Source organism: Arthrobacter sp. DNA4 (assembly GCF_024362385.1).
GTDB lineage: Bacteria > Actinomycetota > Actinomycetes > Actinomycetales > Micrococcaceae > Arthrobacter.
Map to the genome: position 1 here is coordinate 3,418,385 of NZ_CP101466.1, position 228,827 is coordinate 3,647,211.

214 protein-coding genes, 3 pseudogenes and 1 riboswitch (2 of these 218 running past the window's edge) are annotated in these 228,827 nt (G+C 65.4%); of the genes and pseudogenes, 96 read left to right on the top strand and 121 right to left on the bottom strand.

The genetic code is table 11. The features are described 5' to 3' along the window. Both NMQ03_RS15790 and NMQ03_RS15795 read left to right on the top strand, forming a co-directional pair. A protein-coding gene (locus NMQ03_RS15790; protein ID WP_255172954.1) for a DUF1206 domain-containing protein crosses the window boundary here: on the top strand, positions 1–586 show its 3' portion. 242 nt of this gene lie to the left of the window's left edge; 586 of the gene's 828 nt are visible here — the last part of the coding sequence; its start codon lies beyond the left edge, outside the window; its stop codon occupies positions 584–586. Between the two features lie 28 nt (positions 587–614). Beyond that, positions 615–1,811, top strand: coding sequence for an SRPBCC family protein (locus tag NMQ03_RS15795; protein ID WP_255172955.1), 1,197 nt, complete (start codon positions 615–617; stop codon positions 1,809–1,811). 94 nt (positions 1,812–1,905) lie between these two features. On the opposite strand, the gene NMQ03_RS15800 is transcribed toward NMQ03_RS15795, so the two are convergent. The 7 genes and pseudogenes from NMQ03_RS15800 to NMQ03_RS15830 form a co-directional block, all read right to left on the bottom strand. After that, the gene (locus tag NMQ03_RS15800) at positions 1,906–3,372 is read right to left on the bottom strand and encodes an FAD-dependent oxidoreductase (RefSeq protein ID WP_255172956.1); all 1,467 of its coding nucleotides are present in this window, start codon (positions 3,370–3,372) and stop codon (positions 1,906–1,908) included. An 87-nt stretch (positions 3,373–3,459) separates the two neighbouring features. After that, positions 3,460–4,722: a uroporphyrinogen-III C-methyltransferase gene (gene cobA / locus NMQ03_RS15805; RefSeq protein ID WP_255172957.1), complete on the bottom strand. Its 1,263-nt coding sequence runs from the start codon at positions 4,720–4,722 to the stop codon at positions 3,460–3,462. A gap of 74 nt (positions 4,723–4,796) precedes the next feature. Beyond that, positions 4,797–5,255: an SRPBCC family protein gene (locus tag NMQ03_RS15810; protein ID WP_255172958.1), complete on the bottom strand. Its 459-nt coding sequence runs from the start codon at positions 5,253–5,255 to the stop codon at positions 4,797–4,799. Between the two features lie 90 nt (positions 5,256–5,345). Further along, positions 5,346–6,380, bottom strand: coding sequence for an ABC transporter permease (locus tag NMQ03_RS15815; RefSeq protein ID WP_255172959.1), 1,035 nt, complete (start codon positions 6,378–6,380; stop codon positions 5,346–5,348). Then, entirely contained in the window at positions 6,370–7,095 is a 726-nt protein-coding gene (locus tag NMQ03_RS15820; protein ID WP_159631168.1) for an ABC transporter ATP-binding protein, read from the bottom strand. The genes NMQ03_RS15815 and NMQ03_RS15820 overlap by 11 nt, the downstream gene beginning before the upstream one ends. 27 nt (positions 7,096–7,122) lie before the next feature. Further along, positions 7,123–8,245, bottom strand: a pseudogene (locus NMQ03_RS15825) (ABC transporter substrate-binding protein). Between the two features lie 130 nt (positions 8,246–8,375). Continuing rightward, the gene (locus NMQ03_RS15830) at positions 8,376–9,542 is read right to left on the bottom strand and encodes an RtcB family protein (RefSeq protein WP_255172960.1); all 1,167 of its coding nucleotides are present in this window, start codon (positions 9,540–9,542) and stop codon (positions 8,376–8,378) included. A gap of 75 nt (positions 9,543–9,617) precedes the next feature. On the opposite strand from NMQ03_RS15830, the gene NMQ03_RS15835 reads away from it, so the two are divergent. Further along, the gene (locus tag NMQ03_RS15835) at positions 9,618–10,085 is read left to right on the top strand and encodes an SRPBCC family protein (RefSeq protein WP_255172961.1); all 468 of its coding nucleotides are present in this window, start codon (positions 9,618–9,620) and stop codon (positions 10,083–10,085) included. 5 nt (positions 10,086–10,090) lie between these two features. Here the strand turns inward: NMQ03_RS15835 and NMQ03_RS15840 are convergent, their stop codons facing one another. From NMQ03_RS15840 to NMQ03_RS15865, 6 genes are all read right to left on the bottom strand, one after another. Next, positions 10,091–10,864 (bottom strand): hypothetical protein, encoded by a 774-nt coding sequence (locus NMQ03_RS15840; RefSeq protein ID WP_255172962.1) that lies wholly within the window; start codon positions 10,862–10,864, stop codon positions 10,091–10,093. Positions 10,865–11,078: 214 nt separating this feature from the next. Next, complete coding sequence (locus NMQ03_RS15845; RefSeq protein ID WP_255172963.1) at positions 11,079–12,485, bottom strand: sulfate adenylyltransferase subunit 1; 1,407 nt, start codon at positions 12,483–12,485, stop codon at positions 11,079–11,081. Next, positions 12,485–13,429 (bottom strand): sulfate adenylyltransferase subunit CysD, encoded by a 945-nt coding sequence (gene cysD / locus NMQ03_RS15850; RefSeq protein ID WP_255172964.1) that lies wholly within the window; start codon positions 13,427–13,429, stop codon positions 12,485–12,487. Before cysD ends, NMQ03_RS15845 begins: the two co-directional genes overlap by 1 nt. Next, the gene (locus tag NMQ03_RS15855; RefSeq protein WP_255172965.1) at positions 13,426–14,154 is read right to left on the bottom strand and encodes a phosphoadenylyl-sulfate reductase; all 729 of its coding nucleotides are present in this window, start codon (positions 14,152–14,154) and stop codon (positions 13,426–13,428) included. The genes cysD and NMQ03_RS15855 overlap by 4 nt, the downstream gene beginning before the upstream one ends. Next, positions 14,154–15,899 carry a nitrite/sulfite reductase gene (locus NMQ03_RS15860; RefSeq protein ID WP_255172966.1) on the bottom strand — a complete coding sequence of 582 codons (1,746 nt, stop codon included), beginning with the start codon at positions 15,897–15,899 and terminating at the stop codon, positions 14,154–14,156. The genes NMQ03_RS15855 and NMQ03_RS15860 overlap by 1 nt, the downstream gene beginning before the upstream one ends. Positions 15,900–15,953: 54 nt before the next feature. Beyond that, positions 15,954–16,811: a sirohydrochlorin chelatase gene (locus NMQ03_RS15865; RefSeq protein WP_255172967.1), complete on the bottom strand. Its 858-nt coding sequence runs from the start codon at positions 16,809–16,811 to the stop codon at positions 15,954–15,956. A 60-nt stretch (positions 16,812–16,871) separates the two neighbouring features. On the opposite strand from NMQ03_RS15865, the gene NMQ03_RS15870 reads away from it, so the two are divergent. Next, complete coding sequence (locus NMQ03_RS15870; protein ID WP_255172968.1) at positions 16,872–17,525, top strand: trimeric intracellular cation channel family protein; 654 nt, start codon at positions 16,872–16,874, stop codon at positions 17,523–17,525. A gap of 51 nt (positions 17,526–17,576) precedes the next feature. After that, the gene (locus tag NMQ03_RS15875; RefSeq protein ID WP_175316201.1) at positions 17,577–18,005 is read left to right on the top strand and encodes a hypothetical protein; all 429 of its coding nucleotides are present in this window, start codon (positions 17,577–17,579) and stop codon (positions 18,003–18,005) included. Between the two features lie 104 nt (positions 18,006–18,109). On the opposite strand, the gene NMQ03_RS21240 is transcribed toward NMQ03_RS15875, so the two are convergent. The 4 genes from NMQ03_RS21240 to NMQ03_RS15895 form a co-directional block, all read right to left on the bottom strand. Beyond that, positions 18,110–18,559 carry an endonuclease domain-containing protein gene (locus NMQ03_RS21240; protein WP_369693222.1) on the bottom strand — a complete coding sequence of 150 codons (450 nt, stop codon included), beginning with the start codon at positions 18,557–18,559 and terminating at the stop codon, positions 18,110–18,112. An 867-nt stretch (positions 18,560–19,426) separates the two neighbouring features. Further along, positions 19,427–20,527 carry a polyprenyl synthetase family protein gene (locus NMQ03_RS15885; RefSeq protein ID WP_255172970.1) on the bottom strand — a complete coding sequence of 367 codons (1,101 nt, stop codon included), beginning with the start codon at positions 20,525–20,527 and terminating at the stop codon, positions 19,427–19,429. Beyond that, positions 20,524–21,855 carry a geranylgeranyl reductase family protein gene (locus NMQ03_RS15890; RefSeq protein ID WP_255172971.1) on the bottom strand — a complete coding sequence of 444 codons (1,332 nt, stop codon included), beginning with the start codon at positions 21,853–21,855 and terminating at the stop codon, positions 20,524–20,526. The genes NMQ03_RS15885 and NMQ03_RS15890 overlap by 4 nt, the downstream gene beginning before the upstream one ends. A gap of 3 nt (positions 21,856–21,858) precedes the next feature. Further along, the gene (locus tag NMQ03_RS15895) at positions 21,859–22,635 is read right to left on the bottom strand and encodes a demethylmenaquinone methyltransferase (RefSeq protein WP_255175632.1); all 777 of its coding nucleotides are present in this window, start codon (positions 22,633–22,635) and stop codon (positions 21,859–21,861) included. Positions 22,636–22,749: 114 nt separating this feature from the next. Between NMQ03_RS15895 and NMQ03_RS15900 the strand changes: the two genes are divergently transcribed. The 4 genes from NMQ03_RS15900 (at position 22,750) to NMQ03_RS15915 (ending at position 27,061) form a co-directional block, all read left to right on the top strand. After that, complete coding sequence (locus tag NMQ03_RS15900) at positions 22,750–24,150, top strand: isochorismate synthase MenF (protein ID WP_255172972.1); 1,401 nt, start codon at positions 22,750–22,752, stop codon at positions 24,148–24,150. Between the two features lie 189 nt (positions 24,151–24,339). Then, positions 24,340–25,293, top strand: a complete 954-nt coding sequence (locus tag NMQ03_RS15905) for an ABC transporter substrate-binding protein (protein ID WP_255172973.1) — start codon at positions 24,340–24,342, stop codon at positions 25,291–25,293. A gap of 35 nt (positions 25,294–25,328) precedes the next feature. Next, entirely contained in the window at positions 25,329–26,288 is a 960-nt protein-coding gene (locus NMQ03_RS15910; RefSeq protein WP_255172974.1) for an amino acid ABC transporter permease, read from the top strand. After that, on the top strand, positions 26,285–27,061 hold the full coding sequence (locus NMQ03_RS15915) for an amino acid ABC transporter ATP-binding protein (protein WP_303693621.1): 777 nt from the start codon (positions 26,285–26,287) through the stop codon (positions 27,059–27,061). The genes NMQ03_RS15910 and NMQ03_RS15915 overlap by 4 nt, the downstream gene beginning before the upstream one ends. A 99-nt stretch (positions 27,062–27,160) precedes the next feature. On the opposite strand, the gene menD is transcribed toward NMQ03_RS15915, so the two are convergent. Continuing rightward, complete coding sequence (gene menD, locus NMQ03_RS15920) at positions 27,161–28,912, bottom strand: 2-succinyl-5-enolpyruvyl-6-hydroxy-3-cyclohexene-1-carboxylic-acid synthase (RefSeq protein ID WP_255175634.1); 1,752 nt, start codon at positions 28,910–28,912, stop codon at positions 27,161–27,163. 379 nt (positions 28,913–29,291) lie between these two features. Here menD and NMQ03_RS15925 point away from each other — a divergent pair, with 379 nt between their 5' ends. Beyond that, on the top strand, positions 29,292–30,380 hold the full coding sequence (locus NMQ03_RS15925) for a LacI family DNA-binding transcriptional regulator (protein ID WP_255172975.1): 1,089 nt from the start codon (positions 29,292–29,294) through the stop codon (positions 30,378–30,380). 42 nt (positions 30,381–30,422) lie between these two features. Here the strand turns inward: NMQ03_RS15925 and NMQ03_RS15930 are convergent, their stop codons facing one another. The 13 genes from NMQ03_RS15930 to NMQ03_RS15995 all read right to left on the bottom strand — a co-directional run bounded on the left by NMQ03_RS15930 (position 30,423) and on the right by NMQ03_RS15995 (position 46,147). After that, positions 30,423–31,817, bottom strand: a complete 1,395-nt coding sequence (locus NMQ03_RS15930; RefSeq protein WP_255172976.1) for a glycoside hydrolase family 32 protein — start codon at positions 31,815–31,817, stop codon at positions 30,423–30,425. A 33-nt stretch (positions 31,818–31,850) separates the two neighbouring features. Continuing rightward, complete coding sequence (locus NMQ03_RS15935; protein ID WP_255172977.1) at positions 31,851–32,753, bottom strand: carbohydrate ABC transporter permease; 903 nt, start codon at positions 32,751–32,753, stop codon at positions 31,851–31,853. Positions 32,754–32,761: 8 nt separating this feature from the next. Next, on the bottom strand, positions 32,762–33,787 hold the full coding sequence (locus NMQ03_RS15940; protein WP_255172978.1) for a carbohydrate ABC transporter permease: 1,026 nt from the start codon (positions 33,785–33,787) through the stop codon (positions 32,762–32,764). Next, positions 33,784–35,205: an extracellular solute-binding protein gene (locus NMQ03_RS15945; protein ID WP_255172979.1), complete on the bottom strand. Its 1,422-nt coding sequence runs from the start codon at positions 35,203–35,205 to the stop codon at positions 33,784–33,786. The genes NMQ03_RS15940 and NMQ03_RS15945 overlap by 4 nt, the downstream gene beginning before the upstream one ends. Positions 35,206–35,446: 241 nt before the next feature. Further along, positions 35,447–37,513 carry a PhoX family phosphatase gene (locus NMQ03_RS15950; protein ID WP_255172980.1) on the bottom strand — a complete coding sequence of 689 codons (2,067 nt, stop codon included), beginning with the start codon at positions 37,511–37,513 and terminating at the stop codon, positions 35,447–35,449. Positions 37,514–37,639: 126 nt separating this feature from the next. Beyond that, complete coding sequence (locus tag NMQ03_RS15955) at positions 37,640–37,870, bottom strand: hypothetical protein (protein WP_255172981.1); 231 nt, start codon at positions 37,868–37,870, stop codon at positions 37,640–37,642. A gap of 50 nt (positions 37,871–37,920) precedes the next feature. After that, positions 37,921–38,961, bottom strand: coding sequence for an o-succinylbenzoate synthase (locus NMQ03_RS15960; RefSeq protein ID WP_255172982.1), 1,041 nt, complete (start codon positions 38,959–38,961; stop codon positions 37,921–37,923). Between the two features lie 37 nt (positions 38,962–38,998). Next, positions 38,999–40,459 (bottom strand): aminotransferase class I/II-fold pyridoxal phosphate-dependent enzyme, encoded by a 1,461-nt coding sequence (locus tag NMQ03_RS21065; protein WP_303693626.1) that lies wholly within the window; start codon positions 40,457–40,459, stop codon positions 38,999–39,001. Positions 40,460–40,552: 93 nt separating this feature from the next. Beyond that, positions 40,553–41,905 (bottom strand): Nramp family divalent metal transporter, encoded by a 1,353-nt coding sequence (locus NMQ03_RS15975; protein ID WP_255172983.1) that lies wholly within the window; start codon positions 41,903–41,905, stop codon positions 40,553–40,555. Between the two features lie 112 nt (positions 41,906–42,017). Continuing rightward, positions 42,018–43,034, bottom strand: coding sequence for a magnesium/cobalt transporter CorA (gene corA / locus NMQ03_RS15980; protein ID WP_255172984.1), 1,017 nt, complete (start codon positions 43,032–43,034; stop codon positions 42,018–42,020). Beyond that, entirely contained in the window at positions 43,031–43,537 is a 507-nt protein-coding gene (locus NMQ03_RS15985) for a GbsR/MarR family transcriptional regulator (RefSeq protein ID WP_255172985.1), read from the bottom strand. Before NMQ03_RS15985 ends, corA begins: the two co-directional genes overlap by 4 nt. Then, positions 43,534–45,156, bottom strand: a complete 1,623-nt coding sequence (locus NMQ03_RS15990; protein WP_255172986.1) for an ABC transporter permease — start codon at positions 45,154–45,156, stop codon at positions 43,534–43,536. The genes NMQ03_RS15985 and NMQ03_RS15990 overlap by 4 nt, the downstream gene beginning before the upstream one ends. A 1-nt stretch (position 45,157) precedes the next feature. After that, positions 45,158–46,147: an ABC transporter ATP-binding protein gene (locus NMQ03_RS15995; RefSeq protein WP_255172987.1), complete on the bottom strand. Its 990-nt coding sequence runs from the start codon at positions 46,145–46,147 to the stop codon at positions 45,158–45,160. 53 nt (positions 46,148–46,200) lie between these two features. Here NMQ03_RS15995 and NMQ03_RS16000 point away from each other — a divergent pair, with 53 nt between their 5' ends. Together NMQ03_RS16000 and NMQ03_RS16005 are read left to right on the top strand one after the other, a co-directional pair. Further along, the gene (locus NMQ03_RS16000; RefSeq protein WP_255172988.1) at positions 46,201–47,385 is read left to right on the top strand and encodes an MFS transporter; all 1,185 of its coding nucleotides are present in this window, start codon (positions 46,201–46,203) and stop codon (positions 47,383–47,385) included. A gap of 36 nt (positions 47,386–47,421) precedes the next feature. Continuing rightward, positions 47,422–48,327, top strand: coding sequence for a phosphatase PAP2 family protein (locus NMQ03_RS16005; protein ID WP_255172989.1), 906 nt, complete (start codon positions 47,422–47,424; stop codon positions 48,325–48,327). Positions 48,328–48,331: 4 nt separating this feature from the next. On the opposite strand, the gene NMQ03_RS16010 is transcribed toward NMQ03_RS16005, so the two are convergent. The 4 genes from NMQ03_RS16010 to NMQ03_RS16025 form a co-directional block, all read right to left on the bottom strand. Beyond that, complete coding sequence (locus NMQ03_RS16010; protein WP_255172990.1) at positions 48,332–48,637, bottom strand: hypothetical protein; 306 nt, start codon at positions 48,635–48,637, stop codon at positions 48,332–48,334. A 101-nt stretch (positions 48,638–48,738) separates the two neighbouring features. Further along, positions 48,739–49,380, bottom strand: a complete 642-nt coding sequence (locus NMQ03_RS16015) for an acetyltransferase (protein WP_255172991.1) — start codon at positions 49,378–49,380, stop codon at positions 48,739–48,741. 313 nt (positions 49,381–49,693) lie between these two features. Next, positions 49,694–50,071, bottom strand: coding sequence for a VOC family protein (locus NMQ03_RS16020; protein ID WP_255172992.1), 378 nt, complete (start codon positions 50,069–50,071; stop codon positions 49,694–49,696). Positions 50,072–50,726: 655 nt separating this feature from the next. Next, positions 50,727–51,332: a TetR/AcrR family transcriptional regulator gene (locus NMQ03_RS16025; protein WP_255172993.1), complete on the bottom strand. Its 606-nt coding sequence runs from the start codon at positions 51,330–51,332 to the stop codon at positions 50,727–50,729. 68 nt (positions 51,333–51,400) lie between these two features. Between NMQ03_RS16025 and NMQ03_RS16030 the strand changes: the two genes are divergently transcribed. After that, entirely contained in the window at positions 51,401–51,763 is a 363-nt protein-coding gene (locus NMQ03_RS16030) for a cytoplasmic protein (protein WP_255172994.1), read from the top strand. Between the two features lie 15 nt (positions 51,764–51,778). On the opposite strand, the gene NMQ03_RS16035 is transcribed toward NMQ03_RS16030, so the two are convergent. Further along, positions 51,779–52,438, bottom strand: coding sequence for a TetR/AcrR family transcriptional regulator (locus NMQ03_RS16035; RefSeq protein ID WP_255172995.1), 660 nt, complete (start codon positions 52,436–52,438; stop codon positions 51,779–51,781). Positions 52,439–52,625: 187 nt separating this feature from the next. Between NMQ03_RS16035 and NMQ03_RS16040 the strand changes: the two are divergent. Both NMQ03_RS16040 and NMQ03_RS16045 read left to right on the top strand, forming a co-directional pair. Further along, a pseudogene (locus NMQ03_RS16040) lies at positions 52,626–53,066 on the top strand (NAD(P)-binding domain-containing protein); the annotation flags it as partial. Between the two features lie 112 nt (positions 53,067–53,178). Beyond that, positions 53,179–53,697: a hypothetical protein gene (locus NMQ03_RS16045; RefSeq protein ID WP_255175720.1), complete on the top strand. Its 519-nt coding sequence runs from the start codon at positions 53,179–53,181 to the stop codon at positions 53,695–53,697. On the opposite strand, the gene NMQ03_RS16050 is transcribed toward NMQ03_RS16045, so the two are convergent. The 4 genes from NMQ03_RS16050 to NMQ03_RS16065 form a co-directional block, all read right to left on the bottom strand. After that, positions 53,666–54,367: a triacylglycerol lipase gene (locus NMQ03_RS16050; protein ID WP_255172996.1), complete on the bottom strand. Its 702-nt coding sequence runs from the start codon at positions 54,365–54,367 to the stop codon at positions 53,666–53,668. The two genes, NMQ03_RS16045 and NMQ03_RS16050, sit on opposite strands and share 32 nt — an antisense overlap. A 57-nt stretch (positions 54,368–54,424) precedes the next feature. Then, a complete protein-coding gene (locus NMQ03_RS16055) occupies positions 54,425–55,642 on the bottom strand; it encodes an MFS transporter (protein WP_255172997.1) in 1,218 nt (405 codons plus the stop codon). 68 nt (positions 55,643–55,710) lie between these two features. After that, positions 55,711–56,139: a hypothetical protein gene (locus tag NMQ03_RS16060; protein ID WP_255172998.1), complete on the bottom strand. Its 429-nt coding sequence runs from the start codon at positions 56,137–56,139 to the stop codon at positions 55,711–55,713. A gap of 203 nt (positions 56,140–56,342) precedes the next feature. Beyond that, entirely contained in the window at positions 56,343–56,864 is a 522-nt protein-coding gene (locus NMQ03_RS16065; RefSeq protein ID WP_255172999.1) for a PAS and ANTAR domain-containing protein, read from the bottom strand. Between the two features lie 281 nt (positions 56,865–57,145). On the opposite strand from NMQ03_RS16065, the gene NMQ03_RS16070 reads away from it, so the two are divergent. After that, a complete protein-coding gene (locus NMQ03_RS16070) occupies positions 57,146–57,487 on the top strand; it encodes a hypothetical protein (RefSeq protein ID WP_255173000.1) in 342 nt (113 codons plus the stop codon). A gap of 27 nt (positions 57,488–57,514) precedes the next feature. Here the strand turns inward: NMQ03_RS16070 and trxB are convergent, their stop codons facing one another. After that, positions 57,515–58,492: a thioredoxin-disulfide reductase gene (gene trxB / locus NMQ03_RS16075; protein WP_255173001.1), complete on the bottom strand. Its 978-nt coding sequence runs from the start codon at positions 58,490–58,492 to the stop codon at positions 57,515–57,517. A gap of 307 nt (positions 58,493–58,799) precedes the next feature. On the opposite strand from trxB, the gene NMQ03_RS16080 reads away from it, so the two are divergent. Beyond that, positions 58,800–59,123 carry a hypothetical protein gene (locus tag NMQ03_RS16080; protein ID WP_255173002.1) on the top strand — a complete coding sequence of 108 codons (324 nt, stop codon included), beginning with the start codon at positions 58,800–58,802 and terminating at the stop codon, positions 59,121–59,123. Between the two features lie 714 nt (positions 59,124–59,837). On the opposite strand, the gene NMQ03_RS16085 is transcribed toward NMQ03_RS16080, so the two are convergent. Then, on the bottom strand, positions 59,838–60,356 hold the full coding sequence (locus tag NMQ03_RS16085) for a MarR family winged helix-turn-helix transcriptional regulator (RefSeq protein WP_255173003.1): 519 nt from the start codon (positions 60,354–60,356) through the stop codon (positions 59,838–59,840). Positions 60,357–60,640: 284 nt separating this feature from the next. Between NMQ03_RS16085 and NMQ03_RS16090 the strand changes: the two genes are divergently transcribed. Then, positions 60,641–61,333: an ANTAR domain-containing protein gene (locus NMQ03_RS16090; protein ID WP_255173004.1), complete on the top strand. Its 693-nt coding sequence runs from the start codon at positions 60,641–60,643 to the stop codon at positions 61,331–61,333. A 330-nt stretch (positions 61,334–61,663) separates the two neighbouring features. Beyond that, complete coding sequence (locus NMQ03_RS16095) at positions 61,664–61,810, top strand: hypothetical protein (protein WP_159631085.1); 147 nt, start codon at positions 61,664–61,666, stop codon at positions 61,808–61,810. Here NMQ03_RS16095 and NMQ03_RS16100 read toward each other — a convergent pair. Beyond that, positions 61,807–63,078, bottom strand: a complete 1,272-nt coding sequence (locus tag NMQ03_RS16100; protein ID WP_255173005.1) for an MFS transporter — start codon at positions 63,076–63,078, stop codon at positions 61,807–61,809. The two genes, NMQ03_RS16095 and NMQ03_RS16100, sit on opposite strands and share 4 nt — an antisense overlap. Next, positions 63,062–64,357 (bottom strand): putative lipid II flippase FtsW, encoded by a 1,296-nt coding sequence (gene ftsW / locus NMQ03_RS16105; protein ID WP_255173006.1) that lies wholly within the window; start codon positions 64,355–64,357, stop codon positions 63,062–63,064. The genes NMQ03_RS16100 and ftsW overlap by 17 nt, the downstream gene beginning before the upstream one ends. Positions 64,358–64,559: 202 nt before the next feature. On the opposite strand from ftsW, the gene NMQ03_RS16110 reads away from it, so the two are divergent. Beyond that, the gene (locus NMQ03_RS16110; RefSeq protein ID WP_255173007.1) at positions 64,560–66,098 is read left to right on the top strand and encodes an LCP family protein; all 1,539 of its coding nucleotides are present in this window, start codon (positions 64,560–64,562) and stop codon (positions 66,096–66,098) included. Here NMQ03_RS16110 and NMQ03_RS16115 read toward each other — a convergent pair. Both NMQ03_RS16115 and NMQ03_RS16120 read right to left on the bottom strand, forming a co-directional pair. Beyond that, on the bottom strand, positions 66,095–67,060 hold the full coding sequence (locus NMQ03_RS16115) for a glycosyltransferase (RefSeq protein WP_255173008.1): 966 nt from the start codon (positions 67,058–67,060) through the stop codon (positions 66,095–66,097). The genes NMQ03_RS16110 and NMQ03_RS16115 overlap by 4 nt on opposite strands. A 156-nt stretch (positions 67,061–67,216) precedes the next feature. After that, positions 67,217–68,434: an acyltransferase gene (locus NMQ03_RS16120; protein WP_255173009.1), complete on the bottom strand. Its 1,218-nt coding sequence runs from the start codon at positions 68,432–68,434 to the stop codon at positions 67,217–67,219. Positions 68,435–68,544: 110 nt separating this feature from the next. Here NMQ03_RS16120 and NMQ03_RS16125 point away from each other — a divergent pair, with 110 nt between their 5' ends. Then, positions 68,545–69,315, top strand: coding sequence for an ANTAR domain-containing protein (locus NMQ03_RS16125; RefSeq protein WP_369693188.1), 771 nt, complete (start codon positions 68,545–68,547; stop codon positions 69,313–69,315). A 330-nt stretch (positions 69,316–69,645) separates the two neighbouring features. On the opposite strand, the gene NMQ03_RS16130 is transcribed toward NMQ03_RS16125, so the two are convergent. Then, a complete protein-coding gene (locus tag NMQ03_RS16130) occupies positions 69,646–71,097 on the bottom strand; it encodes an FAD-dependent monooxygenase (RefSeq protein ID WP_255173010.1) in 1,452 nt (483 codons plus the stop codon). Positions 71,098–71,326: 229 nt separating this feature from the next. Here NMQ03_RS16130 and NMQ03_RS16135 point away from each other — a divergent pair, with 229 nt between their 5' ends. The 6 genes from NMQ03_RS16135 to NMQ03_RS16160 all read left to right on the top strand — a co-directional run bounded on the left by NMQ03_RS16135 (position 71,327) and on the right by NMQ03_RS16160 (position 79,302). Further along, positions 71,327–72,376 (top strand): hypothetical protein, encoded by a 1,050-nt coding sequence (locus tag NMQ03_RS16135; RefSeq protein WP_255173011.1) that lies wholly within the window; start codon positions 71,327–71,329, stop codon positions 72,374–72,376. A 108-nt stretch (positions 72,377–72,484) separates the two neighbouring features. Next, the gene (locus NMQ03_RS16140; protein WP_255173012.1) at positions 72,485–72,820 is read left to right on the top strand and encodes a YciI family protein; all 336 of its coding nucleotides are present in this window, start codon (positions 72,485–72,487) and stop codon (positions 72,818–72,820) included. Further along, positions 72,796–74,073 (top strand): RNA polymerase sigma factor, encoded by a 1,278-nt coding sequence (locus tag NMQ03_RS16145; protein WP_255173013.1) that lies wholly within the window; start codon positions 72,796–72,798, stop codon positions 74,071–74,073. Before NMQ03_RS16140 ends, NMQ03_RS16145 begins: the two co-directional genes overlap by 25 nt. Before the next feature lie 216 nt (positions 74,074–74,289). Next, on the top strand, positions 74,290–77,493 hold the full coding sequence (locus NMQ03_RS16150) for a glycosyltransferase family 2 protein (protein WP_255173014.1): 3,204 nt from the start codon (positions 74,290–74,292) through the stop codon (positions 77,491–77,493). A gap of 337 nt (positions 77,494–77,830) precedes the next feature. Beyond that, the gene (locus NMQ03_RS16155; protein WP_255173015.1) at positions 77,831–78,220 is read left to right on the top strand and encodes a GntR family transcriptional regulator; all 390 of its coding nucleotides are present in this window, start codon (positions 77,831–77,833) and stop codon (positions 78,218–78,220) included. Then, entirely contained in the window at positions 78,220–79,302 is a 1,083-nt protein-coding gene (locus NMQ03_RS16160; protein WP_255175636.1) for a DUF1648 domain-containing protein, read from the top strand. Before NMQ03_RS16155 ends, NMQ03_RS16160 begins: the two co-directional genes overlap by 1 nt. A 41-nt stretch (positions 79,303–79,343) precedes the next feature. On the opposite strand, the gene NMQ03_RS16165 is transcribed toward NMQ03_RS16160, so the two are convergent. Both NMQ03_RS16165 and NMQ03_RS16170 read right to left on the bottom strand, forming a co-directional pair. Beyond that, entirely contained in the window at positions 79,344–79,529 is a 186-nt protein-coding gene (locus tag NMQ03_RS16165) for a hypothetical protein (RefSeq protein ID WP_255173016.1), read from the bottom strand. Positions 79,530–79,675: 146 nt separating this feature from the next. Continuing rightward, a complete protein-coding gene (locus NMQ03_RS16170) occupies positions 79,676–80,605 on the bottom strand; it encodes a lipid kinase (RefSeq protein WP_255173017.1) in 930 nt (309 codons plus the stop codon). Positions 80,606–80,811: 206 nt separating this feature from the next. On the opposite strand from NMQ03_RS16170, the gene NMQ03_RS16175 reads away from it, so the two are divergent. Further along, complete coding sequence (locus NMQ03_RS16175; RefSeq protein ID WP_255173018.1) at positions 80,812–81,102, top strand: hypothetical protein; 291 nt, start codon at positions 80,812–80,814, stop codon at positions 81,100–81,102. Between the two features lie 78 nt (positions 81,103–81,180). Here the strand turns inward: NMQ03_RS16175 and NMQ03_RS16180 are convergent, their stop codons facing one another. Genes NMQ03_RS16180 through NMQ03_RS16190 form a run of 3 tightly spaced genes read right to left on the bottom strand, consistent with a single transcriptional unit; the run spans position 81,181 to position 85,021 of the window. Then, on the bottom strand, positions 81,181–82,674 hold the full coding sequence (locus NMQ03_RS16180; RefSeq protein ID WP_255173019.1) for a dihydrolipoamide acetyltransferase family protein: 1,494 nt from the start codon (positions 82,672–82,674) through the stop codon (positions 81,181–81,183). Between the two features lie 2 nt (positions 82,675–82,676). Next, complete coding sequence (locus NMQ03_RS16185) at positions 82,677–83,798, bottom strand: alpha-ketoacid dehydrogenase subunit beta (protein WP_255173020.1); 1,122 nt, start codon at positions 83,796–83,798, stop codon at positions 82,677–82,679. Further along, positions 83,795–85,021, bottom strand: coding sequence for a thiamine pyrophosphate-dependent dehydrogenase E1 component subunit alpha (locus NMQ03_RS16190; protein WP_255173021.1), 1,227 nt, complete (start codon positions 85,019–85,021; stop codon positions 83,795–83,797). The genes NMQ03_RS16185 and NMQ03_RS16190 overlap by 4 nt, the downstream gene beginning before the upstream one ends. 160 nt (positions 85,022–85,181) lie before the next feature. Here NMQ03_RS16190 and NMQ03_RS16195 point away from each other — a divergent pair, with 160 nt between their 5' ends. The 9 genes from NMQ03_RS16195 (at position 85,182) to galE (NMQ03_RS16235) (ending at position 97,489) form a co-directional block, all read left to right on the top strand. Further along, positions 85,182–85,643: an Lrp/AsnC family transcriptional regulator gene (locus NMQ03_RS16195; RefSeq protein ID WP_255175637.1), complete on the top strand. Its 462-nt coding sequence runs from the start codon at positions 85,182–85,184 to the stop codon at positions 85,641–85,643. A 577-nt stretch (positions 85,644–86,220) separates the two neighbouring features. Beyond that, positions 86,221–86,673 (top strand): hypothetical protein, encoded by a 453-nt coding sequence (locus NMQ03_RS16200; RefSeq protein ID WP_255173022.1) that lies wholly within the window; start codon positions 86,221–86,223, stop codon positions 86,671–86,673. A gap of 76 nt (positions 86,674–86,749) precedes the next feature. After that, complete coding sequence (locus tag NMQ03_RS16205; RefSeq protein WP_255173023.1) at positions 86,750–87,886, top strand: hypothetical protein; 1,137 nt, start codon at positions 86,750–86,752, stop codon at positions 87,884–87,886. 1 nt (position 87,887) lies between these two features. Further along, on the top strand, positions 87,888–88,379 hold the full coding sequence (locus NMQ03_RS16210; RefSeq protein ID WP_255173024.1) for a hypothetical protein: 492 nt from the start codon (positions 87,888–87,890) through the stop codon (positions 88,377–88,379). Continuing rightward, positions 88,376–90,496, top strand: coding sequence for a hypothetical protein (locus NMQ03_RS16215; RefSeq protein ID WP_255173025.1), 2,121 nt, complete (start codon positions 88,376–88,378; stop codon positions 90,494–90,496). The genes NMQ03_RS16210 and NMQ03_RS16215 overlap by 4 nt, the downstream gene beginning before the upstream one ends. Before the next feature lie 1,591 nt (positions 90,497–92,087). Continuing rightward, positions 92,088–93,548 (top strand): hypothetical protein, encoded by a 1,461-nt coding sequence (locus NMQ03_RS16220; protein ID WP_255173026.1) that lies wholly within the window; start codon positions 92,088–92,090, stop codon positions 93,546–93,548. A gap of 80 nt (positions 93,549–93,628) precedes the next feature. Beyond that, positions 93,629–95,386 (top strand): GT4 family glycosyltransferase PelF, encoded by a 1,758-nt coding sequence (gene pelF / locus NMQ03_RS16225; RefSeq protein ID WP_255173027.1) that lies wholly within the window; start codon positions 93,629–93,631, stop codon positions 95,384–95,386. Continuing rightward, the gene (locus NMQ03_RS16230; protein WP_255173028.1) at positions 95,383–96,465 is read left to right on the top strand and encodes a putative glycoside hydrolase; all 1,083 of its coding nucleotides are present in this window, start codon (positions 95,383–95,385) and stop codon (positions 96,463–96,465) included. Before pelF ends, NMQ03_RS16230 begins: the two co-directional genes overlap by 4 nt. Then, positions 96,461–97,489 carry a UDP-glucose 4-epimerase GalE gene (galE, locus tag NMQ03_RS16235; RefSeq protein ID WP_255175638.1) on the top strand — a complete coding sequence of 343 codons (1,029 nt, stop codon included), beginning with the start codon at positions 96,461–96,463 and terminating at the stop codon, positions 97,487–97,489. Before NMQ03_RS16230 ends, galE (NMQ03_RS16235) begins: the two co-directional genes overlap by 5 nt. A 34-nt stretch (positions 97,490–97,523) precedes the next feature. On the opposite strand, the gene NMQ03_RS16240 is transcribed toward galE (NMQ03_RS16235), so the two are convergent. The 7 genes from NMQ03_RS16240 to NMQ03_RS16270 all read right to left on the bottom strand — a co-directional run bounded on the left by NMQ03_RS16240 (position 97,524) and on the right by NMQ03_RS16270 (position 103,893). Beyond that, complete coding sequence (locus tag NMQ03_RS16240) at positions 97,524–98,903, bottom strand: DUF4832 domain-containing protein (RefSeq protein ID WP_255173029.1); 1,380 nt, start codon at positions 98,901–98,903, stop codon at positions 97,524–97,526. A gap of 312 nt (positions 98,904–99,215) precedes the next feature. Next, positions 99,216–99,707 (bottom strand): hypothetical protein, encoded by a 492-nt coding sequence (locus NMQ03_RS16245; RefSeq protein WP_255173030.1) that lies wholly within the window; start codon positions 99,705–99,707, stop codon positions 99,216–99,218. Between the two features lie 105 nt (positions 99,708–99,812). After that, positions 99,813–100,079: a hypothetical protein gene (locus NMQ03_RS16250; protein WP_255173031.1), complete on the bottom strand. Its 267-nt coding sequence runs from the start codon at positions 100,077–100,079 to the stop codon at positions 99,813–99,815. Between the two features lie 40 nt (positions 100,080–100,119). After that, positions 100,120–100,560, bottom strand: a complete 441-nt coding sequence (locus NMQ03_RS16255) for a hypothetical protein (protein ID WP_255173032.1) — start codon at positions 100,558–100,560, stop codon at positions 100,120–100,122. Between the two features lie 408 nt (positions 100,561–100,968). Then, positions 100,969–101,865, bottom strand: a complete 897-nt coding sequence (locus tag NMQ03_RS16260; RefSeq protein ID WP_255173033.1) for a diacylglycerol kinase family protein — start codon at positions 101,863–101,865, stop codon at positions 100,969–100,971. 74 nt (positions 101,866–101,939) lie between these two features. Continuing rightward, positions 101,940–102,845, bottom strand: coding sequence for a response regulator transcription factor (locus NMQ03_RS16265; RefSeq protein WP_255173034.1), 906 nt, complete (start codon positions 102,843–102,845; stop codon positions 101,940–101,942). Between the two features lie 244 nt (positions 102,846–103,089). Continuing rightward, positions 103,090–103,893, bottom strand: coding sequence for a response regulator transcription factor (locus tag NMQ03_RS16270; RefSeq protein ID WP_255173035.1), 804 nt, complete (start codon positions 103,891–103,893; stop codon positions 103,090–103,092). Between the two features lie 601 nt (positions 103,894–104,494). Here NMQ03_RS16270 and NMQ03_RS16275 point away from each other — a divergent pair. The 6 genes from NMQ03_RS16275 (at position 104,495) to NMQ03_RS16300 (ending at position 108,952) form a co-directional block, all read left to right on the top strand. Next, entirely contained in the window at positions 104,495–104,701 is a 207-nt protein-coding gene (locus tag NMQ03_RS16275) for a hypothetical protein (RefSeq protein ID WP_159631017.1), read from the top strand. A gap of 172 nt (positions 104,702–104,873) precedes the next feature. Further along, positions 104,874–105,464, top strand: a complete 591-nt coding sequence (locus tag NMQ03_RS16280; RefSeq protein WP_255173036.1) for a hypothetical protein — start codon at positions 104,874–104,876, stop codon at positions 105,462–105,464. Between the two features lie 128 nt (positions 105,465–105,592). Then, positions 105,593–106,324: a YcnI family protein gene (locus tag NMQ03_RS16285; RefSeq protein ID WP_255173037.1), complete on the top strand. Its 732-nt coding sequence runs from the start codon at positions 105,593–105,595 to the stop codon at positions 106,322–106,324. Between the two features lie 13 nt (positions 106,325–106,337). Beyond that, positions 106,338–106,901, top strand: a complete 564-nt coding sequence (locus NMQ03_RS16290) for a copper resistance CopC family protein (RefSeq protein ID WP_255173038.1) — start codon at positions 106,338–106,340, stop codon at positions 106,899–106,901. Positions 106,902–107,027: 126 nt separating this feature from the next. Further along, positions 107,028–107,504 (top strand): MarR family winged helix-turn-helix transcriptional regulator, encoded by a 477-nt coding sequence (locus NMQ03_RS16295; RefSeq protein ID WP_255173039.1) that lies wholly within the window; start codon positions 107,028–107,030, stop codon positions 107,502–107,504. A gap of 44 nt (positions 107,505–107,548) precedes the next feature. After that, entirely contained in the window at positions 107,549–108,952 is a 1,404-nt protein-coding gene (locus tag NMQ03_RS16300; RefSeq protein ID WP_255173040.1) for a phosphatase PAP2 family protein, read from the top strand. A gap of 71 nt (positions 108,953–109,023) precedes the next feature. Here the strand turns inward: NMQ03_RS16300 and NMQ03_RS16310 are convergent. Beyond that, positions 109,024–110,297: pseudogene (locus NMQ03_RS16310) on the bottom strand (DUF2254 domain-containing protein). A 558-nt stretch (positions 110,298–110,855) separates the two neighbouring features. Here NMQ03_RS16310 and NMQ03_RS16315 point away from each other — a divergent pair. Both NMQ03_RS16315 and NMQ03_RS16320 read left to right on the top strand, forming a co-directional pair. After that, a complete protein-coding gene (locus NMQ03_RS16315) occupies positions 110,856–111,308 on the top strand; it encodes a hypothetical protein (protein WP_255173043.1) in 453 nt (150 codons plus the stop codon). A 164-nt stretch (positions 111,309–111,472) separates the two neighbouring features. After that, the gene (locus tag NMQ03_RS16320) at positions 111,473–111,898 is read left to right on the top strand and encodes a PDZ domain-containing protein (protein ID WP_255173044.1); all 426 of its coding nucleotides are present in this window, start codon (positions 111,473–111,475) and stop codon (positions 111,896–111,898) included. A 21-nt stretch (positions 111,899–111,919) separates the two neighbouring features. Here the strand turns inward: NMQ03_RS16320 and NMQ03_RS16325 are convergent, their stop codons facing one another. Then, positions 111,920–112,222 (bottom strand): DUF4193 domain-containing protein, encoded by a 303-nt coding sequence (locus NMQ03_RS16325; protein WP_255173045.1) that lies wholly within the window; start codon positions 112,220–112,222, stop codon positions 111,920–111,922. Positions 112,223–112,292: 70 nt separating this feature from the next. Next, the gene (locus NMQ03_RS16330; protein WP_255173046.1) at positions 112,293–114,401 is read right to left on the bottom strand and encodes a transglycosylase domain-containing protein; all 2,109 of its coding nucleotides are present in this window, start codon (positions 114,399–114,401) and stop codon (positions 112,293–112,295) included. Between the two features lie 196 nt (positions 114,402–114,597). Between NMQ03_RS16330 and NMQ03_RS16335 the strand changes: the two genes are divergently transcribed. Continuing rightward, positions 114,598–115,779 (top strand): FAD-dependent monooxygenase, encoded by a 1,182-nt coding sequence (locus NMQ03_RS16335; RefSeq protein ID WP_255173047.1) that lies wholly within the window; start codon positions 114,598–114,600, stop codon positions 115,777–115,779. 17 nt (positions 115,780–115,796) lie between these two features. Here the strand turns inward: NMQ03_RS16335 and NMQ03_RS16340 are convergent, their stop codons facing one another. Further along, complete coding sequence (locus NMQ03_RS16340; RefSeq protein WP_255173048.1) at positions 115,797–118,238, bottom strand: hypothetical protein; 2,442 nt, start codon at positions 118,236–118,238, stop codon at positions 115,797–115,799. Between the two features lie 6 nt (positions 118,239–118,244). Further along, positions 118,245–118,901, bottom strand: a complete 657-nt coding sequence (locus NMQ03_RS16345; protein ID WP_255173049.1) for a peptidoglycan-binding protein — start codon at positions 118,899–118,901, stop codon at positions 118,245–118,247. Positions 118,902–119,057: 156 nt separating this feature from the next. Between NMQ03_RS16345 and NMQ03_RS16350 the strand changes: the two genes are divergently transcribed. Next, positions 119,058–119,741 carry a VTT domain-containing protein gene (locus tag NMQ03_RS16350; protein ID WP_255173050.1) on the top strand — a complete coding sequence of 228 codons (684 nt, stop codon included), beginning with the start codon at positions 119,058–119,060 and terminating at the stop codon, positions 119,739–119,741. A 54-nt stretch (positions 119,742–119,795) separates the two neighbouring features. Then, positions 119,796–120,719 (top strand): DMT family transporter, encoded by a 924-nt coding sequence (locus NMQ03_RS16355; RefSeq protein WP_255173051.1) that lies wholly within the window; start codon positions 119,796–119,798, stop codon positions 120,717–120,719. A gap of 39 nt (positions 120,720–120,758) precedes the next feature. Here NMQ03_RS16355 and NMQ03_RS16360 read toward each other — a convergent pair whose 3' ends face one another. Further along, complete coding sequence (locus NMQ03_RS16360; RefSeq protein ID WP_255173052.1) at positions 120,759–121,271, bottom strand: hemerythrin domain-containing protein; 513 nt, start codon at positions 121,269–121,271, stop codon at positions 120,759–120,761. Positions 121,272–121,456: 185 nt separating this feature from the next. On the opposite strand from NMQ03_RS16360, the gene NMQ03_RS16365 reads away from it, so the two are divergent. After that, positions 121,457–122,521 (top strand): sodium:calcium antiporter, encoded by a 1,065-nt coding sequence (locus tag NMQ03_RS16365; RefSeq protein ID WP_255173053.1) that lies wholly within the window; start codon positions 121,457–121,459, stop codon positions 122,519–122,521. An 18-nt stretch (positions 122,522–122,539) separates the two neighbouring features. Here the strand turns inward: NMQ03_RS16365 and NMQ03_RS16370 are convergent, their stop codons facing one another. Both NMQ03_RS16370 and NMQ03_RS16375 read right to left on the bottom strand, forming a co-directional pair. Next, on the bottom strand, positions 122,540–123,409 hold the full coding sequence (locus NMQ03_RS16370; protein WP_255173054.1) for a class II glutamine amidotransferase: 870 nt from the start codon (positions 123,407–123,409) through the stop codon (positions 122,540–122,542). 16 nt (positions 123,410–123,425) lie between these two features. Further along, entirely contained in the window at positions 123,426–124,826 is a 1,401-nt protein-coding gene (locus NMQ03_RS16375; RefSeq protein WP_255173055.1) for a glutamate decarboxylase, read from the bottom strand. 234 nt (positions 124,827–125,060) lie between these two features. Here NMQ03_RS16375 and NMQ03_RS16380 point away from each other — a divergent pair, with 234 nt between their 5' ends. Together NMQ03_RS16380 and NMQ03_RS16385 are read left to right on the top strand one after the other, a co-directional pair. Further along, on the top strand, positions 125,061–126,221 hold the full coding sequence (locus NMQ03_RS16380) for an acyltransferase (RefSeq protein WP_255173056.1): 1,161 nt from the start codon (positions 125,061–125,063) through the stop codon (positions 126,219–126,221). Positions 126,222–126,592: 371 nt separating this feature from the next. Continuing rightward, on the top strand, positions 126,593–127,006 hold the full coding sequence (locus tag NMQ03_RS16385) for a PepSY domain-containing protein (protein ID WP_255173057.1): 414 nt from the start codon (positions 126,593–126,595) through the stop codon (positions 127,004–127,006). On the opposite strand, the gene NMQ03_RS16390 is transcribed toward NMQ03_RS16385, so the two are convergent. After that, positions 127,007–127,357 carry a hypothetical protein gene (locus NMQ03_RS16390; RefSeq protein ID WP_255173058.1) on the bottom strand — a complete coding sequence of 117 codons (351 nt, stop codon included), beginning with the start codon at positions 127,355–127,357 and terminating at the stop codon, positions 127,007–127,009. A gap of 157 nt (positions 127,358–127,514) precedes the next feature. Between NMQ03_RS16390 and NMQ03_RS16395 the strand changes: the two genes are divergently transcribed. Continuing rightward, a complete protein-coding gene (locus NMQ03_RS16395) occupies positions 127,515–128,255 on the top strand; it encodes a hypothetical protein (RefSeq protein WP_255173059.1) in 741 nt (246 codons plus the stop codon). Between the two features lie 937 nt (positions 128,256–129,192). On the opposite strand, the gene NMQ03_RS16400 is transcribed toward NMQ03_RS16395, so the two are convergent. The 3 genes from NMQ03_RS16400 to glmS all read right to left on the bottom strand — a co-directional run bounded on the left by NMQ03_RS16400 (position 129,193) and on the right by glmS (position 134,009). Continuing rightward, positions 129,193–130,248: a MinD/ParA family protein gene (locus NMQ03_RS16400; protein WP_255173060.1), complete on the bottom strand. Its 1,056-nt coding sequence runs from the start codon at positions 130,246–130,248 to the stop codon at positions 129,193–129,195. 846 nt (positions 130,249–131,094) lie between these two features. Then, the gene (locus NMQ03_RS16405; RefSeq protein WP_255173061.1) at positions 131,095–131,922 is read right to left on the bottom strand and encodes an MBL fold metallo-hydrolase; all 828 of its coding nucleotides are present in this window, start codon (positions 131,920–131,922) and stop codon (positions 131,095–131,097) included. A gap of 194 nt (positions 131,923–132,116) precedes the next feature. Beyond that, on the bottom strand, positions 132,117–134,009 hold the full coding sequence (gene glmS, locus NMQ03_RS16410; protein ID WP_255173062.1) for a glutamine--fructose-6-phosphate transaminase (isomerizing): 1,893 nt from the start codon (positions 134,007–134,009) through the stop codon (positions 132,117–132,119). A 583-nt stretch (positions 134,010–134,592) separates the two neighbouring features. On the opposite strand from glmS, the gene galE (NMQ03_RS16415) reads away from it, so the two are divergent. Then, complete coding sequence (gene galE, locus NMQ03_RS16415; RefSeq protein ID WP_255173063.1) at positions 134,593–135,612, top strand: UDP-glucose 4-epimerase GalE; 1,020 nt, start codon at positions 134,593–134,595, stop codon at positions 135,610–135,612. 80 nt (positions 135,613–135,692) lie between these two features. Here galE (NMQ03_RS16415) and NMQ03_RS16420 read toward each other — a convergent pair whose 3' ends face one another. Next, complete coding sequence (locus NMQ03_RS16420) at positions 135,693–136,862, bottom strand: glycosyltransferase family 4 protein (RefSeq protein WP_369693189.1); 1,170 nt, start codon at positions 136,860–136,862, stop codon at positions 135,693–135,695. A gap of 668 nt (positions 136,863–137,530) precedes the next feature. Beyond that, a complete protein-coding gene (locus NMQ03_RS16425; RefSeq protein ID WP_255173064.1) occupies positions 137,531–138,937 on the bottom strand; it encodes an O-antigen ligase in 1,407 nt (468 codons plus the stop codon). 221 nt (positions 138,938–139,158) lie between these two features. On the opposite strand from NMQ03_RS16425, the gene NMQ03_RS16430 reads away from it, so the two are divergent. Continuing rightward, the gene (locus NMQ03_RS16430; protein WP_255173065.1) at positions 139,159–141,648 is read left to right on the top strand and encodes a polysaccharide deacetylase family protein; all 2,490 of its coding nucleotides are present in this window, start codon (positions 139,159–139,161) and stop codon (positions 141,646–141,648) included. A 611-nt stretch (positions 141,649–142,259) separates the two neighbouring features. Here the strand turns inward: NMQ03_RS16430 and NMQ03_RS16435 are convergent. From NMQ03_RS16435 to NMQ03_RS16465, 7 genes are all read right to left on the bottom strand, one after another. Continuing rightward, positions 142,260–143,516, bottom strand: a complete 1,257-nt coding sequence (locus NMQ03_RS16435; RefSeq protein WP_255173066.1) for a nucleotide sugar dehydrogenase — start codon at positions 143,514–143,516, stop codon at positions 142,260–142,262. 40 nt (positions 143,517–143,556) lie between these two features. Beyond that, positions 143,557–144,486, bottom strand: a complete 930-nt coding sequence (locus NMQ03_RS16440) for a glycosyltransferase (protein WP_324642863.1) — start codon at positions 144,484–144,486, stop codon at positions 143,557–143,559. Beyond that, entirely contained in the window at positions 144,471–145,331 is an 861-nt protein-coding gene (locus NMQ03_RS16445) for an alpha-1,2-fucosyltransferase (RefSeq protein WP_255173068.1), read from the bottom strand. Before NMQ03_RS16445 ends, NMQ03_RS16440 begins: the two co-directional genes overlap by 16 nt. Beyond that, on the bottom strand, positions 145,292–146,737 hold the full coding sequence (locus NMQ03_RS16450; protein ID WP_255173069.1) for a hypothetical protein: 1,446 nt from the start codon (positions 146,735–146,737) through the stop codon (positions 145,292–145,294). The genes NMQ03_RS16445 and NMQ03_RS16450 overlap by 40 nt, the downstream gene beginning before the upstream one ends. Continuing rightward, on the bottom strand, positions 146,734–147,510 hold the full coding sequence (locus NMQ03_RS16455; RefSeq protein ID WP_255173070.1) for a glycosyltransferase family 2 protein: 777 nt from the start codon (positions 147,508–147,510) through the stop codon (positions 146,734–146,736). Before NMQ03_RS16455 ends, NMQ03_RS16450 begins: the two co-directional genes overlap by 4 nt. Positions 147,511–147,658: 148 nt before the next feature. After that, on the bottom strand, positions 147,659–148,819 hold the full coding sequence (locus NMQ03_RS16460; RefSeq protein WP_255173071.1) for a glycosyltransferase family 4 protein: 1,161 nt from the start codon (positions 148,817–148,819) through the stop codon (positions 147,659–147,661). 50 nt (positions 148,820–148,869) lie between these two features. Next, entirely contained in the window at positions 148,870–149,616 is a 747-nt protein-coding gene (locus tag NMQ03_RS16465) for a WecB/TagA/CpsF family glycosyltransferase (protein WP_255173072.1), read from the bottom strand. A gap of 364 nt (positions 149,617–149,980) precedes the next feature. Here NMQ03_RS16465 and gmd point away from each other — a divergent pair, with 364 nt between their 5' ends. The 7 genes from gmd to NMQ03_RS16500 all read left to right on the top strand — a co-directional run bounded on the left by gmd (position 149,981) and on the right by NMQ03_RS16500 (position 158,656). After that, a complete protein-coding gene (gene gmd / locus NMQ03_RS16470; protein WP_255173073.1) occupies positions 149,981–151,009 on the top strand; it encodes a GDP-mannose 4,6-dehydratase in 1,029 nt (342 codons plus the stop codon). 1 nt (position 151,010) lies between these two features. After that, on the top strand, positions 151,011–152,015 hold the full coding sequence (locus tag NMQ03_RS16475; RefSeq protein ID WP_255173074.1) for a GDP-L-fucose synthase: 1,005 nt from the start codon (positions 151,011–151,013) through the stop codon (positions 152,013–152,015). A 230-nt stretch (positions 152,016–152,245) separates the two neighbouring features. Beyond that, positions 152,246–153,628: a polysaccharide biosynthesis tyrosine autokinase gene (locus NMQ03_RS16480; RefSeq protein WP_255173075.1), complete on the top strand. Its 1,383-nt coding sequence runs from the start codon at positions 152,246–152,248 to the stop codon at positions 153,626–153,628. A 262-nt stretch (positions 153,629–153,890) separates the two neighbouring features. Then, positions 153,891–155,288 (top strand): sugar transferase, encoded by a 1,398-nt coding sequence (locus tag NMQ03_RS16485; RefSeq protein WP_255175640.1) that lies wholly within the window; start codon positions 153,891–153,893, stop codon positions 155,286–155,288. A 152-nt stretch (positions 155,289–155,440) separates the two neighbouring features. Continuing rightward, positions 155,441–157,180 (top strand): DUF4012 domain-containing protein, encoded by a 1,740-nt coding sequence (locus NMQ03_RS16490; RefSeq protein ID WP_255173076.1) that lies wholly within the window; start codon positions 155,441–155,443, stop codon positions 157,178–157,180. 180 nt (positions 157,181–157,360) lie between these two features. Continuing rightward, complete coding sequence (locus tag NMQ03_RS16495; RefSeq protein WP_255173077.1) at positions 157,361–157,957, top strand: LPXTG cell wall anchor domain-containing protein; 597 nt, start codon at positions 157,361–157,363, stop codon at positions 157,955–157,957. Between the two features lie 291 nt (positions 157,958–158,248). Continuing rightward, a complete protein-coding gene (locus NMQ03_RS16500; RefSeq protein WP_255173078.1) occupies positions 158,249–158,656 on the top strand; it encodes a VanZ family protein in 408 nt (135 codons plus the stop codon). A 9-nt stretch (positions 158,657–158,665) separates the two neighbouring features. On the opposite strand, the gene galU is transcribed toward NMQ03_RS16500, so the two are convergent. The 12 genes from galU to paaA form a co-directional block, all read right to left on the bottom strand. Next, a complete protein-coding gene (gene galU, locus NMQ03_RS16505) occupies positions 158,666–159,556 on the bottom strand; it encodes a UTP--glucose-1-phosphate uridylyltransferase GalU (RefSeq protein WP_255173079.1) in 891 nt (296 codons plus the stop codon). 49 nt (positions 159,557–159,605) lie between these two features. Then, positions 159,606–160,508: a nucleotidyltransferase family protein gene (locus tag NMQ03_RS16510; protein ID WP_324642870.1), complete on the bottom strand. Its 903-nt coding sequence runs from the start codon at positions 160,506–160,508 to the stop codon at positions 159,606–159,608. Between the two features lie 9 nt (positions 160,509–160,517). Beyond that, complete coding sequence (locus NMQ03_RS16515) at positions 160,518–162,080, bottom strand: polysaccharide biosynthesis tyrosine autokinase (RefSeq protein WP_255173080.1); 1,563 nt, start codon at positions 162,078–162,080, stop codon at positions 160,518–160,520. Positions 162,081–162,125: 45 nt separating this feature from the next. Further along, a complete protein-coding gene (locus tag NMQ03_RS16520; RefSeq protein ID WP_255173081.1) occupies positions 162,126–163,334 on the bottom strand; it encodes a hypothetical protein in 1,209 nt (402 codons plus the stop codon). 4 nt (positions 163,335–163,338) lie between these two features. Further along, entirely contained in the window at positions 163,339–163,620 is a 282-nt protein-coding gene (locus NMQ03_RS16525; protein ID WP_255173082.1) for a PqqD family protein, read from the bottom strand. Between the two features lie 2 nt (positions 163,621–163,622). Continuing rightward, a complete protein-coding gene (locus NMQ03_RS16530) occupies positions 163,623–164,225 on the bottom strand; it encodes a hypothetical protein (RefSeq protein WP_255173083.1) in 603 nt (200 codons plus the stop codon). Positions 164,226–164,392: 167 nt separating this feature from the next. Next, a complete protein-coding gene (locus NMQ03_RS16535) occupies positions 164,393–165,181 on the bottom strand; it encodes an enoyl-CoA hydratase/isomerase family protein (RefSeq protein ID WP_255173084.1) in 789 nt (262 codons plus the stop codon). 29 nt (positions 165,182–165,210) lie between these two features. After that, a complete protein-coding gene (paaE, locus tag NMQ03_RS16540) occupies positions 165,211–166,437 on the bottom strand; it encodes a 1,2-phenylacetyl-CoA epoxidase subunit PaaE (RefSeq protein ID WP_255173085.1) in 1,227 nt (408 codons plus the stop codon). Positions 166,438–166,447: 10 nt separating this feature from the next. Further along, on the bottom strand, positions 166,448–166,978 hold the full coding sequence (gene paaD / locus NMQ03_RS16545; protein WP_255173086.1) for a 1,2-phenylacetyl-CoA epoxidase subunit PaaD: 531 nt from the start codon (positions 166,976–166,978) through the stop codon (positions 166,448–166,450). After that, the gene (gene paaC / locus NMQ03_RS16550) at positions 166,975–167,892 is read right to left on the bottom strand and encodes a 1,2-phenylacetyl-CoA epoxidase subunit PaaC (protein WP_255173087.1); all 918 of its coding nucleotides are present in this window, start codon (positions 167,890–167,892) and stop codon (positions 166,975–166,977) included. The genes paaD and paaC overlap by 4 nt, the downstream gene beginning before the upstream one ends. After that, a complete protein-coding gene (paaB, locus tag NMQ03_RS16555) occupies positions 167,889–168,266 on the bottom strand; it encodes a 1,2-phenylacetyl-CoA epoxidase subunit PaaB (protein ID WP_255173088.1) in 378 nt (125 codons plus the stop codon). Before paaB ends, paaC begins: the two co-directional genes overlap by 4 nt. Then, complete coding sequence (gene paaA, locus NMQ03_RS16560) at positions 168,263–169,255, bottom strand: 1,2-phenylacetyl-CoA epoxidase subunit PaaA (RefSeq protein ID WP_255173089.1); 993 nt, start codon at positions 169,253–169,255, stop codon at positions 168,263–168,265. The genes paaB and paaA overlap by 4 nt, the downstream gene beginning before the upstream one ends. A 344-nt stretch (positions 169,256–169,599) precedes the next feature. Between paaA and NMQ03_RS16565 the strand changes: the two genes are divergently transcribed. Further along, positions 169,600–170,421 (top strand): alpha/beta fold hydrolase, encoded by an 822-nt coding sequence (locus tag NMQ03_RS16565; RefSeq protein WP_255173090.1) that lies wholly within the window; start codon positions 169,600–169,602, stop codon positions 170,419–170,421. A gap of 72 nt (positions 170,422–170,493) precedes the next feature. Here the strand turns inward: NMQ03_RS16565 and NMQ03_RS16570 are convergent, their stop codons facing one another. Then, positions 170,494–171,501 (bottom strand): MIP/aquaporin family protein, encoded by a 1,008-nt coding sequence (locus NMQ03_RS16570; RefSeq protein ID WP_255173091.1) that lies wholly within the window; start codon positions 171,499–171,501, stop codon positions 170,494–170,496. A 193-nt stretch (positions 171,502–171,694) separates the two neighbouring features. Between NMQ03_RS16570 and NMQ03_RS16575 the strand changes: the two genes are divergently transcribed. From NMQ03_RS16575 to NMQ03_RS16595, 5 genes are all read left to right on the top strand, one after another. Then, positions 171,695–172,075, top strand: a complete 381-nt coding sequence (locus NMQ03_RS16575; protein WP_255173092.1) for a hypothetical protein — start codon at positions 171,695–171,697, stop codon at positions 172,073–172,075. Positions 172,076–172,299: 224 nt separating this feature from the next. Further along, positions 172,300–173,511: an alcohol dehydrogenase catalytic domain-containing protein gene (locus NMQ03_RS16580; RefSeq protein WP_255173093.1), complete on the top strand. Its 1,212-nt coding sequence runs from the start codon at positions 172,300–172,302 to the stop codon at positions 173,509–173,511. 195 nt (positions 173,512–173,706) lie between these two features. Continuing rightward, positions 173,707–176,340 (top strand): AMP-binding protein, encoded by a 2,634-nt coding sequence (locus NMQ03_RS16585; RefSeq protein WP_255173094.1) that lies wholly within the window; start codon positions 173,707–173,709, stop codon positions 176,338–176,340. Next, entirely contained in the window at positions 176,333–176,698 is a 366-nt protein-coding gene (locus NMQ03_RS16590; protein WP_255173095.1) for an STAS/SEC14 domain-containing protein, read from the top strand. The genes NMQ03_RS16585 and NMQ03_RS16590 overlap by 8 nt, the downstream gene beginning before the upstream one ends. A gap of 171 nt (positions 176,699–176,869) precedes the next feature. Continuing rightward, complete coding sequence (locus NMQ03_RS16595; protein WP_255173096.1) at positions 176,870–177,838, top strand: hypothetical protein; 969 nt, start codon at positions 176,870–176,872, stop codon at positions 177,836–177,838. An 86-nt stretch (positions 177,839–177,924) separates the two neighbouring features. Here NMQ03_RS16595 and NMQ03_RS16600 read toward each other — a convergent pair whose 3' ends face one another. Next, positions 177,925–178,806, bottom strand: a complete 882-nt coding sequence (locus NMQ03_RS16600) for a helix-turn-helix transcriptional regulator (protein WP_255173097.1) — start codon at positions 178,804–178,806, stop codon at positions 177,925–177,927. A gap of 93 nt (positions 178,807–178,899) precedes the next feature. Here NMQ03_RS16600 and NMQ03_RS16605 point away from each other — a divergent pair, with 93 nt between their 5' ends. From NMQ03_RS16605 to NMQ03_RS16620, 4 genes are all read left to right on the top strand, one after another. After that, positions 178,900–179,781 (top strand): aldo/keto reductase, encoded by an 882-nt coding sequence (locus NMQ03_RS16605; protein ID WP_255175642.1) that lies wholly within the window; start codon positions 178,900–178,902, stop codon positions 179,779–179,781. Positions 179,782–179,790: 9 nt separating this feature from the next. Beyond that, positions 179,791–180,819 carry an aldo/keto reductase gene (locus NMQ03_RS16610; protein WP_255173098.1) on the top strand — a complete coding sequence of 343 codons (1,029 nt, stop codon included), beginning with the start codon at positions 179,791–179,793 and terminating at the stop codon, positions 180,817–180,819. Positions 180,820–180,866: 47 nt separating this feature from the next. After that, positions 180,867–181,697, top strand: coding sequence for an oxidoreductase (locus tag NMQ03_RS16615; protein WP_255173099.1), 831 nt, complete (start codon positions 180,867–180,869; stop codon positions 181,695–181,697). Between the two features lie 243 nt (positions 181,698–181,940). After that, entirely contained in the window at positions 181,941–182,327 is a 387-nt protein-coding gene (locus NMQ03_RS16620; protein WP_255173100.1) for a hypothetical protein, read from the top strand. A 7-nt stretch (positions 182,328–182,334) separates the two neighbouring features. Here the strand turns inward: NMQ03_RS16620 and NMQ03_RS16625 are convergent, their stop codons facing one another. From NMQ03_RS16625 to NMQ03_RS16640, 4 genes are read right to left on the bottom strand one after another with little or no spacing between them, the layout of a single operon-like run. Continuing rightward, positions 182,335–183,696, bottom strand: coding sequence for an FAD-dependent oxidoreductase (locus tag NMQ03_RS16625; protein ID WP_255173101.1), 1,362 nt, complete (start codon positions 183,694–183,696; stop codon positions 182,335–182,337). 12 nt (positions 183,697–183,708) lie between these two features. Beyond that, on the bottom strand, positions 183,709–184,119 hold the full coding sequence (locus NMQ03_RS16630; protein WP_159633187.1) for an arsenate reductase ArsC: 411 nt from the start codon (positions 184,117–184,119) through the stop codon (positions 183,709–183,711). After that, the gene (locus tag NMQ03_RS16635; RefSeq protein WP_255173102.1) at positions 184,116–184,817 is read right to left on the bottom strand and encodes an aquaporin; all 702 of its coding nucleotides are present in this window, start codon (positions 184,815–184,817) and stop codon (positions 184,116–184,118) included. The genes NMQ03_RS16630 and NMQ03_RS16635 overlap by 4 nt, the downstream gene beginning before the upstream one ends. Further along, complete coding sequence (locus NMQ03_RS16640) at positions 184,814–185,164, bottom strand: metalloregulator ArsR/SmtB family transcription factor (RefSeq protein WP_255175643.1); 351 nt, start codon at positions 185,162–185,164, stop codon at positions 184,814–184,816. Before NMQ03_RS16640 ends, NMQ03_RS16635 begins: the two co-directional genes overlap by 4 nt. A gap of 144 nt (positions 185,165–185,308) precedes the next feature. On the opposite strand from NMQ03_RS16640, the gene map reads away from it, so the two are divergent. Next, the gene (gene map, locus NMQ03_RS16645) at positions 185,309–186,082 is read left to right on the top strand and encodes a type I methionyl aminopeptidase (RefSeq protein WP_255175644.1); all 774 of its coding nucleotides are present in this window, start codon (positions 185,309–185,311) and stop codon (positions 186,080–186,082) included. Between the two features lie 66 nt (positions 186,083–186,148). After that, positions 186,149–187,069 (top strand): phosphotransferase family protein, encoded by a 921-nt coding sequence (locus tag NMQ03_RS16650; RefSeq protein ID WP_255173103.1) that lies wholly within the window; start codon positions 186,149–186,151, stop codon positions 187,067–187,069. A 130-nt stretch (positions 187,070–187,199) separates the two neighbouring features. Here NMQ03_RS16650 and NMQ03_RS16655 read toward each other — a convergent pair whose 3' ends face one another. Continuing rightward, positions 187,200–187,718, bottom strand: coding sequence for a GNAT family N-acetyltransferase (locus NMQ03_RS16655; protein WP_255173104.1), 519 nt, complete (start codon positions 187,716–187,718; stop codon positions 187,200–187,202). Between the two features lie 148 nt (positions 187,719–187,866). Here NMQ03_RS16655 and NMQ03_RS16660 point away from each other — a divergent pair, with 148 nt between their 5' ends. Next, complete coding sequence (locus tag NMQ03_RS16660) at positions 187,867–188,262, top strand: hypothetical protein (RefSeq protein WP_255173105.1); 396 nt, start codon at positions 187,867–187,869, stop codon at positions 188,260–188,262. On the opposite strand, the gene NMQ03_RS16665 is transcribed toward NMQ03_RS16660, so the two are convergent. Further along, a complete protein-coding gene (locus NMQ03_RS16665) occupies positions 188,231–190,207 on the bottom strand; it encodes an amino acid transporter (RefSeq protein WP_159633205.1) in 1,977 nt (658 codons plus the stop codon). The genes NMQ03_RS16660 and NMQ03_RS16665 overlap by 32 nt on opposite strands. Before the next feature lie 141 nt (positions 190,208–190,348). On the opposite strand from NMQ03_RS16665, the gene NMQ03_RS16670 reads away from it, so the two are divergent. Beyond that, entirely contained in the window at positions 190,349–191,095 is a 747-nt protein-coding gene (locus tag NMQ03_RS16670; RefSeq protein WP_255173106.1) for an ABC transporter permease, read from the top strand. A gap of 26 nt (positions 191,096–191,121) precedes the next feature. On the opposite strand, the gene NMQ03_RS16675 is transcribed toward NMQ03_RS16670, so the two are convergent. Further along, the gene (locus NMQ03_RS16675; protein ID WP_159633211.1) at positions 191,122–191,667 is read right to left on the bottom strand and encodes a YceI family protein; all 546 of its coding nucleotides are present in this window, start codon (positions 191,665–191,667) and stop codon (positions 191,122–191,124) included. A 145-nt stretch (positions 191,668–191,812) separates the two neighbouring features. On the opposite strand from NMQ03_RS16675, the gene NMQ03_RS16680 reads away from it, so the two are divergent. Further along, the gene (locus NMQ03_RS16680) at positions 191,813–192,241 is read left to right on the top strand and encodes a hypothetical protein (protein WP_236560873.1); all 429 of its coding nucleotides are present in this window, start codon (positions 191,813–191,815) and stop codon (positions 192,239–192,241) included. Positions 192,242–192,283: 42 nt separating this feature from the next. Further along, complete coding sequence (locus NMQ03_RS16685) at positions 192,284–193,018, top strand: CDP-alcohol phosphatidyltransferase family protein (protein ID WP_255173107.1); 735 nt, start codon at positions 192,284–192,286, stop codon at positions 193,016–193,018. 48 nt (positions 193,019–193,066) lie between these two features. Here the strand turns inward: NMQ03_RS16685 and crcB are convergent, their stop codons facing one another. From crcB to NMQ03_RS16715, 6 genes are all read right to left on the bottom strand, one after another. Then, positions 193,067–193,444, bottom strand: a complete 378-nt coding sequence (gene crcB / locus NMQ03_RS16690; protein ID WP_255173108.1) for a fluoride efflux transporter CrcB — start codon at positions 193,442–193,444, stop codon at positions 193,067–193,069. Further along, positions 193,441–193,968, bottom strand: a complete 528-nt coding sequence (locus NMQ03_RS16695) for a CrcB family protein (RefSeq protein ID WP_255173109.1) — start codon at positions 193,966–193,968, stop codon at positions 193,441–193,443. The genes crcB and NMQ03_RS16695 overlap by 4 nt, the downstream gene beginning before the upstream one ends. Then, the gene (locus NMQ03_RS16700) at positions 193,968–194,516 is read right to left on the bottom strand and encodes a universal stress protein (RefSeq protein WP_255173110.1); all 549 of its coding nucleotides are present in this window, start codon (positions 194,514–194,516) and stop codon (positions 193,968–193,970) included. The genes NMQ03_RS16695 and NMQ03_RS16700 overlap by 1 nt, the downstream gene beginning before the upstream one ends. A 66-nt stretch (positions 194,517–194,582) precedes the next feature. Continuing rightward, positions 194,583–194,669: riboswitch (Fluoride riboswitch) on the bottom strand. 55 nt (positions 194,670–194,724) lie between these two features. Beyond that, on the bottom strand, positions 194,725–195,396 hold the full coding sequence (locus tag NMQ03_RS16705) for a haloacid dehalogenase type II (protein WP_255173111.1): 672 nt from the start codon (positions 195,394–195,396) through the stop codon (positions 194,725–194,727). Between the two features lie 95 nt (positions 195,397–195,491). Further along, positions 195,492–195,908, bottom strand: coding sequence for a DUF302 domain-containing protein (locus NMQ03_RS16710; protein WP_255173112.1), 417 nt, complete (start codon positions 195,906–195,908; stop codon positions 195,492–195,494). Between the two features lie 73 nt (positions 195,909–195,981). Next, entirely contained in the window at positions 195,982–196,239 is a 258-nt protein-coding gene (locus NMQ03_RS16715; protein ID WP_043452296.1) for a metal-sensitive transcriptional regulator, read from the bottom strand. Positions 196,240–196,364: 125 nt separating this feature from the next. Here NMQ03_RS16715 and NMQ03_RS16720 point away from each other — a divergent pair, with 125 nt between their 5' ends. From NMQ03_RS16720 to NMQ03_RS16750, 7 genes are all read left to right on the top strand, one after another. Beyond that, positions 196,365–196,982 carry a rhodanese-like domain-containing protein gene (locus NMQ03_RS16720; protein WP_255173113.1) on the top strand — a complete coding sequence of 206 codons (618 nt, stop codon included), beginning with the start codon at positions 196,365–196,367 and terminating at the stop codon, positions 196,980–196,982. Then, positions 196,979–197,737, top strand: coding sequence for a sulfite exporter TauE/SafE family protein (locus NMQ03_RS16725; protein WP_255173114.1), 759 nt, complete (start codon positions 196,979–196,981; stop codon positions 197,735–197,737). Before NMQ03_RS16720 ends, NMQ03_RS16725 begins: the two co-directional genes overlap by 4 nt. Positions 197,738–197,759: 22 nt before the next feature. Then, complete coding sequence (locus NMQ03_RS16730; protein ID WP_255173115.1) at positions 197,760–198,101, top strand: rhodanese-like domain-containing protein; 342 nt, start codon at positions 197,760–197,762, stop codon at positions 198,099–198,101. Between the two features lie 49 nt (positions 198,102–198,150). Further along, complete coding sequence (locus NMQ03_RS16735; protein WP_142117518.1) at positions 198,151–198,447, top strand: rhodanese-like domain-containing protein; 297 nt, start codon at positions 198,151–198,153, stop codon at positions 198,445–198,447. A gap of 58 nt (positions 198,448–198,505) precedes the next feature. Continuing rightward, the gene (gene trxA, locus NMQ03_RS16740; protein ID WP_255173116.1) at positions 198,506–198,868 is read left to right on the top strand and encodes a thioredoxin; all 363 of its coding nucleotides are present in this window, start codon (positions 198,506–198,508) and stop codon (positions 198,866–198,868) included. Between the two features lie 168 nt (positions 198,869–199,036). After that, complete coding sequence (locus NMQ03_RS16745; RefSeq protein WP_255173117.1) at positions 199,037–200,437, top strand: rhodanese-like domain-containing protein; 1,401 nt, start codon at positions 199,037–199,039, stop codon at positions 200,435–200,437. 128 nt (positions 200,438–200,565) lie between these two features. Then, complete coding sequence (locus tag NMQ03_RS16750; RefSeq protein ID WP_255173118.1) at positions 200,566–201,840, top strand: MFS transporter; 1,275 nt, start codon at positions 200,566–200,568, stop codon at positions 201,838–201,840. 6 nt (positions 201,841–201,846) lie between these two features. Here NMQ03_RS16750 and NMQ03_RS16755 read toward each other — a convergent pair whose 3' ends face one another. The 11 genes from NMQ03_RS16755 to NMQ03_RS16805 are packed head-to-tail and all read right to left on the bottom strand — an operon-like array spanning position 201,847 to position 211,830. Then, positions 201,847–202,812, bottom strand: a complete 966-nt coding sequence (locus NMQ03_RS16755) for an alpha/beta fold hydrolase (RefSeq protein WP_255173119.1) — start codon at positions 202,810–202,812, stop codon at positions 201,847–201,849. After that, positions 202,809–203,051 (bottom strand): acyl carrier protein, encoded by a 243-nt coding sequence (locus NMQ03_RS16760; RefSeq protein ID WP_255173120.1) that lies wholly within the window; start codon positions 203,049–203,051, stop codon positions 202,809–202,811. Before NMQ03_RS16760 ends, NMQ03_RS16755 begins: the two co-directional genes overlap by 4 nt. A gap of 37 nt (positions 203,052–203,088) precedes the next feature. Continuing rightward, positions 203,089–204,519, bottom strand: a complete 1,431-nt coding sequence (locus NMQ03_RS16765; RefSeq protein ID WP_255173121.1) for a dihydrolipoamide acetyltransferase family protein — start codon at positions 204,517–204,519, stop codon at positions 203,089–203,091. Next, positions 204,512–205,492, bottom strand: a complete 981-nt coding sequence (locus tag NMQ03_RS16770; RefSeq protein WP_255173122.1) for an alpha-ketoacid dehydrogenase subunit beta — start codon at positions 205,490–205,492, stop codon at positions 204,512–204,514. The genes NMQ03_RS16765 and NMQ03_RS16770 overlap by 8 nt, the downstream gene beginning before the upstream one ends. Continuing rightward, a complete protein-coding gene (gene pdhA, locus NMQ03_RS16775; RefSeq protein WP_255173123.1) occupies positions 205,489–206,550 on the bottom strand; it encodes a pyruvate dehydrogenase (acetyl-transferring) E1 component subunit alpha in 1,062 nt (353 codons plus the stop codon). Before pdhA ends, NMQ03_RS16770 begins: the two co-directional genes overlap by 4 nt. Further along, the gene (gene acsA, locus NMQ03_RS16780) at positions 206,547–208,382 is read right to left on the bottom strand and encodes an acetate--CoA ligase (RefSeq protein WP_255173124.1); all 1,836 of its coding nucleotides are present in this window, start codon (positions 208,380–208,382) and stop codon (positions 206,547–206,549) included. The genes pdhA and acsA overlap by 4 nt, the downstream gene beginning before the upstream one ends. Positions 208,383–208,420: 38 nt before the next feature. Further along, the gene (locus NMQ03_RS16785; protein WP_255173125.1) at positions 208,421–209,398 is read right to left on the bottom strand and encodes an erythromycin esterase family protein; all 978 of its coding nucleotides are present in this window, start codon (positions 209,396–209,398) and stop codon (positions 208,421–208,423) included. A 22-nt stretch (positions 209,399–209,420) separates the two neighbouring features. Then, the gene (locus NMQ03_RS16790) at positions 209,421–209,768 is read right to left on the bottom strand and encodes an erythromycin esterase family protein (RefSeq protein ID WP_255173126.1); all 348 of its coding nucleotides are present in this window, start codon (positions 209,766–209,768) and stop codon (positions 209,421–209,423) included. Beyond that, positions 209,765–211,105 (bottom strand): phosphoribosyltransferase family protein, encoded by a 1,341-nt coding sequence (locus NMQ03_RS16795; protein WP_255173127.1) that lies wholly within the window; start codon positions 211,103–211,105, stop codon positions 209,765–209,767. Before NMQ03_RS16795 ends, NMQ03_RS16790 begins: the two co-directional genes overlap by 4 nt. Before the next feature lie 5 nt (positions 211,106–211,110). Further along, positions 211,111–211,458 carry a CU044_2847 family protein gene (locus NMQ03_RS16800; RefSeq protein ID WP_255173128.1) on the bottom strand — a complete coding sequence of 116 codons (348 nt, stop codon included), beginning with the start codon at positions 211,456–211,458 and terminating at the stop codon, positions 211,111–211,113. Positions 211,459–211,473: 15 nt separating this feature from the next. Continuing rightward, the gene (locus tag NMQ03_RS16805; RefSeq protein WP_255173129.1) at positions 211,474–211,830 is read right to left on the bottom strand and encodes an SPW repeat protein; all 357 of its coding nucleotides are present in this window, start codon (positions 211,828–211,830) and stop codon (positions 211,474–211,476) included. Between the two features lie 252 nt (positions 211,831–212,082). On the opposite strand from NMQ03_RS16805, the gene NMQ03_RS16810 reads away from it, so the two are divergent. Then, positions 212,083–213,309 carry an alkaline phosphatase family protein gene (locus NMQ03_RS16810; protein WP_303693638.1) on the top strand — a complete coding sequence of 409 codons (1,227 nt, stop codon included), beginning with the start codon at positions 212,083–212,085 and terminating at the stop codon, positions 213,307–213,309. Position 213,310: 1 nt separating this feature from the next. Further along, complete coding sequence (locus tag NMQ03_RS16815) at positions 213,311–215,038, top strand: alkaline phosphatase family protein (protein ID WP_255173130.1); 1,728 nt, start codon at positions 213,311–213,313, stop codon at positions 215,036–215,038. Between the two features lie 30 nt (positions 215,039–215,068). On the opposite strand, the gene NMQ03_RS16820 is transcribed toward NMQ03_RS16815, so the two are convergent. After that, the gene (locus NMQ03_RS16820; RefSeq protein ID WP_255173131.1) at positions 215,069–216,595 is read right to left on the bottom strand and encodes an FAD-binding oxidoreductase; all 1,527 of its coding nucleotides are present in this window, start codon (positions 216,593–216,595) and stop codon (positions 215,069–215,071) included. Positions 216,596–216,746: 151 nt separating this feature from the next. Then, complete coding sequence (locus NMQ03_RS16825; RefSeq protein ID WP_255173132.1) at positions 216,747–217,766, bottom strand: glutamate--cysteine ligase; 1,020 nt, start codon at positions 217,764–217,766, stop codon at positions 216,747–216,749. Between the two features lie 434 nt (positions 217,767–218,200). On the opposite strand from NMQ03_RS16825, the gene NMQ03_RS16830 reads away from it, so the two are divergent. Both NMQ03_RS16830 and NMQ03_RS16835 read left to right on the top strand, forming a co-directional pair. Further along, a complete protein-coding gene (locus NMQ03_RS16830) occupies positions 218,201–218,458 on the top strand; it encodes a hypothetical protein (RefSeq protein WP_224026932.1) in 258 nt (85 codons plus the stop codon). Positions 218,459–218,499: 41 nt separating this feature from the next. After that, entirely contained in the window at positions 218,500–218,694 is a 195-nt protein-coding gene (locus tag NMQ03_RS16835) for a hypothetical protein (protein WP_255173133.1), read from the top strand. 31 nt (positions 218,695–218,725) lie between these two features. On the opposite strand, the gene NMQ03_RS16840 is transcribed toward NMQ03_RS16835, so the two are convergent. Next, positions 218,726–220,087: a phenylacetate--CoA ligase family protein gene (locus tag NMQ03_RS16840; RefSeq protein ID WP_255173134.1), complete on the bottom strand. Its 1,362-nt coding sequence runs from the start codon at positions 220,085–220,087 to the stop codon at positions 218,726–218,728. A 290-nt stretch (positions 220,088–220,377) separates the two neighbouring features. Here NMQ03_RS16840 and NMQ03_RS16845 point away from each other — a divergent pair, with 290 nt between their 5' ends. From NMQ03_RS16845 to NMQ03_RS16880, 8 genes are all read left to right on the top strand, one after another. Continuing rightward, entirely contained in the window at positions 220,378–221,100 is a 723-nt protein-coding gene (locus NMQ03_RS16845) for a VIT family protein (RefSeq protein WP_255173135.1), read from the top strand. Between the two features lie 222 nt (positions 221,101–221,322). Then, positions 221,323–222,147, top strand: a complete 825-nt coding sequence (locus tag NMQ03_RS16850) for a cytochrome c oxidase subunit II (RefSeq protein WP_255175646.1) — start codon at positions 221,323–221,325, stop codon at positions 222,145–222,147. Positions 222,148–222,182: 35 nt separating this feature from the next. Next, a complete protein-coding gene (ctaD, locus tag NMQ03_RS16855) occupies positions 222,183–223,916 on the top strand; it encodes a cytochrome c oxidase subunit I (RefSeq protein WP_255175647.1) in 1,734 nt (577 codons plus the stop codon). A gap of 195 nt (positions 223,917–224,111) precedes the next feature. Beyond that, complete coding sequence (locus NMQ03_RS16860) at positions 224,112–225,260, top strand: zinc-dependent alcohol dehydrogenase (protein WP_255173136.1); 1,149 nt, start codon at positions 224,112–224,114, stop codon at positions 225,258–225,260. Positions 225,261–225,272: 12 nt separating this feature from the next. After that, positions 225,273–225,851 carry a hypothetical protein gene (locus NMQ03_RS16865; RefSeq protein WP_255173137.1) on the top strand — a complete coding sequence of 193 codons (579 nt, stop codon included), beginning with the start codon at positions 225,273–225,275 and terminating at the stop codon, positions 225,849–225,851. 183 nt (positions 225,852–226,034) lie between these two features. Then, positions 226,035–227,090: an iron ABC transporter substrate-binding protein gene (locus NMQ03_RS16870; RefSeq protein WP_255173138.1), complete on the top strand. Its 1,056-nt coding sequence runs from the start codon at positions 226,035–226,037 to the stop codon at positions 227,088–227,090. Positions 227,091–227,094: 4 nt separating this feature from the next. After that, on the top strand, positions 227,095–228,684 hold the full coding sequence (locus NMQ03_RS16875; RefSeq protein ID WP_255173139.1) for an iron ABC transporter permease: 1,590 nt from the start codon (positions 227,095–227,097) through the stop codon (positions 228,682–228,684). After that, a protein-coding gene (locus NMQ03_RS16880; RefSeq protein ID WP_255173140.1) for an ABC transporter ATP-binding protein crosses the window boundary here: on the top strand, positions 228,681–228,827 show its 5' end (the start). Its footprint extends 1,011 nt past the window's final position; only the first 147 of its 1,158 coding nucleotides appear in the window; the start codon lies at positions 228,681–228,683; its stop codon lies beyond the right edge, outside the window. The genes NMQ03_RS16875 and NMQ03_RS16880 overlap by 4 nt, the downstream gene beginning before the upstream one ends.

The following is a 228,827-nucleotide window of genomic DNA, read 5'->3' on the forward strand; positions in this document are numbered from 1 at the left end:
CGCCTGCCTGGGCCTTGCGCTGTGGCAGGCCAGTGAAGCGACGCTGCGGGCCAGGAGCCTTCCCCGCAAGGAACGGCTGGCCAAGCTGGTGTCCTCGGGATTCCTGGCCATCGCGTACGGCAGCGTGGGGCTGACCTTCGCAGGCTTCGCGTTGGGGCAGCGCAGCGACTCGGGCGACAATACCCGGGACTTCAGCGCCAGCCTGATGGCCAACCCCGTGGGGCCGTGGGTCCTCGTCGCCCTCGGCCTTACCATCCTCGGCATCGGCATCTACTTCGAGGTCAAGGGAATCCGGCGCGGGTTCAAGGAAGAGCTGTTCCACTTCGAGGGCACCCGCCGCGGCAGGCTCATCGACAGCCTGGGCGTCACCGGCCATGTGGCCAAAGGTGTGGCGCTGAACCTCACCGGACTCCTGTTCATCATCGCCGCCGCCAGGGACCGGCCGGACGAATCCACCGGGCTGGACGGCAGCCTCAAGGCCCTGCAGGGCCACCCGTTCGGGCCCACCCTGCTAGTGGCCATTGGTGCAGGGTTTATCGCCTACGGGATCTTCGCGCTGATCCGGGCCCGCTTTGGCCGCATGTAGTTCCGGGGTTTGTGGGTAGGGAGGAAGTATGACCCAGCAGCTGCGCGTTAGTTCCGCCGTGACTTCCAGTGCCGGCCAGGCCTTCGCCGGCCTCTTCCGGCTCCTGAAACTCGCCAGGCCGGACCGGCCCATCCACCCGCAGGGGCTGGGCCTGCACGGAACGTTGACCAGGACCGGCAACCCGTCCGGCCCCTGCGGCATCGACTGGCTGGACGCGCCCGGTACGGACCAGGTTGTGGCCCGCTTCTCCAGGTCAGTAGGGCTGCCGCAGGCGCTGGCGGACATCCTTGGCCTGGCCCTGCGGGTTTCGCCGCCCGGCGCCGGCGGCCCCGCGGACGTGCTGTTTGCCTCCACCGGCTGGGGGCTGCCGGGCCGGTTCCTGCTGGTGCCGCGCCTGGATGTTGCAGGAGCCTCCATGACCACGCTGATGCCCTACCGCGGAAGCCGGGGCCCCGTGCTGTTGGGACTCCAGACGCGGAGCCTTCCGCCGGGTTCGCTGGCGTCCGGTGAATGGGTGCTGGGACTGCACTGGGCCACACCGGGCGGACGCTGGCGGGAATGCGGCGAAGTGCGGCTGCAGGCCGGTGCCAGTCCCACCGACATCCCGCTGCGTTTCGATCCCCTGGAGCACCAGCCGCCCGGGGCGCAGGCCTACAGCTGGACCCGGCGGCTGCGGAAGCCGTCCTACCGGGCCGCACGGCGGCCCGCACCTCCCGCCGTCGGACGCCCGCCAGAATCCCCCGCATCGCCCGGGAAAAGCACTACCGCAACCGGAAGGAACTCCATGTCCACCGTCTCGCAGCTGTTCAAAACCCCCTCTGCCGACGTTTGGCGGGTGATCGCCGACGGCTGGCTGTACTCCGGCTGGGTGGTGGGCGCGTCCCGGATCAGGGATGTGGACGCCGAATGGCCAAGGGTGGGCGCCCAACTCCACCATTCGGTGGGAGCCTGGCCGCTGGTGATCGACGACAGCAGCCGCGTGACCGCCGTCGAGCCCGGCCGCTCGCTGGAACTGGTGGCACGCGGCTGGCCCATGGGCGAGGCCAAGGTGGAGATGACACTGGAGGACCGCGGCAACCAGTGCCTGGTGACCATCGCTGAGGACGCCATCCGGGGGCCCGGCAAGCTGATGCCCAAGTTCCTGCGCGATCCCATGATTTCCGCCCGGAACCGGGAGACCCTGCGCCGCCTGGAGCTCATGGCCATCGGCGGCGCGGGGAAATAGCGCATCAGGGTTAAAGGGTTGTTAAACGCCGGAACCGCGGGACGGTTACGTCCCGCGGTTCCTGCCTTCAGTTCCTGGAGCCGGGCGTCAGCTCCTAGACCTGGGCGGAGACGCCGTCGCGGGAGATGTCCACCATGTCCTCGCGCGGCACCACCTTGATGCGCTCACGCTTGACCTCCACGCCGTGCGAGCCGCCGGCTTCGGTGGCCGCTGCGCCGAGGGCCAGCTCGTGGGCGTCCAGCGCCAGCCAGCCTTCCCAGCTGGTGAACTTCACGCCGCGGGCGTCGAGGAGTTCGGTGACTGCGTCCTCCTGCGGAACCGAAGCCACCGGCAGGTTTTCGCGGTCTTCCAGCAGGTAGGTGACGGTCTCCAGGGCGTCGCCCTTGGTGTGGCCGATCAGGCCCACCGGTCCGCGCTTGATCCAACCCGTGGCGTAGAGGCCCGGTACATGCTGGCCGGACGCATCCAGGACGCGGCCGCCGTCGTTCGTGACCACGCCCTTCTTGTGGTCGAACTCCACGTCCGGCAGGGCCGACCCGAAGTAGCCGATGGCGCGGTACACGGCCTGGACCGGGTAGTCCACGTACTCGCCGGTGCCGCGGGCGTTGCCGGTGCCGTCCAGCTCGGTGCGCTCGAACTTGATGCCCGCCACCTTGCCGGGGGTCCCGGCATCGTCGTAGATCTCCACCGGGCTGTGCAGGAAGTGCAGGTGCAGGCGGCGGGAGGCCTTGAGCTCGGAGACGTCCTCGGGCTGCTCGGCGATCCAGTTGGTGAGCGTGCCCACCATGGTCTTGGTCTGGTTGTTCGTCTGGATCTGGCGGTCCGATTCCTCGTCGAACTCGAAGTCCTCGGGGTACAGGATGATGTCCACGTCCTTGGAGTGGGACAGCTCGCGCAGCTCCAGCGGGGTGAACTTGACCTGGGCGGGGCCGCGGCGGCCGAAGACGTGCACGTCGGTGACGGGCGAGGCCTTCAGGCCGGCGTAGACGTTGTCCGGGATTTCGGTGACCAGCAGGTCATCGGCGTGCTTGGACAGGACGCGGGCCACGTCCAGGGCCACGTTGCCGTTGCCGATCACGGCTATTTCCTTGGCCTCCAGCGGCCATTCGCGCGGCACGTCCGGGTGGCCGTCGTACCAGGAGACGAAGTCGGCGCCGCCGAAGGAGCCCTCCAGCTCGACGCCGGGAATGTTCAGGTCCGCGTCCTTGATGGCGCCGGTGGCGAAGATGACGGCGTCGTAGTGGGTGCGGAGGTCCTCGATGGTGAGGTCCGTGCCGTAGTCCACGTTGCCGAAGAAGCGGATGTCGCCGCGGTCCAGCACCTTGTGGAGGGCGTTGACGATGCCCTTGATGCGGGGGTGGTCCGGGGCCACGCCGTAGCGGATCAGGCCGTAGGGTGCCGGGTAGCGGTCGAAGAGGTCGATGCTGACGGTCAGCTCACCGCTCTTGACGGCTTCGCTCTTGGTGAGGATGTCAGCGGCGTAGACGCCGGCCGGGCCGGAGCCCACGACGGCGACGCGCAGGGGACGCGCAGCAGATCCTACGGTAGTGCTGGATGACACGGCTGTGTTCCTTTTCTTCTGCATCGATTGCTGAGTAACTGCCGTTTTGAAGGCTCATAACGGCGGTTACGGAGCAATCGATGGGTTTCAGGTGGTGAGGACGGTCTTGCGGGGGCTGTTCGGGGTGGTGGTGCTGTAGTCAGCGGTCTTGAAGTGCGACGGCGCAAACGGGCTCACGCGCACCACGTCACCGATGACAATCACGGCAGGATTTGCGACGCCGGCCGCCTGGGCCTGGTCGGCGATGGAACCGAGCGTGCCGATCGTGACGCGCTGGTCCGGCAAATAGCCGTTTTCCACGATACCAACAGGGGTGCCTGCAGGCAGCCCGGCTTCGCCCAGCGCGGACGCGGATTCGCGGAGCTGGCCCACGCCCATGAGCAGGATAATGGTGTGGTCTGCGCGGGCAGGAACCTCGGAGAGTTCCTCGTGTCCGGTGACCACGCTGAAGCCCTTGGCCAGGCCGCGGTGGGTGACGGGAATGCCTGCGGCTGCGGGTACAGAGATGGCGGACGTAACGCCGGAGACCACCTCAACCTCGACTCCGTGCTGGCGGCAGTATTCGGCTTCCTCGCCGCCGCGTCCCAACACGTACGGGTCGCCGCCCTTGAGCCGGACCACCCGGTTTCCCTTGAGCGCTTCCTCCACCAGGATGCGGTTGATTTCCGCCTGCGGCACCGGGTGGTGGCCGGGGGTCTTGCCCACTTCGATGACGCGGACGTCCGGGGCGAGTTCATTCAGCAGTTCGCGGGGGCCGAGGCGGTCGGCGACCACGACGTCGGCCTGCCCCAGGAGCCGGCGCCCGCGGACGGTGATGAGGCCGGTATCGCCGGGGCCGCCACCAACGAGGGCCACGCTTCCCTGGTGGGCACGGCGGCGGCGCAGCGGAAGATCGCCGGTCTCCAGGGCGGTGGCGACGGCGTCGCGGACGGCCATGGCACGGCGGGGGTCTCCCCCGGCGTTGATGGCAATCTTGACGTCGTCCACCTCAGCGACCGCGGGGGTCCAGGCGGCAGAAGCTTCATGGTTGGAGGCGTTGACGCACCAAACCCGCTGCGCCTCGGCGTCCGCCGATACCTGGGCGTCCACCTCAGGAGCGCCTGTTGCGGTCTGGACGAACCAGACGCCGTCGACGTCGCTGGAAAGGTAAGGCCGCGCTTCCCAAGTGAGCAGGCCGGCGTCGGCCATCTCCTGCAGCGCGGGCGAGGCAACCGGGGCCACGACGGTGACCAGGGCACCGGCGTCGAGCAGTCCCTTGGCGCGGCGGGCCGCAACCGGGCCGCCGCCCACCACCAGCACGGGGCGGCCGAGCAGCCGCAGCGCCGTGGGGTATATGTCCTGAATTGCCATGAATCAACGGTAGGGCGGCGTCACATTGGCCCACAAAGGGTCAGCAACACCAGTTCACGTAAGGTAACGCTGCGTCACAAAAAATCTGCCATACTGCCGGCGAGGAAGCTGCCGCGGTCCCGGATCAGCCGTTCGAGGTACCGGGCCAGGAAGAGGCGCTCGACGGCGCGGCCCAGGACTCCCAGCGGGGCGGTGAACTCCACTCTGTCCGTCATAGTGCTCCCCGTGGCGGTTGATGCGAACTCATGGACGTGCCGGAATGACGTGAACGGCCCCTTGACCTGTTCGTCGGTGAAGCTGCGGGGGAAGTCCACGTGGGTGATCCGGCTGGTCATGGTCAGTGGAATGCCGAAGTGTTTTGCCCGCCAGGTCACCTCCTGGCCTTCTCCGATCAGGCCCCTGGTGACGCCGCCGATCGCCCGCTCCCCTGATTTCTGCTGGGAGTCCACATGCAGGTCGATGCTGCGCGCCAGGTCGAACAGCTGCTCCGCGGGCAGCGGCGACTCGGTGCGGCATACGAAGCTGACGGTCATGGCGCCAGTCTGCCATGCGTCAGGGAACAGCAGAGCCCGACGGCGGGAGGTCGCCGTCGGGCTCTGAGGGTGCGTTGGGGAGGGGCTGGGTCAGCGGGTACTGCTTACCAGGAGGCCCCGGCGCCGCAGCAGCCGCTTCTCGATGGGTCCGAAGACCAGCAGCTCGATGAGGATGCCGACGCCGAGGATCAGCAGGATGGCAGCCATCACGATGGTCATGTCGGACAGGTCGCGGCCCTGGTCCAGCATGGATCCCAGGCCGAAGCCGATGGTGCCGCCCACCGCGATGATCTCCGCCGCCATGAGTGAGCGCCAGGAGAAGGCCCACCCCTGCTTGAGGCCGCTGAGGTAGCCGGGCAGTGCGGCGGGAAGGATCACCTGCAGAGCCATCTGCAGCCGGGACGCGCCCAGGACGGTCCCCACGCGCCGGTACTGCGGCGGGATCTGGTCCACGCCGGAGATGAGGCCGTTGATGATGGACGGGATGGCGCCCATGAACACCACGAAATAAACAGTGGCATCCGTGAGGCCGAACCAGATGATGGCCGCGGGAACCCAGGCCACGGATGGCAGCACCTGCAGGCCGGAGATCAGCGGCCCGAATGCGCGTCGAAGCGGGGCAACCTGGGCCAGCAGCAGGCCCACAGGAGTGGCAATGGCCACCGAAATCAGGAAGCCCACCACCCCGCGCTGCAGCGAGGTCCAGATCGCTTCCTGGAACTTGCCGTCGCCCCACAGGACGCCCATCTGCGTCACCACGTCCAGCGGCCCCGGAACCAGGTCGCGCCGCTTCACGCCGAGCGAGACGTAGAACTGCCAGATGAGCACCAGGACCACCAGCGCGGCCGCCGGCAGGAGTATCCGGCTCCAGTCGACGCGGTGCTTGCGGTCGGCGTCGGACTGCAGGGAGTCCAGCCCGGATTCGAGCTCGCGCAGGTCCTCATTGCCCGTGGACGTCCGCGTCAAGGCGGCGTGCACGTGGGCTGCAGGCGCAGCGCCGGATGCCGCCCAGGGAGTGGCATCGGGCCTGTCGGAGCGGGACGCTTCGTCCGAAGGACGAAAGCCGTCCCGCGAAGGGGCGGGGGCGGCATCCGGCGCGGAGCCGGACAGGGACTTACTTGGCATGGCGGCGAATCTCCTCACGCAGCCGGGCGGTGATGACCCCGGTCAGCTGGCCGGCGAGCCCGGCATCGGTTCGGTGTTCCTCGGTGACGTCCCATTCCTGGACCACGCGGCCGGGGCGGGAGGAGAGCAGCAGGACGCGCTGGCCCAGCCGGACAGCCTCCCGGACGTTGTGGGTGACGAAGACAATGGTCCGCCCGGTTTCCTTCCAGATGCGCTCGAGTTCGTCGTGCAGCAGGTCGCGGGTGATGGCGTCCAGTGCGGCGAACGGTTCATCCATGAGCAGCAGCTGCCGGTCCTGGGCCAGGGAGCGGGCCAGGGATACGCGCTGGCGCATGCCGCCGGACAGTTCGTGCGGGCGCTTGTCCCCCGCGGATCCCAGGTGCACCAGTTCGAGGAGTTCCTGGGCCTTGGTGCGGCGTTCGGCCTTGCCCACTCCACGCAGTTTCAGGGCCAGCTCGATGTTCTCCCGGGCGGTGAGCCACGGGAAGAGTGCCGCGTCCTGGAACATGAAGGCGGCGCCGTCGCTGGGCACTTCCAGGGCGCCCGACGTCGGCGCTTCCAGTCCCGCGATGATGTTCAGGAGGGTGGATTTGCCGCAGCCGGAGGCACCAAGGAGGGCAACGAACTCGCCCTGCTTGATGTTGGCGTTGACGTCGTCCAGTACCGGGGCGCCGTCGCCGAAGCGCTTGCCCAGGTGTTCCAGTACGACTGGCATGGTGGCGTCCTTAGGTAGTGGTGGGGGTCAGTCCTGGCCGAGGCCGGCTGCCGAAATCCTGCCGGCGCCGGTGACCTGGTTAAGCGCGGTGAGGTCGAAGAGGCCGTTGATGTCAGCCTTCTTGGTGGTGCCGGCGTCCACCCCGTCCTGCAGCAGTTTGGGGTAGCTTCAGCGGGTCGAGGGTGAAGGTGATGTTGGCGAGGGAACGGTTCAGCACATCAGCCGGCAGTGCGGCCCCGGCGGATTCCTGCAGGGCTTCATTGACCAGTGCAGCCTTCTCGTCGGCCGGTGCCGAGTTGAGCCATGCGACCGACTTGGCATGCCCGGCCAGCAGCGCCTTGACGGTGTCCGGGTGGTCGGCGGCGAACGTCTGGTTCACGATCAGGATGGTGGTGGGGAACTCTCCGGGCTTGCCGGTGCCTGCCCCGTCCCACAGGTCCTTTTCGTCCACGAGGACCTTGGCTCCGGCCTGGAGCACCAGGCGTGACGCCCAGGGCTCAGGCAGCCACGCGCCGTCGAGCTTTCCGTCCTGGAACAGCTTGAGGGTCTGGGCGTTGTCCGTGGGGTTGATGGCGACGTCGCCGCTGCCGTCCACGTTGGTCTTGTAGCCCTGCTTGGTGAGCCACGCGCGCAGGGCCACGTCCTGGGTGCCGCCCAGCTGCGGGGAGGCGAGCGTCCTGCCCCTGAGGTCCGCGGCGGAGGTGATGCCGGGCTTGACCACCAGCTGGGCACCGCCTGCCGCGGCTCCGGCGATCACGCGCACTGACTGGCCCTGGCTCTTGGCGAAGGAGTTGATGGCGGGGTTCGGGCCGATGTAGGCGGCGTCGATGGCCCCTGCGTTGAGGGCTTCGATGGCTGCGGGTCCGGCGTTGAACGTCTCGGTGCTGAGCTTGGTGCCGCCCAGGGCCTCAGCCAGGAACCCTTTTTTGACCCCGACCAGGGCGGGGGCGTGCGTGACGTTGCCGAAGTACCCCAGTTTCAGCTCTGCGGCCGGGGTGGGCTCGGCGGCCTGCGCCTCGGTGTTGCGGGAGATGTTGGAGGCAACAATGGCCCCGATAGCGATCAGCAGGACCAGCCCTATGGCCAGGGCAGCCTCGACGGCGCGCCTGCGCGTGGGGACCGCGCTCTCGCCTGCCACGATGCGGGTCATCCCGGGCTTGGAACTAGTCATTGTTTCACCATAGGGAGCGGCCCCAACCCGTTCAATGAGGCGGAAACGGGGGGTCACGCACGTTCATTTAGCGTCACATTCCGCCGCACTGCTGCCCGGTTTCGCAGAGTCAGTTGCCTTTGACGTTGACCAACTGCCGCAGCTTGTGCCGCACCGTCACCAGGTCCGCGGCGTCCTGCATGACCTGGTCGATCGGCTTGTACGCGGCCGGGATCTCGTCGATGAAGGCCTCCGACGCCCGGAACTCAATGCCCTTCATGGCCCGCTTCAGTTCCTCCAGGGTGAAGGCCTTGCGGGCTGCGTTGCGTGAGTATTCCCGCCCTGCCCCGTGCGGGGACGAGTTCAGCGACGCCGGGTTGCCCCTGCCTTCCACCACATACGACGCCGTCCCCATGGATCCGGGGATCAATCCGGGATCGCCGTGCGCGGCTTTGATGGCACCCTTGCGGGACACCCAGACCGGCTTGCCGTAGTGCGTCTCCTGCTCTGTGAAGTTGTGGTGGCAGTTGATCCGCTCAAGCTCGCGCACCTTGCCTCCCACCCAGCGGCTGAACTGGGCAGCCACCCGGTCCATCATTTCCTCCCGGTTCAGCAGAGCGAAGTGCTGGGCCCACCGCAGTTCTGCGATGTAGCGCTCAAACTGAGGCGTGCCCTCATCCAGGTACGCCAGGTCAGGATCCGGCAGGTAGATCTGGTTCTTGCGGCTCACGTGCTGGGCCACCCCGATGTGGTGCTGGGCGATCCTGTTGCCGACGCCCCGCGAGCCCGAATGCAGGAAGAGCCACACGCCGTCGTCCTCATCTGCGGAGATTTCGATGAAGTGGTTCCCGGAGCCCAGGGACCCCAGCTGCAGCTCCCACTTGGGAACGTATTGGGCGGGGTTGAACCCGGCTTTCGCGGCCCGCCGTTTGAGCTCGGCGATCCGCGGCTCCGCCGTGGGCAGGACGCTCCTGTTGTTGTGCCCGGCGGACAGCGGGATGACCCGCTCGATATCCTCCCGGAGGCGCTTCCGGTCTTTCGGCAGGTCCTTCACGGAGTACTGGGTGCGCACCGCAATCATGCCGCAGCCGATGTCCACGCCCACGGCCGCCGGGATGATGGCGCGCAGGGTGGGGATGACGGATCCCACGGTGGCCCCCTTGCCCAGGTGCGCGTCCGGCATCAGCGCCAGGTGGGGGTAGATGAACGGCAGGGCCGCCGTCATCACGGCCTGCGCGCGGGTTTTGTCATCCAGGATGGACGCCCAGTTGAGAAGCTTCGGGCTGATGGTTTCCATTGCCGCCTCCCGCCGCGGTGACCAGGACTAGGGTAAGTCCTAGGCTAAACCCGCGCTTCGAAAGGAGATGCAGCAATGGTCAGTGTCCAGACGGATATCCACATCGACAGGCCGCGTGAGGAAGTTGCTGGCTTTGCGGCGAACCCCGAAAATGCGCCCCGGTGGTACGTCAACATCCACAAATCGCAGCGGCTGGACAGCAGTCCCCTGGGCCCCGGCTCGAAGGTCGCATTCACTGCGAAGTTCCTGGGCCGGGAGCTCAACTACACCTACGAGTTCGTGGAGTACGTCCCCGGTGAGAGATTGGTGATGCGCACCGCCCAGGGCCCCTTCCCCATGCAGACCACCTACACATGGACGGACGACGACGGTGGGACGCGCATGACGCTCGGCAACAGCGGGAGCCCCTCGGGTTTCTCCCGCCTGGTAAGCCTGGTTATGGAACCAATGATCCGCCGGGAGACCCGGAAGGACCTGCAGAAACTCAAGGCAATCCTTGAAGGTGACAGCCGGCGCTGGCCGCGGGCGGGCGAAGCCGAATAGGGAACTTACGCCGTGGCGGTAAGCCGGTGCCTCGGGGTGCGGGCGGCGGCCCTGGCAACCATCAGGCGGCGCAGGTTGAACCAGCAGAACAGCGCGAGTCCCAGATACAGGGAAAGCTCCATCACTTCGCCGTACTCGGAGATACCGTAGTCAGGTGCGGGCCAGACCAGCAGGCGGAAGAGACGGTAGGCCGCCGCCAGCCCGAAGGCCGGCACCACGCAAAGGGGCGGAACCAGCAGGTGTGCAGACTCCAGGTGCTTCCAGCGGCCGCGGAAGGCGTTCCAGACCAAGGGAGCACAGGCGCCGTAAAGGCTTGCCAGCAGCATGGCGGCGGGTACCAGTTCCTGCACACCACCAATGTTGTGCACGGTGGTCTCCCCCTGGCGGTTGATCGCCTCCATGGCTTCCGGTGTCTGCCAGCCGAAGATACGTTGTCCCCAGGAGATCTCCTCCCCTGCCAGGAACCAGACGCCGGCGGTGACCACCCCGTAAAGCAATGCCATGATCTTGTGCCCGGTTCTGGACAGGCGGAACGCCAGGAGGGGCAGGAAGATGCCTGCAGCCGCCAGGGAGAAGAACTGGAGCCATTCGACCAGGGAGTCCTCGTCGAGGAGCCAGATGAAGAGTGGCGGGTGCAGGACGGCGGCCGCGGTTGCGAGGGCGATGCCCAAAGGCAGCAAAGCGATGATCAGCGCCCGGCGCGGGAGGATTCCCCATTCGCGGGCGTCGCGTGCGAAACGGATAGCGGTTTTGGTGTTCCACCGGTGGATGGCCGGCATCGTGTCCCCCTCAACGAACAGGCCGGAACCTGGAATCGCGGCACCGGCGAAGCGATGCCTGAGCTTCCCATGCCGCCCGCGGCCACGAAAGGTTCGGGGGGAACCTTTGCGGTTTATTGTGCGGATTACCGCAGGCCCTCGAAATCGCCGGAAACACTGCGGGGCCGCCGTAACGATACGGCGGCCCCGCAGGGTTCCAGCGATGTGGGCGGACCTAGATGCTGTAGCGCTCGTCCTCGTGGTCGCCCGGGTGGTCCTTGACCAGGCCCGCGGCCAGGGTGTTGCCGTCGAGCGGATCGATCACCAGGAACGCGCCGGTGCGGCGGTGGTGCAGGTAGTTCTCCAGCGGCAACGGGGCGGCGAGGCGGAGCTGCGCGTGCCCGATGTCGTTGAGCTCCAGGCTGGAGGCACCTTCGAGCTTGAAGGTGGCCAGGTCCAGCTTGCCGGAGACGCTGCGGACCATCGCCTGGACGGTGCGGGTGCCGTGCTTGACCAGGACCTTCTGGCCCTCGCGGAGCGGCTTCGGGGACAGCCAGCACAGGGCGGCGTAGAGGTCGGCAGAGGCTTCGCGGACCGTGCCGGCGGCGGCGATGGTGTCACCGCGGGCGACATCGAACTCGTCCGCCAGCCGGATGGCCACGGACTGCGGGGCGGCGGCTTCCTGCAGGGAGGAGCCGGCGAAGTCGATGCCCACCACGGTAGTGGTCCGCGGCGACTGGCCCGGCGTCAGCACGGACACCTGGTCACCCATCTTCACCGAACCTTCCGTGATCTGGCCGGCATACGCGCGGTAGTCGCGGTAGGCCTCTACATCCAGCCCGGCGGCGACGGCGTCGGGAGCCAGCGCACCCTGGGGCCGGATGACCAGCTGCACGGGGAAGCGGAAGCTTTCCAGGTGGCTCTCGAGCTCATCGGCGGCGGGGAGGGTTTCGAGGACCTCCAGCAGCGCGGGGCCGGTGTACCACGGGGTGCGCTCAGAGCGCTCCACCACGTTGTCGCCGTCGAGTGCGGAGACGGGGATCACCAGCAGGTCGCTGATTCCGTCGGAGCCCAGGCCCAGTTCGCGGCCCACCTGTTGCACGTCGGCTTCGATGTCGCGGAACACCGACTCGCTGAAGTCCACCAGGTCGATCTTGTTCACGGCCACGATCACGTGGGCCACACGCAGCAGCTGCAGCACGGACAGGTGCCGGCGGGTCTGCTCCAGGACACCCTTGCGGGCGTCAATGAGGACGACGACGGCATCCGCAGTGGACGCGCCCGTCACCGTGTTCTTGGTGTACTGCACGTGCCCGGGGCAGTCGGCCAGGATGAAGCTGCGCTGGTCGGTGGCGAAGTAGCGGTAGGCCACGTCGATGGTGATGCCCTGTTCGCGCTCTGCACGCAGGCCGTCAGTCAGCAGGGCCAGGTCGATGCCGCCCTTGTCACCGCCAAATCCGCGGTCCGCGGAGGTACGGGCCACGGCGTCGAGCTGGTCGGCCAGGATTGCCTTCGAATCGTGCAGGAGGCGGCCCACCAAAGTGGACTTTCCGTCGTCGACCGATCCTGCCGTGGCAAAGCGGAAGAGGGTGGTGGGCAGGGCCGTTTCCAGGTCCGCCGGGAGAACTGCTTCGGTGGTCATTAGAAGTACCCGTCCTTCTTGCGGTCTTCCATGGCGGCCTCGGAGATGCGGTCATCTGCGCGGGTGGCGCCACGTTCGGTCAGGGTGGAGGCGGCGACTTCGACCACGACGTCGGACACCGTGTACGCGTTGGACTCCACGGCACCGGTGCAGGACATGTCCCCTACGGTGCGGTAGCGGACGGTCTTGGTGATGACTTCCTCATCGGGGCGCGGCTGGGACACTTCACCCACTGCGCGCCACATGCCGTCGCGGGCGAAGACTTCGCGTTCGTGGGCGTAGTACAGGCCGGGCAGTTCGATGCTCTCGCGCTCGATGTAGCGCCAGATGTCCAGTTCGGTCCAGTTGCTGATGGGGAACGCACGGACGTGCTGGCCCACAGTGTGGCGGCCGTTATAGAGGTTCCACAGCTCGGGGCGCTGGTTACGGGGGTCCCACTGGCCGAACTCGTCGCGAAGGCTCAGGATGCGCTCCTTGGCGCGGGCCTTGTCCTCGTCGCGGCGGCCGCCACCGAAGACGGCGTCGAATTTGTTCTGCTGGATGGCGTCCAGCAGCGGCACGGTCTGCAGCGGGTTGCGGGTTCCGTCGGCACGCTCAGCCAGCTCACCGCGGTCGATGAACTCCTGCACGGAGCCCACCACCAGTTTCAGGCCCAGGCGCTCAACGGTCCGGTCGCGGAAGTCGATGACCTCGGGGAAGTTGTGGCCGGTGTCCACGTGCAGCACGGGGAAGGGGACCTTGCCCGGCCAGAAGGCCTTGGTGGCCAGGTGCAGCATCACCACGGAGTCCTTGCCGCCGGAGAACAGCAGCGCAGGCTTCTCGAACTCGGCGACAACCTCGCGGATGATGTGGATGGCCTCGGACTCAAGGGTGTCCAGGCTGGACAGTCGGGTTGAGACGCCGGCCTCGGTCACCTGGGTCTCCTCGGTAAGTGAAGTGCTCATACGTGTAGTCCGCATTCTGTCTTGTCGGATCCTGCCCAGCGGCCGGCTCGGGGATCTTCGCCGGGCGCCACCTTGCGGGTGCAGGGCTGGCAGCCAATGGAGGGGTAACCCTGGGAAAGCAGCGGGTTGACGGGCAAAAGGTTGTCGTCCGAGTACTGGACCAACTGGTCGAACGTCCACGCTGCCATGGGGTTGACCTTGACCAGGCCGTTCTTTTCGTCCCAGGTGACCAGCGGCGTGTTGGTGCGGGTGGGGGCTTCGTCGCGGCGGACGCCGGTGAACCACAGTTCGTAGCCGGCGAGCGTGCGCTGCAGCGGCGCCACTTTGCGCAGGGCGCAGCACTGGGCGGCGTCACGGGCAAAGAGGTCCTTGCCCAGGAGCCGGTCCTGCTGTTCCACGGTATTCTCCGGCAGCACGTCCACCACGTTGACGCGGAGGTTCGCGGCCACCTCGTCGCGCGTGGCGTAGGTTTCCGGGAAATGGTAGCCGGTCTCCAGGAACAGGACGTCGACGCCGGGCATCTGGTCAGCGACCAGGGCCGGCAGGACGGCGTCGGCCATGGAGCAGGCGACGGCGACGGCGGGCAGGTCGAAGTTGCGCTCCACCCACGCGATCACGTCGCGGGCGGGGGCGTCCCAGCCGAGCTCAGCGGCGCCGGCTTCTGCAATGGCCTTGAGCTCTTCGGCAGGGCGCTTGGCGGGTGCGGGTGCGAGATGTTTTGCCATTACTGCAGTGCCTCCTCGTCTGCTGCGTGGGCCCATTCGGCGAAGGTCTGGCCTTCGGCGCGGTCGGCCACGAACCGGCGGACCACGCGCTCCACATAGTCGGGCAGGTCGTTGACGTAGACCTTCAGGCCGCGGACGGTGCGTCCCAGCCCGGCTTCCTCGCGGTCGTTGTTGGCCAGCCCGCCGCCCAGGTGGACCTGGAAACCCGGGGAGGGGTCGCCGTCGGGCGTTGGCAGCATCATGCCCTTCAGGCCGATGTCCGCCGTCTGGATGCGGGCGCAGGAGTTGGGGCAGCCGTTGATGTGCAGCGACAGTGCCTGCGGCAGCTGGCCCGAGCCGGCGAGGTCTGCCAGGCGGCGCTCGAGTTCGGCGACGGCGGTAGCGGCCGTGTACTTGGTCTCTACGATGGCCAGCTTGCAGTACTCGATGCCGGTGCAGGCAATGGTGCCGCGCCGGAAGACGGACGGGCGGGCGGACAGGCCCAGACCGTCCAGTTCGGCGATGAGCGGCTCCACCTGGTCCTTTTCCACATCGAGGACCACGATTTTCTGGTGCGGGGTGGTGCGCAGCCGGTACGAGCCGCGGGACTCCAGGGTGTCCGCGAGCTTGAACAGGCCGGACCCGGAAAGGCGGCCTGCGATCGGGGTGGCACCGATGAAGAACTTGCCGTCCTTCTGCTCGTGCACGCCCACGTGGTCGCCCGGGGTGGCGGGCTTGGGCGCAGCGGGGCCGTCGGCCAGCTTGTAGCCCAGGTATTCGTCCTCGAGGATCTGGCGGAACTTCTCCGGGCCCCAGTCGGCCAGCAGGAACTTCAGGCGGGCCTTGGTGCGCATGCGGCGGTAGCCGTAGTCGCGGAAGATGCTGGTGACGCCCAGCCACACGTCCGCGGCCTGGTCCGGCTTCACGAACGCACCGAGGCGCTTGCCCAGCATGGGATTGGTGGACAGCGCGCCGCCAACCCAGAGGTCGTAGCCGGCGCCGAGTTCCGGGTGTTCGATGCCCACGAACGCGCAGTCGTTGATCTCATGGACCACATCCTGGCTGGGGTGGCCGGTGATGGCGGTCTTGTACTTGCGGGGCAGGTTGGACAGCAGCGGGTTGCCGATGAACCGCTCCCCCAGCTCGGCGATGAGCGGGGTGGGGTCGATGATCTCGTCCTTGGCGATCCCGGCCACGGGCGAGCCCAGGATGACACGGGGCACGTCGCCGCAGGCTTCGGTGGTGGACAGGCCCACGGACTCCAGTCGGTTCCAGATCTCCGGGATGTCTTCGACCCGGATCCAGTGCAGCTGGATGTTCTGGCGGTCGGTGAGGTCGGCGGAGTCCCGGGCGAAGTCCACGGAGATCTGGCCGATGACGCGCAGCTGCTCGGTAGTGAGCGCGCCGCCATCGATGCGCACGCGCAGCATGAAGTACTTGTCTTCGAGCTCGTGCGGCTCCAAGGTGGCGGTCTTGCCGCCGTCGATCCCCTGCTTGCGCTGGGTGTACAGGCCCCACCAGCGGAAACGGCCGTGCAGGTCCTGGCCGGGGATGGCGTCGAAGCCTTCCTTGGCGTAGATGGTCTCGATACGCTCGCGGACGTTCAGGCCGTCGTCTTCCTGCTTCCAGGTTTCGTTGGCGTTCAGCGGCGTCTTGCCGTCCACTTTCCACTGGCCATGCGGCTTCGCAGCGGGGCGGGACGGGCGGGCGGGGCGCTTGGGGGCAGCGGGGTCCGCCGACGCTCCGGCTAGAGCTGTATCAGTCATGCATCGACTGTAGGGCGGCGCCGAATACCGTCACAAAGGCCCGGAAACGCTAAGTCACCTAGGGAAATATTTCGTCACGAAACGCTGGAGGGCCTTGAAGAACCCATCCTGCTGTGCATCGGCGGGAGCCTTGTCCGGGGCTTCGGCGGAGGCCGCCGCGGGTGCTTCCGCGGGAGTTCCGTCCATGGCGGCGACGGCGGCGTCGTACCTGTCGAGCGCGATCTCCGCGAGTGTCGGGGACGGCAGCAGGGGCCGGGTCACGACGTCGGCACCCGCCTTCGCCAGCTGGTCGTGGAAGAAGCCCGGCGCCAGGAGATACGAGGCAATCACCACCCGGCCGCCGACGTCGACCGCTCCGGCGGACTCCCCCGCCCCGGCACCCCCGGCGAGCTCTTCGCGGAGCATGGCGACGGCGTCGGGCACTGAAGGCTGGGCGGAGGCACCGTAGGCGGCCACCATCCGGTTGGACCGCAAGGCCCGGAGCTGGCCCAGCAACTCCTCGACGCTCACGGCGGCGTTGGGGTTGGATGAGCCCGCAGCGGCCAGGACGATGACGTCATTGTCGGTGGTGCCGGCCTCGCGGAGCCGCTGGTCCAGCAGGGCCGCGAGTCGCTGGTCGGGGCCAAGCGGTGCTGCGGCGGCACTGCCCGGCCGGCTCTTCACGGCCCGGGCGATGTCAACCTTCACGTGGTATCCAACGCTCAGCAGGAGCGGCACCACCACCGCAGCTTGCCCCTCCGGCAGGCCCGCCACCACATCCACCAGGTCCGGCTGCTGGACGTCCACATAGGCTTCCCGGACATCGAGGCCCGGGCGCAGTTCCGCGATGGCGGCGCGCAGGGCGTTGACCTCCGCGGCCCCCTGTGTGTTGGACGTCCCATGGGCACAGGCGATCATGATGGGGCTGTTCATAGGGGCTAGCGTAACGTTGGAGCCGCCCTGTCCGCCCTCTTTGAAATGCCGGGACGCCCCATGACATTCGCCTTTGACAACTCCCCGGTGTGGCTGGACCTGCTGGGCGTGTTCTTCTTCGCGGTATCGGGCTCGCTGCTGGCGGCGCGGAAGCAGATCGACATTGTGGGATCCCTGCTGCTGGCCTCCCTGGTAGGGCTTGGCGGCGGCGTCATCCGCGACATCATCCTGGGCATAGTTCCGGCGGCCTTCACCAACCCGGCGTATCTGGCACCACCGCTGCTGGCCACCGTGCTGGTGTTCTTCCTGTTCTCCAGCGTCCAGCGCTACACCTCGCTGTTGACCCTGTTCGACGCCGCCGGCCTGGCCCTGTTCTGCATGACCGGCACCATCAAGGCGCTGGCCACCGGTCTCAACCCGGTGGCCTCAGTACTGCTCGGGGTGACGTCGGCGGTGGGCGGCGGCCTGCTCCGGGACATCACGGCCAACGAGGTGCCCGAGCTATTCAACCCAAAGGACATTTACGCACTGCCCGCGTTCGTGGGGTCCTCGCTGACAGCGGTGCTCTGGGTCCTTGGCGTGTTCAACGTGCTGACAGCAGGCGGGATTGCGGCGCTGGTCTTCACGTTCCGCATCCTGGCGTGGCGGCGCTCCTGGCAGGCGCCGCTTGCCGTCCGCGGGTGGCACCGGAGGGCAGGCGATTCAGGGCTGTGACGTTGGTTTCCATGTCATTTTGGGAGCGCCGCGATTAGCTAGGATATGAGCATGACTGACATGTTCCTCGAGAAGTTCCGCGCGCTTGTTCCGAAGTATCTCGAGGATGAATGGCAGGAAGCGGACGGCCTGACGCCCGAGGAGCTGGACAAGGCCCTCGCAGACCACCAATTCGAGATCCCCCTGGTCCTGCGCGAGTTCTACCTTGCACTGGGCGGCTGCGAGGACCTGATGGAGGCCTACCACTACTTCTGGGACCCTGAAGAGCTCGAGGTCGACGACGAAGGCTTCCTTATGTTCCTCGAAGACGAAGAGGAAGCATTCACCTGGGGCTTCCGCGTGGGCGACCTCAGCGTCCCGGACCCCATCGTGTACCGCCGCAACAATGCCCGCGGCCAGTGGAAGTCCGAGGAAGGCACCTTCTCCGAGTTCGTCTTCGACATGTTCGAGTGGGCGTTCGAGGACGAAGAGGAAGAGTAAAGGGCTCCCTTTTCTTTCGTTGACGTAAATGCGTCACTTATGGACCGGACCTTGGCGAGTGCCCCTGCGTTTGCAGGGGCACTCGCTGGTTAACACCCCGTAAATCACGCAAACAGGTCGCCAGGCCTGCTGTTTGCCGGCCTTCGCCACACCCGCAGCACCGCCTTGACCTCCGCGACCATGGCTTCGGGACGGTGGATGACGTCCTCATAGTAGTAGCGCAGCACCAGGTAGCCCCCAACGATGCTCCGGTTGTTGCGCCGCTGGTCCCGCTTGATGGACTTCGGCTCGAAGTGCGTTGAGCCATCCGTCTCCACCACCAGGCACTCCTCGACCAGGAAATCCACCTCTCCAACTCCGGCAATGTAGACATGCCGCCGAACCCGTAGTCCAGCCCGAGCGAAATAGACATTCGCGAGTACCTCCAGCACGGAGTCCGCGCGGGGAATCACCAGGTCCAAAACCGACCGGGCGCGCCCGTTGCGGCGTCCCTGGCAGCGCGCGTAAAGGAAATCGAGTGAAATGGCTCCGGCGCCCACAGCTGACTGCACCATCACCAGGGCCTCCATTTCCGGCAGGCAGTGCAACGCATGAAGAAGCACATCCGCGAGCCCCAGCGCAGGCAGCCAGGGATGCCGCGAATGCTTGGGCTTACCATGGTCAACGACTCCGGACGTATGGGTGGGGTGACTCCGGCTTAGGTGCAGGTCAGATGGGTCGTTCAGAGTCCACAGCTGGTAGATGGGCGCGGCGGACAAACACGTGAGCCGCCCGCCGGCTGTCAGAGCCCTTGCAACCCGTCCATCGCCCGGCAGTGCATAGACACCGCGCCTGATTCTTATCACGAGGCCCAGCGCCACCGACTGTCCCACACGGGTACGCGTGAAGCCGACCCTTTGCAGTTCGAGAGAGCGGGCTGCTCCCCCACGCCTGGCCAGGTAGTCGCAGATGTCCATCCCTCATCGTGGCCGTGCGCAGCCCTCGACGAAGCAGAGGATTCTGGCCATGTGAATAACGGCCGCACAGTCGCTGACGCGATTGCGTGATTTTTTGGCTGTGCAGGAATCCAGTCCCGCGTACTTGAGGGGTGTGGAACCGCCGGTCCAGCTATAAATCACGCAATTGAGCGAGTACTCTTCCACGGCAGTAAGCGGAGCTGGCTGAAAACTCTTTGACACACACAGTTACAGAGGACTTGCGCGTTATGACAAACTTGTCATAAGCTATTCACGGATCCGCTAAACGCCTCCGGCGGGTCTGATGCGAACGGAGAGATAGCCCCGGTTCACAGCAGCTTCGGTTGTTGAGGACCGGGGCTATCCCGTTAAGCCCGGCTGCCACGGCCGGACCGGCACAACGAAGAAGCCCGGCACCTCGCGGCTGGATCAGCCAGAGGGTCCCGGGCTCCTAACGGACAGTAATCAGCTGGCGCGGTCCACCACAGCCAGGGCGAAGTTGGACAGTGACTCCTTGACCACGCCCTCGGGCAGCGGAGCGAGCGCTTCAATGGCTTCCTTGGCCCACTGCCGCGCCACCACCCAGGACTCCGCGGTGACAGGGTGCTCGCGCAGTCCGGCAACGGCGGCAGCCAGCGCCTCGTCCGAGGACAGGTCGCCGTCGATCAGCTTCAGGAGGTCGACCGCGGACTGGTCGCCATCAGCGGCAGCCTTGCGCAGGAGCAGCACCGGCAGGGTGGGTACCCCTTCGCGCAGGTCGGTTCCCGGCGACTTGCCGGACTTGACCTTCACTCCGGTGACATCGATGACGTCATCGGCGAGCTGGAAGGCCACGCCCACCTTCTCGCCGTACTCCACCAGGACGTCCTCGTAGGCCTCGTCGGCGCCGGAGAAGATGGCGCCGAACTGGCCGGAGGCGGCAACCAGCGATCCGGTCTTGTCTGCGATGACGGAGAGGTAGTGCGCCACGGGATCCTCGTCCGGACGCGGACCGACGGTCTCGTGCAGCTGGCCCAGGCACAGCCGCTCGAAGGTGCGCGCCTGGATGCCCAGTGCGCGGCCGCCCAGCTCGGAGACCAGGATCGAGGCACGGGCAAAGATCAGGTCTCCGGTCAGGACGGCGACGGAGTTGCCCCACACCTCGTGAGCCGTGGGAGCGCCGCGGCGGAAGGGCGCGGAGTCCATGACGTCGTCGTGGTAAAGGGTTGCCAGGTGCGTCAGTTCCACCACGACGGCGGCCTGCACCACGGCGGGCAGGGACGCGTCACCGAGGTGGGCACACAGCAGGGTCAGCAGTGGACGGATCCGCTTGCCGCCGGCTTCCACCAGGTGGCGCGACGTTGCGTCAGCCAGGGGATCCGAGTTGGCGATGGCTTCGCGGAGCTTCTTCTCCACCTTGGCCAGGTTGTTGGTGATGGCCGGGCCCAGCTCGGCGTCCCCCGCGATGGCCGCAAAGCCTGCAGGCAGCTGGAGGCCCGTGGCGATGGCGGTGGTGTTGAGGCTGGGTTCGGAGTCCGGCAGGCCGTGCCCGGCGTGCGTCCAGCTGTGGTCTGCGGAGTTGGTCACGGGTTAACCCTAACTTTTTGTTGCGGATACCGCTGGTTCGGAGCTGACGGGGTATTGGATGTGGCCGGAACCAGTGATTCCAGGACGCGGATCACCCGGTCCTCGAAGCCCTTTGCGGCGGGGTCTGTGAGGTTGGCCAGAAGCCGGACCACGAACCGCATCAGCACGGGGATGGGCATGCCGGTGCGCAGTGCGAGCTTCATGACGGCCGGCTTCCCGATCAGCGCGGCGAAGGCCCGCCCAAGCGTGAAGTGCGATCCCCAATGGTTCCGCACATAGTCCGCGTACCGCGCAAGGTGCGCATCGGCGTCGTACGTTCCGCCCGAAGCAGCCGTGCGTGAGGAGGCGTCGATGATGAATTCGGCGGCGAACCGCGCGGACTCCATGGCGTAGGAGATACCCTCGCCGTTGAAGGGCGAGACCATGCCGCCGGCGTCGCCCAGCAGGAGCAGGCCGGGCGAGTAGTGCGGGGTGCGGTTGAAGCCCATGGGCAGGGCGGCACCGCGGATTTCGCCCACCTGGTTCTCCGGCGTGAAGCCCCAGTCGGCGGGCATCCCCGCGGTCCATTCACGGAGGACCTGCTTGTAGTCGAGCTTGCCGAACTCCTTGGAGGAGTTCAGGATGCCCAGGCCCACGTTGGACGTGCCGTCGCCGACGCCGAACACCCAGCCGTAGCCGGGCAACAGCTTGCCGTCTCGGCCGGGGAGCTCCAGCCAGCCTTCCATCCAGTCGTCGTCGGTGCGCGGGGAGGTGAAGTAGGTGCGGACAGCGACGCCCAGGGGGCGGTCATCGCGCTTCTGGATCCCCAGGGACACGGCGGTGCGCGTGGAGTTGCCGTCGGCAGCTAGGACGACGTCGGCACTGAACTCGCTCGTCTCCCCCGTCTTGCGTCCGGACGCGTCCAGGAGCGCTGCGCGGACACCGGTGACCCGGCCGGCGTCGTCCCGGAGGGCTTCGGTCACGCTGTGCCGCTCGAGGATGGTGGCCCCGGCGGCCTCGGCGTGCCGCGCCAGTTCCTCGTCGAAGCCCAGGCGCGTGCGGATCAATCCGTATTGCGGAAAGTCGGACACCTCGGGCCAGGGCAGCTCGATGGTGCGGCCGCCGGCGATCAGGCGCAGGCCCTTGTTCCGGCGCCAGCCGTCGTTCTCCGGGTGCGGCAGGCCGAGCTTCTGGATTTCGCGGACGGCGCGCGGGGTCAGCCCGTCACCGCAGACCTTCTCCCGCGGAAACGAGGTCTTTTCCAGGACTGTTACCTCGAGGCCGGCCTTGGCCAGGTAGTACGCGGCGGTGGATCCGGCCGGACCGGCGCCGACAATCAGTACCTTCACAGGTCAGCGGACAGTGTTGCGGCGCAGCTTGGCCACCGGGCCCTTGTGCGCAGCGATGGCGGCAGCAGCGCCGTCGGGCGAGGAATCAGCCGGCTTGAACGCGCGGTGCACGGCCACGATGCCGCCGGTGAGGTTGCGGTAGGTGACCTTCTCCCAACCGCTCTCCTGCAGCCATGCGGCCAGGTGGTCCTGGTCCGGCCAGGCGCGGATGGATTCGGCGAGGTAGACGTATGCGTCCGGGTTGGAGGCGACCTTGACGGCGATGGCCGGCAGGGCGCGCATCAGGTATTCGGTGTACATGGTGCGCCACAGCGGAACCACCGGCTGCGAGAACTCGGCGATGACCAGCCTGCCGCCGGGCTTGGTGACGCGCAGCATTTCCTGCAGCGCCTTCTTGGGTTCGTTCACGTTCCGCAGCCCGAAGGAGATGGTGGTGGCGTCAAACGTGTTGTCGGCGAACGGCAGGTTGGTGGCGTCACCGGCGATGAAGTCGATGTCAGGGCGGCGGCGCTTGCCCACCTTGAGCATACCCAGGGAGAAATCGCAGGCCACAACGTCTATGCCGGCGTCCGCATACGGTTCGCTGGAGGTGCCGGTTCCGGCCGCGAGGTCCAGGACCCGCTGGCCCTTGGAGACTTCCATGGCGTCCACCACGATCTTCCGCCAGCGGCGGGTCTGCCCCATGGAGAGGACATCGTTGACGACGTCGTATTTCGGTGCGACGTCGTCAAACATCGTGGCTACTTCGTCCGGACGCTTATCCAAGGATGCTCGGTTCACCATGACATTGTCTCAAATGTTCCTGACGGTCCTGACCAGCCATGCCGGGCTCCTTCGGAGGGTGTCCGGGCGCCGGGAAGGCCCCGGCGTACGCGGGAGTAGTGTTGTCTCATCATGACGAGCACGTTCCGCACCCTGACGGTCCCCCTGGATGGCAAAGCATTCCCCGGGGGACTGCCTTCGTTTCTGGTCCGGGACGATGTCCTCTGCTGGACCCGCCGCGAAGCCGGGCTGGCCGGTTTTGGCGAGATTGCACGGTTCACTTCCACGGGCCCTGACCGGTTCCTTGAGGCGGACATCTGGTGGCGGCACCTGGTCCTGGAGGCTGAGGTGGCGGATTCCGTGGAGCTGCCAGGCACCGGTCCCGTGGCTTTTGGTTCCTTTGCTTTCTCCAAGACGTCAGCCCACGGGTCACGGCTGATCGTGCCGGAAATCGTGGTGGGCGTGCGGGACAACCAGGCATGGCTTACCCAGCTGACGTTCGACGGCGGCCCGCTCACCGAAGAGACGGCCCTCGCCGCACTGGACCGCTGGCTGGACGGCGGTTCCCACGCCGCCTCCGCCACGGAAGGCACGACGCCGGCAGCGGACTCAGCCGGGGACGCTTCAGTCGGTGACGTGCCCGCCCAGGCAGGGGGCGCCGTCGTGCGTCCCCTCCCGCTGGCTGCCGGCGCAACGCTGCACACAGGTTCCCTCAGCGAAGAAGCGTGGATGGAGGCCGTGGCCGCCGGTGTTGCCGAAATCCGCACAGGCGCCCTGGAAAAGCTGGTGTTGGCACGGGACGTCGTGGCAACTATTCCCTCCGGCGTACATGCCGCGGACGTGCTGCGGGAGCTGGCTGCACGGTACCGCGAATGCTGGACCTATGGCGTGGACGGCCTGGTGGGGGCCACACCCGAGATGCTGATCCAGGTGGAGGGTCGCACCGCCCAGGCCCGCGTGCTGGCCGGCACCCTGGACCGCCGCGACGCGCACGGCGAGGACGGTCCGCCGATGGACTACGCCACCCGCGTCCTGGCCGTCTCCGAGAAGCAACGGCATGAGCATGAGATCGCCATCCAGTCGCTGACCAAGCAGCTGGCACCTTTCTCCGAGGCGATGAATGCCCATGACGAACCTTTCATCCTGGAACTGCCCAACGTCTGGCACCTGGCCTCCGACGTCAAGGCCGAGCTCACCGAGGTGGAAGGCCACGTGCCCACCTGTTTGGCCCTGATCAACGCGCTGCACCCCACCGCCGCGGTCTGCGGGACGCCCACACTGGTGGCCGGTGAACTGATCCGCAGGCTGGAGCACCTGGACCGCGGGCCGTACGCCGGGCCGGTGGGCTGGCTGGACGCTGCCGGCAACGGCGAGTGGGGCATCGCCCTGCGCGGGGCGGTCATAGAGTCCCCTGGGACCGTGCGGCTGTATGCCGGCTGCGGCATCGTTGACGGCTCCCAGCCGGAGGCCGAACTGGCCGAGACCTGGGCCAAGTTCCGGCCGATGCTGGAGTCCCTGGGCATCAGCAGCTGAGGGTCCTCCGCACCCCAACTGGGCAAGGAGTCTGGGATGACAGACGACTGCTGCTCTGGAAGGCTTGATTTTGTCACCGTTACAGTTATCCAATAGTGAAACTTAGTTGCGTGTGACGTACCTCTCTTGTTGAGCGTTACACTATAAGCCGCGTTAGTACCTCATAGCCCCTGCAACAAAAGGTAAGAAATGCAGACTCCCCGTACCCTCCTGGGCACGTCCAAGCTGACCGCTGCCACCATGATCGCCATCAGCGCCCTGGCCCTCTCAGCATGCACCAACGCCTCGGAAACGGGTCCCTCCAGCGCGGCCACCTCCTCGGGCAGCGCCAGCGCCAGCTTTGATCCCACCACCGTCAAGAAGGACGACGCCCTGGCCGCCATGGTCCCGGACGCCATCAAGTCCAAGGGCACCATCACGGTTGGCTCCGACACCAGCTACGCCCCGGCCGAATTCCTCGGTGCGGACGGCCAGACACCTGTCGGCTACGACGTGGACATCGCCAAGGCCATCGGCGCCACCCTGGGACTCAAGGTCCAGGTCCAGACCGCAGAGTTCACCGGCATCCTCCCGGCCCTCGGCCCCAAGTACGATCTGGGCATCTCCTCGTTCACCATTAACCCGGAGCGCCTGGGGGCAGTGAACATGGTCAGCTACTTCAACGCAGGCACTGCCTGGGCCGTGAAGAAGGGCAACCCCAACAAGTTCTCCCTGGACGACGTGTGCGGCAAGTCCATCGGTGTGCAGACCGGCACCGTCCAGGAGGACCCGGACCTTGCCGACCGCAACAAGAAGTGCGTTGCTGACGGCAAGAAGCCCATTGACATCGTCACCCTGAAGAACCAGACGGATGTCACCACCCGCCTGGTGAACGGCAGCATCGACGCCATGGCTGCCGACTCCCCCATCATCGGCTACGCCCTGACCCAGACCAATGGCCAGCTGGAGAAGCTGGGCGACGTCTACGACTCCGCTCCGCAGGGCATCGCCGTGGCCAAGGCCGATACCGCCTGGGCAGAGGTCATCCAGAAGACCGTCACCAAGCTGATGGAAGACGGCTCCTACAAGAAGATCCTGGACGGCTGGGGCAACTCTGAAGGCGCCATCACCAAGTCCGAGGTCAACCCGGCGGTCAAGTCTTGAGTTTTCGCGTTACCGACGACAAGTCAGGCGTGCACATGGAACACCATCAACACGGGGACGCGCCGGTCCTGAACAAGTCAGTGCCGGTGCGCCACCCGGGCCGGTGGGTCAGCGCCGTCATTATCCTTCTCCTGGTGGCGGCATTCCTGCAGAGCCTGTTCACCAACCCCAACTTCCGCTGGGACGTTGTGGGCACCTACATCCTGGATGTGAAGGTCGTCCAGGGCGTGGGCTGGACCCTCCTGCTGACGGTTGCTTCCATGGTGCTGGCCATTGTCCTGGCCATCCTGCTGGCGGTCATGCGGCAATCCGACAACCCGGTGTTCCGCTGGACCAGCTGGGTGTGGGTGTGGTTCTTCCGTGGCACGCCTGTCTACACGCAGCTCGTGTTCTGGGGCCTGGTGACGGTTCTCTACCCGGCCTTTACCCTGGGCATTCCGTTTGGACCGGAGCTCTTCAGCTACGCGCTGTCAGATCCCAGCAAAGGCCTGATCCCTGCGATCCTCGGCCTGGGCCTCAACGAATCCGCCTACCTCGCGGAGATTTTCCGGGCCGGCCTCAAGTCCGTGGACAAGGGCCAGCAGGAAGCCGCCGAGGCGCTGGGCATGTCCAAGGGCAAGATCATGTGGCGGATCATCCTGCCGCAGGCCATGCGGATCATTGTTCCGCCCACGGGCAACGAAACGATTGGCATGCTGAAGACCACGTCGCTGGTCCTGGCCGTCCCGTTCACCCTTGACCTGACCTTTGCCACCAACGCCCTGGCCAACCGCATTTACCTCCCTATCCCGCTCCTGATCGTTGCGGCATTCTGGTACCTGCTGGTCACCAGCATCCTGATGGTCGGGCAGCACTACCTTGAGGCGTACTACGGCAGGGGTGTGGACAATTCGGCCCCGGCAGCGGTCAACCCGGCAGCTGCCAAAGCCGCGGGCGCCGGTGCTGATGCACATCGCTCAATGAAGACGGACTTCCCCGAGGAGAGTGCACGATGACGATCACAGCAGAGAAGCCGCTGGTCAAGATCGAGGGCCTCCACAAGTACTACGGGCACCACCATGTACTCCGGGGCATCGACATGACCGTCAACCAGGGCGAAGTGTCGGTGGTGATCGGTCCGTCTGGTTCCGGCAAGTCCACCATGCTGCGCTGCGTGAACCTTCTGGAGAGCATCAGCGCCGGACGGATCTCCGTGGGTGACCAACTGATCGGCTACCGCGAGGTCAACGGCAGGCTCCATGACCTCAAGACCAAGGAGATCGCCGCCCAGCGCCGTGAAATCGGGATGGTGTTCCAGCGCTTCAACCTGTTCCCGCACAAGACCGCGCTCCAGAACGTCATGGAAGCGCCGGTGCACGTAAAGGGCCAGTCCAAGGCAGCCGCCCAGAAGCGCGCACTGGAACTGCTGGACCGGGTGGGGCTGGGCGACCGCGCCGGTCACTACCCATCCCAGCTTTCCGGCGGCCAGCAGCAGCGCGTGGCCATCGCCCGGGCACTGGCCATGGAGCCGGAGCTCATGCTCTTCGATGAACCCACCTCGGCACTGGACCCGGAACTGGTGGGCGATGTCCTGAACGTGATGAAGGACCTGGCCAAGTCCGGCATGACCATGATCGTGGTGACCCACGAGATCGGCTTCGCCCGTGAAGTGGGTGACACGCTGACATTCATGGACGGCGGTGTGGTGGTGGAGTCGGGCGATCCCCGCGCGATCATCGCCAACCCGCAGCACGCGCGGACCAAGGAGTTCCTCGGCCGCGTGCTCTGACGCGGTTCCTCACTTTCGACACGCAAATGCCCTGTCGCTGCCGGTATATCGGTAGCGGCAGGGCATTTCCGTGTCACAGCGGATTGTGCGCGTCGGCAGCTACTGCCCCGACAACACAGCCTCCACGGCGGCGGAGACTGCTTCCTTGATCCGGGCGTGGAGTTCGCGCAGCGCCCCGCGGTCCGCGCGGACCTCCACGATGCTGCGTCCCTGCACAGGCCGGTCAAGCGCCTCGGCGAGTCCCGCCGTCGTACTGACCAGGGAATGCCCGACGCCGTACGCCGCCGCGAGTGCCGCGATGTCCACCGAGTGCGGGGTGCCAAAGAGTCGCTCGACGGCGTCTCCGTAGCGGCCGCCTTCCTCCACTCCCCCGTGCTCGAGCAGGCTGAAGATGGCGCCGCCGGCGTCGTTCAGGACCACGATCCGCAGGTCCGGCTCTTCTTCCCCCGCGCCGAGGAGGAGGCCGCCCGCGTCGTGCAGGAAGGTCACGTCGCCCAGCAGGACGGTGGTCTGCTGCCGGCCGCCCAAAGCGATGCCGGTGGCGGTGGAAATGGTGCCGTCGATGCCGGCCAGGCCCCGGTTGGCGTACACGGTGGCGGCTGGATCCGCGGCGGGAAGTCCGGCGAGGTCCACGTCGCGGATGCCGTTGGAGGAACCGAGCAGCAGCTGGCCGCGCGAATGCTTCCAGACCAGCGACGCCACCGAGGGGCCGGTGGCAGCGGGGTCGGCGGACACCACCTGGTCCAGTGCGTGCTGCGCGGCCGATCCGGCAAGCAGCCACGTGTCCAGCCAGCTGGAGCTGCCGCGGCCGGCGAATCCGGCGAGGTCCGCGAGGTTTTCCAGCGGCAGTTCGGTGCGGCGCCCGGGCTCGTACCAGGCGACCGGGACAGGCTGGTACAGGGCAGATTCGACGTCGGCACTGGCCAGCAGCGCGGCCACCGGACGGGACAGCGTGGGCCGGCCGAACAACACCACGCGTTCGATCGGTTGCGCGGAACCGGCCCGGAAGTGCTCCAGCAGCAGCCGGTACGGACCCACGGCGTTTGGACCGAAGCGGGCGTTGGAGGATGGCTCAGCGAGCAGCGGCAGGTTGTGGGCACGGGCGAATGCTTCGGCCACGGGGCCGGCGTCGTGCCCTGCCAGCACCACCGTGCGCCGCTCCGGCAGCGTGTCCGGGGCCGTCGGCAGGTTCATGACCAGCGGCTCGGATCCCACCCGGTAGCGCTGGCGCTCCACGGCGTCGGGCAGCCGGTCCCCGGGGGCCGGAACCAGCGGGTCCCTGAACGCGAGGTTGAGCTGGACCGGGCCCGGCGGAAGGTCCGGGAATGCGCCGGTTGCTGCGGAGAGTCCGGTCTGGATGGCCCGCTCGGGGTTGCTGCCGGCGGGAACATCGGCGGCGAACCGGACGTGCTCGCCAAAGAGGTCCGGCTGCACCGTGGTCTGGTTGGCCCCGGTTCCGCGCAGCTCATCGGGCCGGTCTGCCGAAAGGACGATCAGCGGGACAGCGGCATGGTTGGCTTCCATCACCGCAGGCATCAGGTTTCCGACGGCGGTTCCGGACGTGGTGAGGACGGCTGCGGGCGAGCCGCTGGACAGGGCAAGGCCCAGCGCGGTGAATCCTGCGGAACGCTCATCGATGCGGACCAGCATGTCCACCCGGCCCGCGGCGGAGGCTTCGGCGAGGGCGTATGCCATGGGGGCCGACCGCGAACCCGGCGATACCACCACGTGCCGCACGCCGCCGTCGAGCAGGACCTCGACGGCGATCCTCGCCGCAGCGAGCGCACTCAGCTCAGCGTCGGGGGCGTCAGGGCTGCTCAGCCCGGGGGTGTCCGGGGCAGGTTCGTTCAACGAAGTCACCAACCCAGTTTGCCACCCTCCAACGCCCCATCACTTCCTGCCCCGAATCGCCATACGCCCCATCACCTCCTGCACCGAATCGTCAAACGCCCCATCACCTCCTGCCCCGGCGCCCCCGGGAAGTGATGGGGCGTTGCCGAAAAGGGGGCTAAAGGTGATGGGGCGTTCCCGGGAAGGGGGCTAAAGGTGATGGGGCGTTCCCGGGAAGGGGGCTAAAGGTGATGGGGCGTTCCCGGGAAGGGGGCTAAAGGTGATGGGGCGTTCCCGGGAAGGGGGCGGGAAGTGATGGGGCGTCGGAACGGAGCGGAAGCTCACACGAGTTAGGTAAACTTCATCCAAGCAAGAGATCCGAGCATGCGAAGGACCGCCCATGAAGCGCAAGGCCACCGCCCTCGACGTCGCCAAGCTGGCAGGCGTTTCGCGCAGTGCCGTGTCGCTGGTGCTGAACGGCCGCGGCGACGGAAACGTGGCGCTCGAAAGCCAGCAACGGATCCGGGAGGCGGCGGCAGCGCTCAACTACTCCCCCAACAAGATCGCCCTGAGCCTGCGCAACCAGCAATCGCGGGTCATCGGCATCGTGTCCGACCAGGTGGTCACGAGCCCGTTCGACGGCAACATCATTGCCGGCGCTGATGCCGTGGCCCGGGAACACGGCTTCGTGACCGTGGTGATGGACACCGAGCTGGACGAGTCCCGCGATGAGAGCGCCGTGGAAACCCTGCTGGACCGCCAGGTGGACGGCCTGATGTACGTGACCGTGGGCCTGCGGCCGCTGCACGTGCCCGCAAACATGGCGCGTGTACCGTCGATCCTGGCCAACTGCTTCGATGACCGTCCGGAGGCAGGGCTTCCGGCCGTGATTCCTGACGAAGTGCGCGGTGGCCGGGAAGCCGCAGAGCACGTGATGTCCCTGGGCCACCGGGACATCGCATTCCTCGCGGGCGACTCCCTGACCCCCGCGGCGCCCCGCCGGATCGAGGGCTACCGTGCGGCCTTCAGCGGCGCGGGGATGCCCGTCAACGAGGACCGCGTCATCCAGGTGGGCTGGGACATCGACGCCGGTTTCCACGGTGCCATGAAACTCCTCGAAGGCGTGGAACCGGCCGCCCGGCCCACTGCCATCCTGTGCGCCAACGACCGTCTGTCCATCGGTGTAGTGCTGGCCTGCTACCGCCTGGGCCTGAGCGTCCCGCAGGATGTGTCCGTCATGGGGTACGACGACGAATTCCGCATCGCGAAGGCCATGGTCCCCGCGCTGAGCACCATGGCCCTGCCGCTCCGGGAGATGGGGGCGGCGGCCATGGCGTCACTGCTCGCCGAGGTGGGGTCTGCACCGGAGGGAACGTCCGACGACGACGGCCCGGCTGCCGCCGCCGTCTCCGGCACCGCGAGGGAGACGATGGTTCCCTGCCGGCTGGTGGTCAGGGAATCCACCGGCCCGGTCCCGGCCGGACGCTGACCACGCCGCCGGCCGGGGCCCGCCAGGCCGGTTTGGAGCGGGCTATGCGGGCCTGGCCAGGCTCCAGACGTCCGCCGTTGCCCCTGCGGGAAGGCTTAGTTTCCATTTCTCCCCCGCAGCTGGGTAAGCACGCAGCGTGGTTGCCACCGACCCGGAACGGTACACCTCCACCAGGGAGGCATCCACGAACACCCGCAGCTCCTCCCCTGCGTCGACGCTGCCGCTGAAGACCACCTGCCGGCTTCCGTTCCCCACCAGGAGCAGCTCCACAGCACCGCCCATTCCTGCGGTGACCACGGCCTCGGCGAAGGCAGGCAACGGCACCGTCCCGGATGCCTGGCCGGTGAGCAACTCTCCACGGTAGGCATCGACTTCCGGGGCAGGGCTGACCGCAAGGGAACCGCCGACTATCGACAGCTCGCGCGGGAAGGTCAGGACTCCGGCCCACCCGGCGGCGTCGATCTCTGCCTGGCTGCGGCCGCGGCGCCCGTCCCGCCCCGGGCCTTCGTTGGCCCAGCCCCACAGCAGGGCCCGGTCCGCCAGGGACACCACCTGCGGGGCGTAGAAGTCGCGGCCGAGATCGGACTTTCCGCCGGTCCGCGGCGTGAAGACGGGCAGCCCTGTGGCGGGGTCTTCGGCCAGCGATCCGATCAGGTGGCCCACGCCGTTGGCGTGTTCGTGTGAGTCGCCGGCGAGCCAGAGCGAGAACATCATCAGCCAGCTGCCCCCGGCAGGGGCATTGTTGTCGGGCACCTGCACCAGCTGCGGGCATTCCCAGATCTCCGCTGGCGTGAAGGTGGCGGCAACCGGGTTCTGCGAGGTCAGCCAGATGCCCTGGTACTTCCAGTCGGTCAGATCGTCCACGGTGTAGAGCAGCAGGGCGGCGTGCCCGTTGGCCAGTCCGGCGCCCTGCATGGCGTACCGCTTGCCGTTGAAGCGGAAAATGAACGGGTCCCGCACTGCGGTCACCAGTCCGTCGGCGGGCATGGTGGCGGAAACGTGGCCTGCCTGCTCCCAGTGGACAAGGTCCTCCGAGCCGCGGGCGATGACCACCTGTGAGTGGCCCCCGTCGCCGCGGACGCCGGAGTAGGCAGCGGTGGGAACACCGTCGTCGTCCGTCACCACCCCTGTCCAGCAGCCGTACTCGTCGGGGCCGCCATCCTGCGGGCGAAGCGCCACGGGGTGCTCCTCCCAGCGGACCAGGTCCACCGAGCTCACGTGTCCCCAGGCGATCCTGTGGTGCCGGGCCGAGTCCGGGTTGTACTGGAAGAACACGTGGTACCGGCCGTTGATGAAGCTGATGCCGTTGGGGTCATTGATCCAGCCCTGCGCCGGGCGCGGGTGGAAGCGGGGGAAGGCGGGGTCGGGGTGGGCGGCGGCAACGTCGTCGAAGGTGACGGTGCCGGGATGGACGGCGGCGAGGTCCGGGGAGGTCATGGAACGGCCTTTCGGGCTTGAGGGAGGAAGGGTTTACTTGCCGGTTCCGGCTGTGAGGCCGTCCTGCAGGGCGCGTTGGCCGAAAATGAAGACCACCAGCGCGGGGATCATGGACAGGACTACGCCCGCCAGGACCACCGAAATGCTGCCGGTGCCCAGGTTGCCCTGCAGTGAGACGAGGCCCAGCGGGAGGGTGAAGTTCTGTTCGGAAATGGTGAGGATCAGCGGGCGGAAGAACTCGTTCCAGTGGAAGTTGAACGCGAGGATTCCCACAATCGCCATGCCGGGCATCGCCAGGGGCGCGTATACCGAACGGAATGTCCGCCACGGGCTGGCGCCGTCGATCGAGGCGGCTTCGGCGAGTTCGGCCGGCAGCCCCATGAAGTACTGGCGCATCAGGAACGTGCCGAACGCCGTCGGGATGGCCGGCAGGATCAGCGCGAGCAGGGTGTCGGACAGGCCCATGCCGCGGATCAGCATGAAGACGGGGACGATCGTCACCTGTACGGGCACCATCATGGTGGCCAGCACGATCGAGAACAGCGCCCCGCGACCACGGAATTTCAGGTGCGCGAACGCGTAGCCGGTCAGGGCGGCGGAGACCATCTGGCCCACCGCGATCACGCCGGTGACCAGGGCGCTGTTGAGGACCAGCAGGAAAATATTCAGCTGCTTGAATACTTCGCCGTAGGAGGTGAAGTCCGGGTTCCAGGGAATGAACGACGGCGGCAGCTTGAACGATTCCGACGGCGAACGCAGCGACGTGGACAGGGTCCAGAGCACAGGTCCGAGCGTGAGGGCGGCTGCGAGCAGCAGCAGGAGGGTCCGGACGGCGAAGCTCCCGTTGAACTTCTTCCGGTTGGGCGTGGTGATGGGGAGGCCTTGGGAGAGCCGGGGCGAATGTCCGGCCAGGCCGTGGTCAGTTGTGGTTGTCATGGCTGGCCTTACTGGTAGAAGACGAATCGTTTGCTGAGCCGGAACTGTGCGGCCGTGATGGCCATGATGATCAGCGTGAGCAGCACGCCGATGGCTGACGCCTGTCCGAATTCGAGCCGCTGGAACGCCGATTCGAAGATGACCATGACGGCGGTGCGGGTGGAGTCGCCGGGGCCGCCGCGGGTCAGGACGTAGGGCTGGTCGAAGACCTGCAGGGCGCTGATGATGGCCATGACCGAGGCGACGAGCGTGGTGGGGCTCAGCAGCGGCAACGTCACGTGGAGGTGTTTGCGCCAGCCGGTGGCGCCGTCAATCGCGGCGGTGGCGCCGTCAATCGCGGCTGCCTCGTATGTCTCGACGGGAATGGAGGCCAGGCCCCCGATGAACAGGAGGAAGGAGAAGCCGAAGTTCTGCCAGACGTACACCAGGATCACGACGGCGGCCGATCCGCCCGGTGTGGTCAGCCACGGCACGGCGGGGATGCCCACCAGGGACAGGAACCAGTTGACCACGCCGAACTGTTCGTTAAAGAGGTACCGCATGAAGATGGACACCGAGGCGGCGGACAGGATCAGCGGGAAGAAGAACGCGGACCGGAAGAATACCCGCAGCCACGCCGGCATCTTCTCCTGCACCATGACCGCCAGTGCCAGGGCGAGTCCCAGCTGGAGTGCCACCGCCACCACCACGAACACGATGGTGTTCAGGAAGGACACCCGCACGGTGGGGTCCTGGACCACTTCCGAGAAGTTGTCGAAGCCCACGAAGGTTGGCGCCGAGATGATGTCCCAGCGGAAGAAGGCCAGGACAACCGAGGCCACGATGGGAACCAGGGTGAACAGGCCCATGCCCAGGATGGTGGGCGCCAGGAAGATCCAGGCCAGCCAGCGCTGGTTGTGCCTGGCGCCGGTGGTGCGGCCTCCGGCGCCCGAGGCACCGCTGGTGCCGCTGGCGGCGTGGGTGCGGGCCGTCGTCGTACTTGCCCGGCCGGCTGCCCGCCTGGGCCGTTCGCGGGGCGGGGTGGTGGTGCTCATGACTGCCTCCTCAGGGCAAGTTCAAGGTCGCGCTGCATGGATGCGAGGGCCTGCTTGAGCTGCTGCTCGTCCCCGCTGACGGCAAGGGATACGTTCTTCATCAGGGCCGTTTCGACGGCGGCCTGCTGGGGTGGTGCCGGGATGGGGCCCGTGGTGGGGAACCGGTCCAGGGTGTCGTAGAAGACCTTCCAGTGGGCGGGACCCTTGCCGGCATACAGCTGTTCGTTGACCATGGAGCGGCGCGCCGGCGTGGTGATCGGGCTAGGGAAGATCAGCGCCATTGCCTCACGGCTGGAGCTGAACTTGATCCATTCCCAGGCGGCATCCTTGTCCTTGGCGGTCTTCATGATCGCGTAGCCGGCGGTGCCGAACTGGTGGCGCTGGGTCTTCCAGCGCGGGAAGAACTGGACGTCGAAGTCGTTGGCGCCCATGCCGGCCTCATGCAGGCCCTGCACCCAGTAGCCGCCGGCGGGCGTGGTTCCGATCCGGTTGGAGGCGAACAGGCCCACCAGGGAACTGCCCCCGCCTTCTTCCGGCCGGACGCCCAGTCCGTCCTTGACCAGGCCGCGGAGGTAGTCGAAGGACTCGAACACCCGGTCGTCGTTCGCGTTCGGTTCCAGCCACTGGTAGCCGCCGGAGCGGAGGCTGCGGGAGGGGTCGTTGGCGTAGAAGCCGTCCCAGAGCCAGTCGCCTCCTGCGGACCTGGTCTCTTTGAGGAAGCTGGTGTCGTTGGCATAGAGCCACGGCACCACGCCGCCAAAGAGCCTGTTGGTCCAGTAGTAGGGCGTGAAGTCGGAGGTCCGGGCCTTGCGCATCGCGGCGAGGCTGTTGCGGAAATCGATGTGGGTCCAGTCGTCCGCCGGCCGGTCCAAGCCTGCCTGCGCAAACGCGGCCGTGTTGTAGTACATGTTGGCCGCATTCCAGTCCATGGGGAGCTGGTAGAGGCTGCCCTTGTACATGAAGGCTTCCACCAGGCTGGGGTGCACGTCATCGAAGAATTCGCGCATGTCCGCGGCATCGCGGCGGATGTACTCGTCCAGCGGGTGGGCCAGCTTTTCCGCGAACAGTTGGGCGCCCTCGGTGGCCACGTACACCACGTCCGGCGGGGTTCCCGCGGCCACCATGGTGAGGATTTTGGTGAAGAAGTCTTTCCAGTCCACGGCCTGGATGGCTTGGACCTTGACCCGGATTTCCGGGTGGAGGCGGGTGAATGTGTCGATGGCCCGCTGGCGGGCGGCGGCGTCCGCGGCGGTGCCCATGATGGCGATGCTGAGGCTGTTGTCTCCGCGGCCCGGAATGTCCGTTCCGGAGAGCCGCGGCCACGACGCCACGGTTGCTCCGATGATTCCCGTGCCGAGGGCACCCAGGGCGGTACGGCGGGTGATGTCCCGCAGGTGCCCGTCTATGGCTCCGGTCATGTCCTTTTCCTTCCTAACACGTGTTAGGAACTGTAGATGACCGACCTAACACGTGTCAAGCATCACATGGGGGTGCCTCCGCGGCAGCGGGGTAGGGCGGCGTTTAAGCCCGAAACGCCCGCCCACCATTCCGCCGGAGGGGGCAGAAGGTGAGCGGGCGTTGCCGGAAAAGCCGCCAAAGGTGATGGCGCGTCCCCGGAAAAGCCACCAAAGGTGATGGCGCGTCCACGGTTGGAAGGGGTTAGCCGCGGAACACCTGGACAACTGAGGGACGGGGCGCGCGCACCTGGCCGGGTGCCGGCGTCGTGCCTGCCGGGACGTAGTCCGGGAAGAACGAGTGCGGCGCCTCGAAGGTGCCTTCCTCGCCCGGGTGCTGCACGGAGACGAACACGGTGCGCTCGTCATCGTGGATGACCGGGCCGCAGGTTTCGGCGTCGCGGGGAACGGAAAGGAACTGCTCCACCTTGCCGCGCTCGGCGCCGTCCAGGGTGACCTTGAAGAGGCCGTCGTTGTAGCCGATGCCGGAGGGGGCGCCGTCGGTGGAGATCCAGAGGTTGCCCACGGAGTCGAAGGCCACGTTGTCCGGGCAGGAGATGGGCGAGACCTTGTCCGCCGGGTAGCCGGAGAAGTAGGTGACGTCGCCCTGCGCCGGATCGCCGCAAACCATCAGGAGGGTCCAGTTGAACTTCATGGAGGTCTGGTCGCCGGTTTCGGTGATTTCCACGATGTGGCCGTCGCGGTTCTGCGTGCGCGGGTTGACCTCCGTGGCGCCTTCCTTGGTGCCGGTGCCGCGGTCGGAGTTGTTGGTGCAGACCACGTAGACCTTGCCGGTGTGCAGGCTGGGCTGGACGTCCTCGCAGCGGTCCATCTTGGTGGGGCCCACCTTGTCCGCGGCCAGGCGGGTGTACACCAGGACCTCTTCGACGGACATGCCGGGGACTGCCGACTTTCCGCCGACCACTAGGGGCAGCCATTCGCCGGTGCCGTCGAACGCGCCGTCGGAGGGAAGCGCCCCGGTCCCGGTGATCTCCGCGCCGGGCGAGTTGCCGGTGAACTTGGCAACGTAGAGGTCGCCCTCGGACAGCAGGTTCATGTTGTGCCTGCGGTCGCCCTCCCGGTACTTATCCGCCGAGACGAACTTGTAAAGGTAGTCGAACTTCTCGTCGTCGCCCATGTAGGCCACCACGTGGCCGGACTCGGCCACGATCACGTTGGCGCCCTCATGCTTGAAGCGGCCCATGGCGGAGCGCTTCTTGGGGGTGGAGGCAGGGTCGAACGGGTCAACTTCGACGATCCAGCCGAAGCGGTTGGCCTCGTTCTCGTACCCGGCATTGCGGGTGTCGAAGCGGGGGTCATCGAGTTCCCACTTGCGTGCGGTGGGCTTGGCGGTGAGCCCGTAGCGCTTGTCGCCGGCTGACGTTCCGCCTGCGACGAAGTAGCCGTTGAAGTTTTCCTCGCCGGAGAGGATGGTCCCCCAGGGGGTGGTGCCGCCGGAGCAGTTGCCGAACGTGCCCTTGATGGCGCGGCCGGACGGGTCGGCCACGGTCTTCACCAGCGCCGAGCCGGCAACCGGACCGGTCAGTTCGTAGGTGGTGTCCGAGAGGTAGCGGCGATTCAGCGGCGCGCCCTTCACGTAGCTCCACGGCTTGGTGGTGTTCTTGCGCTCCAACTCCACCACGGCCAGGCCGTGCGCGGCGCGGCCGATGGCACGGGTTTCCACGGGGTCGTAGCCAGCCGGCACCATGATGTTTTCGTTGGTGTACTCGTGGTTGGTGAACAGCACAGCGCGGCGGCCCTTGCTGCCCGGGATTTCCACGATGTCCGTGTAGTCGTTGTTGTAGCCGAACTGGCGGGCCTGGGCTGCGGCGGTCTGGTTGTTCAGGTCGAACTCGGGGGAATCGCTGAACAGCGGGTCGCCCCAGCGGATGATCGGCTGCCAGGTGAAGCCCTCCGGCACGGTAAAGGCGTCGACGGCCTTGTCGACCGGCTTGATGGCGGTGAACTGCAGCTTGGAGTTGCCGAAGCCTTCCTTGGCGGCCTTGGACAGGCCCGCGGCGGAGGCAGGTTCGGCGGAGCTCACGGCTGAACCGAGGGCGACGGCGAGCGCACCGGCGGCGCCAAGGCCCAGGGCGGCGCGGCGGGACATGGTGGCGGAGGCGATGTCGCGGAAGTAGCTGTTGGAGCTGGTGTTGCAGACGTCACCGGCGCAGGCGTTGTCGCACTTGAGTGCACACGTGACGGGGCTGCGCTTGCCCTTGGTATGGCCGAGCATGGGCAGCAGGGTGAACTTGCGGGCGGTTTCAGACATGGGGAACCTTCCAAGGAATCTCTCTGGGGTGCCCGACCACCCTTCCAGCCGCTTCCTACAGGAACCCATCCAGTTGATGAAGTTAGGGTTAACCGCCCGTGACCTGCAGGAACGTTGCCCAATCCCTCATCGGCTGCTCCGTGGCGGGAAGAAGGCGCGGACAGGCAGCAGGAGCCCGGCGAGCGAAAGGGCGATGAAGACCACCTGGTGGACGTGGTCGTTACCCGGAGGGAGATTCCCGATGAGATGCGCCGCCCAAAACAACGGATAGAACCAGAGTGCGTACCAGGCCCAGCGTTCGCGCCGCCGGTACGGCACCAGCACGATCAGCGCACCGAAAAGGCCAAGTCCCGCCACCGCCTCATCGGCTGCTGACTAACTGCCGTTTTGGGGTCTGAAAACGGCAGTTATGGAGCAATCGATGGGGTGAGGAGGGCGTGGACGCGGCGGAGCCGGTCCAGCCACCAGTCCCGCCGCTCAGCGGAAGCCGCAAAGCGCTCCAGCAGCCCGGCGTCAGCGGCCACGTCGCGGAGGCGGATGGCGCCGTCGTCGGCCACCAAGGGGTCCAGCGTGATGTCCGATTCGAACAGCGACACCGTGCCCAGGCCGCAGGCGTACGGCAGGTCCGGCAGGGCGGCGGCCAGCGCCAGCCCGGCCCGGATGCCCACGGACGTGTCCAGTGCGGAACTGACGACGGCGGGAAGTCCGGCCTGTGCCACGATGTCCAGGGCGCGCCGCACTCCCCCAAGCGGTGCCGCCTTGACCACGATCAGGTCCGCCGCGCCGGCCCGGGCCACGCGGAGGGGGTCGGTCTCCTTGCGGACACTCTCGTCCGCGGCGATCAACACCGGAGTTCCGGCGTCACGGAGCCGGGTCCGGACCTCGGCCAGGCCCTCGATGGACGGCACCGGCTGCTCTGCGTACTCGAGCCCCACCGGGGCGAGCCGCGTCAGTGCCTCCACGGCGCCCGGCACGTCCCAGCCGCCGTTGGCATCCACACGGACCGCAGCATCCGGCAAAGCCGCGCGGACAGCGTGAAGCCGCGCAACGTCGTCGTCCAGTGACTGCCCCTGCTCCGCCACCTTGACCTTGACGGCGTCCACCCGGCCGAACCGTGCCAGCACGTCCGGCACCCGGTGGGCGGGTACGGCCGGGACCGTGGCGTTGACCGGAACCGACGTCCGCAGGGGGGCCGGGAAACCGTGCCACCCTGCCTCGATGGCGGCGGCCAGCCACCGGGAGGCCTCGGCGTCGCCGTACTCAGGGAACGGGCAGAACTCGCCCCAGCCCGCGGGACCCTGGAGCAGGAGGGATTCCCGCTGCATGATCCCGCGGAACTTCACGCGCATGGGCAGGCTGACCACGCGGGCCCCTGCCAGCAGTTCCGCCAGCGGGGGAACTGGTTGGGGCGGGTAGGCAGGAGCGGACAAGAGACCGGGGTTGGGCATGCCGTTTACTGTACGCCGCAGGCCGGGTGCCGCTTGGTTACTCCCGCACCACCCGGATGGTGCCCAGGGACGGATCGGCCGGATCGGGCAGGACCATCCCGGCCTTCAGCCCCGATTCCAGGTACTCAATGACGGCTTCGTTGATCCTTTCGCCGGGAACAACCACCGGGATGCCGGGCGGGTAGGGCGTGATCTGCTCGGCAGCGACCCGTCCCACAGCTTCCCGGGCGGGCACATCCTCTCGGGGACCGAAGAAGGCGTCCCGGGGAAGGGCAACCGTCTCCAGTTCCAGGTCCGAGGGCGAGGGCAGGGAAACCTCCGGCGGGGCCGGAAGTGACGGGGCGGCGTCGATAAGGGCCCGGAGCGCCGCCAGCAGCCGCTCTGCCGAGGCGTCGTCGTCGGCCATGGACATGGTGGCCATGATGCGGCGGTGGTCGCTGAGCCCCATGTCGATCCGGCAGTTTTCCCGCAGCCAGTCCGCCGCCTGGTAGCCGCTGATCCCCAGCCCCGAAAGGTCCATGAGGATCTGCAGCCGGTCCAGGTCGTGCGAGGATTCCTCCGCGAGGAGCTCGTCCTCGAGCACATGGATCCCGGGGAGCGCGTCGATGCCGCTGCGCAGCCTCCTGGCCAGGCCCAGGGCATTGCCAAGGAGTTCGGTCCCGTGCTGGACCATTTGCCGGCGCCACCCGTCGATGGCCGAGTACAGGATGGCGTTGGGGCTGGTGGTCATCAAGAGGTCCGCGCACTGGGACAGGTGCGCGGTGTCCACGAGGTCCCCCTGGACGTGGTAGACGGAACCCTGCTCAAAACCGGCGCCCATCTTGTGCACCGATACCACGCAGACGTCGGCGCCGGCGCTCATCGCCCAGGTGGGCAGGTCCTCGTGGAACGGCAGGTGCGCGCCCCAGGCCTCATCAACGATCAGGGGCTTCCCGCGGTCGTGGCAGATCTTTGCGATGGCGGCGATGTCCGCGCAGGTGCCGTAGGGTGTGGGGCTGACGATCAGGGCGCCGGTCGCGTCCGGGTAGCGTTCCCACATCTCCTCCACATCCGCGGGCGACGGTGGGTGGGCGATATGCAGGTTGGGGTCCCAGCGGGGGCGGATCCAGCGGGGTTGGATGCCGGAGAACACCAGTCCGGCCGTGATGGATTTGTGGGCATCGCGGCTGACGAGCAAATCACCTTTGCCGGCGGCCACGGCAATGACGGCTGCCTTCACGGACAACGAGCTGCCGCAGGTGGAGAAGAAGGCCTGGTCCGCACCCACGGCATCAGCCATCAGCTGCTCTGCCTTCTTCAGGTATCCGCCGGAAGAGGAGCGGTCGTCCAGGCCTGCCGAGGCGAGGACGTCCGCACGGAAGGTGTCGGGCCCGAGGATGTCCCGGACGCGGGGATCCGCGCCGCGGCCCTGCCGGTGGCCGGGCGGGGTGAAGCCGTAGCGGTCCAACTTGTGATAGCTGTCCAGTGCGTCCAGCAACGGCGCTTCGTTGTGGTCCATGCTGTTGTTCCTTTCGTTGGATCGGTCAGTAGGGTCGCGGTACGTGGTTTAGAGGGGCGCGTACGACGGCGGCGGTACCGTGCGGCGGCCGGGCTAAGCTCCGGTGAGGGTCGTCCAGACGCCCACGGTGCCTGCCACCACCATGACTGCCGCGGTGAACCAGCCCAGCGTGGCGGCGAGCCTGCCGTTGCGGTACTCGCCCATGATGGCTTTGTCCCGCGAGATCAGCATGGTGACCACCAGGAACGGGGCGGCGGCAATGCCGTTGACGGTGGCGCTGAAGACCAGAAGTCCAATGGGGTCGGAGGAGAAGAAGCTGATGAGGACACCGGCCACAATGCCCACCCCCAGCAGCGTGTAGAACAAGGGGGCGCGCCGTGGGCTGAGGTCCAGGCCCCAATCCCTGCCCAGCAGGCCGGCCAGCCCCGCTGCCCCGGAGGCTGCGAGTACCGGAACGCCCAGGATGCCGGTGCCGATGAAACCGGCGGCGAACAGGATGGTGGCGGCCGGCCCCACGACTGGGTCCAGCGCCTTGGCTACGTCGGCAGCCGTATTCACCTCGGTGCCTTCCCGGCCCAGGGTTGCTGCCGTGGCCGCCATGATGGAGAACATCACCAGGACCGAGAAGACCATGCCGATGAAGACGTCGGCGCGGGCCTTCCGGAGGGTGTGGGCGGCGGCGGCAGCGTCAGGCCGGTCCTTCAGCCCCACGGCCTCGTCACCGCCGTGCTCCTCGGCCCGCAGTTCCTGGACCCGGTGGGCACTCTGCCAGAAGAACAGGTACGGCGAGATGGTGGTGCCCAGCACGGCGACCACCAGGCCAAGGTATTCAGGGGCGAAACTGAACTTCATGCCCAGCATGCCTTCAAGGACGTCGGGCCAATCCACGTTGGCGACGAACAGGACCGCGACGTATGCCAGCAGGGTGAGGCACAGCCATTTGAAGACCTTCGCAATGACGGCAAACGAACCGCTGATGAGCGCCACGGCAATCCCGATCCCCGCTATGGCGCTCCACAGGTGGTCCGGGCCGGCGCCAAGCATTTGCATGCCCTGCCCGATTGCCATGAGGTCCGCTGCGGCATTGAGGATGTTGCCCACCAGCAGGGCGATGATGAGCACGGCGATCACCACCCGCGGGCGGCGGGTGAACTTGCGCCGGGCCAGCCTGCCCAGGCTTTCGCCGGTAGCCAGCGCGGTCCGGTCGCAGATCTCCTGGACCGCCATCATCATGGGCAGGACCACCGGCGCGGTCCACAGCATGCCGTTGGAGTAGGTGGCGCCGGCCTTTGCATAGGTGGCAATGCCTGATGGGTCATCGTCGGCGGCACCGGTCACCAGGCCGGGGCCCAGGAGGGAACTGAAGCGGCGAAGGAGGGACTTGCGCGCTTCGCCAGGGGCCGTGCCCCCAATGTTGGGTGGCCCGGTGGTTTCGGCCTTGCTCATCCGGTCTTCTCCGCTCGCGATCGGCTGCCAAGCCCCCCACTACTAAGCAAGCTTAGGATTTGTAGCCCATGGTAGGGCATGAATCTGGGAAGGCAGCTTCAGGAAAGGCGGCTCAGATCCATTTGTTGTGCTTGAACGCCAGGTAGAGGGCCAGGCCCATGGCCACCATCAGGCCCAGCGCATAGGGGTAGCCGTAGGTCCAGGCCAGTTCGGGCATGTTGGCAAAATTCATGCCGTAGATGGATGCCACCAGGGTGGGGGCGAACAGGATGGCAGCCCACGAGGAAATGCGCTTGACCTGCTCGTTCTGTTCAAAGCTGGACTCGGTCATGCGCTGCATCTCGTCATTTTGCCGCTGTGCCACCAGGGCGGCGTTGACGGCGAGCGCGTTCTGGAGCAAAGCGCGGAACGAGGCCACCCGTTCGTTGAGCCGGATGACGTGGTCCAGGACATCCCGGTAGTGGTCCCTGAGTTCTGTGGCCCGCTCGCGGTCCGGAGTTCCGGCGATGAGGGCCTGCAGGATTCCCGCCAGCGGGCTCGTGGCCCGCTGGAAGGTGATGACCTGGCGGGACAACTCGTAGATCCTCCGGGACACGTCGGGGTCTGCGCCGAAAAGGTCGTCCTCGATTTCGTCGATATCGTTTTCCAGGCTTACCACCACGGGCTCGTATTCGTCCACCACCTGGTCCAGGATGCCGTACAGCACGGCATCGGGTCCCAGGGCCAGGAACTCCGGCATGGCCTCCATGCGGCGGCGGACCTTGGCCAGGTCCGGCGACTCGGCGTGCCGGACGGTGACCACGTACTCATCGCCGACAAAAACGTGGATCTCGCCGAAGTCCACCTTCTCGACGTCGTCCCGGTACCGCGCCGGCCGGAGGACCAGGAACAGGCACTCCCCGTAATGCTCCAGCTTGGCCCGTTGGTGGCCGTCGAGCGCGTCCTCGATGGCCAGGGCGTTGAGGTCGAATTCCTCGCCCACGGACTGCAGTTCTTCCGCGTCCGGCCGGTAGAGGCCGATCCACGCCATCCCCTCGCGCTGGCGGAGCAGGAAGTACGTCTCGTCAAGGTCTTCCGGATCCTCGGTGCGCAGCCCGTTCACGTAGACGGCGTTGTCGATGATGGTCACGGCTCCCCCTCCCGCTCCCGTTCCCATTCGTCCAGCAGTGCCGGCATCCGTGCTTTAAGGAAGCGGTAGAACCTGGCCATCTCCGCCACCCTGGCGCGTGCCGGGGAGCCCTCCGGGAGTGTTTCCGCCGTCGCATCGGTCAGTGCCGCCAGCTTCTCGTAGACGGGACTGTTCCGCATGGACACCACGTACCACTCGTCCTCATGCAGGGCATAGAGGTCGCGGCGGCTGCCGGGCTGCGAGATCCGGTGGACAAAGCCCACGGTCTGAAGGTACCGGACGGCGCCGGACACCGCGGCGGCGCTGGCGCCCAGCCGGTCCGCGAGTTCGGCGGCCGTGAGGCTCCCCTGCTCGGAGGACACCAGCGCCAGCAGCGTCCGGGCGGGCATCTTGGGGAACCCTGCTGCGGCGAACGCCGCTGCAGTCCGTTCGGCCGCGGCGGCGGTGGAAGCCGCGGCGGCCAGCGTGTCCCTGGCAGCCGCCACCTCTGCGCCGGCGCTCATGCCGAGCCCACCTCCCGCCGCCGCATCACCGCAACGGCCAGCGCGGCGGCAATGGCCGAAATCAGCAGCATCCACCATGCTCCGCTCCAGTCAGTCGCGTCGCCGCGGGGCACTGGTGTGTGGGCGAACGGCGAGAGGTCGCGCAGGCTTTGGTCAATGCCCAGCATGGCCCCGAAAATTCCCAGCATCACCCCAAGGGCCAGCAAGGCCCAGCTGGCGGCGATGGTGGCGGCGGGCCACAGGACAAACACCAGCGCCGGCACCGACAGGTAGATCAGTGCCGCCGGCAGTTGGGCGGCGGCGGTCTGCCAGAGGGCGTCGGCAGGCATGGATTCATCGCCCGTGCCGGTGAGGGTGGCCCACGCGCCCACTCCGGCCAGGCCCACCACCAGCACCACGGCGGCCCCGCCGAGCACCAGGTAACCGGCCAGCCACCGGACCCGTCCCACCGGGGCGGACAGCAGGAGTTCAGCGGTCCCTGCCGCTTCCTCCTGCCGCAGCCTGATCACCGCCTGCAGGGCGCACGCGGCAGCCAGGACCCCGGCCATGGAGAACAGCACCGAGACCATGAGCTGGGTCAGCGAGGTTCCCTGCGACTGGAGCATCGCGCGCAGCATCGCCGTGATGTTGGTGTCCGGGGTGTCGACGGCGGCAATCGCCTTTCCGAGCGAGCCCGCCAGCAGGCCCAGGGCCAAGCCGCTGAAGCCCCAGCCGGTAATGGAGCCCGCCTGCAGCCGCAGGGCAAGGGCCACGGGACTGCTCAGGCCCCGCCGGGCAGCTGCCCGTCCCGGCAGCGCTCCCCAGACGCTGGCGCCGCTGTCGCGCGTGCCCAGGAGGAGCCACGCCGCCGTGAGGCAGCCTGCGCCCAGCCCCACCGGCAGCAGCAACGGCCAGCCACGGTTGCCCGAGTACGCAAAGGTCTGCTGGCCCCAGCCGATGGGTGAGAACCAGCTGGCTGCCCCTTGGGTCATCGTGGTCCCGCTGGCGCCGGGCGTCCCCGTGGCGTCCCCGATCCCGCGCAGGACGTAGGCCAGGACCACCAGCGCGGCGGAGACGCCGTTCGCTCCGCGTGAGGTCCCCATGAACTGTGCCACCAGCAGCCCCACGCCCAGGAAAGCGAGGCCGACGGCGCCCGTCGCGGAGCCGGCGAGCAGGGAACCCTGGGGCTCCAGGCCCTGCGACATGAATCCGGCAAAGACTGCGAGCGCCACCAGGATGTTGGCCGTGATGCCGTGCAGCAGGGTGGCGGTGTTGGGCAGCAGGCGTCCGGCAGGTGTGGCGGCCACCAGTTCCGCGCCGCCGCTTTCCTCGTCGGCCCGGGAGTGGCGTACCGCCAGGAACGTGCTCATCAGGCCTGCCAGCAGGGCGAGGAACGCGTAGATCAGGAAGAACGTGAAGGCCCCCTGGTCTGCGCCCCGGGGCAGACCGCGCAGCATCAGGATGGCGGGGGTGGCGATGGCCACCTGAAGGATCTCGGTCCGGCTCGCCACGTTGCCGTAGGTCTGGGTGACGGCGGCGGCCGCGAACATGGCAAACGCACCGATGGCCACCACCCAGCTCAGCAGCTGCCAGCGGTCCCGGCGTACCCGCTGGCCCCACAGGACCAGGAGAACGCCCATGTCAGCTCCGCCCCCTCGCGCCGAGCAGGTGGCGCCGGGAGCCGGGGGCGGACTCGGAAGGCGTTTCGGCCGGGGCGTCAGCGCCCAGGGAGGTATCCCCGTAGTGCCGCAGGAAGAGCTCCTCAAGGGACGGCGGGACGATGGTCAAGCCTTGCACGCCCAGGGCGCCCAGGGCGGGAAGCACCTCTGCGATCCGGTCCGAGTCCGCGCTGAACCGGACCCGCCCGGCGTCGAGCGTCAGGCCATGCACCGCACCCAGCCGGGCCAGAGCCTCCGGGTCCAACCCGTCCGCGGCGAAGGAGACTTCCGACCTGGTGAGGTGCCGCAGCGAGTCCAGCGTGCCGCCGTCGACAATCCTGCCTCCCCGGATGATGCTCACGCGGTGGCACAGCACCTCCACCTCGGAAAGGATGTGGCTGGACAGCAGCACGGTTGCTCCGCGGTCGACGGCGGCGAGCAGCTCCCGGCGGAAGACTTCCTCCATGAGCGGGTCAAGGCCGCTGGTGGGCTCGTCCAGCAGGTAGAGCTCGGCTTCGGCGGCGAGGGCGGCGATCAGGGCAACCTTCTGCCGGTTGCCCTTGGAGTAGGCGCGGCCTTTCTTCGCCGGATCGAAGTCGAACACCTGGCACAGGTGGTCCTTCCGTCGGCGGTACGCGGCCCCATCAGCCGTGCCGCCGCGCAGCCGCGAGAGCAGGTCGATGGTTTCACCGCCGGAGAGGTTGGGCCAGAGCCGGACGTCGCCGGGCACGTAGGCCAGGCGGCGGTGCAGTTCCACGGCCTGGGTCCAGGGCTCGTATCCCAGGACGGTTGCAGAGCCGGAGGTTGCCCGGGCCAGGCCCAGCAGGACGCGCAGGGTGGTGGACTTTCCCGCGCCGTTCGGCCCAAGGAATCCGTGGATCTCCCCGCGCTGGACTTCCAGGTCCAACCCGTCGAGGGCCCTGACGTGCCCGAAGTGTTTGTGCAACCCCACTGTTTCGACAACGGTGTTCATGGTCCAAGTCTTAGAAGTTTTCACAACATTGTGAAGGTACTAAAGTCCCAGCTATGACCCCCGACAGATCCGTGCCAGGCGCGCAGGCCACCCGCTCGTCAACGGCACCACTGTATGCTGCGGGCTTCGTCACGGCTTTCGGCGCCCACAGCATCGCGGCGGGGCTGGGCGCGCAGAGCGGGAACATCGGCCTGACCCTGCTGAACCTCGGCATCCTGCTGGCCCTCTACGACGTGGCGGAGGTATTCCTCAAGCCGGTCTTCGGCGCCCTCAGCGACCGCATCGGCGCCAAACCCGTCATCGTCGGCGGCCTGCTCGCCTTCGCAGCACTGTCGCTGATTGGCCTCGGCGCCGCCGACCCGTTCATCCTGGCCCTGGCCCGGCTGGGACAGGGGGCCGCAGCGTCGGCCTTCTCGCCGTCGTCGTCCGCCATGGTGGCAAGGATGGCCCGCGGCGGAAAGGCCGGGACCTACTTTGGCCGGTACGGGTCCTGGAAGAGCCTTGGCTACATCATTGGCCCGCCGCTGGGCGCCGGCCTGATCCTGGCCGGCGGGTTCCCCCTGCTGTTCGGCACGCTGTCCGCGCTGGCGGCCGCCACGGCCGTCTGGGCGCTGGTGTCGGTGCCGCACCTGGCGCCGCTGCCGCGCAAGCGGTACACCGTGATGGACCTGGTCCGGCAGGTGGGCGAGCGCCGTTTCCTGGTCCCGACGCTGGTGCTTGCCGCTTCGACGGGTGCGCTGGGTGCCGCCGTCGGCTTCCTCCCGGCGCTGGCCACGCACCACGGACTGGACGCATTCGCCGGCACGGCGGCGGTGAGCGTCGTGGCGCTCGGCTCGGTGCTCACCCAGCCGTGGATCGGAAGGCTGCGGGACCGGCACGCCGTCAGCGACAACAAGGGCACGACGACGGGCCTGCTGCTGATCGCCGCCGGCATCGCTTTGGTGGCGGCCGCCCCGGGAGCGGTCACCATCTTCGTTGCGGCTGCACTGATTGGCTCGGGCATCGGCGTGGCCACCCCACTGGGATTCGCGCACCTGGCCGACACCACGCCGCCGGAGCGGATGGGCCGGACCATGGGCTCGGCAGAGCTGGGCCGCGAACTGGGCGACGCCGGCGGACCCCTGCTGGTGGGCGCCATTGCCACGGCCACCGCCCTGCCGTTCGGGCTGGGCGCGCTGGCACTGCTGGTGGCCGCCGCCGCCGTCCCCCGGCTGGACCCGGTCAAGCCCACCGCCTGAGCGGCCTTCCAGCTTTTTGTGTCACCCTTAACCGCGATGACTTCTTCACGGCAACTCTCCACCAGGACTCCGGCACGGCCTGCCCCGGGCTCGGCGTCCCTGTTTGTGCTGTCCACGGTGGCGTGCATTGCCGGGCTGGTTGCCACCTACTACTTCTTCGTCCAGACCACCACGGGCCAGTTCATCGATGAGTCCGCGCTGGTGGAAGCGGTGCAGATCCATGGGCCCGCGGGGAAGGCCGCCACCCAGTTCCTCGACTGGCTGCCCACCATTTCCCTGGTGATGGCCGCCGTCGTGGTCCTGTTTGTGACCGTGATCCGGCGGCACTGGGCGGAGGCCGGGATTGCCGTGGCCGCGTGCATCGGCGCGAACGTCGCGACGCAGGTGCTCAAGGACCTGCTGCCGCCGCGCCCGGACAAAGGCGTACTGACCCTGGAGCTGAACTCGCTGCCCTCCGGCCACACCACGCTGGCGGCGTCCGCTGCCGCCGCGGTGTTCCTCATGGCGTCCCCGCGCTGGCGGCCCATGGCCGGCTTCATTGGCGGTTCGTTCGCCATCGCGTCCGGGGTGTCCACCCTGATCAACCAGTGGCACCGGCCCGCGGACGTGGTGGCGGCGTTCCTGCTGGTGGGCTCCTTCATGATTCCGGCGGGCTGGCTGATCCTCCGGCGCGGGTCCTGGAACGAGTGGGACGGGTTCGGCGACCACCTCGGTTCGGCCCGGATCTGGCTTACGCTGCCGGTGCTGATCGGCCTGGGTTCGGCCGGGGTTGCGGTGTACTCGCTCATCCGGATTGCGCCCAGCCCGTGGCAGGAAGCCAGCACCACCAACTACTTCTGGGTAAGCATCTCGCTGATCGTGATCGCGGGATACCTGGCCACGGTGGCCACCACGTCCCTGTTCGCGTACGCCTCACGGCGGCAGGGCGCGTCCAGGCGGTAGAGGCTCACCCGGGGGGATCCCGGGAGTCCCGTCCCATGCTTTCCCCCATGGCTGCGGCAAGCTCAATGTCGTCGAGGTACCGGGCGGCAGGCCGCCCCGTGGCCTCGGCGAGCCGGTCCAGCGTGGCGAGGTGCTGGCGCGCCAGCTCGACGGCCAGCTCCTCCACGATGCTGGGACCGTTCCGGACAACGAGGTCGCTGAGGTACGCCCGGAGGCTGCTTACCGGGCGCCCCTTGGCTTCAATGTCCGCGGCAACCAGCCTGGTAAGGGCAGCCGCGGCGAGTGCAGGTTTGTCGCTGAAGAGCTCCACGTTAATCCCTCTGTGGCGATGGGCTGCGATGGCAAACGCCCGCATGCGTAGCTACAATCTAGCGTTCCCGCGCCTGCCCCGTAAGGGTCGCGAGTCCTGGCTTAAAGGCTGGCACCGGCCTCCGCCCGGGCGGGCACACCGGCCCACGTTTCGTGCTCCGGCACGTTGTGCAGCACAGCGGAACGCATCTCCACGTTGGAGTAGTCCCCCACCGCCAACCCGTCCCCTACCCCTGCGTTCATGCCGAGGTGCGCCGCCCGGCCGATCCGTGCGCCCTCTCCTACGGAAACGCCGGGGAAAAGCGTGGCGAAATCACTGACCCGGACACAGCACCCCACGTTCACCTGCGGCTGCAGCAGCACGTGCCGGCCGATATGGGCCTGCGGAGCAATCGTGGCGTTCCGCATCACAATGCTGCCCGGTCCGATCCAGGAATCCCTTGGTACGCGCACATCCGGATCCACCACGGTGGCGTACCGGTCCTCGTGCACACCGAGCATTGCCAGCCGGTCAACCACGGCTTCCCTGTCCCGCCCGGAGGGGAGGCAAACCGTAAAAAGGGCCTTTTTGAAGGTATGTGCGTCCGAGAGCGAGCCCATCACCACTGTGCCGTCGATGGATGTACCCAGCAGTTCCGGGTCATCGTCCAGGATCCCCAGGACGTCGTATTGCCCACTGACCCGGACCGCCGCCAGTACTTCCTGCGCCAGTCCGCTCATGGCCAGCAACATCAACTCGCTCAAAGTGCGCCTCTTCCAGCCCCTGCACCGTTGCAGGAATATCGTCCGGCCCGTTCACCTGCTGCTTGATACCTGGCTGTCTCCAAACCCTATGCCGGACTTGGACGGCAGGAAAGGTTTCCCGGGGCAAAATTCAGGACGGAGCCCGGCATTAGCACGATCAGGCGTCCTGCCGGGAAGTCTTGCGGCAACCTTGAGGAATTGGAGTCCCCCGCCTTGATCGGCGCGGTGAATAGTTGCAGGTGCCAGGGCGGCGTTTTGAAGTGGGCGCCGCCCGGCACTGCCCCTCGCGCCTTTTCCGCTGCGCGGTCCTGTGTCAGGGATCGAGGCGCTTCCGCAGGAGGCAGAATTCGTTTCCTTCGGGGTCCTGCAGGACGTGCCACTGCTCGTCCCCGGTCTGCCCCACGTCGGCCGGTCGGGCACCGAGGGCCAGCAGCCGTTCCAGTTCGGCGTCCTGGTCCCGGTCCACCGGGTTGACGTCGATGTGCAGCGGAAGCCGCCCCACCCGCGGGTTGCTGCTGGCGCTCAAGATGATCGTGGGCTGCAGGCCGCCGAACCCGGCGTTAGCCGGCCCGATCTCAATCATGCCGTCCTCCCTGTCCAGCTCGACATAACCAAGGACGTCACTCCAGAACCGCGCAAGCAGTTCCGGGTCGTCGCAGTTCAGGACCAGTTCACTGATTCGGCATGACATGGTGCCAGTGTACGGATCGCCCCAAGCCACCGGCCGTACGGACACGGGGAAGGCACGACGGCAGCACGCACCTTCGCTGGCCCTGCAACCCGATGATCCGTCCCGGCGCCCCTGCTCCCCTCGACGCGGACATGCATCCGCGACCCGCATCCTGCCTCTCGCGGCCCCAATATCCGGAGCACAGGGGAAGCGGCGGGTCGGACAGGAATATGCGCGTCGCCCGGGCCCATTCCCGGAACAACCATCTCAGCACCCCCACGTCGCCGGCACGATCCAACGTGCCCAAATACCCAAATAGCCAGCTCGGCGGGAGACGGTGCCACTGCATGGGGGGATGCAGCGGCACCTTCTTCCGCCGAGCTGGCGGGTGGAAACCTCAGGCGCAATAGATCTTCCTAAATCCCGTTCCGATCTCCAGGCTCACCTTCACGGTGCGGTAGCCTGGGCACCGCCTGCGAACGTGGCCACGATCCTGACCCCCGCCGGGGTGGTGGTCTAACTGAGGACCACCTTGCCCGGCCAACCTCAGGAAGCGAGGAGGAAAAACGTCAACAAAAGCTCAAGTTATGTGAAAATTCATTCAACCCTGCTCTGACCTGCGCTTCTATCGCAAATGCTGCTCTTGGCGCCAAGCCCGCCGGGGTCAGCGCGCCAGCTACCGTTGCCGGCCCAGTTCGGCGTCAAGAATGTCCAGGGCGTTGGCGCGCATGGCACTGAATGCCTGGTCCGGCCGGAGGCCTGCCACGTCCCGCAGCCAGACGTATGGTTCAATCCCTGCAACCGCACGAAGCCGCACGGCAAGGGCGGCGATGTCGATCCCGGATCCGGCGGCTTCCAGCGGAGACAGGGCGTCGCGGTACCAGCCCACAGCCCGGCCCCCGCGAAGAGTGGGGCGGGCGGTGCCCGGGGTAAGGGACAGCCGCAGCGATGCCCGCAGCTGCGGTTCCCAGGTCCGGATGAACTCGAAGTGCGCGTCCAGGGTGCGCACCAGGCGGGCACGGACGTCCGACGGCGGTTCCTCGCCGAGCAGCGACGCCAACCCGGTCTCGGGGAGGGCCGCGTGCAGGAGGGCTTCCTTGTCCGGGAAGTAGCGGTAGGCAGTCGTCCGCGATATCCCGGCAATGGCGGCGACTTCCGCAACGGACGGATCCTGCCCGTCCTTCAGCAGGTCCCGGAGCGAGGACACCAGCTCTTCGCGGGTCCGCGACTTCTGCCGGGTCCTGCCGGTCTCCAGATATTTTTCATTGTGGCGTTCGGACACAGGACTTATGATACAGACGTACCGTTATGGTACGGATGTCCCATAAAAGACTCACCGAGGGGTTTCCCGTGGCCGATCCCATTGCAGTGAATCCGCAGCACTACAGGCTCGTCTTTGAAAACGACCGTGTCCGCGTCCTCGAGTACAGCGACGGCCCCGGAGACACCACCGGCACCCATTCCCACCCTGACAGCGTGATGGTTACGCTCAGTTCCTTCGCCCGCCGCCTCCGGTCAGGAGACCGGGAAGCGGACGTGGAGCTGCAGGCAGGGCAAGCCCGCTGGCTCGACGCGCAGGAACACTCCGGGACGAACACCGGCTCCACGCCTACACGCTGCCTCTTTATCGAGCTGAAGGAACCCCGCCGGGAGAACCCGGGCGTGGATGAATCGCCCGCCCACACAGGCCGCCTTGGTCCTGCTGATTCCTAGCCGCCGGAAAGCCCCCTACGACCGATCCCCTGTCAGCAACAGCCTGCACCAGGCATCGGTCAGCCACTCAGCGAACTGCCGGTGCCCCCACCCCCGCCGGTCCACCAGGAGCACCCAGTACTCGGGCCCACTCATACTCCAGACCGCATCGGCGAGTTCGGCCGCGGGGCGGTCCGTTCGCAACTCCCCGGTCGCAGCGAGGTCCTTAACAAAGAGCAGCATGTTTGCAGCGCGGCGGTCGGAAATCTCAGTCCACAGCGCAGCGCAGTCGGGATCGGTGCCGGCGGCGTCGCGCAGCGCCAAATAGACCGGCGCGAGGCGGGGCTGGATGCTTACCAGAGCGTGGGCATAGATGGAGATCTTCTCGGACGCCGCCTTCGCGTCCCGCAGGCGGACCACGTAATCGCGGCGCTCCGCGGGTACCGCCTGGCCGGTACCCGAGATCGCTGTTTCCACCACTTCACGCAGCAAATCCGACTTCCGCCCGATGGTCGCATAGATGGTGTCGACGGCGACTCCGGCCCTCCGCGCAATGCCAGCCACCGTGGTGGACCGGTACCCCTCCCCCACAAAGAGCTCGCGGGCGGCGGCCAGCACGGCATCGCGGGTGGCAGCCGCCTGCTCCTTCCGCCGGGGCGAGTGGTAGCGGCGTGCGGGGGCATTGACTTCACTCATCGCCGGGCCTAGCCTTAATTCATCCGAATGCCGTTCGGATGAATTGTAGCAGGAAGTCCCGGACAGCAACGCACGGCGTAGACCCAAGGCACGGCATCCACGCAGCGGAACAGGGGCGGAAGGGCAGGACACCATGTCAGAGCATTTCGACACCGTGGTGATCGGCGGCGGCCAGGCAGGCCTGGCCATGGGCTACCACTTGTCCCGCGCTAAGCGTTCGTTCGTGATCCTCGATGAGAACCCCCGGACCGGAGACAGCTGGCGCACACGCTGGGACTCCCTCAGGCTCTTCACGCCGGCCCGGTACGATGCCCTTCCCGGAAGCCGCTACCCCGCCCCGCCCTGGTCCTACCCGTCGCGTGAAGAGTTCGCCGAGTACCTCAGCAGCTATGCGGAGAAGTTTGGGCTGCCGGTACGGAACAACGTCCGGGTCAACCGCGTCAGCCACAATGGAAACAGCTTCACTATCGAAGCTGGCGGCCAATACCTGGAAGCCGACAATGTGGTGGTGGCACCCGGCTGGGACAGAACACCCAAGGTGCCGGCCTTCGCGCAGCAGCTCAACCCGGACATCAAGCAACTCACGGCGGGAAGCTACAAGAACCCGAAGGACCTTGCGCCAGGCCCTGTCCTGGTGGTTGGGGGCAACTCCGGCGCGGACATCGCCCTGGAACTCGCCCCCAAACGCACGACCTACCTCTCCGGGGCACCCCGGCCAGATCCCCTGGCCCATCGATGCCGTGGCGGCCCGGCCCCTCACCCTCGCTGTCTTCTTCGCGTTCTCCCACGTCCTCAACCTCAACACTCCCGCCGGCCGGAAGGCGCGCCCGCAGATCCTTGCGCACAGCGGGCCACTGGTCAGGGTGAAGAACCGGGACCTGGTGCGTGCCGGCGTCGAACGCGTCCCCAGGACGGAAGGCGTCCGGGACGGCCGGCCGCTGCTGGCTGACGGACGAACGCCGGACATCGCCAACGTCATCTGGTGCACCGGCTTCCGGCCGGACCTGGCGTGGATTGACCTGCCGGTGTTCGGCCCGGACGGGGAGCCGGACCAGGACCGCGGGGTGGCCAAAGCCCAGGCGGGACTGTACTTCCTGGGAGCCACGTTCCAGCAGTCGCTGGCATCCTCCATGGTCCACGGCGTGGGCAGGGACGCAGCCTTCATAGCCCGGTGCATCGCCGCCCAAGTGCCACGCGGATCAGGGACAACGCAACTGCCCGGGGACGTCAGGCCGGAAGGTTCAGCTGCTCCACAATGATGCGGGCGGTCGCGGGGTCCCCGAGGATCCGAAAATGCCCGGCCACCGGCAGCTCGATGTTGGTGGCCCCGGGCAGGACACTCCCCTCCGGAATGTGCGGATCGAACGGTCCGTAGAGGGACGTGATGCGGCTGTTGATGGTCAGCTCGCGGGACATCTGGAGGGTCAGGGCGTTCCGCGGCGAGAAGATCCGGAGGCTGGGCAGCAGCATGTACCGGGCGTAGCGCGAGCCGGAAAAGGGCGAGCACACAGCGATCATCCGGTCGATCCGGTGCTCGGGATCCAGGGACAGCATGGTGTACTTGCCGATCAGGCCGCCCTTGCTGTGCGCCACCAGGATGGCATCGCGCAGCCCCGCCTCCTCCAGGTGCTGGGCCACCAGTTTGGCGGCGTCCGGCACCTTCAGCTTGTTGCGCTGGAGCACCGTGACCACATGCACCGGATGACCGGCATCGTGGATGGCCTGGATGAGCGGCATCATGAACTGCCAGTTTTCGTACACACCGGGGATGATCACCACGGGCGGCCGGGTCCCGTTGCGGAAGGACGCCGGCTGCACGCGCGACAGGAATCCGCGGACCTGCCAGCCTGCGGCATACACATAGTCCTGCGCCCACCACACAGCCTTCTGCAGCGGACTGATGCGGGCAGCGGCGCCGGGATCACTCATGAGTCGAGAATAACCTCGGCGGGGCGCCTACCCACCAACCGGGCCCGCAAACACGCCTCAGTAGTTGCGGCGGTGCTTCAGGCGGGGAATCACGACGGCGAACACGGCCGCCGCAGCGAAGCCCAGAACACCCGTGGCTGAGATCCCCGGGCCCAGGGAGGCGAGGGCCGTCACCCCGGAGAGGAGCACCGGTCCACCGGTGGAGCCGGCGTCCGCCATGAAACGCCAGAGGCCCAGGAACTGTCCCCGGCCGCGGTCCGGTGAGAAATCGGCGCCCAGGGTCATCACCAGCCCGGAACTGATGCCGTTGCCGAACCCGATCAGCAGCGCGGCCAGCAGCAGCCCCACAAACGACCCGGTCAGCGGGATCAGGAGCAGCGCCGTCCCCATGAGCAGCGTGGACGGAACCGCCACCCACTGCCGGCCCTTGCGGTCCATGAGTTTTCCCGCCGGGTAGAACACCAGCATGTCGATGGCGCCGGACAGCCCGTAGATCAGGGACGCTGAGGTGGCATCCATGCCAAGGTGGTCGGACCAGAGCGGGATTACCACCTGCCGGGAGGAACGCAATGCGCTGAGCAGCAGGATGCCGATCCCCAGCGAAAGAAACACGCCGGCATGGGATACCGCCACGCTGCGGAGCGTGGGCTGGGGGCCCCCGTCCGCGCCCAAGTGGACGTCCGGCGTCGTGAGGTCCGGGATGGTGAGGGACAGCAGCGCGGCGGCCGCCATGGCCACCACCCCCACCCAGTAGGCGCCGGCGATGCCGAAGAACTGCATCACCGCTGCCCCCGCAAACGGGCCGATGAACACACCGATCCGGTTGACGCCGCCCAGCGTGGACAACGCACGGGCGCGGAACGCCACGGGCACGGCCTCGGTGAGGTACTTTTGCCGCGCCAGGCCGAAGACCGCGCCGGACATTCCGACGACGGTCATCGCCACTGCAAGGAGCCACAGTCCGTTCGGGGCCAGGGCGGAGGTGGCGGCGGCCGCCAGGGCCAGGCCGGCAGCGACGGCGGCGCCCACGATGGACCAGCGTTCACCGAAGCGCAGGGTCACCAGGGAAGCGGGCAGGTTGAAGAACCAGGACCCCAGCCCGATCAGGGTGACGATCAGGGCGGCCACCGCCACCGAGGCGCCCAGGTCGCGGGCGGACAATGCCACCACCGGGAGGATGGCGCCCTGCCCGATTCCGAAAAGCAGTGTGGGGCCGAAGGCGGCCACCGCAATACTGCGCAGGCTGAAGGGCTCGGGGTCATCCGGGGAAGTCATCGGATTTATCCTATGACCGCCGGATCCGCACCCCCTGCATCGCCGGCTGTCCGCGGCGCCTCCGGTTCTTAGCGGGCCCGCGGCTCCAGCCCGGCAAGGGCACGGAACAGATTGACCAGCTCAACAATGGCGCCGATGACCGAACCCACGATCCCAACAACCAGGAGCACCCGCACCACAACAGGCCAGCCGGACCAGCTGGTGCCGAAGTCGAACGGGAAGACCTCCCAGAGGCGCATCATCGCGGCCACGCCGATGCCCATGACCACCAGGTTTCCCAGCGCCAGGAGTGCCCTGGCATGAATCACCGCGCAGACCAGGTTCACGATGATGCCCGCGATCAAGGATGCATTAAGGAGGTCCAGTGCGCGGGGCATGTCCGCCGTCAGGAACGGCAGCACCCGCCACCCGGGCCAGACGTTGATCCCGTACAGCAGCAGGGCGTTGACTATGGCGGAGCCAATGCTGCCGCTCCGGCTGATGGTCCTGTCCGCCATGCCCCTCCTCCGAGGTCGATGCGTTCCCATTGCCGTCCCGGATGGGCATCGATTGCTCCGTATTTGTCCTTTTCGGGAGTCAAAACGGCAGTTACCCAGCAATCGATGCCGGGAATGGGTCCTCCGGGCGTCAACGGGCGCGAAACCAGAGTCGCGCAGGGCACGCCGCTGCGGGAAGTGCCGAAGGTCCCACAGAGCCGGGCTCAGTAACCCGCCAGGACCTCGGCGGCCTTGCCGTCCGCCGCCGCGTTGACCAGTTCCTCTGCGACGATATGCAGCTTGGTGTTGGCGTGCTGGCTTCGCGTGGCCAGGACCTGGAAGGCGGCCTGGCCATCCACTCGGCGCAGCGCCATGACAACTCCCTTGGCCTGCTCAATGAGGGCCTTGTGCCCGTACGCACCCTCGATCGCTTCCTCCGCCGCGTGCTGGGACTCGATCCGCAGGCTCTGGGTCACGTCCACCATGAACCCGCGGACATACTCCACCTGCCCCGACGGCTCTGGAACGGCCTGGACTGCGGAGAAGACACGCCGTTCCCTGCCCCGGACGTCTATGACCCGGTGGAGCAGCGCCCCTTGGCCTCCGCCGTCCAGCAGGTTCGTCCAGAGGGCACGGACCGGCTCCCGGTCCAGCGGGTGCTTGTGGGCCATGAACAGTTCCCAGGTAGGCACCACGTCGCCTTTCTTGAGCCCGTGGATGCCGTACATGCCCTCGGACCATTCCATCTTTCCGGAGGGAACGTGCAGCTTAAAGGTCCCCGAAGGACACTGCGCAGAGGGCTGGAGTGGAAAGAGATACGTATCCAGTTTTGACCACATATTGACCTTCCGAAGTCAGGCGAACCCAGCCGGGTGCACGGAACCCACCATAACTTTACTTGCTTACCAGATGTCACATTCCTCGGGCAGGCTCCCCAAAAATGCGGGGGTCACAAAGGGCCCGGCGAGGAGTAGCGTTCGCCTTATGGGGTGCTGAAGCGCGTCCCAATCCAAGGGGAGGTCAGTTCATGGGTGAAGTATGGATCCGCACGCTGGGCAACGGGCTGGTCCGGGCAGACCGAGTCACCGAGATTTCATCCACCCGAGGGTCCTTGCACGAGGACTCCGGGTATTCACTGAAGGTCATCGTGGACGGCAAGGGCCACGTACTGATTGACGACGGCGGCCTGCAGGGTTCGCTGCCCGAGCGGCTGGAATATGCCAGGCACATGGAGGATGCCCTGCTGCTGGCAATCGACGAGGCGCGCGAAAGCGACGCGTCCATGGTGATCTCGTACGAGCCGGAACGCGAGCGCTGGTCATCGGCCCCCGTTTCCGTATTAACGGGAAGGCTCCCCGAGGTCGTCTGACCTGGGAGCCTTCCCGCTGCATCATATTCAGCTGTGGGTCGGCTCCTCCACCAGCGCCGTGGCGATGCTTGCGGCGTCCTCCAGCGCGGCCAGGAAGCGCTCGGCGTCCAGCGCGGCGGCGCAGCCGGTGCCGGCGGCGGTGATGGCCTGCCGGTAGCGGTGGTCCACGGCGTCGCCGCAGGCAAAGACGCCGGGCAGGTTGGTGCACGTGGTGGGCGCATCCACCTTGATGTAGCCTTCGTCGTCCAGGTCCACCTGGCCGGTCACCAGTTCCGTGCGCGGCAGGTGGCCGATGGCCACGAAGATGCCGGTGGCGTCCTGGTGCCGGGCCTCACCGGTGCGGGTGTCCGTCAGGGTGACGCCGCTGACTTTGCCGTCGCCGTGAATGGCGGTGACGGCGGAGTTCCAGGCGAAGCGGATCTTGGGGTTGTCCTTGGCGCGCTGCGCCATGATGCGGGAGGCCCGCAGTTCGCCCTTGCGGACGACGACGGTGACGGACTTTCCGAAGCGGGTCAGGAAGGTTGCTTCCTCCATGGCGGAGTCGCCGCCGCCCACCACGATGATGTCCTGTTCGCGGAAGAAGAATCCGTCGCAGGTGGCACACCAGGAGACGCCGTGCCCGCTGAACTTCTTCTCCTCCGGCAGACCGAGCTCCTTGTAGGCGGAGCCGGTGGCCAGGATGACGGCCTGGGCCTCGTAGGTCTCCCCGCCGCCGGTGACCACGCGCTTGACGGGACCTTTCAGGTCGACGGACGTGGCGTCGTCGTACTCAATGCGCGCGCCAAACTTTTCCGCCTGCTGCTGCAGCCCGTCCATCAGCTCGGGGCCCTGGACGCCGGCCGGGAAACCCGGGAAGTTTTCCACCTCGGTGGTGTTCATCAGCGCGCCGCCGGCGGTGACGGAACCGGCCAGGACCAAGGGGTTCAGTCCGGCACGGGCGGCGTAGATGGCGGCGGTGTAGCCGGAGGGGCCGGAGCCGATGATGATCAGCTGTTCTTTGCTCATTGCATGTCCTTCGGTGGCGGTACTGCGGGGCGTCCGCGGGCTGCGCGGGCAGGAGTTGGGTGGTCAGTAGTTCTGTGCGTGCCCTGATCACCCCGTCCGATTCTTTCATTGCCTGCCAGGCCAGGGCCAAGCAGCGGCCCGGGCTGCCATCCGCCGATTCCCAAAGTGATAGGAAACTGCGGTCGATGTAATAAACGTCACCGTGTTGCGCACATCACATTGGTTGCCTAATCTAGTTGAGGCTTAAGCAAACAGGCCATGCAAGAAGCTGCAGCGTCGCAGCCAATGCCGGGGAAGGCTTTACATCTTGAACTCTAAGCTGAACATCGTGGTCCGGGTCGATCTGGACCACAGCAAGGCCCAGGTGATTGCAAAGGGGCATATCACCATCCACAGCATCAACGCCCTCTATGTAGTGGCAAAGCGCGCCAACTCCCTCAAGGGAGGCCTGGACCTGGAGCTCGACGTCTCCAGCGCCTGGGTGGATCAGGAGGCACTGGACATGCTCCACGCCGCTTCCAAGACAAGGCAGCTGCCCGCAATGATCGATCCGGACCAGGCGCCCTGCACCATCAGCGTGCTGGCCGACCGGCGGCATACACGCACTGCGCCGGCCCGCCTGGCCGCATAGGAATCCCGGCCGCTCGCCGCGCCCACGCTTCGGGCCAGAGCAGGCCGTCAACCACTTCTTCCACCGCTCCAACAACCCGAAGTGCAGCTGCATCTGAACAGACGGATGGCTGCACTTTGGGGGTTGTTCGGAGCCCGGCCCCCAGCGGGACCCAAAACTTACATCAGCCGTGGTCCGCCACCCAGGAATTCCCGGAGTTCCACCGCGCTCAGGCGCAGCCCTGCCCAGGGCCCCCTCCCCCGCGCCGTGCTTCGAGGCGTTCCTGACTGCATTCTCAAACTGCTCCTGCGCAGCGTCGAGCTCCCATTGAAGGCTCTCCACCCTTGCCGAAGCCAGTTGGACTGCTTCCAGCGGATCGCCGTCCGGACTGCCGTCCACGGTGTAGCCGCAGGTACAGGACCATTCCGAGGCACCAAGCTCAAGTGGCGCCCACCCCAGGGAGGCGATCGGAACCGGCCCGGAGGTCATTGCCACGCCGCAATGGAAAGGTGCGGTAGCTCATCAAGCTCCATGGTAGCGCCGGATCGTCCATCAGCGCGGGCACTGTGGACTTATCAACCGCACTTGGTGCAGTCGGCTGGAGCTGGAATTCGTCGTTGGCCTGGACGTGGATCCGTTGTCCCGCTGCCTGAGGTTCAAGTACTGCAGTCATGCGATCCGCCATCCGATAATTATCAAACAATGTAGCTAGTCTAACTAGGATTAGCTCCTTGTCTACCGCCGACCCACCCCAGCAGCGGCTTCCACCGCATCCACGGCCTCACGCATGCAGCTCAGAAAGTGCAGCACCGCTTTGATCTCCTCCGCCGACAGCGACTCGGCGGCCTCAAGCATGCGCTTGTGCATCTGGTTAAGGTTGTGCCGCACCTCCTCCTCGGCACCGGGCGTGGGCCTGAGGATGACAGCCCGCCGGTCGGAGGGGTGGGGTTCCCGGGTCACATGGCCGGCTGCCACCAGCCGGTCAACAAGGCTGGTCATGGACGCGGAGGTGATGCCCAGGCGGGCTGCAAGCTGGGTGGGGCGGATTCCAACGCCGGCAGCTTCCGCATCGATCAGGTACCGGAGCGCCAAAAGATCGGTCTCCCCCATCGCGGCGGAGGAACGGGTGCGCCTTCTCATGGCGCTTTCAGAGGTCCGGAACTCCCTGAGGGCATTGATGACGTCAACAGGGCCGGGCTGCGCGCCCTCGCGGGGTGGGTAACAGTAGCCTTCGCTTGCACCATGCGGGTTCATGCGAATTCCTTCGATATCCTACTTGCTTGGCCGTCTAACAAACCTATGGTAGCCCACTTGCTGTGGCGGTTGCTCCACACGTCGACGGGCGAACGGGTACCCGCGGAAGCCTTGGAGGAAAAGTAGAGTACCGGCTACTCGTGCCGCTGCCCCGCGCGCCCAATAGGTTTTTGTGCAACCCCCAGGCAGCACGGCCACGGGGGAATCGCAGATGGGGGTGCAGGGTGGCTTTTGGCCCGGCAGATAATAAGGGGCCCGACCGGCAAGGGTTCCTGCTGGATTTAGTGACAGGGGCCGACGGCGAGGCAGACTCCCTGCAAAAACTCGCCGGCGCAGCGGCCCGCTGGATGAGCACCACGGCAGGCACGGCGGTTGAGTGCGCAGCCGTGCTGCACCGGCAAAGGTCCTGTACCGTCACGGCCGGAAGCACGGCGGGCACCGCCGCCCTTGCAGCCACGGAGGATGAGCACGTGGACGGCCCCACCGCATTGGGCTCCGCCCTGGCCGCTCCAACAGTGATCGGCCAGGCCGGCGCACGCTGGCAGGGCTACCGGCGGCGGTTGCTGGAGCATGGCCTCGGCGCCGCCCTTGCCCTCCCCCTGGAACTGCAGCCCGGCTCGTCCGCAGCCCTCGTTTTCCTGGGCCCGCCCGACTACGGTTTCCCCACCAGGATCCTCGCTGACGCGGCATGGTTCGGCGAGGTGGCATCACAGAGCCTCAAACTGGCCCTCGACGTCCACGGCGTGATCCGTGCGGGCGACAACCTCAAGCAGGTACTGGAGAGCAGGACCAGCATCGATGTTGCCTGCGGAGTGCTGATGGCGCAAAACCGTTGCTCCTACGCCGAAGCCTTCAGCAGGCTCGCCGGCACCTCAAGGAACCGCAATCTCAAGGTGCGCAGCGTGGCGGACGGCATCCTCAAGGCGATGCCCAGTGGTGCGCCCAGAACCCGTTTCGAACCGCCGGCGATTGCCTAGGAACTGCAGCGAACCTTCCTTGTTGTCCGCGGGAGTTATGCCTGGTGCCGCGACCGCGCCCTGATGAGTCCGGCCGCCACGAGTCCTGCACATCCGAGTGAAGCCAGCATGCCGCCGAGAGCCGCGATGTAATCGGTGATGGTCATTGTCCTGCGCTCCTTCCGTCCTGCCTCCGTACTGCCTGATGCGCCCAAACTACGCCGCCAAACTCAGTCTTCGCTGAAGAATCGCCAGCAGCTTTGGTCAAGATCCGGTCACGGGACATGCGGAAATCCACATGGTTTCGGTAAGCAATCTTTCCTTTATCACGGCGTTCCGTATTATTCATGCATGTGGACTAAACAAAGCCAGAGTTTCTGCCCCACCTGCGGCAGGACCACCAATCACGTCACCCACTTCCAAAAGGACGACGCCGGTTCCCTGGTTGCGGACGTCCGCTGCGCTGAATGCCCCGAGGTGGCCGGAGCGGTCGCCTAGGAAGGTTCGTTCCCCGAGGACTGCAGTCCAGGGCGCACGGCATGAGGACGGACGACGGCGAAAATCACCATGGCGGCAGCCTGCACTGCCGTGACGGTGACGGCCAGGGCAGGTCTTGAGTACTCGTACAGCACACCGATGAGGAAGCTCCCGGCCAGCCAAGCGAGGCCGTAGCACGCAGTGAACATTCCATAAGCACTCCCCCGCCGTTCCACCGGAGCAAGCCCCGCCACGCCTGCCCGCATGGTGCTTTCCTGGACGCCCATGGCCGCTCCCCACACCAGACCCCCCGTGACCGCGAGCGCCGTGTTGTTGCTGAAGCCCAGCCACGGCACCGCCGCCGCGAGGACGGGCAGGACCAGGAGGACTTTCAGCCCCACCCGGTCAAAGAGCCAACCGGAGGCCAGGGCGGCCACGGCGTCCACCCCCATGGCCGCGGCGTAGAGAACGGGGACCACCGCCGGCGGGAGGAGACCGGTGGCCACCAGGTGGAAGGACAACAGCCCAAACGTGGCATATCCGAACATGGTCAGGCTGCTGAACGCGGCGTACAGCCAGTACTGCCGGGGCATGGGAACGGGCTTCACGGAAGCGGGGCCAGGGCCGCCGGGAGCGGGGCCGGCTGCGGCAGAGGGTGCGCCCGCCACCTCGTAAACGGCCGGATCAGGGACCCTCCGCCGCAGCCGGAAGAGAATCAGCATGGCCGCCAGGCCTGGAACAGCAAGCAGCAGGAACCCCGGTCCGTAGCTGCCCGACAGCGCCAGGGCCACCCCCACCAGCAGCGGCCCCAGCAGCGCTCCCACCTGGTCCAGCGCCTCGTGCAGCGCGAAGGCCTTGCCCTGGCCCAGCGCCGAACCTGCCTCGGCCAGCATGGTGTCCTTCGCCGGGCTCCTTACGGCCTTGCCCAGCCGCTCCGCCAAGACCAGGAGGCAGGCAACCCACAGCGCGTCAGTGATTCCCAGCAACGGCACGGATACGGCCGTCAGCGCGTACCCGCTGATCGCCAGTGCCCACCGCAGCCCGGGCCTGTCCGCCAGCCGCCCGAACACCAGGCGAAGGACCAGGGCCACAGCCTCCCCGGCGCCGGTGACCACGCTGACCAGGAGCGCGGACGCGCCCAGCGCACCGAGGAACGGACCGGTCACACTCCGGGCGCCCTCGTACACCATGTCCATCAGCGCGCTGATGATCCCGAAGACCAAGATGAAGCGGATGGCGGTCATGGGCGCCGCGGGACCCCTTCCGGCGGCGCTAGCGCTGGTGGGCATGCTCCCGGACCTGCTTCACTGCACGATCAGCCACAGCACCGTTCTGCCTGGCGCCGTTCAAGCGGGCGCGGCCCAGGCGGATGCCGCGGCGGGCGGGGGGAACAGTTCCTTCCGGACGGGTCACGGCAAGGATCACCCCGATCCCGGCCAGGGAGGAGACCATGGCTGAACCACCGTAGGAGATGAACGGAAGCGGCACGCCGATCACTGGCAGCAGCCCGCTGACCATGGCGATGTTGATCACGGCCTGGCCCAGGATCCAGGTGATCACGCTGCAGGCCACGGTCCGCGAGAACGTGTCCGTGGTGCGGGCGATGGTCTTGAACACGGCGATGGCCAGGATGGCGAACAGGCCCAGCACCAGGAGCGAACCGGCCAGGCCCAGTTCTTCGCCGAGGATGGAAAAGATGAAGTCGTTGTGGGCTTCCGGGATCCAGTTCCACTTCTGCCGGCTCTGCCCCAGGCCCACGCCGAACCAGCTGCCGGAGGCCAGGGCGTAGGCGCCGTGCTGCGCCTGGTAGCCCATGCCCTGCGCGTCCTCCTCGGAGCCCATGCCCAGCCAGGAGGAGATCCGGCCCATCCTGTTGCCGCTGGTGGCTGCAAGCACCAGGGCGCCCGCCGCGCAGATCAGGCCGGCCACGGAGAACACCTTCATCCGCACGCCGCCGTAGAACATGGTGGCAGCGAGGATCATCATGATGATCATGGTGGTGCCGAGGTCGTGCCCCAGCGCCACGATGCCCATGATGAGTGCTCCGGCTGGCGCGAGCGGGACGACGGCGTGCTTCCACTGCCCCAGCAGGGCCTGCTTCCGGTCCAGGATCCCGGCGCCCCAGACAATCAGCGACAGCTTGGCGAACTCGGACGGCTGCGCGGTGAAGCCTCCCACGCTCAGCCAGTTCCGGTTGCCGTTCACGGACATGCCCAGCGGGGTGAACACCAGCACCAGGGCAAAGAGTGAGCCGATCAACATCCCCCAGCCCAGCCACCTGATCCGCCGCACGGACATGCGCGCCAGCACCAGCATGATCACCACGCCGGCCACGGTCCACATGGCCTGCTTCAGGGGAAGATCGTACGGATTGTTTCCTGCCGCCACGGATTCCACAGACGACGCCGATGCCACCTCCACGAGTCCGATCGCCGAGAGCGTGAGGACCACCGCCAGGATCAGCGGGCGGAGGCGTCCCGGGGAGTCGTCCTCCAGCCAGACCGCCAGTTTGCCCAACCCGCGCCGGGCAGGACGGCCCGTCCCGCGCTGCTTTTGTCCTGTATCCATCTGTCCGTTCCTCAGCCTGCACACCAGGGCTTCCCCCATGGCCGGGCCCATCTCCGGGGCGGGTACCGCCGAGAAGAAAGAGTACGCCCCCGCACACCGGCGGAGGCGCCGGGACACCCGCCACCGCCACGGTTCTGGGCGAATTGCCAGCTTGGGCGTGTAGCGTAGCGGAAACCTGTCCCCTCCCGAAGGTCATTTTGTCGTGTTCGGTTTCAGAAAATCCCCCGGCCCGGAACAGGAAGCCGCCAGCCCCGCCGCCTACCCAGGCCAGGGCAAGCTGTACGCCGCAAGTTCCCGCCGCCGTCGGCCCTTCCGCCGTGCCCCGCGCTGGGTCAAGGCCGTCACCGCACTGGTGTCGGTGCTGCTCCTGGGCGTCCTGGCGTTCGGCGGCTACTGGGCCTGGCGCCTGCAGTCCAACATCAGCACCTCGGAGCTGACCGCCGGAGGCCAGCGCACCGAGGGCGCCGTGAATGACAGCACCGACAGGCTGCAGATCCTGGTGCTGGGCTCGGACACGCGGGAAGGCAACAACAGCCAGTTCGGCACGGCGGACCAGTCCTCCGGCTATGGGCAGTCGGACGTGATGATGCTGCTGGACATCTCGGCAGACAACAAGCACGTCAACGTCATCAGCTTCCCCCGTGACCTGCTGGTGGACGTGCCGGCGTGCACGGATTCCAAGACCAACCAGAAGTATCCCGAGCAGAAGAGCGCCATGATTAACAGCGCCATGGCCCAGGCCGGCATCGGCTGCGCCGTGGACACGGTGAACAAGCTCACGGGCCTGGAAGTGGACCACTTCATGATGGCTGACTTCAACGCGGTGAAGGAGCTCTCCAACGCAGTGGGCGGCGTGGAGGTCTGCGTCACCGCTGCCGTCAACGATCCCGATTCCCACCTGACGCTGCCCGCCGGCAAGTCCCAGGTGCAGGGCGACCAGGCGCTGGCGTTCCTGCGCACCCGGCATGCCTTCGCAAACGGCGGGGACCTGGGCCGCATCCAGGCCCAGCAGGGCTTCCTGGCGTCACTCAGCCGGAAGCTGAAGTCCGAGGGCACGCTGGGCAACCCGCAGAAGACGCTGACCATCGCCGATACCATCACCAAGAACCTGACGGTTGATTCCGGTCTGTCCTCCATCCCGTCGCTGCTCACCATCGCCAACCGGCTGAAGAACATCGATCCCGCCAACATCAACTTCATCACCACCCCCACGGTGCCGTCCCCGCAGGACCCCAACCGGCTGGCTCTTGATGAACCGGCGGCGTCCAACTTCTTCGCCGCCCTGCGCAACAGCCCGGACCTGAGCCAGCCCGCCCCCGCGGCGCCCACGGAGACGCCCGCAACGCCCGCGGCGCCGGCGTACGACAAGTCCCTGCAGCCGGTCTCCATCGCCAACGGCACCGGGGTCACCGGCCGGAGCACCGCGATTGCCGGTCTGCTCTCGGATGCCGGTTTCACCAAGCTGACCAAGCTGCAGGCCCAGGCGCAGAGCCAGACCATGGTCTACTACTCCGCCGGGTTTGAGGACGTCGCCGCGGATGTGGCGGCGCTGTTCGGCCTGCCCGCCACCAGTGTCCAGCAGGTGGCGAACATCCAGGGCGTGCAGCTGTACGCCGGCACGGATTTTGCCACCGGCACCAAACCCGCCGCACCGCCGTCGTCCGCTGATTCCTCCGGCAGCGTGGTGGTGCAGACCGGCAGCGACCAGACCTGCCAGTCAGCCAACCCCACCGGCTACTAGGCCGTGGTCCGGGCAGGCTCGAGCAACTCCATGATCCGCGAAATATAGCTGTCCAGGCTGAGCTTCTCCTCCCACAGTGCGTGAATCTCCGCCTGTCTGTGCCGCGTGGCGTCGGCCAACTCCCGGAGCTGGGGAAGAATGGGCTGGTCCGGGTCGCAGAGGGCAACGCCGGGATCCAGCACGTATTCCCGCATGCCCTCATTGGGCGTGACTGCCACGGCAATGCCGCTTTCAACTGCCCCCACCAGGACCATATGCCCTGCCGCCCTGGTCCCCCGCGCCAGCGGAAGGAACACCACCGATGCGGTACTGAGCAGCTCCCCGAATTCCTTTTGGCTCACGTAGCCCGGGCGCCTCACCACGTTTCCACCGCGGCGGCTTTCACCGGCCGGCCCGCCGGTGGCAATCGTCAGCCGGACGGGCGTGGTGCTCGCGAGCACTTCGTCCTCCAGGGCCCGGATGGCCAAGGGGTCGCGGTCCGATGAGCCGCCCACAAATATGTGGAAACCCTCGTCGGACTGCTGCTTCGGCGGATAGCGCAGGGTGTTCCCGTACAGCACACACCAGGCGTTGCCGCCGTCGGCATTCCAAGGCACGGCCTCGGACTGGGACATGGTGATGACAGGCGCGTCACCGATGAGCCGGCGCAGGATCTTCCAGCTCCGACTGGAGGGCTCGGCATAGATCCCGGTGACCACGAAGTCTTTCCTGCCCGTGAGCCGCAGCGCGGCCCCGATCCACGGGTTGGTGGCGAAGTAGGGCCCCGAGACGGACGGCTGGAGGGTCTTCAGCGCCAGCACCAGGGCATCGATTCCAATTCCCAGGACCCTGGAGCCCCAGCGTTTGCCGGTGATGGCCGCGCCCTCGTACTGGCAGATCGCCTTGATCATCGGATGGCTGATCCACGCGGCGTCAGCCATGGCCGAGGCTGGACCAAGGGCCAGGAAAGTGTATGGAGCCAAAGGTCATGGCCTTTCGTGCGGTGCCGCGGACGGCTCTTCCGGGACTCCAAACCTAATAACCAGCCTCCGGCTGCACAAGAACATCACCCGTCTCCTGTGGATGACCGCAGTCCGCCCACATCCTCCCGAACTCCCCAGCGGCGGGAGCCCTTTTGGCTAGGACATCCGGGCAGCCGGCTCGAGTTCCGCGCTGCGCCCGCCTTCCTCGCCACGGCCTTCCGCGTTGGGGCGTTCGATTGCGGGATGTTCGACGGCGGGCTCCAGCTTCCGGTTCGCCCAGAGCCGGAGCGGCCGCTCAACGAAACGGAAGGACGCGTACGCCAGCAGCACGGTGAAGGCCGCGGTCAGGGCGATGCGGAGCGGAAGCGCCGGAATGAGGGGCATCAGCAGCAGGTAGACCGGCAGGTGCCAGAGATACATGGCGTAGGACAGGTCACGGCCCGGGCGCGCCAGCCAGGGGTGGCTGAGGATACGCGACAGGAAACCGGCAGGCTGCAGGACCAGCGAGCCGATCAATACGGCCGAGATCAGCGCGAGCGCGGTGGGGCCCACGGTCCAGAACGTGTTGAACCAGGCGCCGGGGGTATCGGGCTCCTTGAGCAGGAACAGCGCGGCCACCAGGGCCAGGCCGGCAAGCGGGGCACCCCAGCGGGCCCCCGATGCCATGGCGTTGTGCAGCCGGGAGCCCTGCCGCACGGCGGTGAACAGAAGGGCCAGCGCGCAGCCGATCAGCAGTTCGTCGGCCCGCGTGTCCGGGCCGTTGTAGATGCGGTCCAGCGGCTGCCCCGCGTTGACCAGCAGGAACCGGTTCAGCAGGAAGGCTGCGGCCAGGGCCACGGTGGCGATGGCTGTGGTGCGGACCTTCCAGAACCGGAGCATCACCAGCAAGAGCAGCGGCCACACCAGGTAGAACTGCTCCTCCACGGCCAGCGTCCACGTGGGGCCCAGGGTTTCGCCGGCAATGGAGTCACCGAACATGCCAAAGTGCGCCAGGTTCATCACGTAGCCGGCAGCGGGAAGGACAAACTCCGCCTGCCCGCCCCAGCCTGAGTCGGGAAACACGACGCCTGCCGCCACGATCACGGCGCAGAGGGCCAGCAGTGCCGGCCAGAGGCGGGCCAGGCGCTTGGCGTAGAAGACGCCCAGGTGCAGCCTGCCGGTGGCGATCCGTTCCTTCATGATCAGCAGCGTGATAACAAAGCCGCTGAGCGTGAAGAACACGTCGACGCCGATGGAGCCGCCCGGCATGGACTCGGTTGCCGTATGGAAGAAAAACACGCCGGCGACGGCGACGATCCGGAGCCCGTCCAAAGCATGCTTGCGTCCGGCGAGGAGCCCTGTTCCGGGCGCCGCCGGGCGTGCTGTTGCTGACAAATTTCCGCTGCTTGACCTCAAAACCACTCAGCAAGCATATATAACGTTTCCATAACTGCGCTGGACGGCAGCTGGGCGGCGGCTGGCAAGAGAGGGGGCGGAGCGCCCTTGTGAAGGCTGGCCGCCGCTTCTACATTGAAGGCATGGTGGACCAGGACATGGCAGAAGACCTCGAAGAGCTTGTGGATCTCATCGCCGGGATGGAGGACATCAAATCCGTCCTCGACGATCTGACCGGATACGCGGCAGCCACCATGACCAGCACCACGGGTAGACCTATTGAGTGTGCCGTCACCCTGCACCGCCGCAAGCGTACGGTAACCATCGGCGGCAGCAGCGGGCGGGCGGTGGTGCTGGACCGGATTGAACAATCACTGGGAGACGGGCCCTGCGTCGAGGCCCTCGAAACCGGGGTTCCCGTCCTGCTGGATGACGTGTCCTCGGACCCGCGGTGGCCTGAGTACTGCACGGCCCTTTCCGCCGCCGGCGTCGCCAGCTCGCTGGGCGTACCTATGAAATTGGATAACGACGCCGGCGCGGTCCTCGACTTCTTCGCTCCGGCCAGCGGACTCTTCAGTGAGCGGGCGGTCGCCGACGCGGCAAGGTTCGGCGACATGGCGGGCAAGGCGCTCCGGCTTGCCGTGCGGATCGCGTCAGCGGAGCAGCGCGCTGAAAACCTGAAAGCCGCCATGGACACCAGGACCGTCATTGACTTGGCCTGCGGGATCATCATGGCGCAAAACAAGTGCAACAAGGACGACGCGTTCGAGCTTCTCCGCAGCGCCTCCAACAGCAGGAACCAAAAACTCAATGAGCTTGCCGAGGGGCTGGTGAACCGCTTTTCCGGCCCGAAGGATGCGAAGGCGCACTTCGACGACTGAAGAGTCCGTGGCCCGGGGGCCAGCGACGCTGCTGGTCCCCGGAGTGTAAGACGGGATGTGGCCCACCCCCGAAAATTGGATACCCTGGGCCACATCCGCGTCAGCTTCACGGACGGTCGCATGCCTGGGAGCGGTTGGCCAATCGCCCGGCCGAAAGGGCGGGGTGGCACTGGAAAAGGGTTCCTCAAGCGGCAACAGATGGGCCGCCTGCCTGACCCGGGGATCAGCCTAACAAACGCGTGCCGCCTGGCAATAGGGGGCGTTCCCGCAGTTTTTGGTCAATTTCCCGCGATTAATGCATCTGTGGCGCCCGCACGGCTCATGAACTCTTCACCGGACCGGCTTGCCGAACCACGTGCCGAGGGCCTCGGTGAGCCCGTCCGCTGAGCCTTCGCCCACCCAGGCTACGTAGCCGTCGGGCCGGACCAGGACTGCCGTTGGTGCGGCAACGGTGCCCAGCACGGGAAGCTGCCACGCGTCGTCGTACGTTGCCCTGACATGTTGCACGTACCCGGCCCACGCGCCAGGCTCCAGCCCCGGGCCACCGAATTCCAGCAGCACCGGCCGCGCCCGGTGCAGTAACCCGTACACGCTGGTTGGCCCGGACCCAGTGGCGATGTCCAGGTCCGGCATCCGGCGGCCCAGCAGCGGGTGGCCCGTGCCCACGTCGTAGGCGACGTCGAGCCCGGTGATCAGTGCCGCGATCGGTGCCCCTGCACCATCAACGCGGAGCACCTCGCCGAGCAGGTCGCGCACGGCCTCCTGCCGCGGATCGGCCTTCTGGAAGAGGGACTGGGCCATGGTGTACTTGAGCGCCCGCTCCCCCGCCGGGTGGCGCTCCGCGTGGTAGCTGTCCAGCAACCCGGCGCCGGAGATGTCCTGCAGCACCTGCCCCAGCTTCCAGCCCAGGTTGACGGCGTCCTGCAGCCCCAGGCCGATGCCGAGTCCGCCCGTGGGTGAATGGACATGGGCCGCATCACCGGCCAGCAGCACCCGGCCCTTGCGGTAGGACTCCGCCTGCCGGGTGGCGTCCGTGAAGCGCGACAGCCACGTGGGGCTGTGGACCCCGAAGTCGGTGCCGAACACGTCGGTCAGAGCCTGGCGCAGCTCCGCCAGGGTGGGCTCGGTGGCCGGGCCAAGGGAGGCTTCGGTCACCACCACCCGGACCAGGCCCCCACCCATCGGGTACAGCCCATGGATACCGCGCCCGTCCACCTTCCCCTGCTGGATAGGCTCCCCCGCCACCTTCACCTCCGCGATCAAGCTGCTCCGCGTCGCGTCCGGACCCACCATCGGAATACCCGCCGCCCGCCGCACCATGCTGCGCCCACCGTCGGCACCCACGACGTAGCGGGCCCGCACAGTTCCGCCGGCGGCAAGCTGGACCTCCACGCCGTCGTCGTCCGCTGAAACTCCGGTGACCTCCACGCCGCGCCGGATCTCCACGCCCAGTTCCTCCACCCACTCCAGCAGCAGGCGCTCGATGTGGTTCTGGAACAACGCCAGCGTGTACGGGTGGCGCGTGGGCAGCCCGCCCAGGTCCAGCTGCGTGTTGCCAAAGGAGGCCGTCTGGACGGTCTTGCCCGTGGCGAGGAACTGCTGCGCGATGCCGCGCTGGTCCAGCAGCTCGATGCTGCGCGAATGGATTCCGCCCCCGCGCGAGCCGGCCAGCTCCTGGGAGGGGCGCCGCTCCAGGACAACCGCATCCACTCCCGCCAGCCGGAGCTCCCCCGCCAGCATCAACCCCGTGGGTCCGCAGCCCACAATCACTGCATCATGCATACCCTCCCCGTCCCCCTCCTTGTCATGACCGCCAGTATGCGGTAGCCCCGGGGTCTTGCGGCAAGGCCCCGGCGCCGGGGTACCTTGGAAATGGAAGGGATCCCGGCGGCGCCCATCCCACGTTTCGCCGCGGACATTCGAGGCCTGCCTTCCGTCCGCTGGAGGCGTCATGACATCTATCCGCTCTAACCTAAGTGCCCTTGACCGTCGTCCAGGGACGGGACGAGTTGTGCCCGCCGTGTTACTGGCGGTGTGGATCCTCCTGGCAGGAAGCGTTCCCTCTACGGGAGCCGGCGGACAACACCCTGCTGCCGCGGTACCCCGCGCTGCGGACAATGCGGTCCAGGCCCAGGGCGGCCTCCTTTTTGGCTTGGGGTCGCAGGCGTACAGATCGCTCGAGAACCGCCTGGTCCAAGAGGCGCCGGTCAGCATCATCACCAGCTGGTTCAGCTTCCGCACTGACATGGAGTTTTTCGATATTTACCGGACGGCTGTGACCCCGCAGATCTATGCGGCGGGCAAAGCAATGCACCTGGTGATCTGGGACGGCTACCCGCGCCCGGGCGCCCCGGGCGGAAGCCCGGATGGCATCGTGCAGACCAAGTACGGCCCGGTCTGTGGCGAAGCATACCCCTTGTCCCGCGAGTTCCAGGCGGACATGGTGCAGCTGGCGAAGAACACCGGGGGTGCTGCGTCGGGGCCGCCGCTGTACGTCTCCATGTTCACTGAGTTCCAGACGTATCCGTGCCGGGAGGACGGGAACTACTGGGACACGGGGCAGGCCTATTACCGGGCCCTGAAAGACGCCTATCTGGAGGCAAAGGACACCTTCCACCAGTTCGCCCCCAATTCGCGGGTGGCCCTAACGTGGGGTGGCTGGGCCGCAACGTTCGACGACCCGGCCCGCGGTGGAGGCCGGTCCATGCTGCCCCACTTCAAGGACGTCATGGATGACTCAGACTTCCAGTCATTCCAGGCAATGGGCAATCACGAAAATGTGGAACAGACCACCTGGATGGTGAAAACGCTGCACGGGTACGGAAATGGCTTGTCCCTCCTGGCGCACTACAATCCGGACAACAACTCGCTGGCAACGTACGACGCGGACATGGTGGGGTTTTTCAACGATGCCAAAGTCGCTGAACTAAAGGCGAACGGTCTGTTCGGATTCAGCTTCATGGGGGACTCGATGCTCGGCAGCAGTGAAGCCCGGTACCAGCAGGCCAAAGCCGCCATCATCAAATACCATGAACCCGTTCCGCCCTGGCCGCCGGCGTGAGCGCCCCCTTGAGATTTATTGTGTACTCCTGTCGAATTGTGCGTCCCGTCCGCGTCGTATGGGTAGGAGCCTGCTGAAGGGCTCTGCACAACGGCAAAGGAGCATGACATGTCCAAGTATTTGATCCTGATTTACCAGGACGAGGCCGTGGCCCGGCAGGCCGAAGGGGAATCCATCAGCGCCAGCTACCAGGAGTTCCAGCAACGGCGCGGTGCATCCCTGCTCAGCGGCGCAGCGCTGCACCCCTCCTCCACAGCGACGTCCGTCCGCCGCGACGGGGACGGCGGGTTCCTGGTCACGGACGGCCCGTTCGCCGAGTCGAAGGAAACCCTGGGCGGCTACTACCTCATCGACGCAGCTGACCTCGATGAGGCGCTTGAGATCGCCAAGGAAGTTCCGGCCGGCGTCGGAGTAGAGGTGTGGCCCGTACGGGTGGCCAACTGATGCCGGAGGCCGCCAGCCCGGAGGTTGCCGCGGCGGTCGCGGACGCGCACCGCCGCGAGTGGGCCTTCGTCCTGGCGGCCACGGTCCGCGTTGCCGGCAGTATCGATGCCGCCGAGGAAGCCGTCCAGGACGCGTACGCCAGCGCATTGGCCACCTGGGGCAGGAGCGGCATTCCCCGGAACCCCGGGGCGTGGCTCACGGTGGCGGCGCGACGGCGGGCCCTGGACATGCAGCGCCGCGCGGCCACGGCGCAACGGGCGCTGCCCAAGCTGCTTGCGCGGGAGGATGACGACGGCGGTCTGCCGGACATGGCGCCCGAAGAGATCCCCGACGAGCGTCTCCGGCTCATTTTCACCTGCTGCCATCCTGCCCTGGCACTCGACGCCAAGGTGGCCCTGACGCTGCGGCTGCTGTGCGGGCTGTCCACCGCCGAGGTGGCACGGGCGTTCCTCGTCCCCGAGGCCACGATGGCGGCCCGCATCACCCGCGCAAAGAAGAAGATCGCAGCGGCCAATATCCCCTACCGGGTGCCGCCGGCAGCAGAGCTGCCGGCGCGGTTGGATGGCGTGCTGTCGGTGCTGTACCTGGTGTACACCACTGGGCACACCGCCCCGTCGGGAGCTGACCTGATGCGCCGGGACCTCGCTGACCGCGGGCTGGAACTGGCCAGGATGCTGCGCGTCCTGCTTCCCGGGGACCGCGACGTTGCCGGACTCCTAGCCTTGGTCCTGCTCACCAGGGCCCGCAGGGACGCCCGGGTCGATGACCGGCATGACATGGTTCTCCTGGAGCACCAGGACCGGTCCAAGTGGGACCGGCAGGCCATCGCGGAAGGTGTGGCGCTCCTGCGGGAGTCGCTTGCCGGACGGCCGCCGGGGCGTTTCGCGCTCATGGCGGCGATCGCAGCCGTGCATGACGAGAGCACGTCCTGGCCGGACACCGACTGGCAGGAGATCCTGGGTCTCTACGACCTGCTCATGGAGAGGTGGCCTTCCCCGGTGGTGCGGCTCAACCGGGCCATCGCCCTGGGCTTCGCGGTGGGTTACGCGGAAGGCCTGGCGGAACTTGATGTCCTGGGAGGCGAACCGCAGCTGGCCCGCTACCCATATTTGGCTGCCGCCCGCGGGGATTTCCTGGTCCGGCTTGGCCGCCCGGAGGAGGCACGGGTGGCGTTCGAGGAGGCGCTGATCCTCACGGACAACGACGCTGAGCGCCGGTTCCTCCATGGCCGTTTGAGCGCGTTGGGCGATTGACCGCCGGCGCATCTCAAGGTCCGCTCCCGCGTCCGCTTTGCCAGTAGTCCAAGTTTCGCGCCTCCGCGCCAAAAAGACAGGTACCACCTCTTATATCGAGGCCTGCAGACGCCAACCTAGGCTGACTTCACCGCCAAGGTAGCAACACTGGAACTACAAGTCGCCATCGCAGCACACCTGCCTGGAAGCGAAGACTGCGACTGATCGGGAGCAACCATGTTTTTTGACGTGCAACGGCTGCGGCCCGGCGGCTCACTAGCCCTCGGAAATGCGGCAGACAGCCCCACTATCGTCCCCAGCCAGACCGGCTTCGCATGGCTGATGCCGCCGCAGGACGGGGAGAAATACTCCTACCTGCGCACGCCGCAGCACCGCTGGGTATTCTGGCTGTCTGCGCTGGCCATGGCCGGCTTTGCGGTCAGCTTCGTCGGCCTGGCCACCCAGTCCTACTGGACCCTGGTCTTCCTTCTGCCGCTCGTCCTGCTGGTCACCGAGCAGTGCCTTAGCCTGCGGACCTCCACCTACCGCCGGCGCATTTCAATCGCTGACCACGCGGCCACCGTCGAACTGTGGGATCCCACCCAGGTGCCGAGTATCGACGTCTTTATCCCCACCTGCGGGGAAGATCTGGAGGTGCTGGCCAACACCGCGCACCACGTCAGGAACCTGCAGTGGCCGGGCGTGCTCCGGGTCCACGTACTGGACGACGCCGGGCGCGAGGAAGTGCGTGAACTCGCCGTTTGGAGCGGCTTTGGATACATGGCCGGGCCGGGCGACGCCTTCAAAAAGGCCGGCAATCTTCAGTACGCGTTCGAACGCACCTCATGTGATCATGTGGTGATCTTCGATGCGGACTTCGTGCCGCGGCCGGACTTCCTGCTGGAGCTCGTGCCCTACCTCGACGATCCCACGGTGGGCATCGTGCAGAGCCCGCAACACTTCTACACCCACAAGTCGATGTCCTGGCTGGAGCGGTGCGCCGGAGCCACCCAGGAGATGTTCTACCGATTCATCCAGCCCTCCCGGGATGCGGTGGGCGGGGCAATCTGCGTGGGCACCTCAGCCGTCTACCGCCGCCAGGCGCTGGAGGCAATTGGAGGTTTCCCGCAGATCGGCCACAGCGAGGACGTCTACACCGGCCTCCATATGAAGGAGCAGGGGTACCAGCTCAAGTACGTGCCGGTGCTGCTCTCCCGCGGCCAGTGCCCTACCGACATCGATTCGTTTATTTCCCAGCAGTACCGCTGGTGTGAGGGGTCGATGTCGCTCGTGGCGGCGGATTCATTCCACGACACCCCATCGCTGACGCTGCCCCAGCGGATGAGCTTTTGGTCAGGTTTCCTCTATTACATGAGCACGGCGATGCTGGCGCTTCTCGCACCCATTCCGTTGATCGTCATGGCGTTCTTTTTCCCGGCGAACATCACGCCGATCAACTCCCTGCCCCTCCTGGGCGCGGTTGTGCTGTGGCTGATCGTGCTGCCAATGGTTTCCCTGGGCCGGTGGCGGCTGGACGTGCTGCGCGTGCAGGCAATTTACGGTTTCGCCCATCTCTTCTGCATCGCCGATATGTTCCGGGGCCCTGGTGTCGGAATGGGTTCCCACCGGCAGCGCATCGGCGCAGATCCCCGCCGCCCGTCGGGTACGGTCCTTCATGGGTCCTTACATCCTGGCCACCCAGTCTCTGACCCTGGTGGGTTTGTGCCTGGGCGTGAACCAATACGGGATCCAGCAGTTCTGGGCCACGATTGTCCTCTTCGTGCTGTCGTCCTACGTGTTCGTTCCGGTGGGGGTCATGGCCATGGGCCGGGGACGCTCCTCTGCAGCCGAGCCAGCCCCCGTGGCGATGGTGGAGAGCCGGTGAGCACCGGTGTCGCCGCTCGTCCCACGTGGCGGGCGGCGCTGGAGTCGTTCCTTCCGGCCGCCAAACGGCCCAGCGCGGACAGGTACATCCGGCGCATTCCCATCGCCCTGATCCTTTTGGTGCAGGCGGTCTCGGCGCTCCGGCTAAGCAACACCGCATTCCAGGACGAAGCGCTGTATCTGTATACCGGCGACTGGATCCTGAAGTCCTGGGCGGACCCGGACGTGGTGGTGTACACGCACCCGGAGTCATTCTTTTCCGGTGCACCGATGCTCTACCCGGTGCTGGGAGCACTGCTGGACCGGCTCGGCGGCCTGGCCTTGGCCCGCTTGTTCTCCACGGTCTGCATGCTCAGCGCAACGGCGGCGGTCTACTGGGGGACAAATGTGCTTTTCGACCACCACGCCCGGCCACGCACCGCGGGTATCTTCGCCGCTTTCGTCTTCGCCCTCTCTGCGCCGGTCATTTTCCTGTCCAACTTCGCCACCTTCGACGCCCCCAGCTTCGCCCTCATCGCCTGGGCGGCCGCGCTGAGCATCTGGTCCAGCAAGCGCAACCGTTCCACTTTGTGGGGCTTGTCCATCGGGGTCCTCTGCTCCCTGGCCGTGCTGCTGAAATACTCCTCGGCCATCGACGTCCCGTTCGTCATGCTGCTGACCCTGGTCGTGGGGTGGGCGGTACGCTCCACCCGGGCGAGGGCGGTGGCCCGCGGCGCGGCTGCCGGGCTCACCGTGCTGGTCCTGCTGGTGGGCTCGGCGCTGACCTGGGGGTCGGCCCTGCTGGCGGGCCTCCAGAAGACCACCACGGACCGGGCCGCCATGGTGCACGAGACTCCTGTCCTCACGTTGGTAAGCCAGGTCGGGGTGTGGGCCGGTCTCACCTTCGCCCTCATGATCGCCGGCGGCATTTACCTGATGCGCCGCCAACCGGTCCTCGCGGTGCTGATGCTTGCCGGTACCATCGCAGCCACCGGATACCAGATCTGGATGGGTGAAGCGGTGTCCCTGCACAAGCACCTCACCCTTGGCATCATTTTCGGCGCACCGCTGGCCGGGGCAGTGCTCTCGGCCCTGGTACGCACCGGACGGAAGGTCACAGTTCTGCTCGTTGCGGCGGCGTGCTACGCCGTGCTGGTAGCGGGGCTGATGCAGTCCGAGAAGCTCTTCCACGTGTGGCCTGCCACCACTCCCCTGCACAACACGGTGGAGTTCGCCGTGGACTCCATGCCCTGGATCCGCACGCTGGCTGAAGTCCCTGAACCGTTGATGTATTCGTTGGAGGACAAGACCGGGCCCTGGCAGTGGACGGCCACGTATGACGGTTCGTTCTTTTATGACGACCCCGATGAAGGCCACCGGGTCTTCCAGGGACTGGAGGCCTACCAGCACGCGCTGGAGGACAACTACTTCCAGCTCGTCGTCCTTGACCGGAGCACCCCGATCGGCCAACAGCTGCAACCGGAGGAGTTCGGCTTCGCACAGACTGACACGGTCACCGATGCCGCCTCCGGCCACACATGGCGGATCTACCAGAGGTTTGACCACATCCCCCAGTGAGTGGATCCCCAGGTAACTGGGCGTGGCGGCGGCGCGCCGCAGAAGCCGGTGCACAACAAAAGGGAAGGCCCCTCCTAGGAGGGGCCCTCAACGTAGTGGTCATTTGTCTTCTGGTATCGGTCAGCGGTGATGCGCAATCCCCCTTCCCGGACGCCCCCGGCGCCCATCCGGACTATGACGCGTTCCACTTTAATAAGCCGCTGCCAGTGCGTAAAGACCCCTATTGAAAAAAATTAGGCACGACGACGGCGGGCTGGGCCGAGCGGGGGAAGAAGGCTGGCGACAAGGGAACCTTTGTTCTATACCTAATAGAACAAAGGTAAGAAGGTGAAGTGCGTTGATCCTCAACGTCGATCTGGCCGCTGATGTGCCGCTCTACCAGCAGATCCGGGACCAGATCGTGGAAGCAATCGCACACGGCGCACTGACCGAAGGCAGCCCGCTGCCGCCCACCCGCACGCTCGCCGCCGACTTCGGCATCAACTTCCACACCGTCAACAAGGCCTACGATCTCCTTCGCCAGGAGGGGCTGATCCGCCTTAGCCGCGGTACGGGGGCTGTCGTAACCGCGGCGGCCACCGACCAACTCCTTGCGTCTGACTGGACCGCGAGGGCCAGGACGCTCCTGGCCGAGGCCGTGGCCCGCGGTATGCCCGCCGACGAGGTGCTCCAGGCCTGCCGGACCCTGCTCGATTCATTTGATGCCGCGGATCAGGAGGACACGTGATGATTGTTTCCGCCGTTCTGGGCTTTGTACTGCTGGGGCTGGTTCTTCTGCTGGCACTGGTGCTGCCGTCCGTCACCAGCAACACCATCCCCTTCGGAGTCCGGATCCCGTCCCGGTATGCCGCCGATCCGGTAATCACCGGGCAGGCGCACTTGTACCGGCGCCGGGTCCTGCTCTGCGGGGGCATCATTGCGGTGGCCAGCATGGGCAGCGTGGCGGTGACCGGGCAACCCTTGCTGCTGCCGTTGTCAGTGCTGGTGCTCGTGGCCACCTGGTATGGCTGCTTCTTCCTGGCCCACCAGGAGATCCGGGCAGCGAAGATTGCCGGCGGCTGGTTCGAAGGCCTGCATCAGGGCATTGCCGTGGACACGGAACTGCGGACCAATCCCCCGCGGTTCCCCTGGCTCTGGTTGGCACCGGCCGCGGTCATCACGGCCGCCACCGCTGTAATCGGGATACTGATGTACCCGTCCATGCCCCAGACCCTGGCTGTGCACTTTGGCGCCAACGGTGTCCCCAACAGGATGGAAGCAAAGTCGGTTGGCTCGGCCTTTTCCCTTGTCTTCCTGCAGCTGGGCCTCACAGCATTTCTGGCGGGCATTGCGGCGGCCATCGTCCGCAGCAGGCCCGACCTTGACCCGGCCCGCCCCATGGGATCCTCGCGCTGGGCCCGGCACTACATGTCTCTGGGCGCCAAGGCCCTGCTCGGGCTGGTGGCCATGATCGATCTGGGCCTGTTGGGCTCGTCGCTGCTGATGTGGACCGGAACGGTTACCCGGTGGGCGCCGCTGGTGATCGTAATCCCGGTCCTGGCTTCCGTGGCGGCAACCGTCGCGGTCCTGGCCAGGAACAACAGGGACCGCAGTGAAAATGGGGAGGACACGGGCCTGACCCACCGTGACGATGACAGGTACTGGCGCGGAGGCCTGATCTACATCAATAGGGAGGACCCGGCGCTGCTGGTGCCACGCCGGTTCGGTATTGGCTGGACATTGAACTTCGGGAACCCCAGGACTGCGATGCTGCTGGCTGGAGTAATTGCGCTGACTGGTTTGGTGATCGCGCTCCGCTTCGCCGCCTGACCGAGTAGGGCGGCGGTGCGGGGCCTGCTTTGCGCCGGCCCTTACTGGATCAGGTAGTGGCGTTCCTCGGCAACGGGCGCTTTGAACGCCCCCGGGAAAACAGACTTCGACAATGCCTTCAGCCCGATCGCCGGAAGCAGCACGGCGGCAGCACCGAGGGACAGGGCCGTCCAGCCCAGGTTTTCGAGGGCGCCGAGCGTTGATGATTGAGGAGCAGCAGTAGCCAAGATTCTGACCCTTTGTGAGACCGGTGGAGGGCGAATTACTGTTCAGAACGCCGGGCCGGGCCCTCCCAGGTGTCCAGCGGCGCGTCAGCAGTTACCGTCCAAGGTTACGGCACGCGTACCCGGCCGCGTAAAACCCGGCTGCTGCGCTAGCCATCCAGCGCCGCAGCGTTGCTGCCCTGCGGCACCACCACATGCACGGCATTGCGCTCGATGGTGAAGTCAGTGGGAGTGGCGGTGGCGATTTCGCCGTCGAGGTTAACCGGCAGGGGTGGCTGCGTCACCAAGCGGACGTGCCGGGTCGTCAGGTGGTACACGCCGTCGCGCTCCACAAAGCTGCCATCTTTAAGCAGCCGTGCGATCCGCACATGTTCCCGGAGCGGCGCCCCGGGAATGGCATACACGTCCAGGATGTGGTCGTCTATGCCTGCCGTCGGCGAAACCGCGTTGCCGCCCCCGTAATGCCTGCCGTTGCCGACGGCCACCTGCAGCACGTCCGGCAGCTCAAGCGTTCCGTGGTCCCCGTCAGGGAATTCGAGCCGGGCGCGGAACGGCTTGTGCCGGGAATAGGCGCGTACGGCCGCAACCCCGTAGGCCAATGGCCCCAGGTACCGCTTCAAGCGGGGGCTGAGGCTTTCCGTAACCCCAACCGCCAGTCCCACCGACGCAACGTTGAGGAACGGCCAGCCGTTCGCCCGCCCCAGGTCAATATCCACTACCTTCCCGTCGGCGAGCGCAGTGCACGCGGCGTCCAGGCTACCCGGAATTTCCAGGGTGCGGGCAAGGTCGTTTGCCGTTCCCAGCGGAAGAATCCCGAGCACTGTTCCCGTCCCCGCCAGCTGGCCGGCGGCGAAGGACACCGTACCGTCCCCACCTCCCACCACCACCAGGTCGTGCCCGCCGGCAACCACCCGCTCGAGTGTCCCCGGCAGTTCACTGCCCTGCCGGACGTGATGCACAGAGGAAATGGGCAACCCGGCCTTTTGCAGCTTCTCCACCACCAGGTCGGGTACCGCCGCCCGGCGCGCACCGGCACTGATCACCACGGCAACGGAGTCCGCGTCTCGGGCAGCCTTCATGGGGACCATCCTAGGTTGAGGATCAACTTCCGCCTGTTTTGCCTTGGGTAGCCCTAAGGTCACCAGCAGTCGCGCCCCAACTTTGCCCCTAATACTTGCGCGTACGGTAGGCCCGGCGCCGTTGTTCCCCTACCTTGATAGTCCGGCCAAACCAGATGGTCGGGCTGGGGTTGTCCAATCGGTCTCCGGTAGTGAAAGGCACCAAAATGAAGACCAGAAAGGCTATGGCCGTTTGTGCTGTACTGGCCGCTTCCACCATTGGTCTTGCTGCTCCGGCGAGTGCAGATACCACAGGAACCGGTTGCCCTGAGGGCTTTCAAAAGCTCACAGTTAAACAAATCATCAAGGACTATGCAACAGCAGGATTTGAAAAAGCGATAAAAGCCGAGGACCGGAACAACGACGGGCTCCTCTGCTTCAAACTCCTGCCGCCCTCCGTGGACTTCTATGACCCCACCTTCTTCTACCAGGACAATGATTTCCCCGTTAAGGGGTAGATAGACAGGTATCGAGCCGGGGTTGGGCTTACCGGAACACGAAGTTTCCGATAAGCCCAACCCCAGGTTTCCATTCGGCTAGATATCCGCCAGGAGAGACGTGGGGTTTTCGATGGCGTCGGCCACGAAGCGGAGGAAGCCGCCGGCCGTGCCGCCGTCGCAGACGCGGTGGTCGAAGGTCAGCGTGAGCTCGGTGACCTTGCGGACAGCCAGCTCCCCGTTGACCACCCACGGCTTGTCGATGATCCGGCCCACGCCGAGGATGCCCACCTCCGGGTGGTTGATGATCGCCGCGGAGCCGTCGACGCCGAACACGCCATAGTTGTTCAGCGTGAACGTTCCGCTGCCCAGCTCAGCCGGGGTCGCCTTCCCATCCCGGGCCACCTGGGTGAGGCGGCGGATCTCCGCATCCAGCTCCCTGGCGCTGAGCTTCTCGGCCCCGCGCACGGAGGGCACCACCAGGCCGCGGTCGGTCTGCGCCGCGAAACCCAGGTTGATCCCGTCGAAGGCGACGATCTCCTGCGACCCGTCGTCGGCAGTCTCGAGGCGGGTGTTCAGTTCCGGATACTTCTTCAGCCCCGCAGTGACGAACCGGGCGATGAAGGCCAACAAACCTGGGACCTCCGCACCGCTGGCTTTCAGCCCCTCGCGCAGCTCCATCAGGGCCGTGGCGTCCACATCCACCCACACCGTTGCTTCCGGAATCTCGGACCGGCTGCGGGCCATGTTCGCGGCCACGGCCTTGCGGACGCCGCGGACCGGGGTGCGGGCGGAGACGGCAAGGCCCGTCCGCGCGTCGCGGCCCTGGGCTTCGACGGACTCAACAGGACGCATCGGTGCTTCCACCGGCGCTTCGACAGGCTCGGCTGCCGGCGCTGCCGCCGGCGCAGTTGTCCGCAGGGCGGCCTCCACGTCGCGGCGCATGATCAGCCCGCTGTCACCCGAACCCGAAATGTCCCCGAGGTCCACGCCGTGCTCCCGCGCCATCCGACGGACCAGCGGAGAAATCACGGCGCCAAGCTTTCCGGGCACCCGGGTACGCAGGAGCGCGAGCTCGTCCTCCTTGGACAGGCTGACCGGCGTGGTCTCGGCAGGCTCAGCCACGGCTACGGAAGACTTCCGGGCACGGGTGCGCCGGGCAACACCATGCCCGCCGGGAGTGCCGTAACCGATCAACACATTCCCGGACCCGGCCTTCTCCTCCTCACGGTAAGCCTCAGCTTCCGTCGACTCCGGCTTCGGCTCGGCAAGCTCGGTCTCCGCCGGCTCCACCTCGGGCTGGGCCGGCGAAGGGGCGGGGGCGGCATCATCCGCGGCGACGCCAGTAGAGAGGGGCGTTACCGAGATCAGCGGCTTCCCCACGTCCAGGGTCTCCCCCGGCTTCCCGTGCAGCTCGGCCACGATCCCGGCATAGGGCGACGGCACCTCCACCGCGGACTTGGCGGTTTCCACCTCGGCGATGGGCTGGTCGACGGCGATCTCGTCACCAACAGAGACGTGCCAGGCCACGAGTTCAGCCTCGGTGAGGCCCTCACCCAGGTCGGGCAGCAAAAATACGCGTGGTTCGCTCATGGTCAGTTCTCCCACTGAAGGTCGTCAACGGCGTCGAGGATGCGGTCCACGCCGGGCAGGTAGTACTTCTCGAGTTTGGGCGCCGGGTACGGGACGTCGAACCCGGTCACGCGGCGGATCGGTGCGGCCAGGTAGTGGAAGCAGCGTTCCTGGACGCGGGCCACGATCTCGGAGGACACGGACGCGAAGCCGTGCGCCTCGGCGATTACCACGGCCCGGCCGGTCTTCCGGACGGACTCACACACGGTCTCGTCGTCGAAGGGGACGATGGTCCGCACATCGATCACTTCCAGCGAGCGCCCCTCCAACGCTGCGGCCTCGGCGGCAGCCAAAGCGGTGGGAACAGACGGACCGTAGGCAATCAGCGTTGCGTCGGTGCCGGGACGCGCGACGGCGGCCCTCCCCTCGGAGGTGCGTCCCGCCGTCGTGCCTTCCGCAGGACGCTCGTGAAGGCGGCGCAGCTCGCCCAGGTCCACCGAGTCCTTGGTCCAGTACATCTTCTTGGGCTCCATGAAGACCACGGGATCGTCAGAGTCGATGGCTTCGCGGAGCATACGGTAGCCGTCCGCCACGGTGGCCGGGGTGTAGACCTTCAGCCCGGCGGTGTGGGCGTAGTAGGACTCGGAGGAGTCGCAGTGGTGCTCCACTCCCCCGATGCCGCCGCCGTACGGGATGCGGATCACCATGGGCAGCTTGACCATGCCGCGGGTACGGTTGTGCATCTTGGCCACGTGGCTGACGATTTGTTCGAAGGCCGGGTAGGCGAACGCGTCGAACTGCATCTCGATGACGGGCCGCATGCCGTTAATGGCCATGCCAACAGCCATGCCCACGATCCCGGATTCGGCCAGCGGGGTGTCGAAGCAGCGCTGCTCGCCGAACGTGGCGGTGAGGCCGTCGGTGATGCGGAAGACGCCACCCAGCATGCCCACGTCCTCCCCGAACACCAGGACGGAGGAGTCCGCGGACATGGCGTCGGCGAGCGCCGTGTTGAGCGCTTTGGCCATGGTGACGGGCTGCGGGCCGGCGGCCTCGGCGGACGCCGCTGCGGAGGCGGCCGCACGGGCGGTGGCGGCGGAAACGTTGCCGTTGGCCTCGGACGAGGTGGTGATGGTGGGGCTCACTTGCTGGCCTCCTTCGAGTCAGTGCCTGCTGCGTCGCGGGCCAGCTCGTCGGCGAGCATGGCGGACTGTTCCTTCAGCTGCGGGGTCTGCACCGCGAACACGTGGCGGAAGAGCTCCTGCGGGTCCACGGGCACGTCCTCGCCAAGCCCCTCGCGCAGCTGCGTGGCAACCGCCTCAGCGTGCGCAGCGATCCTTGCCTCGCCGTCGTCGTCCAGCAGCCCACACTCCGTGAGATACACCCGCATCCGGTTGACCGGATCCTTTGCCCGCCACTCCGCAACCTCGGCGCTTTCCCGGTAGCGGGTGTCGTCGTCGGCATTCGTGTGGGCCTGCATGCGGTACGTGTTGGCCTCCACCAGCAGGGGGCCGGAGCCTTCCCGGGCCAGTTTCACGGCGCGGTCCAGGACGGCGAGGAGTGCCACCACGTCGTTGCCGTCCACGCGTTCGCCCGCCATGCCGTAGCCCACGGCCTTGTGCGCGAGCGACGGCGCCACGGACTGGTGCGCCAGCGGCACCGAAATGGCGTACTTGTTGTTCTGGACGAAGAAGATGACCGGAAGGTGGAAGACGGCGGCGAAGTTGAGGGCCTCGTGGAAGTCGCCTTCGCTGGTGGCGCCGTCGCCGCACATGGCCAGCACCACGGTGTCCTCGCCGCGGAGCTTGGCGGCGTGGGCAACGCCGACGGCGTGCAGCAGCTGGGTGGTCAGCGGGGTGCACTGGATCCCCACCTTGTACTTCAGGGGGTCGTACCCGCCGTGCCAGTCGCCGCGGAAGATGGTCATCACCTGGACGGGGTCCACGCCGCGGGTCATCACGGCCACGGCGTCGCGGTAGGTGGGGAACATCCAGTCGCCGTCGGACAGGCACAGGGCGGCGGCCACCTGGCAGGCTTCCTGGCCGTGGCTGGAGGGGTAGACGGCCATGCGGCCCTGCCGGACCAGGGCGGAGTTCTGGTCATTGACGCGGCGGCCGACGACGAGTTGTTCGTACGCAGCGAGCAGTTCCTTGTCGCCGGGCACGGGGTATTCGTGGCCGGGCTGGGTGCCCTGCTCACTGCCGGCCTTGAGTAAGCCGTCCGGGTCCACCATCTGGATCTGGTGCCGGGCGGGGAGCATATAGTCCTCCACCGTGATGCCGAACTTCTTCACAGCTTCCGTCAGCGCATTGTCTGGCGTTGCGGTGCTGGTGGTGTCCGGCGCGGTGTGGTCTGCGGAGATCGTCATTGGTCCGTCCTTCGGTAGCCACTATTCCCTCCCAGTATTGTCCTGGCGCCGGTTTCGTATCCAGCATCTGCGGAAATCGTGGAGAAGCTGCTCAGAACCGCCTACTATGGGAGACGATTTGTAACTGTGACGTGGATTACCGACGGGAGTCGTGGACAAAATGCCGGGCAAGGATGCTGCTGCAGAGGTTCCGCTGGACGAGATTGATCGCCGCATCATTGCCGAGCTCACCCGGGACGGCCGGATGTCCGTCACGCAGGTGGCGGACAACGTACACATCTCGCGGGCGCATGCGTACTCGCGGATTGCCCGGCTGACCGGCGACGGGGTGCTGACCCGGTTCACGGCGCTGGTGGATCCCATCAAGGCGGGGCTGAAGTCCTCGGCCTACGTGACCCTGAAGCTGAAGCAGGATTCCTGGCGCGAACTCCGCGACCAGCTGGGCGCCATCCCGGAGGTGCACCACATTGCCCTGGTGGGAGGCGACTTCGACGTGATCCTGCTGGTCAGGGCCGTGGACAACATCGACCTCCGCCGGGTCATCTTCGACCAACTTCAGACCATGCCCGGCGTGCTCGATACCCAGACGTTCCTGGTGTTCGAGGACGTGGATACGCGGTAGGAGCGGGTTGGCTTCCGCGCCCGGGCCGCGCGGCAACTGCGCCCTCGACGCGCAGGTTCACCCGCGATGTGCAGGCTACTTTTCGCTACGCACATGCGGGCCGCGCCAGGGAAGCTGCGCGTCACCTTCGGTTTTGGGTGTCGAATACGCCAGAAGCACGACGGCGGCACGCACCAGGGTGGGCGACGGCCCGGAACTTTAGCGCCTTCGGGCATGACCCGTTCCGGGTAATTGCTGTCTCAAGTACTCAAGATTGCCTCAATGTGAGCGCTCCTTAGCAGTGCCGGGGGCGGTGACCGAAAGCCGCTGGGGGCTACTACTTGGGTTGGCCCTTTTCGCCTTGGATTGTCACGGAGCCCAGAGGAATTTTGGCGGCAGGGCGACGTCGGGAACGCGGGTAGTGGCAGCGCTTACCGAGTACCCGATTTCTTGAGGTTTCCAAAACTCAAGTACCGGTACGTGTTGTTGCGCCTATTTCGCTCCGGCAAATATTGGGTCATCGATCCACCGGAAGGCACCTGGATGGAGCCACCAATGGGGGAACGGGTTCTCAATCACACATTCAAGGAGCTTCTCCATGCGCAAGATGACCAAGAAGAACAAGATCGCCGCTGTTGCCCTGTCCGCGACGCTGCTGGCAGCCGGCGGCGGCGCCGCGTACGCCTACTGGAGCACCACGGGCTCCGGTACCGGAGGGGCCGCCGCATCGGCCGGCAACAACGAAGTCACCCTGCACTCCTCGTTTGCGCCAGGCATTGCACCTGGCGAAACGCGGGCTGTGACCTATACGGCAGATAATTCGAACACCTCCAGCACGGTTGTCGCGGGCTTGGCTCCGACGGTGGCCACCAGTGACGCGAAGTGTCTCGCCAGTTGGTTCACCGTAGACGCCACCACCACGCCTGTGCCCGTTGCAGCAAACACGACCGGGGCGACTGTAGGCACCGGCACGCTGACCTTCATCGACAACGCGACCAACCAGGACGCCTGCAAGGCAGCCACCATCACGGTGAACGTCACCAGCCACTAACTAGCGAGCGGGCCGGGGGCGGTGTGAATCCGCCCCCGGCTTGCCGTCATTTGCACCGAAGAAAGAGGGGCACAGGGTGCACGAGCAGGACGGGCATGCGCGGCGTCGCAGGCGGATCGGAATCAAGGCAGCGCTGGTGGCACTGGTGCTGCTGCTGGCCGGTGCAGGATCGCTGATCGCGGCGGCGAACAATCCAAAGCCAGGCATTACGGTGCAGGTCTCCCCCGCGAGCCAGTCCGTCCAGCAGGGACAGTCAGCCTCCTACACGGTGACCCTGACCTCCACCGGCGGATTCAGTGGCGCGGTGAACCTGGCCGCCGCGGGACTTCCGGCAGGGGCAAGCGGCACCTTCACGCCGTCGTCCGTCACCCTCACCTCCGGCGCCACCGCAACCGCAACCCTAAACATCACCACCGCCGCGACCACACCGGCGGGCACCAGCTCAATCACCATCACCGCGACCAGCGGCAAGGTCTCCGGCAGCGTAACGGCCAGCCTCACCGTGAACTACAAGATTTCCAGCTCGTTCTCGATGACTGCCACCCCGGAATCCGTCAGCATGCCGCCGGGCGCCACCGCCGTGTACACGCTGCAGCTCAGCCGCAGCAACTTCACCAGCCCCGTCACCTTCAGCGTCCTGGGCGGAATGCCGGCCGGTGCAACGGCGTCGTTCTCGCCCAACCCGGCCACCGGGAACTCCACCACTCTCCAGGTGGCCACCACCAGCGCATCCCCCACCGGGTCCTCCAGCCTGTACCTGGTGGGCACCGGCAAGGACTCCTCCGGGAAGGCGCAGTACACCTACGCAAATGTCCAGCTGGTCCTGGACTCCACGATCAAACAGTTCGGCATCTCCGGGAACGTCCCCGGAACCCTGTCCCCCGGCACGTCGGCCGGACTGAACCTGCAGATCAGCAACCCCATCAACAAGCCGCTGTCGCTGACCAACCTCTCGGTCGCCGTCGCGGGCGTCACCCGGAGCGCGGCCGCCGTGGCGGGCAACCTGCCCTGCACGCCGGCCGACTTCACCGTCACCCAGTACAGCGGGCCGTACCCGCTCGCCGTGCCGGCCACGGGCGGTTCGCTCCAGGGGCTCAACGTCGCCCAGACTGCCTGGCCGCGGGTGGGAATGCTGGATACATCCACCAACCAGGACGGCTGCAAAGGCGCCACCCTCCAGCTCAGCTACTCAGGATCAGGACAGGGGAACTGAGATGACCAACACCAGCAGAGGCCGGGGCCTCAAGGCAGCCGCCCTCGCCGGGCTCCTGGCCACCGCCGGCGCCGGAACCGCCTACGCCTACTGGACAGCGTCCGGAACAGGGGCAGGATCCGCAGCCGCCGCCACCATGCAAACCGTCACCGTGGACGCCCTCGTCGCCAGCGACAACCCGAAGACGGTTCTCTATCCTGGCGGCAGCGCCGACGTCGTCCTCCGACTGAGCAACCCGAACCCGTACTCGGTGCAGGTGTACAGCGTCACCGGCAACGGCCCCGCGGTGGCCGACGCGTCGCACCCCGGCTGCACCACCACCGGCGTCAGCTTTACCGGAACCGCCGCGCCGCTGTCTCCCGCCACGTACGTTCCCGCTAATTCGTCAGCACTCATCACCCTCCCCGGAGCGGCCACCATGGATACCACCTCGCTCGCAGCCTGCCAGGGCGCAACGTTCAGCGTTCCCGTGACGGCGGAGGTCCGGAAATGAGCCTCGCACTCCGCAACGCGTCCCTCTTCGTCGGCCGCCGCCCGTCCCGCAGGCTGGCCTGGATCATTACCGCGGTCCTGCTCCTGCTCGGCTCGGGCACCGCCGCCTACGCGTTCTGGGCGTCCACCACCAGCAGCAACAACGCGGCCGCAGTAGCCGACGCCCTGACGCCGGGCTCCAAGCCGGCCGTCAGCGCCAACGGTGCCGCACTCTCGGTCACCTGGGCCAACGGGACCACCGTCAACGGCCGTCCCGCCACCGGCTACACCGTTGCCCGCTACTCAGCAGCCACCGGTGGGACCGCCACCCCGGCCACCGGCGGCTGCGCGGGAACCGTCACCACCCTCACCTGCACGGAGCAAAACGTCCCGGGCGGCACCTGGTACTACACCGTCACCCCGGCCATCGCGCTCTGGACCGGCGCCGAGAGCCCGCGCAGCAACGGCATCAGCAGCGACGCCATCGCGCCCACATCATCAGCCACCGTTTCGCCCACCCCGAACGCGGCTGGCTGGAACAACACCAGCCCGGTCAGCGTCACGGTCACGGCCGACGACGGCACGAACGGTTCGGGCGTCGCCTCCATTACCTACGCGGTCGACGGCGGCGCGCAGCAGACGGTCAGCGCGGCCGTCGCCACCATTCCGGTCACGGTAGACGGCACGCACACGGTGTCCTACTTCGCGACCGACAAGGTGGGCAACGCCGGGTCGGCGCAGAGCCAGACGGTAAAGATCGATACCCAGGCTCCCGCGGCTCCCGTCTTCGCCACCGTTCCCGCCTACGTAAGCCAGGCGACGGTTACCGGAGTGGCTGTCAGCGGCACCGCTGAAGCAGGGGCCAAGGTTAACCTCGTAGCCAGAGATGGCGCGGGGCATTCAGTGCCGGCGACGGCCACCGCCACGCTGGGCTCCTGGTCCGTCACAGTTGACCTGACCAGCCTGGACCAGGGCACCGTTGCCTACTCGGCAACCGCCACGGATGCCGCAGGCAACACAGGCACCGCCAACACGGCCACGAGCGCGAAGGACACCGTCGCCCCTTCCCCGGCGGCCGGCGTGAGCGTGCCCACCTACGTCTACACAGGCAACGTCTTATCCGTCCCCGTCACCGGCAGCGCCGAAGCCGGGTCTACGGTGACTGTAAGCGCCGCCGACACCGTCGGCACCACCCCTGTCACGGGCACCGCCACTGCTTCCGGAACGGGTGCCTGGTCGCTGAACCTGAACCTCGGAACCCTGGGCCAAGGAGCAATCACCTACACCATCAACGTCGCCGACCCTGCGGGCAACACCAGTAGCGCTGTCACTGCATCGGACACAAAGGACACCGTGCTGTCCCTAAAGCTCAGTCCCCTGCCGACGATCTTTTCGGGCAACGTAAAAAACTACCCGGTCAGCGGCACCACCGATTCCGGTTCCACCGTGAACCTAACGGTCACCGACTCGGCCACGGGCGTCCCGGCAACCGCATCGGGCTCCGCCTGGACCACGCCCGCATTGGACCTCTCCAGCCTCCGGGACACCTCAACAAGCAATCCAATCGTCACGGTGACGGTCACAGCCACTACGAGTGACGCTGCGGGCAACACCGCTTCTGTCAGCGCCACTGTCACCAAGGACACCACCGCGCCGTCCGTCACGGGCGTTGTCCTCGCCAACGGCGGGCCGAAACAGAATTCCGCGGACAAGGGCGACACCCTAACCATCACATACTCCGAGGCCCTGGACCCGGCGAAATTCTGCACCAGCACCAGCGGTGCCACCACCTTCAACGGCATCGTAACGCTGGCTGACAACAACCTGAACGACACCCTCAGCTTCTCAACGACCGAATGCACGGGACTCAGCATCGGCAACATCTCGCTGGGCGGCAACTACGTTTCGGGAACAGCCACATTTGGGCCCAACGCTAACGGATCCGGTGGGGCGTCCACTCTTACGTGGAACCCCACTGCGAAGACGTTCACCATCAAGCTCGGGAACTCTGCCAACGGCAGCACCCTGCAGAATGTGACCGCGGGGCAGCCCTCCTATGCGCCGTCGTCGAACCTCACTGACGTGGCGGGCAACACGGCCGTACCTGGACCGGGCAACTGGGTAAATTCAGGTTTCTGACGGTCCGGGCCGCAAGAGGAAGGCACCTATCCGTGGGCAGAACCGCCGCCCCAGTACTGGAAGCTGTCATAGCAGTGGCGGGAGCAAAATGCCGCCGATGGAGATTGGGGCAGGGCCATCCCGCAATACCTGCACTTTGGCTTGGATCGCAGGATCTGCTTCACGATTTTCAGCATGAAAGAACGGTAGGCGCCCGCTCCGCAGACGTGACCAGTAATTGATACTTCAATCCAGATTGCCGCCATACCTGCACGGCTCCTTCCGCGTCGGCGGCCTTGAGGAACTTGGGGCTACCTTGATGGATTCCTGAGCGGATCCAAGCCCATCCTTGAGGCAGTCCGGGCAAAGTGATGCCGAAGGGACGGAATGCAGCCTTGCTGCAACTGGGTGCTGGGGCCCAGTTCACCGCCCACCGTCGGCTAACGCCGATGGTCTCGGACGCCTGGCGGCACCACCAGTGGGGTCGCCAGGCACCAACTTCACGTGAACCACAGGCGAGGGGCCGGCGGCGGAGGCCAAGGATCAACGTCGATCCGAAAAAGCCGTCGGCCCCCACACAACACACCGGGCGCGATGCCAAACCATTGACTGGAGTGCATCCGGGCGCCGGGACGGCAGCCTAACCAGGCGCCGTCACTTGCGACAGATGCACCGAGTTTCAGCGGAAGCGGTCACCCTGCAGTCCACCCGATGACTGCAGGGTGAGCCCTTCAGGAACACGGCGCGCCCTGGGCTTTTCCCGCCGATGTCCCAAAATATAAGCTGCTGCCGGGGCACCATCATCCGTCCGGCAGCAACCAACGTACCCCGGTAGCGGAACCTCGCAGAAGGGTTGGCGGCACCCGATCGGCGCCGCCGGCTACCCAATTCCAAAGGCAAATTGCCAGCAGGGGCACGGCCGGTAAGCCCCCACACCTACCCCGCGCCGGAGGTGCCAGGGGTTCCCAGTCCCCGTAATCAGCATTGATTCCGGAGTTGGGTAGTCAACGGATGACGACGGCACGCCCCGGAGTGGGCGACGACGGCTCCTCACTTCCTGCGGCGCAGCACGATCACGATGTACAGGGCGACGGCGACGGCCACCAGTGCCCCTATGCTTACACCTGCGCTTTGACCATCGAGCACTTCACAACTCCTTTGCTGTTTCACGTCGCTGCCGGCAATTCAGGATAGGACGTTCCGCGCCTGCGGCCACTCCTTAACGCGCCGCGAGACCTCTTCAGGAAGCCTTAAGGACCTTTGCTCAAATCATTGGATATTTATTAATCGATTCAATGGTCCGTTCTTGATTTAGGGCCTTTATTGTCGTGTCCGGGCCGCTCCTTCCCGGAGCGGAACGCGTTCCGCGCACCCAAAAGCTTCCGGGTTTCCCCGCAGGGGACCACCCGGGTTTGACCGGGGCCGGCGGCGGTGTGTGCCCTCCTGAGACCGGGGCACATCCCCCCAGTCGCCGTCGGCCCCCCACTTGGCCACAATCACACCCCTTACGCTTCACGACGCTGCCGTCACCGCTGCCCTGGGCGCGGCTGACCAGCCGCGTGTTCCCAAGGCAACAGGTTTCGCAGCTCCCGCCTGCCGCCCGAAGGAAGACATGACGTCACTGAAACATCTGCTGCAAGACACCTATGCCCGCCAAATGTTCGTGTTCGTTGTTGTGGGCCTGGCCCTCTCCGCCATGGTGCCGTTCGGCAGCAGGTTCCTTACCGGCGACTCGCCTGTCCTTGTCCTGGCGGCAGCAGTGCTTCCCCTGCTGCTGGCCGTAGCGCTCATCGTCACTCCCCGCGTCTCCAAGGCAGACCAGCAGGCCGCAGGCGGTTCCCAGGAACGCCTGGGCGCAGCCTTGCTCCTGTACCTGTCACCGGTGCTCCTGCTGAACGCCGTCTACCCGCTGGTGAGTCCTGCCATGGCAGGCATCGACGTTGCAGGGGTACCGCTGACCTACGTGGTCCTGGCTTCGTCGGTCACGGTGCCGTGGCTGGCCCAGGCTGCATGCCTCCCCATCTACCGCGTGCTCGGTGACCTCATGGAGGAGCGCAACCTCGGGGACATCACCCGCCGGTTCTGCCAGTTCTGGCCGCTGATGTTCGTCCAGTCCCTGCCCCTGGTGGCGGTGTTCGCGGTGCCGCTGTGGCTTGCTACCGGCTGGTCCTGGGACGCCATGATGCACTACGTGGTCCTGTGCGTCCTGCACCTGCTGTTCGTGCAGTCGCTGGTTCTTGCCAACGTGGCCAACCGCCGCGGCCTGTGGGCTGCCGCCTGGTCCGGCTACGCCGCTGCACTGTTCCTCGCTCCTGCCGCCTGGTGGCTGCCGCCGCTGGTCGGAACCGCCACGCAGCTCGTTGCCATGCGCTCGGGCCTGCGCCACCTGAGCATCTCCAAGCACCTGGGCGCACGGGTGTTCGGTACTGACCTGGTCCGTGGCCTGCTCATGGGCGCGGTCCTCTGGGCTGACAAGTATGCGCTGTTCCTGGTGACCGGCGGCGCGTTCCAGGTGGTGGCTGTTTTCGCGGCCATGCTCCCGGCAGTCATCGCCTACAACTTCTACTTCGTCCACCTGGCGCCCGGCGTGGACCGCGCCCTCGGCAGGCTGCACCACGACATCGCCACCGCCCCGGTCAGCGTCCTGAAGGGCAGCTCCAGCCGGCTGGTCCGCGTCCTGGACCGCTCGGTGGTCCTCACCGGAGCCATCGCCGGGCTGCTGACCCTGTCGGTGTCGCTTGCAGTGTCCGGCCTGGACCCGGCCAACACCGTGCTCACGGTTGCCTCGGCCCTGGCCTCGTGGTCCTTCATGATGCTCACGCTCCTGAACTACGAGCTGGACTTCATCGGCGAGAAAGTCACGCCCCAGATCCTCGGGGCCGTGCATCTGGCCGTCTGCATTCTCGCCTTCGCAGGCGGAGCCCACCTGATCGGCACATCGATGCACTCGGCCAGCTACCTGATCCTGGGGGCCGCTGACTTTGTCCTCATCGCCGTCGGCTGGACGCTCTACAAGCGGCACTGGAGCCAGCCCGAATACACCCTCTTTTGGCGGCACGCCACCACGTGGTGACGCGGCTCCCGCCAGCACCGCACGTCCCTCAGTCAGTCCGAAACTCTTGAGCCTCCAGAACACCAGATGAGGAAACAACCATGTACTCGACCCTTAAGAACCTAAAGACCCGCTGGAACAGCAACCCGGCCCCGTCAGTGCTCCTGGCCGGACCGGCAGCCGCCCCGGCACCCATGGATGCCGGGAACCGGGATGTCGAGTACCAGGACGTTGACGTGGCCATCGTGATGGAGTCCACCTACCCCTACCTCAAGGGCGGCGTTTCGGCAGTGGTGCACGACATCGTCACCCACAACCCGGACCTCAGCTACGGCATCATCCACATCACCTGGGACTCCAGCGCGCCCCTGACGGACCTCTACGGCATGCCCGAGAACGTCCGCTGGGTCCGGACGGTCTTCCTCAGCATGGAGGAACACCGGCACGACTACATGGCGGTGACCGTCAAGGACCTGGGCATGGACTCCAAGCAGCGCGAAGAGCTCTCGCACCGGCTTTTTGACGCCATCTACGCCCTGTCCGAATACGGCGAAGTGGAGCCGCTGTGGGACCTGATTGACGAGGGCCTGAACAAGCGGACCCGGCAGTACCCCCTGTGGGCCCTGCTCGGTTCCCGGGAATTCATGCAGGCGCTGCAGGATCGCATGCCGCAGCTGAACCTTCCGCTGGCCGAATCCTTCTGGGTCCTGCGCAACTTCTTCTCCCTGGCGTACGCCATCACCGGCGAGACCATGCCCCGCGCCAAGGTCTACCACGCACACACCACCGGGTACGCCTCGCTGCTGGGGGCCGCCGCGGCGCGGGACCACGACACCGCCTTCCTGCTGACCGAACACAACCTGTATGTCCGGGACACCGTGAACACCCTGCTGGACCGCAACATGGCCCTGTCCATCACGGCCGACGATTACCGGCTCTTCGACGTCACCGCGGAACAACGCGCCTGGATGGCCTGGTGGACGGAAATGGGACGCTTCTGCTACCCCAGCGCCCGCCTGATCACCTACCTCTACCCCAGCGCCATCACCGAGGCAGCCCGCCTGGGAACGGACATCGACAAGTCCGTGGTGGTGCCCAACGGCATGGTCATCGAGGAGTTCGACGGGAAGTACCGGGCCCGCCGACAGGTCCTGGAAAACCTCCGGCAGGACTCCGCAGACCACGTCTGGCGCCTGGTCTACATCGCCCGCGTGGTGCCCATCAAGGGGCTGCTGGACCTGCTTTCGAGCATGGAGGTCCTCACGCAGCGCGGCTATCCGAACCTGCACCTGGACGTCCTGGGCCCCACCGAGCACGTGCCCGAATACTACGAGGCCTGCCTGGCCAAGATCGAGGCCCTGGGCCTGCAGGACAAGGTCACCATCCACGGCACCGTCAATGTCCGGGAAATGCTTGACCAGTTCGACCTGCTGGTGCTCCCCAGCTACAACGAGGGCCAGCCCATCGTCATCCTGGAAGCCATGGCCGCCGGCATTCCCACGGTGGGCTCCGATGTTGGCGGCGTGGCCCAGCTCATCGCCGATGACCTGCTGACTACGGACGGGAAGACCATCGGCGCCTGCGGCGAAACCGTGACACCGGGCAACGTGGTGCAGATGGCGGACGCGGTCCAGGCAGTCATCGGCAACCTGGACGCCTACGGCGAGTATGCGGCCAACGCCCGCACCCGCGTGCAGGAGTTCTTCCAGATGCATGAGGTCATGCGGTCCTATAATCAGATCTACCGCGCCCTGGGCGACCTGCCGGTCGTGGAATCGGCTGCTGCGGACGTAACAGCGCTGGACATGGCAACCGTGGACGAACTGCCCACCGAAGCCCTCACCGTGGTGCCGCTGTGACCGGAGTGGGTGCGTGGATCCGCTACGGCGATCCCATCTCTCCGGCGCAGATCGACTTCGCCGCCGAGCACTACCGCGCGGCCATCCTCCAGCCGTGGGAGCTGGACGCGGCGGCCGAGCTCAAGCGCCGCCGCCCGGACATGACGGTGCTCTGCTACAAGTGCCTGTCCTCCACCCGGGCGTATGAACCGGGGCCCGTCTTCAGTTCCGGGGTGACGTACCGGGAGGCAGAGGACGACGGCGGCACATGGTTCGCCACGCGGCTGGACGGTGCGCGCATCGAGTGGAACGGCTACGGCGGCCACTGGCAGATGAAGGTGTGGGACCCGGAGTACCGTGCCCGCTGGGTGGAGAACGTCACCAGGGAGCTGGCAGGCTCCCCCTTTGACGGCGTGATGGCGGACAACGACGTCTTTGACGACTACTACGGCATCCGGCCCCCGGTGCAGGACGCGGCATCCATGGCCGACTTCCGGGAGGGCCTGGACAAGCTCGTCCATGCCGCGGGTGCGGCATTGAACGGTGTGGGCAAGGTCCTGGTGCCCAACATTGCCGAATCCCGGCGCCTGCCGGGCCGCTGGGATTCCCACGCGGCGTACGGCGGCGGCTTCGAGGAGGTGTGGCTGGGCTACGGCCCGGCAAACCTGTTCGATCCCCGGACGGCCGAGGCGCAGCTTTCCCAGGCAGACGGGCCCGGCCTTTCCATCCTGCGCGTCCCCACCGATGGCGACGACGCGCACCCCAACTTCCGGTACGGCCTGGCGGCGTTCTGGATCTTCGGCGGCGGAGCGGGCTCCTACACGGCAACCGGCCACGACGACTACAGCCGCACCCAGCACATCGAGGAACTGGACTGGCCCCTGGGACATCCCGAGGGGCAGCCCCAGGGCCGGCGGCATGTGTGGCAGCGGACGTTCAGCGGCGGCTGGGCGGCCGTGAACTTCAACAATGACGGCCGCAGCCGGCGACGCATCAAAGTCCCATCCGGGCTGGTTGATGCCGCCGGGCAACCGGCACCCCACCATGTGGTTTTGGCTCCGCAGAGCGGGGTTGTCTATCAGCGAGGGCAGAGACATTAAGGTTCTAGTTACCGGCGGCGCCGGGTACATCGGGTCCCACACCATCCTCCAACTGCTCGAGGCCGGGCACGACGTCACGGCGGTGGACAACCTCAGCAATTCCCAGGTGGAGTCGCTGCTGCGCGTCCAGAAACTCTCCGGACGCAGCCTGGCGTTCCACGAGGCCGACATCACGGACCCCGCGGCGCTGGACCAGGTGTTCGCGGCCGCCGGGGTGGAGGCGGTGATCCACTTCGCGGGCTTGAAGGCCGTGGGCGAATCGGTGTCCCAGCCCCTGCGCTACTACCGCAACAACGTCACGGGGACGCTGAACCTGCTGGAGGCCATGGACGCCCACGATGTGCGGACCCTCGTTTTCAGCTCCTCCGCCACCGTGTACGGGAGCAACCCGCAGATGCCGCTCAAGGAGGACAGCAGCCTGGGGGCCACAAACCCCTACGGCCGGACCAAGCAGCAGATCGAAGAGATCCTCACGGACGTGCAGGCCTCTGACGGCCGGTGGCGGCTGGCCCTCCTGCGCTACTTCAACCCGGTGGGCGCCCACCCGTCCGGCCAGATCGGCGAGGATCCGCAGGGGCCCCCGAACAACCTCTTCCCGTACGTCACCCAGGTGGCGGTGGGCCGCAGGGACATGCTGAACGTCTTCGGCGGCGACTACCCAACATCCGACGGCACCGGGGTCCGCGACTACATCCACGTGATGGACCTCGCCGCCGGCCACCTGGCGGCACTGGATTACCTTGCCGCCCACGAGGGGGTCCACACCTGGAACCTGGGCAGCGGCAGCGGCCACTCCGTCCTGGAAATCATCCGCGCCTTCGAAAAGGCCGCACAGACTGCAGTCCCCTACAGCCTGGCGGAGCGGCGCCCGGGAGACGCCCCGGTCAGTCTGGCGGATCCGACGGCGGCCTTCCGCGACCTGGGGTGGAAGGCGGCGGAAACGCTGGAGAACATGTGCGCCGATGCCTGGCGTTGGCAGCAGAACAACCCGAACGGTTACCGCATGGAGGCGGCAGCCAGTTGAAAGCCGGCTGTCGCGGCTTGGCTGTGGCCGGCGGTCAGGATGCGGGGAAGTAGTTGCGTCCCAGGGTCAGCCACCCGGGCAGCGTCTGGTCCTGGGCGGCGTTGGCAAAGCGCAGCGGGACACCATTGGCCAGCGGGTTCACCGGCCGCAGCACCAGCGTGTAGTAGCCGGCGGCGAGGCCGCTGGTGCTGAAGGGTGTGGCCAGGGTGGGTGCCATGCCGGGTTTGATCGTGGTCAGCTTCCAGGAGGTGGTCCAGGTCCTGGCGATCTTCCCGTCGCCGCCCACGGCAGCCACCTGCACCGGCCAGTCGTAGTAGAACGGCGCCGCCCCGGTGTTGCGGATGGTGACGCTGAGGTCGCTCTGTCCCTTCACGGTTCCGGGCGCCAGGGAGAAGCCGGTGGCCTGGAACCGGTAGCCCAGCGATTGGGACGCTGCGGCAGCAGTGCTTTGGGCAGTCCCTGCGTACGTTGGGCTGAAGGCGTACTGGTTGAGCAGCCACGAAGCGTGGGTGGCTGCCACGCTCCCCGGGAAGTCCTTCTGGGCCGGATCGGCCACCCAGGGGCAGGGGACGGCGTCGAAAAGGCAGGGCTGCAGCTCGGGGCGGAGTTCGCCGCCCACCGGCTGGGTGAGCCACTTGCTGGTTGCGCCGGCCTGCTGCAGTTTGTCCACGAAACTCCAGCCGCTCCCGGGCAGGGTTTCAGCGGCGAACGAGTCGTCGTGGTAGCCCACGTTGAGGCTGCTGTTGGCGGTGGTGGGGTACCGCACCTGGAGCTTGGTCCTGGTGAAGGCGGCTGTGTAGGCCTGCAGGACAAGTTGTTGCTCCGTGGCCGAGGCCGACCAGTTTTCCGGCGAGGCCCACCCGTCGTGGGGGTAGGTATGCCATTCGCCCCAGAAGCCCAGCAGGCCCGCCTGGATGAAGCCGATGCGCCGGTCGCCGTCGTACCGTGAGCCAAAGGCCGCGATGAAGCTGTCCAGCGCCTGGGCCAGGCGCGGGTCGTTGTAGTCGGGGGAAACGCTGATGCCCTGGTTGCCGTAGTCGGTGTAGGAGTGGGTGGCCAGGCCGGCGTCCAACAGGTATTTGGGAACGCCGGTTGGCTTGCCGGGGTAGTCGAGGTAGAACCTGAAGACGGCCTGGTGTCCGCGGGCGGCAATGGTGTTCAGCTGGGATTCCAGGGCGGACCAGTCGTAGGTGCCGGGTCCCGTGACCACAGCGTTCACCGGTATGTAAAACCATTCCATGGAATAGGGCAGGGAACCGTACTTCCCGGCGTATGGGACAAAGCCCTGCAGCGGGTTGCTGGCCGGCGCCGGACCGGCCGCCAGGGAAACCCACTCCCCCGGCTTGATGTCTGCAGCCGTCGCGCTGGGTACCGTGCCGGCGGAAGGGATGGTGAGGGATAGCAGCCCCGCCAACAAGGACAATGCCGCGGCAGCGTTGGCTATCCCTTTTGTCTTTCCGCGCGGGCGGACAATATTCGGAAACAGAACAGCACTCAGCCTGTGCAACGCTTTCACTGAAGCTTCTTCCTAAAGGCGGTGCCAGGCACCTGCGAGACCAAGAATTACACGAAAGTCGCCCAGTGCGACGGCGCTAATTCAAACTGAAAACGCAGGGCTCCACAAGTGGCCATTGGGTTTCCGTCATTTCGCAACGCGCCCCGGTCCCAATAAGATGTGCCTTCCGGCCTGCCGGTGGTCCTTCCTGGCTGGACCATTGCCCATTTTTCAATCGGTCCGTGGTCCAGCAGCAGTACTGATGCAGGGACGCTGCCCGGACCTGTAGGCAGAGGCTATGACCGGTTCGAGTTCGTCCATCACCGTATGGTTCCCGGGGAGCACCACATGGGCCAGAAATTCGGACTCGAGTGTTGCAACACCGGCTGCCGCTGCTGCGAGTTTGGCGTCGGTCGACAGGGCGAAGGCGTGCCAGAATCGACGGGCATCGAGTTCGAGCACTTTTGCGCTAACCTCCTTGCCGGGGACGTCGGACACTCCACCCGGAACCGTAGGGCTTCCCTCGTTCTGCGGCAAAGAGAGGACGATCCGAAATTGCCTTCCGCTGGCTCTGAACGAGATGGCGTTGAGGTGGCCACGTTGGCTGAAGAGAACGTCGGTTGCCCCGAAGTCCAGAAGCGAGCGTTCGATGTGTTCCCGGGAAGCTCCAACACTGAAGGAATCACCGCGTGTGTAAAAACTCCGGGAATCGTAGGTTGCCATACTCCAACTATGCCCCGCCTCGCCCCCTTTCGGTCACAGGGGCCTCGCCCAGTACCTTAATGGCTGGGACCCCGGCCCGGTTTGGGTGGCCGGGGTCCCGTGGGTTTAGGGCTGCACAGAGTCGAAGAACCGGTAGGTCGGCGGTGCCGGGGACGGTTCTTCCTGGTGTGTTTTGGACCGGATGAACTCGATGTTTTCCTGTGACAGGACAGTTTCGCCGTGATTATCAGAATCAGCGTCCTCTCCGGATTCGGCATTTATTTCCGCCGAAATGGTGCGGGGCAGAATTACACAGCCAGGATTGTCGATGAGCCACTGCTTGCTGGCCGGGGACAGCCGGTGCCAGTACTTCTCAAGGTGCATGGAAGTCATTTGTTTCCTTTGCGGGTTTGGGTACGGCTGGTTACGGGTGTTAGTCGAAGTGGATTTCGGCCGCGGATTGACGGATAGCTTCGAGTCGTTGTTCCTCAAGCATCCCCAGGGCATCCAGTTCTTCAGACCTGTGGGCGCGCTCAGCTTCGGCCTGCACGGAAATGTCCCTCAGAATCATGCCGATAAGGTGGGCAAGCCCTGACTTGAGGTCCTGCAGATTGGTGTTGGTGATCAGGAGGCGGCGGTCAGAGACCCGCAGTTCGACGTCGCTGTATCCTTCCTCCGCCAAGCGCCGGGTGACGCTCTTGGCATGCAACAAATCGAGTTCCCGGGGCTGGGGCCTGCGGGAGAACACGGCCGGGACGGTGTAACGAGAGGCGCCCGTGGCCGTACCGAGGTCGTGAGGCAGGGCGGAGGCCAGGACGCCGCTGAGCGCAAGGCGCCCCTCGACGTGGACAGGCTGTTCTTGGGTGGTGGTCATGGCATTGCGCCAACGTTTCTTGAAGATGCACTGTCAGAACCGCAGAGACGGGCGGATCGACTGTGACTGGGGTCAAGGGACCCGAAACCGGGCCCCTTATAAGGGGAGGGCATCGGCCGGAGGGGCTTACCTGCGGAACAGAACGGCCAGGGCCGCCCTCGTTGTCCCAACTGATCACCACGTGTTCATTGCCGTGACGGGATGCCACAGTCGCCGATGTGCCGGCGGCGGACGCGGAGTTGGTTTCATTGCTCAGGAAACCGGATGTCCAGTCACAGCGTCCCGATACCCTGACTGTACGCCCTCGTGGGCCACGACCGGTGAAAACCCACCAATCAGTTCTGTACGCTTCCAAACCCCGGCCTGCCCCGTTCCCACAATCCACAGACACAGCAAGGGTGCCCAGGGTCAGATAACAGCCAGGGCGCCCTTCGCGCTCTCCACCAGCACATGCGTGGCGGCTGGAAGATGAACGACTTCGCCGTCGATCTGGCAAGGAACAGCATCCCGCGTTGTGAAGGAATAGCTGCTGACGCTGGGCTGGTGCCCTAGTCCCAGCGTCACAGCCCGCAGGGTCATCAGCGCCATCTTCCAACGCCCGGCATGCGGGAGCGTCACGACCTCGAACAGGCCATCGTCGGGGCTGCCCATCTCGCTGACCGTCCCGTACTTGGCCATACGCGAAATGTTGGCGAGGATCAGGCTGTCGAAGCGCGCGGTGGCCCCGTCTGCACGGACGAGTTCAAAGGGCCTCAACGCAGAGAGTGTGCGGGCGACGGACAGGAGTTCGAGGATTTTCCCCTTGCCGCCCCTCTCGATGCCGATCGCCATCAACGGTGTGAGCCCGAAACCTACATACGAGTGGGCGTACTGAATCCGCTCGCGGTGTTTCCCGCCGTACGTGATGCGCAACAGGTCGATGTGGCGGACCCGGCCTTCGCGGACGGCCTCCGGCAACGGCGGCGCGGGCATGCTGCGGTGATGGTCATTGGCGTTGCCTGCCGCAACAACAGTGCACACCGCCCTGCTGCCGGGAACGTCCATTACCCCGTTGACCACCTCGTGGTATCCGCCATCACCACTGACGGAAACAATGAGAGGGGTTCCCTTCGCCGCCACGGAGCGTGCAAGATCACGGGCGTGCCCGGCAAACTCCGTTGGCAGCAACTCAATCGGCAGCTCCGGCAATCCGGCAGTCAGACCCTGTTGTAATTCGTCGATCCTGGCAACCATGCCGGGCTTACCCGGATTGAAGACCAGGACTACCCGATCAAAACGGTCCACAGGCGCCTGCGCACTCGACATAGCCGCCCTTCCAAACCGCTGGCACCCAGATTCTGCTCCGGCAGTGGAGTGCCAGTGGGAAACTGTCCGGCCCCTTAGTACTGGCCCCGCTCGGGAGCGTTGTCAGTGCCGCGCGGGGTTGGCCTTGGGGTGGTGGTCTCAGGGCCATGCACTCTCGTCCGTCGTTCCTGCAAGAGTCTAACGGCGTGAGGCCGGGCGCGGGTAGCCGCCAGGGAATCAGCAAGTCGCATGGCGTTCAATAAGAGCATTCTGTTGGACGGCGGAACACTCCCCGCCTCACTGGTGCAGATAACGAGCGCCGCGGTGACTTCCGCGATCAGGTCTGTGTCACGGCTGCGCCGGTACTCCTGTGCGAGGTTCCCTGTGTGCTCAAGTTCCCCGGAGACGAACACCGCGACCTCGGTTCTGCGCGACATGTCGAGTTTCATCAGCACCGATGAGACCATGTTTTTCACGGTCTTTTCGGCCAAAAACATTTCCTGGCCGATCTGGCCGTTGGTCAACCCCCGGGCAACCCCGCCCGCCACCTTCATCTCCTGTTCTGAAAGCATTCCCAACCGGCCGTCGGGCCCGTTCGTTCCGTCAGCCTGGATCGGAGCCAGGATGCCGGTCTGGAAACGACGGCTGTAGGCTGTGTACCCCTGGATGGGCCGCCGGATCAGCCTGAGCTGCTCCTCATTGTCATCCTGTTGTGACAGACACCCCCACCCGCTTACCAGGATAGCCCCAATAAGCACCGCCTCGTCAGTTTCACCCGTCATCAGCACACACCGAATGGTTCCATCAGCCGCCACGAGAGATTGGCAAAGCCCGGCACCGGAACCATCGGGAAGATCATCGTCGATGATGGCCAGATCCGGGCGTACCGCAGGGATCCGGCGCGCCGCCTGGCGGACAGACCCCGACTCACCGGCAACGCTGAACCCGTTAACCTCCAGCAACCTCCGCAAACCCCGTCGGACGAGCTCTTCGCCAGTCACGACATACACGCGCCCACAGGAAGCCGCTGAACCGGGCTTTTGGCCAGTGGCCATATTCGTCCGTTCATTCGCCCTTCGAAACCCCAAAGGCGCTTGTTAGTCTCCTGCTGCCACTCTGGCCCACCACGAAAAGGAGAACAGTCACCTGCCGCACAGGTATCTGTTGGAAAAGCGAACGAACTTGCCGACTCATTTACAGGCTAGCCCTATAAGCAGAGTCCCAGCACCCCGTCCGGAACGTTATTTAGTTCTCCTGGTCCATGGGTGCCGCCAGTCGGTAGCCAAATCCGTGAACCGTCTCGATCCAGCGAGGCTTTGCTGCACTATCGCCCAGTTTCCTCCGCAAATTGGCGATGTGCACCTGGATCACCTGTTCATCCGGCGCACGGTCCAGGGCGTCGTCCGCGCTTTGCCCCCCACGCATCGACTGGGCAAGGTCTTCCTTGCTCAGAACCACCCGTCCGTTGATGAGGACGGTGTACAGCAGCTCAAACTCGGAGGCGGTAAGTCCGCGGACTTCCACCCCGTCCACACTGACCGTCCTGGTGGAGACATGCAGGTGCAGGCCGTTGTGGGCCAGGGACTCAGGGCCGTCCAGAACATCAGTTGGCGCGTCCGGGGCCATTGGGGGTGCCGTCTGCAGGGACGAGGCCGTCAGGTGTGGAGTGTCGGTGCGGAGCCGGGGCCGGCGCAGCAGTGCCTCCACCCGGTACCTCAGCTCGCGGGCGCGGAAGGGTTTGGTGAGGTAGTCATCGGCGCCTGCCTCCAGGGCCAGAATGGTGTCCAGTTCCTGGCTGCTCGCGGTCAGGATCAGCACGTAGGCATTGCTGAAGGTCCGGATGCGCCGGGTCACTTCGAATCCGTCGATGTCCGGCAGTCCGAGATCAACCACCACCACTTCGGGGCTGTGTTTATTCACGGCGTCAACCCCGGCCTGCCCATGGTCGAATGCATGGATGCCGAATCCTGCCTCACGCAGGATCCCGGACACCACAACACTGATGTCCGGATCGTCCTCGACAACCACTACCGTCCCGCGCTCCAACAATTCCCCCGATCAAATCCTTGGCCAAACCCGGCTGATTTCCGCAGACAACAAATTCCAAAACTTAATGTGCCCGCGTCCAAGGTCTTTTTGGCCCTTTTATACGGTAGTAGGCATTCGAAGCCGTTCATGTGGCGGATGGGTCCAAAGTTATGCAACTCACGCAATTCGCCATTTCCGCCCATCCCCTCTCCTGCACTGGCGCGCGCCGGACCTCCATCGAATTGCAGACTAGGGGCATTTGCCGGGGACGGCCCCCGTAGTGGCTACCTGTCTTCCGGGAGGGGACTACTTGCCCCCGCGCGCACTCGCACCACGAAGCCGCAGGTCAACCGGCAGTTTACCAATGGTAAGCAGGGTTACTACTCAAGGAAAGTAGATGACGGGGAGGACGGGGAAGATGGCGCCTACCTGCCCTGGCCCCATCCCGACAGGGCCCTCCGCGCCCACGTTCCGGTTGCTGGGTAATTGCTGGGAGCCGTTGCAGGAGGGGGTAAGGAATGGCCAATTTGAATACTTGTGCATTTTGAGAATTGCCGTGGTTCAATGGCCACAGTGTCCCACGACACAATGAGGCCCAACGAGCACCAGGAGGACAGACAGTATGGCTGGAATCAACGCGAAGTTCGACAAGGAATATCTCGACAAGGGCATTGATGATCTGGCCAAGGCGCCGGTCGAGGCCCTGAAGGGTCTGTCCGAGAGCGACGCACAGAAGCTCAAGGAGGCCCTGAATATCAAGACCGTCAAGGATCTGGGCACCAACAAGTTCTTCATCTGGGCGCACTCGGTCGCCAAGCTCGCGGAGTAGCGCACCCCCTCGCAGTTCGAAGCAAAGCCCCTGGCCTCCACCAGGGGCTTTGCTGTTTCACCCCCCAGCCGGCGTTCCGACCTCCTCCACATCCCGAAGTTGATTACCTGCCCATGGGGGTGGTTCCTTACAGTGGAGGGTGGCAACTGTAAAGGGAAGGGTGGCGACTGGCATGAGCGCTCCGTTCCGCGTCCCCCGGGCCATAGCCTTCACCGCCTCCATGCTGATCCTTGCCGCAGGGGCTCACGTTATTGCAGGGGGCCTGTTGCCGCAGCCGGTCATCGTCGCAGGAATCGTGGCGCTGGTCCTGGCGCCGGTTACGATCCTGTCAAAGACCAAGATCAGCATGCCCGCGATGATCGGCCTCCTGGGCTCCAGCCAACTGGTCCTGCACTGGGCTTTCGACGCGTTCTCGGTGTCCGCATCGTTCACTCCCACCGCCGGCGGCCACATCCATGACGCCTCAGCGGTGTCCCCTGCGGCCGCGGCCCTGATGCCGGAACATGCCGCCGTACCAGGTGCCCTGATGCTGGCCCTGCACGTCGCGGCAACCCTGGCCACGGCGTTGGTCCTGGCCAAGGGCGAAGCAGCCGCCTGGGCCTTGGCCGCCTGGCTGCGGCCACTTGTCCGGATCCTGTCCGCCGCCGCCATTCCTGAATGGCCGCACCTTCCCGCGCCGGCCGCCGTCGTTATTCCTTTCCGGTGGCGGAACCTGCGCCTGCCTGCGCTGCGCGGGCCGCCGGCCTTCCACGCCGCGATCTAAAGCGGCTCCCGACTTTCCGCGCCGTCCCCACCTGCCCCCTGGCAGGCGTGGGCGGGCCGCGTTGTCCCTGTATTTCTGCGCCGCCGCCGTACGCGGTCCTTTTTGGCGCACCCCTTGGAAGGCTTGCTTTGAACACCTCATTCCGCCGTACCCTCAAGACCCTCACCGCCGCCGCTGCCGCCGCGGGAATCATCGCCGCAGGCGCCAGCGCCGCGTCCGCCCACGTGAGCGTTGACCCGGACGACACCGCCGCGAACGGCTACTCCCACCTGACGTTCAACGTCCCCAACGAGTCCCCCACCGCGAAGACCACCAAGCTCGAGGTCACGCTGCCCACCGATACGCCGTTCACCTCCGTCTCCGTCAAGCCTGTGGAAGGCTGGACCGCGCAGGTTGTCACGGGCGACCTGCCCAAGCCGGTCACGGTGGCCGGTGCCACTGTCACCAAGGCGCCGGTCTCGGTGGTCTGGACCGCGGACGAAGCCCACCAGCTGGGCCAGAACCAGTACCAGTCCTTCTCGTTGTCGGTGGGCCGGTTGCCCGCCGAGGGCACCAAGGTCACCCTGAAGGCGGCCCAGAGCTACACCGACGGCAGCGTGGTGAAGTGGGACGAAGAGAGCGCTGAAGGGCAGCCGGAACCCAAGCATCCGGCCCCGTCCTTTGTGACAACGGCCGACGACGACGCTGCCGCCGGCACTGCGTCGGCGGCGCCCAGCTCCGAGGCAGTGACCCGGACGGCCCAGGATTCCAGTGATGCCACGTCCGTGTGGGGGGTGGTCCTGGGTGCGGCAGGCTTGGTGCTCGGCGCAACAGCACTGGGGCTGGTCCTGGTACCGCCGTACCCGCGCCGCGGCAAGTAGATTGGGGAACATTGTGAAGACGACGCCTACCCACACTCCGGCGGCCTGGCTGGCCAGGATGCTGCTGCCGTTGGCCACCGCCACGTTCCTGCTGGTTTCTTCAGCACCGGCCCAGGCGCACGACGCCCTCGAATCCAGTAACCCGGCCAACGGGTCCACCGTCAGCGCGATGCCGGCGAAGATCGAACTGACCTTCGACCACACCCCCATCGCCATCAACTCAATCGTGCGCGTGGAGGATGCCAGCGGTACCGACCAGGCGGACGGGCCGGTGCAGATCGTGGACAACCAGGTCAGCCAGGCGGTCAAGCCAGGCGCTCCACAGGGAAAGTACAAGGTGGTGTGGCGGGTGGTGTCCTCGGATGGCCACCCCATCGAGGGGACTTTCACCTTCACCGCCGGCGGCCCGAATGCGGCGCCGGCGGCGGCACCGACGGCCAACGCCACGGCCGCCGACACGGGGCTTCCCGCGCAACTGGTTGTAGTGGGGGTAGTCGCCGCCGTCCTGGTCTTCGGCCTGGTTGTGGCCGGGATCCTGATCCGGCGCAAGCTGCGGAATCCGGCAGACGAGGGCTGAGCTTGCCCGGCGCCGCCTGGACGCCTTGAACCACGCTCCGGACCAACATATGCTGTGGGTCAACCTATGTTCCCCTGCATGGAAAACTGCCGGGGTTCGGCCATTCACAAGGAGTTGGACTCACGTATGGGTACGCAAGGTGCGCCTGGACACGATGAAGCGTTGGAACGGACCCTCACCGCGTCCAGGGCCCTGCTTGGACTGGTCGCCCGCTCCCTGGCAGGAGTAGCGGACGCCGTCACGCTTCCACAGTTCCGTGTCCTGGTGCTGCTGGCTTCCAGGGGGCCCGCCCGCATGGGTGATCTGGCACAGCTCCTCGGTGTCCACCAGTCAAGCTTCAGCAGGACCGCGGACAGGCTGGAAACGGCGGGGCTGCTGGTGCGGGAACAGAGCCCCGGCAGCCGGCGTGAAGTCATGGTCTCCGCCACCGCACAGGGGCTACGGATCGTGGAGGACGTGACACAGGCCCGGCGCCGGGAGATCGCCCAGGTGCTTACCGGCCTGTCGCCGGAGGAACAGGCAAAGGTTGCCGCCGGTTTTGAACTGTTCGCCCTGGCCGCCGGGGAGCCGTCCGCCGCCGAGAGCCTTTTGCTGGGAATCTAGGCCCAGTACAGGTTCCCGGCGGCCCGCATAGGAAGAGGCACGCCATGTGGGAGGAACTGACACTCACGCCGCAGCAGGCCCTCGAAGTGGTGCTGTCCACTGTCGGGATGTACCTTGCGCTGGTGGTCCTGGTCCGCATGCTGGGGCAGCGGGTGCTGGCACGCGTGGCAAGTTCAGACCTCGCCACCATCGTGGCGCTGGGCGCCGTCATTGGCCGGGCGGCCCTTGGCTACACACCTACGCTTGGGGCCGGCCTCCTGGCCCTGCTGAGCCTCTTCGGGATGCAGGCCGTCACGGGACACCTGAAACGATGGCGGGTGGCTGAGCGCTTTCTGCTAAACCGCCCGGTACTGCTCATGTCGGGCGGCACCATCATCCACCAAAACCTGCACAAGGTGCACCTGACCGAAGCTGACCTCTGGCCCACTCTCCGCCTGGCGGGAGTAAGGAACCTGGACGAGGTGGCCTGCGTTGTCCTCGAAACCACCGGGGAAATCAGCGTACTCAGGCTGGGCGTGGACCTTGACCCGCGCATCCTGGCTGACGTTCCCTGGACGGACAGCCAGCCAATTCCGAAAGGGCCACAGAAACGAGCCCGCGGGACGGAGCACGCAGGGCCTTCTGCGACGATGGTGGCCAGGGCTTACCACGGGGGCGTCCACCACTTGTTCTCCGTTCACCACCGGCACGTATCCGCCCGCGTGCGGCGCGGCTACTACATCGCAGCCGGGGCGCTGGTCCTGACGGGCGCGGCGTTCTTCGCCCTCACCCTGTGGGGTGTCCTCCACAGTGATGGGCTGAGTGCCTTGGACCAACCCGTCCGGCAGTGGCTTCTTTCGCACCGGTCGGATGTGCTGACCGCGGCCATGAGGCCGGTGGCGCGGGTGTTTGGGCCGGTGGCCATGCCCATCATTGTCCTGGTGGTCGCCGTCGCCTGGACCTTCGCGGAAAGGCATGCGTGGCGGCCCCTGCTTTTCGTCGGAGCAATGGTGGCCGTCGTCATCATTTCACAGATCATCCTGCCCATGGTCCACCGGTCCCGGCCGCCCGTGGATGCCATGCTCCTGGAACCCGACCCCAGCTTCTCGTTTCCCTCGGGCCATGTATTGGGCGCATGCGACTTCCTGCTGGTCCTGGCATACCTCGTCACATCACGGCGCCAGGACAAGCGCCTTGCGGGGGCCCTGTGGTCCGTGGCCGCGGTGCTCGGCATCGGGCTGGTGACCTTGAGCCGACTGTACCTGGGGTATCACTGGCTGACCGATGCGTTTGCCTCCATGTTCCTGTCCCTGGCGATTATTGGCGCGGTCATCGCGTTGGACACCTGGCGCACTGTCCGGGTTGCCGGGGAAGCACGTTCATCCCCCGGTTCCGCTGCCGGCACCGATTCGGAGTCTTCCCCTGGCAGGAGAAGGCACGAGCCTATTCGGCTTTTTCATCGAAGCTGAAGCCACAGGGTGCCGCCTGGACTGATCCGGTCACCGCTTGGTGACAGACTTCGATCTGGGACAGAACCTGGTCAACCCTTGCGTGCCTGGACCTCGGCGGCGCAGGCTTCCGCGTTGTCGAGCAGACGCCGCCGATCCGAAACCGCGTAGTTGGCCGTGGCTATTGCGCTGCGCATGCGGTCCAGGTGGTCCATTACCAGGTCCCGGTAGCGGCCCGTCCGGTCACAGAACGCGACCTCCCGCAGGAGGTCCAGCAAACGCCCTGCCACGTCCGGATCCCCGGCGCCGTAGTACCTGGCCTGGTTTACGGCCAGGTCCATCAGTGCCGGCAGCCCGGGGAGCGACAGCACAACCCGTACCCGGCCGTCGTCATCGCGGACCTGCTCCGGCCCGGGGTTCCGGTCCACGAGCGGCACAGCAGGGCCGAGAGGTGGCCAAGGACGTGGACCGCCGTGGTGGGATCGTTGATTCCTGGTGACAAGGCACGCACGGCCACATCCACAAGCTGGCGGAACCCGTACCCGGCGTCCTGGACACTTGTGCGTTCAAAACCTGTGGCGACTGCCGCATTGATCTCGCGGCACAGCTCTTCCCGGGCGTCCGGGCCATGGCCGGCTCCCATTTCCAGCGGCCAGGCCGTGGCGAAAGGAACCCCTTCCACCAGGGAGCTCCCTGGATCCCGGTCAATCCGGACCACGGCTCCGAAGTTCACTGCGGCCGCCAGGAGCCGGTCCTTGTCCAGTGAGGTGAGGAACCCGGAGGATACTGCCGGTATGAGGAAACTGCCCGGCTGCGGGGCGGGCACGGCGTCTGCAACCCGCCGGTTCTTCGGGAACACGCGGTCGATGGTGTCCCGGGTTTCCCGGTCCACCCGGCGCATTATCGTCTCCACCCGTATCTCCCGGGCAAGGTGCGCCAGGAACAGCACCAGGCCCACCACGCTGGCAATGGCAAGCACAAATGCCACCGTCACCGAAATTTCGGGGACAAAGGCCGTGCTTCCGCTGACCTCGTCACGGACGCTGCGAAGGACCGCCAGGGCGAACGCGAAGGCCGCCAGGAACAGCGCCAAGGTGGCGTGGACAAAGCGGTCAGCGGTAAAAGTCCTTAAGAGGCGGGGCGAAAACTGGCTGCTGGCCAGTTGCAGCGTGACCACCGTCAGGGAGAAGGTTAGGGACGTCACTGTGATCAGGGACCCCGCGATAGCCTGCAGGACCGCCCGCGCCGCTTCCGTTCCCCCGCTGAACAGCACAACCCTGGCGCTGTCCGGCAGCTGTCCGTCGATGCCCGCATCCAGGGCCGGCAATGCAACCCCGAGTGCCACTGCGGCGGCCACCGCCAACACCGGCAAGGGCCACAACTGTGTCCGCAGCGCATCCAGCCAATGGGCCGCGCGTCCTTTCAACAAGAGCCTGAATTCAACAGCGCCGCCTGGACCATGGACTTACTTCTCCCCCGCCTGTTGCCGGACTGGGGTTTCAGTGCCGGGCAGGTACTTGCCGTCGCCGCTCGATGCCCCTCAGAGTTATTCAGCCTAGTGGCAATAACTCATCCGGGCCCGGGCCTCGCGACAGCTGTTGCCCAGTCGTGATGACGCTCCGGCAATCTTGACAGCCTTGTTACGGCCGGAGCATCAAAACGGACCTACGGTTTAAAAGAAGTTGAAAGAAGCGTCGTTTACCCGGGTACGCGCCACAAAGCAGATTGCCCGGACATTAACCAGGCACTGCGGCGCACGCACCAGAACGTATAGGACCAGCCAACGGCCGGCCCCGGATCCCTCTTTTCCATGCCCGGATCCCAGCTCTCGAAGCTCTGGTCATCCGACGGACCTGCGCCTTCCCGCGCACCAAGCGGCAGGGCCTGCCAATCTCCGCGAATATTGTCCAGGAAGGAATCCTCCATGTCATCCAGCCGAATCATCCGTTTCCTGCTCTGCCTCCTTTTGGCGTTTGGCACTGCTTTAGGCGTCAGCGGGTGCTACAACTCCGGAGTGCAGAACTATAAGTCCGTTGCCCCTGGCGCCAACCTCGATCTGGCGGGACTCGAACTCCGGAGCATTTCCGTGGTCGCCGCCGCCAAGGAGCAGCCGGGCCGCCTCCTGGGCATGATCTTCAACCCTACGAGTGAAGACATCCGCCTGGTCATCAGGGACCGGGACAACCGTATGGACTTGATAGTCCCGGCCAACGGACAGATCGGCTTCGACACGTCCGAACACATCCTCCAGAGCACCGAAAACCCGCCGGGCGCACGCACAGACCTAACCCTCCAAGCCAAGGGCAAGAGCGAAGTCATGGATGTTCCGGTGCTTGATGGCACCTTGTCCCAGTACGCGCCCTATGTGCCCAAGTAGCCGCGTGCCGACGTAGCCCCTTAGCCCGGCACCCGATTCCGCCCAGGCGTCGAAATCCGAATCAGCTCGGGCAGCACCCCAGCCCCGCGTAGCGGGCCTTGAAGGTCGACCCAAAAGGCCTGCCGGCCGCACGCTTCGCCTCATCGGACCCGGAGGTCGGTTCTATGACGGTGGTCATCGTAAGCCCCTTTGGCTGGGGGAAACGGTCACCGCCGGCATTGTTTCCGGCCTCCACCGCAACATGCCGCCGTCCAAGGAATCACCCCTCGAAGCCTGGCTCGGTCAAACACGCAGCCCTCGGTATTGTCCCGACTGACATCACACCCCAACTTGCCCAACGGTTCTCACTGCCCACCACGGCAGGAGCCCTGGAAATCAGCGTGTCACAGGGCAGCCCGGCTGAACAGGCAGGCATGAAGGCGGGCGACATCAGCACGCCGTTCGCCCGTATAAAAGTCGGAAACGTCACGGATCTGCTCGCGGGCCTCAGAACGCAGGATCCGGGCCGGCCGGTGGCTGTCAACGTGCAGCGGGGCACGGGGCAACAGACCCTTCATGTTCCCCTTGTCAGCCTCGCCGGCAAGCCCTGACTGAATCACGTGCGGTAGCGGTCAGCCCTCGCACTCGGTGCAGTACAGGTGGCCGTCCTTTTCCTTGGCGATCTGGGAACGGTGCCGGACCAGGAAGCAGGAGTGGCACGTGAACTCATCCTCGGCGGCGGGCACCACCACTACCGTGAGTTCCTCGGCAACGATTTCGCCGCCGGGGACGCCAAGCGCGTCGGCATCATCGGGGGCATCCAACTCCCGGACCACGCTGCGTGCATCCGGGGCATTGGCGGATTTGAGGTCCTCGAGCGAACGGTCCTGTGTTTCCTTGACGTCGGTCCGCAGTTCGTCGTAATCAGCAGCCATGGTTATCCTCGTTTCCTTTGCAGTTCCGTGTGCAACGAACCCACCGCCGTTGTTGTTCCCGCCGGCTCAGCTACCGCAGCATGGATGCCGGCGGCGCGGGAATGGACGTTCCCCGATACCCGGCGGCGGCAGCGTCCATGAGGTGGCCCCACTGGGTGCCTGCGATGTCTGACCCGTTCACGCCGGCATAGTACTTCCCGTTGATCCTGATGTCCTGGTTGGCCCACTGGGGCCCGAAGCCTTTGTAGCTCCCGAACCACGAGGCGGTGGCGATTCCCGTGGTGGCCCCCACGGTCCAGGTCTGGGTGTTGCCGTCCGTGGTTCCGGTCTTGGCGAAAATGTCATGGTCCCGGTTGACGGGGATCTTGTAGCCGGAGCCCTTGACCAGGACGCGTTTGAGGGCGTAGGCCACCCCGGCGGCCACCTTCGGATCAATGGACTGGGTGCAGTTGCCTGAAGGAACAGGGTAGTCGTGGCCCTGGGCGTCCTTGACGGATTCCAGCGCGACCGGATCGCAGTGGACTCCGCCTGCCGCGAAGGTTGCATAGGCGTTGGCCATGTCCAGCGGCGCCACGTCCTGGGTGCCGATGAGGCTCGCAATGCCGGACAGGTCGTAGGGCTGGTTCGTGTGGCCATTCTTGACGCCCGCCGCCGTCGCCATCTTCTGGATGTTGCAGAAGTTCAGCCGCGTGGCGGTCTGGAAGGTGATGGTGTTGATCGACTGGTAGAGGCCCTGCAGGACGCTCATCCGGTAGTAGTGGTACGGATCGTCGTTGGGCAGCGGGGTTTGCCCAAGCGCTGGGTCATAGGAGCCGGAGGTGGTGCCGCAGCTGTTCCTCCACGGGAAGCCTGCCTTGTAGACGCGGACCGACCCGTCCAGGACCGTGGCCATGGACCGGCCGGACCGGAGCCATTCGGCGAAGACGAACGGCTTCATGGTGGAACCGATCTGGAAGCCGCCCGCACCGTCCAGGGGGTCGCCGTTGGCGTCCTTCTCGGGCAGGGACAGGTTGCCGGTGTAGTTCCCCGGCGCTGCCGCCGGGTTGTAGTTGGTGTTTTGCGCCATGGCCAGCACCTTTCCGGTTCCGGGCTGGACGCTGACCAGGGCCGAGCCGCGCTGCAGCGGGTCGGTTGCCGGCAGGGCGGCGTTGACCTCCTTCTGGGCGACCTGCTGGAGGCCGGGGTCCAGGGTGGTGCGGATGGTGAGGCCGCCCTGGTCCAAGAGCTTTTGCCGGGCATCCTCGTCCGGGCCGAAGGCGGGGCTGTTGAGGATCAGCCGCTTGATGTAGTCGCAGAAGTAGGGGGCGGAGGCCGCGGCCGCGCAGCCCTGGACGCTGAGGTGGACATCCAGATTTAGGGGTGCGGCCACGGCCTGGTCATGCTGGGCGGCGGTGATGCGCCCCTGTTCGAGCATCTTGTCCAGGACCACGTTCCTGCGCGCCCCCACGTGGTCGGGATGGGTAAGGGGGTCGTAGTAGACCGGGCTGTTGACGACCGCGGCCAGGGCCGCCGACTGCGGCAGGGTCAGCTTGGCGGCCGGGATACCGAAGTACTCCTGGGCCGCGGTCTGGATGCCGTAGGCGCCGTTGCCGAAATAGACGATGTTGAGGTAGCCGTCAAGGATCTGGTCCTTGGAGTACTTCTTCTCCAGGGCGATGGCCAGCTTCATCTCGCGGAGCTTGTCGCCGATGGTTTTCGACGCCCCTGTGGTCACCTCGTCCGCGTTGCCGTTGGCGACCAGTGATTCGATGATGATGTTGTTGACGTACTGCTGGGTGATGGTTGACGCACCCTGGCGGCCGCCCTGGACCGTCACGGCAAGGGCCCGGAGGATGCCGGTGGGATCAATGCCCCCATGCTCGTAGAACCGGGCATCCTCGATGGAAATGATGGCGTCCCGCATGAACGGTGACATCTTATCCAGGCTGACGGGGACGCGGTTCTGTGAATAGAACGTGGCGATGACGGACCCGTCCTTCGCCAGCACCCTCGAATTCCGTGCCGGCGGATTCAGTTCCAGCTCGGCCGGGAGCTGGTCGAAGAAGCTGATGGAGCGGCCCGCAACCGTTGCCCCCACCGCGGTGGCGGGAACGAAAAGACCCGCCGCCAGGATGCCGCAGGCTACGCAGACCGTGATGAAGGCCAGCAGTTTCGCTACCAGCGCCTTTTTCACGTGCATGCACATGTTTCCTTTGCTCGTTGGCTGCGCAAACGGAATCACACAAGTGGTTCGCGCGTGCTCCAGTGAGCCTGCCCGGGCTTCTTGCCAGCGCAGCGTCCCCCTGCTTACATGTAGTAGTGCATATGTTATTTGCCAGCATACGTCCAGTCCCCCACCCCGATGCAAATGGCAGCAGCTCAGCGCAGGCACCGGAATGAAGGCCATCGTGGTCGGTGCCGGCATCGCCGGACTCGTCGCGGCCCGCCAACTGGGCTTGGCTTACTGGGACGTTGAGGTGCTGGAAAAGTCCCAGGCGCCGCGGCCCGACGGCTACATGATGGACTTCTTCGGCCCCGGGGTGGAGGCGTCGGAGCGGATCGGCCTGTACCCCCGGCTGGCAGAGGCGGCCTACCACATCCAGTCCGCCGACTACGTGGACACCGAAGGCCGCACCACCTGCAGCATCGACTACCTCCGGTTCTCCAAGCTGGCCGGCGGGAAAGTCCTGAGCCTGCTGCGCCCGGACATCGAGGCAGCGGCCCTGGCGGCGCTGGCTGACGTCCCGGCCGGCAGGGTGCGGGTGCGTTACGGGGCACGGGTGGTCAAGGCGCGCACAGACGGCGATGGCGTACACGTCCTCGTCGAAGATGGCCTCCGGCAGGAGACGGGCGCCGATGTGCTGATCGGTGCAGACGGCATCCACTCAGGGGTGCGCGCCGGCGTCTTCGGCCCCGAAAGGGACTACCTCCGGCCCCTGGGCATGCGGGCCGCGGCGTTCATCGTCACCGAGCCGTCCCTGAATGCGCGCTTCCGGGGCCGGTTCATCCTCACCGACACGCTCAACCGCATGGCCGGGCTGTACGGCATCCGGCAGGACGAGGTGGCCGCCTTCCTGGTCTACCGGGACGCCGTGTCACCGGGGAAAGAGGCAGCAACCGCCCGCCAGCGGCTCCGCAGCGAGTTCGCCGGCCTGGGCGATGCGGTGGAGAGGCTCCTTGACCTGTGCCCCGGGCACCCCTATGACGACACCGTGGCGCAGGTGGTCATGCCCCGCTGGCACACGGAGCGCACAGTCCTGGTGGGTGACGCCTGCGGCGCCGTGTCGCTGCTGGCCGGTCAGGGCGGCTCGCTGGCCATCGCCGGGGCCGCGCTGCTCGGTGACATCCTGGGACCGGTGACCCGGACCAGGGGCATCGGCGGGGCGCTGGCGCGGTTCGAGCAGCAGTGGCGCCCCGTGGTGGAGGTGGCGCAAAAGTCGGGACGGCGGACCGCAGCGACGTTCCTTCCCAGGAACAACACCCAGCGCCTGCTGCGCAGGTGGGTCATCCGCGCAACCCGCCTGCCCGGCGTCGATCAGTTGGTTGCACACCAAATCCTGCGCAGCATCGCCAAGTAGGGCGCGCCCAAGGGCGGTCAGCCCGTGCCGGACGTGGGCTGGGGCGTCGCGCCGGCGCCGGGGTCCACGGTGGGTTCCGTTGTGGGGTAGTCAACGGACGACGTCGGCTGCCCGCCTTCCCCATTCTGCCCGGCCGTCGCCGTGGCCACCCCAGTCGCGGCAGGGTCCGGAGCGAAAGTTTCTGCCGGCGCCCCTGCCGGAGCGGACTGGCCGCCCGAGGCAGCCGAGGAGCTGGGGGTGGGTCCGCCACTGGGGCCGGCCGTCGCAGGAGACGTTGCCCCGGAAGAACCCCCGGCAACCGATGACCCCTTGACGATGGCCGTGATCTGTTCCTTGTATCCGTTGAGTGTGGTCTGGATGTCGGAGAGCGGCACGTCCTGGAGGTGGCGGCCGTACTCGGCGATTTGCGCCCACAGCGCCTCGAGCTGCTGTTTACTGTCCCCGTCCAGCGGCCCGTCGAGCGTCAGCACCAGCTGGCTGGCCAGGGCGTACGCGAGGCAGTCCAGGCAGTTGTAGTTGGCCGCCTGGGAGAGGTTCTCGGGGACAATCACGTCCGTCTGGCCCACCACCAGCACCACCTGGAACCCCACAGCCACCGCCCCGCAGCCCGAACAGTTGGCGAAGGCATAGGCCTCATTGGTGGTGGTGACGGGCTGTCCATCCTCGGCCCACACCAGGGCGAAGGCCACGCTGTACTGGACGGAACCGTCGGTGGTGTTCACGGCGAGCGCCTGGTTTCCGTCTCCCTCGGGAGCAGCCGGCCGGTCGAACGGGAACACCCAGGAGGGCGCCGGAGCGGAGGAACCGCCGGCTGACGGCGTCCCGGACGGAGCCGCATCCGCCGGCACCAGCACCATGCTCAGCTGGGGGTTGTCCCGGGTCGGTTTGGCCGTGCCGGCAGGCCACAGCGCAACGGTCCGTCCGGACGCTCCCTGTCGCAGCGCCCCGCCGTCGCGTGCCGGAAGGATCGCCCGGGTGGCGTCACTGAGCGTCCCGCGTTCGTAGGCCTGCACCGGGCGGTACGTCCCGCCGTCGGGCCACCACGCCCAGGCGAGTCCCGCCAGCAGGACCCCAACGGCGCCCATGGCCACGATCCGCTGGGCAACCTTGCCGCGGGTCTTCTGCCACAAGCCGGTGACTAGCTGCCGCAGGAGCCGCACCACGATGTACACCACGCCCAGTACGGGCACAGCGACCACGATGATGGCCAGCGCGCGCACCGTCACGCCCAGGACGTCGCCCGCAGACAGGCTCGCAGCCAGCGCCTCCTGCTGTTTGCCCACGCTGGCCCACCCTGTGGCCAGCAGCCGCGGCAGGGACAGGACCATCATCACCATGCTGAACAGCAGCACCGGCACCGTGACCAGGACCCAGATGGTGACCACGGCCCGGGCCCACGGTTTCAACGCCTTGCTTTCCGGGTTTCCCCACCGCCACGGAAGGATCCCCAGAAGGGTCGGCTTGATCCGCTGGAACAGGTCAGGCACCCCGGTGGCGTCGGCCAGGATGTGGTAGCCGTCGTATTTCACCAGCGGGATCAGTTGCCGGACCATCTGCAGGATCTGCGTGACCACTACAAGCAGGAGCGCGTCGAAGCCGGTGGCCCACCACAGGCCCATGATGGCCACGGCCACGATGGCGTTGAAGTACAGTCCGCCCAGGTCGGTGCGGATCCTGCCGCCGCGGCCCAGCCGGTAGGAGTCCGTGACGTCCGTGAAGAACGCGGGCCACAGCAGGTACAGCCCGGCGCCCATGGCCCCGGGGGTGGCCCCGCCCTTGCGGGTGGCGGCGGCATGGCCGAATTCGTGGAACCCTGCGGAGAGGATGGTGACCGCGAGAATCAGCAGCAGGAGGGCAGGCTGCTCGAAGGCCTCATGCGTGGCCGAGCCCAGGCCCTTGACCATGAGCACCCACCAGCATGCGGCAAGGAACGCGGCCGTCACGGCCACCACGATCAGCGGGTGGAACAGCACGGCGAACGGTGCCGTGATCCTGCGCGTGCGGTCGGGATCGGAAACGACGTAGCGGAACCGCAGGCCCAGCAGAGGGTTCGCCTTCTTGACCTCCGGCTGGCTGCCGTCGGCACGCCGGAGCAACCCCATCGGCAGCAGCTGGGAGTCCATCAACGTACGGACGTTGTCCGCGCTGACCAGCCGCCCGGAGCCCTCGCTGACATGCCGGGCGATGGCCTCCAGGTCCCGCGTGCCGTCGGCGCCCTCCAGCACCAGGTACAGAAGCCGGGTCAGCTGCAGGGTCTGGCCGTCGGCACGGCGCACCAGGGCCGGCGGCTCCCGGTAGCCGGAACCCTCCGCCGTGCCGAGCAGCTGCACACCGTCGGCCAAGGCAGGAAGGTGGGCGGCCGCCGTCGTGATGGCCTGGCCCGGCGGCTCCTGGGCAGGGGCAGCGGGTGACGACGGCGGGCCCGCCTGGGGAGGCGTCCCGCCGTGGGTGTGGGTCATCTGCGCTTACTGCTGCAGGTCGGACTGCTGGCCGTCAGCAGCGTTGGCCTCGCCGTCGATGTGCTGCGAGATGGTGGCGCTCTGGTCCGAGATGGCGTACGCCTGGCTGTCGATGGAGCCGATGTTGGCGGCCACGGCCGCGTCGATGGGGGCCGCAACGTTGGCGTTTGCCGCAACGGCACCATTGATGGGAGCGGCGATGGCGGCGTCGGCGTCAAGGTTGACGTCAACGTTGAGCAGGTTGCCGTTCAGCGCGCCCGCTGTATCGGTCAGCCCACCGGTGCTGGTGGGTTCGGAGGCGGTTCCCGTGGAATCCGTGGTTCCGCCGTCGGTGGTGCCGGTGTCAGCGCTGCCGTCGCCCTGGCCGATCACGCTGTCCTGGGTGGAATCAGCGCTCGCGTCGGCCGTGATGCCCTGGTCAATCGCTGCGTCCTGGCTGGACAAAGCCTGCGCGTCGGAACCGTAGGACAGGATGTTGGCTGAAGCGGCGGCATCGATGGGCGCGGCCACGTTGGCGTTGGCGGCCACAGCCAGGTCGATCGGGGCCGCAGCGTTGATGCCCAGGTCCAGGTCAGCGTTCAAGTCCAGGACGGAAGCGACTTCCTTGTCCGGCAAGGCTGTGGCCTGCTCGGACATCAGTTCTTCATCAGTCAGGGGACGCATTTCGTTGTCCATTATGTGAGACCTCCGGTGCCGCGCGGGTGCTCTGCCCCCAGCGGGCAGCCCGCGCCCCACAATGGTAAGCATGATTAGTAGTTTTGCGAAGATCATTCGGGGCAGCGCAGGCGGGCGTTAAGGTTTGTCGCATAAGTTGAGCCCATGCACCTCTTCATCCTGGCCGCCTCCGCCTCCACGGTCCATCCAGTAACCGGCCTGCTGCCTGGATGGATGGATCCGAACGAGTTCCTCCGGGACCCGGCCCTGGCCCCGTGGCTGGTCCTGATCGTTTGCGCGTTCCTTTTCGTGGAGACGGGCCTGCTGGTGGGGTTCTTCCTGCCCGGGGACTCCCTGTTGTTCACGTCCGGTCTGCTGGCGGCAACGGGAACCATCCAGGTCCCCGTCGCGGTTTTGGCGGGCTCCGCATTTCTTGCCGCGCTCGGCGGGGACCAAACCGGGTACTTCATCGGCAGGAAGGCGGGGCCGGCTGTCTTCAACCGGCCCGGGTCCAGGCTCCTGCGCGGCGAATACGCTGACAAGGCCCACAACTTCTTCCTCAAATACGGGCGCCGGTCCGTGGTCCTGGCCCGCTTCGTGCCGATTGTGCGGACCTTCCTTCCCGTTACTGCAGGCGTGGGAAAGATGAGCTACCGGGCCTTCCTTGCGTACAACGCCGTGGGCGCCCTGCTGTGGGGCGTCGGCGTCACCCTCCTGGGTTTCTGGCTTGGCCGGTACGACTGGATCGGGGCCAACATCGACCTGATATTCGTCGGGATCGTCCTGGCCTCCTTCATCCCGGTGGGCATCGAGCTGCTCAAAAACCGGCGGCGGAAACGCAGCCAGTAATTCGGAACCGCGGCAGGGTGATCATCCGGGGCGCGGGGTGGGTAAGGTCTGATCATGATCCAGGCCGCGGCCGTGTCCGCACTGACGTCCTACCATTGGCTGGGGATTCCCATCGCCGCCGCCGGGGCCGTCCTGCTTGCACTGGGTACCCTGTTCCAGCACCGCGCCGTGGGAGACCAGCCGGCGGCATCCGGGCGTGCGGCGGGCAGCATGGGCGGCGGACGCCTCCAGGCACTGGTCCGGAAACCGGCATGGCTGGCGGGGACGGCGATGCTGGGCGCCGCGATCCTGCTCCAGCTCACCAGCCTCCGGTTCTCGCCCCTGATCGTGGTGCAGCCCATCGGTGCCGTGGCACTGGTGGTCACCACGCTCGCCACAGCCCGGATGAACCGCCGGCGGCCCGGGCGCCGGGCGCTCACCGCCGTCGCCCTCTGCGTTGGCGGGGTGGGGATCTTCGTTGCCGTGGCGGCGCTGTCCGCAGAAGACGTGGAGATCAGCGACCGGCACCTGCTGACCATCCTGATCGTCCTCGCCGTGGTCCTGGTGTGCGTCGCCGTGGCCTATCTCCTGTGGCGGCACAGCTCGCACGCCGTGGTCTTCACCGCCGGCGCCGGGATCCTGTTCGGGTTCGTCGCGGCGCTGGCCAAGACCGTGATCGCCCGGCTGTTCCAGGGCGACTTCGAATGGCTGTCCCTGACCTGCCTGGCGGGGCTGGTGATTGCCGGCCTGGCCGGCAGCTTCCTGGTCCAGAACGCCCACACCCGGGGATCGCCCGAGCTCGTGGTCGCCGGGCTGACCGTCATCGACCCGCTCGTCGCCGTCGCGATTGGCATCACCATCCTGGGTGAAGCGGACGCAGCACCGCCGCTGGCCATTGTCCTGTTCCTCCTGTCGGGAGCCATCGCCGTCGCCGGAGTCCTGCTGCTGGCCACCGTCAAGAAACCGGCCGCGGTGGAGTCCGGGCACACTCCAGGCTGATTCCGGCGGCGCTGGCAAGAAGAGGCCGGAGCCAAGGACCTATCCGTGGCCGCGGACGTACTCTTCAGGGCTGACGTCCTGGGGTTCAATCCCCGCGGCATGTTGTGACTCGAAAATACTGAAGGCGAGGCCAAGGCGGTGCCGCAGCTCCAAGGATGCGTGCTGCCGAAAATCGGTTAACCCCTCACGTTCTTCCTCTGCCATGTGGTCGCCGTTGGCTTCATTGGCCTTCGCCACCGCCGCCCACCACTCCGGTGTACCCGTCGGGTGCTTGGAAACGTCAGCGATGGCGTCCCGGATTTCGTTGTGGTCGTGGATGGCATCGGTGGTTTCGTCCTCGGCGGAGTCTTTTCCACCTGCTCCCTTCCCCAGCTCCAGCAGCTCCGGGTAAAAAAGTTCCTCTTCCGCCTTGGCATGGACTTCCAGCAGGATGCGCATGCGCTTCCACACCGCGTCCAGGCTGGATGTTTCGCTGGCATGCATTTCATCGAGCAGGGCGAACAGGCGCCGCTGCTCGTGGTGGTCATTCAAAATCACTTCAACGATGTCCATGGGGGTCCTCTCGGCGGGCTGGTAGCTATGCACTAATCCTTACCCTCACCAGTCCTTCTTCCACCAGCGCACCCTGCAAGTGATGGATTCCCAGCGCATTCCCAGCCAGCAACCACGGATGCGGGCCGCCCGGTGGGTACGTCTTCGCTAAGACGCTGACAAGAACCACGCAGGGAGGACGAGACATGGACGCACTGCCGCTGGCGGTACTGCTCCTGATTTTCGCCGGTGCCGCGGCGGTGATCTGGGTGGCCGGCATCCAGCTGTCGAAACAGACGGACGTCCTTGATGACCGGCTCCACCTTGGTTCGGCCCTGGGCGGGCTGATCCTGCTGGCCATCGCCACCAACCTGCCGGAGATCGCCATCACCGTCAGCGCTGCCCTGTCCAACAACATCGGCGTGGCGGTGGGAAACATCCTGGGCGGCATCGCCATCCAGACTGTGGTGCTGGTGATCCTGGACGTTTTTGGAACCAAAGGCACCGATCCGCTCAGCTACAAGGCGGCGTCCCTGACCCTGGTCATCGAAGCCGTCACGGTCATCGCGGTGCTGGGCGTGGTGATCGCCGGCAGCCAGATGCCGGGCTCGCTGGTGGCGTTGCACCTGACCCCTGCCGCGGTGCTGATCGCCGTGATCTGGATCCTTGGGCTTGTCCTGGTCCAGCGCTCCCAAAAGGGGCTGCCCTGGCACCAGCAGGGCGACGCCCCGGGCGGGCAGGACGAGCCCAAGGGCCACTCCAAGAAGAAGGCCGCAGATAAGAACCGGCACATCGGCACGGCTAAGTCAGCCCTGATCTTCGCCGTGGCGGCCCTGGCAACCTTGGGGGCCGGCGTCGTCCTTGAGCGCAGCGGTGACGCGATCGCCGGGCATATCGGCCTGTCCGGCGTCCTGTTCGGCGCCACTTTCCTGGCCCTGGCCACCTCCCTTCCCGAGATCTCCACCGGCCTGGCGTCCGTGAAGCAGGGCGACTACAAGCTGGCCTTCAGCGACATTTTCGGCGGCAACGCGTTCCTTCCGGTCCTGTTCCTGGTGGCGGTCCTGATCACCGGCAAACCGGTCCTGCCCCAGGCCCAGGCGACGGACATCTACCTCACCGCCGTGGCGATCCTGCTGACCCTGGCCTACCTGCTGGGCCTGCTGTTCCGTCCGAAGAAGAAGCATCTGGGCATGGGCATGGACTCACTGGTGGTCCTGGTCCTGTACCTCGTGGGCGTTGCCGGACTGTTCGCCGTGGCCACCATGTCCTGACCGCCCCAAAGGGACCCGTCAGGACGTTTGCGACGCCGCCGCGAACGGATCGAGGTCGGCGAGCGTGAGCGGGTGGGCAGGTTGGTCCGGGAACGGGAAGGTGCAGGTCACCGCCAGGTCCGCACCAACGTGCACCAGCTCCCCCGGCGCCAGGGGGCGCCAGCCGGGATTGTGGTCCATGGGTTCGGTGGCGAAGAGGACGGAACGGGCAGCGGAGAGTTCGGTGCTTCGCGAGTGGATCCGGTGGCTCCGCGCATCCAGCGGTGCCGCCGGGGCCGGCTCGGCTGACGGGTCGCGTTCCAGGATGAACAGCGGGTGGGTTGCCGGGTAGCGGAGCGCCCAGAGGTCGGTGGCGGTGGTGACGATCAGGTTCAGGGCAAGGACGGGAAGCTCGACGGCGATCCAGCCCACCGCGCGTGCGATTCCTTCCGTCACGTCCCCGCCAGCGCGCCGGGTCTCAGCGGTGATCAGGGCGAAGAGCCGTTCGCTGTCGGTCTGGCCCTGCACCAGTTCCGCCACCCCCAGGCCGGTCAGCCGCGCGTCGAGCCGGTCCAGCCCGTGGAAGGCGCCGTTGTGGGCGAACAGCCGCCCGTCCTGCTCGAACGGGTGCGTGTTCACCAGGGTGTGTGCGCCGGTGCTGGCGTACCGGACGTGGGCCAGGAAGGTGGTGCCCACCAGCTGCCGTGCCTCCCGGGCAAAGGCGTGGTCCTCCCATGCGGCGAGCGGCCGTTTGCTGACCCGCGCGCCGCCGTCGGCCTCAAACGTGCCGATCCCCGCGCCGTCGGGCTCCCTCCTGCTCTGCTCGGACAGGCTGTCCGGGGCGTCCAGGAGCCAGAAGGTGGCGCGGACGGGCCGGGACCCCGCGTGGAGCCCGAACAACCGGCACATGGATGCTCCTCACAAGCTAGTGGTGGAATGCTTCCTTTTGCTGCTCGGTGGGCATGGGCGCCGTCAGCGCATCCAGGTAGGCCACTTCCTTCTGGAGGTCGGCCAGGAAGCTGGCGGCAAGGTCGCGGGTGAAGCCGTTGCGGACCACGATCCGCTGCACCGTGATGCCAGCGAGGCCGTCCGGCAGCGGGTAGGCCGGGACCAGCCAGCCGTTCATGCGCAGGCGCTCGGAGAGGTGGTGCAGGTTCCAGTTCTTGGTGTGGCCGTCGGTGAGCTGCCAGGCGAAGACGGGGATGTCGGACCCGTCGCTCCAGAGGGTGAAGGCGTCCATGGCGCCGATCTCGTGGGACAGGTACCGGGCCACGTCGCGGCAGCTGGCCTGCACGGACCGGTAGCCGGCAAAGCCCAGCCGGAGGAACAGGTAGTACTGCAGCAGCACCTGGGCGCCGGGCCGGGAAAAGTTCAGGGCGAAGGTCGGCATGTCGCCGCCCAGGTAGCTGGCGTGGAACACCAGGTCCCCGGGCAGTGCGTCAGCGTCCCGCCACACGATCCAGCCCAGGCCCGGGTACACCAGCCCGTACTTGTGGCCGGAGGTGTTGATGGAGGCAACCCTGGGGAGCCGGAAGTCCCACACCAGTTCCGGCTGCAGGAACGGCGCCACCATGGCCCCGGACGCGCCGTCCACATGGATGGGGATGTCCAGGCCGGTGCTGGCCTGGATGGCGTCCAGCGCGGCGGAGATCCGTTCCACGGGTTCGTAGGCGCCGGTGTAGGTGACGCCCATGATGGCCACCACGCCGATGGTGTTTTCGTCGACGTACCGTTCCAGGTCGTGGCCGTCCAGCGTGGGGTGGTCGGCGGACACGGGCACGTAGCGGGCTTCCACCTCGAAGTAGTTGCAGAACTTCTCCCAGCACACCTGCACGGCGGAGCTGAGGACGATGTTGGGCGAGTCGGTGGGCTGCTTGGCGGCACGACGGCGGTGTTGCCACCGGCGTTTGAGCGCCAGGCCACCGAGCATGCACGCCTCGGAGGACCCCACCGTTGAGGTGCCGACGGCGGCGGCCGGGTCCGGGGCGTTCCACAGGTCCGCGAGCATGCGCCAGCAGCGGGTCTCGATCAGTGCGGTCTGCGGGTATTCGTCCTTGTCGATCATGTTTTTGTCGAACGTTTCGGCATAGAGCTGGGAGGCTTCCCGCTCCATCCAGGTGCCCACGAACGTGGCCAGGTTCAGGCGGGAGTTGCCGTCCAGCATCACCTCGTCGTGGACCACCTGGTACGCGGTGCCCGGCAGGGACTCCCCGTCCGGAATGGTGAAGCGGGGGAAGATGGTGGACTCCCCCGGTAAGCTGAAAAGGGGGTTTAGCTCAACGCTCGCCTCGGGCTCATGCCCTGCGCTCCGGTGTGACCTGGTCATGTCTGCTTCCTTCGCCCGCAGTCGTGGCAGGCTTGCGCTCGCCGTTGCAGATCCGCTGTTCCCAGCACTCCGTATTATTCATGCACGCGGGGAGAACGGCAGCAGGCACGGCGGTGACATGAATCCTGAATCCGCCGTTCGCGGCTTTATGACTTTTGCTTGTTCTTACAACCGAAATGGGCTTGATAGCATCACTAGGCTCCAGTATCACAATTTTTCCGCGAAAGTAGACCCATGCCGCGACTCCCGCAGTCCACGTCGGCCGTGCTGAACACAGCCCGGCCGAGGCTTCTCCTCCTCGACTGCCTGCGTCTCACGGCGGCCATGGGGGTGGTGCTCTACCACTACACAGCTTTCGCCGGCTCGGAATTCTGGGGTGTTCCTGCCAAGGAGGTGTTTCCGCGCCTGTCGGGAATCACTGCTTACGGGGCGCTGGGGGTCCAGCTTTTCTTCATCATCAGTGGATTCGTGATCCTCATGTCTGCTTACGGGCGGTCTGTAGGCCAATTTGCCGCTTCCCGCATCTCCAGGCTCTTCCCGGCCTATTGGACTGCCGTAATCCTGGCGGCAGTCCTGCTTCTCGTCATCAGCCCCGGGAACCTGAATACGGTGTCGTGGGCTGATGCCGCACTCAACCTCACCATGCTGCAGCAGGCCGTCAATGTCCCGTCCTTGGACGGGGTTTATTGGACCCTCTGGGTCGAGTTGCTGTTCTACGTGACCATTGCTCTCTTTCTCTGGCGCGGAATGACGGAGCGGAAACTGCTCGCATTCATTTTTCTCTGGCCACTCCTTGGGATGCTCTCCATCCAAGCGGACGCCGAAATGGTTCAGGCACTCCTCATCCCCGTTTATTCACCGCTTTTTGCCGTTGGCATGGGTATCTACCTGATCCATGCTTATGGACATAACCTGGTTCGTTGGCTGGCCGTCGCCGTCAACGTCCTGCTCTCCTGCCACCAGACATCGGTGGGTTTCCTCCCCGCCATGTCTCACAGCACAGGCCAGGACCTTTCGCTTGGGGTGATGTGGCTGGCGATCCTGGCCTTCGTCGCTGTTGTGGCCCTGATCACCACCACCCCGCTGCGCCACCGCGGTTGGAAATGGATGAGCGTGGCCGGAGCGTTGACGTACCCCTTGTACCTGGTCCACGAGATGTGGGGCTGGTGGATCATCAGGACCGTGCATCACGCCCTCGGCCCTTGGCCTTCCGTTGCCCTCGCCGCGGCCTTCGCCGTCACGCTGGCGTGGCTGATCCACAGACTGATCGAGCGGCGCTTCGCATCACCGTTCAAGAAGGCCCTCAGCCGGGGACTCTCACCGGCACCTGTTCATCCCGATCGATCCCTGAGCGACGCAAACGCAACGCCGGTCATGAGCTCTTCCTTAAGCTGAAGGCCATGAACCACTGCGCTGCGTTTCCCCTTGGCGATTGATGCCAGCTCCACGGAAGACACCGGCGACTGACCGGGCCGGCGGAAAGTAAAACGTGCCGCCGCCTCAACTTGGGGGGTTATGAGGCAGCGGCACTGCATCCAAGGTACTCCCGGACACACCCGATCAGCCGGGATCCGGCCGTCACGGCCGAAACCTTGACGAATTTTTTACGCCGCGGTTCCACGTCCGGCACTCTCACCATTAGCGCGCCGTGGAATGAACGGAAGCATGCACAGCGCCCGCACAGGGCCGGCTTAAACCGGTGACAGGCAGGTCCCCGATGCTTGGTGTATTCCCTCCAGCGGGAGGGCCAACATCTAAGGAGCCCCATGAAAAACAGCATGAAGTCAACGCTGGCCGGCCTGGCCCTCGCGGCAGCGATCGGCGGCGCCCTGGCAACCACGGCCTTGCCGGCGACTGCCGCCAGCACCGACTCCAGCCAGGCGGGCTCGAGCCAGTCCACCACGCAGGCCCAGCCGCGCGACGAGTCGAAGGGCGGCCACCAGGCCAACGGGATCACCGAAACGCTGCTGACCGGTGACACGGCAACGAAGGTTACCGACGCCGCGCTGGCCGCCAACCCCGGCGCCACCATCCAGCGGGTGGAAAACGATGCCGAAGGTGCCGTTTACGAGGCGCACATCATCACGGCGGACGGCACGCGCGCCACCGTCTACCTGGACGCTTCCTTCACCGTGACCTCCACGGAAACGGGCGGTCCTGGCGGTGGAATGAAGGGCTGACTAAACGCGTGCGGAACGCCGGATGATGATAATCCGGACGGCAACTCCCGCGATAACCATGAAGACTCCCAGGGCCATAAGGGTCCAGACAGGGACGGAATCGGCATCGATGTTCTTGTAGCAGACGGCCGCCGCCCCGATGCCGGCCTTCTGCAGGCCGATCAGTTCCGCCGCGTGGCTCTCCCGCAGCAGCGGGCTGCCGCAGAGGGGGCCCGATGGCTGGAGTCCGATGACGAAACCGAGGATGTACACGTCCAATCCGGCAGCAACAATCCACATCCACATCCGCCGCCGCCACAGCCCTTGGGTGCCTGCGCTGAAGGGCTTCGCGGGGGAATCGTGCATTGCCATAGTTCGAGCATAATCTGCCCTCCAGACTGGCGGGTAAGGACCGGGTGAAAGTCAGAGCCTGCATTCAGCTTTTCCCCAGCCTGCGCTCTTACAGTGAACCCGTGCTGGTCCATGCAATCGGGCCTGGGCGCACGCGCAAATTGTGGAAGGACACACCGTGGTGAAGCCATCAATCCCGTCAATGAAGACCCGCATCGGAGTCGGAGCGGCAGCTCTCGTGGCTGCCGGCGCCATGGCCGCGGCGGGCGTGGGTGCCGCGTCCGCATCACCCAACACAACGGCGCCGGTCTCGGCCGCATCCACGTCCTCTGCTGCCACCGGCGGGGCAAAGGCGGAAAAGGGCGCCGGCGGACTGCAGGCCTTCCTGAGCCTGAACGCGGACAGCCCGCAGGCTGCCGGGGACCGTGCGGCCAAGGCAGCCGCAGCCCTGGTCAACCACCCGCAGCTGTTCGCCAAGCTGCCCGCCGCCCTGCAGGCGGACGTGACCACGCTGAAGGATGCCGCTCCGGCGGACCGGGTGAAGGACGCCTACAAGATCAAGACCACGGCCCTCTCCGGCGGGTACGGCGCCGAGATCCAGAAGCGTGCCGAGGCGCTCGAGAAGACCGCCACCGGCCTGGCCGTCCTGCGCCAGGAGCTGCGGACCGCGTTCAGCTCGGACAACCCGGGTGCCGGGCTGCGGCAGGTGGCCGACCAGCTCATCAACCACCCGAAGCTGTTCGCCAAGCTCCCCGCGAATCTTCAGGCTGACCTGACCGCACTTAAGAATGCCGCCCCGGCCGACCTGGATTCCCAGGCGAACAAGATCAAGGACACCGCGCTGAACGGCGGCTACGGTGCCAAGGTGCAGAAGATGGCAGAAGCACTGCAGAAGAAGGCTGCGACGCCCAACACGTAGGGAGGCGGCGCAAGGAAAGTACGACGGCGGGTCCCCGGCTGAGGCCGGGGACCACCACAAGTCGTCGCATCACTGCGGGGCAGCGGGAACCGTCCAGTCGTAGTCGCACGGACGGAGATCACGGTCGTCGGGTTCAAGCCCGACCACCCTGAAAGTTCCTGCCTCTGATTCCACCACGCCGTCTATCAGGCGCATGCCGGACCACACGCCGATCCGGCACTGCCCGGGGTGCCGACGGGCATGGTCCACCTCATTGCGGGTCAGGATGACTGAACGGCCTGCACTTTGGGTGCCCTGCGCGGATTCGCCCTCCCAAGCGGCAGTGAACGCGCAAAACCAAACTGGATATAGTTTCTGCTCGTAATTGAGGAGGTTTCAGGATTCGAGAGTGGAATTCCCAGGGGCAGGGCAAAGCGTTGTTTTTGGCCGTGCCTGCCATAGCTCTCCAACTTCTCCGGTTTTGCGCAAGTCGGTTGCGAGAAAATAAGCGGCCCTTATAGTTGAGCACCCCACGTGCCGCTGGCATCCGGCTTGCGACGAGCAAGTAGGCGGCCGCTGAGATCCCGGAGCTCCAGACTTAGTGCCTAGTCCGGGGCGTCGTTGACCGCCAGTCCGTCAATGTCTCGATAGCGGGGAACGTTGAGCCCTTGGGGAAAGTGCTCCCGCCGATATTGCCAGCTCTCCAAACAGGCTCGAGAACAAAATACGGGAGGGGGGGTACGCCTGAGCGCTACTCCGCAAAATCGGCACTGGGGGCCAAGCCCCACCATTCGAATCAGGGTCCGCAACATTCATGCAGGCTATTTGCCCCCTCGGAAACTTTGATCCGTAGGAAGTACTTGTCTTTGCTGACCCCTAGTACTTGCCACCAGCATGAAGGGGCCGAGGCATCAGCCCCCGTTGTCCCACCCGCCGCGATCGGTCAGCGCGTCCAACGCTACCGGTACCCGTCCACAATTGCTGCGGCGATTTCCTTGTACGCACGCCGCGTGTCGGGCTTTAACACGTCGAGGGTCACCAGATCGCCGTCGGCAACGCCACGGTCATGTGGTACTGCGATGAGTTCACGGCAGATTCCCGCCAAGTGCTCCTCGATGGCGTCCTTATCTACTCGAGAGGACACCTCGTCCTTGTCTGTGATCACCACAATCGCGTTGCGGGCTAGGTCCTCATACCCGTGGCTTGCCAGCCAGTGCAGGGTACTGCGCGCCCGTTTTGCGCCCGACACCGCGTAGCCGGCGGCTATCACCAAGTTGTCGGCCGACTGCAGGATCCCTCTCATTGCGTTGTGGGTCACGCCTGTGCCGCAGTCTGTCAGCGCCACCGAGTAATAGCTGGAAATGAGTTTGCGGATCCGCAGGTACTCCTCCGCCGTCAGGGAGTCCGAGACCTCCGGGTCCTGCTCCCCTGCTATGAGGTGCAACCGGCCGGCGTGATGCATGTACCGAGCCAATGCCGTCAGGGAATCGATGGACTCAATATTCTCCAGCAGGTCCGTAATAGTCCGCGGGCTGGCCTGCTGGTAGATGCCCTCGCCCAGGGCACGCTCCACCAGGTCTCCGGAATCAGGATTAGCGTCAATGGCGCAAGGAGCATCACCCCGGTATTCGGCAAGGGTCAAGCCCACGCCCACTGTGGTGGAGGTCTTGCCGATCCCGCCCTTGAGGCTGAGTATCGCGGTGTTGTAGCTGCCTTGGAGTTGGCGCGAGATCCGGCGGCCCAACTCATCCTCCTGACGCTGTTTGGGGCCCGGCCCAAGGTTCCAGGCGCCACCGGTCAGGTTGTAAAGGGCGCCACGTATGCCGCCTTTGGGGCGCGGCTTCTGCTCCTTGACGAACAGGCCGGGCGAGCTGATGAAGTCCGGCATGGGGCTATCAGCGATCGCGTCCGCCGCAGTTGGCCGGCTGCGGCGGAAGGCAGGTGCGTCGGACAGCGGCGAAGCGGCTTCTGTAGCAATCTCACCCGAGCGGTCAGTGGGAACCGCCGCGGGCACGGATGCAATAGGGGCGGGTGCAGCGACTGGAGGACTAGCAGCCCCGTGTGCGGACGGCGGGGGCGATGGTGAACGGGACGGCCTAACAGCGTCAGCTGCGGCAGCCGCTTCCGCCCAAGAGGAGCGACGCGTCGCCAGCTTCCCGGCTTCGTTCGAACTGGACATATCGGGGGTAATGTCTGGCATGGTTCCTGTCCAAGCATCCGTAGCTGAGCTGTCAGCACGACGAACGTCGCGGCGTCGGCGCAGCTGCGGCTGCCTTGCATCCTCTGCTTGGGCGCCTGCATTTTGATCCGCCGGATGTGGCATGTCTGTTCCCCCCGGACGTTTCGGCAAACGGTTCTGCGGCACTGGTTCAATAAGCAAGTCTACGGGTTCAGCACTAACCTGGCCGCGTCTTTGCACGTCAGTGGTGGATGAGTGCCGCAGAAACCACGCCTGCTGTGAGTATCAGGAGAAGTGCAAGGATGGAGTAGCCTACCCACTTGGGGCGACCTTTGTGGGGGTTGATATCGACGTACGGCATAGTCAGCGTTTGGTACCTCTGGGTGTGGGGCGCACGGGGATACGAAGTGCGCGGCGTTTGAGCCTCAGGATCTGGTAGAGAACGACAAAGGGGACGAGCCAGGTAGCCAACAGTGCGCATAGCGCTAGGGCGTAGTCAGAAAAGGCCACAATAATCTCCATCGGTCATAAGCTTGCTTACTGCTCATGACCTAAGCACGAGCCAAACAATTTGACAAGTCATGTCAAGTATTTGCCGCGTAGTGAAGATCTGCGGTACCGGAATTTTCATCCCTCCGGGACTTACTCGTGTCCAAGAGGGCGTATAGCGAACGCCTGCACTTAGAGCGCTTCCTGTGGGTTCCATTTGGTCTCCTGAAGCCGCTTGATGAACCACCGCGATTGCTCAGGGCCGTAGGGCAAGACAGGTATTGCCTTTGTAGCGTCGTTGGGGGTATCGCGGATGGACTGGAGGGCCTGGCGGACGGCTGTCGTCATTGTGGTGGCCATGGTCTTGACGAACTGATCGCTGCACGGCGTTCCGTGACCGGGGATAAGGAACTCGTAGCGGTGGCGCAGCGCGGAAATGTGCCTGAGAACGTCAGCCCATTCCTCAGGGTAGGCGTCTTCGAAGGAGGGGTGCGCGCCCTGCTCCACGAGGTCGCCGACGTATAGAGTGGTTGGAGTGCCAACCAGAAGGTCACCGTCGGTGTGGCCGCGGCCGAGATAAAACAGTGTTGCTGTCAAGTTGCCAAGGTCAACCAAGACAGGCTGGTCCCTCACGATGGCGTTCGGCACCACGAGTTCAACGTTCTCCCCTTCACCGGCGGACATCTCCGGTTCAAGTGTTCCCACATGCCGCCGCTGGAGGTCCCCGCGCTGATCAATAGCTATGGCGCATTTTTGGTGGGCCCAAAATTCAGTGACGCCCGCGTCGGCAAAAACAGCGTTGCCGAAAAAGTGGTCGTAGTGCGCGTGGGTGTTGGCAACCACGAGCGGCAGGTCAGTCTTTGTTCTAACCGCATCAAGGATCTCGCGTCCTTGACGGGGACCACATCCGGTGTCAATGATCATGGCGCGCTCAGAGCCGACGATAAGACCCGTGTTAAGAAGGGATCCCTCAGTGACCAGCACATAGTTGTCTGTGCCGACTTCGAGCCATTCCAACATTGTTTCTCCGTATCTTTCCGACGAGCAGATTGTTCGTAATGGCCCCGATTCTACTCACGAAGCCGCTGCTTCCGGGATCGGAGGTTCTTGAGCGGATGACGCGGAGAGGCCTAAACGGACTCCTGAGTCGCGCCGAAGCAGTTGCCGTGCCGCGATAGCCACAGTCGGCGATTGGTTGTCCTGCGGTGTGCCGGTTATTCGACGGTGACGCTCTTGGCGAGGTTGCGGGGCTGGTCCACGTCGTAGCCCTTGGCTGCGGCGAGTTCCGCGGCGAAGATCTGCAGCGGAACGGTGGTCAGCAGGGGCATCAGCAGGGTGGGGGTCTCGGGGACGTAGAAGACGAACTCGGCGTAGGCCTTCACGGCTTCGTCGCCTTCCTCGGCGATGACCAGGGTGCGGGCGCCGCGGGCACGGACTTCCTGGATGTTGGAGACCACCTTGGCGTGCAGCGAGTCACGCCCGCGCGGGGACGGGACCACCACGAACACGGGCTGGCCTTCATCGATCAGGGCGATGGGGCCGTGCTTGAGCTCACCGGCGGCGAAGCCTTCGGCGTGGATGTACGCGATTTCCTTGAGCTTCAAAGCGCCCTCGAGGGCCACCGGGTAGCCCACGTGCCGGCCCAGGAACAGCACGGACTTCTCGTTGGCCATGGACCGGGCCAGCTCGCGCAGCGGGCCGGCGTTGTCCAGGATGGTCTGGATCTTCGCGGGGATCTTGTTCAGGTCCGCCAGGACGTCCTTGATCTGGCCCGAGAAGATGTTCCCGCGCAGCTGCGCCAGGTACAGGCCCAGCAGGTACGCGGCGGTGATCTGGGCCAGGAACGCCTTGGTCGAGGCCACCGCGATCTCCGGACCGGCGTGCGTGTAAAGCACGGCATCGGATTCACGCGGGATGGTGGAGCCGTTGGTGTTACAGATCGAGATGGTCTTCGCGCCCTGCTCCCGGGCGTACCGGACAGCCATCAGGGTGTCCATGGTCTCCCCGGACTGGGAGATGGAGACCACCAGGGTCTTCTCGTCGAGGATCGGGTCCCGGTAACGGAACTCGTGCGCGAGCTCCACCTCGGTGGGGATCCGGCACCAGTTCTCGATCGCGTACTTCGCCACCATGCCCGCATACGCGGCGGTACCGCAGGCCAGCACGATGATCTTGTTGACCTGCTTCAAAAGCTCCGGGTCGATCCGCAGCTCATCCAGGGTCAGCTTGCCGTCCAGGTCCGACCGGCCCAGCAGGGTCTGGGCGACGGCGTCGGGCTGGTCATGGATTTCCTTCTCCATGAACGAGGAGAACCCACCCTTTTCGGCCGAAGCCGGGTCCCAGTCCACGTGGTATTCCTTGCCCTGGGCCGGGTTGCCAAAGAAATCGGTGATCGTGACGGTGTCGGCGGTGATCGTGACGATCTGGTCCTGGCCCAGCTCCACCGCGCGGCGGGTGTAATCGATGAACCCGGACACGTCCGAACCCAGGAAGTTCTCCCCCTCGCCCAGGCCCACCACCAGCGGTGAGTTACGGCGGGCGGCCACGACGACGTCGGGCTGGTCCGCGTGCACGGCCAGCAGCGTGAAAGCACCTTCAAGGCGCTGGCACGCCAGCTCCATGGCCCGGGTCAGGCCACCGTTGGCCGGGTCCCCGCCCAGCTGGTTGCGCAGGATGTCGGCCAGCAGCGCGGCAGCGACCTCCGTGTCCGTCTCGGACAGGAACGTCACGCCCTTCTCCAGCAGCTCGAGCTTGAGCTCGGCGAAGTTTTCAATGATGCCGTTGTGGATCACGGCGAGCTTGCCGCCATCAGCCAGGTGCGGGTGCGCGTTGCGGTCCGTCGGGCCGCCGTGCGTCGCCCACCGCGTGTGGCCAATACCTGTCAGGGTCTCCGGCAACGGCCGGGCCTCCAGCTCACCAATCAGGTTGCTCAGCTTCCCGGACTTCTTCCGCGACTCGATAACCCCCTGGGACACCACAGCCACACCGGCAGAGTCATAACCGCGGTACTCCAGGCGCCGCAGCCCCTCCAGGACAACATCCAACGCACTGTGACCATTAATTGCACCGTCAACCGAACGGCCTACGTAACCCACGATTCCACACATAAAGGCCCCCAATCGGTTCTGTGCGTTCACATTTCTGCTCAGAATGGACTGGCAAGCTTGAGAGCGAACGTCTAACTTTGTAGTTTGGCTTCCTGGCAAGACTCACGGAATGCCTCTATACGAAGGGTGTTCGCCTGACACGTCGGGCAAAGACCTACAAATTGGTGGGGACAGTCCAAAGGAATGTCGCCTTCCCCCCAGGGCAGCAAAACTCTCACAGGGCCATTTATACCACCCAGACGAGGGAGGCAGTGTTCCGAAGCGTGTCACAGTTCCAGAAGTTGCATGCTTGGGCAACAAACCGCACCCTTGCCGCATTCGAGGGGCGTATTCGAGTGACTAAAATCTGGCAGCGACACCCTTTGACCACCTTAGATGACAGCGTCCTTGGCACCTCAGTTGGAAGGGCTTTACTGGCGGCGGAGCGAACTGATCAACGCTGTTTTATTATGTTGGGACGAGCAGTATCCAGACACTTGGAACCACTTGTGAAGTTGGGAGGCGCCCAGGGCCGGTACCATATACAGCCCCGTCCGGCGAACTAGATTCCACGAAAAGGGTATACCCCTCTAAGCTGAAGTCCATGAAGGTATTGGTCACCGGCGGCGCCGGATATATCGGGTCCCACACCACGCTTTGTCTATTGGAAGAAGGACACGAGGTAGTTGTCTTCGATAATCTTGTGAATTCCAGTCTCGAATCTATGCGGCGTGTGCAGGATCTAGCAGGCAGGACCGTCGAATTTGTTGAAGGGGATTTGCTGGATGCCTCTGCAGTTGCATCAGTCTTTTCGGGTGCCTCCTTTGACGCGGTAATTCATTTTGCCGGGCTGAAAGCAGTGGGAGAATCTGTAGCAGACCCTCTAAGGTACTACCGAACGAATGTCGTCGGCACACTCAACCTTTTGGACGGTATGAACGCCGCGGGCGTGAGGCGGCTGGTTTTCAGCTCATCGGCAACCGTATACGGAGCTTCAGAAGATGTACCTTTGCCTGAAAGTTTGCCGCTAAACGCCACCAATCCGTATGGGCGAACGAAAGAGCAAATTGAAGATATTCTGACAGACATTAGTTCTGCCGATGAGCGCTGGAGTATAGGTTTACTCAGGTACTTTAACCCTGCAGGAGCTCACTCGTCCGGCCGCATAGGCGAAGATCCGCGAGGAATACCCAATAACCTCGTGCCATTCGTGGCCCAAGTTGCCGTAGGCCGCCACAAAGCCGTGATGGTGTTCGGCAATGACTACCCCACTCCTGACGGAACCGGAATCAGAGATTACATCCACGTCATGGACTTGGCAGAAGGACACCTCGCCGCTCTTCACTTCCTCAAGGATCGAACAGGTGCGTTTCAGTGGAATCTGGGAACTGGGCAAGGGTCTTCTGTGTTGGAAGTCATTGAAGCTTTCAGCACCGTAGTAAGCAAAAAAATCCCATACGAGTTTGCACCCCGCAGAAAAGGGGACGCTGCCCTTAGCTACGCTGATGCTTCTTCCGCCCGAAATCAACTACGGTGGACCGCAAAGCGGGATCTCGCTCGCATGTGCGCGGACCATTGGAATTGGCAGCGATCTAATCCGCGCGGATATGATTCTTCCCTATAACTGCGATCGGTATAGTTTGAAACGTTCCCCACCCAAGACTTTCCCCATAAGCGGCTATGGTCGAGCATGGAAAGAGTCGCTCAAGCAATATTTGATATCTGAAGTACCGATCGGTAAACCGCATCAATCGTAAGCAACCATTTTTCCTCACTATATTTTGAATCGTAGATTGAACGGCAATGTGAGCGAAGAGTTGGGAACAAATCGCCTGCAACCCTCACCAGGTCTTCCATATCTTCGCTCCCCCCCACGAGCCCGGTTCCCTCGGCCCTAACCAAGGTCGAAACAACGTTCGGCGCCCAAGTCAGAATGGGGGTTCCTGCAGACAATGCCTCTGGATAAATAAGAGGAAATCCCTCGAAACACCTAGACGGAAATACAACGCCGGTTGCATCTCTCATCAGGGCCATGAGACGTGTCCTATCTACAGGGCCCAAAATACTCACGTTTTCGTTGGCCAACGCTCTAACTTGCGGTTCAAGCTCGCCGGACCCTACCAGTACAAGTTTTGACTCAGCGGGCCAGCGGCGCAACAGCTCGAGAATCCCCTTCTCCTCTGAAAGGCGGCCGGCGTAAAGCCAAAAACGACCTTCCCCGGCTCCTACTCCGCTATCTAGGCTTTTCGGAAGAAAATTGGGTATCGTGTGCATCTTGCCCCATGGCAAACCTGATTGAGCATACATAGCGCGCATCTGATCGGATAGCACAATAACCGCGTCCGAGTGGCGTAACCCCGCATCTGCTCCAAATCGCTGACCAATCGCCACTGGAACAGTCTGGGCACGGCCTCTGTAGCAGCCATGCATTAGAGCAGGAACGCTGGATCCCCCGTCCGAACAATCAGTACAGACTCGCCCATCCCTGTAGAACGTCCCGGCGGCACATAACGGTCGATAATTGTGGATTGACGTCACAACTGGCACCGGCGAGGACTGAATCCAAGACTTCCCGTAGTTAGGAAAGAGATTGTGGATATGAATGAGGTCGGGTTCAAACTCGCGCATATCTGGCTTCGGTCCGCGTCCCGTGGCTACCGTGAGAGCGGCCTCGAGGGGGTAGAGTCTGCTTAGTTCGCGTTCATCTGTGCGCTGGCCAAATACCTCGACTATGTAACCAGCACGGCGCATGGCCTCCGCCTGCTGCATGACAGCTGAGTTCTCTCCGCTTGGGTTCCGGGATGAGTAAAAGCTGTGCACCAGGGCAATTCGAAGTGGCGGGCGCATGGGGCGTTCATGTTCGGGATTATTCATACTGTAAGTCTATCCGCGCCCATGGAACCGCGTGTTTCTGCCCTGGACTAGAAGTCCCAAATGATGATCCGCAGGCCATAAGTGGTCGAATAGCGGAAAGCGTATGACAGGTCTACCAAACCATGAGTATTGATACAAAGATAGCGGTCATGGTCGCCTGTCAACGACCGAAGTCGAGCCCGGATTTATTCAGGTTACAGCATCGAGACAACAGCGCCTCCGGACGCATCTTCTAAGCCCGGGGCAATCGAATACACTACTGGCAGCCACGGCCCTTCAGGTTTTATTTATGTAGACATAGATACAAAAGGGACGTGCGGTCTATGGTCGATAGGTATAAGCCACGCGACTCATCGAACTCTTTTGGATAGCGATAGGGCTCTCTTTTGCGCATCCACCCGCGTCTAACTCGAATCGCGTTGAGGAATCCCTTCCTTTTGGCTCGATTAGAGTCACCACCGAACTAGCAACAAATCTCTTTCAAAAATTTGGTCTAATTAAAGCATGTGTCAAACTGAGGGCACACTCAATTAGTGGCAATGGCCGATACAGATGCTTTCTCAACGCAGACCAATTTCGTGTTCCATGCCATACATCTGGGCTAGAACGGATTGGGTAGACGAGCTCCTTTGCCAGCCGTGGGCAGCACCGGCAGAGTCTGACCTCCATCACTTCTTCCGTGCAGAAGCCTGAGTACGCAATAAGGGGTCGTAGATGTTCGGGAGTCGGACCACAGGCGTGGGTGGCTTGGCCGTTGCCTGCACGTGAGGCTGGTTACTCGCCGCAGCCACAAGAACTGTAACCACTACCAGTAGCGCACCGTTGAGGGACGCTGTAGATATGTTGAGCGGTGTTTCGACGGCGAACCGAGCGATAAACACAGCCAACACAGCCAACAAACCCGCCCGGGTGGGGTTTTTCACCTGCATTGCCGAGCGCGTCAGCACAACCAGAAATACCATAAGCACCACGAGCCCGAGAGCACCGCGCTCCACTAGCGTTTGAACGAACTGATTGTGTGCGTTTGAGGAACTAATCAGGTCGCCCAACCCGAGTACTTTGGACCGGTATTCGAGGTCGAAAGAACGTGGGCCCGTCCCAAAGACTGGGCTATGTCGGACGGCTTCAAGGGCATTAGTCCAAATGGTGGTACGCCCATTCAGCGTTGAGATGTCGCCTCCAGCGCTCCAATGCGAAATAGCGTCAAATACGTTCTCAAGGAGCGTCGATGCGGCCAGAAGCAAAAGCATAATGACTGGCACGGCAATGGTGACCCACCGCACCCCCGTTCGGAAACCCAGGTAGACGAGCACCCCAACAAGGGCGCTTAGCCACGCACCGCGCGACTGTGTAGCAAGCAAAGCGATAATCGCTGCCAACAAGTGCCATACCTTAGGACGTTTCAGAGCTTCGACGCGGATGAGTTCGACGATCACGGCAAGAGCAGCGACGGTCCCCATGCCGTTAGGATGTGTAGTGACGCCGGCGAGCTGCGATAGGCCGAACCAGGTCCGGCCCTGTCCGTCCCAAAAAGCAAGGTGGGGGGCGGCGACTGCAAGGAATAAACTCAGCCAGACGTATACGCGCAACGTTACCCTGGTCAGACGCAAGGCATGCGAGAGCGAAACGCTCGTGGCAGTCAGGATACTCGTCACAGCTAAAGCCGCGTAGAACAGGTCAATGCTCACTCGTTGGTCATTGACCAACGACGATACCCATCCTGCCCCTGCATACGCCACCATTCCTAATGCCGGGGCGGGAAAGATTAAGCCTCTATCTATCTGCGTCAGGACAAGTAGCGCGGCACAGGCCAAAAATATATAACCAACGCCATGGATGATCAGGGACACGGCAGGGCCTTGCGGCGCCTCGCTGAACTCGCTGAACCCGTCGCCTGTACCGCTGCGCGGCGACAGCAGAGTAACAGCAATGGGCGACAGCGTGGCAACCAGGAACAGACCCGAGGCAACCCATTTACGCCGCTGGTGCGGCTTGACCGCTCCGAACCTCAGCCCATAGAAACCCACCACGAGAATGGCGAGCACGCCGCCCGCTGCAATCAAGATTCCAGTCATTCCCAGCCTTCCCCAGATCACATAATCCTACCCGCTGACAAAAGCCAGCATGTTTGCCAGCCCCTCGCTGCTGGAGGCTGGCATGTAGGTGCCCCCCGTAGATCTCTTACTGCGGTGCAGCCAGACTCGAGTAATCCACACTCCAGATAAGTAGTCCCTTCGCAGTAAACCGGGTAACTTACACGGTGGTTGTTCGATTTCTGGCGCCATAGCTTCTGCATATGGGAAAAGACATCGGCGATTGTGAAGAACCCGGCGCTGGCCATGATTACAGCGTCAAGCGGCGAGGACTTCTACGATTTGGGACGCTCGTGACCGCCCTTTCTGGCGCTTCCGTGATATCGGTCGTGGCTGCCAACAGCGCTCAAGCCACAAGTGATCCGGCCGCTACCAGCTCCTATATTCCAGCGTCCGAAAAGGGCGCGCCCTTGGGCGTTGCGACGCTGGACGAAAACGCTAAGATCCCGATCGCACAACTTCCTGATCTCACAGCAACTGTGGCAACCGCGGGTATCAACAGAACAGGCGTTGAACTGCGTATTACGGATCTGAATAGGTTCAGGCTAGGCCCTACCACTCCGACCACATGGACGACCCCTGATGGGACGGGAGTTGCCGTGCATCCTTCCGTTCGGTTTTTTCCCAATGGTTTTAACGGTTACCAGTGGTGGGCAGCGTCCACCCCGTATTTCAACTCCAACAACCAAGTGGAAAACCCGTGCATATATGTCTCTGAGGACGGGACTAACTGGGTTACCCCGCCAGGCGTGGCTAACCCCCTGGTACAGACACCACCCAATGGGTATAACTCGGACACTCATCTGATCCAGTCCCCAGACGGGAAGCTTTTGCTTTTCTACCGCGACTACTCATCTACCGGGACGGCAGCGGAAAAAATTGCCTTGATGGAATCCGTAGACGGCATTACATGGACCACGCCAAAGGAAGTTATGGGCTATCCTGACAGCGTTAAGCGCATTATGTCTCCGGCTGTCTGGTGGGACGGTTCCAATAAAAACTGGGTGATGGTGGGAGTAGAAATTCTCAACCAACCTCGTATTATCCAGCGTTTCACGGCATCCAGTCCATACGGCCCATGGACCTACGACCGGGACGTGACATTCGACCTTGCGTGGGGTTCCGGTAGGTCACCATGGCATATTGACGCCATGATGATTGGCACACAGGTGCTAATGGTTATCCAGGATGCAACGCTGAACAGCGGGGGCGGCGACGTGTACCTCGCCTTGTCGGAGGACGGTGGTAAAACTTTCAAGCGTGCGACCAACGCGATAGCAACCCAGAACCGCTACCGCTCATGCGTCCTGCCCAAACTTACTGAAGCCGGACTAGCGCTGGATCTTTGGCTCGGCACTGTTGGAGGGACCTGGACAATCAATCGCGGAACAGCCACGGTGGTTCCTACCGTCGCCGCCGCGACGCAGTCTGTTACAACCCAGTCCCTAGCTGGCGTTGGACCCACAACATTCCCACCACAGCCTGTGGTGACGCCACTAACAACTTTCCAAAACGGAAACGGTTGGGGCGTTGCGTCGACGGCAGGCGGGACCAACTTCGCAGCTGATACTGCGGACTTCCTGATTGGCACGCAGTCAGTTAGAGCCGTAACCAGTGGTAGCGGAGGCACGGTTGAAGTAATATCACCCACCTTGCCGCAACTGAACCTAACCGGCAAGGGCCTCGCCTTCCAATTAAAAGTCGATAACCCGGACAGGCTTGCTAATATCATCCTCTACTGGGGACAAAACAATTACGCATCCTTCAACACGTCGATTCAAGCGCAATCACAGGGCGATGGCGTGTCTGCAGTCCTATTACCCAACGACTGGACTTGGTTCTATGTGCCGTCAAATGACATATCTAACGCAACTGGGACAGTGAATCTGTCTGCAATTACCAACGTAAAAATCAGGGTCACGGATAAGAACTCAGGACCACTTACTGTCAACGTCCAGCAGATCGGTACGTACACGCCGAAGAACGCATACCCCTCCGGCGTCATCTCCGTAACCTGCGATGACTCTTTACTCAGCCAGTACACCTATCTGCCCCAAATTCTTGGGAAATACGGTGCAGCAGCCACGATGCTACTCATCACTGATCAAATGCCAGGTTCGCCGGTCTTCGGTTCCAACCCGGCAACCTATGTGCAGGGTTTCAGCGTTGACCAAGCCCACGAACTAGAAGACAAGCAAGGGTACGAGATGGGCGGCCACGCCTATCTCACTGCCAATCACAACCGAGGGATGGCAAACCTCACTGCCCAAGAGTTGGCCGATGAACTGGGCGGCCTAAAATCCTGGCTGCGAACTGAAGGTTTTAAGGGCGCGGATTACTTCGCCTGGCCCATTGGATCTAACAACGTCGCTGCAACAAAGATATGTCGGAAGTTCTTCTCCTGGGCACGTCATACCGGCGGGTTCTATGCTCCAGCCCAGTTCCCAACACAGCCTATGCGGCATCAGGCGGTAACGGTGACTTCCGATATTCCTGTGGCTACGTTTCAGGGCTACATCGACTTCGCTAAGGCCCACGGCCGCCACTTGACACTCATGGTGCACCAAATCGTGGTTTCCGGTGCTTCCGGCCCAACTAATGTCAACAAGGCAGACCTAGCGGCAATTCTGGATTATGCGAACTCAGTGGGTATGCCCATACGAACAATCGGGCAGGTCATGCGCGGCGAGTGACACTGGATGTCGGCCCTTGGTCCGGTTCTGCAGTTCGGAGGCTTAGTCATGAACCTACTCGAAAGCGAATCCAGCCCTGTCCCCCCGTAGCGAATTCAGCCCCGTCCTACCGTCGCATTGAACCAGGAAGAATCTACATGTGCGAGATCCACGGGAATAAAACATCAAATCAACAATCAGCAGGCGCGCCTTGCCTCTTGTCAACCACCACTGCGCCAGATACCTGATAACGGTGAGAACGCGCTTGCTCCGGCTGCAAACTGAACCCTCAACAACTGTGACAGGCTATGTCTTGACGGCAGAAATGCCGGCAAGATGAAGGGCGGCTGGCGGTAAACGAACCACACGAACTGTTGTCGCCCGATTGGGCAAGATATAGCTCGCATTTCACCAGATTGCGCCGTGGGCAGCCTGATCCCTCACTCCTGAATTGATAGCGGAACGTCTCATCTGGCTCATCTTGCTTCTTGAAGCTTCTCCTCAAGTACCGTTTGATGTACGCTCCAGCCGGTTCCGGCCAGAACGACCATATGACCGGAACCCGCCGGGAAGAGGCGACCCCTGCATAAATAGCGCCGGAGCCTATACTTGCCGCACAGTTATGCGACTTGTCAGAGCTTGATGCTGTTTTTCGACGTCGCACCTCTAGTATCAAAGAACAAGGAGCTATTTTCGGCCAGGGCGTCGATATCGTACACACGGTGCTTCTGCAGTAAGACAACCGCGTGAGATTCTGCGATTGAGCGGTCCAAATCATCTACCCGCTCAGTGACTAAACCGTCTCGGGACCACTGGTCCACATAGGGGTCATGAAATTCCACGATTGAGCCCTTATCCCGCAGCATCTGGTCGACGGCAACCGCAGGCGACTCGCGTTGGTCAGAGATATCAGCCTTGTAAGTGACTCCCAGAAGCAGTATCCGAGTCCCTTTCAGAGGGAGTCCTTTGTCATTGAGCGCGTCAGCAAGGCGGCTAACTATGTAACGCGGCATTGAATTATTGATCTCTTGCGCGAGCTCAACGAAACGGAATGGATACCCAAGGCTACGCTCCACCTCGTAGCTCAAATACTTGGGATCGATAGGTATGCAATGACCACCGACGCCCGGCCCAGGAAAGAACGCTTGAAAACCGAAGGGCTTTGTCTTGGCAGCTCGGATCACTTCCCACAAGTCGATATCAAGTTCGTGACAGAACTTTGCCATCTCATTAACCAGAGCAATATTGACATGCCGATAGGTATTTTCTAGTAGCTTGGCAGTCTCAGCCTCCTTGGCGCTCCTAACGGGGACGACACACTCAACGACGCTATCGTAGAAATCCACAGCACGTCGTGTCGATTCAGGAGATACGCCGCCGACCACCTTAGGCGTGTTTCGCAAATTGTAAGTCTCGTTACCTGGATCGATTCTCTCAGGGGAGAATGCAAGGAAGAAGTCTTTGTCCAGTTCATGACCGAAGGACTCCAGGAGCGGCATAACTAAGTTGTCCGTGGTCCCAGGATAGGTTGTGGATTCCAGCACAACCAATGCCCCCGAACTCAAGAACCGTCCCACTGACTTTACTGCACCCTCTACAGCCTTGAGGTCCGGTCCACCGCCCTCTCCTAGTGGAGTTGGGACGCAAATGACGATCACGTCGGCACCAGCAATAACAGACTCACTTGACGAGGCGAAGTAGCCCGAAGCGATCATGGAAGAAATAGCGCTATCCGATAGATCGTCAACATGCGAACGACCGCGATTCAAGTCTTCCACAATAGCGTTATTGAGATCGAGACCGACTGTCACGAAACCGGCCTTAGCCAACTCCTGGGCAAGCGGTAAGCCCACATATCCTTGACCAATTACTACTACTTTGCGTGCCACTTATTACCTATCACTTTCTGTAAGATTTCTAGAGAACAACCTATCCTGCCGGCTTTGAGAAGAGTGCTCTTGCGTACCCCCTGAGCCGCCCTCGGGCCACCTCGAGTTGAACCTTCGATTTCGGGCTTTTTATAAAGCAGTGGCCAATGCTGGCCGCAATCAATGACAGCGCAACTCTCGTCGTTGAAAGCGCTAGACGTATTTCCGAACCACCAGTGCTACGGACAACGCGGACCCATGTTTCACCGCTAGTCTCGGCGCGCCGACTCAGCCATTCGACCGACATCCGATCCGGGGTTACGTACTCCACCGCACTGGCAGCGGCGACATGGCGGATGATGAAGCCGGCGGCGGTAACGCGCGACGTGATCAAAGTATCTTCCCCGGGCCCATGAAGGAAGTCACTTGGAACGCGGCAGAGACCCGACTGTAGAACTTTCTCCGGTACAAGAATGTTGCCGAATCCGGCGTACTGCTGAATCGCGCCATCAGGAAGTTGACGACGTCCCCACATTCCAGCGTCAAGTGCCCATGCGGGCACTTCGTCCGGAAGGACCGGCACTACTGGTCCGACAAGAACTTCATTCGGAGACTGCATGTGTTTTGATAACATCTCAGCAAGCCAGTTGGGTGCGGGTTCCTGGTCATCGTCAAAAAGCACTAGTACCTCGCCTTCAACGACCACGTCAAAGATTGCGTTACGCGCATTACCCACGCCAGGCGCGGGCTCCGTCACATACTCCAGTTGCCCCCGGTTGAACGCCCCCGAGTACTGTGCCACCGCTGCCTCTGCTGACTTGGAGCTGTCGTTGTCAACCACGACAATTCGAACGTGCCAGTCGTCCATGGCGAGGACTTGTGGCCTCAGAAGCTGCAATAACCTTACGAGCTTGTCAGATCGTTTATAAGTGCATATTCCAATTACGACGCGACGACATCCCCTGGAAACGTCGTTCATAAACGCTTCCATCCGTCCATCATGAGCCGTCTAGAGTCGTTTTTTTCACCGGCAAACCATTTTGCGGGCCCGACCACATTGACATTTCTCCGAGAGGCGAGGTAGGCCGCCCACCAGCTGAAGGAACTATTCGACATGACGAGGGCCGCCGAGGACGCGAGTCCTAGGAAGTCGTCGCGGAACCCACCCGGGGGTGCAAGCCGAACATCGCTCCCAATGAGGTGCTTGGACGCCCACTGCCTGTCGTCCGTGTAGACCACGAAATCGTCAAAGCCCTGCTCTCGCATGCGGTCCATAGCGAGCTCATAGTAATGCAAGGGTTGGGCACCCATTACAGCTGCCGCGCCAGCGTCTGAAACATAGTCACCTCTTCTGACATGGACAGCGCAGTGCGACTGCATCGGGATATCGTTCCAACCCACCCACTCGGCAAGTCTGCCGTGGATCTCGTCGGAAGTCTCCTCGAAATAGTCGTGCGACTGCCAGTAACCCCAGTGAAGAGCTAAACTGCCGCCAGTGTCGCACAAACGCGGCGGCCGTGATTCGTCCTCGACCACAGTGGTAACCCAGGGTAAGGCCTTCCAGAAAGTTGAAGTAGATCCCACTGATCGCCATAGCTTATTCGGCAGCTTACAGGTCTCTTTACGATCGATCAGGCCGTCGAGAGCAAATCCTCTCCCAAGTTGACCGCCCGTGTCGTAAATTACACGATCACCGTGAGCCTTCAGCCCTAAGCCGTATGCCCAGCAAAAAAGCTGATTCCCGAAGCCGCCGCGCAGGGGAACAATCGAGCTGCGTTTGAACATTTCTGCGCTGCCTAACTTTCTGACTTCTTCTGCGGGAGATATTTTGAACACGCCACTAGTGCTATGCCAAAAGCAATGCTCACGAAGTTTATTGGACTCATACCGATGCGGGATAGGATCGCCAAGACGACGGCCACCACGACCACCACCAACAGACCGCGAGTCCGGACAGCGATGCCCGCCCGCTTTACGATGACCATGGTGAAAATAGCGGAAAATATATTGCCAGCCAAGAGTCCGCTTACCAAACCTATCGGCCCCCAGTTATATCCTGCAAAGATCGAGGTTACGAGCTGAATTGCAACCGTGACTACACCATTGACCAGCCAAGACCCCCTCAGTCCTTGGGGCAATAAACAAGATCCGAGAGTCCAGGCATAAGCACGGGTCACCTCTCCCGCGAGGGCTAAAGTGACCAGCGGCAGTGCCGCTTTCACCAAATCGGGGCTATAAAAAATGACAATGAGCAACGGTGCTGTACCGGAAAGCACAGCTAACATTCCCCCGATAAATGGAACGAGTCGCACGGTGAGCTCATCCAACTTCTCCGCAAGGTGTACACGATCGGTGATCTTTGCAGTTTCAATTAGAGATGACGTCGCGAGTGCGCTTAGTAACATCCCTACAAGCTGAGTGACCAAGAGCACTACGGGCTGGTACGCCGCCAAGGCTTCGAGACCGAAGCGTTGAACAACCACACTGCGGTAAGCAAGTTCGGCAGCAGCGGCGAAGATCCCCAGAAGTGCCGACGACCATGCAAGAGAAAGCACCTCTCGTAGACTTTCCCGGGGTAACCGAGGGCGCTCCCTAAAAGAAAGCCGCGCCTCTGAGCAAACGGCAGAGATAACGATGGCTTGTGCCGCCGGGGCAACAAGGAAACTAAGGCTGGCCCAAAACTCATCGTGCAACAGGAGCAGCCCTGCCACTGAGAGTCCTCCGACTAGCGCGGACATAATGGCAGCGGCCACCAATCGCGATCGATTTGAGCGCACCTGTGCTATTGCCAGGGATATTTGTCCGAAAACTGCTGGAGGGATACCTGCAGCAGCTGCAATTACAAGAGGGTAGTACCGCTCCGATCCTAGGACGAGCGAGGCAATGGGTGCACTGAAGATAGCAACCACGAAGCCGAAGAACACTGCAGCTCCAGTTGGGACCAGCAGCAACCAATTCTGAGCCGCCTGGAGCCGCCCCTCGGGAATGTTTCTTCTTGCCAGAATCACCCTGGTTGCGGTAACAATCCCCGCTGCGCCCAATGAAATGAGCACGGTCTGCACTTGGGATAGCTGCCCCACGAAGGCAACACCATGCGCCCCAAATACAAGGCTTGCAAGTTTGGTGCGCACGATTCCAGGTAGCATAAAGCCCACGGAGACAAAAGCCAGAGCAACGGTGCCGCCGAAGACCTTTACACTAATGCTCTTGCTGACCTGTCGTTTATCTTCGTCAATTTTCAATGGTTCACATATCCCCGTAAAGCGCCAACAACGAACTTGAGTCGCTGCCGGACAAATCCCCTGAGCGGTTCGGCCAACCAAGTAAATCGGTGTCCAGTCATCGATTTACCGCCTGAGCTGGCGAGAACTTGGCGGCGCCAAAAGGCTGAACGTACAAGATAACTGAGGCCGTCAATTTGGGACCTTCGATATTCACTCACGCTAGCACTGCTATTGCGTATTTCGACATCCGGAAAGGACCGCTTTATACGCAGCAACAGATCAAGGTCCTCACCCACCGGATACCTGTGATTGTATCCGCCCACGGAACGCATCAGTGCAGTCGGAAGGACCATAGTAGGATGCGCCAAGGGCATGCGGCCTTGCGAAAGCAACTTTGCGGTTTGGTCAGCGTGAGTTGGCCAATATCCTCCTTGGTATGAACCTCTTACGGGATCCGTCCACTCGACCTGCCCACCTGCAATTGACCGATCTTTGTCCCGCATAAGAGGAACAGTGAGAGTCAATCGATGCGGACGCGAAATGTCGTCAGCATCTTGAATGGCTACCAGATCCGTCCGAACGTGGGCAAGGGCGGCATTCCGCGAAAGCGACCGCCCTAACTGCTTTTCATTGACGAGTAGAAAAACACCGGGGTACTCAGAGACAATACAGCGCGTGGAATCCGTAGAGGCATCATCAACAACAATTAGTTGCACTTCGCCATCGTAATCTTGGGCGAGAATAGAGTCAATAGAAGCCTTGATTGTTGAGGCCGCATCACGTGCCGCCATGATAAATGTTACCGACGGACTAGGCAATTATCATCAACTCCCCCGGGCCGATTATTCACAAAAGATTGAAAAGACTGTTCCTGCCGCTCGCTAAACTGGAGAAATACTAACTTGCTAGAAAAAGCGTAGCGGCGCGCTGTAAGGTCTTTCAAGCTCTTCGCCCTCCCGCGCTAAGGAATTCACGTATTCCACCTAAAAAGTTGTCAGCCATGTGTTCAATGGAATAACCACGACTAGCAGCGATGCACGAATCCCTCATGGCTTCCAGTCGAGCGCGGTCATTCATTACCGATATGACTGCAGTTGCATAAGCAGCGGTGTTGCAGGCCGATACTTCTACAGTCTTCCCAGGATCGAGGTAGGCAAACTCGGGGCCATGGCGGTTATCATCAGTTGTTACTATTGGCACTCCGGCAATCAGTGAGTCTACGGCGACGAGCCCTATACTTCCGGGTATGGTAAGAATTGCAGCAGAACTAAGTATTAGAGCTTTTTCTTCGCCTGTAACGGCGCCCGCATAGAGAAGCCAGGGATACCGCGCTGCGGCTTCTTGCACGGCAGTCTTGGAAGAGCCGTCCCCTGCAATTATGAGCTTGAACTCGGGAACGTGCTTCACAATCTCGGCCCCCGCTTCGATTAGCATGTTAATTCTCTTGCCTGCGTCAAGGCCGCCAACATACACAGCTGTCTTGTCCCCAAGCGAATGAAGCCGGCGGTATGCAGCTCGTTTGGAGCCATTGACCGCTTCCAAGTCCTTCAGCAACTGAGTGGTGTCTGTAGAATTCTTTAGCTCCGTTGCCCTTTTCGCATCGACTCCCTGTCGGAGAACGGACCTAATCCCCTCGGACGTGTATGCAAAAAACCAGTCAGATTCGCGCGTGAGGATCCTGCGAAGGAATTCATCCAGACTCCCAACGCTTCCGGCGTAGTCCCCGCCGTGCCCCCAAAGCGCGATGTTCGTCCTACGCAGCCGCTTTGGAACTAGGAGGCGGTAGATGTCCAGATTTCGCCTTGCCTGTTCCAGGACGACTAGGTCGGCATGGCGAGCAATTCTTGGCCACAGCCTCAGAGCGACTCTTCTGCCAAAGGCTTTCAGCTCCTTTTGCTTGACCGGAACCACGAAGGGAGGTTGCACAGAATCCTTGCGATGAGCCATATTGCCGGAAGGTTCACCCGCCGCAACGACGATGTCGATGCCAACGCTGTGAGCCTTTGCGATCAGTTCTTCAAAGAATTTGACGCGATAGCTCGGAATATAGGCCTGCAGAATAACGATTAGCGGACGCTTGACTTTCACAAAATTGACCAATTGTGATTTAACCCTTGAATGGAGACCAACGAACCTTGACCAGCCATGAGTCAGATTCCTCTTCGTACGGCCGAGTAGAGAAAAACAAAATTCCCAATAAGGTACCTGCGCCATAACCGCTTTGGCTCTGATGCAAGACGAAAGATCCACTCCACGCCGATCTTGCTCATCCACTCCGGAGCACACTTCTTTGTACCCGCCGCGAAGTCAAAAGCCGCCCCCACAGCCACGGCAACGAAACCACCATCGACAGCGAGACGTCGAGCCTCGAAATCTTGTTTAGGCGTACCAAGACCCACCCAAACGATGTCAGGCTCCGCGGCAGATATAGCTTTATCTTGTTGATCGTATTCGGCCTTTGAAAGGGTCCGGAACGGAGGACTCATGAAGCCTACGATCTCAACGCCTGGATATCTAGCTTCGAGTGAGGCCCTAAGGAGTTCAAGGGTTCGAGGCGTAGAGCCAAGAAGGTAGTGCCGTAAGTTGTGTTGCCTCCCCTCATCCATGACCCGTTCGAACAAACTTGGGCCCCGAACCTGATACAAGGGGCGCGTGGTCAGCTTGGACAGCACCGAAATCGGTTTACCGTCCGGGAAGTTGCAGGAAGCCGCAAGAATACATTCTCGGAATGAGGCGTCTGTCTCTGCCAGAGCCACGCTGTAGGCGTTCAGCAGGTGTATGTCTGCCCCGCCAACACGCATCAGCGAGCGGGAACATAACCATTGGGTCGCTTCGCTAAGACTTGCAGTGGCGAATGGAATACCTGCAAGTTCTCGGTCCGACAGGGGTGCTATCATGCGCGTCCGATTCTGTGAGAGGGGCCAATCCGGGTGATGTAAACGGGACTCCGGAAAAGCATGCAGCCCCCTTCCCCCCGCGGCCAGATCGTACATTACCAGCGAATACCGCTTCCGTTGTCATGGTCCAGGTGAACACGACAGTCAGCCCGCAGGCTCCGTTTCTGGTGTGCCTTTGATCAGATTTCGCATCTTGAAAAATGTGTGTGTGACCGGCGAAAGAGTCTGATTACCTAGTTTCATTGCCGTGGAGCTCACCGGCTATAGTCTGTACTGGCTAGCAGCGGAACGGCTGCCTGGCGGTTACGCCGGCAGCACAACATAACGCGATCTAAGACTTTCATTTTCAGCAGGGGGCACTGCGTTGACAAAGCGCGCATTCATCACTGGCATCACCGGGCAAGACGGTTCGTATCTCGCGGAACTTCTACTGAGAAAAGGCTATGAGGTTCACGGCCTTATCAGACGAGCGTCGACGTTCAACACAACTCGGGTCGACCATCTTTACGTCGATCCTCACGAGTCAAATGCAAAACTCTTCCTCCACTATGGCGACCTGAGCGACGGGGCACGCCTCGTGACTCTCATGGCCCAAATCAACCCAGACGAGGTCTACAACCTTGCCGCACAATCCCACGTACGGGTGTCTTTTGAAGAACCTGAGCACACCGGCGACACGACTGGCATGGGATCGATCCGACTTCTTGAAGCTGTTCGCATGGCTGGGATAGACACACGGTTCTATCAAGCTTCATCGTCAGAAATGTTCGGCGCCACTCCTCCGCCTCAGGACGAGGACACTCCCTTTTACCCTCGTTCACCGTACGGTGCTGCAAAGGTGTACAGCTACTGGGTAACCAAGAACTACCGTGAGGCCTACGGGATGTTCGCTGTTAATGGAATTCTCTTCAATCACGAATCTCCTCGACGAGGTGAGACGTTCGTAACACGCAAGATCACCCGCGCTGTTGCGGCGATTGCGGCTGGTAAACAGGACTTCCTGTATATGGGGAATCTCGATGCCATTCGCGACTGGGGCTATGCTGCCGAGTATGTCGAGGGTATGTGGCGGATGCTGCAAACTGATGAGCCGGACGATTACGTACTTGCCACCGGTGTCGGATACTCGGTACGCGACTTCCTGGAGGTCTCGTTCGACCATGTGGGCCTTAATTGGGAAAATTACGTGAAGTTCGATGAACGATACCTTCGGCCCACAGAAGTTGACGCGCTGATTGGCGACGCATCAAAAGCCCACGCGAAACTGGGATGGAAGGCCACGGTGGAAACGCCCGAGCTCGCCCGAATCATGGTTGAAGCTGACGTGGAAGCCCTAAAACACTCAGGTAACCCCTGGATCGACACGGTTCGACTGGCAAGCTGGGGAGCCTAGTATGTCAGTGCGGAACCCGAGCGCTGTTGGCGCTGGCGATGATGTCGCCTTCTCGCCACTACCGCTAAATCCAACAACTCGAATCTACATCGCTGGTCACAGAGGGCTTGTAGGCTCGGCAATATTACGTGCGCTGGAAAAAAGGAATTTCACTAACATTATTAGTGCCACTTCCAGCGAGTTGGACTTGAGGAACCGAACCGCTGTATTTGATTTTTTTGAGCAAACAAGGCCCGAATATGTAGTTCTTGCCGCCGCCAAAGTAGGTGGAATTCTGGCAAATAATACGTATCCCGCTGATTTCTTATCTCAAAATCTTCAAATCCAGCTGAACGTAATGGATGCTGCCCTTAACAGCCAAGTCGATCGACTCCTCTTCCTAGGGTCTTCATGCATTTACCCAAAGTTTGCTGCCCAACCCATCAAAGAGGCTGAACTGCTGACGGGACATCTTGAGCCGACCAATGACGCCTATGCGATTGCGAAGATCGCAGGAATCATGCAAGTCCAAGCAATTCGACGACAGCACGGGCTGCCATGGATATCGGCAATGCCCACAAACTTGTACGGACCCAACGACAACTTCTCTGCCGCCGGTTCACATGTCCTCCCGGCAATGATTCGCCGATACGAGGAAGCACGCCTCAATGGCTCTACTGTCGTAACGAACTGGGGAACCGGGGCCCCAAGGCGCGAGTTCCTCCATGTCGATGACATGGCAGAGGCTTGCATTCATCTCCTGGAGACCTATGACGGCCCCGATCAGGTCAACGTAGGCACCGGGATTGACGTGAGCATTAAGGAGCTCGCTTCTCTAATCGCTGATGCCGTTGGCTACCGGGGTGCCATGGAATGGGATGAGACAAAACCAGATGGCACTCCACAGAAACTATTGGACGTTTCGAAGCTAGCGGGCACCGGGTGGACCGCACAAATTCCGCTAGAGGATGGGGTTGCCGACACCGTAGAGTGGTTCCGTGACCACATCAGTGTTGCGAGGCGCTAGTCTCTTACCCTGCGGTACTCCTGATCTCTCATGTTGAGTAACGCAAGCAGGCACTGTCCGTTTGTCATATTTCGCTTGGATGTATGTCATCAAACAAGGTTTGCTCCTACTCAATGTGCCAAGCATTCATACCCACGTTCCGTGTTGCAGGAAGACAGTGAGAGAGTTTCACTTCGATTGGGAACGCTTTCAGAAAGGTCTATATTTTGGAGCTAAGCGATTATCTGCGCATGGCACGACGGAGCTGGATCACTATCGTCGCGTGCACGATCCTCGGCTTACTCGTTGCTGCGGCCATCTCTCTCTCGATTAAGCCGTCCTACGCGGCTCAAACCCGGTTATTCGTGGCTATACAAGGCTCCGGTTCTGTGTCAGAACTCCAACAGGGAAATACGTTCAGCCAGGCGCGTGTTCAGTCATACGCTGAGACTGCGACGACTCCGGCGGTGCTCCAGCTTACCATAGACAGCTTGGGACTTCAGCTGACCCCCGCGCAATTAGCGGACAAAATCACGGCGAAGACTGACGCGAATACCGTTCTCATCTCCATAGAGGCCGTCGACCCCTCGCCCGTGCAGGCAGCAGCTATTGCCCAGGCGGTCGGTAACAGCCTCATTGCTGTGGTCGAGAACCTGGAAAGCCCCACCCCAGGAGGAAGATCACCGGTAAAACTGTCTGTGGTCACACCTGCAACGGCACCCTCGTCTCCCTCCGGACCCAACACTCGGGTCAACTTGGCCCTTGGGTTGCTTGGTGGATTTGCCCTAGGACTTGCTCTGACCGTCCTCCGGACAACTTTGGATACGAAGGTCCGGGGAGAGTCGGATGTAACTCGACTTTTGAGTGCACCAATACTCGGAGGCATTGTGTTCGATGCTGAGGCTACAAAGAAACCATTACTCACTCAAGCTCGCGCTCAGAGTCCGCGCGCGGAATCTTTCAGACAGATCCGTACAAATCTGCAATTCGCTCACGTAAGCCACGCGTCGAAAGCCGTACTCGTGACCTCCTCGCTCCCAGGTGAAGGGAAGACCACGACCGCAACAAACCTAGCTATTTCCCTCGCTCAAGCGGGTCAGACTGTAGTCCTAGTCGATGCAGACCTTCGTCGCCCCCGCGTCGACGATTACTTGGGCCTTGAGAGGAACGCTGGTCTGACTACGGCACTCGTGGGCAGCGCGGATGTCAACGACCTGCTACAGCACTGGGGTGAAGACGATCTCTATGTATTGACCTCAGGCGTTATTCCTCCCAACCCCAGCGAGCTCTTGGGCTCGGCTGCAATGAAAGATCTCATCACACGGTTGGAACAGGCTTTTGACGCTGTCATTATCGACGCCCCACCGCTACTTCCCGTGACCGACGCAGCGGTTCTAGCCCAACAGGTCGGAGGAGTAGTCCTGGTTGTCGGTTCAAGCAGGGTCAAATCCCCCGATCTAGCAAAGTCCGTGGCTGCCTTGGACATGGTCGAGGCCGATCTCCTCGGAGTTGTTGTGAACCTCTTGCTTACCAAAGGACCCGATGCTTACTCCTACACCTATTACAGCAACGAGAGCATCCCGAAACGACCGGCAAAGACGTTCTCAAGTGTGAGCAGATCCGTTGACCTCTAAGAAGATTTGCGCAGCAGCTCACGTCGAAGTCGAGCATCTCCGCCGTGGGCAGCATTAGCCGCGTTCACTCATGCCCCGGTTGCTGCTCAATGCCGGCGCTGCATTAGAGGTTGCTGTCAAACACACCTATCCGATTTCTGGAAACTGCAGTCCTCTTTCCGATTGTCTCTATTGCGCCGGTTAGGCTTGGAATATATATCTCTGGACATGAAAGGCAATCAAATTGGGGGTAACCGATGATTGGCGCGCCCGGACCTCTCTCATTTTGAGGTTATCTGACGCTCTTGTGATTGTTTGGGCAGTCATAGGAGCTTATGTTGTGAGGTTCGGCTTGGAACCGGACTTTACAATGATGGGCAGCGAGGCAGCATACGGAATCCTATCTCTAGTTCTCATTCTCGCATGGTGGATCATGCTCGGCGCTTGGAACAGCCGTCAAAGCCAGATCCTTGGTTCCGGCGCGGAGGAATACAAACGCGTCGTGGCAGCCTCTCTTTGGCTTTTCGGCCTGTTAGCGATATTTTCCTATGTCTTGCGTATTGATACGGCTCGAGGATTTGTCGGTTTTGCCCTGCCAGTGGGGCTTCTGGGTCTATTGCTTTCCAGGTGGTTATTTCGTCAACACCTCAACCTCCGGCGCCTCGTTGGTAAAAGTATGTCAAGACTTCTGATAATTGGTGGACCTAGCGCTGTGGCTCATTTGGCGAGCTCCTTGGAGCGTTCAAAAGGCTCCGGCTATCTCCCTGTGGCGGCATATACGCCAGGCCTGCACCCCCTGAGCACCAGTGAACCCGACTCCGGGCTTCCAATACTTGGAAATGACCCGACTTCGGCCTCCATTCTGAACGCCATAGATGAATGCCAAGCGGATGCTGTTGCAGTTTCCGCCGGAGTCCAGCTGCATCCGCAAACACTGAGACATCTCGGTTGGGAGCTGGCGTCTCGAAACCTCGGACTCATCATGGCGCCTGCCTTGACCGATGTGGCCGGGCCAAGAATCCACACGCAGCAAATCGCCGGACTTCCACTTATTCATGTAACGACACCAGCCCTCGAAGGTGGGCAGGGTGTAGCCAAACGTCTATTTGATGTCTTGGCGTCGAGTCTCTTGATAATCATGCTGTCACCACTTTTGGTCCTCATCGCCGTAATCGTCCGCCTCGGCAGCCCCGGACCGATCTTCTTCAAGCAAGAAAGAGTGGGTCTAGGCGGACTTCCTTTCCGCATGATCAAGTTCCGGTCAATGGTTGTCGACGCCGAGGCTTACCTCGACGAACTGAAGCACCAGAATGAAGGGAATGGGGTACTTTTCAAGATCAGGGATGATCCCCGAGTAACGCGCGTCGGACGAATACTGCGCAAGTACAGCCTCGACGAGCTGCCTCAGCTTTTCAATGTGCTCGCTGGATCGATGAGCCTCGTTGGACCCCGTCCTCCTTTACCGCAAGAGGTCGAGGCGTATGAGCATGACGTACGACGCAGGTTACTGGTAAAGCCCGGCCTTACAGGCTTGTGGCAGGTTAGCGGTAGATCTACCCTCTCTTGGCAGGACTCGGTGCGCCTCGATCTCTACTATGTCGAGAACTGGTCACTCGCTGGGGACCTAATCATAATTCTCCGGACCGTCAGGGCCGTTCTCCGTGGGACGGGTGCGTATTGACGGCTGCCGTGACTAATAAGTCTTCCTGAAAGGACGCTGCTCGTATGCCCAATTCCAACAAGGACGCGCGACGCGACCGCCCTCTTCCCTCGGCAAAAAAGTCCCTGCTATTCCGACGGACAATATTGTGGTCAATCCCTGCAGTTGTGCTAGTGATTGCCGCATCCTTGTGGCTCGGGGCCAAAGCACTGACGCTTAGCGAAAACCTATCGACAGCTTCGGCACTTGCCCCCAAGCTGAAGGGCGCCATTCTCGCTAACGATCAGCGCACTGCTGCCGCTACTGTTGGAGATATCGGTGCTCGCACACATGCTGCCCGGGAAGTAGCGGATGACCCCCTTTGGGTAATGGCGACCGCGCTTCCTTGGGTAGGGCCAAATCTTCGTGCTGCCAGCGAGGCCGCCACATCTGCGGACGATGTTGTTCGCTTGGGTGCCGCTCCCATGGTCGATGTTTTGCAAACGCTGGATTGGAGCGCGCTGGCTCCTAATAAGAACGGTGTAGACCTAGTCCCGTTGGCTGACGCCAACCCGAAGATAGCAGCAGCCGCCGAAGCAGTCCGGCAGTCGGCTGACCGCATTGATGGTATAGACGTAGACAAGCTCCTACCCGAGATCAAGAAGCCCTTAGAAGAGGCTCGGACAGAACTAAGGTCTCTCCGACGTGTTGTCGGGGTCGCGGCAGATGCAGCAGCGCTCGCTCCCGACATGATGGGGGCGCAAGCACCACGCAACTACCTGCTAATTATTCAGAACAACGCGGAAGCCAGAGCCTCAGGGGGTATCCCGGGCGCACTTGCCGTCTTGACGCTCGACAAAGGTCGGCTGACGCTCGGTTCACAAAGCAGCGCTGGCGAACTTGGAATAATGTCTCCTCCTTTTCCCGTTGATGCACAGCAGCAGCACATATATTCCACCCGGTTGGGAAAATACATGCAGGACGTAAATCTGACTCCTGATTTCCCCACCGCGGCCGCGACCGCCCAGGCAATGTGGGAGAAGAAAACCGCTCTTCATGTGAATGGTGTGATCTCTATCGATCCGGTGGTACTGAGCTACATCCTTCAAACCACGGGACCGGTGGCAATCAAGGGCCCGGAACTGGATGCTGTCCGAGCTGCCGGCCTGCCTACCGAACTAGACGGCAGCAATGTCGTTTCGACTCTACTTTCTGAGGTCTACGCGAAAATTCCTCAGCCGCAGATGCAGGATTCCTATTTTGCCGGTGTAGCCAAGGAGGTCTTTGCTGCCCTTTCCGATGGAAAGGGCGAAGCGAAGGGACTGATCACAGGAATCACGCGAGGGGCCGAAGAAGGCCGGGTACTGCTCTGGTCTGATGAGCACGCAGAGCAGGAAGTGATTACACGATATTCGATCAGTGGTTCGGTCGCCGGCCCTAGTATTTCCCCTGCTCAATTTGGCGTGTACTTCAATGACGGCACAGGTGCCAAAATGGACTACTACATCAAGCACACTGTCCAGCTAGTGAAAGAATGCCCGCTGAACGGCTACGAACAAACGACCGTGCGAATCACCAGCACGAACACTGCGCCTCCGGAGGCCGGCAAGGCTCTGCCCTCCTACGTCACAGGCGGGGGGGCATACGGCGTTCCCCCTGGTTCCGTCCAAACAAACGTCATCGCCTACGGGCCAGTTCAGGCAAATGTCGAATCTGCAAAGCTAGATGGTCAGCGAACGGAATTTGCGCCCTACATCCACGCAGGTCGCCCCGTCGGCGTCCTCGGGCAACGACTTGCACCAGGCGAAAGCAAGACCATCGAATTCACATTCGACAAAATCGTTCAGCACACAGAACCTAACTTGTTTGTAACCCCCTCCGTGCAGTCGGTCAAGGACGTGACACTGCCCACCGAAAACGCAACTTGCGGGTAGACCGGTAGCCCGGTGCATTAACACTATGTAAACCGATTGGATTGCGATTGCTCACAACCAACGGCAGATGGTAGCGTCTCTTTCGGGATATCTATCCGTAGTTCTGCACAGGGTCTCGTGCAGAGGGGACAATTCCTCACATCGGGTATCAGAAACTAAAACGTCTCCGGGGGGACACACATGAAAAAAACAGTCGCTGCACTCGCACTTGCAGGATCCATAGCACTTATCGGTACCGCGCCCGCGATGGCGGCAACCTACCCGGCACTCCCGCCGCAGGCAGCTGTTTCCGACGGTACCGTCGGGCCGGGTGAAACCTTTATCTTCCGTGGCCAGGGCTTCCTTGCTGGCGAATCACTGACCATCCGGGTCACGCCTGGCCAAGCACCCGCTTCCAATGGGGCCAACATCGCGGGTAGCCGCTCGGTAGCAGGACGTATCAACGTTGTGGCTGAGGCTCAGACCCTAAAGGCGACTGCTGATGCGCAGGGAACGGTATCGCTGCCGATCGCCATCAATGAACCTGGCACTTACAGCGTGACCGCGACTGGAGACACGTCCGGTGTAACGGTTGGTCCTGTCGTGGTCAAGGTCACGCCAGCAGCGCTCGTGGCCAACGGTAATTCCGCGCTTTCTAACAGCGGCTCCAATCTGGCGAACACTGGCGCCGACTCCGGCCTGATCCTCTGGAGCGTCGTCGGCGTTGGCGCGCTGGCAGCAGGTGCAACCTCGGTAATGGTAGTTCGCCGCCGTGCCAAGGCAGAGGCAGCTGCATAACCGCAACATCATATAGCTACTCAAAATGGGTGCTTTTCCGTGAACGGAAAAGCACCCATTTTTTGTGGTATCTATAGGAGCTATGGGGAGACATTGGCGCAAGACACCACGAAAGTTCGACTTGGCGTTTCCATTGCCTCAGCAGCCACAGGCGCTCCGCTACGTCCTTCTCCTGCTGCTTACCGGGTCCGCCACGGTTACCGCCTTTCTCGCCCTCCTACGGACCGTCTAAGGGTGTTCTTGAGGTATCCGCGAAGCCAGCGCGTCAGCCAGATTACTCTCGCAGCCATCATGGTACCGCTTGCTTTCATTGCCTTTTGGCCGACACCTGTCGATCAGCCCGTATCAGGGCAGGTCTCGCAATTACTGAATTTTCTCCGGGACCACGGCATCCCGAGATGGGTTGACTATGACTTCCTGGAAGCCTTAGCGAACGTGGCTCTGTTCCTCCCCATCGGATTCACGGCCGCGCTTGCCTTTCCGGAAAAACGCTGGTGGCAATCAGGCGCTCTCGGGCTGGCAATTTCTGGCTGTATCGAGTTAGGACAGCTGCTTTTTCTGAGGGACCGCTTTGCGAGCCCGTCAGATGTTGTGACAAACACGTCAGGTGCCATCATCGGAGCCTTACTAAGCGCCCTGGCGCTGAAAAAGAGGGGAGGCCCGCTGCCCTACAGGCGCAGACCTCCCCGAAGGCGTTAGCGCCGTAAATTAGCCAACGAAGCTCTTCATCCAAGTCTTGAGGTCCTCGCCGAACTCCACGCGCTCTGAAGCAAGGGTAATCACGGCCTTAAGGTAACTCAGCTTGTCGCCAGTGTCGTAGCGGCGGCCCTTGAACACCACGCCGTACACGCCGGAGCCTTCGCCCTCGCTTGCGGCCAGCGTCTGCAGGGCGTCGGTCAGCTGAATCTCGTTGCCGCGGCCTGGCGCCGTGTTTTCCAAGACACCGAACACGTTGTGGTGCAGCACGTAGCGGCCGATAACAGCGAGGTTGGACGGTGCGTCAGCGACAGCAGGCTTCTCTACAAGGCTGTTGACGCGGACATAGTCCTCGCCTTCAACTACCGAAATATCAGCGCAGCCGTAGGCACTGATCTGCGACGGATCGACCTCGATCAGGGCGATCACAGACCCCCCGGTCTTCTGTTGCACCGCCATCATCGTGCTGAGCAGGTCCTCGGCCTCGTCGATGAGGTCGTCACCCAGGAGCACGGCAAAAGGTTCGTCGCCCACGTGCTGCTGTGCACACAGCACCGCGTGGCCGAGGCCCTTGGCTTCGCCCTGGCGGACATAGTGGATGGGACCCAGATTGGAGGCGTACTCCACCAGGCCGAGCTTGTCTTTATCACCCTTGGCTTCCAGGGCAGCTTCCAAGCCCGGTTCGCGGTCGAAGTGGTCCTCGAGCGCGCGCTTGTTGCGGCCAGTAATCATCAGCAAGTCCGTGAGACCTGCGTCAATCGCTTCCTCCACCACGTACTGGATGGCCGGACGGTCAACCACCGGCAACATTTCCTTCGGCATCGCCTTGGTGGCGGGCAGGAAGCGTGTTCCCAATCCGGCAGCAGGAATGACGGCTTTGGTAATAGCTTTCCCCGTAGTCATAGCTGAACCTTAACAAATTTGGCGGGTTAAACGGCAATTGAAAGCAAAGTCATCTAAGGCCACGAAGGTTGCGCACGAGTCGCGGAAATCCCCGTAGAAAGCGCTTCCACCGGTCACTATGAAGCCTCAGCCTTCCTGTCAAGGACATGTCCGCGTAGATGTTGCCGCTCAAAAAGACCTCTGAACGGGGAAAGAGCGCTCGCCAGAGCAATCGGGCCTTGTCTCGCCAAGGAGCCTGCATGATGGCTATGAACCGTGCACTCCCTGGTTCCTGGGCCCTACCTCGATTGCGCCACTCCAGGGACGGGTCTGGCCACTCTGGCGGAATGTGCTCAGAGAGGAGATCTTCCAGAAAAGGGCGCACAGCAGCGAGGGATCCTGTTGCCATGGCAATTTTCAAGACGGCATCGGCGTACAAGTGCCGGCTCGTGAATCTACTCAAGAACTCAAGCTCCTGCCGACAAGTGGGGTGTCGCGGGGTTCGCAAAGCATGCAACGCTACGACCAGTATTCCGAGCGGTATTGAGGGGACCCGTACCTCCTGCCCAGCGATTTTTATATCCACAGTGTTCGCCCACATCGTCTCAAAGGAGCGTGCCGCCGGTCTATCCATCCCGGGAAAGCGAAAGTGGACGTCTATGCAACAAGGCCAACGAGGATGGCCAATAGTCACGGAGTGTTTGGGGAAGCTCCCGCTCTCAGGTTCGGACGGCCGTTGTTGCCAACCCCTGCCCTCAAGGGCAAGCAGGATGAGTTCGACGTCTGAAGGTGCCACAAAGACATCAACGTCCCCAGAAATCCTCGGTTCACGCAGCCCTTGCAGCACACTCACCGGCCCCTTGATGAAGAAGGCCCGAATACCCAAAGCGTCCACCACGCGCTGGACCATTGCATGGCCGAGGAGCACAGCCTCTGGAAGACTGAGCATCGTTTCATTGGAGTCTTCCGCCATAGCCTCTGCCTAGACCCTAGTCCTGCGGCCACCTGGCAATGGTTCGAGGGCACCGCCAGAAGCTTTTGGTGCCTCGAGGCGATTAAATCTTGTCGCTGAACCGGGTTCAAGCGTGGACGTATAGGTTCCGTAGTAGGAGTAGGCGTCAGTGCCCTTGATGGGAACGTAGTTGAGAACCGCTCCCAGGACCCGACCCTTGACCTTGTCAAGGTTACCCAAGGACTGGTCCAGCTGCTCCTGGGTGGTCCTGCCGGTTCGAATCACGAGGATGGCACCGTCTGCTGCCCGGGAAAGGACGGCAGCATCCGTAACGGGAAGAAGCGGCGGCGCGTCGATCAGGACCACAGCATCCTTGGCCAAGGCATCGAGCATATTCTTCATAGCCCGGGAGCCGAGCAGCTCGCTGGGGTTTGGTGGGATGCGCCCAGATCCCAGGACTGAAAGGTTAGGCAGCGCGCCCCAGGGCTGGAGGACATCAGCAAGCTCGGCGGCCCCAGTAAGCACGTCGGTGACTCCTGCTCCAGGAACAAGGTTGAAGACGTCCACCAGCGTGGGCCGGCGGAGGTCGCCGTCGACCACCACCACGTTTTCACCCGCTGCCGCCATGGTGACTGCCAGGTTGGCCGTGACAGTGGATTTTCCCTCTGCCTGCAGTGAGCTGGTGACGACGATGATCCGCGGCGGCTGGTCCACGTCAAGGAAGCTGAGGTTGGTGCGCAGCTCGCGGAGAGCTTCAGCCATGGCACCGCCGGCATCATGAAGTTGTGCTGCCGTCCCAGCGTCCACAATGGTGCTCCTACCATCCAACCGGTGGTCCACTGGCAAGGTGCCAATCACGGGAACGCCGAACCTTCGCTCGATATCCGCAGCCTTCCGGATCCGCCGGTCCAAGTGCCGCCGGACCAATGCATAAGCCACACCCAAGGCCAGCCCGACAAGGGCGCCGAGCGCCAGATTGAGCTTGGTGTTGGGCGATGTGGGGGTGGTGGGTAGGACGGCCTTACCCAGGGGGAGGACACGGACAGCCGTTGCTGCACTCTCTGAGGCCCCGGCCTGAGAGAGTGCAGCAACACCTGACGCTGGCTCTGTGGGAGGCGCCGTCTCGATCGCCTCCACCTGGGCGGCGAGGCCGTTGACCCAGACATCAGCCACGCGCTGGGCAGTTGCAGGGTCCTTGGATTGTGCGGTGATCCTGATCTCGGCTGTGTCCAGAGGCACCTTGACGCTGATGCTACCCAGCAGGGCATCGGCAGTCGTCGTCAGGTCCAGGGCCTTGATAACCCGGTCCGCTACAAGCCGCGATTTGGCCACCGACTCGTAGTTTTTGACCTTGGCCTTAGCCAGGCTGTCACCGGCCAGGGCCAGGCTCACGTTGTCCGACCCCGGCGTGACAACAATTCCGCTGGAATCGGAGGAGTAGATCTTGGGCTGGAGGACAGTCCATCCGGCGGCCGCCAGGGTGGCCAGCAGGGTGAAGGCGACAATGGCCTTCCAGTAGACCCGGAGGACGTTCAGATAGTCGGCGAGATCCAGGCCAGGAGATGTCTCCGCAGGGGCTGCTGTTGTGCTCAAAGTGCTTCCTTAGACTCAAGTTCTTGCGGGCGGCATGCGGGCCGTTCAGTTGCGGCCGCGGACCAAAATCGACTTTGCGAGGAGCTGCTCCACGGCTCCGGCGACGGTGACGCGGTAACCATCGGGTTGGCCGTGCATCATACCGACGTGTTTCGTGATCTGTTGCAAATTTGCCGGGCCGGCGCAGGCTTCCCAGATCGCTGGGCCAATGCCGCTCAGGCGCACGACTTCGTTGTCCGACATGACCAGCAAGTCATCCCCGATGGCCACCGCGTCCCTTAGGGCCCTGCGCTGGACTATGCCGGCTGGAAGGTGCCCTGGGTGGACAGCTTCTCTTGCGGCCGATTCCCACTCTGTCCCTGACGCCGACTGCAGCCGGAACAGGGGCTCCAGGGTCGCAGGAAGATCGGCGGCCTCCGAGTAGGTCACCCGCCACACTCCCCCAACGCTCTCGATAAGGCGGCAGAGCGACTGCAGCGGATCCACGACTTCGGCCTGCGAGGACGAGTCTGGGATCAGCGCAAGCACGGCATCGGCCAGCGGTACCTTTTCCAGCACGGGAGCGGTTGCAGGGTTTCCCCGGACCCGGTTCAGGAGCACGATGGACTGGATGAAAGGCATAGCCGGGGCCGGTTGAAGTCCGAATTCGTCCGGCCCAACTTGGCGCTTGGGTGCGCCCTCGCCCCGCTTCACAGACAGCGGTTTGGGATAAGGAATTACGGAGCCATCCCAGGCAATGGCCACGGTCTCGTCCGTGACGTAGCCATAGCTTCTGGCGAGCACGGATGCTGCGGTGGTCTTTCCTGTTCCAGACTTGGCCACCAGCGCCACCACGGCCCCCGTGCCGGGTTCCGCCACGCCGCAGGCGTGGAGCATGGTCAGTTCACCGGCATTGGCCAGAATGGCGGCAACCGTTAGACGGGACGTCAGGTTCTCAGCCAACTCTTCGAAGGAGGCGGCTGCCAACAGGAATGTGCTTACCGGGTGCTTGGTGGACGTGGTGGTGACCGAGGCAGTGAAGGGCGTGCCTGGAGTGGGCTCCGGTGGCACCGGCGGCAACTGAGGCTCACCGGTGCTGATGCACCGAGCCCAAGCTGAATTCATGCTGACGCGCTGTTGCCAGCTGACTGCACGGCCCCAGCGGACCACAAACTTCTGCCCCAGGACATCCAGGGACAGGAGATCACTGCCTCTTGCCAGTTCCTCAATCAGACGCTGCTGCCAACCCGCACGTTCGATGCCCGTTGCCGTCATGCCGTTAGAGCCCAGCGCCGAGGTATGCCTCAATCAGGCGCTGCGCTTCGAGGCTGGCCAGGAAGTCCTCCACCTGGCCCTGCATCTGTCCAGACTGGTCCTCGAAGGTGGCCTCAAGCTCGGCGAAGATGTCCTGCTCGCTTCGCTGCCCGTCAATCAGGTCCCAGATGAACGCAGCAGTTCCCTCCAGGACCACGGGCTGGGTTGCGTCGAGGTGCAGCAGGGCGACGCGCGCCCGAGGCTCTGTACAGACTTCTGCGACCAAGCCGCCCCGTTTCCAGACCATACTTAGAACTGGATGGTCGGGTTGGGACTGGCGGTGGGCGTCAAGGAGAGTGAGCCGCCAGCGTTCGCCGTCAAAACTACCGAGGTGGTCATGACGAAGGAATACGTGACGGCGCTCGGCTTCGGATTCACAGTTTCGTAGTTGTAGAGAATTGTGAAATTTAGCGTCTGCCCGGCAGCAATGGCCCCGCTGTACGAAAAGGACGTTGTAGACGCGTGTTGAGTGAAAGAAACGGCCGCCGAAGTCGTGGCAGGGGACAGCGATTCAACACCGATCCCAACGAGCACAGTACCCACCGGGGCTAATTTGATGTTGACGCTGACGGTGCCGGTAAAAGACGACGTCCCAGTGTTATTGAGGCTAAGAGTTGCGGGAGCGGTCCCCCCATATTTGGTGCCGCCGCCCCCAATCTTGGAGTACTGCGGGGCGGCCCCGTTCACCAAAGCAGCTGTTGCACTGATGGGCGGTGGAGATGCGGCGGCGGCGGGGGCCGCAATGGCGGTGGCGATAACCGGCAGGGACCAGGCCACACCCGCGACGACGCGACGGCGACTAAAGCCGCCCTCTTCTTCTACATCCACTCCAGCGTTCGAAATTTCAGACAATTGTGCCCCCAGAATAGGTTTCCAGCTGCGGCTGCCTTTTGAGACCGGCAGCGCGCTATGGCCGGTGTTGCCCGGCTTCGCCTACTCTCGCGAACACAAATAAAGATTTCTGCAAACGCGTTGCAATTTTTTATCAAGAATCCTTCAAGGAATCTTGAACAAGCCCGCTAGCGGGAGGAACCGGAGAACTTCGGTTCGCGCTTCTCCTGGAACGCCCGGAAGCCTTCCGCGTAGTCCTCGGTCTTGCAGAGTCGCGCCTGTTCCTCGTTCTCCTCCTGCATGGCCTGCCACAGGCCCAGCCGCTGGTCGCGGATGTGCGCCACCAGCTCCTTGGAGGCAACAAAGGCGCCCGTGGCGCCGGCAGCAACCCGCGAAACAATCTCCCGCGTGGACTCCAACAAAGAGTCGGCAGGCATGGCGCGGCTGAACATCCCCTGCGCCACCGCCTCCGCGCCGGAGATCAGGTCCGCCGTGTAGATCAGGTCCAGCGTCCGGTGCATGCCCAAACGCTCGGTGAAGTACCAGTGCCCGCCCGAATCCAGCGTGGCCCCCAGCTTGGCGAACGGCGAGCCGAACTTCGCGTTCTCCGCCACGTACACCACGTCCGTGGCCAGCAGCAGCCCCAGCCCCACGCCCAGGCACGCGCCCTGCGCCGCGGCAAAGGTGGGTGCCGGGAACGCGGCCATCTTCTGCAGCAGCGGCTCCACCAGGCCGCCCAGGTACGCGGCGGCGTCATCGTTCTCCGGGGTGACCCCGGCGATGTCCCGGCCCGCGCAGAAGGCCCGTCCCTCTCCCCTCAGCAGCAGCGCCCGCACCTCACCGCGTGAGGCGGCGGCAGCAGCGTCGTCGTACGCCTGTGCTAAATCCCGCAGCGCCTGCTCATCCAGGGAGTTCAGCTTGTGCGGGGCGTCCAGCACTACCTCGGCGATGCCGTTGCTGATGGAAAGGGAAATCATGGGGCTCCTTGGTTGGGGCGGAAAAAGGATCAGACGTCGAAGTCGACCGTGACTTCCTTGCTGGTGGGGTGGCTCTGGCAGGTCAGGACGTAGCCCTTGTCCAGCTCATCCTGCTCCAGCGCGTAGTTCTCGTCCATGGTCACGCTGCCGGTGACCACCTTGGCCCGGCAGGTGCCGCACACTCCCCCGGCGCACGCGAACGGCACGTCCGGGCGCACCCGCAGCGCCGCGTTCAGGATCGACTCCCGGGCGTGCGTGGGGCTGGCCACCTCGCCCTGCAGGCCGTCCAGCTTGAACGTGATCTTGTACGTCTCCTTGGACTCGTCCACCACCACGGGACGGCCGGCGTGGCCCTCCGGGCGGTCCGGCTTGCCGGAGGTGAACAGCTCGAACCGGACGTTCTCCGGCTTTACCCCGCGCTCGGCCAGGGTGTCCCGGCACAGCTGGACCAGCTCGAACGGCCCGCACAGGAACCACTCGTCCACATCATCCGCGTGCAGCGCGGTCCCCAGCAACTGCTGCAGCTTCTCCGAATCGATCCGGCCGCTCAATAGCGGCGCGATCCGCTGTTCGCGGCTCAGCACGTGGTGGATGGCCAGCCGCTGCGGGTACTTGTCCTTCAGGTCCGCCAGCTCCTCCAGGAACATCACGTCCATGGCGGCCTTGTTGGCGTAGATCAGGTCGAACCGGGTGTCCGGGTTGGCGGCCAGCAGCGTCCGGGCGATGGCGATCACCGGGGTGATGCCGGACCCGGCCGCGATGGCCACGAAGTTCCCCGCCTCCCCCGCGAGGTCCTCCGGGTGGTTCATGGAGTTCATGACATTCTGGTCCACGGCCTGCCCGTCCCGGCCGTGCTTGGACACGAACGCGCCCATGGGGCTCATCACCTCAAGGGTGTCCCCCGCCTTCAGCTCGGCGTTGGCCCACGTGGAGAACAGCCCGCCCAGGTCCTTCTTGATGGCCACGCGGATCTCGCTGGTACCGTCCGCGAAGCTGCGCGGCTCCGCGCAGATGGAGTAGCTGCGGCGGATTTCCTTCGGCTCGCCGCTCTCATCCGGCAGCGTGGTGCGCAGGGCCACGTACTGGCCGGGCAGGTAGTCGAACTTGCCGGCGAGCTCCGCTGGCACATGGAAGCTGACCTCAATGGCATCGTCGGTGAGCCGGCGCACCTCCTTGACCTCAAGGGAATGGAAGGACGGACGACGGCGGCCGGTCACCTCAGCCTCTTCGGCGGCGGTCTGGCGGACAACAGGCATGGGGGCTTCCTTACAGGACTTTGAAGTAGTCGAACGGTTCCTTGCAGTCCTGGCACACATACAGCGCCTTGCAGGACGTGGAACCGAAGCGGGTGAGTTCCTTGGTGTTCAGGCTGTTGCACTGCGGGCACTTCACGGCCAGGCTCAGCCGGAGGGGGCCGGAGTGACCGCCGGCCCGGGAGTTGCCGCTGGGCGGGGCGATCCCGTACTGCTGCAGCTTCTGCTTGCCGGCCTCGGTCATCCAGTCCGTGGTCCACGCCGGGGCCAGGACCAGGTCCACGTGCACGTCCCCGTAGCCTTCCTTCTTGAAGGCGGTGTAGAGATCGTCACGGATGGCGTCCATGGCCGGGCAGCCCGAGTACGTGGGCGTGATGGTGACGGTGACCTTGTTGTCCGCCACGTCCACCTTCCGCAGGATGCCCAGGTCCGCGATGCTGAGCACCGGGATCTCCGGGTCCACCACGGTGGCCGCGATGTCCCAGGCCTTCTGCTCCGGGGTGCGGGTCCGGGATTCGAAATCCGAGATGTACACGGCAGTCACCAGCTGGCCCCGGGATGCTCGCGGGCCAGCACCTGCATCTCCGCGAGGATGTAGCCCAGGTGCTCCGAGTGTTTGCCGTACCGGCCGCCGCCCGGGGCTGCGGGCACGTCCGGGACTTCCAGCTCCGCTTCGGCCAGGACCTCGGCGATGAGGCGGTCAAAGTCTTCCCGCAGGCTGGAAGGCGCGACGGCGGCACCCGCCCCAGCGAGGCGCTGCGTCAGGTCATCGTCCTGGAACAGTTCGTTGACGTACGGCCACATGGTCCGCAGGCCGTGGATCATCCGCTGGCGCGACTCATCGGTGCCGCCGGCGAGGCGCAGGACCCACTGGGTGCTGTGGTCGCGGTGGTAGTCCACTTCCTTCACGGCCTTGGCGGCGATAGCGGCCAGGGTGGCGTCCGTGGATTCGGTGAGGCGGCGGTAGAGCTCGTACTGGTAGTAGCTCACCACGAACTGGCGCGCGATGGTGGCCGCGAAGTCCCCGTTGGGCTGCTCGAACAGCTGCACGGAGCGGAACTCGTGCTCGCGGCGGAAGTAGGCCAGGTCATCCTCTGACTTGGGAGTGCCGTCCTGGTTGGGCATGCCGGCGCCGGCGTAGGTGAGGAAGCTGCGGGCGTGGCCCAGCTGGTCCAGGGCGATGTTGCCCAGGGCGATGTCCTCCTCCAGCTCGGGTGCACGGGAGATCCAGTGGCCCAGGCGCTGTGCAAGGATCAGGGCGTCATCGCCCAGGCGGAGGGCGTACTCCGCGACGTCTTCGCTGGGCTTGGCGAGGCCGGTCTTGACCTCGAGCGCGATGTCCTCCGGGCGGAGGGCGTTGCCGGGGGTGATCCGGGTGGCGGAGGCGTTGCTGTCTCCGCCGGCCACGCCGGTGGAGATGTCGCCGTGGCCCGTGGTGGGCGCGTCGGGGGAGCTCACAGGTGCTTCACCCCTTCGCTCTTGGTGTAGTACGTGGCGTGCCGGTAGTCCTTGCCCTGGGGGGACTCGAAGAAGGAGCCCTTGGAGTCGGGGTCGCTGGCGGCGATGGCGTCCGCCGGGACCACCCAGATGGAGACGCCCTCGTTGCGGCGGGTGTAGAGGTCCCGTGCATTCCGGAGGGCCATGGCGGCGTCCGGGGCGTGCAGGGAGCCGGCGTGAACGTGGCTCAGGCCGCGGCTGGACCGGACGAAGACCTCCCAGAGGCCCCACGTGGAGCGGTCGTGGTGGTCCGGTGCCGGGCTGGCCTTGGGGGCTTCGCGGTTGATCTCGGTGGCCGAGCTGGCCGGGGTTTCCGGGTTGCCGTGCGGGCTCATGCTGCGTATTCCTTCGTCTTCTTTGACTGTTTTGCTGCGTAGGCGGCTGCTGCCTCGCGGACCCAGGCGCCGTCGTCGTGCGCTGCCCGCCGACGCTCAAGGCGCTGGGCGTTGCAGGGACCGCGGCTTACCAGGACTTCGTGGAACTCGTCCCAGTCCAGCGGCCCGTGCTCCCACTTCCTGGTGTCCTCGTTGAAGCGGATCTGGTCATCCGGGAGGGTGAGGCCCAGGACCTTGACCTGCTCCACCATCATGCCCACGAACCGGCTGCGGAGCTCGTCATTGCTGAACCGCTTGATGTTCCAGGCCATGGACTGCTTGGAGTTGGGGGAATCGTCATCCGGCGGACCGAACATCATCAGGGCCGGGGCGTACCAGCGGTTCACGGCGTCCTGGGCCATCTGCTTCTGCGCGGGGGTGCCATTGGAGAGTTCAAGGAGGATCTCGAAGCCCTGGCGCTGGTGGAAGGACTCTTCCTTGCAGACGCGCACCATGGCGCGGCCGTAGGGGCCATACGAGGCGCGGCACAGCGGGACCTGGTTGCAGATGGCTGCGCCGTCCACCAGCCAGCCGATGGCGCCCATGTCTGCCCAGGTGCGGGCCGGGTAGTTGAAGATGCTGGAGTAGCGGGCCTTGCCGGCGATGAGATCGTCCATCATCTTGTCCCGGGACTGGCCCAGGGTTTCCGCTGCTGAGTAGAGGTAGAGACCGTGGCCTGCCTCGTCCTGGACCTTGGCCATGAGGATCGCCTTGCGCTTCAGGCTGGGAGCGCGGGAAATCCAGTTGGCTTCCGGCTGCATGCCGATGATCTCGGAGTGCGCGTGCTGGGAGACCTGGCGCAGGAGCGTCTTGCGGTACGCCGCCGGCATCCAGTCGCGGGGCTCGATGCGCGAGTCCTCGGCGATGATCCGGTCGAAGTGGGCCTGGCCTGCGGCATCCTCTTCCGGGGTTAGCTCAGCCGGCACTGACTGCAAGTTCTGCGCTGCCATGGTTGCTCCTATGCAAAGACCTGTCGGGCGTCTCGGAATTATTTACCGACCGTTCGTTCAGGATATGCGGGAGCGTGCGGAGGCGTCAAGCGTGGCGCCCCCATTTTCGACGCCCCATCACTTCCCGCCCCCTTATCTCCCACCGCCCCATCACGTTTGGCAGCCTTCCCACCAACGCCCTATCACTTCCGGCGCGATACCTGGCATGTCCATCCCGCTTCCGCCAGGGCGGGACCGCGAAGTCCTTGTTGGCGTCCTGACGTGCCGTTAGGGTCGTGATGGTCCGCTTGTTTTTGCAGTTACTGCCTCCGCCACCCCGACCCGGCACTGAATGGAGCACCGCGATGACCAAGACCCAAGACACCGGCACAGTCCTTACGGTGGAGTCGCCCGACGGCACCTCCCTCAGCGTCGAGCGGATGGGCAGCGGACCCAGCCTGGTCCTGGTGGACGGGGCCTTCTGCGGGCGCACCTTCGGACCCTCGCGTGCGCTGGCAAATGAACTGAAGGATTCCTTCACCGTCCACTTTTACGACAGGCGGGGCCGCGGGGACAGCGGCGAGAGCATGCCGTACGCCCCCGAACGGGAAATCGAGGACCTCCAGGCGGTACTGAACGAGGCCGGCGGCAAACCCTACGTGTACGGGATTTCGTCCGGCGCCGCCCTGGCCCTGGAAGCGGCTGCAGCGGGAACCCCGATGCAGCGGCTGGCCACGTACGAAGCGCCCTACACGGGCGTACGCGGTCCGGACGGGACGCCAGGGGGCCACCGCGAGCACCTGGAGGCCCTGCTCAGGGACGGCAAACGCGGCAGTGCGGTGTCCTACTTCCTGGTCAAAATGGTGGGCGCCCCGGCCTTCCTCCCCTACCTCCTGCGCGTCATGCCGGGAGTGTGGAAGAAGCAGACGGCGGCCGCGAACACGCTCCCCTATGAGACACGGGTGACCAACGACTTCATGGCGCCGGTGGAACGGCTCCGCACGATTACCGTGCCAACACTGGTCATGGTGGGCGGAAAAGCTGCCGGCCCCATGGCCCAGGGGCAAAAGACCATCGCCGGCGCCATCCCCGGCAGCGAACACCGCGTCCTCGAAGGCCAAACCCACCAGGTCTCCGCCGCCGCCATCGCCACCCAGCTCAGGGGTTTCTTCGACGGCGGCAAGTAGCCCGGCGAACCGGGGCGGCGGCGCGAACCAGCGCGCCCCGGCGTCGTGCGTTTCCCCGCCAGCCGGTGAAACTCAGGCCGCCCTCCGCTTCGGCGTGGTCCGGGTCTCCGGCACCGACGTCGCAGCCTCAGTGGCCGGGGGTGTTTCGCCACCGGCGCGGCCCGGAGGCGTGGATTCCTGCAGCCGGGCGCGGGCATCGAGGACGTCGCCGATGAACCAGTCGTAGATCAGCACGCCGATCACGCCACCCACCACCGGGCCCACGATGGGAACCCAGAAGTACCAGCTGAAGGCGCCGTCCACTGTGCCAGGCAGCGCCGTTTGGCCCCATCCGGCCAGCCATGCGAAGAGCCGCGGTCCGAAGTCGCGGGCAGGGTTGATGGCGTAGCCTGCGTTGGCGCCGAGGGAGATGCCGATGGCGGCGACCGCGAGCCCGATCATGAACGGGCCCAGGTTCGCCTGGACGGCGGTGTTGCGCATGTCGATGATGGCCACGACGAAGATGACCAGGAACGCCGTGCCGACGATTTGGTCGATCAGCGGGCCCGTGGGGTTGCCGTTGAAGTAGGGCGCCGGGAACGTGGCGAAGATGGAGTAGCTGGCCAGCCCCTTCGCGTCGGCGCGGCCGGTGCCGACGGCCTTGTTGTAGGCGTCGATAGCGTTGTAGTACAGCAGATACACCATCGCGGCGCCGGCGAAGGCGCCCACCACCTGGGCCACGATGTACGGCCCCACCTTGCGCCAGGGGAACTTGCGGCGGACGGCGAACGCAATGGTCACGGCCGGGTTGATGTGGGCGCCACTGACGCCGCCGGCCACGTAGACGGCCAGCGCCACGGCCAGGGCCCATCCCCAGGCAATGAGCAGCCAGTCGCCCGCGGCCATGAAGATGGTGGTTGACGTGGCGGCGCGGCCGGATCCGGGCAACGCGGCGACCGCCATGGCCACCACGCCGTCGCCGAACGAGATCAGCACAAAGGTGCCCAGGAACTCCGCGAGGAGCTCGCCCCAGGTTCCACCCAGTTGTTTGAGTCCGCTGCCATTGCGGACGGCATGTCGTAGCGGACTGATATCACTCATCGCGCGTACCTTCTTTGCGATTTTGGTTTTGTCCTTGGCTTCATCCGGACGGATTGACAATCCGGGTACTTTTATGCTACGCCGAAAGTATCCCCAGGCAACAGTCCCGGAAAAGCAATAGTTTCCAGAATGCAATGGCCCAACGGGCCCAGACCTCACCCGGGGACGTGGAGTTCGTTCGAAAGGCACGATCATGAACGACAACGGCAGCACCGAAAACACCCCCACCCCGGACGAAACGCCCGAGGAACGCGACCTGCGCGGACGGTACGTCGAAGGCAACTTTGGCAAAGCCGGCGCCCAGCGCGGCCGCCATGCCGAAGACGAAGAGGGCCAGTACATCGAAGGGGACTACGGCCCGGCGGGCAGCGAAGGCGGACTGCCCGAACCCCTGGGCGACAGGACCGTGGGCGCCGGGCGCTACGTCAAGGCCGACTACGGCCAGGCCGGTCCGGTACCCGGCCGGACCGCCGCTTCCGAAACCGGCCGTTACCCGGAAGGCGATTACGGCAAGGGCGGCACCGTGGATCCCACGCGCAAGCCGGGCGCCCCGGACGCGCACGCGGAGCCCTAGCACCTGACATGTGGACCGCGGCCTGCTTGCCTGCACAAGGCGGGCAGGCCGCTTTGGTGCCTGCCGGCGTCGTACTTTTCGCGCCTGTACTTCATCGGGGCGGCGCCGAACTGCTGGCCGGGTTCCAAAATAGGCAGTAGGCTTACTATCTTGCAGCTGGGCGCGCTGAGGTGCCTGATGACCAGAACCCTATCGGCGGCTTGAACCCGTTTAAGGAGTCCCTCATGAAAGCTCTCGTATGGCACGGTGAAGGCGACATCCGCCTGGACACCGTTGACGATCCCACCATCCTTGATCCGAACGACGCCATTGTCCGCATCACCCGCAGCGCCATCTGCGGCACGGACCTGCACTTCATCCGCGGCACCATGTCCGGCATGAAGGAAGGCACCATCCTGGGCCACGAAGCCGTAGGGGAAGTGACCGCCGTAGGCAAGGCCGTACGGCGGTTTGCCCCCGGCGACCGCGTCATCGTCTCCTCCACGATGTCCTGCGGCGTGTGCTGGCAGTGCCGGGCAGGGCACACCGCCCAGTGCGACGTCGCCAACCCCAACGGCCCGCAGGCCGGGACCTGCTTCTTCGGCGGACCCGAAACCACCGGCCCCATCAATGGCCTGCAGGCCGAGTACGCCCGGATCCCCTGGGCCTCCAACACCCTGACTCCGCTGCCGGACAACGTCAGCGACGAGCAGGCCATCCTGCTCTCGGACATCTTCCCCACGGCCTGGTTCGGCGCGCAGCTGGCCGGCGTGCAGCGCGGCGACACCGTGGCCGTATACGGTGCGGGGATCGTGGGGCAGCTGGCGATTGCGTCCGCATTCCGGCAGGGCGCCTCGCGGGTGTTCGCGATCGACGGGATCGAAACGCGGCTGGTCCAGGCACTCGACCAGAACGCGGACGTCATCGACTTCAACAGCGAAGACCCCGTGAAAGCCCTGCAGGAGGCGACGCAAGGGATCGGCGTGGACGCGGTCATCGATGCCGTGGGCATCGACGCGCAGCGGCCCTGGGCCGGTCCCGCCGCGGCCAAGGGCGAGGAGCAGGCGGAGCAGTTCGCGCAGGAAGTGGCCGAGGTTGCACCCAGCACGAACGTGCAGGGTGATAACTGGGTCCCGGGAAATGCGCCGTCGCAGGTCTCCCAGTGGAGTGTGGAAACGGTCCGGAAGTACGGGCGGATCGGGATTATCGGCGTGTACAGCCCGGCGATGACCACCTACCCGATCGGCCAGGCCATGAACAAGAACCTGACCATCCGGATGGGCAACTGCGACCACCGCTCGGTCACGCCGCCGCTGGTGGACCTCGTGGCGTCCGGCGTCTTTGACCCCACGAAGTTCATCACCCAGCATGAGCCGATCAGCGACGTGGTGGACGCCTACCTGAACTTCGACCGGCGCGAGGAAGGCTGGCTGAAGACGGTGCTGACCACGGCTTAGTCCTCCCGTGCATGACCGGCGGCCCGCTCATTGGGGGCGGGCCGCCGTCGTGCATTCCTGCGGTCTTCCTGTGCGCCGTCGAGGACGGACCCGGAACGTGGGGGCTGCTTTGAAGGGCAGCTGGGAGGTTTTGGGAGCGTTGGGAGTGCATACATCCATTTGAGTTAGGTTAGCCTCACCTTCTACTGTGCTTCGGTGACGTTAGAGACAAAGCTTGCCGGAGTCCCCTTCGCGGCCAACCTGGCCAGGTTCGGGGACCGCATTGCCGTCAGCACCGGCAGCGAGGCGCTGAGTTACCGCGAACTGGCCCGCCGCGTGGAGGAAGTTGTCCGGTCCTTCGGGCACGGCCGCAGGCTCATCGCGCTGGAGGCCGACAACACCCTGCCGGCCCTGGTTGCCTACCTGGCAGCGCTGTCGTCCGGAAATCCCCTGCTGGTCCTGCCGACCAACCCGGCGGCCGCGGAAGCGCTCGCGGATGCCTATGACCCGGACATCGTGGTCCGCACGGGGAACGGCCAGGCAGTACTGGAGGTGCGTCGGGACGAAACGCCCCACGAGCTGCACCCCGAACTCGCGCTGCTGCTCAGCACCTCCGGGTCCACCGGCTCACCGAAGCTCGTCCGCCTGTCCGCCGACGGCGTCCAGGCCAACGCCGCCGCGATCGCGGAGTACCTGCAACTGCGCCCCACTGACAGGGCCGCCACCACGCTCCCCCTCTCCTACTGCTACGGCATGAGCGTGGTGAACAGCCACCTCCTCGCGGGAGCGTCCCTGGCCCTGACCGATCTCTCGGTGGTGGACCCCTGCTTCTGGGACCTGGTCCGGGGCCGGCAGGTGACATCCTTCGCCGCGGTGCCCTACACCTTCGACCTCCTGGACTGCGTGGGCTTTGCGGACATGGACGTGCCCAGCCTGCGCTACATCACCCAAGCGGGCGGACGGCTGGCCCCGGAGCGGGTGCGTTCCTACGCGGAGCTGGGCCGGCAGCAGGGGTGGGACCTGTACGTGATGTACGGGCAGACGGAGGCCACCGCACGCATGGCGTACCTGCCGCCGGACCAGGCATTGGAGCATCCGAACGCCATCGGCGTGCCGGTGCCGGGCGGCTCCTTCCGGCTGGAGCCCGTTCCCGGACTGGACGCCTGCGAGCTCGTCTACAGCGGCCCGAACGTGATGCTGGGGTACGCCGAACGGCCGGAGGACCTCAGCCTGGGCCGCGTTGTTGACGAGCTCCACACCGGCGATCTTGCCCGGCGGGGCCCGGACGGCCTCTACGAGATTGTGGGCCGGCGGAGCCGCTTCGTGAAGATCGTGGGACTCCGGGTGGATCTGGGGCAGGTGGAGCGGCTGCTGGCGGACCTCGGCGTCAATGCAGCGGCCGCAGGGTCCGACGACGCCGTGGTGGCCGCCGTCGAAGGCGACCACGACCTGGGCCTCATTGCCAAAACCCTGGCGCAGGACCTTGGCCTGCCGCGCGCCGCCGTCGAACTTCACCCCGTGGACGCCATCCCCCGCCTCGGCAACGGCAAACCGGACTACCCTGCCGTCGCCGCACTCGCCGGTGCAGGGGCAACGGCCGGTGAAGGCGGAGGGCACGACGGCGGCCCGACGTTCCCTGGCGCGGGGTCCATGGACGTTGGGCGCATCTTCGCCGAGGTGCTTGAAGTGGGCAGCGTCTCCGGCACGGACACGTTTGTGTCCCTGGGCGGCGACTCGCTGTCCTACGTGGCGGCGTCCATCCGGCTGGAGGATGCCCTCGGGTACCTCCCCGAAGGCTGGCACCTGATGCCGGTCTGCGAACTATCGTCCGCGCAGCACAGAGTGCGTCATGCCGTGGCGTCTCCCGGTAGCCGCACCGGACCCACTAAAAGGCGGCGGCTTTTCGCGCCCATGGAAACCGGGATCCTGTTGCGCGCGGTGGCGATCGTTGCCATCGTCTCAACGCACATCGGGTTCTTCCACTGGCAAGGCACCGCGCACGTGCTCATGGCCGTGGCCGTCTACAACTTTGCGCGCTTCCAGCTGTCCGGCAGCCGCACGGAACGGTTCCGGCGTCATCTGCGGAGCATCGCGCGGATTGTGGTCCCCAGCGTGGCGGTGATCGGGCTCGCGTTCGCCGTGACGGACAAATACGCGTGGCACAACGTGTTCCTGCTCAATACTCTCCTGGGTCCTCCGGGGTGGAGCGACTACTCCCGCTTCTGGTTTGTGGAAATCCTGGTGCACGTCCTGGTCGGGCTGGCTCTGTTGCTGGCGGTCCCGGCGGCTGACCGTGCGGTGCGGCGCTGGCCCTGGGCGTTCGGCGTGGCGCTGGTGGTGGTGGATCTGCCGCTGCTCTTCGATCTTGTTGACAGCCGCTACCCGGGCCAGGGGCCGGTCCTGTGGCTGTTTGGCCTTGGCTGGGCAGCCGCCGCCTCCCGCACGGTGTGGCACCGGCTGGCCGTGACGGTGCTCGCCTTCCTGACCGTTCCCGCCTCGTTCGACAACCCGTCCCGGAGCGCCACCATCCTGGCGGGCTGCCTGGTCCTGCTCTGGCTGCCTGCCCTGCGGGTGCCGCGCGGGCTGCACCAGATCACGGCGCTGCTGGCCAGCGCGTCGCTGTACATCTACGTCACCCACTGGCTCGTGTACCCGCTGGTTGAGTCCGTGGACGTCCCGGAGCCGCTTGCCAAGGGGATTGCCGTGCTGGCGTCGATGGTGTGCGGGATCCTCTACTGGGCTGTGGCCACGCGGGCCATGGCTGCGGTGGAGCGGCACCTGAAGGGGCGGCGTTTTCGCCCCGTATTGCCCTGGGCCGTGAAGCACCAGCAAAGTAGTGGGCATGGATGACGTCACCGGCACCATCAAACTCGCAGGGGCAGTGCTGCACCTGAAGTGGGCACCTGGAGATGTGGTCACAGAAGGTGATGCAGTGGCGCTGATGAAGCGGGCGCGGGAGCTCAGCGGCGGCCGCGCCCTCCCGATGCTGGTGGAGATCACCGGTTTGCAGTGGATTGACCAGGGCGCCCTGAAAGCGTTCGCCGGCTCCTGGCCGGTGACCCGCGCAGCCATCGTAGGAACCACCCCCGTTGACCAGACCATTGCCGACTTCTTCACCGGGCGGCACAAGCCGGTGCATCCCAACCGGTTCTTCACGTCCATGGACGAGGCAATGGCGTGGCTCGCTGAGGATTCGGTTATGCCATAGCGCACGCGACGCGCGACTTCATTTCCGATGCGGAGCTTCCTTTGCGCAACCCATATGTCGGGCGCGCTGTGGAATATGCGCGTCGAAACTGATGCAGCGCGTCGCCAGGTCTTCTCCACATAGCGGCACAGGCCCCTCCTGCCCGGGGACGCACGCCGGCAACGTGGATACATGACCGAACTTCCACCGCTCTTGTTGTCCCGCGACCGCGTGCTGCACGGACTGCTTCCGAATGAAGTCGCCAAACGTGTGAGGGCAGGTGCGTTGGTTCGCGTTCGACACGGCGTTTATGTCGACGGACCGACGTGGAAAGCCCTGAAGCCCTGGGAGCAATACCGGGTCCGCGTCCAGGGGGCCGGGGAAACCTTTGAGAAACCCACAATCTTCGCCCGGCAGTCCTCCGCCAGCGTGTGGGGAATCCCGTTCATCGGGCGCCACCCGGTCCGGGCACTCACATTGAAGAACGACGGCGGGAGGTCCCGCGCCGGAGTCAGCCGGCACTTTGCTGCCCGGGCCGGATTGAAGGTGGTACGGGTGGATGGGCTCCTCGTTACCGATCGCGTCCGGACCGTCTTGGACCTGGCGGCGTTCAGCCCGTTCATCGAGGCAATAGTGCCGCTGGACCACGTCCTGCGGCCGGACCCGAACCGGCGACTGCCCGCCCTCACCAAAGCCGAGCTTGAGGCCGGAATCGGTGACATCTACTCGGCTGCTGCTGCACGGCGGATCCGGGCCGCAATCGCCTTCGCCGACCCCGGTTCGGGTTCAGCCGGGGAATCCTGGAGCCGGGCGCTGATCCATGTGGCCGGGTTCGAACCTCCAATTCTCCAGCAGCGGTTTTCCGATGCGGCGGGATTGGTGGGGTACACCGACTTCTATTGGAAAGAGCCCAAGGTTGTAGGCGAATTCGATGGCGAGGAAAAGTACATGAAAGCTGAATTCTTAAAAAGCCGCACCGCTTCCCAGGCCGTTGTGGCGGAAAAGCAGCGTGAGAACCGCATCCGCGCCCTGGGAATCAACGTGGTGCGGTGGGACTGGGCCGACCTGAAGGCGGGCAGGCTGGAAGGCAGGCTCGCAGCGGCTGGCGTGGCCCGCCGTCGTACGCGCTCTGCCGTAATCGACGCGCAAAGTCGTCCATGACACGCATATTCCTTTTCGCGCCCGGAATATGGGGTGCGCCAAGGAACATGCGTGTCGAAAAGGAATATGCGCAGCGGGGTCGCGGCTCAGGTGCTCTCCTCCACCGGCACCACTGAGGTACTGCGCTGGGTCGCCACCCAGCTGGCCAGGACCTTCAGTGCGTCCTCGGAGGGCGTGCCGGGCTCGGCCGTGTAGATGTTGATCCGCAGGCCCGGGTCCGCGGGAAGCTCCATCGCCTCATAGGTCAGGTCCAGGTCCCCCACCACCGAGTGGTGCAGCCGTTTGCGGCCGGTGCGGTGGTACTTCACGTCGTGCCGGGCCCAGCGGACGCGGAACTCCTCGCTGCGGGTTGAAAGCTCGCCGATCAGGTCGGACAGGTCCTTGTCGAACGGGTTCCTGCCAGCCGTGGAGCGCAGCACGGCCACGATGTCGTCAGCGGCGCGCTCCCAGTCCACGAAGAACTCCCGTGCCTTCGGATTCAGGAAGGTGAACCGGGCGCTGTTGGGCGGGGTGCCGGCGTCGGTCATCATCTCCAGGTACAGGGCCCGGCCCAGCTCATTGGAGGCCAGGACATCGCCGCGGTCGTTGCGGACCCAGGCGGGCGCCGTCGTAATCGCATCGATGACCCGCTGCACGCTGGGCCGCACCGTCTGGGGACTCCGCTTCCGCCGCACCCGCGGGGCCGCCGTGGACGCGCGGGCCAGGTCGAAAAGGTGGGCGGTCTCGGCGTCGTCCAACTGGAGGGCGCGGGCCAGTGCCTCCAGGACGCTGTCCGAGGCGCCGGAAAGGTTCCCCCGCTCCAGCCGGATGTAGTAGTCGATGCTCATCCCGGCGAGCATGGCCACTTCCTCGCGCCGGAGCCCCGCAACGCGCCGGTTGCCGCCGTACGCGGGCAGCCCGGCATCCTCGGGCGTGAGCCGGGCACGGCGGGAGGTCAGGAACTTCCGCACGTCATCGCTGTTGGTCATGGCCTCCACGCTACGCCGATGCCGGGCAGCGAAGGAGGGACTGGCAAGCCCTCCCACAAACCTCCACACCCGCATAGCGTGAAGGGCATGGTTATGGAACTCACGCTCAACAACGGAATCACAATGCCCGCGCTCGGCCTGGGCGTCTTCCAAAGTCCCCCGGAAGAGACGACGGCGGCCGTCCAGTCAGCGCTCGAGGTGGGCTACCGGCACATCGACACCGCCGCCGCGTACGGCAACGAGCGCGAGGTGGGCGAAGGCATCCGCCGCTCTGGTCTGGACCGCGCCGACGTGTTCATCGAGACGAAGGTGTGGGTCAGCGACTACGGCTACGACGAGGCACTGCATGCGTGGGACAAGGCGGCCGGCAAGCTGGGCGTGGACCAGCTGGACCTGTTCATCCTGCACCAGCCCGCACCGGACCGGTTCGACAAGACCATCGCCGCGTACAAGGCCCTGGAAACCCTGCTGGCGGACGGCCGGGTGCGGGCCATTGGCGTCAGCAACTTTATGCCGCACCACCTGCAGCAGCTCCTCGAGGAAACCGATGTGGTCCCGGCCGTGAACCAGATCGAACTGCACCCGTATTTCGCGCAGCCGGCCGTACAGGCGGCGGATGCGGAACACGGCATCCTGACCCAGGCGTGGTCACCCATCGGCGGCATCACGTTCTACCCCGGCTGGGGCGAGAACCGGAAGAACGTCATGCGGGACCCGGCGATTGCCGCCGTTGCAAAGGCCCACGGCAAGACCCCCGCCCAGGTGATGCTGCGCTGGCACCTGCAGCAGGGCCGCTCGGCCATTCCCAAGTCCACCAACCCGGCGCGCATCGCGGAGAACTTCGACGTGTTCGGCTTCGAGCTCACTGCTGCTGAGCTGGCCGCCATCGACGCGCTGGACACCGGCGTCCGCAGCGGCCCCGACCCGGACGTGGCACGCCCCGAGCGATTCGCCATGGTCATCCCGGAAGCCTAAGGAGAAGAAATGGAATACCGCCCGCTTGGCCGCACCGGTGTGCAGGTCAGCCCCCTCTGCCTCGGCGCGATGATGTTCGGCCCCTGGGGCAATGACGACCGCGCCGACGCCACCCGCATCATCCACCGCGCCCTGGACGCCGGCATCAACTTCATCGACACCGCGGACGTCTACTCCGGCGGCGCCTCGGAGGAGATCGTCGGAGCCGCAATTGCAGGAAAACGCGACGACGTCTTCCTGGCCACCAAATTCTTCATGCCCATGGATGAAAAAGACCCCAACCAGCGCGGCGGCTCCCGCCGCTGGATCATGCGCGCGGTGGAGAACTCGCTGCGGCGGCTGAACACCGACCACATCGACCTCTACCAGGTGCACCGCCCCAGCCCGGACACTGACGTGGAGGAGACCCTGGGCGCCCTCACCGACCTGGTCCGGCAGGGCAAGGTCCGCTACATCGGTTCGTCGTCCTACTCCGGCTCGCAGATCGTGGAGGCGCAGTGGGCGTCCCGCGAGCGCAACCTGGAGCGATTCGTCACGGAGCAGCCGCCGTACTCCATCCTGGCCCGCGGCATCGAAGAGGACGTCCTGCCCACTGTGCAGCGCCACGGGATGGGCACGCTCACCTACAGCCCGCTGGCCGGCGGCTGGCTTTCCGGCCGGTGGCGGAAGGACTCGCCGTCCCGGCCCACCTCCAGCCGCCGCCCCAGCGCCCGGTTCGACATGAGCCAGCCGGTCAACCAGCGCAAGCTGGACATCGTGGAGGAGCTCGCCCAGGTGGCCGAATGGGCAGGCGTGACGATGATCGAGCTGGCCATCGCGTTCGTGATCAACCACCCGGGCGTCACCTCCGCCATCGTGGGACCGCGCACCATGGAGCAGCTGGAGTCCTACCTCCCGGCCGCGGACACCAAACTGGCCCCCGAGGTGCTGGACCGCATCGACGAACTGGTGGCCCCCGGCGTCACCGTCAACCCCGACGACAACAGCTACGGCACCCATGAACTGACCGCACAGGCACGACGCCGGCAGCGGCCTTAAGTGCCGCTTCCCGCCTTACTACCCACTCCCCTATGAAAGGAAAACCCATGGCAACGTGGCTCATCACAGGCTGCTCCACCGGACTTGGCCGGGCACTCGCGGAAACCGTGCTCGCGTCCGGGCACAACGCCGTCGTCACCGCCCGGAAGGTGGAAACGCTGCAGGACATCACGGCCGGCTTCCCGGACACCGCGCTGGCCCTCCCCCTGGACGTCACCGACAAGGCGCAGATCAGCGCGGCCGTGAAGGCAGCCGGGGAGAAGTTCGGCAGCATCGATGTGCTGGTGAACAACGCCGGCTACGGCTACCGCGCCGCCGTGGAGGAAGCGGACGACGCCGACATCCGCCGCCTGTTCGACACCAACTTCTTCGGCGCCGTGGACATGATCAAGGCAGTGGTCCCCGGCATGCGGGCCAACAAGTCCGGGACCATCCTGAACATCTCCTCCATCGGCGCCCGGATCACCCCGGCCGGCTCCGGCTACTACGCGGCCACCAAGGCAGCGCTGGAAGGCATGTCCGGGTCGCTGCGCAACGAGCTGAAGCCGCTGGGCATCAACGTCACGGCCATAGAGCCCGGAGGCTTCCGGACGGATTTCGCGGGCCGCTCGCTGACACAGTCCGCGACGGCAATCGAAGACTATGCGGACACGGTAAGCAAGCGCCGCAAGGAACACGACACCGCGCACGGCAACCAGCCCGGGGACCCGGACAAGGCAGCCAAGGCGATCCTCGCCGTCGTCGATTCCCCCAACCCGCCGGGCCTGCTGGTCCTGGGCACGGACGCCTTCGGTGCATTCGGCAAGGTGGCCGAGGCCCAGCGCGCCGAGCTGGACCAGTGGCAGGAGCTGAGCACCAGCACGGACATCACCGACTAACCCAACTAGGTCGCAGTTGTTGTCGTTCTGGGGCGTCAAAACGACAACAAATGCGACCCAGTTGGGGAACTGGAAACCCTGGGCCGCAACGAAATCGGGCATCGCAAAATCGAGTAGCCACTACTCATGACAGGGCGCACGCCCGGTGCAAGAGTGAATTCCTCACGTTCCACCACTCCGCAAGAGGAACCAGCATGGCAGCCAAACGACGCCGCTCAGCCTGGCAAGGGCGCGCGCTATCGGGTGCGCCCCTTCTTCGTCCTCATCGTTGTAGCCCTGATCATCCAGTACTGGTGGGTCCTGCTCATCGCTGCAGGTGTGGTTGCGCTGACTGTGGCGCTGGTCCGCTCCGCCAGTGCCCCGGCCCGTCCGGCGAAGGTGCCACCACCACCCAGGCCGCAACCCGTCGTGCCCCCTCCCCCGGTGGTCCCCAGCGGCGAAGACCTGACGGCCCACATGCGGGCCCACAAACGGATCAGCCGCGTGAGGGACCTGCAGGAATGGGACTACGAGTGGATCCGGCTGGCCCACCCGGGGAAGAGCCTGCGCGAAGTCAACGACATCGCAAACGCCCATTTCGCCCGCGGCCGTTCCATTGGCATCAACTGGGGTGACCCGTCGGCTCCCTAAGGCACGCCTAGACGTCCGCCGGTTCGCTGCTGCGGCCGTGCTGCAGTCCGGTCGCGAAACCGATCGTCACCGGCACCGGGGCGGAGCAGCAGCCGTCCGCGGCAGCATCCCGGGCGTCATCTGGAACGGACGTGGAGCACACGCCGGTTTCCGGCAGTTCAAGTTCGACGGCGTCCGCGGCTGCGGTGTCCCCGGCCAGGGCGGCGGCGATGGAGCGGACCTGCTCGTACCCGGTGGCCATGAGGAACGTGGGCGCGCGGCCGTAGGACTTCATGCCCGCCAGGTAGAAGTCCTTTTCCGGCTGCTCAAGGATCCGGGCGCCGTGGGCAGGAACGGTGCCGCAGCTGTGGAAATCCGGGTCGATCAGCGGGCCCAGGGCCTTGGGTGCCTCGACGGCGGGGTCCAGGTCCAGCCGCAGCTCGGACAGCATGGCCAAATCCGGGCGGAACCCCGTGGCGGGAATGACCCGGTCCACCGACACGGACCGGCCGTCCGCCGCGTGCACGGTCAGGGCGTCGCCTTGAACGTCCGTGGACGCCGTGTGGAAGCTGGTCAGGAGCCGGACAGCGCCGCTCTCGACGGCGGTGCGGAGCCGGGCCCCGAGCTGGCCGCGGGCGGGCAGCTGGTCGGCGTCGCCGCCGCCGTAGGCCCGGGCCGGGGTGGCGGCGCGGATGGCCCACAGGACTTCAGTGCCAGGGTTGGCGCGGGCCACGCGGGCCAGGTCCAGCACCATGTTGGCGGCCGAATGCCCGGAGCCGATGACCATCGTGCGGCGGCCGGCAAAACCACCAGCGGAAACGTCCGGCAGGGGGCCTGTGACCAGCCCGGCAGCACGTGCTTCAGCCTCACCCGGAACGGCCAGGCCGGACGATCCCAGCGGCGCCGGGCTGCTCCAGGTACCGGACGTGTCGATCACGGCGCGGGCCAGCACCTCGGTGACCTGGCCGCCGTCGTGCCCTATGCGAAGGAGGAACGGGGCACTGTCCCGGCCCTGGCTGCGGCCCTTGTCCATGCCCTGCCGGGTGACCGCCACAACCCGGGACCCGGTCCTGATCCGGTCCTTGAGCTCCGGCGTCGCGGCCAGCGGCTCAAGGTATTCGGAGACGATCTGCGCCCCGTACGGCAGCGCGGTGGGCCGTGGAGCTTCCCAGCCGTGGCGCTCCAGCAGGCGCACCGAGGCGGGGTCCAGGTTGTACTTCCAGGTGGAGAACACGCGGACGTGCCCCCATTGCCGGATGGTGGCCCCGACGGCGGGACCGGCCTCGAAGACGAGCGGTTCCAGCCCGCGTTCCAGCAGGTTCGCGGCGGCGGCCAGGCCTACGGGTCCGGCGCCGATTACGGCTACGGGCAGGGATTCCTTGGATGTCATGGCGTCAACCTTTCAGGCCGAAGCGGGGATAAGGGAGGCGATCAGGGCTTCGACGCGGCCCTTGATCTCGTCGCGGATGGGCCGCACGGAGTCGACGCCCTTGCCGGCGGGGTCCTCCAGGACCCAGTCCTCGTAGCGCTTGCCCGGGAAGTAGGGGCACTCGTCGCCGCAGCCCATGGTGATCACCACGTCGGAATCCTTCACGGCCTCAGTGGTGAGGACCTTGGGGATCTCGGCAGACATGTCGATGCCCACCTCGGCCATGGCCTCGACGGCGGCCGGGTTGACCTTCTCGGCCGGCTGCGATCCGGCGGAGCGGACCTCGATGGCGCCCTTGGACAGCGTGGTGAGGAAGGCGGCCGCCATTTGGGACCGGCCCGCGTTGTGGACGCAGACGAACAGGACGGAGGGCTTCTGGCTCATGAGAGCACCTTTCGGTCAGCCGTGGCGACGGCGAGAGTTGCGAGGGGTGGGTAAAGGAACCGGACCAGGACGTACCCGGCGGCGCCGCCCAACAGTTGGGCGAGGATGAAGGCAGGGGCCGACGACGGCGCGATGCCGGCGAAGGTGTCTGTGACCGTCCGGGCGATGGTCACGGCGGGGTTGGCGAAGCTGGTGGAGCTGGTGAACCAGTACGCTGCGGTGATGTAGCCGCCGACGGCGAAGGCGACCCGGTCTGCCCGGCCGGAGCGGACGGTGCCGAAGGTGACCACCAGCAGCCCTACGGTGGCGATGACCTCGCCCAGCCAGAGCGCGGGACCGGTGCGGACGTGAGTTGAAAGCGTGACCGCGTCCAGCCCGAACATCAGGTTCGCCGCCACGGTGCCGGCCAGGCCGCCCAGAACCTGGGCGGCCACTAACGCCGCGGTGGTCCCTGTATCGATCAGGCCCAGGGCCCGTTCCACCAGGGTCACCACGGGGTTGAACGACGCCGAGACCGGCTGGAGTGCCACGATCAGGGCCACCAGCGCGGCACCCGTGGCGAGGCTGTTCTGCAGAAGCTGCAGCCCGGCGTCGTCCGGTGAAAGCCGCGAGGCCATGACGCCCGAGCCCACCACCGCCATGACCAGGAACGCGGTGCCCACGAACTCCGCAGCAGCTTTGCGGCCCAGCACACTCACGCTGCCTGCCCGCCGATCAGGGCCGCCAGGTTCTGCAGCGCCTCGGTCCGGGCCCGGTAGTAGACCCACACGCCGCGCTTCTCCCGGTCCAGCAGCCCTGCCTCGTGCAGGATCTTCAGGTGGTGGCTGATGGTGGGCTGGGACAGCTCGAAGGCATCGTTCAGGTCGCAGACGCAGGCCTCGCCGCCCTCATGGGAGGCAACCAGGGACATCAGCCGCAGCCGGACAGGATCGGCCAGCGCCTTCAGCAGTGGGACGACTCCTTCCGCTTCCGGCTCGGTCAACGGCTCGCGCGCAAGCGGCGAGCAGCACGCCGCGGCTTCCACAGGGGTCAGCTTCAGGGACATAGACACACATAAATATTTACATTCATCTATGTCTTTGGCAATCCCCATATTTTCCCGCTGATTACGCTCTTCCCTTGCGGCGCGCGGAGAAAGGACAAATAGGATGGCCCGTAGATTTACCGGCCGGAGATGAAGGGCGCCACCATGATCGAGATCCTGAACCCCGCTGAAGTGGCCCGCGCCCGGGAGACCGGCGCCCTGGTGGCGGACATCCTGCAGGCCATGAAGAGCCGCGCCACGGTGGGCACCAACCTCCTGGACATCGACCAGTGGACCAAGGAGATGATCACCGAGGCCGGGGCCGAATCCTGCTACGTGGACTACGCCCCGTCGTTTGGCCGGGGCCCGTTCGGGCACTACATCTGCACGGGCGTCAACGATGCCGTGCTGCACGGACTCCCCCACAACTACGACCTGGCCGACGGCGACCTGCTGACCCTGGACCTCGCCGTCGTCAAGAACGGGATGGCCGCCGACGCCGCCATCAGCTTCATTGTGGGCGAATCACGCCCGGCGGAGAGCGTGGCCATGATCGAGGCCACCGAGCGGGCGCTGGCCGCCGGAATAGCCGCCGCCGGGCTTACCGCGAAGATCGGCGACATCTCCTACGCCATCGGCCGGGTCCTCAGCGATGCGGGATATCCGGTCAACACGCAGTTCGGCGGCCATGGGATCGGATCCACCATGCACCAGGATCCGCACGTCCCCAATACGGGGCGGCCCGGCCGCGGATTCAAGCTGCGGCCCGGGCTGCTGCTGGCACTGGAGCCGTGGATCATGGCGGACACGGCGGAGCTGGTAACGGACGACGACGGGTGGACCCTCAGGAGCGCCACCGGCTGCCGAACGGCGCACACCGAGCACACCATCGCCATCACCGAGGACGGCGCCGAGATCCTGACCCTGCCCTCGCGGTAGGAGCTGTTCCGTCCCCACCACGTTCACCTCGGGCATCGACCAACCGCCGCCTCCTAAAATGGGGAGGTGAACCTTTCGCATCTCGGCGTGCCCGTCGGGCCGATGATTCGCGTCCATGGCGGGTTCGCCAACCGGATGTACCGGCTCGACACTGACGATGGGTCGTTCGCGGTGAAGGAGTTGAACCTGGTCGATCGCCGCTGGCCCTATCGCATCAAGGACGTGCTCCGGTTTGAGCGGGCCGCCTTCGCTGCCGGCGTTCCGATGCCAGAGCCGATTTCGGCCGACCACAACACACTCGTTCACCGATGGGTCGATGGCGGGAAGGCCGAAGCGCCGGTGTCGGCGAGCTACGCGTTTGAGATCGGTGAGATTCTCGCGCGTATCCATTCGCTCGACGTCGCGTGGAGCGACGCGTTGATCGAGGAGCAGGCGTCAAGGGACTGGGCTGAGCTCGCCGTCCAGGCGGCGGCGACCGGACAACCGTGGGCTGCAGAGCTCGCCTCCCAGGTCGAAACGTTCCTCGCGATTGCCCGCTTCGTTGACACCTGCAATCGGCCAGGCCCAGTCGTTCTGACGCACAGAGACATCCAACCGTGGAACCTGCTCGCTCGAGAAGGCCGGGCGGTGGTGCTCGACTGGGAACTCTCGGGGATGCTCGACCTGTCCGGCGAGCTCGGATCGACCGCGCTGAGCCTTGCGAAGGGGCCCGGCGTCGATGACATCAGGCCCGCCATTTTCCGCTCGGTTCTCGACGGCTATGTGGCAGGGGGCGGAACGCTGCCGCCGCCGGGTCCAAGCTGGTTTGCGTTCATAATCGGCGGCTGGCTGGGGCACACGAGGTGGAACATCCTCCGGTGCCTCGCCGGTGTTGAGGCAAGCACCGGGCCAGACCTCGCGCTGTCGCATGAGTCCGTGCGCGACGGGGTGCGCGGCCTCCCCGACTTGTTCTGCCGGCTTCCGGATCTCGAGGCGTTGCTGGGGTGACAGTGAACTGCGTTGCCTGCAATTCCGCATGCGTCGATCACCCCTCCGATGCAGCAGGTGAGTCGGCTAGCGCGTGCTGGACCTGGGCGGACGCGGCGCAGAGATCCTGACCCTGCCCTCGCGGTAGGAGCTATTCCATCCCCACCACGCCGCTGCGGCGCTCCAGCAGCAGTGTGTCCTGCCAGTGCCCGGCCTTGGGGCCATGGCTGATCTGCGCAATCCGCTCCCGGGTCCCCACCACCCGGAAGCCCAGCTTTTGGTGCAGCGCCAGGCTGGCGGCGTTCTCGGGAAAGATGCTGGACTGGATGGTCCAGATGCCCGCCGCCTCCGTGGATTCGATCAGGGCCGCGAGGAGGAGCCGGCCCACGCCCCGGCCCTGGGCCAGAGGGTCAACATAAATGGAGTGCTCCACCAGGCCCCGGTACACCTCACGGGAGGAAACCCGGGACACGGCGGCCCAGCCCAGGACCCGCCCCGCATCCCCGGCGACGATCCGGTGCTCAGGCAACCGCACGGCGTCGAACGCTTCCCAGGTGGGCGGCTCGCTCTCGAACGTCGCCTCCCCCGTGGCGATGCCGGCGGCGTAAATTGCGTGGACGGCGTCCCAGTCATCGGGGCACATGGGGCGGATGGTTACGGGGCTGTCCATGGATCCCATTATGGTGTGGCGCCCGCGGGCCACCGCCAAGGCAGGCGGCGGCGTAAAAAATTCGTCAATAAAACAGCCCGCCCGCCCCGATTCCACCCGTGCGGCCCTTTGATGGAGGCATAGGCAGGCATGAAGCCAGGGAGGGCAGATGCGGTGGGATGAGGAGCCCGCGGACCGCGGCAGGGTCAAGTTCGCCGCATCCGCCGACGCCGTGGAGGGCTACGGCGGACGCGGGCTGAACGGCCGCGCCCTTCATCCTGTGGCTGGCTACATTTTCCCGGACCAGGACGGGGACCCGTGGTGGGTCATCTTCCAGCCCTGGCCCTCAGCCGGCCCGCATCCGCACCGGGTTCCCGGCGACATCCTTGCCTGCAACGATTCCTACGGCGACATGGTGCACGTTGTGGTGCTCGCGGCAGGCGTCTGGGAGGACGACGCCGAGGCAGCCTTCAGCGCGAACGCCCCTTCCAGCCTGGCTGACGCCGCCCGGGTTGCGGCCGCGGTGGAGCCCATCAGCCCACGTGGACCCAGGGCCGCTGGGTGACGTCCGGAACCGCCTCGCGCAGCACCTCACGGGTCACCGGCGCGATCTCGCCCTCGCCCAGGAACAGGAACCGGACCAGGTTGGTGATGGGGTTCCCCTCGGTCCAGCGGAAGTAGATGTGCGGCATCAGGCCAGTGACGTCCCTGATGTGCAGCAGCACGGAGGCGATGGTGTTGGGCACCACCGGGCCGTGGACTTCCAGGATGTGGTACCCGTGCCGGTTCACGCCGCGGACGTGCAGCTCGGTCTCGAAATCCGAGGAGTCGTCCACGACGACCTCCAGGAACAGGGCGTCACCTGCCAGCGGGAGGTGGCTGACCTCGATGGCTGACTCGAGTTTGTCCCGGTAGGCCTCCGCGGACATCCGCAGCGGCTCGTGGGCGATGATGGCGATGGGCCCGTCCAGGGCGCTGGACATGAACTCCAGGGCCTGCTGGTCCAGATGAACCCGGGTCGCATGCAGCTCGAAGGAACGGCGGACCCGGGACAGCAGCGAGATGACGATGATGCCGAGGATGAAGATGGCGGCGATCCGGATGCCCTCGGGCCGTTCGAAGATGTTGGCCACCGTGGTGTACGCGAACACGACCGAAATGACACCAAAGCCCACCGTGAGGTTCCGCTGCCTCCGCCGGCGCGCCGAGAGCGTGACGGCCACCGCGGCGGAAGTCATCAGCACCAGGACGCCGGTGGCGTACGCGCCGCCCTGGGCGTCGACGTCGGCGTTGAAGATGAAGGTGATCAGGAAGCCGATCAGGGTGAAGACGAGGACCAGGGGCCGCACAGCCTTGGCCCAGGCCGGAGCCATGCCGTAGCGCGGGAGGTACCGCGGCACCAGGTTCAGCAGCCCTGCCATGGCCGAGGCGCCGGCGAACCAGAGGATGCCGATGGTGCTGATGTCATACACGCTGCCGAAGCCCACACCCAGGTATTCGTGCGCCAGGAAGGCCAGGGCACGGCCGTTGGCCTGGCCGCCGGGCTGGAATTCCTGTTCCGGGATCAGGACCACGGTGATGAAGCTGGTGGTCAGCAGGAAAACGCTCATGATCACAGCGGCGGTGGTGAGCATGCGCCGGGCGCCCCGGATGCGGCCTGCGGGGTTCTCCTCCGTGTCGTCCTCAGCGCCCCGCACCTGCGGCATCACGGCCACGCCGGTTTCGAAGCCGGAGAGGCCCAGGGCCAGCTTGGGAAACACCAGCAGCGCGATGGCCACGGCCATGACCGGGTTTCCGTGCGACACCCACAGGTTGGTCCACCAGTCCCCCGTGGCCGCGGGGTGCGTGAGCACCTGCGCCAGGGTGGCGACCACCACCACGGCGTTCAAGCCCAGGTAGAGAACCACCAGGACCACCGCGACGCCGATGGCTTCCTTGAATCCCCGCAGGAACACCGCTGCCAGCAGGGCCAGCAGGAAGAGCGTCACGGGGACGTTCTGGGTCTGGAGCCAGCCCGGCGCCACGGGATTGCCCAGCAGGTGCGCGGTGGCGTCGGCGGCCGAGAGGGTCATGGTGATCATGAAGTCGGTGGCGGCGAACCCCAGGAGGACCAGCACCAGGAGCTTGCCGCCCCACCGGGGCAGCAGCCGCTCGAGCATGGCGATGGAGCCTTCACCGCGGGGGCTTTCCCCGGCGACCCTGCGGTACACCGGCAGGGCGCCGAGCAGGGTCACCGCCACCAGCACCAGGGTGGCCAGCGGGGAGATGACCCCTGCGGCCAGCGCGGCGATGGCCGGCTGGTAGCCCAGGGTGGAGAAGTAGTCCACGCCCGTCAGGCACATGACCTGCCACCACGAATGCTTCTTCTCGTGCTGCGTCGGCACGCCGCCGGGACCCGGGTGGGCGCCCTTGCTGTCCTGCAGCCCAAACAGCAGCCAGTCCTGGAGCGCCTTCCTGCCGTGGGCGTGGGGCGCGGACGGATCCGCCGGGGGCCTGCTCAACGTGGTCATGTCTGCCTTTCCGCGCTGCCCTTTGCATCGCGACCCTTGCGAAGCTAGCACCGGCCAAAAGGGCGGGAGCGCCGAAAAGGCATTTCTTAATGATTCCTTGACGCGTGATCTACGACGCAGTGCGGTCAGTAAGCTGGCGGCATGCCAACCCTTGCCGCGCTGCTGCCCACCCTGGTGGCCGTTGCCATCCTGGCGGCACTCACGGTGGGCATCCTGTGGGGCGCGCGGACGCCGTCGTACCTCTCCCCCGCCCTGGCCATCCTCCGCGGCGCGGCCCAGCTGGCGGTCATCAGCCTGGTGCTGGGCGGCATCATCACCAATCCCCTGTGGGTGGGCGCCGCCCTGTTGGTCATGTTCACAGTGGCGTCCGTGACGGCGGCGCGGCGGCTCACCTGGTCCTGGCGGCGCTTTGCCGTGGTGGCGGCAACCATGGCCGCCGGGATCCTGGTGACGCTGGGGGTCGTGTTCGGAACGGGCGCCATCGAGTTCTCCCCCCGGTACGCGCTGGCGGTGGGCGGAATCGTGATCGGCAACTCCATGACCATTGCCACCCTGGCTTACCGCCGCTTCTTCGAGGCGGTGGTGGAGCAGTGGGACCAGGTGGAGGGCTGGCTGGCGCTGGGCGCCACGCCCCGGCAGGCCACCCTCTTCCAAGCCCGGCAGGCGGTGCATTCAGCGTTGATCCCGTCCACGGACCAGACCAAGACCACCGGCCTGGTCACGCTGCCGGGAGCGTTCGTGGGCGCCATCTTCGGCGGCGCCTCACCCCTGGAGGCGGGCCGGTTCCAGGTGGTGGTGCTCGCCTCAATCATGGCCGCCGGGTCCATCACCGCGGTGGCACTGATCCGTTCGCTGGGCAACGTGAAGGTACGGCCCGCGGCGCCCTAACAGACGGGCGCCGCGGAACTGCTGCGTCAGCCCTGCTTGACCAGGGCCGCTTCCAGGCTGATCTTCACCTTGTCGCTGACCAGCAGGCCGCCGGCCTCCAGCGCCGCATTCCAGGTGAGCCCGAATTCCTTGCGGCTGATCTCTGTCTCGGCGGAGAAGCCCGCCCGCGTGGCGCCGAACGGGTCAACGGCAACGCCGGTGAACTCAACTTCCAGCTCGATGGGCCGGGTGACGCCCTTGATGGTGAGGTCCCCGGTCAGGGTGTACTCCTCGCCGTCCCCTTCGATGGAGGTGCCGCGGAAGGTCATCTCGGGGTACTTCTCGACGTCGAAGAAGTCCTCGCCGCGCACGTGGGCGTCGCGGTTGGCGTCGCCGGAGTTGAAGCTGGCGGTGGATACCGTGGCGTGCACCGACGAGTCCGCCAGGGACTGGCCCACGCGTGCCTCGGCCTGGGCTTCGGTGAAACGGCCCCGGACCTTGCTGATCCCGGCGTGGCGGACGCTGAAGCCGATCTCGCTGTGGGACATGTCCAGGGTCCAGGTACCAGGCGTGAGTTCCTTGGGAAGGGTCATGGCAGTTCTCCTTACTCGTAGGGCCGCAGGCTCAGCCGCCCGCTACAGGCGCAAGACTGCGGATGCCCCTAAATATTCCCCCCGAAACCCACATGGAAAACAGGGCCGTATGAACCGGAAGGGAACTTCCGGCGTATACATAAGCGTGGCTCTACGATTACTGACCGCCCTGGCGCTGTTCATTGATGCCGGCGTCCACCTCTTCCTGGCCCCGGGCTACCAGAACGCGCAGCCCGGCACTGTCAGCCAGGGCACCCTGTTCCTGCTCGAAGCCGCCGCGGCGCTGGTGGCCGGCGTCTATGTCCTGGTCCGCGGCAGCAGGGCTTCCTATGCCGTGGCCCTGGTGGTTGCCCTCAGCGCGTTCGCCGCCGTCGTGCTTTACAGGTACGTGGACATCCCGGCCATCGGACCCATCCCGGCCATGTACGACCCCGTTTGGTTCTTCTCGAAGACCCTCAGCGCAGTTGCCGAGGGAGCCGGCGCGGTGCTGGCCTTCGCCGGTCTGCTCCGTGGCGGCCGCAGGAGAACGTCCGACGACGGCGCCAGGCTTCGGGCCCGGCGCCGCCGCCCGTGACCATCACCCCCGCCGTTGTTAGCATGCAAGGGGAGGTGGCACATGGGCGCGGCTGAACGGGCAGTGCCGGACGCGTTCGGCGCCGTTTCCATCTATGTGCTGTCGGCCCTCTGGCTGACGTCCCTGTCCCCGTCCATGCCGGTCCTCCAGCTGGCCGGGCTGTGCGCGGGCGCCCTGGTGGCCGTGGCCGCCGCCGGTTCTGTCCTGCGCCGGATCCCCCGGTTCTCAACGCCGGCAGACCGGGTCACCCTGCTGCGCGCCATCCTCGTGGCCCTGTGCGCGGTGCTGGCCGTTCCGCAATTGTTCACGGGCCGCCGCACGGACCTGCTCCTCCCCATCCTGGGCGGCGCCGCGTTCCTCCTGGACGGGCTGGACGGTGTGGTGGCCCGGCGCACCGGAACCTCCTCGCCGGCCGGGGCGCGGTTCGATTCCGCCACCGACGCCGCCCTGGTGCTGGTGCTGTCCGTCGCTGCCGCTCCCGTGGCGGGCGTCTGGACGCTGGGCATCGGGGCCATGTACTACGCGTTCGTTGCCGCGGGGCTCGTCCGGCCGCACCTTCGGGTGGCGCTGCCGCCCAGCGTTTCCCGCAAAGCCATTGGCGCGTTCCAGCCGTTCGCGCTGCTGTTCGCGCTCCTCCCCGGGGTCCCTGCGGTTGCCGCGGCGTTGGTACCGGCACTCGCCCTGGCCCTGCTCGCGTTGTCCTTTACCCGCGACGTGGTCCAACTGGAACACCTGCACCGCGCCGGACTCCAGGGTGTGCCGGTCGCGGTTGCCTAGTTGGTGTGGGTACGCTGCCGCCCGGTCGCGTCACAGCAGCCCGTCCCGTTACAGCAGCCCCGCAACGGCGAAGCCTCCGGCAGCAGCGGCCACGGCGGCCGCTGCGGTGCCCACGGCATTGAGGAGGGCCAGGCCAGTGCGGCCGGACTGGACCAGGCGGACGGTTTCGAAGCTCGCGGTGCTGAAGGTGGTGTAGCCGCCCAGGAATCCGGTGCCGGCAATGGCCTGCAGCTCGGGCGGCGCCGCATGCACGATCACGGCACCCGCCACCAGGCCCAGCAGGAACGATCCTGTGACGTTGATGCCAATGGTCCCTACCGGCAGGGCGGTCCTGATCTTGGCGCGCACCAGGCCGTCAACCACGAAGCGGGCGGCGGCTCCCAGCCCGCCGGCGAGTCCCAGCAGGATGATGGTCAGCGGGCTCACCGGTTTCCCTCCTTCGGGGAGCCGGCTGCGTCCGGCCGGGAGCTGGTCCGGGCATGCTGGGCTGCTGCCATCCGGATGCCGGCCACGGTGGTAACGGCTCCAACCAGCACGGAGGTTGCCACGTAAATGAAGGCGTCGGCGCTGCGGCCGGCACTGAACAGGGTGGTGGCTTCCACGGCCAGGGTGCTGTAGGTAGTGAAGGCGCCCAGGAACCCGGTGCCCACCAGCAGCCGGACCAGCCGCAGCCGTCCCGCGTCAGGGCCCCGGCGGACCAGGGCCTCAAGCAGGGCGCCCAGCAGGAACGCTCCCGCGAGGTTGATGACCAGGGTGGGTACCGGCCAGCCGCCCGGCACGGGCAGGATGCTGCCCAGCCCGTAACGGGCCAGGGCGCCGAAGGTGCCGCCAACGATGACCACCAAGACGAATCCGGGATGCAGGTGGACCGGCCGGCGGATGCGTGCCTCGCCCAGTGTGCCTTGGTCTGCGCCAGCGGCTGCTGTGGCCCCGGGGACGGGCTGCTCCATCAGTGGTCCGCTTTCGGCTGGTGCCTGGGGTGCGGGGCCAGCGGGACCACCAGGACGGGCCGGTGCTGGCGGTGGGTGAGATGGACTGCCACGGATCCCACGAGCAGTTCCTCCAGCCGCGCCCCGAGTCCGCGTTCCCGGGTGCCCACCACAATGACGGACGCGTCAGTGGTTTCCGCCAGCCGTCCCAGCGCCCTGGCAGGGTCCCCGGCCAGCGTCACGAAGGACCAGTCGATCCCGGTCCCGTCGAGGGCTTCGCGGAGGTGGCCGGCGATGGAGGCGCTGATGCCTTCGATGTCGTCATCAATCCCGTCGGGGTCGATGGGGCGGGCTTCCACCCTGCCGTCGGGCTCTTCCGCCAGGTAGGTGGTGACGTCCACGTAGGCGCAGACCAGCTTCACGCCCAGGCTGTAGGCCAGCTCGGCGGCGCGGTGGGCCACGGCCAGCGGCTGGCCCGGCACCACCCCCATGAGCACCGGTCCGCTGATTTTCCGGGGTGCATAGGGAACGCCGTTAGTGGAGGGGGCTGGTTTGTCCGGCTCAGTCATGTGTTCTCCTGTTCGGCGGGGCAGGAAGACTGAACCGGGTGCGGGCACGGGTCACCTGCCTTCGTGTCAAAGGCAGGAACCATCAGCCATGTGGCGGTTCGAAGACCGCGCACCTGCGCAGGCCTTCCGGCGGGATCCATCACCGTGAACAGAGACTACAGGTATTCCCGCGGCGTCCGCCACCACGGCTGCGGCCCCGGCCACCAGCCTAGGCGGCGAGGGCCGGGGGCAGCTCGGTCAGTGCCGCGACGGTGATGTCGGGGGCACGGAAATACGAGGGGTAGCGGGCGCCGGTCCGGTTGATCCAGGCGGTCTGCAGCCCGGCCCTGGCTGCCCCGTGGATGTCCCAGGGGTGCACGGCGACCAGCAGCATGCCTGACGGATCCACTCCGGCCGAGGCGCCCGCATACAGGTACGCGGCCTTGGCCGGTTTCCAGGCGGGGGCATCCTCCACCGAGAGGAGCAGCTCGAATTTGTCCCGGATGCCGCCGGCAACCAGCAGCCTGTCCGTATTGGCGGCCGCGCCGTTGGTCAGGGTGGTCAGCCGGTGCCCGGCAGCTGCCAGGGCGCGGACCCCGGCAGGGACATCCGGGTGAAGGGAGAGGTTCTGCATGGCTGCCATGACGCGTTCGACGGCGGTATCCAGGTTCCCGGAGACCCCTTCGGCTTCCAGCAGGGCGCGGAGGGCGTCCTTGCCGATGGCGGCGAAGGCCTCGTTGTCACCGCTGGCGGTAAGGGCGAAGCCGTCCCGCAGGAGCGTGGCGAACCAAAGTTTTGCCAGCCCGCGGGGCGCCCCGGTCTGCGCAAACACTTCGCCGAGCGGCGCCATGTCCGAGAGTGTTTCGTTGACGTCAAAGACGATGAGCAGTGGTTCTGCCATGATCTCCCCTTCTCGCTCCAGCCGCCGGTCAGGCCCGCCGCGGCTGCAGGCACGGCTAGGCTAGTCAGCAGTAGACCACACGGGAGCTGCGGGGACTACCCTTCCGTTTGGCCCAGGCTGGCGAGGGCCTTGCGCAGGCGAGTGCCGGCGTCGTCCGCCACTTCCTTGACGGAAGGGGCGCTGCTGAGCTGCACCATGGTCTGCGGATCGATGGCTTCCACGGTGGTGGAGTCCGCGGCGCTGTTCCGGCGCACCACCACGTTGCAGGGCAGCAAGGCACCCATCTCGGGTTCGGCAGCCAGGGCGCGGCTGGCGAGGGCGGGGTTGCAGGCACCGAGGATGACGTAATCCCCGACGGCGTCCGCGGCCTCGGCGCCGAGCTTGGCTTCGAAGGTGGACCGGACGTTGATTTCGGTCAGGATCCCGAACCCCTGCGCGGCGAGGGCTTCGCGGGTGCGCTCCAGCGCCTCCGCCCAGGGAAGGGAAACAGTGGTGGCCAGGGTGTAGGTCATGATGCTCCTTGAAGTTGCCGGGCGGTGCGGGTCTAGAGGGTGCTGGGGCTCAGGGCGCGCAGCGTGCCGCCGGTCAGGCGAGGGAGAGGAAAAGCTTCTCCAGGTCCTTCCGGTCCATGGTTTCGTCCTTCTGGACGATGCACTGCTCAAGCCCGGTAGCGATGATGGCGAAGCCCGCCCGGTCAAGGGCCTTGGACACGGCGGCCAGCTGGGTGACGACGTCCTTGCAGTCCCGGCCCTCCTCAAGCATGCGGGTCACAGCGGCGAGCTGGCCCTGTGCGCGCTTGAGGCGGTTGATCACAGGCGTGAGTTCGGTTGGGTTCAGTTCCATAAAGGGGTCTCCATCGATGGGGTGCTTGCCGTCAACTATATACCCCCATGGGTGTTTTGACTACCCCCGGGGGTATCTGTAATACTCGGTGGGGTATCCACCCGACCCCTTCCGAGAGGCCACCCATGACATCCCCTTCCAAAGCAACAGCCGTTACTGCACTCGCCCCTGAGGCCCTCCAGTCCTGGATCAAAGAGCACCAGGATCTTGTGGTGATCGACGTTCGCTCCGCCGCTGGATTCGAAACCATGCACATCCGCGGCTCCTACAACGTGCCGCTTCCGCTGCTCTCCGAGCACACCGATGAGCTCGCTGCCCGCCTGGGCTCCCGCGTTGTCCTGGTCTGCCAGTCCGGCGTCCGCGCCGAACAGGCCCGCCAGCGCATGGCCGCTGTTGGCCTCAACACCGCCTACGTGCTCACCGGCGGGGTTCCCGGCTTCGCGGCCGCCGGCGGCGACGTGGTCAAGGGCAAGGACCGCTGGGACCTGGAACGCCAGGTCCGCCTGGCCGCAGGCTCCCTGGTGATGCTGGGCCTGGCCGGGGGCAAGTTCGTCTCCCCCAAGGTCCGCATGCTGGCCGGCGCCATCGGCACCGGGCTGACGTTCTCGGCCGCGACCAACACCTGCGCCATGGGCAAGGCCCTGTCTGCCATGCCGTGGAACAAGGCCGCCAAGGAACCCACCCGCGAAAGTGCCATCCTGCAGCTCCCCGTGCAGCCGGCTGAAGAGGGCGCGGCAGCATGATCCCGGCCCTGGGTCTGGGGCTCGTCGTCGGCGTCGTACTGGGCGTAGTGGGCGGCGGCGGGTCCATCATCACTGTTCCCGCCCTGGTGTACGGCGTGGGCATGAGCCCCGCCCAGGCCATTCCCACCTCACTGCTGGTGGTGGGAATCTCCTCGCTGGCAGCGCTGCTCCCCAGGTTGCGGGAAGGCCTGAACTGGCCCGTGATCGCCCTGGTGGGGGGTGCCGGCATCCCGGCAGCCTGGGCCGGTGCGGCCGTGGGCAAACTGTTGGACCCGAACATCCTGATGCTGGCCTTCGCCGTGATTATGGTGGCCGCGGGCATCCGGATGCTCAGCAAGCCCCGTGAAAGCGAGGGGTCCTGCAGCACCGGGCCGAACCGGGCATTCCGGTCCTGCGCCCCCAAGGCCGTGGGAGTGGGCCTGCTGGTCGGGTTCCTCACTGGCCTGCTGGGCGTGGGCGGCGGCTTCCTCATCACCCCCGCGCTGACCGTCTTCCTGGGCCTGCGCATGAAGCAGGCCGTGGGGACGTCCCTGGCCATCATCGTGGTCAACTCGGCTGCCGGGTCCAGCGCCCACGCCGCCGGCTACACCATCGACTGGGCCACCACCCTGGCGTTCGCCATCCCGGCGATCGTGGGATCGGTGGTTGCCGCCCGGTTTGCCCGGCGCCTGCACGACAAACACATCCGCATCTCGTTCGCGGTACTCATCTTCGCCGTCGCGGCGTGGGTCACCGCCGGCACGGTCACCGCCTGACCCATCCATAGAGGAGAACACCATGGGACTGATCGATTCCCTCAAGAAGGCTTTCAGCAAGCCCTACAAAACGATTTCCGTGGCCCAGGCAAAGGAACTCCTGGGTTCCGGGGCCATACTCATCGACGTCAGGTCGGCCCAGGAATGGCGGACCGGCCGGGCGGCGCAGGCCAAGCACGTTCCCCTGGACCGGCTGCAGGCCAGCACTGCAGGCATCCAGAAGACCCGTCCGGTGATCTCCGTCTGCGCCTCCGGCGTCCGCTCCGCCTCCGCAGCCCGGCTCCTCGCCGCCAAGGGGTACGACGCCTATTCGGTGCGGGGCGGCATGGCCGCCTGGCGCCAGGCCGGCGAACCCGTCCGCTAGCAACACCACCACCAGCTCCAGCCACAAACCACTTCGAAGGAGAACCACCATGGCTGAAATCACCATCACCGAAGCCGAACAGCGCCGCTCCACCGCCCGGATCCTCGACGTCCGCGAGGACTTCGAAGTCGCCGAGGGCATGATCCCCGGCGCCCTGCACATCCCCATGGGCCAGCTGCAGGCCCGCCTGGGCGAGCTTGACCCGGCCGTGCCCGTCATCGCCGTATGCCGCAGCGGCAACCGCAGCGCCGCCGTCGCCGATGCCCTCAACGGCGTTGGCTACAAAGCGGACACCATGGCCGGCGGCATGACCGCCTGGACCCGCGCCGGACTCCCCACCACCTAGGTCCTGCCCCCGCGGCACGGAACAACCACAAACTTCGCCCGAAAGGACACGACAGATCATGGCAACCATCGACATCACCCAGCAATCCTTCGCCCAGACCCTGGAGGACAACGGCATCGTCTTCGTTGACTTCTGGGCAGCCTGGTGCGGTCCCTGCCGCATGTTCGCCCCCACCTACGGCGCCGCCGCCGAACGCCACCCGGACATCACGTTCGCCAAGGTGGACACCGAAGCCGAACAGGCACTCGCCGCGGCCGCAAACATCACCTCCATCCCCACCCTGATGGCGTTCAAGGACAAGACCCTGGTCTTCTCCCAGCCTGGCGCCCTCAACGCCACGGGACTGGAGGAAGTCATCCAGGCCGTGAAGAACCTGGACATGGACAAGCTCCGCGCCGAGGCCGGACACCAGCACGCCTGACCCCACACCAGCCACAAACCGCGCAGCAACAGGCCTCCTCCACCTGCTGCAAAGGCTATTCCGCAGAGAAACGCATAGGCCGCAGTGCACTTGCGGGATACCCCCGGGGGTATCTATACTGGACTCAGAAAAACTTCCCAATCCCCTTTCAATGAAGGAGAGCACCAGATGCTTATCGAGCGCATTTACGACGAAGACCTCGCACAAGCCAGCTACGTCATCGGCTGCCAGGCCAAGGGCGAAGCGATCGTGGTGGACGGCCGCCGCGACATCGCCGTGTACCAGGAGCTCGCCGCCAGGAACGGCATGAAGATCGTGGCCGTCACCGAGACCCACATCCATGCCGACTACCTCTCCGGCACCCGCGAACTTGCCGCCGCCACCGGCGCCAAGATCTACGTTTCCGGCGAGGGCGGACCGGACTGGCAGTACCAGTTCGAGGGCGAGCGGCTCTACGACGGCGACACCATCACCCTGGGCAACATCAACATCAAGGCAGTCCACACTCCCGGGCACACCCCGGAGCACCTGTCCTTCCTGGTCACCGACGGCGCGTTCAGCGACAAGCCCGGCTACCTGCTCTCCGGTGACTTCGTGTTCTCCGGCGACCTGGGCCGGTCGGACCTGCTGGACGAGGCAGCCGGCGGCGTGGACACCCGTTTCGAGGGCGCCAAGCAGCTCTTCGCCAGCCTCCGCGACAAGTTCCTCACCCTGCCCGACTACGTCCAGGTCCACCCAGCCCACGGCGCCGGCAGCGCCTGCGGCAAGGCCCTGGGTGCCATCCCGTCCTCCACGGTGGGCTACGAACGCCTCTACGCCTGGTGGGGCCCTTACCTGGCCGCCAACGACGAGCAGGGCTTCATCGACGAACTCCTCGATGGCCAGCCCGACGCCCACGCCTACTTCGGCCGCATGAAGCGCGAGAACCGTGAAGGCCCGGCCGTCATGGGCGAGCGTGCCCCGCTGCAGGAGCTGGACACCGCCGTCGTGGCCCAGGGCCTGGCGGAGGACACCCTGACGTTCATCGACACCCGCTCCAACGGCGAAGTCCACCAGGGCACCGTGGTCCGGTCCCTGAACGTTCCGGCGGGCAAGTCCGTGGCCAGCTACGGCGCCTGGGTGGTCAACCCGGAAACGGACAAGAACCCGCCGGTGCTCCTGGCCAAGGACCAGGAGCAGGCCCAGGACATGTGGGACCACCTGGTCCGCGTGGGCATCGACAACGTGGCGGGCTACCTGACCGGCATCGAGGGGCTGCCCACCTTCACCCCCAAGCTGATCCAGCCTGAGGAACTCGACAGGTTCGACGCCGCCATGGTCCTGGACGTCCGCAACAAGACCGAGCACAAGGCCGGGCACGTCCCGGGTTCGTACCAGCTCAGCGGTGGCCGCGTCATGTGGCACCTGGACGAGCTGCCCATCGGTGGAACCATCGTGTCCTACTGCCAGTCCGGCGTTCGGAACTCCGTAGCCGCCAGCGCCCTGCGCCGTGCCGGGTACGACGTCGTCGAACTCGACGGCAGCTACGCCGCGTGGAACGCCTGGCGGAACAGCGTCCCCGCGGTCTAACCGGACCTGCCACCCCAAGACCGCCCGGGCAGGACCCCCCTCCTGCCCGGGCTACCGGCCCGGGCGTGCCCCCACACGCCCGGGCCATCTTTATGTCCCCCTATCCACGGTCAGGAACGGAGCCACCAATGCCGGGCAGAACGCTTCCCCATGCCGCCGGTCCAGCCGGTCCCATGCTGGGCCTGCGGCAGAACCTGGCGCAGTTCATGCTGCTGGTTGCCGTCAATGCACTCGTGGGCGGCACCCTGGGCCAGGAACGCACCGTCCTGCCCCTGCTGGCCACCCGGGAATTCCACCTGGACCTGTACACCGGCGCGCTGACATACATCCTGGCCTTTGGCCTGTCCAAGGCCGCGATGAATTACTTCGCCGGCACACTCTCAGACCGGTATGGCCGGAAACCGGTCCTCGTTGCAGGATGGCTGGCCGCGGTTCCGGTCCCGCTCATGCTCATCTTCGGCCCGTCCTGGGGTTGGATCGTCGCTGCCAACGTGCTGCTGGGCGTCAGCCAGGGCCTCACCTGGTCCACCGCCGTCATCATGAAAATGGACCTGGTGGGCCCCAGGCAGCGGGGGCTGGCCATGGGCTTCAACGAGGCCGCGGGCTATCTGGGCGTGGCCGTTACCGCGCTGGCCACCGGCTACCTGGCAACGTCCTTCGGACTCCGGCCCGCCCCTTTCCTGCTCGGAGCCGCCTACATCGCCCTCGGCCTGGGACTGACGGTCCTCGCCGTCCGGGAAACCCACCAGCACGCCAAAACGGAGGCCACCCAGCACGCCGCCGCCTCCAGCAGTGCACATGCCGGCCTCACCACCGGCCAGGTATTCACCCTCACCAGTTTCAAGGACCACTCCCTCTCGGCAGCCAGCCAGGCGGGCCTGGTCAACAACCTCAACGACGGCCTTGCCTGGGGCCTCTTTCCCGTCCTGTTCGCCGGCGCCGGGCTGAGCCTTGGCCAGATCGGCATCCTGGCCGCCGCCTACCCCGCGGCCTGGGGTGCTGCCCAGCTGGTCACCGGTGCCGCCTCCGACCGCTGGGGCCGCAAATGGTTCATCACGGCCGGCATGCTGGTCCAGGCCGTGGCGCTGGGCGTCACCGCCACCGCCCACAGCTTCGGGCCCTGGCTCGCCGCCGCCGTCGTGCTGGGCCTCGGCACCGCCCTGGTTTACCCCACCCTGCTGGCCGCCATCGGCGACGTCGCTCACCCGGCCTGGCGGGCACGCTCCGTTGGCGTGTACCGGTTGTGGCGCGACGGCGGATTCGCCGTGGGTGCCCTCCTCTCCGGTGTCCTGGCCGACCTGTACGGCATCCCCGCCGCCGTTGCCGCCGTCGCGGTCCTCACCGCGGCTTCCGGTGCCGTAGTAGCGGTCCGGATGCGCGGCAACGACCACGCGGCGGGATAACGCACGTCAGCCGGCCGGGGCCACGAACTGCCGGATCTCCGCCGCCATCCGTGCGGACTGCGTCCAGTGCAGGTAGTGGCCGCCCTCAAGCGGCAGGACCCGGTGCCTCGTGACGTTCTTGAGAAGGTCCTCCGCGGCGGCGGCTTTCGTGGCTGCCCGGCCGTCCTTTTCGTCCGCGATGAACGCCAGGACGGGCAGGTCCGCGGGATAGGCCACTCCGCGGAGGGCTGCCGCGTTGTTGGCGATGCGGGCTGTTTCATCGGCCACCGCGGCATTGCCCGCGTTCCAGAGCATCATGGTGCGCATCCGCTTCAGCTCTTCGTCCGAATAGGCGTTGCCGTCCGGATCGAAGACGCCCGGGGCCACTGCGGCCACGTCCCGGATCAGCCCGGTGGCGGCCACCAGCTTGACCCAGTTGATCCCGGCCTGCGGTTCCTCCACCGGGTGGTCCCCCGGTTTGGGAATGGTGGCGTCGATGCCCACCACCGCTGAAACTTCCGGGCGGTACCGGTTGGCGTAGTCCAGCAGGTAGAACCCGGCGATGGAGTGGCCGGTCAGGATGTAGGGCTGCCGGACCTGGAGCTTTGACAGGACCTCGTGGAGTTCATTACTGATGTGCTCATTGGTGCGGGCGCTGGCCTCCATGTCGCTGTAGCCATAGCCGAACCCCTCCACCACGATCACGTCGAAGTCGGTGAGTTCGCGGATCAGCGGGGCGAAGTCCAGGCCGGGCGCGGCGGTTCCCAGTCCGCTGAGCAGGATGATCGGCTGACCCTGGTTCGCGTTGCCGTTCCGGACCACGTTCAGCGAGCCCCCGGTCACCGCGACCCGCTCTCCGTAAGCCGGGGTGGTGGCCTTCTCCTGCGCCTCCAGGGCCGCGTTGGCCACCGCCGAGGCCAGGACCAGCCCCAGGACAACCAGCGCCGCGATCCCCAGCCGGCGGAGCCAGCGCCGCTTCCGCCGCGGTGTCATCCGTGCCCGGCCACGTACGTGACCAGCCCGTCCACGGTGGCCACGGCCGGGTAGTCCGCCTCAGGGATGTCCACCCCCGTGGATTCCGCGATGACCTCCACCAGGCGGAGGAAGTCCAGCGAGTCCAGTTCCAGGTCCTGGCGCAGGCGGGCGCCGCCGTTTAGGTCGCCAGGCTCGACGTCGGGCGCTACTTTGCCCAGCGCTGCCCCCACTGCCTGGCGCGCGTCCTGTTCGTTCACGGCTCCTCCTCGCTCGTATTTTCTGCGGACCCGGGTTTCACAGTTCGCCGGGCTTTTGCAGCAGTTCGTCGATGCGGGCCAGGAAACGCCCGCCGCGCAGCCCGTCGCTCACCCGGTGGTCCGCGGACAGCGTGGCGATGGCCGCGTGCCGGATGCCAAGCATCCCGTTGTGCGCCCAGGGCTGCTCCAAAACCTTGCCGAAGCCCACCATGGCCACCTGTGGCGGGTAGATCACCCCGTACACGCTTTCAACGCCGAGATCGCCCAGATTGGTCACGGTGAGGGTGGGGTCGGCCATCTCCGCGCGCTGCAGCCGGCCCGCCCTGGCCCGGCCCACCAGGTCGCGCAGCTGGTCCATGAGCTCATCGAGCGTCAGGGTGTCGGCGTCGTGCAGGGCCGGGGCCACCAGGCCGCCGTGCCGCAATGCCACCGCCACGCCCAGATGCACCGCGGCGCTGGGCTGGAAGGCGCCCTTGGTGAAGAACCCGTTCATGTCCGGTACCTCCTTGGCCGCGAGCGCGGTGGCCTTCAGCAGCAGGGCGGATGGCACCAGCCGGGACGAGACCGGCCGCTGCTGGTTGGCGCCCTGCATCCACGCCATCGCCGCCGCCAGGTCCAGGGTGGTGGACAGGTAGTAGTGCGGGATCTCCTTCTTGGACCGGGACATCAGCGAGCCGATTGCCTGCCGCAGGGTTTCCGCCTTGCTGCCGGTGTCCTTCCTGCCGCGCCGTGGCGCTTCCTCCGCGGCTTTGTGCGGCGGTTCGGCAACTGGAGCTTCCGACGGCGGTGCTTCCGCCGGTTCCTCCGCCGCACGTTCGCTGGGTGCCCGCTTGCTGGGCGCTTCTTCCTTGGGCGCCCGTTCCCGGGGAGGCACTGCGGCAAGCACGTCTTCCTCCGTCACGGCACCACCGGGACCGGTGCCCGCGATGGCCTGCAGGTCGACGCCCAGCTCCGCGGCCAGCCGGCGGGCCAGCGGCGAGGACCGCACCCGGTGGGCTGCGCTTTCCACCGGCACGTCGCTCTCCGCGGCCGGAGCAGCCCTGGCGGAGGTGCCGGACGCAGCGGCGGCGCGTTCGACGTCGGCCCGGGTCACTTCGCCGCCGGGACCGCTCCCGCTGATGCGTCCGACGTCGACCCCCAGGGTGTGCGCCAGGTGCCGCACCGGTGGCGGGGCCTTGGTGCCCGGCTCCGGTTCCGGTGGCGGGATTCTCGCCGGCGGCGGGATTTCGGCCGGGGTGGCGGTGATCCTGGCGATGGGGGTGCCCACGTCCACGGTGTCGCCAATGTCCACCAGGAACTCGGCCACCACGCCTTCCTGGAACGACTCGATGTCCATGACGGTCTTGTCGGTGTCCACGGCCGCCACGAGGTCGCCCTTGTGGACGTAGTCCCCGGGTTTGACCAGCCACTCCACCACCTTGCCGTGCTCCATGTCCGCGCCCAGGGACGGCATCCGGAACTCATCCACCGGCGCCCACGGCCCTTCGTGCGGCGGCCATGACCCGCTCCACCGACGGCAGCGCCGCCTGCTCCAGGTGCTTGGCGTAGGGGACGGGGACCTCCAGGCTGCACACCCGCTCCACGGGGGCGTCCAGGTCGAAGAAGGCCTGTTCACAGATCCGGGCCGCGATCTCGGCAGAGATGCTGCCGCTGCGCCAGCCCTCGTCCACCACCACGGCCCGGTGCGTCCTGGCCACGCTGTCCATGATGGTGTGGGCGTCCAGCGGCCGCAGGGTGCGCAGGTCGATGACGTCGGCGTCGATGCCCTCCCCGTCCAGTTGCTCCGCGGCCTCCAGCACCAGGGGCAGGGTGCCGCCGTAGGTGATGAGCGTAATGGCGTCCCCTTCGCGCAGGAGCGTTGCCTTGTCGATGTCCACGGCGCCGGCATCGTCGTCGAGCTCCCCCGCGACGTTGTACAGCGAGCCGTGTTCGAAGATCAGCACCGGGTCCGGGTCCTGCAGCGCGGTCCACAGCATCCCGCGGGCGTCCGCCAGCGTGGCCGGGGCCAGGATGCGCAGCCCCGGGATGTGCGCGTACCAGCCTTCCAGGCTGTGTGAGTGCTGCGCCCCCAGCTGGCGGCCGGCGCCGGTGGTCATCCGGATGACGATGGGCACGTTGAACTGGCCACCTGACATGTGCAGGAGCGTGGCGGCGTTGTTGATGATCTGGTCCAGCGCCAGCAGGCTGAAGTTGACGGTCATGATTTCGACGACGGGCCGCATCCCGCCCAGCGCCGCGCCGATCCCCGCGCCCACGAACCCGGATTCGGAGAGGGGCGTGTCGCGGATCCGGTCAGGCCCGAATTCCTCCAGCAGGCCCAGGCTCACGGCGAAGCTGCCGCCGTACCGGCCCACGTCCTCACCCATGAGGAACACCCGCTCGTCGCGCTTCATGGCATCGCGGAGGGCCGCGCGCATGGCTTCCCGGTACGTGGTTTTCATCCTGCAGCCCCGCCTTTCCCTGCTGTCGTGCCCCGTTCCTCCGGACCCCCGCCGCCTGCGCTGGCGTCGTCCGGCCGGTCGCTGTAGACGAACCGGCTGAGCTCGGACACCGGCTCCGGCGTCCCGTTTTCGGCAAATCCGACGGCGGTGCTGATCTCAGCGTCCACGTCCGCCTGCAGCGCGGCCCAGTCCTTCTCGGGCAGCTGGCCCGCCGCCTGCATGGCGGCCCGCAACAGGCTGATGGGGTCCCGTTCCATCCACCGGGTCACCTCGGATTTCTCCCGGTACAGCTCGGGATCGAACATGGAGTGGGCGCGGAACCGGTACGTGCGCAGCTCCAGGAAGTGCGGGCCGCCGCCGGACCGCACGGCGTCCACGGCGCGCCGGGCGGCCTCCTCAACGGCGAGCACGTCCATGCCGTCCACCGCCCACGCCGAGATCTCGTAGCCGTCCGCCTTGAGCGCGATGTCCGTCTGGGATTCGGAGCGGCCCAGCGCGGTGCCCATGGCGTAGAGGTTGTTTTCGCAGCAGAACAGCACCGGCAGCTGCCACAGCGCGGCCAGGTTCATGCTTTCGTGGAACTCGCCTTCGGCCACAGCGCCTTCGCCGAAGAAGCAGACGGTCACCCGTTGACGCCCAGCCATCCGGTCCGCGAGGGCCAGCCCGACGGCGAGTGGCAGCCCGCTTACCACGATGGCGTTTCCGCCGTAGAAGCGGGTGGCGGCGTCAAAGAGGTGCATGGAGCCGCCCCGACCCCGGCAGCAGCCCTCCGCGTGGCCGTACATTTCGGCGAGGATGGCCCCGGCGGAGACGCCGCGCAGCAAGGCGTGCCCGTGTTCGCGGTAGGTGGCCACCACGGCGTCCTCCGGCTCCAGGGCTTCCATCACCCCTGCCGCCACGGCCTCCTCGCCGATGTAGACGTGCAGGAAGCCGCGGATCTTGGCGGCACTGTAGAGCTCGATGCATTTCTCCTCGAGCCTGCGCACCCGCAGCATTTGCCGCAGCAGGTGCACTGCGTGCTCCGCGTCCGGGATGCCCTGGCTCCTCAGCGTGGTCATGGCTGGTCCTTCAGCGGCACGGCAGGCCCGGCCGGGGACTCAAGCGTTGAGGTATCGCCCTCCGGCAGCCCCAGCTCGCGGGACTTCAGGAGCCGGCGCAGGATCTTGCCGCTGCGCGTCTTGGGCAGGGTGGTGGTGAAGTCCAGCAGCCTCGGGGCAACGGCGGCGCCCAGCCGTTTCCGCGCGAAGCCGATGATGTCCAGCTGGAGCTCCTCCGTGGGCTCGTTGCCGGGTTTGAGTTCCACGAAGGCCTTGACCACCTCACCGGCCACGGGGTCCGGGACGCCGATCACGCCGGCCTCGGCCACGGCCGGGTGCTCCATGAGGCAGCTTTCCACCTCAAAGGGGCCGATCAGGTGGCCGGATGACTTGATCACGTCGTCGCCGCGGCCCACGAACCAGAAGTAGCCGTCGCCGTCGCGCTTTGCCAGGTCGCCGGTGAGGTACCAGCCGCCGGCGAAACACCGCCGGTAGCGCTCCTCCTCATTGAGGTAGCCGCGGAACATGGACGGCCACCCGGGGCGCAGCGCCAGCTCGCCCATGGTGTCCGGCCCGGTGACCAGGACTGCCTGGCCGTCTTTGACGATGGGTTTGCCGTCGGCGTCGCGCGCCACCAGGGCCGCCTCGATGCCGGGCAGCGGCCGGCCCATGGAGCCGGGCCGAATGTCCATGGCCGGGTAGTTGGCGATCATGATCCCCCCGGTTTCGGTCTGCCACCAGTTGTCGTGCACGGGCAGGCCCAGGACGTCCTGGCCCCACACCACGGCCTCCGGGTTCAGCGGCTCCCCCACGCTGGCGATGAAGCGCAGCGCGGACAGGTCATGGCCCGCAGCGCGGCCGGCGCCGGCCTTCATAAGCATCCGCAGCGCCGTGGGCGCGGTGTACCAGACGGTGACGTGCTGCTCCGCGAGGATCCGGTACCAGCGGTCGGCGTCCAGTTCCTCCTCGTCCACGATGGCGGTGACCCCGTGCACCAGCGGGGCGATGATGCCGTAGGACGTGCCGGTCACCCAGCCCGGATCGGCGGTGCACCAGTAGATGTCGTCCGGGTGCAGGTCCAGCGCGAAGCGGCCGGTGGCGTAATGCGCGGCGACGGCGTCGTGGACATGGATGGCGCCCTTGGGCGTGCCGGTGGTGCCGCTGGTGAAGTGCAGCAGGGCCATGTCCTCGGGCTGGGTGTCAGCGATCTCCCCGATGGGATCAGCCTGGGCCAGGAGTGCGGCCAGGTCCAGGGTTTCCGGTTCGGGACTGCCGTCGGCGTCCACCAGCAGGACGTGGCGGAGGCCGGGCAGGGCGTCCCGGACCGGCGCCACCTTCCTGCGGTACAGCGCCCTGGTGGTCAGCAGTAGCCGGCCCGTTCCGAGGTGCAGCCGCTGCCGCACCGGCTCGGGGCCGAAGGCGGAGAAGAGCGGGCAGAAGACGCTGCCGTTCTTGAAGGTGCCCAGCACGGCGGTGTACAGCGCGGGGCTGCGGCCCAGGAGCGAAAAGACCCGTTCGCCGCGCCCCACCCCCAGGCTCTGCAGCACGGCCGCGAACCTGCCGGACCCGTCCGCAAGGCCGCCGTAGGTCAGGGAGCGGGTGCCGCCGTCGGCCATCACGAACCTCAGCGCCTCCTTGCCGCCGCGCCCTTCCGCCACGTGCCGGTCCACGGCCTCGTAGGCGATGTTCAGGCCCCGGCCTCCGGGCAGCCCGGCCAGCGCCTGCCGTGCCTGGTCCCAGCTGAAGTCCCGCCGGGCGGCATCGTAATCCAGCAGGTTGGGCTGGACCGGGAAGGCGCCCACATCCTTGGTGATGGCAGGCCAGCGCGTGGAACCCTCAACTCCGGCGGTCATGGTGCTCCTCTGGTCCATCATGTTCCTTTGATTGGGGGCTAGAACCCCGTGGGCTCGGTCTCAAACTCGGGTTCGCCGGGCTGGTATTCATGGTGCAGCGGCCGCAGCGCCTCGGTCCGCGGATGCCAGAACAGGGCGTCGTAGCGGTCCCCCATCCGGGTGGGCACGTAGTTGCCCCTCTCCCGGGGCGGGTTGTACACCACCCCGATGGCCCGGTGTCCGCGCCAGGACTTGAGCCACGGGCCCGTCCGGTCCGCCCCGAACACCAGCACGGAGGGGTCCCCCAGCGCCTCGTTGAGGAGGTCCTCATGGCTGCCGTGCACCGCCGCCGGAACCTTCATGACCCATTCCGGGGAGCCCCATGATTCGGCCGCCGTGACGGACCCGGCGAAGGACGCGAACCCAGCCAGCACCACTTCGCCGGGATGGCGCTGGCGGACCAACTGCCCGATGTTGACCATCCCGTCGTGGGCCATGTCCGTGGCACGGGCATCGCCCACATGCGTGTTGTGGGCCCACACCAGCCCCTTGGAGCCGGGCCCGTGGTGGCGGGAGATGCGGTCGATGGTGTCGCTCATGTGGTGATCACGGATGTTCCAGGACTGCTGGTCACCGCGGACCATGGTCCGGTAGTAGCGTTCGGCGTTGGTGGCCACAATGGCGTTCTGCACGGCATCAAAAGCCGCCGGATCGTCCTGCATCCGGCCCAGCGCCTGCCGCCGGACGGCCGCGAGCAAGGCCACCACGTCCGCTTCGCAGGACTGCGGGACCAGGCGGCTGCTCAGCGCATACCGCTGCGGATCCTCGCGGAACGGGATAAAGCAGTGCCAGGCATGCAGTGCCGCCGGGAGGGCCTCACTGGCGTTGGCCTCCAGCCAGGCGAAGATTTCCCGCAGCGAGTCCCACAGTGAGTAGACGTCCAGGCCGTAGAAGCCCGTCCGCTGGTGCTCCGGAAGGCGCAGGTTCCATGCGCGCAGCCAGGTGAGGAATTCCGCCACCTCGTGGTTGGCCCACATCCACGTGGGCCACCGCTCAAAGCTACCAGCAGCCGCGGGCGTCCATGTCCTGCCCGGCCTCGCCCCGGACCCAGCGGTTGATGCGCCAGCAGTCGGGCCAGTCGCCCTCCACGCCGATCCAGGTGAAGCCGTACTCCTCGATCAGGCGGCGGCTGAGCAGCGCCCGCCAATGGTAGTACTCCTGGGTGCCGTGGGATGCCTCGCCCAGGCACACGAAGCGGGCCGGTGCGGCGAGGCGGACCAGCGGTTCGAGGTCGTCGGCCGTGGCCAGGGGGTGGGCCAGGCTGCGGATCTGGGCGGCTTCCGCGGCACGTTCCGCCCCCCGTTCCTCCCAGCGGCCGGTGCCGGTGTTGCTTACCGAAGTGTTCATTCCCTGGCCTCCGGCGCGTGCCGCCCCACCGGGGAGGGCAGGAGGTAGTGCCGGAACCAGTCCGCGGCAAGGGTGGCCGCCATGGCAAGGGTGCCGGGTTCCTCGAAGAGGTGCGTGGCTCCCGGGACGATCTCCAGCCGGGTGGGCGCCTGCATGCGCGCCATGGCCTGCCGGTTAAGGGCCAGCACCTGGGTGTCGGCACCACCAACAATCAGGAGGGTGGGGGCTTTTACGGCAGCGAGGCGGGGACCGGCCAGGTCCGGCCTGCCGCCGCGGGAGACGACGGCGGCAACCTGGGCGCCGGGTTCGGCCGCCGCCCACAGTGCAGCGGCCGCGCCGGTGCTGGCCCCGAAGTAGCCGATCCGCCCGGCGGAGCCATCGTGCCGCGCCTCCAGCCAGTGGGTGGCGGAGGAAAGGCGGCGGGCCAGCAGGCCGATATCGAACACGTTGGCCCGGTTGACCTCCTCCTCGGGCGTGAGCAGGTCAAGGAGCAGCGTGCCCAGGCCGGCACCGTGCAGCACCGAGGCGACAAAGCGGTTGCGGGGGCTGTGCCTGCTGCTGCCGCTGCCATGGGCAAAGAGGACCGTGCCGTCGCACCGCGCCGGCAGGTAGAGGCTGCCGCGCAGGACCGCCTTTCCATCGGGAATTTCGACGTCGTCCTCCAGGCTGCCGTCTCCCCGGTACCCGTCGTTGTGGTGCGCCGGGGCGGCAGCGGCGTCCAGCAGCTGCACCACCTCGCTGTCCTCGGTGGGTGAGAAGTCCCGGTAGTAGTAGCCCACGGCCTGGAAGTCCTGGGGCGAAAGGAGGCAGACGACGTCGTCCGGTTCCTTGAGCTCCACAATGGCGCGGGCGGGGGCAACGGGAACGGCAAGGATGACCCTGGCAGCGCCGAGATGGCGGGCCACCTGGCAGGCCGCGCGGGCGGTGGATCCGGTGGCAATGCCGTCGTCGACAATGACCACCGTGCGCCCGGTCAGGTCGATCCGCCGGCGCCCCTGCCGGAACCTGGCCACCCTGCTTTCCAGCAAGGCGCGTTCCTGCCGCTCCACCTGCTGCAGGTCTTCCTGGGAGACCCGGGCCATCGAGATGGTGCGCGGGTCAAGGACGCGGACGTTGCCCTCCCCGATCGCCCCCATGGCCACCTCGGGCTGGAACGGAACCCCCAGTTTCCGCACCACGATCACGTCCAGCGGCGCTTCGAGGGCTTTGGCTACCTCGAACGCCACGGGGACGCCGCCCCGTGGCAGGCCCAGCACCACGACATCCTGGCCGCGCAGGCCGGCCAACCGCTTGCCCAGCCGCCGCCCGGCGTCGGACCTGTCATGAAACGAAGCCATCGCCGTCACCCGTTGTGTGTGATGTCTTCCCCGGGCAGCGCTGCCACCGCGGGGTTCCAGGTCATCCGGAGGACGAAGTGGGCATCGGAACTGCTCTTGGCAATCACCGCCCCTGCGTCCCCCGCAAGCTTCACGCCGAACTCGATCTGGATCTGTTCGGGGGTAAGTTCCGCCATGGCCTCCAGTGCTGCGCGGGCAGCGGGGCGGACGCTGGCAAGTGCATCTTCCAGGCGCCTGCCCGTGTCCAGGATCCCCTGTTCGTTGCGCGCGGGATGATCCACGCCGTAGCTGTTGTCCGCAGCCTCAACGAGCACGGTTCCGGATCCCACTTCGTAGCGCAGCACTTCGGTCATGGCGGATTCCTCCTGCTAATGCGAGACGCGGTAGGTGTGGCGGAGGTCGGTGCTGGGCTTAATGGCCACTGCTGTTACCACCAGTGCCACCGCCCCTGCGATCCATGACGTCCAGGCTGCGCCCGTTGCGCCCGTGTATGTCCCAAGCCATGGCGAGAGGACCAGTCCTGCGGCGAGGATGGCCTGCACGTATTCCATGGCCGGAGTTCCCGGCATGGCCAGGTTGATGATGCCGCTGACCACCAGGAGCCCGCCGAAGACGAGCATCAGGGTGGTGGACATGTTTTGCTGCCGCGTGAACAGGACCGCCACCGCGGTGAAGAGTCCGGCGGCGACCGCTACATAGTCCTGCCACCGATACCACTTTTTCACTGAACTTTCCTTTCTGATGTGGGCAGGACGCGTTGTGCGTTTCCAGCCCGCGGGCCTCAGCTTCCCGCGATTTAAGTCAACGCCTGCCGGTCATCCCCTTGTAGGGCAGAAAGACCTAGGGCGGCCCCGCACCTGCCGTCACCCCGATTCCCTGCCAACTCACAGCAATTGCCCCTGCAAAACGCGGTTACGGTGTGCAAGAGTGGCGGCAGCGCTGGGGCGCAGGTGAAGAACAGACCGCGGAGGCCGCCCGTGAACCGAAGATCAGTCCGTCCCTCCGCTGCCATGCGGCTTCCTTCCCCCGCGCTGGCGCCCGTGCTGGCGCTGCTCCTGACCGCGCTGGTGGCGTGCCAGGCGCCGACGCCCGCACCGGCGCCGCAGACTGCCACACCGTCCGGCGATGCCACCCCGTCATCCAGCGCGCCGGCAACACCCACGGCAGGCGCAAAACCCACGGCAGGCACAAGCTCCACGGCGAAGCCGGGGGACGCGGGAAAACCGGCCGGAACACCGCAGCACATCTTCGTGATCAACCTGGAGAACAAGGGGTACAGCAGTGTTTGGGGTGACAATTCCCCCGCTCCGTACCTCTCCGGAACCCTCCGGAAGAAGGGCGTGCTGCTGAAGAACTACTACGGGATCGCCCACAACTCGCTGCCCAACTACCTGGCCCAAGTCTCCGGCCAGCGGCCCAACGACAGCACGGAACTGGACTGCCACACGTACACCGAGTTCAACGCCACGGGCACTGATCCGGACGGAACGCTGCAGGGCGATGGCTGCGTTTACCCGGAGGACACCCAAACCGTGGCCGGGCAGCTGGCGGCGCAGGGCAAGACGTGGAAGGGCTACATGGAGGATATGCAGCAGCCGTGCGAGCATCCGGTCCTGGGTGAGGCGGACAACCACATCAGGGCCACGCCGGAGGAGCAGTACTCCACGCACCACAACCCCTTCATGTACTTCCGCTCCATCACGTCGTCCCCGGACTGCGCCCGTAACGTGGTCAACTTCTCCGTGCTCAAGAACGACCTGAAATCCGTGGACACCACCCCCAACCTGGCCTACATCACGCCCAACCTGTGCCACGACGGGCATGACGGCACGTGCGCCGACGGCTCTGACGGCGGCCTGGGGACAGCGGACGACTGGCTCAAGAAGCAGGTGCCGGCCATCCTGTCGTCACCGGCGTACAAGCAGGACGGCATGCTGGTGATCACCTTCGACGAGGCCGAGGGCGACACAACCGGCCCCTCCGAGGGCGACCCTGGAGTCCCGGCCGGGGGGACGGCCGGAGGAAGGGTGGGTGCCCTGGTTCTTTCCCCGTTCGCGGTTGCCGGCACTTCCTCGGACCGGCCCTACAACCACTACAGCCTGCTGGCCACCATCGAGGACCTCTTCCACCTCCCGCGCCTGGGGCTGGCCGGTGATCCCGGCGTTAGGACGTTCGGGGACGACGTCTACCGGAAGGAATCCTAAGGTGGCGCTTTCAGGAAGGGGACGACGCCGGGCCGTGCTGGCAGGTGCCGCGGCGGCGGCTTTGGTGATCCTCGCCGTCGTCCTTTCCCTGGCGTTACGCGGCGGCCCACCTGCCGCAGACCCGCCGGCGTCGAACGCGCCCGCAACAGCCGCGCCCGCTGCCGCCGACCCTGCCACGGCGGCCGCCGCCGGCCCCGCAGCAGCTGCCGCCAACCCCAACGGGATCGGCAAGATCAAGCACGTGGTGATCATCACCCAGGAAAACAGATCCTTCGACAGCTACTTCGGGACGTACCCCGGGGCCGACGGGATTCCCATGAAGGACGGCAAGCCCACGGTGTGCGTTCCGGACCCTGCCGAGGGTGGCTGCGTCAGGCCCTTCTACAACTCGGCGGACAGCAACGCCGGCGGCCCGCACAGCCATGCCGACGCCACCGCTGACATCAACGGCGGGGCCATGGACGGGTTTGTGGCGCAGGCGGAGAAAGGGCTGTCAGGCTGCGGCGCCACTAGCACCAAATGCCAGTACAGCACCACCATGCCCACCGATGTAATGGGCTACCACGACGGGCGGGACCTGCCCAACTACTGGGCCTATGCGCAGAACTTCACCCTCCAGGACCATCTGTTCGCCTCCGCCGCCTCTTGGAGCCTGCCGGCGCACCTGTACCTGGTCTCGGAATGGTCGGCCAAATGCACCAAGGCCGGGGACCCGTCGTCGTGCGTGAACGCCCTGCAGGACCCGGACCCCGAACCGGAGCCGCAGATCATCAAGGACACGCTGATCGGCAAGTGCCAGGCCGGGATGGACCTGGACCCCTGCCGGGAGGCGCTGGAAGCTGCGGGCATCGACCCGGGCCTCGCCGCCCAGATTGACCAGCTCATCGGCACCAGCTGCAAGCCCACCGATTCGTACGCCATCTGCCAGGCGGCGGTGGATGCCGCCTCCGTGTCCGACGACCTGAAGAAGAAGCTCACCGAGGCCGCCAAGAAACTGGAACTGCCGGACTACGCCTGGACCGACCTGACGTTCCTGCTGCACAAGCACAAAATCCCGTGGGCCTACTACGTGTTCAACGGCACCGAACCGGACTGCCGCAATGACGCCGCCACCTGCGATCCGGTGAAGCAGGACGCCAAGACCCCCGGACTGTGGAATCCGCTGCTGTACTTCGACACGGTCAAGGAGGACGGCGAGCAGGGCAACATCAAGCCGCTGAGCGGTTTCTATGACGCCGCCAAAAACGGGACCCTGCCGGCGGTCACCTGGGTGGCGCCGACGGACAAAGTCAGCGAACACGCGCCCGCGAAGATCAGCACCGGGCAGGCCTACGTGGCCGGGCTCATCAACGCCGTGATGAGCGGGCCGGACTGGGACAGCACCGCCATTTTCCTCAGCTGGGACGACTGGGGCGGATTCTATGACCACGAAAACCCGCCGGTGGTGGACAACAACGGCTACGGGCTGCGCGTCCCGGGCCTGGTGATCAGCCCCTACGCGAAGAAGGGGTTCATCGACCACCAGGTCCTCAGCCACGACGCCTACTTCAAGTTCATCGAGGACGATTTCCTGGGCGGCGAGCGCATCGACCCCGCCACTGACGGCAGGCCGGACGCCCGCCCTGATGTCCGCGAGAACAACCCGCAGCTGGGCGACCTGGCACAGTCCTTCGACTTCACCCAGGCACCGCTGCCGCCGCTCATCCTGCCCAACGCCACCACCTACTGACCGCCGGGCCCGCCGCCCGGACGCGTCCGGTCAGGTAGCAGCCCCCTCTGCAGGATTTGCCGTGCGCGGCGCAGTGTCGGATTGCGGCGCCACGTCAGGTTGCCTCGTTTCGTCCGGCACTGCTTCAGCCAGGAGCACGGCCGGAGGCTCTGCCGGAACGGCAGCGGCCGCTGTGCCGGCGGGGGCGGGCTTGATGTTCTGGTTGACATGGAAGAAGTTGTCGGGGTCGTACTTTGCCTTGAGGTCTGCAAGCCGCGCGTAGTTCGACCCGAGGGTGTCCTCGATCCTGGCCTGGTCATCTGCGTCCTGGAAGTTAAGGTAGCCACCGGGCTCCGAGAATTCGTGGAGCGCGGTCCAGTACTCCCGGACCCACGCGATGTTCCTGTCGTTCTCGGACGGATCGGGCCACTGCGCCGCGATAACAGGCGCAAAGTCCACGTTACGGTAAGCGAAGGCGGTGGCCTCGGGAGCTACGCGCCCCACGGCGCCGTCGATCGGATAGAAGTGGTTGGCGGAGTGGACGCTGGGAATGCCCGGAGCGTATGCGACGGCGGTGCGGAGCGCATCATCGCTGAGGGTGCGGAGGAAATCGGCCTTCCAGTAGCCCTGCAGCCCGGGGATGCCGCTCAGGCCGTCGAACATGATGTTCAGTGCCGGGTACGGCATCGGGGCAAAGAAGCTGCCCAGCACCTGCCCGGCGTCAAGCATTGCCTGCCAGTGCGCGGGGCCGGCGTCAAGGTCACCGGTCCACATTCCCGCGATCACGGCCACGGGCTTCCCATGCCATTCCTCGGGAAGGAACGGAACCGGAGGACCTTGGTGGAATCCCAGGAAAGCCCCCATTTCTTCGGGTTCGGCAGCAATCCACTCGCGGTAGGCCGCACCAACTTCGGCTCCGGTCGCGGCATCGAAGAACATGATCCCCACATGGACCATGTCCACGGGGTGCACGCGGAATTCCATCGACGTGACCACTCCGAAGTTGCCGCTGCCCCCGCGGAGCGCCCAGAACAGGTCGACGTTTTCGGCTTCGCTGGCAGTGACAAAGGTCCCGTCAGCGAGGACGACATCGGCAGCAACGAGGTTGTCGCAGGACAACCCGTACTTGCGGGACAGGTACCCGATACCGCCGCCGAGGGTCAGGCCGGCGACGCCGGTTGAGCCGATGATGCCCCCTGTGCTTGCCAGCCCGAATGCATGCGTGGCGTGGTTGTAGTCTGCCCATGTTGCGCCGGGCTCCACCCGGGCCAGCCTTGCCGCAGGGTCCACGCGCACTCCCCGGCGGGCCGAGAAGTCAAGGACCAGGCCGCCGTCGACCGTTCCAAATCCTGGCGCGCTGTGCCCGCCGCCGCGCACGGCAACTTCAATCCCCAGGCCCCGGGCGAAGCGTACGGCCGCCAGGACGTCCGCGACCTGCGACACCCGGAGGACCGCTGCGGGACGACGGTCGATCATCCCGTTGTACACAAGGCGCGCGGCCTCGTACTCGGCGTCGCCTTCTTCGATAACCTGCCCGCGGACCTGTTCGCGGAGCACGTCGAAACGATCGCTACCCATCACAACTCCATTTTTTGCGTCGGAGACCAAGGGCAGCCGGTTCCATCCGAGGCCCAGCGGGCGCCGGCATGATGATTCTTTCGGTATACGCCCGGGCCTGAAGAGGGTCAAGAGCGCTCCGGCTCACCCGGCTGCGGAGACGGCCGGGGCGCTATGGGGTGGCGAGCGTGCAGTCCGCCGCGTCCTCCACCACCCGCTCCAGGTCCCCGGTGCGGTGCAGCACCTCCATCTGCCGCACGGCGCCGGTGCCGTCGGCCAGCAGCCTGTCCACCAGCTCCTCCACCCGCTTCAGGTCACCCATGTCCTCCAGCGCGCCCCGGACGTGGTGCAGCAGTGAATTCACGACGGCGAGCGCGGGCGCGGGGCGGTGCGTTTGGGGATCCAGCAGCTCACCCCGCAGGCCCCACCGGCTTGCCTTCCAGCCCGCCAGCCTGAGCAGCGCCGACGGGACGGAGACGGGGTCGATCCCCTCCCGCCATTCCCTGGCAGCGGTTTCCACCAGTCCCCGGGCGATTCCCGCCAGCAGCACCGTGTTTTCCGGCCGCAGGCATACGTCTGCCACACGGATCTCCACCGTGGGATAGTGCCGGGAGAGCCGGGCATCGAAGTAGACCATGCCCTCGTCCATGGCCACGCCGGTGCTCACCATGTCATGCACCAGTTGGTGGTAGGAGTCCGGGGTGCCAAGGATTTCCAGCGGCCCGGCGGACGGCCAGCGGTTCCAGACCTGGGAGCGGTAGCTGGCGTAGCCGCTGTCCTGGCCGTGCCAGAACGGGGAATTGGCGCTCAGCGCAACGAGCACCGGCAGCCAGTTCCGCATCCGGTCCAGCACGGCCACGGCCTCCTCCGGCGACTCCACCGAGACGTGGATGTGGCAGCCGCAGGTGAGCTGTTCCCTGGCGGTCAGCCCGTACTCCTCCATCATGGCCCGGAACCTGCGCAGCTGCACCGGATGGGGATCGGCAGGAAGCGGGGAGGTTCCCAGCGCGGCCACCCTGACGCCCACGTCCTCGGCCGCCTGGTGGGCAATGGCGCGACCGGCCACGATGTCCTGCTCGAGTTTTGCCAAGGTGGCGTGCGGCGGGCTGACCACCTCGATCATTTCCTGCTGGAACTCGGCCGTCAGGACTGGGCCCGGACGCGGCCTCCAGCGGACGGACGTAAAGGTCAAGGAGGGCGCCTGCCATCGGGACTGCTTCCCCGGTTCCGGGGTCCACCAGGAGCAACTCCTCTTCGATGCCGAACGTCCGCCTGCCTGCGCCCGCGCCGCCGGTGCCGTCATTGCCGTAGGTGTCCATCGTCGTCGTCCCCTATCCCCTGCACCGTTGCAAGTTCCTTCCAGAAGCACCCCAGCGTGACCGCACGGTCCACCTGGACGTCCATGCCCTTCACACGCCGTCGGAAGAAGATAATAATAAGCACCCTTATCAATGGGTGGGAAGGGGTGCCGCCCGGCGCCTCCGCTGTACTTCAGTCCTACCCGCAGGTAAATTTGGACTGTGACGGGCGCCATACCCGTCCTCCCGGGCCCTTCTGCAAAGGCCCAGCGGGAGCAGCTGCTGTAGCCCAACGGCAGCGCCTTATGCAAGAGCGAAAGAGCCAAGCATGTCGGCCTCGCATTTCCAGCAATTCCTTGATGAAGCAACCACGCCCGATCCCTCCGGTGATTCCCCCCTTGGCCCCGATTGCCTTTACGGCCTTTATGTCAGCTGGGCGGCGCTGCACGGCCTGAGCCCCAAGCCGGACCAGGCCTTCCGCGCCGGGATGCTGCGCTGCGGCGTGGACGTCCGGAACTCCCGGCTCAGGATGACCGGCCCTGCGGCGGCCGACTACATCCTCAGCAGCTACCCGGCCGTCGCGTGATGGGCGGGTACTCCGGAATCCGGCGCAAGGACGTGTGTGACGTGCTGGTCCACGACGGTCACTACGTCCACTGTGGGCAGGTGATGACGGCCAGCGGAGCCGAAATGCGCAGCATCCACGGCACCTACGGACAGGTCCCGGGAGTCCTGGGGGTCTACCTGGCCACCAGGGTGCTGCGCTGCGCCTGCGGCTTCCAGATCGAGATCCCGGACCAGGAAAGCCCCGTCCCGGACTGATGGCCTCCCCGACTGGCCGGCCTTGGCCGGGTCAGGGTGATCTCCGCAGTGCCCGGACAAAGGGCGCTTTGCCCAGGGGTGTGCGTTCGAGCTGGTCCACCGCCTGCACGTCCACGGAAAGGCCGGCCACGCCTGCTGCCTCCAGTGCTGCCGCCACGTCCGTGCGCACTCCCTCAAGGGAGGCACCGGGGACCAGGCCTGTGACCAGGACGCGCAGTCCGTAGGCTTCCTGGAGCACCTGCCATCCAGAGGCTGCCACGTCGTCGAGCACCAGGTGGAAGACGTTGGGGTGGATACTGACGATGCCTTTCCTGCCCGCGAGCTGGAGGACGTCCTCGAGGCGTCCTTCAACGTCCTCGAGCAGCTGGAAGGACCGGCCGCAGGGGCAGCCGCGCCCGTCCAGCCTGATGGTGTCCGACATTTCGTAGCGGATCAGCGGCAACGTGCGGGAGAACAGCACGGTCACCAGCAGCTTCGCCCCGGTGGTTCCCGGCGGAACCAGGTTGCCTGCGGGGTCCACCGGTTCCACGATGACCAGGTCCTCGTACACATGCCGGTTCCGGTAGGCGCAGGGGGAAGCGATCCCGGCTGTTTCAGTGGCGGCATAGACGTCGAACGGTGTGGTTCCCCAGGCCGCCTGCATCTCGGCCGCAGCCTGGGCGGTAAGCACTTCGGAAGCAGACGTGATGCCTTGGGGTGCAATATGCAGCCGCCCCTCCCGCTGCTCGGCCGCCAGCGGCCCCAAGGCTGAGGCGTATCCCACCAGCACCCTGGGCTGGAACCGGTTGAGCGCTGCCACCGTCTCCTCCATGGGTGCTGTGACGTCCAGGCGGAGCGTGGGGACCAGCCGGGACCGGACAGAGGCACCCACGACGGCGGACTGGTGGCTGGGCGCCCGGGAGCTCAACAGCGCCGTCTTCAGTGGGCGGCGCGGGTTGGGTGCGATTCCGGCCCAATCGTTGGCCCGGGCGTAGGATGCCAGGACCGAGGCCCACTCGGAGCGGTTCCAGGCAAATATCCCCCGCCCGCCAGTGGTCCCGGCCGTCGCGGCAACCCACCATCGCCCCCTGAACGGCCGGCCGGGATCACCACCGATTGCCGTGAGGGCACGCAGGTGGTCTTCAAGAGCGGCGCGGCTCAGGTCCGGCGTGGTTATCGCTTCATCAAAGTGCTCCATAAGGTCCGCTTTGGTGACGGACGGCAATTCCTGCAACGGTGCGTCGTGCAGACCGGCGTGCCGGTGCCGGTAGAACTCCGAGCCGGCATAGGTTGCCGCGCGCAGCCGGTGCAGCGCCTGTTCCTGGTGGGCGGCGATCCGGGCTGGATCCCACCCGTCCCTGCGGCGCCATGCCGCCCGAAGGGACAGCACCTGCGAGAGGAGACGGACGTTCATGGCAGGCTGCCGCATCGAAGCACGGCCGGCCCGGCGTTGCATTCGCCCTCGTCTAACTCCCCGTGGCCCGTGTCGTCGTCCCAATACATCATGGCCCTGCCCCTTCCGGCCTTGAAGTCGCAACACTCCCAGTGTTGATCTTCCGCGGCCCGCCCCTGCAGCGTCAGGGTCATAGGTCCCCGCGCATCGGCGGGCCCGGGACGCACCTCCGACGTGCCACTTCAAGCCTTTCGGGTAAGGGGATGCAAACCTTCGTGGCGCAGGGCGCGTGGCAGTGTTTTACTGCCAGCATGTCTGAAACCCTCAAGCTCAACCGCAATGAGCCCCACGACAGCAGCGTGGCTGCACGCCTGAACTGGCTGCGGGCCGGTGTACTGGGCGCGAACGACGGCATCGTCTCCGTCGCGGCAACCGTGGTGGGCGTCGCGGGCGTGACCAACGACCTGGCGCCCATCCTGGTGGCGGGCACCGCCGCTGTAGTGGGCGGTGCCGTGTCCATGGCCCTGGGCGAATACGTTTCCGTGAGCAGCCAGAGTGACAGCCAGCGTGCGCTGATTGAGAAGGAGCGCCAGGAGCTCCGGGACGATCCGGAAGGCGAACTGGACGAACTTGCCCACATCTACCAGGCGAAGGGCCTCAGCGAAGCCACCGCACGAACTGTTGCCGAAGAGTTGACGGCAAAGGACGCACTGAAGGCGCACCTGTCCGCCGAGCTGAACATCGACGAAGAAGAAGTGGTCAGCCCCTGGCACGCCGCCTTCGCCTCCGCGATCGCATTCACGGTCGGCGCCATCCTGCCCATGCTGGCCATCATTTTCCCGCCGGAGGAAGCCCGGATCCCCGTCACATTTGTTGCAGTCATCCTGGCGTTGGCCCTCACCGGGACCGTCAGCGCCAAGATCGGCGGAAGCTCCAAGCGCAAGGCCACCATCAGGCTGGTGGTGGGCGGGGCACTGGCGATGGCGTTCACCTTCGCGGTGGGCAGCCTGCTGGGCACCACCGGCATCGCCTAGCAGCCCGTCACTCCGCCCGTCCCACTGTCAGTCCGTACGGCCGCAAAACCCCTTCACATCAGCAACCTCCGCGCGTAGGGTGAACCACACAGCCGCTGGTCCTTCCGGGCCCGCGGTGGGCTCATGCAGTTGGGCTTCGGGAGCATGCCGGAGGGACCACAGGTGGGTAAGAGACCATTGAAGAACCGCGTGCGGCGCTTCGCGGCACTGGCCGCGGGCCTGATGGCCCTGCCCGCGCTGACCTCCTGCTCCGACCTGGTGTCCCGTGGCTTCCTTCCCGGTGCCCGTGACACCACCAACAACACCGAGCTGATCACGGACCTGTGGGTCAACTCCTGGATTGCTGCACTGGTGGTTGGCATCATCACCTGGGGGCTGATGATCTGGGTCATCGTGGCTTACCGGCGCAGGAAGAACACCGTGGGATTTCCGCCGCAACTGAGCTACAACCTCCCCCTGGAAGTCTTCTACCTGGCCATCCCGCTGATCGTCATCGGGGTCCTGTTCGTCTTCACGGACCGGGAGCAGCGGGCCATCGACGAGCGCTACCCCAACCCGGACGTGGTGATCGACGTCTTCGGCAAACAGTGGTCCTGGGATTTCAACTACGTCAAGGAGCAGGTCCACGAGGACGCCGGACAGCAGGCCCACCTGACCGGTGACTATGGCGCGCCGGACCGGCTGCCGACGCTCTACCTTCCCGTCGGCAAGAAAGTGGAGCTGCATCTCCAGTCCCGCGACGTGCAGCATTCGTTCTGGGTGGTGGATTTCCTGCAGAAGCGCGACCTCTACCCGGGCCACGAACAGTACAACCCGTACATCAGCATTACGCCCAACCGCATCGGCGAATACATGGGCAAGTGCGCCGAACTATGCGGCGAGTACCACTCCGAGATGCTTTTCAAGGTCCGGGTGGTCAGCCAGCAGGACTATGACAGCCACATCGCCGACCTGAAGGCGAAGGGAAACACCGGCAACCTGGGCACAGACTTCGACAGGGCGCCGATATCAGCCCCTGCACCGCAGGCCATGGAACCAGCACAGTAAAGGACGGCACTGTAATGACCACCACAGGCCAGAGAATGGGCGGAACTGCGGCCACGGCTGCGCCGGCAGTGGTCCGGCGCCCCAAAGGCGCTCTTGTGGTCAACTGGATCACCTCCACTGACCACAAGACCATCGGCTACATGTACCTGATCTCGTCCTTCGTGTTCTTCTGCGCGGGCGGGGTCATGGCGCTGCTCATCCGCGCGGAACTGTTCGAGCCCGGAATGCAGATCCTGCAGACCAAGGAGCAGTACAACCAACTGTTCACCATGCACGGCACCATCATGCTGCTGATGTTCGCCACCCCGCTGTTCGCCGGCTTCGCCAACGTGATCATGCCGCTGCAGATCGGCGCGCCCGACGTCGCGTTCCCCCGCCTGAACGCGCTGGCGTTCTGGTTCTTCCTCTTCGGCTCCACCATCGCCGTGTCCGGCTTCATAACCCCGCAGGGCGCTGCATCCTTCGGCTGGTTCGCCTACGCACCCTTGTCCAACACCACGTTCACCCCCGGCATCGGCGGTGACCTGTGGGTCTTCGGCCTGGCGCTGTCAGGGTTCGGCACCATCCTGGGCTCGGTCAACTTCATCACCACCATCATCTGCATGCGCGCCCCCGGCCTCACCATGTGGCGGATGCCGATCTTCACCTGGAACACGCTGGTCACGGCCATCCTGGTGCTGATGGCGTTCCCGCCGCTGGCCGCCGCCCTGTTCGCCCTCGGCGCGGACCGCAAGTTCGGTGCGCACATCTTCGATCCCTCCAACGGCGGCGCGATCCTTTGGCAGCACCTGTTCTGGTTCTTCGGCCATCCGGAGGTGTACATCATCGCGCTGCCGTTCTTCGGCATCGTCTCCGAGATCTTCCCGGTGTTCAGCCGCAAGCCCCTGTTCGGCTACAAGGGCATCGTGTACGCCACCATCGCCATCGCGGCCCTCTCGGTGACGGTGTGGGCCCACCACATGTATGTAACGGGCGCGGTGTTCCTGCCGTTCTTCGCGTTCATGACCATGCTCATCGCGGTGCCCACCGGCGTGAAGTTCTTCAACTGGATCGGCACCATGTGGGGCGGCTCCCTGACCTTCGAGACGCCCATGCTGTGGAGCATGGGGTTCCTGGCCACGTTCCTCTTCGGCGGCCTCACGGGCATCATCCTGGCCTCGCCGCCCATGGACTTCCACGTCTCGGATACTTACTTCGTGGTGGCACACTTCCACTACGTGGTGTTCGGCACCGTGGTGTTCGCCATGTTCGCCGGGTTCTATTTCTGGTGGCCCAAGTTCACCGGCACCATGCTCAACGAGCGCCTGGGCAAGATCCACTTCTGGATGCTGTTCCTGGGCTTCCACGCCACATTCCTGATCCAGCACTGGCTGGGCGTCCTGGGCATGCCGCGGCGGTACGCGGACTACATGCCGGAGGACAACTTCACCTTCATGAACCAGTTCTCCACCATTGGCTCCTACCTGCTGGGCGCGTCCCTGATCCCGTTCTTCTGGAACGTCTTCATCACCTGGCGGGCCGGGAAGAAGGTCACTGTGGACGATCCCTGGGGCTTTGGCGCATCCCTTGAGTGGGCCACATCCTGCCCGCCGCCACGGCACAACTTCACCTCCCTGCCCCGCATCCGGTCCGAGCGCCCCGCCCTGGATCTGCACCATCCCGAGCTGAGCATCCGGCTCCATCCCTCCGAGGACGCACCAGGGGAAAGCATCCTGGGGGCGGCGGACATCGGGGAACGCGACGTCCACGACCCCAACCCGAACAAGTAGCGGGCCTGGCTGTCGGGGCACCCCCCCTTCGCGGCCAGTCCCCCTATCCGGCGTCGCGCATCCCAAGCCGCCCACGTACCCTTGACCTCGTTCCCCGCGGATGGAAGCCTGTGAAGATCGCGGTGGGCCTCAAGCAACGGGGTTTGTTCCTCCCAGGGGCATTCCCACTGCCGGCCAAGCACAAAGGCGGCACGAATGCGCGCAATGGTGTACCGCGGCCCTTACAAGATCCGGGTCGAAGAAAAAGACATTCCCAAGATCGAGCACCCCAATGACGCGATCATCCGGGTGACCACCGGAGCCATCTGCGGCTCCGACCTTCACCTCTACCACGGCATGATGCCGGACACGCGGGTGGGCAGCACGTTCGGCCATGAATTCGTGGGGGTGGTGCACCAGGTGGGCTCCTCGGTGCAGAACCTGATCCCCGGTGACCGCGTCATGGTGCCGTTCAACGTCTACTGCGGCTCCTGCTGGTTCTGTTCCCGCGGCCTCTACTCGAACTGCCACAACGTCAACCCCAATGCGACGGCCGTGGGCGGCATCTACGGCTACTCCCACACCTGTGGAGGGTACGACGGCGGCCAGGCAGAGTTCGTGCGGGTACCGTTCGCAGACGTGGGGCCCGGCAGGATCCCGGACTGGATGGATGAGGAGGACGCCGTGCTGCTCACCGACGCCCTTCCCACCGGCTACTTCGGGGCGCAGCTGGGCGACATCGTGGAAGGCGACACCGTGGTGGTGTTTGGCGCGGGACCCGTGGGGCTGTTCGCGGCCAAGTCCGCCTGGCTGATGGGCGCCGGTCGCGTCATCGTCATCGACCACCTGGACTACCGCCTGGAGAAGGCCCGGGACTTCGCCCACGCCGAGACGTTCAACTTTGCAGAGTACGACGACATCGTGGTGCACCTGAAGAAGGAAACCGACTTCCTGGGCGCCGACGTCGTGATTGATGCCGTGGGGGCCGAGGCGGACGGAAACTTCCTGCAGCACGTCACGGCATCAAAGCTGAAGCTGCAGGGCGGCTCGCCGGTGGCGTTGAACTGGGCCATCGACTCGGTCCGGAAAGGCGGAACAGTCTCTGTGGTGGGCGCCTACGGACCCATGTTCAGCGCAGTGAAATTCGGGGACGCCGTGAACAAGGGGCTGACGCTGCGGATGAACCAGTGCCCGGTGAAACGGCAGTGGCCGCGACTGTTCGAGCACATCCGGAACGGATACCTGAAGCCCAGCGACCTGGTGACGCACCGGATCCCGCTGGAGCACATAGCCGAGGGGTACCACCTCTTCTCGGCCAAGCTGGACAACATCGTCAAGCCCCTCATCATCTCCGCCACAGCCTAAAGGGAGTGCACCATGACTGAACCGGCAACCCCATACATGGCAGGCAGGTCCGCCACCCCCGATGCCTCGGTGGCGCTGCGCGCCCGCATCCCGGGCTGGGGCGTTGATCTGGACCCAAAGGACCGGCCGTCGTTCCCCCGGGAACAGCCGGGCATCGCGACCGGAGCGCACTGGAAATTCCCGGACCGGCAGCCTGAGGACCAACCGCGTGAACGGTCCATCGAGCACGCCATGCTGACACCCGCTTTTGGCACGTCGGTCCCCCTCAAGGGGGCCTCCGGCGCCATCCGGCGGTACGCCTACGGGAGGTACAGCGAAGGCCGGGCGGCGCACTGGCTGTTGCTGATCGCCGCGGACCGCGTGGACGCCTGGGAAAACCACCTGGCGTCCTTCGCCTCGCTGCGCCCTGACAACCCTGTGACCGAAACGGGGATCGGCAGCGAGTTCTCCGGCCACGGGTTGGCGTCCCGGGCCGGACAACGGGTGGATGTGAACCACTCCTGGATGGACCCGGTGATCGTTGCCGGGCCGTGGGTACTGGCCGGGCTGGCCGGTGCCGCAGTGCTGCGGGCCGTCCGCCGCGGCCACTGATGAGAGCTCATAATTACGTCACGTCGTGGTTTCGTAATTGATGTGAACCTCGTCACTTAAAGCGCTTTCCGGCTTGGTGCTTAGGTTTGCCTACCCTACAGTTTTCCTGACATAGGCAACATTCGTGTTGCCTAATAGGACTTAGGTTCAAGCAGACTTTTTTCCCCACCGAAAGCAGCCTCAATGAAGATCCGCAACAGCGCGCTGGTAAGCATCGCACTCGCCGCCACCGCAGCTCTCGGCCTGACCGCCTGCGGCGGCGGCACTCCTGCCGGCGGCACCTCGTCGTCCGCCTCCAACGGCGCCGCCTCCGGCGGGATCACGGTGTACAACGCCCAGCACGAAAGCCTCACCAAGGAATGGGTGGACGCCTTCACGGCGGAAACCGGCATCAAGGTGACCATGCGCCAGGGCTCGGACACTGAGCTCTCCAACCAGATCATCCAGGAAGGCCAGGCCTCCCCTGCGGACGTGTTCCTCACGGAAAACTCCCCCGCGATGACGCAGGTTGAGAACGCCGGCCTGTTCGCGGACGTCAACAAGGACACCCTGGCCCAGGTTCCCGCCGAGTTCGCACCGTCCACCGGCAAGTGGACGGGCATCGCCGCCCGCTCCACCGTCCTGGTGTACAACAAGACCAAGCTCACCGAGGACCAGCTCCCCAAGTCCATGCTTGACCTGGCCAAGCCTGAATGGAAGGGCAAGTGGGCCGCATCCCCCACGGGCGCAGACTTCCAGGCCATCGTTTCAGCGCTGCTGGAGCTGAAGGGCGAGTCCGCCACCGAGGAGTGGCTGAAGGGCATGAAGGAAAACTCCAAGGCCTACAAGGGCAACAGCACGGCCATGAAGGCTGTCAACGCCGGTGAAGTGGACGCCGCCCTGATCTACCACTACTACTACTACGGCGACCAGGCCAAGACCGGCGAGAACTCGAACAACGTCACCCCGTACTACTTCAAGAACCAGGACCCCGGCGCGTTCCTGTCCGTCTCCGGCGGCGGCGTGCTCAAGTCCTCCAAGAACGCTGCCGCTGCGCAGGAGTTCCTGAAGTTCATCACGGGCAAGAAGGGCCAGGAAGTCCTCAAGAACGGTACATCCTTCGAGTACGCCATCGGCTCCGACGTCCCCGCCAACGACAAGCTGGTTCCGATCAAGGACCTGCAGGCTCCCAAGGTTGACGCCGCCAAGCTTAACTCCGAAAAGGTCACCGATCTGATGACCCAGGCCGGACTACTCTAATTCCGTGACCTCCGATCTATCGGCTCCCCCCAGGGCGGGCACGACGACGGCGGGCCGGGGCAGCAGCCCCCGCCCGCCTTTCGGCGTTTCCGCGGTGTCCGTCCTAGCGGTGCTGATCGCCCTCTTCTCCCTCGTCCCGCTGGGGTACGTGGCCTACATGACGGTGGCAACCGGGTGGGATACCGCCGTCGGCCTCATCCTGCGGCCCCGCGTGGGGGAACTGCTGCTGAATACCCTGCTCCTGATGGCCGCCACCATCCCGCTGTGCCTGCTGCTTGGCGTGGCGGGAGCCTGGCTGGTGGAACGGACCAGGCTGCGCGGCCACCGGGTGTGGGCCGTGCTGCTGGCCGCCCCGCTGGCCGTCCCGGCGTTCGTCAACAGCTATGCCTGGGTCTCGGCCATCCCGTCGCTGGGCGGGCTGGGTTCGGGGATCCTGATCTCCACGCTGTCCTATTTCCCGCTGGTGTACATCCCGGCCGCAGCCACTCTGAGCCGACTGGACCCCGCCATTGAGCAGTCCGCCGCAGCGCTGGGGCTCGGTGCCTGGCGGACCTTCTTCCGGGTGGTCCTTCCCCAGCTCAGGATTGCGCTGACCGGCGGGGCGCTGCTGGTGGGGCTGCACCTGCTGGCCGAATACGGCGCGTTCGCCATGATCCGGTTCGATACCTTCACCACCGCGATCATGACCCAGTACCAGTCCACCTTCAACGGCGCGGCGGGAAACATGCTGGCCAGCGTCCTGGTGTTCTTCTGCCTGCTCCTGCTGCTCGCGGAAGTCCGCAGCCGCGGCTCCGCGCGCTACGCCCGGATCGGCGCAGGCGTTCAGGCCAAGGCGCTGCGCCTGCCCCTGCACGCGTACCAGATCGCCGCCCAGATCTTCCTGCTGGCGCTGACCGCCCTGGCCTTCGGCCTCCCGCTGTACTTCGTGCTGCGCTGGATCCTGGTAAGCGGGGCGGACGTCTGGACAGCATCCGAATTCCTCCCGGCGCTCGTCGCCACGTTCAGCTACGGGCTCGCCGGCGCCGCTGCCACCACCGTGGTGGCTTTCCCCATGGCCTACCTCGCCGTGCGCCACCCCGGCTGGTTCAGCAAGTCCCTGGAACTGTCCAACTATGTCACCAGCTCCATGCCCGGCATCGTGGTGGCGCTGGCGTTCGTTACCGTCAGCATCCGCATGGTGCCCGGGATGTACCAGACCGCGGGGCTGCTGGTTGCGGCGTACGTGCTCCTGTTCCTCCCCCGGGCCCTGGTGAACCTGCGGGCCGGACTCGCACAGGCCCCCAAGGAACTGGACGAGGCCGCCCAGGCGCTCGGAAAGCCGCCGCTGCTGGCCTTCATCCGCGTGACCCTGCGGCTCACTGCCCCTGCAGCAGCCGGCGGGGCAGCCCTGGTGTTCCTGGCCATCGCCAACGAGCTCACCGCCACCTTGCTCCTGTCCCCCAACGGCACCAGGACACTGGCCACCGAGTTCTGGAGCAAGAGCAGCGAGATCGACTACGCCGGCGCCGCGCCCTACGCGCTGCTGATGATCGTGCTTTCCGCCCCCATGACCTACCTCCTCTTCCAACAGTCCAAGAAAGTAGCCGGACAGTGACAGCACCCTCAACCCGCAGGCTGCCCGAGCCCCGGGTGGCACCCTCCGTGGCCGCAACCACCAACAGCCACCTGCAGATCACGGACGTCACCAAGAACTTCGGATCACAGGCGGTCCTGAGGGGCGTCAACCTGTCGGTGGCC

Bases quoted from the DNA above. Each gene is read 5' to 3' on its own strand.
- NMQ03_RS16655 (WP_255173104.1), bottom strand. From the start codon at position 187,718: ATGGACAGCCCCGTAACCATCCGCCCCATGTGCCCCGATGACTGGGAC.
- NMQ03_RS15940 (WP_255172978.1), bottom strand. From the start codon at position 33,787: ATGAGCACCACCACCCCGCCCCGCGAACGGCCCAGGCGGGCAGCCGGC.
- NMQ03_RS16280 (WP_255173036.1), top strand. From the start codon at position 104,874: ATGAGCGCTCCGTTCCGCGTCCCCCGGGCCATAGCCTTCACCGCCTCC.
- NMQ03_RS16850 (WP_255175646.1), top strand. From the start codon at position 221,323: ATGGCCCTGCCCGCGCTGACCTCCTGCTCCGACCTGGTGTCCCGTGGC.
- NMQ03_RS16000 (WP_255172988.1), top strand. From the start codon at position 46,201: ATGACCCCCGACAGATCCGTGCCAGGCGCGCAGGCCACCCGCTCGTCA.
- cysD (WP_255172964.1), bottom strand. From the start codon at position 13,429: ATGAGCACTTCACTTACCGAGGAGACCCAGGTGACCGAGGCCGGCGTC.
- NMQ03_RS16800 (WP_255173128.1), bottom strand. From the start codon at position 211,458: ATGACCGAAGTGCTGCGCTACGAAGTGGGATCCGGAACCGTGCTCGTT.
- paaA (WP_255173089.1), bottom strand. From the start codon at position 169,255: ATGGCAGCGCAGAACTTGCAGTCAGTGCCGGCTGAGCTAACCCCGGAA.
- NMQ03_RS16190 (WP_255173021.1), bottom strand. From the start codon at position 85,021: ATGACGATCTCCGCAGACCACACCGCGCCGGACACCACCAGCACCGCA.
- NMQ03_RS16565 (WP_255173090.1), top strand. From the start codon at position 169,600: ATGACCAAGACCCAAGACACCGGCACAGTCCTTACGGTGGAGTCGCCC.
- NMQ03_RS16750 (WP_255173118.1), top strand. From the start codon at position 200,566: ATGCCGGGCAGAACGCTTCCCCATGCCGCCGGTCCAGCCGGTCCCATG.
- NMQ03_RS15990 (WP_255172986.1), bottom strand. From the start codon at position 45,156: ATGGGCGTTCTCCTGGTCCTGTGGGGCCAGCGGGTACGCCGGGACCGC.
- NMQ03_RS16630 (WP_159633187.1), bottom strand. From the start codon at position 184,119: ATGAGCCAGAAGCCCTCCGTCCTGTTCGTCTGCGTCCACAACGCGGGC.
- NMQ03_RS16175 (WP_255173018.1), top strand. From the start codon at position 80,812: ATGAAGACCAGAAAGGCTATGGCCGTTTGTGCTGTACTGGCCGCTTCC.
- NMQ03_RS16335 (WP_255173047.1), top strand. From the start codon at position 114,598: ATGAAGGCCATCGTGGTCGGTGCCGGCATCGCCGGACTCGTCGCGGCC.
- NMQ03_RS16475 (WP_255173074.1), top strand. From the start codon at position 151,011: ATGTCAGTGCGGAACCCGAGCGCTGTTGGCGCTGGCGATGATGTCGCC.
- map (WP_255175644.1), top strand. From the start codon at position 185,309: ATGATCGAGATCCTGAACCCCGCTGAAGTGGCCCGCGCCCGGGAGACC.
- paaB (WP_255173088.1), bottom strand. From the start codon at position 168,266: ATGAGCCCGCACGGCAACCCGGAAACCCCGGCCAGCTCGGCCACCGAG.
- NMQ03_RS16070 (WP_255173000.1), top strand. From the start codon at position 57,146: ATGGGTGAAGTATGGATCCGCACGCTGGGCAACGGGCTGGTCCGGGCA.
- NMQ03_RS16380 (WP_255173056.1), top strand. From the start codon at position 125,061: ATGCCGCGACTCCCGCAGTCCACGTCGGCCGTGCTGAACACAGCCCGG.
- NMQ03_RS16180 (WP_255173019.1), bottom strand. From the start codon at position 82,674: ATGAGCGAACCACGCGTATTTTTGCTGCCCGACCTGGGTGAGGGCCTC.
- cobA (WP_255172957.1), bottom strand. From the start codon at position 4,722: ATGGCAATTCAGGACATATACCCCACGGCGCTGCGGCTGCTCGGCCGC.
- NMQ03_RS16320 (WP_255173044.1), top strand. From the start codon at position 111,473: ATGACGGTGGTCATCGTAAGCCCCTTTGGCTGGGGGAAACGGTCACCG.
- NMQ03_RS16870 (WP_255173138.1), top strand. From the start codon at position 226,035: ATGAAGATCCGCAACAGCGCGCTGGTAAGCATCGCACTCGCCGCCACC.
- NMQ03_RS15820 (WP_159631168.1), bottom strand. From the start codon at position 7,095: ATGCCAGTCGTACTGGAACACCTGGGCAAGCGCTTCGGCGACGGCGCC.
- NMQ03_RS16160 (WP_255175636.1), top strand. From the start codon at position 78,220: ATGATTGTTTCCGCCGTTCTGGGCTTTGTACTGCTGGGGCTGGTTCTT.
- trxA (WP_255173116.1), top strand. From the start codon at position 198,506: ATGGCAACCATCGACATCACCCAGCAATCCTTCGCCCAGACCCTGGAG.
- NMQ03_RS16580 (WP_255173093.1), top strand. From the start codon at position 172,300: ATGAAAGCTCTCGTATGGCACGGTGAAGGCGACATCCGCCTGGACACC.
- paaE (WP_255173085.1), bottom strand. From the start codon at position 166,437: ATGCCTGTTGTCCGCCAGACCGCCGCCGAAGAGGCTGAGGTGACCGGC.
- NMQ03_RS15875 (WP_175316201.1), top strand. From the start codon at position 17,577: ATGACTGACATGTTCCTCGAGAAGTTCCGCGCGCTTGTTCCGAAGTAT.
- NMQ03_RS16060 (WP_255172998.1), bottom strand. From the start codon at position 56,139: ATGGCGGACAGGACCATCAGCCGGAGCGGCAGCATTGGCTCCGCCATA.
- NMQ03_RS16340 (WP_255173048.1), bottom strand. From the start codon at position 118,238: ATGACCCACACCCACGGCGGGACGCCTCCCCAGGCGGGCCCGCCGTCG.
- NMQ03_RS16795 (WP_255173127.1), bottom strand. From the start codon at position 211,105: ATGGCTTCGTTTCATGACAGGTCCGACGCCGGGCGGCGGCTGGGCAAG.
- NMQ03_RS16670 (WP_255173106.1), top strand. From the start codon at position 190,349: ATGCCAACCCTTGCCGCGCTGCTGCCCACCCTGGTGGCCGTTGCCATC.
- NMQ03_RS15810 (WP_255172958.1), bottom strand. From the start codon at position 5,255: ATGACCGTCAGCTTCGTATGCCGCACCGAGTCGCCGCTGCCCGCGGAG.
- NMQ03_RS16095 (WP_159631085.1), top strand. From the start codon at position 61,664: ATGTGGACTAAACAAAGCCAGAGTTTCTGCCCCACCTGCGGCAGGACC.
- NMQ03_RS15905 (WP_255172973.1), top strand. From the start codon at position 24,340: ATGCAGACTCCCCGTACCCTCCTGGGCACGTCCAAGCTGACCGCTGCC.
- NMQ03_RS16575 (WP_255173092.1), top strand. From the start codon at position 171,695: ATGAACGACAACGGCAGCACCGAAAACACCCCCACCCCGGACGAAACG.
- NMQ03_RS16085 (WP_255173003.1), bottom strand. From the start codon at position 60,356: ATGAACCCGCATGGTGCAAGCGAAGGCTACTGTTACCCACCCCGCGAG.
- NMQ03_RS15815 (WP_255172959.1), bottom strand. From the start codon at position 6,380: ATGCCAAGTAAGTCCCTGTCCGGCTCCGCGCCGGATGCCGCCCCCGCC.
- NMQ03_RS16790 (WP_255173126.1), bottom strand. From the start codon at position 209,768: ATGAACACTTCGGTAAGCAACACCGGCACCGGCCGCTGGGAGGAACGG.
- NMQ03_RS16385 (WP_255173057.1), top strand. From the start codon at position 126,593: ATGAAAAACAGCATGAAGTCAACGCTGGCCGGCCTGGCCCTCGCGGCA.
- NMQ03_RS16720 (WP_255173113.1), top strand. From the start codon at position 196,365: ATGACATCCCCTTCCAAAGCAACAGCCGTTACTGCACTCGCCCCTGAG.
- NMQ03_RS16865 (WP_255173137.1), top strand. From the start codon at position 225,273: ATGACTGAACCGGCAACCCCATACATGGCAGGCAGGTCCGCCACCCCC.
- NMQ03_RS16665 (WP_159633205.1), bottom strand. From the start codon at position 190,207: ATGACCACGTTGAGCAGGCCCCCGGCGGATCCGTCCGCGCCCCACGCC.
- NMQ03_RS16315 (WP_255173043.1), top strand. From the start codon at position 110,856: ATGTCATCCAGCCGAATCATCCGTTTCCTGCTCTGCCTCCTTTTGGCG.
- NMQ03_RS16495 (WP_255173077.1), top strand. From the start codon at position 157,361: ATGAAAAAAACAGTCGCTGCACTCGCACTTGCAGGATCCATAGCACTT.
- NMQ03_RS16660 (WP_255173105.1), top strand. From the start codon at position 187,867: ATGCGGTGGGATGAGGAGCCCGCGGACCGCGGCAGGGTCAAGTTCGCC.
- NMQ03_RS16705 (WP_255173111.1), bottom strand. From the start codon at position 195,396: ATGGCAGAACCACTGCTCATCGTCTTTGACGTCAACGAAACACTCTCG.
- NMQ03_RS21065 (WP_303693626.1), bottom strand. From the start codon at position 40,459: ATGGACCACAACGAAGCGCCGTTGCTGGACGCACTGGACAGCTATCAC.
- NMQ03_RS16590 (WP_255173095.1), top strand. From the start codon at position 176,333: ATGGATGACGTCACCGGCACCATCAAACTCGCAGGGGCAGTGCTGCAC.
- NMQ03_RS15795 (WP_255172955.1), top strand. From the start codon at position 615: ATGACCCAGCAGCTGCGCGTTAGTTCCGCCGTGACTTCCAGTGCCGGC.
- NMQ03_RS16005 (WP_255172989.1), top strand. From the start codon at position 47,422: ATGACTTCTTCACGGCAACTCTCCACCAGGACTCCGGCACGGCCTGCC.
- NMQ03_RS16130 (WP_255173010.1), bottom strand. From the start codon at position 71,097: ATGCATGATGCAGTGATTGTGGGCTGCGGACCCACGGGGTTGATGCTG.
- NMQ03_RS16255 (WP_255173032.1), bottom strand. From the start codon at position 100,560: ATGACCACCACCCAAGAACAGCCTGTCCACGTCGAGGGGCGCCTTGCG.
- NMQ03_RS16570 (WP_255173091.1), bottom strand. From the start codon at position 171,501: ATGAGTGATATCAGTCCGCTACGACATGCCGTCCGCAATGGCAGCGGA.
- NMQ03_RS16770 (WP_255173122.1), bottom strand. From the start codon at position 205,492: ATGAAAACCACGTACCGGGAAGCCATGCGCGCGGCCCTCCGCGATGCC.
- NMQ03_RS15860 (WP_255172966.1), bottom strand. From the start codon at position 15,899: ATGACTGATACAGCTCTAGCCGGAGCGTCGGCGGACCCCGCTGCCCCC.
- NMQ03_RS16420 (WP_369693189.1), bottom strand. From the start codon at position 136,862: ATGAATAATCCCGAACATGAACGCCCCATGCGCCCGCCACTTCGAATT.
- NMQ03_RS16355 (WP_255173051.1), top strand. From the start codon at position 119,796: ATGATCCAGGCCGCGGCCGTGTCCGCACTGACGTCCTACCATTGGCTG.
- NMQ03_RS16600 (WP_255173097.1), bottom strand. From the start codon at position 178,806: ATGACCAACAGCGATGACGTGCGGAAGTTCCTGACCTCCCGCCGTGCC.
- NMQ03_RS16295 (WP_255173039.1), top strand. From the start codon at position 107,028: ATGGGTACGCAAGGTGCGCCTGGACACGATGAAGCGTTGGAACGGACC.
- NMQ03_RS16330 (WP_255173046.1), bottom strand. From the start codon at position 114,401: ATGCACGTGAAAAAGGCGCTGGTAGCGAAACTGCTGGCCTTCATCACG.
- NMQ03_RS16695 (WP_255173109.1), bottom strand. From the start codon at position 193,968: ATGGAGCAGCCCGTCCCCGGGGCCACAGCAGCCGCTGGCGCAGACCAA.
- NMQ03_RS16535 (WP_255173084.1), bottom strand. From the start codon at position 165,181: ATGATTTCCCTTTCCATCAGCAACGGCATCGCCGAGGTAGTGCTGGAC.
- acsA (WP_255173124.1), bottom strand. From the start codon at position 208,382: ATGACCGCCGGAGTTGAGGGTTCCACGCGCTGGCCTGCCATCACCAAG.
- NMQ03_RS16715 (WP_043452296.1), bottom strand. From the start codon at position 196,239: ATGGAACTGAACCCAACCGAACTCACGCCTGTGATCAACCGCCTCAAG.
- NMQ03_RS16830 (WP_224026932.1), top strand. From the start codon at position 218,201: ATGTCGGCCTCGCATTTCCAGCAATTCCTTGATGAAGCAACCACGCCC.
- NMQ03_RS16200 (WP_255173022.1), top strand. From the start codon at position 86,221: ATGCGCAAGATGACCAAGAAGAACAAGATCGCCGCTGTTGCCCTGTCC.
- pelF (WP_255173027.1), top strand. From the start codon at position 93,629: ATGTACTCGACCCTTAAGAACCTAAAGACCCGCTGGAACAGCAACCCG.
- NMQ03_RS16250 (WP_255173031.1), bottom strand. From the start codon at position 100,079: ATGACTTCCATGCACCTTGAGAAGTACTGGCACCGGCTGTCCCCGGCC.
- NMQ03_RS16675 (WP_159633211.1), bottom strand. From the start codon at position 191,667: ATGACCCTTCCCAAGGAACTCACGCCTGGTACCTGGACCCTGGACATG.
- NMQ03_RS16405 (WP_255173061.1), bottom strand. From the start codon at position 131,922: ATGTTGGAATGGCTCGAAGTCGGCACAGACAACTATGTGCTGGTCACT.
- NMQ03_RS16820 (WP_255173131.1), bottom strand. From the start codon at position 216,595: ATGGGTAGCGATCGTTTCGACGTGCTCCGCGAACAGGTCCGCGGGCAG.
- NMQ03_RS15835 (WP_255172961.1), top strand. From the start codon at position 9,618: ATGGTCAGTGTCCAGACGGATATCCACATCGACAGGCCGCGTGAGGAA.
- NMQ03_RS16325 (WP_255173045.1), bottom strand. From the start codon at position 112,222: ATGGCTGCTGATTACGACGAACTGCGGACCGACGTCAAGGAAACACAG.
- NMQ03_RS16610 (WP_255173098.1), top strand. From the start codon at position 179,791: ATGGAATACCGCCCGCTTGGCCGCACCGGTGTGCAGGTCAGCCCCCTC.
- NMQ03_RS16525 (WP_255173082.1), bottom strand. From the start codon at position 163,620: ATGGTCTGGAAACGGGGCGGCTTGGTCGCAGAAGTCTGTACAGAGCCT.
- NMQ03_RS16700 (WP_255173110.1), bottom strand. From the start codon at position 194,516: ATGACTGAGCCGGACAAACCAGCCCCCTCCACTAACGGCGTTCCCTAT.
- NMQ03_RS16685 (WP_255173107.1), top strand. From the start codon at position 192,284: ATGGGCGCGGCTGAACGGGCAGTGCCGGACGCGTTCGGCGCCGTTTCC.
- NMQ03_RS16710 (WP_255173112.1), bottom strand. From the start codon at position 195,908: ATGACCTACACCCTGGCCACCACTGTTTCCCTTCCCTGGGCGGAGGCG.
- NMQ03_RS15985 (WP_255172985.1), bottom strand. From the start codon at position 43,537: ATGAGCGCCGGCGCAGAGGTGGCGGCTGCCAGGGACACGCTGGCCGCC.
- NMQ03_RS15855 (WP_255172965.1), bottom strand. From the start codon at position 14,154: ATGGCAAAACATCTCGCACCCGCACCCGCCAAGCGCCCTGCCGAAGAG.
- NMQ03_RS16845 (WP_255173135.1), top strand. From the start codon at position 220,378: ATGTCTGAAACCCTCAAGCTCAACCGCAATGAGCCCCACGACAGCAGC.
- NMQ03_RS16300 (WP_255173040.1), top strand. From the start codon at position 107,549: ATGTGGGAGGAACTGACACTCACGCCGCAGCAGGCCCTCGAAGTGGTG.
- NMQ03_RS15960 (WP_255172982.1), bottom strand. From the start codon at position 38,961: ATGCCCAACCCCGGTCTCTTGTCCGCTCCTGCCTACCCGCCCCAACCA.
- NMQ03_RS16605 (WP_255175642.1), top strand. From the start codon at position 178,900: ATGGAACTCACGCTCAACAACGGAATCACAATGCCCGCGCTCGGCCTG.
- NMQ03_RS15865 (WP_255172967.1), bottom strand. From the start codon at position 16,811: ATGAACAGCCCCATCATGATCGCCTGTGCCCATGGGACGTCCAACACA.
- NMQ03_RS16520 (WP_255173081.1), bottom strand. From the start codon at position 163,334: ATGACGGCAACGGGCATCGAACGTGCGGGTTGGCAGCAGCGTCTGATT.
- NMQ03_RS16370 (WP_255173054.1), bottom strand. From the start codon at position 123,409: ATGTGCCGGTTGTTCGGGCTCCACGCGGGGTCCCGGCCCGTCCGCGCC.
- NMQ03_RS16275 (WP_159631017.1), top strand. From the start codon at position 104,495: ATGGCTGGAATCAACGCGAAGTTCGACAAGGAATATCTCGACAAGGGC.
- NMQ03_RS21240 (WP_369693222.1), bottom strand. From the start codon at position 18,559: ATGGTGCAGTCAGCTGTGGGCGCCGGAGCCATTTCACTCGATTTCCTT.
- NMQ03_RS16350 (WP_255173050.1), top strand. From the start codon at position 119,058: ATGCACCTCTTCATCCTGGCCGCCTCCGCCTCCACGGTCCATCCAGTA.
- NMQ03_RS15870 (WP_255172968.1), top strand. From the start codon at position 16,872: ATGACATTCGCCTTTGACAACTCCCCGGTGTGGCTGGACCTGCTGGGC.
- NMQ03_RS16035 (WP_255172995.1), bottom strand. From the start codon at position 52,438: ATGAGTGAAGTCAATGCCCCCGCACGCCGCTACCACTCGCCCCGGCGG.
- NMQ03_RS16375 (WP_255173055.1), bottom strand. From the start codon at position 124,826: ATGACCAGGTCACACCGGAGCGCAGGGCATGAGCCCGAGGCGAGCGTT.
- NMQ03_RS16840 (WP_255173134.1), bottom strand. From the start codon at position 220,087: ATGAACGTCCGTCTCCTCTCGCAGGTGCTGTCCCTTCGGGCGGCATGG.
- NMQ03_RS15935 (WP_255172977.1), bottom strand. From the start codon at position 32,753: ATGACAACCACAACTGACCACGGCCTGGCCGGACATTCGCCCCGGCTC.
- NMQ03_RS16140 (WP_255173012.1), top strand. From the start codon at position 72,485: ATGTCCAAGTATTTGATCCTGATTTACCAGGACGAGGCCGTGGCCCGG.
- NMQ03_RS16615 (WP_255173099.1), top strand. From the start codon at position 180,867: ATGGCAACGTGGCTCATCACAGGCTGCTCCACCGGACTTGGCCGGGCA.
- NMQ03_RS15930 (WP_255172976.1), bottom strand. From the start codon at position 31,817: ATGACCTCCCCGGACCTCGCCGCCGTCCATCCCGGCACCGTCACCTTC.
- NMQ03_RS16360 (WP_255173052.1), bottom strand. From the start codon at position 121,271: ATGGACATCGTTGAAGTGATTTTGAATGACCACCACGAGCAGCGGCGC.
- NMQ03_RS16730 (WP_255173115.1), top strand. From the start codon at position 197,760: ATGGGACTGATCGATTCCCTCAAGAAGGCTTTCAGCAAGCCCTACAAA.
- NMQ03_RS16215 (WP_255173025.1), top strand. From the start codon at position 88,376: ATGAGCCTCGCACTCCGCAACGCGTCCCTCTTCGTCGGCCGCCGCCCG.
- NMQ03_RS16480 (WP_255173075.1), top strand. From the start codon at position 152,246: ATGGCACGACGGAGCTGGATCACTATCGTCGCGTGCACGATCCTCGGC.
- NMQ03_RS16640 (WP_255175643.1), bottom strand. From the start codon at position 185,164: ATGTCCCTGAAGCTGACCCCTGTGGAAGCCGCGGCGTGCTGCTCGCCG.
- NMQ03_RS16860 (WP_255173136.1), top strand. From the start codon at position 224,112: ATGCGCGCAATGGTGTACCGCGGCCCTTACAAGATCCGGGTCGAAGAA.
- NMQ03_RS16365 (WP_255173053.1), top strand. From the start codon at position 121,457: ATGGACGCACTGCCGCTGGCGGTACTGCTCCTGATTTTCGCCGGTGCC.
- NMQ03_RS15910 (WP_255172974.1), top strand. From the start codon at position 25,329: ATGGAACACCATCAACACGGGGACGCGCCGGTCCTGAACAAGTCAGTG.
- NMQ03_RS16195 (WP_255175637.1), top strand. From the start codon at position 85,182: ATGCCGGGCAAGGATGCTGCTGCAGAGGTTCCGCTGGACGAGATTGAT.
- NMQ03_RS15975 (WP_255172983.1), bottom strand. From the start codon at position 41,905: ATGAGCAAGGCCGAAACCACCGGGCCACCCAACATTGGGGGCACGGCC.
- NMQ03_RS15900 (WP_255172972.1), top strand. From the start codon at position 22,750: ATGACGAGCACGTTCCGCACCCTGACGGTCCCCCTGGATGGCAAAGCA.
- NMQ03_RS16055 (WP_255172997.1), bottom strand. From the start codon at position 55,642: ATGACTTCCCCGGATGACCCCGAGCCCTTCAGCCTGCGCAGTATTGCG.
- NMQ03_RS15830 (WP_255172960.1), bottom strand. From the start codon at position 9,542: ATGGAAACCATCAGCCCGAAGCTTCTCAACTGGGCGTCCATCCTGGAT.
- NMQ03_RS16065 (WP_255172999.1), bottom strand. From the start codon at position 56,864: ATGGAATGGTCCGAGGGCATGTACGGCATCCACGGGCTCAAGAAAGGC.
- NMQ03_RS16245 (WP_255173030.1), bottom strand. From the start codon at position 99,707: ATGGCAACCTACGATTCCCGGAGTTTTTACACACGCGGTGATTCCTTC.
- NMQ03_RS16725 (WP_255173114.1), top strand. From the start codon at position 196,979: ATGATCCCGGCCCTGGGTCTGGGGCTCGTCGTCGGCGTCGTACTGGGC.
- NMQ03_RS15995 (WP_255172987.1), bottom strand. From the start codon at position 46,147: ATGAACACCGTTGTCGAAACAGTGGGGTTGCACAAACACTTCGGGCAC.
- NMQ03_RS16430 (WP_255173065.1), top strand. From the start codon at position 139,159: ATGGGAAAAGACATCGGCGATTGTGAAGAACCCGGCGCTGGCCATGAT.
- NMQ03_RS15950 (WP_255172980.1), bottom strand. From the start codon at position 37,513: ATGTCTGAAACCGCCCGCAAGTTCACCCTGCTGCCCATGCTCGGCCAT.
- NMQ03_RS16390 (WP_255173058.1), bottom strand. From the start codon at position 127,357: ATGGCAATGCACGATTCCCCCGCGAAGCCCTTCAGCGCAGGCACCCAA.
- NMQ03_RS16210 (WP_255173024.1), top strand. From the start codon at position 87,888: ATGACCAACACCAGCAGAGGCCGGGGCCTCAAGGCAGCCGCCCTCGCC.
- NMQ03_RS16220 (WP_255173026.1), top strand. From the start codon at position 92,088: ATGACGTCACTGAAACATCTGCTGCAAGACACCTATGCCCGCCAAATG.
- NMQ03_RS16150 (WP_255173014.1), top strand. From the start codon at position 74,290: ATGTTTTTTGACGTGCAACGGCTGCGGCCCGGCGGCTCACTAGCCCTC.
- NMQ03_RS15840 (WP_255172962.1), bottom strand. From the start codon at position 10,864: ATGCCGGCCATCCACCGGTGGAACACCAAAACCGCTATCCGTTTCGCA.
- ftsW (WP_255173006.1), bottom strand. From the start codon at position 64,357: ATGGATACAGGACAAAAGCAGCGCGGGACGGGCCGTCCTGCCCGGCGC.
- NMQ03_RS16100 (WP_255173005.1), bottom strand. From the start codon at position 63,078: ATGCCCACCAGCGCTAGCGCCGCCGGAAGGGGTCCCGCGGCGCCCATG.
- glmS (WP_255173062.1), bottom strand. From the start codon at position 134,009: ATGTGTGGAATCGTGGGTTACGTAGGCCGTTCGGTTGACGGTGCAATT.
- NMQ03_RS16020 (WP_255172992.1), bottom strand. From the start codon at position 50,071: ATGTCATGCCGAATCAGTGAACTGGTCCTGAACTGCGACGACCCGGAA.
- ctaD (WP_255175647.1), top strand. From the start codon at position 222,183: ATGGGCGGAACTGCGGCCACGGCTGCGCCGGCAGTGGTCCGGCGCCCC.
- NMQ03_RS16500 (WP_255173078.1), top strand. From the start codon at position 158,249: ATGGTACCGCTTGCTTTCATTGCCTTTTGGCCGACACCTGTCGATCAG.
- NMQ03_RS15945 (WP_255172979.1), bottom strand. From the start codon at position 35,205: ATGACCGGAGCCATAGACGGGCACCTGCGGGACATCACCCGCCGTACC.
- NMQ03_RS16050 (WP_255172996.1), bottom strand. From the start codon at position 54,367: ATGAGTGATCCCGGCGCCGCTGCCCGCATCAGTCCGCTGCAGAAGGCT.
- NMQ03_RS15925 (WP_255172975.1), top strand. From the start codon at position 29,292: ATGAAGCGCAAGGCCACCGCCCTCGACGTCGCCAAGCTGGCAGGCGTT.
- NMQ03_RS16510 (WP_324642870.1), bottom strand. From the start codon at position 160,508: ATGGCGGAAGACTCCAATGAAACGATGCTCAGTCTTCCAGAGGCTGTG.
- NMQ03_RS16785 (WP_255173125.1), bottom strand. From the start codon at position 209,398: ATGTGGGCCAACCACGAGGTGGCGGAATTCCTCACCTGGCTGCGCGCA.
- NMQ03_RS15845 (WP_255172963.1), bottom strand. From the start codon at position 12,485: ATGACCACCGAAGCAGTTCTCCCGGCGGACCTGGAAACGGCCCTGCCC.
- NMQ03_RS15915 (WP_303693621.1), top strand. From the start codon at position 26,285: ATGACGATCACAGCAGAGAAGCCGCTGGTCAAGATCGAGGGCCTCCAC.
- NMQ03_RS16755 (WP_255173119.1), bottom strand. From the start codon at position 202,812: ATGACACCGCGGCGGAAGCGGCGCTGGCTCCGCCGGCTGGGGATCGCG.
- NMQ03_RS16745 (WP_255173117.1), top strand. From the start codon at position 199,037: ATGCTTATCGAGCGCATTTACGACGAAGACCTCGCACAAGCCAGCTAC.
- galU (WP_255173079.1), bottom strand. From the start codon at position 159,556: ATGACTACGGGGAAAGCTATTACCAAAGCCGTCATTCCTGCTGCCGGA.
- NMQ03_RS16260 (WP_255173033.1), bottom strand. From the start codon at position 101,865: ATGTCGAGTGCGCAGGCGCCTGTGGACCGTTTTGATCGGGTAGTCCTG.
- NMQ03_RS16455 (WP_255173070.1), bottom strand. From the start codon at position 147,510: ATGGCGGCACGTGATGCGGCCTCAACAATCAAGGCTTCTATTGACTCT.
- trxB (WP_255173001.1), bottom strand. From the start codon at position 58,492: ATGAGCAAAGAACAGCTGATCATCATCGGCTCCGGCCCCTCCGGCTAC.
- NMQ03_RS16170 (WP_255173017.1), bottom strand. From the start codon at position 80,605: ATGAAGGCTGCCCGAGACGCGGACTCCGTTGCCGTGGTGATCAGTGCC.
- NMQ03_RS16595 (WP_255173096.1), top strand. From the start codon at position 176,870: ATGACCGAACTTCCACCGCTCTTGTTGTCCCGCGACCGCGTGCTGCAC.
- pdhA (WP_255173123.1), bottom strand. From the start codon at position 206,550: ATGACCACGCTGAGGAGCCAGGGCATCCCGGACGCGGAGCACGCAGTG.
- NMQ03_RS16735 (WP_142117518.1), top strand. From the start codon at position 198,151: ATGGCTGAAATCACCATCACCGAAGCCGAACAGCGCCGCTCCACCGCC.
- NMQ03_RS16625 (WP_255173101.1), bottom strand. From the start codon at position 183,696: ATGACATCCAAGGAATCCCTGCCCGTAGCCGTAATCGGCGCCGGACCC.
- NMQ03_RS16425 (WP_255173064.1), bottom strand. From the start codon at position 138,937: ATGACTGGAATCTTGATTGCAGCGGGCGGCGTGCTCGCCATTCTCGTG.
- NMQ03_RS16465 (WP_255173072.1), bottom strand. From the start codon at position 149,616: ATGATAGCACCCCTGTCGGACCGAGAACTTGCAGGTATTCCATTCGCC.
- NMQ03_RS16440 (WP_324642863.1), bottom strand. From the start codon at position 144,486: ATGGAAGCGTTTATGAACGACGTTTCCAGGGGATGTCGTCGCGTCGTA.
- galE (WP_255173063.1), top strand. From the start codon at position 134,593: ATGAAGGTATTGGTCACCGGCGGCGCCGGATATATCGGGTCCCACACC.
- NMQ03_RS16345 (WP_255173049.1), bottom strand. From the start codon at position 118,901: ATGCGTCCCCTGACTGATGAAGAACTGATGTCCGAGCAGGCCACAGCC.